Genomic DNA, 225690 nt, shown 5'->3' on the forward strand with positions numbered 1-225690 from the left:
GGCGGACATGTCGAACAGCTCCGGTTCGAGGTACCCGATCTTCACGATCACGATGTCGGCCTGGCGCGGCGCGAGGTCGAGGTCGGTGAAGTCGTGCTCGTGGTGGTACGGCTTCCGGAGCTTCGTGAGGATCGCGAAGACGCTGCCGACCTGCAGCACGACCTCGGTCTCGGCGTCGCGGTCGCCGTGCTTGATCGCGTGCACCCGCCCGGTCATGGTGATCGGTCCCGCGTGCACGGCATCGACGGTTGCGCCAGCGGTCACGGTGACAGTCGCACCGACACCCGCGGAGACCGCGGTGGCCACGGCGGCGGCGCCGGGGACGCTCGCGTAGATCACGACGGGGCCGTCGGCGGACTGGAACGCCGGGTGTGCGAGCACCTGCGTGAGCCCCCACGTCATGTCGCCGGAGCCGCCGGCGGTCGGGTTGTCGCCCGAGTCGGAGATGAAGTACGGCCGTGCGGCACCGGGGGCGAGTGCGGCGGCGAGGCACTCGTCGAACGAGCCGGTCGGCGCCACGAAGACGAAGTCCTCGCGGACGTCCCAGAACGCCCGCGCCAGTCGTTCGGCGCCGGCGGCGACGGTGTCCCGGTCCCATCCGGTGACGACCGTGACGGCGCGGTCGCGGGGCTGGTCGGCCCAGGCGTACCCGACCCAGATCGCGGCGTCGAGCACGCCGTCGGTCGCCTCGACGACGGGGACCTGGGCGTACAGCGACGCGGCGGGCTCGATGCGCGTGGAGGTCTGCTCGCCGGGCAGCAGCACCGGGATCGGGATCCACGCCTTCACCGGGCGCTGGGCCCCGACGGGCCGGGTGGTGAGCACGTCGACCAGGTTCCGGACGGCGCGTTCCTTCGTCTCCATGGCGTCCTCGTGCGGGGCCATCCGGTAGCAGGTGACGAGGTCGACCTGGTGCGCGAGCTCCTGCGTGACGTTGCCGTGCAGGTCCATCGACGCGGACACGATGACGTCGGGGCCGATCACCGCGCGGATGCGTCCGAGCAGGTCCGCTTCGGCGTCGTCCAGCCCCTCGACGACCATCGCCCCGTGGATGTCGTACCAGAGGCCGTCCACGGACGTGGTCGACACGATCGAGGCCAGCCGCGCGACGATCTCGTCCGCGAGTGCCTCGTAGGAGTCCCGCGCGACGATCCCGCCGGGCAGCGCGTGCCCGATCAGTGCGCCGTGGAAGTCCGCGTCCAGCGACGCCAGGAACGGGTACCGCGCGACGACCTCGTCCCCGCGGTCCGGGTGGAAGGCCGGCGCGAGGGTCCTGGTCGGGGTGAACGTCGAGGTCTCGATGGCGAGCCCGGCGATCGCGATGACCGGGCGGCGGGCGGGTGCGGTGGGCGAGGTGGGGACGGTGTCAGACACGGACGCTCCTGTTCCTGGTGGTCGACTGGGGGATGGGCGTGGACAGCTCCTGCAACGAGGCCGCGAGGCCCCGCTGCAGGGCGAACTGCCCGGCGCCGACGAGTCCCGCGTCCGCGCCGAGTGAGGCGCGCTCGATGGCGAGGTGCTCGGTCACGAGCGGGTGGCAGCTCTGGTAGAGCTGGCTCCGCACGGCCGCGACGAACGGGTCGAGGGTGGAGAGGATGCCGCCGAGGTAGACGGCATCGGGGTTGAAGAAGTTCACGTTGGCGGCGAGCACCTCGCCGAGGTACCGCCCGGCCAGCCGCACCGCGCGGGTCGCCTCCGGGTCGGCATCCGAGGCGAGCCGGACGACGTCCGCGGTCGAGGACACCGGCACACCCGCGCTGGAGAGGATCCGCACGAGGGCGGCACCGGACGCCACGGTCTCCAGGCACCCGGTGTTGCCGCACGAGCAGGGGGTGTCCCCGGCCGCGTCGATGCGCACGTGCGTGATGTCCCCGGCGGCGCCGGTCGACCCGCGGTAGAGCCGGCCGTCGATGATGATCCCGGCGCCGATCGCCGATCCGGCCTTGATGGTGATCGCCTGCCGCCTGGCCGGGTCCTGCACCGTCTGCTCGCCCGCTGCCATGCAGTTCGCGTCGTTGTCCACCGCCGCCGGCACACCGAAGCGCTCGGTCAACCAGGCGACGACGGGGAACCCGTTCCACCCGGGCATCCGGCTCGGCAGGTCGACGACCCCCGCCTCGACGTCGACGGGGCCGGGCAGGCTCAGCCCGACGCCGCGGAGTCCGTCACGTCCACGGCCGTCGATCAGCGAGTCGAACAGCGCCGCCAGGCGCGTCAGGCCGGCGGTCGGACCGTCGGAGAGCGCGAACGGGACGTTCGCGACCGACTCGAGCGAGCCTCCCGGCAGGACGATGCCGACGCGCGCGTGTCCGCCGCCGACGTCCGCGGCGACCGCGTACTCGTCCACCCCGCCGATCCGCAGCACCTTGCGGGGCCGGCCACCGGTCGAGGCGTCGGTGCCCTCCTCGGCGAGGATGCCGTGCTCGAGCAACTGCCCGACGACGTGCGAGACGGTCGACGGCGCGGCACCGAGCAGCTGGGCGATCTCGGTCCGGCTCGACGCCTGACCGGATGCGATGAGCTCCAGCACCCGGGAACTGAGGTCCGGCACGACTTTCTCCAATCGAGGCGGAAGCACGGGCGAATTGCCGTTCGACCGCGACTCTAACGGGCAGACAGAGCGGTGAACCCTTTCGACCGAACCGCAGAAACGAAGTATTTACACGAGAACGTTTGTTTTTCCAACGACTTTGGTCGTTGACTGTGCGCATCCCGACATCCCTCGTACAAGGAGTCCGCATGACCAAGCCCCGTCGCTGGGCCCTCCTCACCGGAGCGGCACTCGCGGTCAGCGCGCTGCTCGCCGGCTGTTCCGGGGGCGGTTCCGCCACCACGAACGCGAAGTCCGACGAGATCAACTACGCGCTGCCGGCCAACTTCACGCCGAACTGGATCCTCCCGATCGGCACCGCAGCGCACCTCAACACGAACAACGGCTCCATCGCGCAGTCGCTGTACGAGCCCCTCGTCGCCTACGACGGCTCGACCGGCAAGATCGCGTGGAACAAGGCGGGTTCCGTCGCCACGGCCGCGGACTTCGCCAGCGACGGCAAGAGCGTCACGATGACGCTCGGCGACCGGCACTGGTCCGACGGCAAGGCGATCACGAGCCGCGACGTCGAGTTCTGGTTCAACCTGATCAAGGCGAACAAGGCCCAGTGGGGCTCGTACTCCGAGGGCAAGGCGCCGGACAACTGGACCTCGTTCAAGGCCGTCGACGACACGCACTTCACGATCACGTTCGACAAGGCGTACAACTCCGACTGGATGCTCGCGAACCAGCTGAGCCACATCATCCCGCTGCCGCAGCACGCCTGGGACAAGACCAGCGCGGACGCGAAGGTGACCGACGCGGACGAGACCACCGCCGGTGCGAAGGCCGTCTGGAAGTACCTCAACACCGCCGCGGGGAAGATCTCCGACTACGCCAGTGACGACCTCTGGAAGACCATCTCCGGGCCGTACGGCGTGACCTCGTTCACCACCGCCGGCAAGGTGCAGCTCACCGCGAACAAGCAGTACGACGGCGGCGAGAAGCCCTCCATCACGACGGTCAACCTGCTGCCGTACACGACGACCGACGCCGAGACGAACGCCGTCCGCTCCGGCGCGGTGGACTACGGCTACATCAACGCCACCGACCTCGACCAGAAGGACTCCTTCACGTCGAAGGGCTACGACGTGGAGCCGTGGACCGGCTGGGCGATCACGTACATGCCGTACAACTTCAACAACCCCACGATGGGCGCCGTCTTCAAGCAGCTGTACGCCCGCCAGGCGGTGCAGATGTCGGTCGACCAGAAGAGCCTGTCGAAGGTCGTCTTCAACGGCACGGCCACCTCGACCTACGGGCCGATCCCGCAGGCGCAGGCGTCCGACTACGTGTCCGACACGCAGAAGGACAACCCGTACCCGTTCAGCACCGCGAAGGCCAAGGCCCTGCTCACCAGCCACGGCTGGACCGAGAAGAGCGGCACGATGGTCTGCACCGACGCCGGGTCCGGCGCCAGCCAGTGCGGCGAGGGCGTCGCGGCCGGCACGAAGTTCACGATGTCCGTCCTGTCGCAGTCCGGCTCGACCGTGACCGACAACATGATGAGCGCCATCCAGTCCTCGCTCCAGAAGACCGGGATCGGCTTCACGATCAAGACGGCTCCGGTGTCGAGCGTCCTCTCGCAGACCCCGACCTGCACGAGCGACGAAGCCAGCTGCGACTGGGACCTGTCCTTCTTCGGCACCGCGGGCAGCTGGTACTTCCCGGCGTACCCGACCGGTGAGTCGCTCTTCCAGACCGGCGGCTCGGCGAACTTCGGCAGCTACTCGAACAAGCAGGTCGACGCGCTCATCGACGCGACGACCACCTCGACCGACTCCGCCGCCGTGCAGCAGTACAGCGCCGCCGTCGCGAAGGACCTGCCGGTCATCTGGCTGCCGAGCCCGGACTACCAGGTCTCCGTCGTCAAGCAGGGTCTGACCGGGTTCGACCAGGACTCGCTCGCGAACTTCCACCCGGCCCAGTGGAAGTGGAGCAAGTGACCACCTGACGGGAGGCTCGGTGCGGGTCCGACCCGCACCGAGCCTCCCGTCCTGCTCGCGGCAACCAACCGACCAACGGAAGCAGCATGACCACTGCCCTCTACCTCACCCGGCGGGTGCTCCAGGCGCTCGCGGTGATCCTCATCGTCACGATCGTCGTGTTCTGCCTGCTGCACGCGCTGCCCGGCGGACCCGCTCGCGGCGTCCTCGGCGTCTCCGCGACACCGGCGCAGATCGCGGCCTTCAACCAGTCGCAGGGGCTCGACCAGCCGCTGCCCGTGCAGTACTTCCGGTTCCTCGGACGGCTGCTGACCGGCGACCTCGGCACCTCGTACACACTCAACGAGCCGGTCTCGCAGCTCATCCGCGAGCGCCTGCCGAAGACCCTCGTCCTCACCGGGCTCTCCGCCGTCCTCGGGTTGGTCATCGCGATCCCGATCGGCATGTGGCAGGCGGCCCGCCGGAACGGCGCCGTCGACTACACCGTCACCGCGCTCGCCTTCGTCTTCTACTCGACGCCGGCGTTCTTCCTCGGGCTCATCCTAATCGTGGTGTTCAGCCAGCAGCTGCCGTGGCTGCCGTCGCAGGCACCGAGCGGCAACACCCTCGCCGAGGTCTTCCAGGACCCCGCCGGACTCGTCCTGCCCGTGCTCACCGGAGCGCTCGCGATGATCGCCGTGTTCAGCCGGTACATGCGGGCCTCGACGCTGGAGAACCTGCAGGAGGACTACGTCCGCACGGCCCGGGCCGGAGGGGCGTCGACGATGACGATCCTCCGCCGCCACGTGTTCCGGAACTCCCTGACGCCGGTCGTGGCGATGCTCGGCTACTACCTGCCCGTGCTGTTCGGCGGCGCGCTGGTGACCGAGCAGCTCTTCAACTACCCCGGAATGGGCCTGCTGTTCTGGAACGCGGCGCAGTCCTCGGACTACCCGACGCTCCTCGGCTGCGTGCTCGTCATCTCGATCGCGACCGTGATCGGCACGCTGCTCGCCGACGTCGCGCAGTCCTTGATCGACCCCCGAGTGAAGGCGGACCGCGCATGACCGGCGCAGCTCACATCGACACGTACCGACACCGCACAGTGAAGGCAGGTCGCGCATGACCACCGTGCAGATCGCACCGGAAGCCCCCGGCGGGACCGTCTCCGTCGCGTCCACCGGGTGGCGGCTCGCCGCCCGCCGGTTCTCGCACAACACCCTCGCCGTCATCGGCCTCGCCGTCATCGTCGTGATCGTGCTGTTCTGCTTCGTCGGCCCGTTCGTGTACCCGACCGACCAGACCCACACGCAGCTGTCGCAGGCGAACCTCGGCCCGGGCGCCACGCACTGGCTCGGCACCGACGCCGTCGGCCACGACGTCCTCGGCCGCCTGATGTACGGCGGCAAGGTCTCGCTCATGGTCGGCATCGCCGCCGGTGTCCTGGCCACCGTCGTCGGGACGCTCTGGGGGTCCGTCGCCGGGTACGTCGGCGGCTGGGTCGACGCCGTGATGATGCGCATCGTGGACGCGGGCATCGCGATCCCCGCGCTGTTCATCCTGCTCGTGATCTCGGCGATCACCACGCCGGGTGTCGCCGGGCTCATCGTGATCCTCGGCCTGGTGTCCTGGCTCGTGCCGTCCCGCCTGATCCGCGCCGAGACCCTGACGCTGAAGAACCGCGACTACGTGCTGACGCTCCGCGCGATCGGCGGCTCGCACGCCCGCGCCATCGGCAAGCACCTGCTGCCGAACTCGGTCTCGACGATCGTCGTCGCGGCGACGTTCCAGGTCGCCGACGCGATCCTCCTCGTCGCGTACGTCTCCTACCTCGGCCTCGGCGTGCAGGCGCCGGCGACGGACTGGGGCGGCATGCTCTCGGCGGGACTCACCGCCGCGTACTCGGGGCGGTGGTGGCTGATCGTGCCGCCGGGTCTCGCCGTGATCCTGGTCGTCTGCGCGTTCAACGCGGTGGGCGACGGGCTCCGGGACGCTTTCGACGTGAGGGGCCGGGGATGACCGACACCATTCTGCAGACCACGGACCTCGGGGTCTCGTTCAGCACCGAGTCCGGCACGGTCGACGCGGTCCACGGCGTCTCCCTGTCGGTCGCGCCGGGCGAGACGCTCGCGCTGGTCGGGGAGTCCGGCTCGGGCAAGTCCACCGTCGCGCTCGCCGCGATGGGGCTGCTCTCCGGCAACGCGACGGCGACCGGCAGTGCGGTCGTCGCCGGCCACGAGGTGATCGGTGCAGCAGAGCCCGCCCTCCGCGGACTCCGGGGCAGCACCGTCTCGATGGTGTTCCAGGAGCCCGCCACCGCGCTCGACCCGCTCACCCGGGTGGGTGCGCAGATCGCCGAGGTGATCCGGAACCACCGCTCCGTCTCGGCAGCGGACGCCGCCGAGGAAGCCGTCGAGCTGCTGCGGAAGGTCGGGATCCCCGACCCTGCCTCGCGCACGAAGAACTTCCCGTTCCAGCTGTCCGGCGGACAGCGACAGCGCGTCGTGATCGCGATGGCGATCGCGAACTCGCCGAAGCTGCTCATCGCGGACGAGCCGACGACCGCGCTCGACGTCACGGTGCAGGCCGAGATCCTCGAGCTCCTCCGCGCACTCGCGGTGGACAGCGGGACCGGGGTCCTGCTCGTCACCCACAACATGGGTGTCGTCGCGGACTTCGCCGACCGCGTGGCCGTGATGCTCCAGGGGGCGATCGTGGAGACCGGCAGCGTCGAGGACGTCCTGCTTCGTCCGCAGCACGAGTACACGAAGCGGCTGCTCGCGGCGGTGCCCCGCCTGGACACGCCCGAGTCCGTCGCCGCTCGCGACCGATCGGCGGCTCCGGACACATCGGTGACCGGTGCGACCGACGGGAGGCCCGGCTCGGCTCCGGTGGTCGACCTGCGGGACGTCTCGGTGACGTTCGGGCGCGGGGCGCGCGCGGTGCACGCCCTGAGCGGCATCGACGTCGCGGTCCACGCGGGGGAGACCGTCGGCCTTGTCGGTGAGTCCGGCTCCGGCAAGTCCACGGCAGCGCGGGTGGCGCTCGGGCTGATCCGGCCGACCGCCGGCTCGGTGCACCTCTTCGGGCAGGACCTCCGCCGGGCCCGCGGACGGGACGCGCGGGCGCTGCGCTCCGGGATCGGCGTCGTCCTGCAGGACCCCGTCGCGTCGCTCGACGCCCGGATGTCCGTGGGGGAGTGCATCGCAGAACCGCTCGCCGTGCACCGCCGCGGGATGTCCACCAGCGATCGGCGCAGGCGTGTCGACGAGGTGCTCGACGCCGTGCGGCTGCCCCGGGCGCTCGCGAACCGGGCGCCCCGGGAACTCTCCGGCGGCCAGCGGCAGCGCGTGAGCCTGGCTCGGGCGCTCGTGCTCGACCCCCGGCTGCTCGTGGCCGACGAACCGACCTCGGCGCTCGACGTCAGCGTGCAGGAGGCCGTGCTCGAGGTCCTCACCGAGCTCCAGGGCGAACTCGGCTTCGCGTGCCTGTTCGTGTCGCACGACCTCGCCGTCGTGCAGCACTTCGCCGAGCGGGTCGTCGTGATGCGCCGCGGCGTCATCGAGGAGCAGGGGACCACCGGGACGACGCTCCTGCACCCGACGACGGACTACACGCGGCGCCTGCTCGCCGCGGTGCCCGTCCCGGATCCGGTGCTGCAGCGGCAGCGCCGCACAGAACGGCTCGCGACCCTCGCGGCGGTGTCCTCGTGACGCGTGTGCTGGCCGGCATCGACGTCGGCGGCACGAACACGAAGGTGGTGCTCGCGACCCCGGCGCTCGAGGTGATCGACCGCCGCGACCTGCCGACGCCGGCGCACGCGGGCGGGGCGGCGATCGTGGCGGCTGCCCTCGGCGCGGTGAGCGACCTGCTCGACACGCACCGGGCCTCCTTGGCGGGTGTCGGGGTGGGCGCTGCCGGCGTCGTGGACGCGACCACGGGGACCGTCCTCGTCACGGGGAACTCGTTCACCGGCTGGGCTGGTTACGGCGTGACCGACGCGGTGTCGGCGGCACTCGGTGTGCCCGCGACGCTCGACAACGACGTGAACGCGTTCCTGCTCGGGGAGGTCGCTGCCGGTGCCGTCACCGGCGCGCGCGACGTGCTCGGGATGACGCTCGGGACCGGTGTCGGCGGAGCGATCCTGCTCGACGGCACCCTCTTCGCCGGACCCCACGGCGCCGCGGGGGAGATCGGCCACGTGCCCGGGTTCGGCGACGCGCTCTGCACCTGCGGGCAGTACGGGCACCTCGAGACCATCGCCGCCGCACCGGGCATCGCGTCGCGGTACGCGGCACGGACCGGGCACCGGCTCGCCGCGCACGAGGTCGCGGACGCCGCCAGGAACGGCGACGTCGACGCGGCAGCGGTGTTCACGGACGCCGGGTGGGGCATCGCGCGGGGCATCCTGCTGACGGCGGGCATCCTCGACGTGACGACCGTCGTCATCGGCGGCGGGGTGGCGCGGTCGTGGGACCTGCTCGGGCCGGCGATCACCGCCGCGATCGCCGCCGAGCCGCCGGTGAGCGGTGCGACGATCCGCGTGGAGCCCTCGACGCTCGGGTCGGACGCGGTCGCGCTCGGCGCTGCCGCGCAGGTGCGGGCGCTCGTCCGCGACGCCGAGCTCGCGTAGCGCCGGGCCCGGCGCTGCCGGCGCCGCCCCGTCCGCGGTGCGGATCGGCGCAGCACAACCGAAACCGATCCGAACCACGGACATCCGCGGTTCGGATCGATTTCGGTAGTGCGACGGTCGCGCTGCCGGAGGCCGAGCGCTGAGCGGGCTCAGTGCTCCGGCGTCCCCAGGGGCAGCGCGTCGCTCGTGGAGCGGAGCGACTCCTGCCGCAACTCCAGCTGGGTCACTGCCAGCGCGGCGAGGTCCCGGAGGTTCGCGATGTCCGCGTCGTCGGTGTCCCGCGCACGGGTGTCGAGCACCGCGAGGGTGCCGATCGCGACCCCGTCGTGGCGGACCAGCGGCACGCTGACGTAGAACCGGATCCCGAGCGGGCCGGTGACCAGCGGGCTGTCGCGCATCTCCGGGTGCGCCGAGCCGTCGGGGATCACGACCGGCACCGGGACGGGCGCGAACCCGTTGCGGAAGCTGATGTTGCGCGCGGACTCGTCGATGCCCTCGGCGATGTACGACTGCGACCACTCGCGGTCCTCGTCGAGCACCTCGACCAGCGCGATCGGGGCGTCGAACAGCCGTGCCGCCATGGCGGTGGTCCGCTGGAGCGCCTCCTCCGGCAGGACGTCGAGGGTCGCGGGGCGCACCGCTGCCGGCTGCGCCGTGCTGGGCGGGACGGGGACCGGCTGTGCGCCCTGGTCGTCGCCGGCGGTGTCGGCGATGACGACGTCCCGGAGCAACGACACCAGCGCTCCGCCGGTCGGACGAGCCGCGGGGTCGCGTGCGGTCATCGCACGGAGGACGTCCTGCCAGTGCGGCGGGAGCGGCTCGGGGACGACCGGGTCCCGGGACAGCCGGGCGACCGCGGACTCGACGAGGGACCCGGGGAACTCGCGGCGCCGCGTGAAGCACTGCAGCAGCACCAGACCGAGCGAGTACACGTCGCTCGCGGGACCCACCTCGCCGCCGGATGCCTGCTCCGGGCTGAGGTAGGCGGCCGTCCCGGTCGTCACGCCGTCCGCCGTCAGGCGCTCGACGCCCTGGGCGAGGGCGATGCCGAAGTCGGTCAGGCGTGCCCGGGCGCGATCGGCGGCGTTGCCGTAGTCGACGAGCAGGATGTTCGACGGCTTGACGTCACGGTGCACGACGCCGCGGTCGTGGATGTAGTGCATCGCCTCGGCCATGTCGTACCCGATCTCGGCGATGTGCCGTGATGCGAGCGGGCCGAGCGCGAGCCGCTCCTCGAGGTCCTGGCCGTGCACGAGCGCCATCACGATGAAGCGCTGCTGCGCGCCGTGCTGGTCCGTGACGACGCCGGCGTCGAGCAGGCTGACGAGGTTGTGGTGGTCGAGCGACGCCAGGACGCCCTGTTCCGCTTCCTGGCGCGCGATGTCGACCAGCCCGGGGTGGAAGACCTTCACGGCCACCGGGCGATCAAGGGTGTCGTCGTGTGCGGCGTACACGATCGACATGCCGCCCCGCCCGATGATCGACGTCAACCGGTACCGTCCAGCGAGGAGCGCCTGCTGCGCTTCCTGACCCTCCATCGGTGCCATGCATCCCTTGTCTCGGTACCGCCGAACTGATGTTGCATCTTCGCACTCTCCGGCGCTCGGCAGCGACGGGCTGCGTGGAGCGGCTGAACGCGGTCTGCGGGAGCGTGAGGATGCTGGAGGCATGAGCCAGTACGACAAGCGCGACCCGAACACCCTCTACCCCGCACCGCCGTACCCGAAGCAGGAGCAGTCGCTGCCGGGTGCCGCGTGGAAGATGGACCCGAAGCCCGACCACGGCGAGGACAGCTACGTCGGCCTCGGCCGGCTCGAGGGCTACCGCGGGATCGTCACCGGCGCCGACTCCGGCATCGGACGTGCCGCCGCGATCGCGCTCTCGCGGGAAGGCGCCGACCTCGTCCTCTCCTACCTCCCCGACGAGCAGGAGGACGCCGAGCAGGTGCGCGACCTGCTCGAGGGCGAGGGACGCCGTGCGGTGCTGTTCCCGGGCGACATCTCGGACGAGCAGTACTGCGGCGACCTCGTGCAGAAGGCCGTCGACGAGTTCGGCGGGCTCGACACCCTCGTCATGGTCGCCGGTCGGATGGACAGCAACGACGACATCCTGACCCTCGACACGTCCATGTTCGACTCCACGTTCAAGACGAACATCTACTCGCTGTTCTGGCTGACGAAGGCCGCGGTCCCGCACCTCGAGCCGGGCTCGACGATCGTCACCACGGGGTCGATCCAGGCGTCGACGCCGTCCCCGGACAAGATCGACTACGCCGTTTCGAAGGGCGCGATCAAGCTCTTCACCGAGGCCGTCGCGCAGCAGCTCGCGCCGAAGGGCATCCGCGTCAACTCGGTCGCGCCGGGGCCGGTGTGGACGCCGCTCCAGCCGGGCTCGGACGACGCCGAGACGGTGTCGCACTTCGGTGAGCAGTCGCCGTTCGGGCGCCCGGGCCAGCCGGCGGAGCTCAGTGCCGCGTACGTGCACCTCGTCAGCCCCGAGTCGAGCTACCAGTCGGGTTCGACGATCACGATCGCCGGCGGCACCCCCGCGTTCTGACGACGGCGCGCGCTCGCCCGCCGTCCGCTCGCCCGCCGTCCACTCGCCCGCCGTCCGCGCGGCTAGCGCTCCTGGGCTAGCGACTGCGTCCCGAGCACGATCGCCAGGGCGAGCCGCTCGGCGTCGACCGTCCCCGGCTCCGCCGTGTACGCCAGGATGCAGAGGTCCTCGGGTGCGACGACGAGCGAGTCGCAATCGAGGGTGATCCGCCCGACCGCCGGGTGGTCGATCACCTTCCGCCGCGACGGCGCGGTCGGCGCCCCGGAGCCCGACGCCCAGAGCTCCACGAACCGCGGACTCGCCTGGCGCAGGTCCCGCACGAGCCGTTGCAGCTGCCGGTCCAGCGGGTACCGGGCCACCGTCATGCGGAGTGCCGCGACCAGCGACTCCTCGAACGCCGCCTGCTCCGCGTCGGTGTGCACCGCACGGCTCCCCGGCCCGACGAGGTGTCGCCAGGCCGTGTTCCGCTCGTGCCCCGTGTACGCCGAGATCGACCCCATCAGGGCGTCGTGCGGCGCGTTCGCCACGAGGAGGTTCCCGGCGGCGTCGAGGACCGCGACCGGGGTGTCCGCCAGGCGGTCGAGCAGCCGCTGCACGCTCGGCGGGATGCGCGTGGGGACGACGTCCGCGCCGGGGGCCGCGTGCCCGGCGAGCCGGTAGAGCAGCTCGCGCTCGGCATCGGCGACCCGCAGCGCGCGGACGAGTGCCTCGACGACCTGGGCGGACGGCGACGTCGCACGCCCCTGCTCGAGCCGGGTCAGGTAGTCGGCCGAGATGCCCGCCAGCCCGGCGAGTTCCTCGCGCCGCAGCCCGACCGCCCGCCGCCGCGGCCCGACGGCGACGCCCACGGCGTCGGGAGCGACGTGGTCGCGGAGCCGCCGCAGCGTGCTCCCGAAGTCCGAGACCGATTCCGTCATGTGGCCAGTCTGCGCGTCCGCGACGAGCGGGTCCTGGCCCCGGCAGTCCTACGACAACGGGACGACTCCCTGCGCCGGCCGGGGCGACGGACGCTGGACCCATGACAACGACACTCGTGACCGGAGCCACCCGTGGCCTCGGCAAGGAAACCGCCCGCCAGCTCGCCGCAGCGGGCCACACCGTCTGGATCGGCGCCCGGAACGCCGAGCAGGGAGCCGCGGTCGCCGCGGAGATCGGTGCCCGCTCCGTCCAGCTCGACGTCACCGACGACGACTCGGTCGCCGCGGCCTTCGCACGGATCGACGCCGATGGGGGCCTCGACGTCCTCGTGAACAACGCCGGCATCGCGATGTGGGGACTGAACGGGCCCGATGCGCTCGCCGTGTTCGACACGAACGCCGTGGGCATCGTCCGCACGACCGAGGCCGCGCTCCCGATCCTCCGCCGCTCCACCAACCCCCTCGTGGTGAACATCTCGAGCGCGCTCGGTTCCTTCACCGCGGTGCACGACCCGGAGAGCGCCGCGTCGACCGTGCAGGCCGCGGTGTACGGCGCGAGCAAGTCCGCCGTGACGATGCTCACCGTCCAGTACGCCCGGATGGCGCCCGAGGTGCACTTCGTCGCGCTCGAGCCCGGCTACACCGCGACGGAGCTCGGCGGCGTGCCGAACCCGCACGGGCGCCCCGTCGAGGTCAGCGCGGCGACCGTGGTGGCCGCCGCCAGCGCGGGCCCGGAGGGCCCGACCGGCGTCCTGCTCGAGGATGGTCAGCCCCTCGGCTGGTGACCCTGGTCCCGACCAAGGTCGCGACCAGAGTCGCGACCAGAGCCGGACGGGAGGCCCGGTGCCAGCTGGCACCGGGCCTCCCGTCCGGCCGTGGTTCCGTCAGATGAACTGACGGAAGTTGGTGGACGCCAGGTCCAACAGCTCGTCGCCGCGGCCGCTCAGCACGGTGCGGATCGCGTAGAGGGTGAAGCCCTTGGCCTGCTCGAGCGTCACCGCCGGCGGCATCGAGAGCTCCTGTCGGTCGGACTTCACCGACACCAGGGCGGGCCCGTCGTGGGCCAGTGCAGCGGCCATCGCGTCCTCGAACTCCACGGACTCGTCGACGCGGAAGCCCTTGATGCCGATCGCCTCGGCGACGGCGGCGAAGTCCGGGTTCTGCAGTTCGGTGCCGTAGTTCACGAAGCCGGCGGCCTTCATCTCCAGCTCGACGAAGTTCAGCGACGAGTTGTCGAACACGACGATCTTCACGGGCAACTTGTTCTGCACGATCGTGATGAGCTCGCCGAGGAGCATCGTCAGCCCACCGTCGCCCGCCATCGCGATCACCTGCCGGTCGGGGAACGCGGCCTGCGCGCCGATCGCCTGCGGGACCGCGTTCGCCATCGTGCCGTGCACGAACGAGCCGATCAGCCGGCGCTTGCCGTTCATCGTCAGGTACCGCGACGCCCACACGACGGGGGAGCCGACGTCCGGGATGAACACGGCATCGTCGGCGGCGAGGCGGTCGAGCACCCGCGCGACGTACTGCGGGTGCAGTGCCTTGTGCTTGCCGGCGGGCACCGCCAGGTCGTCGAGCTTCTCGCGGGTCTTCGCGTAGTGCTTCCGCGCGTCCTGCAGGTGCCGGGTCGGCTTCGAGCCGTGCAGCAGCGGGATGAGGGCGAGCGCGGTGTCCTTCACGGTGCCGACCAGGCCGATGTCGACCGGGTGTCGGCGGCCGAGCTGGGACCCCCGGATGTCCACCTGCACGTGCTTCGCCTTCGCGGGGAAGAACTGCTGGTAGGGGAAGTCGGTGCCGAGCATCAGCACGACGTCGGCGTCCTCCATCGCGCGGTAGCCGGACGCGAACCCGAGGAGGCCGGTCATGCCGACGTCGTACGGGTTGTCCCACTCGATGTGCTCCTTGCCGCGGAGGGCGTGCACGATCGGGGCCTGCAGGCGTTCGGCGAGGGCGACGACCTCGTCGTGGGCCCCAGCGACCCCCGCGCCCGCGAGGATGGTGACCCGGTCCGCGCCGTTCAGGAGCTCGGCGGTGCGCTGGAGCTCCGCCTCGCTCGGGATGATGCGGGGCGTGGTGCGCTCGATCGTCGTGACACGGTCGTTCTTCGCCTCGGCGAGCAGCACGTCGCCCGGGATCACGAGCACGGCGACACCGCGCTTCTCGATCGCCTCGCGCATCGCGATCTCGAGCAGGCGCGGCATCTGGGTCGGGTCGGCGACGTACTCGACGTACACGGAGCACTCGCGGAACAGCTCCTGCGGGTGGGTCTCCTGGAAGTAGCCGGAGCCGATCTCCGCGGTGGGGATGTGCGCGGCGATGGCGAGCACCGGCACACGGGACCGGTTCGCGTCGTAGAGGCCGTTGACCAGGTGCAGGTTCCCCGGGCCGCAGCTGCCGGCACAGACCGCGAGGTCCCCGGTGAGCTCGGCCTCGGCGGAGGCGGCGAAGGCGGCCGCTTCCTCGTGGCGGACGTGCTCCCACCGGATCGTGCCGTCCTTCCGGAGCGCGTCGGTGAACCCGTTGAGGGAGTCGCCCGGCAGGCCGTAGATGCGCTGGACGTCGTTCTTGCGGAGGGTGGCGACGATGTTCTCGGCAACGGTTGGCATGCTCCCTGTGTAGTCCTCCGGCCACGCCCCTTGCCGCCCGCTGTGTGCTTTCTGATCGTCTTGGCACGTGCTCGCGAGGGCAGGGTGCGACGATGGTCGGATGATCGACGACGCGCCGCCGCTCCGCCCACGACGGCGAGAGCCCGACGCGAACGGCATCCTCGTCCGCTCGCCCTACCCGCTGACCACCGTGGCGGTCGGCATCGGCGCCGTCGTGCTCATCACGGTCATCGGGTTCTTCCTGGGTACCGTGGACATCGGACTCTCCCGCGCGCTCAACGCCCTGCACACCGGGTTCATCGGCGCGGTCACGAACGGGGTCTACCACGCGATCAGCCCGGCGCCGGCGCTGGTCGTCACCGTCGTCGTGACCGGTGTGATCTGGGCCGTGCAGCGGAACATCCGGCCGGCGGCGGCGTTCGCGGGCGTGGTCGCGATCACGTGGGTGCCGTCCGCGATCGTCAAGGAGATCGTGCACCGTGCCCGGCCGGACGTCGCCGTTCTGCCGCACCCGTACCCGGTGCAGCCCGACCCGGGCTACCCGAGCGGGCACACCGTCTTCATGGTCGCCTTCACCATCGCGCTGTGCTGGGTCCTGCGGGACACCCGGTGGCACCGGCTCGCGGTGGTGCTCGGGACGATCGCGGTCGTCGTCGTGTGGTTCTCGGTGACGATCGACGCGGTGCACTACCCGACGGACGCGCTCGCCTCGGTGGCGTGGGCGCTGGCCGTGGCCCCGGCCGCCCGGGTGGTGTGGGCTGACTGGCTGATGCCGCGGTTGCCGCTGCTGCGTCCTGCGGAAGCCGTCAGTCGCTGACACCTCCGCGCGGACGGGCTTCCGGGCGAGGTCACCCACCGCGCGAAGTCACCCACAGCGGCCGCGATGGAAAGTGGAATCGCGCGTCAGCGGTCGGAACTTCCGACTGCCGACGCGCGATTCGACTTCCTCCGCGGGGAACGACCGCCTACGCGGGGCACGACCGCCTACGCGCGGGCCGGTGCGCGCCGCCCGCGGGCCGCCAGCAGCGCGACCACCGCGATGACCGCGGACGCGACCATCACGACGGCCAGGGGCGCCGCCGTGGCGGACCCGCCGATGCTCACCAGCGGGGACACGAGCGCGGCGAGCCCGAACTGCAGGGCGCCGAGCACGGCCGAGGCGCTGCCGGCAGCCGAGGGGACGGCCCCGAGCGCCAGGGCTGTCGCGTTCCCGAGCACCAGGCCGAGGCTGCCCACCGCGGTGAAGAGCGGCACAGCGAGGAAGAAGACCGGTGCGGACGTGACGACGAGCACGGCGAAGGCCACCGTCGACGCCAGCACGAGCACGATGCCGAGCGACAGCACCCCGACGACCGAGCGCTTCTCGGTGAGCTTGGCGGACAGGATGCTCACGCCCATCAGTGCGAGCGCGTTGATGCCGAACGCGATGCCGTAGGCCACGGTGCCGAAGCCGATCATCTCCTGGTACAGGAACGGCGAAGCCGAGATGTACGCCATCATCACGGCGAACGCGAAGCCGAACACCGCCGTGTAGCCGAGGAAGGTGCGGGAGCGGAGGGCGCGGAGCGGTGACCCGGTGGCCTGCCGCTCGACGCGGAGCTGGTCGCGGCGAGCACGGAGGTGGGTCTCGCGGATCACGGCGAGCACCGCCACGAGCATCACGATCGACAGTCCGAGCACGATCGTGAGCAGGCCGCGCCAGCCGATCGGGCCGGTGAGCAGACCGCCGAGCAGCGGGGCGACGACGGGTGCGACGCCGCCGACGATCATCATCAGCGAGAACGCGCGAGCCGCGGGCTTGCCGGTCGCCAGGTCGGAGATCACGGCGCGACCGATCACCATGCCGGCCGCACCACCGAGGCCCTGCAGCAGGCGCGCGACGATGAGCACGCCGACGTTCGGCGCGAGCACGGCCGCGGCGCTCGCGAGCACGCAGACCACCGCGCCGGCGATCAGCGGCGGCACGCGGCCGAACCGGTCGGACAGCGGGCCGAACACGAGCTGGCCCGCGGTGACGCCGACGAGGAACGCGGTGAGCGTCAGCTGGACGGTCGTGGCCGATGCCTGCAGCTCGGTCGTCATCTCCGGGAACGCCGGCAGGTACAGGTCGGTGGCGAACGGCGCCACCGCACTGAGGAGGCCGAGCACCAGGAGCAGTGCGGTGGTGATGCCCTGCGATCGGGTGGTCGGAGGTGTCGCGATGTGCGCGCGGATGGAACCGGTGTTCGTCGTCATGGTTATGAAATCATAACCCATGCCCGAGCGGCGGTACAGTGCTGCCCATGGACCCCGCGGTGACCGACGACGTGCTCGCCGAACTCGCCGACGCCGTGCTCCGGATCTCGCGGGAGGTCGACCCGCACGGCACGACCGCGCTCGACATCGTGCCGCTCACCGGCACCGAGGCGCTCGTGATGCGCTGGGTCGACATGCACCCGGGCACGTCGCCGAGCGCCACGGCGGAGGCGACCGCACTGCACCGGAGCAACCTCAGCGTGGCGCTCAGGTCGCTCGTGGCGAAGGGCATGGTCGACCGTCGGCCCGACCCGGCCGACGCCCGGCTCGTCCAGCTCTTCTCGACCGAGCGCGCCCAGGAGAGCATCGCGATCCTGCACGCACACTGGGCCCGGAAGCTGCGCGACGCCCTGGGGGCCGACACCGCCGGGGTGCAGGCGGCGCTCACGCTCCTCACCCGCATCGACGACGGCCTGCGGGGCTAGTCGGCCGCCGGGGCCTCGTCCTCGATCGGCAGGAGCCGCCGTGCGCCGTGCCCCTCGGCGCCGAGCGCGTCGCCCGGGTTCATCACGAGGCAGGCGTTCAGGGACACGCACCCGCACCCGATGCACTGCGTCATCTCCTGCTGCAGCCGCTCGAGCTCGAGCTGGCGTGCCCGGAGCCGCGCGCGCCACCGTTCGTTGAGCCGGTTCCAGTCCCGAAGCGACGGCATCCGGTCCTCCGGCAGCGCCGCGAACTGCTCCGCGACCTCGCTCAGCGGGATGCCGAGCCGCTTGGCGACCTGGATGATCGCGATGCGCCGTTCCATGTGCCGCGGGTAGAGCCGCGTCCCACCGTCGGTCCGCTCCGGGTGGATCAGGCCCTTGCGCTCGTAGAAGTGCAGCGCGCTGGCCGCCACCCCGGTGCGTGCGACGACCTCGCCGATCGTCAGGAGATCGGTCGGTCGCGGGTGCGGGATCTCGACCATGGTGGAGATCCTACGAGCGCGAACCGACCGCCCGCCGGACCAGCTCGGACACCGTCGCCTCGTCCGCCGCCGAGAACTCGGGCGTGACCGCCCACGACGTCGGCCAGAACGTCCCGTCGTCCAGCTGCGCCGGGTCCTGGAACCCGAGGGTGGCGTAGCGCGCCTTGAACTTGGCGGCGTCCTGGAAGAAGAACACCACCTTGCCGTCCGCCGCGTACGCCGGCATGCCGTACCAGAGCCGCGGCGCGAGCTCCGGTGCCGCCTGGAGCGCGATGCGGTGGATCCGCTCCGCCAACCCGCGGTCCGGCTCGGGCATCGCCGCGATCTTGTCCACGACCGCCTGCGCCTCCGCTGCGGCCTTCTCCGCCTTCGTCCCGCTGCGCGAGCGCGCTGTGCGCCGTTCCGCCGCGGCTTCCTGCATCGCAGCGCGTTCCTCGTCCGTGAACGTGCCCTCGGTCTTCGTCGTCCGTGCCATGGTCGTTCCCTCCTGGTCGGTCCCAGTGTGCAGCCGCGGCCACGCCGGCGCTTCTCGGTATCTGCTCGGATCCGGGGGCGAGGTGCCAGGCTCGGACCATGACCTACATCGCCAGCGACGACCGCTACGACTCGATGACGTACCGCCGCACCGGCCGCTCCGGCCTCGACCTGCCGCTGCTCTCCCTGGGGTACTGGCACAACTTCGGCGACGACGTGCCCTTCGAGTCGCAGCGGGCCGTCAGCCGCCGGGCGTTCGACCTCGGCATCACCCACCACGACCTCGCGAACAACTACGGGCCGCCCTACGGTGCCGCCGAGGTCAACTTCGGCCGCCTGATGCGGGAGGACTTCGCCCCGTACCGCGACGAGATGATCGTCTCCACGAAGGCCGGGTGGGACATGTGGCCGGGTCCGTACGGGCAGGGCGGCGGCTCGCGGAAGTACGTGCTCGCCTCGCTCGACCAGTCCCTGCGCCGGACCGGCCTGGACTACGTCGACGTCTTCTACTCGCACCGCCTCGACGCGTCGACCCCGCTCGAGGAGACGATGGGCGCGCTGCACACCGCGGTCCAGCAGGGCAAGGCGCTCTACGTCGGCATCTCCTCGTACGACGCCGAACGCAGCCGGCAGGCGGTGGAGATCCTCCGCGACCTCGGCACCCCGCTCCTCATCCACCAGCCCTCGTACTCGATGCTGAACCGCTGGATCGAGACCGAGGGGCTCCTCGACGCCGCCGGCGAGCTCGGGTTCGGCGTGATTGGCTTCACCGCGCTCGCGCAGGGGCTCCTCACCGGGAAGTACCTCGACGGTGTCCCGGCCGACTCCCGCGCCGCGGCGGGGAAGTCCCTCGACGCCTCGAGCATCACGCCCGAGGTGGTCGAGCACCTGCGCGCACTCAACGCCGTGGCCGAGGCGCGCGGCCAGTCGATGGCGCAGCTCGCCCTCTCGTGGGCGCTCCGCGACGAGCGGGTGACGTCGCTCGTGATCGGTGCGTCACGGGTGTCGCAGCTCGAGGACAACGTGCAGGCCCTGGCGAACCTGTCCTTCACCGACGAGGAGCTCCGCGTCATCGACGAGCACTCCGTCGGCATCACCGACGTCGACCTCTGGGCAGGTGCGCGCGCCGGCGAGGTCTCCTGACCGGCGCACGTTCCTTCCCATCGCGAGTGCACTGGGAAGTCGAATCGCGCGTGGGGGGTCGGAAGATACGACCTCCTACGCGCGAAACGACCCCCTACGCGCGAAACGACCCCCTACGCGCGAAACAACCCCCGCCGCGCGGACCCGCCTACGCGCGCGCCGCGACCCGCCCGCGCAGGCGCTCCCGCGTCAGCGCGGGCAGCGTCGACCCGGTGTCCCGCTCGAGCACGTGGGTCCCCGGCGGCACGATCGCGTCCACCGCGTCGAGCAGCTCGTCGTCGAGGACGACCTCCGCCGCCTGCGCGTAGGCGTCCACGTGCGAGACCGTCCGGGGCCCGACCACCACCGACGCGACGTCCGGGTGCGTCAACGCGAACCCGACGGAGAGCTCGAGCAGCGTCAGCCCGGCGTCGTCCGCGAGCCGTCCCAGCCGGTCGGTGGTCTCGAGCTTCCGCCGGTTCCGCGGCGACCCGATGTCGTACACGTCCGGCTGCTGCACGGCGTGCGGCGACCGCGGCTGCACGGTCCCCGCGCGGTAGGCACCCGCGAGCCACCCACCGGCCAGCGGCGACCCGGCGAGCACGCCGAGCCCGAACCGTCGGGCGACGGGGAACACGGTGCGCTCGGCCGTCCGGGTGAGGACCGAGTAGGGCACGTGCGTCGCGGTGGCGCTCTTCGCCCCTGATCGGAGCCACTGCGCCTCCACGAGTTCCTCCGCGGGGAAGCCCGGGATCCCGAACGAGCGGATCTTGCCCTGCGCGACCAGGTCCGCGAGCGCGTCGAGCGTCTCGTCGAGCGAGGTCGCCGGGTCCGGCCGCGCGGGCTGGTACAGGTCGATGACGTCGGTGCCGAGCCGCTGCAGGCTCCGCTCCACCGCGCGGAACATCCACCGCCGCCCCGCACCGCGGTGGGCGGGGTCGTCGTCGACCGGGTCGCCGAAGCGCACCGACACGAAGACCTCGTCCCGCCGGCCCGCGAGCGCCGCCCCCACGGCGGCCTCCGCGAGCCCGGAGCCGTGCGCGTCGGACACGTCCACCGCGGTCACGCCCCGGGCGAACGACTCGTGCACCAGGTACTCGGCCTCGTCCACGTCCCGCGCGGCGACGCCCGCGATCGCCCGCGTCCCGAGCGTCAGCGCGCTCACCGGCGCACCCGTCCGCCCCATCGTCCGCTGCTCCATGGGCGCCACGATATGGGCGCGCGTGCCGCCCGGGGACGCTGGTGACGAACCATGACGAACCACACGTCGGGACCCGTCGGACGTGACGCCGGATGACGGGTGTGCCCCGGCACGCGACGCCGTGTGACGGTCCGTTGCGACGGAAGACGGGAGGCTCGACCCACCCCGGTCGCGCTGCCTACGGTCCTCGACATGACCCGATCCGACACCGCCCGGCCGATGGTCCGACGGCGCCGTCTCCGCCGCCGCGTGACCGCAGCGCTCGCCGCAGCCGCCGCGACCGCGGTGCTCCTCGCCGGCTGCTCCGCCGGCTCGACCGCGGCGACCTCCGACACCGGCCCCGTCCGCGGCGGCACCCTCGTCTACGCCACGGATCGGGAACCGACCTGCCTCGACCCGCACAACTCCGGGGACATGCCGCAGACGTACATCGCACGCCAGTACCTGGACTCGCTCGTGTCGTTGCAGAAGGACGGCAGCGTGAAGCCGTGGCTCGCCACGGGGTGGACGATCTCGGACGACGGCACGCAGTACGACTTCACGCTGAAGCAGGGCGTGGAGTTCACCGACGGCACCCCGTTCGACGCCCAGGCGGTGGTGGACAACTTCACGCAGATCCTCGACCCGGCGACGCAGTCGTCGACCGACCTGCTGTACCTGACCGGGTACTTCGACAAGGCCACCGCGATCAGTGACCACGTCGTCCGGATCACCCTGAAGCGCCCGTACTCGCCGCTCCTGGCCGCCCTGTCGCAGGCGTTCTTCGGCATGGAGTCCCCGAAGGCCATGGCCCGTGGGCTCGCGGCGAACTGCGAGTCCCCGGTCGGCACGGGGCCGTTCGAGGTGGCCGGGTGGAACCACGAGCGCGACGTCGAGCTCGTCCGGAACGACTCGTACAACAGCGCCCCGGCTGACGCGAAGCACCAGGGCCCCGCGTACCTGGACGGCATCACGTGGAAGTTCCTCAAGGACAACACGACGCGGTACGGCGCGCTGAGCTCGGGCGAGGCGGACGTCATCTTCAACGTGCCGCCGGAGAGCGAGGGGCTGGCGAAGGCGGACCCGTCGATCGAGCTGCAATCGTTCGTGCACTCCGGCTCGCCGTTCAGCCTCGACCTCAACACGCAGAGCACCGTCTTCAGCGACATCCGGGTGCGGCAGGCGTTCGTGCACGCCTCCGACGCGAAAGAGGCCGTCGAGAGCGCCTACAACGGGGTGTTCCCCTACGAGGGCAACGCCGTCTCCTCGGGCACGCCGCACTACGACGCCGCGTACCACGAGCCGTTCCCGTACGACCCGGCAGCGGCGAAGCAGCTCCTCGACGAGGCCGGCTGGACCGGACGCGACGCGGACGGCTACCGGACGAAGGACGGCGAGACCCTGACGGTGGAGCTGCCCTACAACGCGGACTCCGCGGAGACCCCGCCGGCGGACGTCACGATCCTGCAGGACATCCAGGCGATGGAGAAGCGCGTCGGGATCAAGGTCGTGCTGCAGGCGCTCGACTCGTCCTCGATGAACGCGGTGTGGGGCAACCCGAAGGCGTACGACCTGCTCGGGAACTACTGGAACAGCCCGACCCCGCACGTGATGTACATCAAGTACTCGAAGGCGACCTACGACGTCGACAACGGCCAGAACTCGGCGTTCGCGTACGACGACGAACTCGACCGGCTGCTCATCGCGGGCACCGCGACGACCGACCCGGCGAAGCAGGCGACCGCGTACGCGAAGGCCCAGCAGATCCTGACGTCGAAGGCCTGGAGCCTGCCGCTCTACCCGATCCAGACCCGCCTCGGCATCGCCGACCGCGTCAGCGGCGTGTGGATCGAACCCAGCGAGGGCGAACCCGTCCTCTCCGACGCCTACCTGATCGACGGAGGCAAGTGATGGTCATCCGAGTCACCAGACGCATCGTCGAGGCGGTGGTCCTGCTCCTCGCCGTGGGCACGATCGTGTTCTTCCTCGAGCACGCGGTCCCCGGCGACCCCGCGGTCGCGATCCTCGGCGGCGCCGCAGCGCACCCGACGAAGGAGGCGGTCGCCGCGGTCACCGCGCAGTACGGCTTCGACCGGCCGATCCTGGCGCAGTACGGCGACTTCCTCGCGGGCCTGTTCCGGCTCGACTTCGGTGAGTCGTACACGCTGAAGCAGTCCGTCACGAGCGTCATCGCCGGGCAGATCGGCCCGACGCTCGCCCTCACCGTGACCGCGCTCGTCCTGGCCTGGGTGTTCTCGATCGTCTCGACCCTGCTCACCGCGGGGCGGCCGGGCATCGTCGGCCGCATCGGCTCGGTGGTCGAGACGGTCGCCGCCGGGCTGCCGCAGTTCTGGCTCGGGCTCGTGCTGCTCCTGGTGTTCGCGGTGCAGCTGCACTGGTTCCCGGTGATCGGCTCGGGCCCGCTCGGCATCGTGTTGCCGGCACTCACCCTCGCGATCCCGCTCGCCGGGTTCCTCGGCCAGGTGACCCGCGACGAGTTCGAGGACAAGCAGCAGCAGCCGTTCGTCCTCTCCGCACGGTCCCGCGGGCTGTCCGAGAACGCGATCCGCGGGAAGTACGTGCTCCGGCACGCGGCGCTCCCCGGCGTCACGCTGTCCGGCTGGGGTCTCGGCTCGCTGGTCTCCGGCGCCGTCATCGCCGAGGTCGTCTTCGCCCGACAGGGCATCGGCCAGGTGCTCGTCGCCGCCGTCAGCGCGCAGGACCTGCCGCTCGTCATCGGCATCACGTTCGTCGTCGCACTCGTCTACGTCGTCGCGAACATCCTCACCGACATCGCGTACGTCGTGGTCGACCCACGACTGCGCCGCACGACCGGAGCCGCAGCATGACCACCGCGACCATCGCACCCAGCGAACCCCGTGCCCTGCAGCCCGACCCGGCACCCGCCGAAGCCGGTGTGCGGAAGGTGCGCCGAGCCTCCCACCCGTTGCGACGCGTGTCGTTCTGGGTGGCGGCCGCCTTCATCGCGCTCGTCGCGGTGGCGGCCCTCTGGCCGTCCCTGCTGGCGTCGCAGGACCCACTCGCCATCGACCTCGGCAAGAGCTTCGACGCTCCCAGCGCGCAGCACGTCTTCGGGACCGACCAGTCCGGCCGTGACGTCTACTCGCGCCTCGTGCACGGCGCCGGCCAGTCCGTCCTGATCGGCGTCGGCGCCACCGCGCTCGGGCTCGCCGGAGCCGTCCTGCTCGGGGTCCTCGGCGGGCTCGGCGGCCGTGCCGTCGACGCCGTCGTGACCCGCGTGATCGAGGTCCTCTACGCGTTCCCGGGCATCCTGCTCGCGCTCATCCTGATCGCCGTGTTCGGCTCGAGCGCGGGGACGCAGATCCTCGCCGTCGGCATCGCGACCGTCCCCGGGTACGCCCGGATGGTCCGCGGGCAGGTGCTCGCCGTGCGGAACGCCGGGTACGTGCAGTCGGAGCGGGCGCTCGGCCACTCCTCGGCGCACGTCCTGTTCCACACCCTGCTGCCGAACGCCTTCCGCCCGCTCACCGTCCTGGTCACGCTCGGGATCGGGCAGGCGATCGTCTGGGCGTCGGCCCTCGGGTTCCTCGGCATGGGCGTCCAGCCGCCCGCTCCGGAGTGGGGCGCGATGCTCAACGCCGGACGCAACTACCTGCAGCAGGCGTGGTGGCTCGACTTCTGGCCCGGCGTCGTGATCGTGCTCCTCGCGTTGTCGCTGACCGCCGTCGGTCGCGCCGTGCAGACCCTGACCCAGCCTGGAGGCCCCCGGTGACCGCTCCTGACCTGCTCACGTCCGCCACGTCCTCCGTCCCGTCGGGTGGTGCCGCTCGTCCGACCGGTCCCCTCGTCGAGGTCCGGGACCTCTCCGTCGCCTTCGGCGACCGCACCGTCGTGCGGGACGTCTCGTTCACGCTCGACCCCGGCCGCTGCGTCGCGATCGTCGGCGAGTCCGGCTCCGGCAAGAGCGTCACCGCCAGGTCGCTGCTCGGGTTGAACGGCCCGTCGTCGTCGACCACCGCCGGGGCGCTCTCGCTCGGCGGCCGCGACCTCCGCGACCTGTCCGACCGTGCGTGGCGAGGGGTCCGCGGCAAGGACGTCGGCTACGTCCTGCAGGACGCCCTCGTCTCGCTCGACCCGCTCCGGAGGGTCGGCGCATCCGTCGCCGACGCACTCCGCGCGCACGGGGTGGGCCCGCGCTCTGCCCGTGAGCAGCAGGTCCTCTCGCTGCTGGGCCGCGTGGGGATCCCCTCGCCGTCGCTGCGTGCACGGCAGCTGCCGTCCGAGCTCTCCGGCGGGCTGCGGCAGCGTGCGCTCATCGCCGCCGCGATCGCCCTCGACCCCGCGGTGCTCATCGCCGACGAGCCGACGACCGCGCTCGACACCACCGTGCAGGCGCAGATCCTCGCGCTCCTCGACGAGCTCCGTGCCGGCGGGACCGGTCTCGTGCTGATCAGCCACGACCTCGGCGTCGTCGAGCAGCTCGCGGACGAGGTCGTCGTGATGCAGCACGGAGTCGTCGTCGAGCAGGGGCCCGTCGCCGCCGTCCTCGGCGATCCGCAGCACGCGTACACGAAGCGCCTGCTCGCCGCGATCCCCTCCGCCCACGCACCCGGAGCGCGGCTGTCGGACGCACCGCCGGCGACGCTCGCGCCGCGTCCGGCGTCGCGCCCGGTGCCGGTCGCCGGCTCCGTGGTGCTGTCCGTCTCGCACGTCAGCAAGCGGTACCGGGGGCCCGACGGGGTCGTCCGCACCGTCGTGGACGACGTGTCGTTCGAACTCCGGGCCGGCGAGACGCTCGGCATCGTGGGGGAGTCCGGGTCCGGCAAGTCCACGACCGCGGCGATCGCCCTCGCGCTGACCCCGCCGTCCTCGGGGCAGGTGCTGTTCGAGGGTCGGCCGTGGTCAGCGCTGCCGGAACGTGCCCGCCGGGCCGACCGTCCCCGGATCGCTACCGTGTCGCAGGACCCGCTCTCCTCGTTCGACCCCCGGCGCACCGTCGGCGAGCTCGTGCGCTCGGCCCTCGTCGGGGCGCGGTCCGCCCGCGGGGCCGGCGCTCCCGGTTCGTCGGACGCGGCACGGGTCGACTCGCTCCTGCAGGGCGTGGGACTCGACCCGTCGCTCGCCGGGCGACACCCGCTCACCCTGTCCGGCGGCCAGCGGCAGCGCGTCGCGATCGCCCGGGCACTCGCCACCGATCCCGACGTGCTCGTCCTCGACGAGGCCGTCAGCGCGCTCGACGTCTCCGTGCAGGCGCAGGTCCTCGACCTGCTCGCCGACATCCGGCAGGAGTACGGCACCGCCGCGCTCTTCATCTCCCACGACCTCGGTGTGATCCACCACGTCAGCGACCGCGTGCTCGTCCTGCGCGACGGTCGGGTCGTCGAGGAGGGACCGGCCGACCAGGTCTTCCGCTCCCCGCGCGATCCGTACACGCAGGGGCTGCTCGACGCGGTCCCCGGCGTCAGCGTCCACCGGAACCCCCAGTCTCCCCAGTCTCCCCAGTCTCCCCAGTCTCCCCAGTCTTCCCAGGAGGAATCATGACGATCACCGCCCCCGTGATCCGGACGTCGCTGCTCGAGCAGTTCGCCCCCGTGTTCGACCGCATCGCCGACGGGGCCGTCGACCGTGAGCAGACCCGGACCCTGCCGCACGAGCAGGTCCGCTGGCTCGCGGACGCCGGGTTCACCGCGGTCACCGTCCCCGTCGCCGCGGGCGGCAGCGGAGCCTCGGCCAGCGACCTGTTCGCACTGCTCGTCCGGCTCGCCGAGGCCGACTCGAACATCCCGCAGCTGCTCCGCGCGCACTTCTCCTTCGTCGAGGAGCTGCTGCTCGACCCCGGGGTCGTCCGGCGTGACGAGTGGTTCACCCGCATCGCCGCCGGCGAGGTCTTCGGCAACGCCAGCCACGAACGGAGCGGTGCCGGCGTCGGGTCGCTCGCGACGCACCTCGTCCCGGACGGCGACGGCTGGCGGCTGCACGGCGAGAAGCACTACAGCACCGGCACGATCTTCGCGGACTGGACGACCGTCACCGCGCAGACCCCGGACGGCCACACGGTCGGCGTCACCGTGCGGGTGGACGACCCCGGTGTCGAGGTGCGCGACGACTGGAACGGCTTCGGCCAGCGCCTCACCGGCAGCGGCACCACCCGGTTCGACGGCGTCCGGGTCGAGCTCTGGCAGCTCCGACCTGAACGCGGCGAGCGGCGCACCGTGCTGCCGGCGTTCCTGCAGACGGTGTTGCTGGCGTCGCTCGCGGGGGTCGCCGCGGCGGCGTCCCGGGACGCAGCCGCGTTCGTGCGCTCCCGGACCCGGCACTACCAGCACGGGGTCGGGGCCACCGCGGCGTCGGACCCGCTCGTGCAGTCCGTCGTGGGTCGCATCGCCGCCGACGCGGTCGCCGCCGAGGCGCTCGTCCTCAGCGCCGCCGCCGCGATCGACGAGGCGCACGACGCGATCGTCTCGGACGCCCTCGACGCCGGAGCCCACATCGACGCGGCGGAACTCCGGACGATCGCACTGCAGTCCTCGGTGGTCGAGCTGGCGCTCCGCGCGACGACGACCCTGTTCGAGGTGGGCGGTGCCAGCGCGACCGACCGGGACCGCTCGCTCGACCGGCACTGGCGGAACGCCAGGACCCTGTCGTCGCACAACCCGGTCGTGTTCCAGCAGCGGGTGATCGGCGACCACCTGGTGAACGGTGCACCCCTGACGTACTTCTGGGCCACGGGCGAGGCCCGCTGACCGCTGCGTCCGGTCGCGCAAGTGTCACTCGGCACACCACGCAGTTACACTTAGGTCCTCAAGTGTCACAACGCACACCCTGTGCGCACGGATCGGAGTGCGATGCCCTGGCCCCCGATCGACTCCGAAGAACTCTGGTTCGAGTCGAAGTACGCCGGGTTCGGTGTCGCCGCAAGCCGCCGGAGCACGCTCGGCCACCCGTACCGAGCGGCCGTGCCACCACGGATCGCCGAACTGGATCCGGCCGTCTCGTCCGCGACCGCGGCACTGGTCGACGACGCGGTCGAAGCGCTCATCCGTTTCGACGCGCAACTCGGTGGTGAGATCGCACCGTTCGCCTCGCTCCTGCTCCGGTCGGAAGCCGCCGCGTCGTCGCAGATCGAGAACCTCACGGCGAGCGCGCGGGCGATCTACACGGCGGAGCTCGGTGACGACTCACGGCAGAACGCTGCGCAGATCGTCGCGAACACTCGTGCCATGCAGAGCGCGCTCGATCTCGCAGCGGACCTCACGCCGGCGTCGGTGCTCGCGATGCACGGTGTGCTCCTCGACGGCGATCCGCACCACGACGCCGGCGCCTGGCGTGGCGAGGCCGTCTGGATCGGCCGCAGCGCGGACAGCCCCGCGGGTGCGGAGTTCGTCGCGCCGGCATCAGGAAGAGTCCCCGACCTCGTCGACGACGTGATGGTGTTCGCCCGCCGGACGGACCTGCCGCGCCTGGTGCAGATCGCGGTCGCGCACGCCCAGTTCGAGACCATCCACCCGTTCACGGACGGCAACGGCCGAACGGGTCGTGCGCTCATGCAGGCGATGTTCCGCGGCACCGGGCTCACACGGAACGTGACGATCCCCGTCTCGGCGGGTCTGCTCACGGACACCGCCGGGTACCACGCTGCTCTCGACGCGTACCGGACAGGCGACATCGAGCCGATCGTGGTCGCGACGGCGGAAGCGTCGTTCCGCGCGGTCAACAACGCCAGCGTGCTCGTCGACGACGTCCATGCCGTGCAGGCGCACTGGCGGGAGAGCGTCACCGCGCGATCCGACTCGAGTGTCTGGCGGGTGCTCGAGGTGGTGGCACGACAGCCGGTCCTCACTGCATCGTCGTTGTCCGCGCAGCTCGGCGGCTCGCTGAACGTGTACCGAGCGCTCGACGCGTTGACCGCTGCCGGCGTCCTCGTGTCGAAGTCGGAGCACAAGCTCCGGACCACGGTGTGGCGCAGCGATGACGTCCTCCGGGCGCTCGACGCGTTCGCTCGACGGTCTGGCCGGCGGGGCTGACGCCGCCGTCGCCGGACCCGCGAGACTGGTGCTGTGGACTTCTCCCTCGGTGACGACCGTCCGGACCTCGACGAGCTCGTCGCGCTGTACGCAGCGGTCGGCTGGACCGCGTACACCGACGACCCCGGACGGCTCCACGCCGCGGTGCTCGGCTCGCACCTCGTGCTGACGGCGCGCAGCGAGGGCGGGGAGCTGGTCGGCCTGGTCCGCACGGTCTCCGACGGGTGCACGATCGCGTACGTGCAGGACCTGCTCGTCGCGCCGTCCGCCCAGCGGGCCGGCGTCGGGGCCGCGTTGCTCGGCGCGGTGCTCGAGCGGGTGGCCGACATCCGGCAGGTCGTGCTGCTCACCGACGCCGAGCCGGGGCAGCGCGCCTTCTACGAGTCCTGCGGCTTCACCGAGGCCCACGACGTCGCGCCGTCCGGCCTGCGGTCGTTCGTCCGCTTCGCCGCCTGATCCCAGCCGGCGCGACGCGGGGCACTCGTCTCGCGGGCCGCCGGTGCCCGATCGGCCGCTGGTACCCTCGGAGGACGCAGTGTGTATCTACCGGCCGCCGCACCTCGGCGGACAGCGGCGGCACCCGATGGGTCCGCGGAACGAACGTGGGCCGAGAAGGCACACCACGACATGCTCCAGGCGCGCTCCTCTGACGCTTCCCTGATCGCCCACGCCGGGCGCTCCTACTTCCCGATCGCGTTCATCGCGCGGCTCCCCTTCGCGATGATGGTCGTCGGGGTCCTGACGCTCGTCGTCGCATCGCGCGACTCCGTCGCCCTCGGCGGCATCAACTCCGCGTTCGTCGGCATCGGGTCGGCGATCTTCGGCCCGATGGTCGGCGCCGCGGCGGACCGCCTCGGCCAGCGGAAGGTGCTGGTGCCGGTCGGGCTCGCGAACGGCGTCCTGCTCGGCGTCTTCCCCCTCGTCGTGCAGAGCACCGCGCCGGACCTCGCCGTCCTCGCGATGTCGTTCTGCATCGGGGCCACGGCGCCACAGGTCGCGCCGATGTCCCGCACCCGGCTCGTGGCGATCATCCGGCAGCGGATGGCGAAGGACCGTCACGAGAAGGTGCTCAGCGGCACCATGGCGTACGAGTCCGCGGCGGACGAGACGGTGTTCATCATCGGGCCGTTCCTGGTGGGGCTGCTCGCGAGTGCGATCGCCCCGTGGGTGGCCGTCGCCGGTGCCGCTGCCCTGACCTTCGTCTTCGTGACGGCCTTCGCGCTGCACCCGACGGGCAGGCTCGCGGTCGGGCAGCACGCGGAGGTGGTCCAGGCCCCGGCCCGCCAGCTCCTGCGTCCGCGCCTCGTCGTGGTGGTCGTCGGGATCCTCGGCATCGGGTTCTTCTTCGGCTCGACCCTGACCTCGCTGACGGCGTTCATGGGCACGCACGGCGAGTCCTCGCAGGCGGGGCTCCTCTACGGGCTGATGGGCATCGGCTCGGCCGGCCTGGCGCTCGGATCGGCGGCGTTCCCGCGGTCCTTCGGCGTCGGGTGGCGCTGGCTCGTCTTCGGCGTCGTGCTCCTCGGCGGCGCGATCGCCTTCGCGTCGGCGGACTCCGTCGTCGCGGTCGGCATCGTCCTGGCGGTCATGGGCATCGGCATCGGGCCGACCCTCGTCGCGCAGTACAGCCTCGGGTCCGACCGCTCCCCGGTGGGTCGTTCGGCCACGACGATGACGATCCTCGGTTCCGCCGTGATCGTCGGGCAGTCGCTCACCTCGGCCGTCGTCGGCGAGGTCGCCGAGCGCTCCGGCACGCAGGCGGCGATGCTCTTCCCGGCGATCTCCGCGGCGATCGTGGTCGTGGCCGCCGTCGTGAACCTGCTCCTGTCTCGCCGGAGCTGACCGGGCGCCACTCGGCGCGCGAGACGCCCCCGAGTCCGCGAGACGCCTCCGAGTCCACGAAACGCCTCCGAGTCCACGAAACGCCCCCGCAGTGGGCGGCGTCTCGGACGCCGGCGCAGCAGCGCGGGGCGCCTAGGACTCGGTGTCGTCGACGAGCAGGTCCTCGTGGCGGTAGTCGCCCGAGCGGACACCGGCGCGGGCGATCATGTGCGTCGACACCGGCACCAGGAACAGCTGGAACACCATGATCGGCAGGACCACCCAGAGCGCGGTCCACGTCCACACCGCGACCACGATCGCCGCGAGCCCGAACGCCAGGCCGAGCACCTGCGGCTTCGCCATCGCGTGCAGCCGGACGAGCGGGTCGGGGAACCGGACGATGCCGACGCCGGCGCCGAGGGACAGCAGGGACCCGACGAGCAGCAGCCCGAGCGCGATCCACGCCCGGACGCCGGCCGCGTCGATGAAGGACTGCAGGATCTCGGTCACCGCTCGCTCCGTTCCGGGGTCGTCACGTCGGTTCCGTCGTCGGAGGGGTCCGACGACGGCGTGACCGCGCGTGCGACGGCGATGGTGGCGAAGACGCTCGTCGCGGCGATCACGACCAGGACGGGCACCGCGGTGAGGTCCCGTCGGATCACCATCGCGGCGGCGATCACCACGAGCACGGTGGTCAGGACCATGTCGGATCCGATCATCCGGTCGAGGATCGTCGGTCCGCGGACGATGCGGAACACGGCCAGCGCGAGCGTCGCACCGAGCAGGGCGAGCACCAGCGCGATGCCGATCCCCATGACGACGACGGCGGCGCTCACCGGGTCACCTCCGGCAGCGGCTCGGACAGCTCGGAGACGTCCTGCTTGGAGCCGAGTGCCTTGATCACGAGCGTCTCGATCCCGAGCGCCTCACGCTTCGCGGCTTCCACCTGGCGCTCCTGTTCGGTGTCGAGGACGTGCAGGAGCAGCCGCCGTCGTCGGAGGTCGACGTCCGCGACGTAGGAGCCGGGCACGAGCGACACCGCGAGCGTCGCCAGGGTGAACGTCATCTCCGAGGTGGTGTGCATCTGCACGAGCACGATCGAGCTGCGCCGGACGCCCCGGGGACGGAACGCGACCCAGGCGACCCGGAACGACGCCGCGATGACGAGTCCGGACCAGATGATCAGGAACCAGACCGTGTGCACGACGGAGAACCGTGCCGACAGCGGGACCGGCGGCAGCGGCAGCGCCTGGGTCACGAGCAGCGCGACGACTATGCCGCAGAGCAGGGTGAGCGGGGTCCAGGATCCCCAGAGCAGTGCCCACAGGACCGTCAGTCCGGCGACGAGCGGCACGTCGTACCGCCACGCGACGGCGATCCGTCGGGCGTTCGTGATGCGTCGGGTGTCGTTCGTCACGGGCGCTCCCCGAGGACGGCCTGCACGTACTGCACCGGGGACTCGAGCGACTCCGCTGCGCGGGTCGCGTAGCCGTAGAGCGGTCCGGAGACGACGGTGAGGGCGACGGATCCGAGCACCGCGATGGTGGTGACGCCGACCAGCATGCGGGGCAGGCGGGTGTGCTCCGGACTGGAGGCCGTGCTCACCGCCGCCGGTTCCGTGACGGTCACCGAGCCTCCCGTCAGCACCGTGCCGTCGGTCTCGGAGACCGTGACGGGTGCCGGCTCCGGAGCACGGAGGTGCTCGTGCGGCTCGGCGACCGAGGCGTGCGGCGCCGCCGCCTCGGCTGCGGGCTTCGGCCGCCAGAAGGCGGCGTCCCAGACGCGCATCAGCGCGTAGAGGGTCAGGAGCGAGGTGACGACCCCGGCGCCGATGGTGACGTAGGCCATCGGGCTGCCGTCGAGCGCCGCCGCGCGGAAGAGCCCGAGCTTGCCGATGAAGCCGGAGAAGGGCGGGATGCCGCCGAGGTTGAACGCCGGGACCAGGTAGAGCGCCGCGAGGAGCGGAGCGGCCTTCAGCAGCCCACCGAGCGACCGGGTCGAGGTGGTGCCGCCGACGCGCTCCATCAGCCCCGACACCAGGAACAGCGTGGTCTGCACGACGATGTGGTGCACCGTGTAGAAGACCGCGGCGGCGGTGCCGGCGACGGAGCCGAGCCCGATGCCCATCACCATGAACCCGATGTGGCTGATCAGCGTGAAGGAGAGCAGCCGTTTGACGTCGGTCTGCGACACCGCCCCGAGCACGCCGACGACCATCGTCAGCGTCGCGACGACGAGCAGGACGGTGTTGAGCTGCGGCTGCGGGAAGATGATCGTCTCGAGGCGGATGATCGCGTAGATGCCGACCTTCGTCAGCAGGCCCGCGAAGACCGCGGTGACCGGTGCGGGCGCGGTCGGGTACGAGTCCGGCAGCCAGAACGCCAGCGGGAACACCGCGGCCTTGATGCCGAACCCGATGAGCAGCATCGTGTGGAGCAGCAGCTGCACGTGCTCGGGCAGCGCCGCCATCCGCTCGCTGATCTGGGCGATGTTGACGGTGCCGGTCGCGCCGTAGACGAGCCCGATCGCGGAGAGGAAGATCGCCGACGCGATGAGGCTCGTCACGATGTACGTCGTGCCCGCCCGGACACGCTGCTCGCTGCCGCCGAGGGTGATCAGCACGTAGCTCGCCACGAGCAGCATCTCGAACGCCACGTAGAGGTTGAACAGGTCACCCGCGATGAACGAGTCGAGCACGCCGGCCGCGAGGACCAGGTAGGTCGGGTAGAAGATCGTCACCGGGGCTTCGCCGTCGTCCGCCGCCAGACCCTGGCCGATGGAGAACAGCAGCACGATGAGCAGCACGCTCGCGGACACGGTCAGCAGCAGTGCGCTCAGCCGGTCGACCACGAGCGAGATGCCGTACGGGGCGTCCCAGCCGCCGACCTGGACCACGATCGTGCCGTGCTGGTCGACGAGCACCATCAGCGTCGCGGCGACCGCCAGGGCGATGACGAGCACGCCGACCGTGATCGCGCGCTGGAGCTTCTGGTGCCGGAGCAGCCCGAGCGCGACCGCGGCCCCGAGGAGCGGCACGAGGACGAGGAGCGGGACGAGGGAGGTCATCGGGACTCCTCTTCTGCGTCGGCGGCGGATCGCTCACGGCGGATGGCGACGTCGGCCTCGTCCACCTCGACCTCGTCGGCGCGGGACAGCGTCCACGAGCGGTGGATGAGTGCGAGGAGGAAGGCGCTGACGGCGAAGGTGATCACGATCGCGGTGAGGGCGAAGGCCTGCGGGAGCGGGTCGGTGATGCCCTTCGAGGACTTCCCGATGGGCGGGTCGCCGGCCGCGCCGGACATCACGAGCAGCAGCAGGTTGAGCGCGTTGCCGAGGAGCAGGAACCCGAGGAGCATCCGGGTCAGGGAGCGTTCGAGCAGCAGGTACACGCCGGCGGCGAAGAGGACGGCCATCGCGATGACGAGGACGAGCGTGATGGTCATGCGGTGACGCCTTCCTGCTCCGGGTTGCCCTCGATCGTGTCGTTCGTGGGGACGCGGGAGTCCTCGAGGCGCTGCCGGTCCACCTCGGCGCCGAGGCTGCGCAGCACGTCGAGCACCAGGCCGACGACCACCAGGTAGACGCCGATGTCGAAGAACGTGGCGGTGACGAACTCGACGTGCCCGAGCACCGGGACGGTCGCCTCGAAGAACTCGGAGTACAGGGCTTCCCGGCCGAAGAACAGCGGCACGATCGCCGTGACGGCGGCCGTGGCGACGCCGAGCCCGAGCAGGCGTCCGGCGCGCACCGGGGCGGCGGCGCCGAGCTCGGCCGGACCGCCGGCGAGGTACCGGGCGGCGAGGGCGATGCCCGCGACGAGACCGCCGGCGAACCCGCCGCCCGCAGCGTTGTGGCCGGCGAAGAGCAGGTAGACCGACAGCACGATGAGCCCGTGGAACAGCAGGCGCACGACGACGTCGAGGAGTGCTGAGCGGCCAGTCGGCAGCGCGGCGCTGGTCGGCAGCCAGGCGCGGGGTTCGCCGTCCGGGCGGTGCTTGTCGTTCGTGACGTCGTTCGCCAGGTCGCGGAGGCGGGGGAGGGTGTCCTCCCGGGAGTTCACGAAGATGAGGCTGGCGACCCCGGTGGCGGCGGCGACGACCACGGTGAGCTCGCCGAGGGTGTCCCAGCCGCGGAGGTCGACGAGCGCCACGTTGACGACGTTCAGCCCGTGCCCGAAGGAGCTCGTCAGCGCGGGGATGTCCGGCCAGATCGGCTCGGCGGTCCGGGCCGAGGCCGCGACGATGACGACGATCGCCAATGTGACGCCGGCGAGGGCGGCGAACAGGGCTCGGAGCAGCCGGAAGCGCGACGGGTTCGCCGTCGCGATGCGCGGGGGCAGGCGTCGGAGGACGAGGACGAACGCGATGAGCGTCACGGTCTCGACGACGAGCTGGGTGAGCGCGAGGTCGACGGCGCCGTGCAGGACGAACAGCACGGACATGCCGTAGCCGGTGACCCCGACCAGGACGGCGGCGGCGAACCGGGTCTTGGCGGTGGTGACGGCGATCGCGGCGACCGACATCACGAGCACGACGGGGATCTGTCCCCACGAGTCGGCGAACCGGATCGAGAACTGCCACGGACCACCGAGCACCAGGTTGGCGAGCGCCCCGGCGACGAACACCGAGAGGATCACCGTCAGGTAGTAGGGGAGCGAACCGCGCTGCAGGCCGGCGGTGATGGCCGTGGCGCCGCGGTCGAGCCCGCGCATCACGTGCCGGTACGTGTTCGCGGCGCTCGGGAACCCGGCGAGGCGGTGCTGGAGCGCCTCGACCCGGGAGCGGGCGGCGAACAGGGCCAGTCCGCCGAGGAGCGTGATCGCGGAGATGCCGAGCGCCGGCTCGAGTCCGTGCCACAGCGCCAGGTGCGGCACCGCTTCCGCTCCGGACATCGACGCCGCGGTGGCTGCTGGTTCGATGCCGTGGGCGACGACCGGGGTGAACAGCCCGAGCGCGAGCCCGGCCAGGCCGAGGATCGAGGGCACGACGCCGAGGCCGTGCAGGGCGTGCGGTTCGGTGGGCTCGACACCGGGCTTCGTGCCGAACGCGCCCCAGAGGAAGCGCAGCGAGTAGGCGACGGTGAGGATCGACCCGACCGTGATGCCGACGAGCGCGAACCACGCCCAGCCCGACCCCGGGCCGTGCAGCGCCTCGATGAAGCCCGTCAGTACGGCTTCCTTCGCGACGAAGCCGATCGTCGGCGGGATGCCGGCCATCGACACGAGCGCCAGCACGGCAACGGTCGTGAGCCACGGCATCTTCCGGCCGAGCCCGCTCAGGGCGCCGAGGTCACGGGTCCCGGTGACGTGGTCGATGGTGCCGACGACGAGGAACAGCGTCGACTTGAAGGTCGCGTGCGCCACGAGGAGCGCGACCCCGCCGAGCGCGATCGCCGGCGTGCCCCACCCGGCGGCGAGCACGAGGAAGCCGAGCTGGGCGACGGTGCCGTACGCGAGCAGCAGCTTGAGGTCGTTCTGCCGGAGTGCCCGGTACCCGCCGATCACCATGCCGAGCACCCCCAGCACCGTGATGGTCTCGCGCCAGCCCTCGAGCAGTGCGAACGCGGGGGCGAGCCGGGCGACGAGGTAGATGCCGGCCTTCACCATCGCCGCGGCGTGCAGGTACGCGCTCACCGGGGTCGGGGCCGCCATCGCCGCTGGCAGCCAGAAGTGGAACGGGACGATGGCGGACTTCGTCAGCGCGCCGGCCAGGATCAGCACCACCGAGACGGTGACGATCGTGCCGGTCGGTGCGTCCGCGATGATGGCCGAGAGCCGGGTCGTGCCCGCGGTCACGGAGAGCATCACGAGGCCGGCCAGCATCGCGAGCCCGCCGGCGGTGGTGACGACGAGGGCCTGCATCGCGGCTGCCCGGCTCGCCCGCTTCGCGGCGTCGTGCCCGATGAGCAGGTACGAGAAGACCGTCGTCGCTTCCCACAGGACGAAGAGCACGATGACGTCGTCGGCGATCACCAGGCCGTACATCGACCCGGCGAAGGCGGTCAGGACCCCCGCGAAGCGGCCGAGCCCCGGCTCGTCGGGGCCGAAGTAGGACGCGCAGTAGACGAGCACGAGCGCGCCGACGACCGACACCACGAGGGCGAGCACCCAGGACAGGGCGTCGACGCGGAAGGCGATCGACAGGTCGAGCTGCGGGATCCACGTGAACGACTCGGAGACGCCACCGTGCAGCGCCCGGTCGGTCTGCGCGAGCGTGAGGACCGCGGCGGCAGCGGGTGCGAGCGCCGCGACGTAGAAGACGCGACGGCCGAGCAGCGGCGTCAGGGCCGGGACGACGAGGGCGATGACGGCGAACGCGACGAGGACGGTGACCATGGGGCGCCTCCTCGGGGTCGGGCGTGCAAGTCCGGCTCTGGGTGGCTCACAGGCTACCGAGAGCCGGATGGGGAGAACCTGAACGACCGGACAGCTTACTGTCGCGGTGGCAGGCTCTCCCCATCACTGTGCTCCCGATCGGGAGTCGTCGTGTCAGTCCTTCTTCCGATCGATGCCGTTCTTGCGGAGCGTGTCGTCGAACACGTCCGAGCTCTTCTCCGAGCACGTGTTGAACTCGTCGTCCGTGATGCCCTCCGGCATCTGCGACCCCGGGACGTCGCTGGGCGGCACGGTGTAGCCGAGGGAGCGGAAGCACTTGTCGAGCGCAGCGCCCATCGCAGCGGACGCCGCCTTCACCGCCGGGTCGTTCTCGTCGAGCACGCCGGGCATCTCGCCCGCGTCCTCCGAGCACTTCGTCCAGGCGTCCTTCGCCGCCTGGGGCGCACCGGGCTGCTGCAGGCTCTCGTCGTCCGGGTCGAAGCCCGCGTCCGAGAAGCACTTGTCGACGTCGGCGAACCACTTGGAGCGCTGCTGGTCGTCGGTGCCGCTCGACGCCGACGACTTCTCGGTCGGGGCGGGCCCGGCCGCAGAGCAGCCGGTGAGTGCCACGGCGGTGAGCAGCAGCCCGGCTGCCGTGGCGATGGTGGAGGTCCGGATGGAGCGCATGGTGGTTCCTTCGATCTGTGTACGGGGTCGTTGGGTGGTGTGTCCGCGCGGTCGCGGGTCAGGACGCGAGCGCCACCGTCGGGGGTGTCCGGGCTGCGCGCATCGCGGGGTAGGCGCCGGCGAGTGCACCGATCGCGAGGGTGGAGGCGAGGCCGATCGCGAACGCGCTCCACGGGACGACGAACGCCCACCCGTTGCCCGCCGCGACGGCCGCGACGACGCCCGAGCCGATCCCGACGCCGAGCACGCCGCCGGCGAACGAGAGCAGCAGCGCCTCGACGACGAACTGCGTCCGGACGTGCCGTCGTGTCGCACCGAGCGCGCGGCGCAGTCCGATCTCCCGGCGCCGTTCGAGCACCGCGATGACCATCGTGTTCGCGACGCCGATCCCGCCGACGAGCAGCGCGACGCCGCTCAGGCCGACGAGCATCCCGGAGAACGCACTGTCCGCGGCGTCGCGGGCGGCGAGCGCGTCGGACGGGCGGGAGATGGCCACGTCGCCGGGGGAGCCGGGCAGCAGAGTGCCGGCGACCTGGTCCCGGAGTGCTGCGACGGTCTCGTCGGTCGATCGTTCGAACAGGATCGTGGGTCGTCCGTCCCACCCGATCGTCCGCGCGGTCGTCCGGTCCACGAAGGCGCTCGTGTCGAGGTCCGGTGCCAGCGGGAGCGGGCCGAGCACACCGATGACCGTCACCGGGGTGTCCCCGGCCAGGACCTGCGCACCGGGCCCCGTGATGCCGAGGCGTTCCGCGGCGAGCGAGCCGAGCACGACCGTGCCGAGCCCGTCGGACGCGCGGTCGTGCCATCGTCCGGCGGCGACCGAGGCGTTCAGGAGCGGGGCGAGTGCGTCGTCCGCGGTGCCGACGGTCAGCGCTCCCGTCTCGGCGCGGTCGATCAGCGCGCTGCGGTAGAGCTTCGTGTGCAGGTCCGCGTACCCGGCGGCGCGTTCGACACCGGGGAGACGGTCGATCCGCGCCGCCGAGTCCTCCGGCAGCTGGACGGCCGTCCTCGCCTGCGCGTCGGGGACGGCGCGCAGCAGGTTCGTGCCCAGTCGGTCGAGTTCGGCGTCGAGGGCGGCGCGGCTCGAGGTCGAGATGCCGACGACGGCGATCATGGCGGCGATGCCGATGGCGATCCCCAGCGCGGAGAGCACCAGGCGGCCAGGGCGTGCACGCAGACCGGCGACGCCGAGCAGGACCGAGTCGGATCGGCGGAGCCGCGACGGCGTGAGTCCGGCGGCGGTCGCGGAGAGCCGACGTGCCACGGCGGACCGGCGGCTCATGCTGCGCTCCGCTCATCGGCGACGACGGCGCCGTCGCGGATCGCGATGCGTCTCGGGAGCTGTGCGGCGAGCGCGGTGTCGTGCGTGATCACGACGATCGCCGTCCCGTCGGCGTTCAGCTCGTGGAGGAGGTCGACGATCGACGCGCCGGAGCGCTGGTCGAGGTTCCCGGTGGGTTCGTCGGCGAGGACGAGCGGCGGGGAGGCGACCAGGGCGCGGGCGATGGCGACGCGTTGCCGCTCACCGCCGGACATCTGGTTCGGCCTGTGGGTCGTCCGGTTCCCGAGGCCGACACGTTCGAGCATCTCCCGCGCGCGTTCGTGACGCTCGTGGCGCGGGGTGCCCGAGTAGAGCAGGCCGTCGGCCACGTTGCCGAGCGCGGAGACGCCCTCGGCCAGGTGGAACTGCTGGAAGACGAACCCGATGCTCCCGGAACGGAGCGCCGAGAGCGCACCGTCGTCCAGGCGCGCGATGTCGTGCCCGGCGATCTCGACCAGCCCCTCGTCGGCCCGGTCGAGCGTGCCGACGACGTTGAGCAGGCTCGACTTGCCCGAGCCGGACGGCCCGACGATCGCGACGAGCTCGCCCTCGTCGACCCGGAGCGACACGTCGTCGATCGCGGTGACGGGTGGGGACCCGTAGTGCTTCCGCACGTGCTCCAGCCGGATGATCGCGGCGGTCATCGGGGGACCACCACGCGTTCGCCGGCGCGCAGGCCCTTCGTGACGGCGACCGAACCGGCCGCACTCTCCCCGAGTTCGACGGTCTTCGTGCGGACGGTGGTGCCGGTCAGCACCTGGACGCCGTACGTGTCGTGCCCCGTCGCCAGGACGGCCTCGACCGGGACGACGAGGGCATCGCGGATCCCGGGGGTGGCGATGTCCACCCGGACGTCCACGTCGGAGGCGTCACCGGCAGCGGCGTCGTCGTCGAGCGCCAGGGTGATCGGCACCCGCGGCGAACCGGTCTCGTCCTCCTCGGGCTGCTCGGGCTGGCCGACGCTCCGGATCTTCGCGGGGACCGCCTTGCCGTCGGGCAGCGTCACGGTGGCCGTGCCGCCGGCGTGCACGGACGACCGTTGTTCCGGGGTGATCGTCGCGGCGACCGCGCGGGTGCCGGTGGCGAGCGTCGCGACCTCGTCACCCGCGGCGATCGTCGCCCCGGCGGTGAGCGTGGTGGAACCGACACGGAGGTCGTCCGGCATGAAGAGCACGTCCCCGAGCGCGATCGTCCCGCTCTGCGGGGCCCCGAGCGACTTCTGCCAGCGCTCGACGGCGGCACCGGTCACCGCGGTGAACTCCTCGTCGACGAAGCCCGGGTCGAACCCGGCGTCGCGGAGCGCCTGTTCGAGCTGCCGCACGTCCGGACCCTTCGCCATCCCGGCCGCGAAGGGACGCCAGGACGGCAGCGCCCCGCGGAACACGGTGACCGGGCGGTCGTCGATGCGGAGCAGGGTCGCCCCGGGGGTGAGCACCGTCCCGGGGACGGGCGGCGCGGTGACCGTCCCTCCGCGCTGTGCAGTGACCGGGCCGCGGGAGTCGTAGCCGAGGGTGCCCCGCGAGGTGACCGTGCGGTCGACGCTCTTCCGCTCGACGACGGCGGTGGTGGGCTTCGGCCCGGTCGCGGCGTCGGCATCGCCGCCGGGTGTGACGGCCAGGACCGCTCCGGCGCCGGCGAGCCCGAGTGTCACCGCGACGGCGGTGCAGATGATCATGGTGCGGCCGCGTCGGTGTGCTCGTGCCGGACCGGTGGGCGTGTGCTCGTCCATCGGTGTCGTCTCCTCCCGGACGGCGAGGTGCCGTTCCGAGAGGACAGTCAACGGTGGAGGGCGTTGCGTCCGTGTGTGGTGTCGCTGGACCCCGGATCCGTGCGGTACCGGACCGGCCGCTCAGCGCACCAGCGCCGTGCGGCCGTCGCCTGCGGCCGACCAGGCCGCCTCGACGTCGCGCATCGGCACGGCGGCCGCGTCCACGGCGATCGTGCCGTCCGTGATCGCCGCCACGATGCCGGGGAGCTCCGCGACGAACGCGCCCGTGCCGACGGAACCCTGCCCGCTCCCGACGATGGTCAGGCCGGACGCACGGAGCGCGGCGGACGGGATCGGGGCCTCCGGACCGGCGGTGGAGCCGATCGCGATCCAGTCGAGCCGGATCCCGCGCTCCCGCCGTGCCGTGACGATGGCCGCCATCGCCGCCGCCGCGGGTGCGCCCCAGACGTAGTCGATGACGACGTCGACGTCGGACGCCGCTGTGGCGAGGCCGTCGACGTCGTCGAGCGGCACGACGACGTCCGCGCCGATGGCCGGCAGCGCTGCGAGACGGTCTGCGTTCCGGCCGCTCGCCACGACGTGCGAGGCTCCGAGGTGCTTCGCGACCTGGACCGCCGCACGACCCGAGGCGCCGGTGGCGCCGAGCACCAGGACGCGGGCACCGTCCGGGAAGTCGATCCGGCGGCGGAGCGCGACCCAGGAGGACATCACCGGGTTGACGCCGGCCGCGATGGACACCGGGTCCGCGCCGTCCGGCAGGACGACGCTGGCACGAGGGTCGACGGCGACGCGCTCGGCCATCGAGCCGCGGGTGTCGGACTGCACGGCGAAGTACCGGAGCGTGCCGTCCGGGAACCGGCCGACGCCGTCGACGCCGGGCACGAGGGGCAGTGCGCCCTCGCTCGTGTAGTGGGAGCCGGACGCCTGCGAGCGGACGCGGGGGTGCAGGCCGGCGGCGACGACCTCGACGAGGACCTCGTCGGGGGTCGGGGTCGGCTCGGGGAACTCCGCCCAGGTCGGAGCGGTGTCGAAGCGGGTGACGACGGATGCGTGCATGATGTGCTCCTTTGGTTCGTGTTACGAATCAAAGTAGTTCGCATCACGAACATCGTCAAGTAGGCTGCGTGCATGGACACCAGCGAGCAGGACCGCCTCGTCGACGCCCTCGGGCACGCGGCGTTCACGACGATGGGCGCGCTGACCGACCTGGCGGCGGACGCCGGCCTGTCGCTGACGCAGCTCCGGGTGCTCGCGATCCTGCGGGACCGGCGGCTCCGCATCGGGGACCTGGCGGAGTACCTCGGCCTCGAGAAGTCGACGATGACCGGGCTCGTGGCCAGGGCGTCGCAGAAGGGCCTGCTCGCGCGGGAACCGAACCCGGACGACGCCCGCGCGGTGGACGTGGTGCTCACCGACCGTGGGCACGAGGTCGCGCTCGCGCTGGAGTCGGCGATGCGCGACGCCCTCCTGCCCCTCACCGAGCGGCTCCCCGCGGCCGACCGCCGACGACTCCGCGAGCTCCTGGAGCGGATGCTGCGCTGATCAGCGCCAGCGCCAGCGCCAGCGCCAGCGCCAGCGCAGCGGCCGCGCCGGCGCCGGCGCCGGCGCCGTCGGCCCCGCGAGCCGCTACCGACCGTGCGCCCGCGACGGGATCTGCGTGGCGAGCTTGCCGCCGGACACGTCGAGCAGCGTCCCCGTGATGTACGACGACGCGTCACTCGCCAGGAACACCAGCAGGTCGGCGACGTCGTCCGGGGTCTCCCACCGCCGGAGTGACAGCGTGTCGAGGAGCCGGTCCTGCGCCTCGGCGGGCATCGTCGCGAAGCCGTTCATCGCCGTCGGCACCATCCCCGGCGCGTACGCGTTCACCGTGATGTCCCACGGCCCGAGCTCCGAGGCCAGCACCCGGGTGAGCGCCACGACCGCGGCCTTCGACGCGGCGTACGCGGCGCTCCCGACGCTCGGCACGATCGCCGCGAAGGACGCCGCGTTGATGATCCGGCCACGGCCGGCCCGCTGCATGACCGGTGCGACGGCCTGGCTCATCAGGAAGGTCCCGCCGAGGTTCACGTCCATGCACCGCTGCCACGCGTCCCACTGCAGGTCGGCGACGAGGCCGTCGACGTTGATGCCGGCGTTGTTCACCAGGACGTCGATGGTCCCGTGTCGTTCGACGACGACGTCCACCGCCGCGCGCACCGACGCCGGGTCGGCGACGTTGCAGACGACGTGGTCGGGGGAGTCCGGTCCGTCGAAGGCGAGGTCGAGGGCGACGACCCGTGCTCCCTCGGCGCGGAACCGGGTGGCGAGCACGCTGCCGATCCCGCGGCCGGCTCCGGTGACGACGACCACGCGGTCGCTGAGGTCGAGGTGCATCGTCGCTCCCTTCGACCGGCGGACGTCGCCGGCCTCAATAGGCATACTAATCAGCATGACGAACGATGCGGAACAGGCCGAGCCGGCACAGCGGGTCCTCTGGATCACCGGCGGCGGCAGCGGCATGGGCGCAGCAGCGGCGCGCACCGCGGCGGCGAGCGGCTGGACGGTGGTCCTCAGCGGGCGCCGCGCCGACCGGCTCGAGGCGGTGGCCGCCGACGTCCGGTCCGCCGGCGGGACCGCGGACGTCCTGCCGCTCGACGCCGCCGACCCGGACGCCGTCCCCGCCGCGGCCGCGGCGATCGCGGACCGGTACGGGCGCCTCGACGGGCTGGTCCTCGCCGCCGGCCTGAACGCGCCGCGACGCCGGTGGGACGACCAGTCGATGCCGGACTTCCGCGCGATCGTGGACACCAACCTCACCGCCGTCGTCGCCGTCGTCGACGCGGCACTCCCCGCGCTCCGGGCGTCCGGCGGCGTCGTGGTCGTCGTCTCCTCGTACGCCGGGTGGTCGTTCCAGCCCGGCGCTGGGGTGGCGTACTCGGCATCGAAGACGGCACTCGGCTCGGTCGTCCGGAGCCTCAACCAGCAGGAGGCGGCGCACGGGATCCGCGCGACGCACCTCTGCCCCGGCGACGTCGCGACGGACTTCCTCGACCAGCGGCCGGAGGTCCCCGACGCGGCGGCGCGTGCCGTGATGCTCACCCCGGAGGACATCGGCCGCACCATCGGCTTCGTGCTCGACGCCCCCGCGCACGTCCGCGTCGACGAACTCGTGATCAGCCCGGTCGCACAGCGGTGACGAGCACCTTCGACCGGGTGCTCGACGAGCTCGGGTCGGCGATCGTCTCCGGAACACTGCCGACCGGACACGTCGACAGCATCGACGGCTTCGTCGTCCGCACGGGTGCGAGTCGGAGCATCGTCCGCGAGGCGACGCGGGTCCTCGTCGGGCTCGGTCTCCTCAGTGCGGGCCGTCGCGTCGGCCTCCGGGTCCGCCCGCGGGAGGACTGGGACGTGATCGACCCGCGCGTGGTCGGCTGGCGCCTCGCCGGGTCCGAGCGCGACGCGGTGCTCGCGGAACTCCGCGCACTCCGGCGCGCGGTCGAGCCGGAAGCAGCAGCCGCGGCAGCGGACCGTGTCGCGTCCGGCGCGGTCCCACCGGACGGCCTGGAGGCACTGGTCGCCGCCGCAGGACGACTCGCGGCCGACGGCGCGGACGCCGCCACGCGCCTCCAGTCCGACCGAGCGGTGCACCGTCGCCTGCTGGACCTGTCCGGGAACGCGGTCTTCGCCCGGCTGGCGCAGGTCGTCGAGCGCGCGCTCGACGAGCGCGAGCACATCGGACCGGACCCGCACGACATGGCGTTGCACGTCGCGCTGGCCGACGCCGTGGCGCGCGGGGATGCTCCGGGTGCGGCGGCGGCGATGCGGGAGATCGTCGACCGCACCTGAACCGGCGGACCGCTTGCGCCACCCACGACCGGACCGTTAACATTTCACATGTTGTCCGATCCGGGGGAGTCCGCATGCGCATCCTGATCGCCGAGGACGAGACGTTCCTCGCGGACGCCGTCGCGGCGGGCTTCCGAAGCCACGGCTGGGCCGTCGACGTGGCCGGCGACGGCGACCGGGCCCTCGAGCTCGCACTCGTCCACGACTACGACGTGCTCGTCCTGGACCGCGACCTCCCCGGCACGCACGGTGACGACGTCTGCCGGAGCGTCGTCGCCGCCGGACGGGGATGCCGGATCGTGATGCTCACCGCTGCCGCCCGGCTCGACGACCGCGTCGAGGGGTTCGAACTCGGTGCCGACGACTACCTCCCGAAGCCCTTCGCGTTCGCCGAGCTCGTCGTCCGCGTGCGGGCGCTCGGGCGACGGAGCGCCGCCGCTGCACCGCTCGTGCTCCGCGCGGCCGACATCGAACTCGACCCGGCGCGCGGCACGGTCGTCCGGGCCGGGGACCCGGTCCACCTCACCCGGAAGCAGTTCGGGGTCCTGGAGCTCCTGCTCGGCGCCCGCGGACAGCTGGTCAGCGCCGAGGTGATGCTCGAGAAGGTCTGGGACGAGCACGCCGACCCCTTCACAACCGCTCCGCGGGTCACCGTCTCCACGTTGCGACGGGCGCTCGGTGCGCCGGATCCGATCACGACCGTCGCCGGAGTCGGGTACCGGATCGACGTCGACGCGTGAGCACCAGGACGCGGCTGACCCTGACCGCCTGCACGGTCTTCACCCTCGCCGCGCTCGCCGCGTTCGCCGGGCTCGTGTTCGTCATCCAGGACTTCCCCGCCTACGCCGTGGACCGGGGCGAGTTCCCGCGGCGGAGCGAGGTGATCCGGATGGTGGTGACCGGCGCGGCCGTGGCGATCGCGTTCTTCGCCGTCGTCGGGGCGGTGTTCGCGTGGGTGCTCGCCGGAACGCTGCTCCGGCCGCTCGACCGCATCGCACGTGCCGCCCTCAGCGCCGCGGACGGCGACCTCTCCCAGCGTGTGGGCCTCCGTCGATCGGACGAGTTCGGCCGGCTCGCCGCGACGTTCGACCTGATGCTCGACCGGCTGCAGGACGCCGTGGCGGTCCATGAGCGCTTCGCGGCGAACGCCGCGCACGAGCTCCGGACACCGCTCGCGGTGATCCGGACCGTGACCGAGGTGGCGCAGGCATCCCCGGAGCACCGTGACGTCGACGAGGTGCTCCGCCGGATCGCCGTCACCAACCGCCGTGCGACCGAGACCTGCGAGGCACTCCTCGAGCTCTCGGACGCGAACCGGGTGTCGATGCGGCGTCGCCCGGAGGCGCTCGGGCCGGTCGTGGCGGACGCGCTCGAGGAAGTGCTGCCGGCGCTGGAGCAGGCGGGCGTGCAGGTCGGCGTGGACATCGGCCCCGGCGACGTCGTGCTCGAGTGCGACCGACGGCTCCTCCGGCAGGCGCTCCGGAACCTGCTCGACAACGTCGCGCGACACGGTGCTCCCGGAACGGCGACGATGACCGTCCTCGCCGATGCCTCCGACGTCCTGATCCGCTGCGAGAACCCCGGCGAGACGCTCGATCCCGAGCGTGTCGGGCGACTGGCGGAGCCGTTCCTCCGGGGTGGGGGCCGTGGGCGGTCCGGGGCGGAACGCGGGCACGGGCTCGGGCTGGCGCTGGTCGCACGCGTCGCGGCGGTCCACGGTGGCGCGCTCGACCTGCGGCCGCGTCCCGGGGGCGGCCTCGTCGTCGAGATCCGCTTGCCGCGCTGAGCCGCGGTGTCACCGGGGCCGGCGCGTCGGACCGGCGGGCGCGTCGTGTCCGGCTGGCCCGCGGGGTGCGCGCGTACGGTGCGCGCCATGCGTACCCGAACCGCATCGCCGCTCGTCGTCCTCACGCTCGTCGCCCTCACGCTCTCCGGCTGCACCGCCGGCTCGGACGCCGACGACGAGCCCACGCGCCGGGCCGCGACCGCCCCGCCGACGCCGACCGACCTGGCCGACGGCGAGGTGGTCCCCACCGGCGCCGTGACGGACGTCGCGACCGGACTCGACGCGCCCTGGTCGGTGGTGCTGACCGACGACGGCACCCCGCTCGTGAGCCTCCGGGACTCCGGTGACGTCCTCGAGCTCGGCGACGACGGCACCCCGCGGACGGTCGGGTCGATCGACGGCGTCTCGCACGGCGGGGAGGGCGGGCTCCTCGGCCTCGCGCTGCACGACGACGCGCTCTACGTGTACTCGACCGCCGACGACGGCAACCGTGTCCAGCGCTACCCGCTCACCGGCAGCGCCGGGTCCTTCGCGCTCGGCGACCCGACGACGGTCATCGACGAGCTGCCCGCGAACACCTTCCACGACGGCGGCCGGATCGCGTTCGGGCCGGACGACATGCTCTACGTCACCGTGGGGGACGCCGGGAACCGGTCCGAGGCGCAGGACCGGTCCTCGCTCGCCGGCAAGATCCTCCGCCTGACCCCGACGGGCGACGTCCCCGACGACAACCCCTTCGACGGGTCGCCGGTCTGGTCGTACGGGCACCGCAACGTGCAGGGACTCGGGTGGGCGTCCGACGGCACGATGTTCGCGTCCGAGTTCGGTGAGGACACCTGGGACGAGCTCAACGTCATCGAACCGGGGAAGGACTACGGGTGGCCCGAGGTGGAGGGCGCCGGCGGCACGAGCCAGGGGTTCGTCGACCCGGTGCGGCAGTGGTCGACCGACGCCGCGAGCCCGTCGGGCCTCGCCGTCGTCGACGACACCGTGTTCATCGCGAACCTCCGCGGTGAGGTGCTCCGGTCGGTGCCCGCCGCCGACCCGTCCGACTCGCGCGAGTGGTTCTCCGGGGAGTACGGGCGGCTCCGCACCGTGCTCGCGGGACCAGACGGCACCCTCTGGTTCGTCACGAACAACACCGACGGCCGCGGCACCCCCGGCGCCGGCGACGACCGGATCCTGTCCGTCGGTCTCACCGGGTGAGGCGCGCGTACTGTCCGGTCCATGCCTGCTCTCACAGACACCTTCGTCCTGTCCAACGGACTCCACATCCCCCAGATCGGCTTCGGCACCTGGCAGATCCCGCCGGGGTCCGAGGCGTACGACGCCACCCGGGCCGCACTCGACGCCGGCTACCGGCACATCGACACGGCGGCGGCCTACGGCAACGAAGCCAGCGTCGGCGAGGCGGTCCGCGACAGCGGTGTGCCGCGTGACGAGGTGTTCATCACCACGAAGCTCCCCGCCGAGATCAAGACGGCGTCCGGCGCGCGCGAGGCCTTCGCGGCGTCCACCGCGGCCCTCGACCTCGGGGTCGTCGACCTCTACCTGATCCACGCACCGTGGCCGTGGAGCGACATGGGCAGCGACCACCGCGACGGCAACGTCGAGGTCTGGAAGGTCTTCGAGGAGCTGTACGACGCCGGCAAGACCCGGTCCATCGGGGTCTCGAACTTCGTCGTCGCCGATCTCGAGCACCTCCTCGCGAACACCGACGTCGTGCCGCACGCCGACCAGATCCGCTGGTTCATCGGCAACACCCAGGACGACACGACGGCGTTCTGCGCGGAGCAGGACATCCTCGTCGAGGGCTACTCGCCGCTCGCCACCGGTGGACTCCTGTCGAACGCGGCCATCGGCGAGATCGCGGCGAAGTACGACAAGACCGTGGCGCAGGTCGCGATCCGGTACCTGCTCGAGAAGGACGTGCTCCCGCTGCCGAAGTCGACGACCCCGTCGCGGATCGCCGAGAACGCCGACGTCGACTTCGTGCTCGCGCCCGAGGACGTCGCGACGCTCGACGGCCTGCAGGACACGACCGACTGAGCGGCGGGCGCGCATGACGTCGATCACCGACCTCGTCCCGGACCCGTCCGCGCTCGAGCGCATCGCGACCGGCAGCACCTGGGCGGAGGGGCCGTGCTGGATCCCCGCCACCCGGACGCTCCGCTGGTCCGACATCCCCGGCGACCGGATCCTGCAGTGGGACGCCTCCTCGGGTGCCACCACGACGTACGCCGACGGGGTGGAGTTCACCAACGGCCGGACCCTCGACGCCGACGGGTCCGTCGTGCAGTGCTCGCACGGGAACCGTCGCGTCGAGCGGGACCGGGACGGTGTCGTCACGGTCATCGCGGACGGGTGGAACGGGGTGCGGCTGAACTCTCCGAACGACGTCGTGGTCGCGCGGGACGGCAGCGTGTGGTTCACCGATCCGGCCTACGGCATCACGCAGCCGCGCGAGGGGCACCCCGGTGTGCGGGAGTACGGCGACCACTGGGTGTTCCGTTGCGGCCCGGACGGCTCCGACCTGCGCCCCGTCGTGGTCGATGCCGACGAGCCGAACGGGTTGGCGTTCGACCCGACCGGGCGGGTGCTCTACGTCGCGAGTTCGTCGTCGGAGCGGCCGGTGATCCGGGCGTACGACGTGTCCGTGGACGGCGTCGGTGGCGGCGGCGCGCGCGGTGCCGGGGACGGCGGCGTCGCGGCCGCGGTCCGGGTGAAGAACGGGCGGGTCTTCGCGACGCTCGAACCGGGCGAGGGGGCACCCGACGGCATCCGGGTGGACCTCGACGGCAACGTCTGGTCGTCCTCGCACCACGGGGTCGTCGTGTTCGCCCCCGACGGTCGGCGGATCGGCGAGGTCCCCGTGCCGGAGGTCGTCGCGAACCTCTGCTTCGGTGGCGACGACGGCACGACGCTGTTCATCGCCGCGACGACGTCGATCTACCGGATCCGGACGGCCGCCCGGATCTGACAGCCCTTCCGTTCATGGTATGTGCAATGTAAAATACATGTACACCCACCACGAGCGGAGACGTCATGCCCCATGTCGCGATCATCGGAACCCGGGGCTACCCCTCCTACTACGGCGGCTTCGAGACGGCCGTGCGCCACATCGCGCCCCACCTCGCAGAGTCGGGGTGGGGCGTCACCGTGTACGGCCGCCCCGGGCAGGAACGGACGGACGACCCGGCGCTCGATCCCCGGGTCGTCCGGCGGACCACCCGGGGGACCGAGTCGAAGGCGCTGAGCACCCTGTCGTTCGGGCTCACCGCGGTGCTCGACACCATCCGCCGGCGCCCGGACGTCGCGCTCGTCATGAACTGCGCGAACGGCTTCTGGCTCCCCCTGCTGGCACTCGCTGGCATCCCCACCGTCGTGAACGTCGACGGCATCGAGTGGGAGCGCGCGAAGTGGGGGCGCCTCGCCCGCTTCGTCTTCAAGGCCGGAGCCCGGATGACCGCTCGGTTCGCGGACCGGCTCGTGTTCGACGCCGACGCGATCGGCGCCTACTGGCGCCGTGAGTTCGACCGGACCGGCGTGATGATCCCCTACGGCGGGACCGAGAGCCGCGCCCTGCCCCTGCACGAGGACGACACCGACCTCACCGGGCGGCCCTTCGCCCTGGTGGTCGCCCGGTTCGTCCCGGAGAACACCGTGGCGGAGTTCCTCGAGGCCGCCGAGCGCATCGCCCGGCACCACCCCGTCGTCATCGTCGGGTCCAGCGGGTACGGCGGCGGCCTGGACGACGCGGCCCGATCGCTCGCCGCGCGGAACCGCGACGTCCGGTGGCTCGGGCACGTGGCGGACGACGCGCGGCTCTTCGCGCTCTGGCAGCACGCCGGCGCGTACTTCCACGGCCACAGCGTCGGCGGCACGAACCCGGCGCTCGTCCAGGCGATGCACTGCGGCGCGCCGACGGTCGCCAGGGACACCGTCTACAACCGCGAGGTCCTCGGGGACGACGGCGCCGTCTTCGTCGAACCGCAGCCGGACGCCATCGCGGACGCGGTCCTCGCGGTGCTCGACGACCCCGAAGAGCAGCAGCTGCGCGGTGCCGCCGTGCTCCGCCGGGCGCGGACCGCGTACACGTGGGACGGCGTGTGCGACGGGTACGAGCAGGCGCTCGCGGGGGTCATCGTGCGGGAGCGCGCTGCCGTATCCTGACTCGGCCATGCAGTGCGACTACTTCGACCGCGGGGTGTGCCGCTCGTGCACGCTCATGGGGCAGCCGTACGCTGATCAGGTCCTCGACAAGGAACTCCGCACGCGCGAGCTCCTGCACGACGCGGTCGAGGCTGCCGGGGGACCGGGTTCCGTCGAGTTCCTCCCGGCGATCACCAGCCCCGAGTCCGGCTACCGCAACCGGGCGAAGATGGTCGTCGGCGGATCGGTCGAGCACCCCACGATCGGGATCCTCGACCACCGCCAGCGTGGGGTCGACATCCGGCACTGCGGCATCTGCACGCCCGGCATCCGCGCGGCGCTGCCGGTCCTGGCGGACTTCGTCTCGTCGGCCGGCCTCATCCCGTACGACGTCGCGACCCGCCGGGGCGAACTGAAGTTCGTGCTCGTGACGGAGTCTCCCGACGGCGCGCTCATGGTCCGCTTCGTGCTCCGGTCCGAGGGGCAGCTGGCCCGGCTCCGATCGCGCCTCGGCGACCTGCTGCTCGCCCTGCCGGAGCTCGTGGTCGTCACCGCGAACCTGCTGCCGGAGCACAAGGCCGTCACCGAGGGCGTCCGGGAGGTCGTGCTCACCGAGCAGGAGACGCTGCCGATGCGGCTCGGGCCGGTGACGATGCACCTCCGCCCGCAGAGCTTCTTCCAGACGAACACGCACGTCGCCACACAGCTCTACGCGCAGGCCGCGGACTGGATCGACGAGGTGGCTCCGGCTTCGATGTGGGACCTGTACTGCGGCGTCGGTGGATTCGCGCTCCACGCCGCCCGACCCGGCCGCGCCGTCACCGGCATCGAGACCAGCGTCGAGGCGATCCGCTCCGCGAAGCAGTCCGCGCGTGAGGCGGGGCTCGTCGACGTCCGGTTCGCCGCCGACGACGCGACCGAGCACGCGCTGCGCTCCCGTCCGGACCAGACGCCGGAGCTCGTCGTGGTGAACCCGCCCCGGCGCGGGATCGGGGCGACGCTCGCCGATTGGCTCGAGGCGTCCGACGTCCAGCACGTCGTCTACTCCAGCTGCAACCCGGTGACCCTCGCGAAGGACCTCGCCCGGATGCCGTCGCTCCGACTCCGCCGCGCGCGGGTGCTCGACATGTTCCCGCAGACCGGGCACCTCGAGGCCGTCACGCTGCTCTCCCGGGTCTGATCCGGAGCCCTGCGGCCGCGGTTGCCAGGGGATTCGGATGTTCGCGTACCCGGGTACGCCCGATCGCCATGTGCATGGCGATCGTCCCGTACAGGTTTCCTCGCGGGGTACATAGCACTGATGGGTAGAACCCTTGGTCTCAGTTTGATAACGACGCGGAGTTTCCTATGGTGGCCGACCGTGACGCCGGCGCGAACCACTGCCCCCGGCGACACCTCAACAGACCGCGATCGGTCGGGGTGGGCAGTGGTCCGCCGAACGGCGTGCGACCCCGCTGGAGCAACGACATGAAGAAGACCACCCGTACCCGCGCCCTCCTCGGCGGACTCGCCTTCGCCGGCATCGCCGCGGCCGGTGTGGGGCTCTCGGCCCCCGCGAACGCCGCGTCCGGCTCGACGTGGGACGCCCTCGCCCAGTGCGAATCCGGCGGCAACTGGGCCATCAACACCGGCAACGGCTACTACGGCGGCCTGCAGTTCACGCAGAGCACCTGGACCGCCAACGGTGGTTCCGGCAGCCCGGCGAACGCCAGCCGTGCGACCCAGATCGCCGTCGCCGAGCACGTCCTCGCCTCCCAGGGCTGGGGTGCATGGCCCGCCTGCTCCGCGAAGCTCGGGCTGAGCGGCACCACCGGCGCCGCCCCGGCCGCCATCCCGCAGCAGCAGGCCGCACCGGCTCCGGCCGCTCCGGCCCCCGCGCAGCAGGCGGCGCCGAAGGCCACGACGCCGACGACGACCGCCGCACCGGCAGCCCCGGCTGCTCCGGCCGCGCCGTCGAAGCCCGCCGCGGTGAAGACCAGCGGCAAGACGTACACGGTGGCGTCGGGTGACACGCTCGACACCATCGCGACGAAGCTGAAGGTCGACGGCGGCTGGAACAAGCTGTGGGCCGCCAACACCTCGATCGACGACGCGAACCTGATCTACGCGGGTCAGACGCTGCAGCTCCCGGCCTGACCTCCGGCAGACCGATCACCGACGAAGCGCCCCGGGCTCTCCCTCCGAGAGTCGGGGCGCTTCGTCGTGCAGCGCTACTGCGGGTTCTCCTGCAGCCAGCGGCCGAGGTCGTCCGATCGCAGCGCCGAGCTGAGCGCCTGGACGGCGACGGCGTTCACCGCGACGTACGACTGACCGTCGGCTGAGGTCCCGCCGCCCGCAGTCGGCATCGTGAAGGTCTGCAGGTCCGCCGGCCGGACGCCGCGCAGTGACCATCCGAGGCCGGCGATCGTACGGAAGTCCAGCCCCGGGTCGACGGCGAGGTACCCGCTCGTCGCGGCGACGAAGTCCTGGATGCGTCCGGGATCCGTCATGGTGCCCTTCGAGAGCACCCCGTCAACGATCCCGCGCATGAACGCCTGCTGGTTCCGGACCCGGGTGTGGTCGGCGTCGGCGAAGGCGTACCGCTCCCGCACGAAGGCCAGTGCCGCGTCGCCGTCGAGGCGGTTCGCCCCGACGGTGAAGTGGTGGCCACGTGCGGTGAAGTCCTGGGTGGACTGCACGGTCACGCCGCCGAGGGCGTCCGTCACGGCGCCGAAGCCGCGCATGTCGATCTCGGCGACGTGGTCGATGCGGACGTCGAGGAGCTGTTCGACCGTCTGCACCGTGAGCGGGATGCCGCCCCATGAGTACGCCGCGTTGATCTTCGCGTTGCCGTGGCCGGGGACGTCGACCCACGAGTCGCGCATGATCGACATCAGGTACACGGCCTTCCGGTCGGCCGGGACGTGGGCGAGCATCAGCGTGTCCGATCGCCCGCCCGCTGCGGTGTCGCCCTGCTGCGCGAGTCCCTTCCGGGAGTCGGAGCCGATGAGCAGGATGTTCTCTGCACCGTCGGTGGTGGCCGGTCGTGTCCCGGTCGGGAACGGCTCGGCGATGGTGTCGGACTCGCGGTCGTAGCTCCGCGCGAGTCCGCCGACGAAGACGCTCGCGACGACGGCGATCACCGCCGCGATGCCGACGAGCGAGCCGAGCGTCGCGACGAGGGCGACGAGGAACGGGCGGCGACGGCGCGGGGTGGCGCGACGACCGGGCATGGTGACTCCTGGGTTCCGGCCGGCCGTGGCACCGACTTCCCAAGGCTACAACATGTGGTATTTCACCCGCAATGGGATCAGGAGGTACCCAGGATCCGTCCGAGCGCCGACCGGAGCGCCGGGTCGTCGGGCAGCACCTCACGCTCGATGTGCTTCGCGGTGTCCCAGGCAGCTCGCCCGCGGTCGGTCACGGTGACCACCCGCCGGCGACGGTCCTCCGGGTGTGGACCGCGCTCGACGAGCCCGTCGCGCTCCATCCGCTCGAGCGTGCGGGACATGGTCTGCGGCTGGACGCGGGCGGTCCGGGCGAGGGTGTCGGCGCCGGTCGGCCCGGTGCGGATGAGGATGTCGATCGCGATGAGTGCCGCGTGGGGGAGTCCGATCGCGCGGAGTCGTTCGTCCCAGTCCCGCTCCACCGAGCGGGCTGCCGCGGCGAGCAGTCGCCCGAGGGGCCACTCAGCGGGGTCGTCGTCCATGTCTGGATTCTAGGGTCGCTCCACATGTGCGACGGAATGATCAGCATGCTGATCATTCGAGTACGCTCAACCTCGTGCCCCGCTTCCTCCGCATCGTGATCCCCGCCGTCGTCATCGTCGCCTGGCTCGTCATCGCCTCGATCGGCGGACCGTTCTTCGGCAAGATCTCCGAGGTCTCCACGAACGACCAGACCTCGTTCCTCCCCGCGTCGGCCGATGCGACCAAGGTGCAGGAGCGCTCGGCGGCGTTCCGCGACGACACCGGCGCTCCCGCGGTCATCGTCCTCGAACGCTCCGGTGGCTTCGCGGCGTCCGACACAGCGGCCGCCCGCGCGCTCGTCGAACGGCTCGGTGACCGTTCCGACGTCGACTCGGTGAGCCCCGCGATCCCGAGCGAAGACGGGGACGCGGTCGAGATCGTGGCGACGCTGACGAGCGCGGCGGACACCGGCGACGCCGTGGCGGCGATCCGAGCGGACGTCGACGACGCGCTCACGTCCGGGATGCGCGGCTACGTCACCGGTCCGGCCGGGTTCACGGCCGACCTCACCGAGGCGTTCGCGGGCATCGACGGCATCCTGCTCGGGGTCGCCCTCGCCGCGGTCCTCGTCATCCTGGTCATCGTCTACCGGTCGCCACTGCTGCCGTTCCTGGTGCTCGGGACGGCCACCTTCGCACTGACCGCGTCGATCCTCGTCGTGTGGGCGCTGGCGAAGGCCGGCATCGTCACCGTGAACGGGCAGGTGCAGGGCATCCTCTCGATCCTGGTCATCGGTGCCGCGACCGACTACGCGCTGCTCTACGTCTCCCGGTACCGCGAGGCGCTCCGCGACCACCGCACCGGCTGGGACGCGACGAAGGCCGCCCTCCGCGGGAGCCTCGAGCCGATACTGGCGTCGGGCGGCACCGTCATCGTCGGCGTGCTCTGCCTGCTGCTCTCCGACCTCAACTCGAACAAGGCCCTCGGCCCGGTGGCGGCGATCGGCATCGCGTTCAGCCTGCTGGCGGCTCTGACGCTCCTGCCCGCGCTGCTGCTCGTGTTCCGTCGCGCCGCGTTCTGGCCGCTGCGTCCGGTCCACGGCAGCGCGCACCCGGTGGTCACCGGCCCCGACGCCCGGGGACTCTGGGCACGCGTCGGACGGCTCGTGTCCCGCCGCTCGCGGGTCGTGTGGATCGTGTGCACCGTCGGACTGCTCGCCATGGGCACCGGGCTCATCGGGCTCAAGGCGGACGGTGTCCCGCAGAGTGACCTGGTGATCGGGCAGTCGCAGGCGCGCGACGGTCAGGACGTGCTGGCCGACCACTTCCCCGCAGGCTCCGGCAGCCCGGCGCAGGTGATCGGCGACGCCGACCGCATCGACGACCTGGCATCGGCGATCACCGGCGTGGACGGCGTCGACGGTGTGGTGGCGGTGTCGAAGGACGCACCCGCGGGCACGGTGCCGGTCAGCGGGAGCGGCGGCGCGAGCGGGAGCGGCGGCGCCGGCCCCACCGTGGTCGACGGGCAGGTCCTGCTCCAGGCGACCCTGAGCTCCGCCGCCGACTCGGACGCTGCCGAGACGACCGTGCGCGCACTCCGCACCGCCGTCGAGCGCGTCGACCCCGGCGCGATCGTCGGCGGGGTCACCGCGACGGCGATCGACACGAACGACACCGGCATCCGGGACCGCTCGCTGATCATCCCGGTGGTGCTCGTCGTCATCCTGCTCATCCTGATGCTCCTGCTGCGGAGCATCGTCGCACCGCTCGTCCTCATCGGCAGCGTGATCGTCTCGTTCGCCGCGGCGCTCGGCGTCGGCGCGCTGGTGTTCGACCACGTGTTCCACTTCCCCGGCGCGGACCCGTCCGTCCCGCTGTACTCGTTCGTGTTCCTGGTGGCGCTCGGGGTGGACTACAACATCTTCCTCATGACCCGGGTGCGTGAGGAGGCCCTGCGGCACGGCCCGCGCGAGGGCGTGCTCCGCGGACTCGGCGTCACCGGTGGCGTGATCACCTCAGCCGGGGTGGTGCTCGCCGCCACGTTCGCTGCCCTCGGCGTGATCCCGATCCTGTTCCTCGTGCAGATCGCGTTCGTCGTCGCGTTCGGCGTCCTGCTCGACACGATCGTGGTCCGTTCGCTGCTCGTCCCGGCCCTGGCGTACGACCTCGGCGCACGCGCCTGGTGGCCGTCGCGCCTCTCGCGTCGCTCCGCCGACATGTGACACGCTGTGCACATGCCAGTTCCCTCGACGCAGCCTGCTGCCGAGCGCAAGCTCCTCCGTGACACCGTGCAGGACAAGATCCGCGACGCGATCATGGACGGCACGCTGGAGCCCGGCGAGCGGCTCAACGACGACGACCTGATCTCCTGGCTCGGCGTCTCCCGCACCCCGATCCGCGAAGCCCTGGCCGAACTCGCCCGCGCCGGTCTGATCGAGATGGCCCCGAACCGCTACACGCGGGTCGCGGCACCGACTGCTGACGAACTGCTCGACGCGTACCGCACGCTCGGCGTGATCTACGGCGGGGTCGTCCGCCTGGCGGTGCCGCGCTTCACCGACGCGGAGCGCAAGAAGATCGTGAAGATGCTCGACGACGTCGTCGCCCGCGTCGGCAAGGACGAACAGGCGAAGGTCGCCCACGACGGCGCGGACATCTACTCGCTCTGGGCCGGGGCCTGCGGCAACCCGTCCCTCGAGCAGCTCTGCCGGTCGACCACCGACGGCCTGGCCTTCAAGCTCCGTGTGCCGGAGCTCGCCGAGCTGGTGCCCGCCGACGTCATCCTCCCCGAGCTCCAGAAGCTCAAGGACGCCGTCCTCGCGAAGGACCCGATCGCCGCCGAGCTCGCGATGGAAGCGGTGCACCTGCTGCCGACCCGCGGCTGACCCGCGGCCCGCGGCCCGCGGCCGACCCGCGGCCCGCGGCCCGCGGCTGACCCGCGGTGGTCAGTGCGCGACGGCGGAGATCATCCCCAACCCGACGCTGATCCGGTCGGCGACCTCGATGAGGTCCTCGGCGAGCGAGTCCATGTCGCGGTCGCGGAGCTGGGTCACGCGTCCGGAGATCGACAGCGCCGCTGCGATCCGTCCTGACGCGTTCCGGATGGGCGCGGCGATGCAGAACCGTCCGAGTGCGAGTTCCTGGTTCTCCACACACCACCCCCGCGACGCCGAGGCCGCCAGGTCAGCGGTCAGGGCGTCGTGCGTGGTGATGGTGTGGTCCGTGTAGCGGGAGAGTTCCCCGAGCAGCGCTTCCCGCTCCGCCTGGCTCATGTCGAGCATCAGGGCCTTGCCGAGCGCGGACGCGTGCAGCGGCTGCCGCATCCCGATCATCGTGTGCGACTTCGGCGCGAGCGACCCCTCGAAGTGGCAGAGGTAGATCGCCCAGGCGTCGTCGAGCACGCCGACGTTCGCGGTCAGCCCGATGCGGTGCGCGAGTTCCTGCGCGGCGGCGCGGGACTCGCGGTGCACGGGATTGTGGTTGAGGCCCTGGCTCGCGAGCTCGAGGACCGCCCGCCCGACCGAGTACCCCTGCGTCTCCGGGTCGCGCCGGACGAACTCGAGCGACTCCAGCGTCGCGAGGAGCCGCCCGGTCGTCGAGGTCCCGAGCCCGATCGCGCGGGCGATGTCCGACGCGCGGACGCTCCCGCTCTCGGAGGTGCCGAGCGCGCCGAGGACCGCCACGGCGCGCTCGATGCTCTGGTTCGGAGGGGTGGTGGCCATGTGCCCATTCTGCTGGTCGAGCGGGCACCCCGCGCCGACTGCGACGCGGGGTGCCCTGGTTCTCAGCCCTTGCGCCACAGGTCGACGAGGAGCCTGGCGAGGTTCACGAGCAAGCTCGCGACCCCCAACCACAGCACCTGACGCCTGGGCTTGGAGTCGTTGTCCTGGGACATCGATCCACCTCCTGGTGTCTGCGCCGGCGGACACGAGAAGCGCAGGCCAAGGGGTGTGCATCGTCCATCTGGGCGGTACACTGGTCCGAGCTTGTGAGCTTGGGACCCTGTGTGTCCCTTGGCTTTCCGCTCGGAGAGCCGACCGAAGCCCATCACCGTTGTCGCGGTGGTGGGCTTCAACTCTGCCCGGGCCGCGCTCCGGCGGTGACGCGGACCCGGCGTCAGCGTAGGTGCTGGCCGCAGCCGGAACCGCGTATTCCACATGTGGTCAGGCGACGGTCACGCCCGACGCGAATGCGCGGTCAGGCGACGGTCACGCCGGACACGAACGCGTTCGTCCGCACCTGCGCCGCCGTCAGCGGCACACCGCCGAGCACCACGCCCGAGAACGACACGTCCGACACCCCGTGCGCGGCGTCCCACCCGGACAGCGTCACCGGGTCCGCGCTCACGCTCGTGAAGTCCCGGATCGTGATGCCCGTGATGTGCCCGCGCTCGTCGCGGTACCCGGTGTCGTTCGAGTACGGCCCCTTGAGCACCTGCATCACGATCGCCTGCTTCCCGACCGGTTGCGACTCCACGTGGTAGCCGTCGACCGTGACGTCGGAGAGCGTCGCCCAGTCCTGCACGTCGAGCTTCAGTGCCACCTCCTTCGCGCGGAGCACGTAGGACCGTGTGATGGACACGTCGGTGAACACCTCGGTCTCCATCGACGACCCGAAGCGCACCGGGTTCCCGCCGGTGACGTTCCAGAAGGTGGTGTCGTCGGCGTGCAGCCCGCGGGTCTCGGGCTCGCCGTTGGTGGCGGCGTCGAGGGCGTGCCAGCCGAACCCGTCGTCGCCGCTCATCACGAAGTCGTGGCTGACGGTCATGTCCTGCACGCCGTCGGTGTCGATGCCGTCGTTGTTGATGAGCGTGCCCATCAGGTTCATCCACGAGACGTCGATGCCGGACGAGTGGATGTAGAGCGTCTGCCACCACTGGGCGTTGCGGACGCCGATGCCCTCCACGGTGATGTCCGAGCTGTCGTGGAAGCGGATCGCCATCGTCTTGTCGGTGCGGGAGGTGTCGTCGCCGGCGTCCAGGATCCCGCGTCCGCGGACCGTGACCCCGGTCACCCCGTCGCCGTCGATGCGGCCGCGCACGAGTGCGCCCGGCGCCAGGTAGACGGTCTGCCCCGACGTCGGTCGGATCACGCCGGCGTCGTGCTCGCCGGGCCCGTAGTACAGCACGTTCGGGTCGGCGGCGGACGGTACGTCCGTGTCCGACTGCGTGACGTAGAGGAACAGCGCGCGGACGCCTGGTGTCTCGATGACGAGCGGGTGCGCGTCGCGGATCGTGAACGTCACGGTGTCGCCGGAGCGTGTGGTGGCGATCGCGAGGGTCCTGGGCGTGACGACCGGGGTCGCGGACGCGGCGAGCCCCGGCATGGTGACGCGCACCGTGGCGGTGCCGGTTCCCTTCGCGAACATCGCGACGTCGTGCGAGGTGCCGCTGACGGACTCCGCCTTGACGGGGACCGCCGTGCCGTTGGCCGACACGGTGTGCGCGGTCGCGGTCGGTGCGGCCGGGTTGCCGGGGTTCGCCTGGATCGCGGCGGTGCCGACGGTCGTGGCGGCGACCGCCCGTGGGCCGGGCGCGGCGTCGGCGGCGTGCGCCGGGCCTCCCGTCCAGGTCGACACGGACGCGACCGTGACGGACGCGACCGCGATCGCGGTGAGCAGGGTGGTGGCGCGCAGGCGCATGGCGATCTCCCTTGATCGTCGGATGGGTGGGGTGGTGGTCAGTAGACCTTCACGGCGCTCGCCGTGACGAAGGGCGACCCGTTGGTCGCGGTCACGACGATGCGGAGCGAGGACGTGCGGACCGGGTCGACGTCGTGCACCCGGTGCCGGTGGCGGTTCCCCGCGACGGTCGCGAGGGGCTGCCACGCACCGTCCACGCACGCCTCGACCCGGTAGTCGCGGGCGAGGTCCGGGACGGCGTCCCAGTGCGTGCGGTGGTGGTGCAGGTTGATGAGGTCCGCGTCGACGTCGTCGTTCCAGACGATGCGGACCTGGTGGACGTCGACGGGCTCCGCCCAGTCGAGCGTCAGTGTCGCGGCGTCGTGTGCGTGGCTCGACCACATGTGCGGCCCACCGTGGGGACGCTGGATGCCGTCCACCACCCGGGAGGCTCGCCACGCGTCCGTCTCGCCGGTCACGGTGAACGCGAAACTGGTCCCGCGGAGGGCCCGTGCCTCCCAGTCCGTGACGGGTTGGTCGTCCTCCTCCGGGATGTGGTCGTCGAAGGCCGCGTCGTCGGCGGAGCGGGCGCGGAGTGCGAGGACGCCGTACGGGTGGCCGTCGGTCCGGAGCAGGCGGACGCCGGGTGCGGTGCGGACGACGACGACCGCGTTGCACGGCTCCGCCGGGTGGAAGTCGAGGTCGACGACCGCTTCGCCGGACCCGGCCGGAACGCGCGTGGTGTGGGTGGAGACGTGGTCGATCGGGGCGTAGTTCTGCGGCTTGCCCGTGGTCCAGAGCTCGACCCGCAGGTCGGTCGCGGCGTCGGCGTCGGTGCGGATGGCGATCGTGCCGAGGGACGGGTCCGCGGGCAGGACGATCGCGGCGTCTCGGTCGAGCGCGAAGGGCTCCTCGGTCTGCCACGGCGTCGTGTCGATCGTCGTCAACTCGGAACTCGCGCTGATCCGGGCACGGCGTGCCAGGTCCGCGGCGTCGACGGCCCGGACGCCGATGAGCGGGGCGTCCTCGCGGAGGAGCGTCTGCTGCAGCATCGCGATGTGGTCGGACCCGAGCTCGCGTGGCGTCATGCCGTGCCGGGCGACGAGGTGCGCCGCGGTGCCGGCCGCCTGGCCCTGGGTGGCGCAGGTCGCCATCACGCGGGTGGAGCCGAAGGCGATGTGCGACGCCGAGATGTTCCGTCCGGCGACGAGCAGGTTCGCGACGTTCGCCGAGTAGAGGGAGCGGAACGGGATGTCGTACGTGCCGTCCGTGTAGCGCTGCTGGGCGCCGGCGGTCTCGGCGTAGACGCCCTCGACCGGGTGCAGGTCGATCGACCAGCCGCCGAACGCGACGGTGTCCGGGAAGGACCGCTGCGTGAGCAGGTCCTGCTGGGTGAGGGTGTGGTCGCCCACGAACCGGCGGTACTCGCGCTTGCCCGGGATCGCGCCGACCCAGTCGAGCGTCAGGCTGTCGGCGTCGAACCGGCCGGAGTTCTTGATGTGGTCCCAGATGCCGTAGACGACGCCCCAGAGTTCGTCGCGGATGTGCTCGTTGTCGGTGACGGTGTCGAGCTCGCCGCCCCACTCGATCCACCAGTAGTTGCAGCCGTTGTCGCCGGTGCCGATCGCCCGGTTCGCGAGGATCGGCGTCTGCGACACGTCGATGGCGATCGACGGTGCGACGAACTTCTCGGGCCTGCCGGTGTCGTGCGTGGAGAAGAAGATCGAGCTGCCGAGCAGTTCGTCGTCGGCGTGCTCGGGTGCCCAGTCCTCGCCGTGCTCGTCCCGGCCCTCGCGGCCGATGCGGTACTCGGCGCCGGCGAGTGCGCCCACGAGTCCGTCGCCCGTGCAGTCGAGGAACACCGGCGCGGTGAACGTCGTCTCGATCTCGGAGCCCATCGTCCAGCCCGTGACGCTGGTGATCGTCGTCGGTCCGCCGTCGTCGGAGGTCCGGACGGTGCGCACGTCCGTGTTGAGGTGGAGGTGCACGTTCGGCTCGGCGCGGACGAGGTCGAGCACCACCTGGTCCCAGTAGACGGCGTTCCCCTGCGGGTTCCGGTACTGGTTCTCGAGGAACAGCTCGCCCATGATCCCGGTCTCGCGGGCGAACCGCTGGGTGCCGTGGGCGGTCGCGCCGACGACCCACACGCGGATCTCGCTCGAGGAGTTGCCGCCGAGGACCGGGCGGTTGGTGACGAGGGCGACGCTCGAGCCGAGGCGGGCGGCGGCGACGGCGGCGCTCACACCGGCGAGGCCGCCGCCGACGACCACGACGTCGTGGTGCTGGTTCCGGGACTGCATGGCAGCGACGGTATCACTTGCTGGCGCTTCTTTCCCACTGTGTGGCAAAGTGTGCCCGACGAGTGCTATCGTCAACGAACTCTCGACAACGAAGTGTGAGGTCACCCCATGAGCGACGGAACCCGAACGCGCACGAGCGCCGACGCCGCCACCACCACCCCGGACGTCCGGGCCGCGCTGGGCGACGACGCCCGCCGCCAGAGCATGCGGAAGGTGATCGTCGCGGCCGGTGTCGGTCACTTCGTCGAGTGGTTCGACTTCGGCCTCTACGGCACGCTGGCCACGGTCATCTCGCTCCACTTCTTCAAGCAGGGCGACCCGCAGGTGGCGCTCCTGTCCGCGTTCGCGGTGTTCGGTGCCGGCTTCGTGATGCGACCGCTCGGCGGGTTGTTCTGGGGGTCCCTCGGTGACCGGGTCGGCCGGAAGACCACCCTCGCGACGGTGATCCTCATCACGAGCGGGGCCACCGCCGTGATGGGCATCCTGCCGACGTACCAGGTGGTCGGACTCTGGGCGCCGGTCCTGCTCGTCCTCGTGCGACTCGTCCAGGGCTTCGCCGCCGGCGGTGAGGGAGCCGGCGCGACCACGCTGCTCGCCGAGTACGCCCCGTCGAACCGGCGCGGCTTCGTCACGAGCTTCATCGACGTCTTCGGGTTCGTCGCCTTCATCGTCGGTGGCGGCCTGGTCTTCCTCTTCACGGCGGTCGCCGGCGGGGACGCCCTGCAGTCGTGGGGCTGGCGGGTGCTGTTCCTCATCGCGATCCCGCTCGGGCTCGTCGGGCTGTACCTCCGCACCAAGCTCGAGGACACCCCGGAGTTCCGCGCGCTCAAGGCCAAGGGCGAGGTCGCGGCGAACCCGCTGCGCCGCTCGATCCGGACGTCGTGGCGAGCGCTGCTCTTCTGCGTCGGCTTCGTCGTGATCAAGGCCGTCGGGCACTGGATCCTGCAGACCTTCATGCCGTCCTACCTGCAGGCGGACCTCGGCTACTCGCCCATGGTGTCCTACGGCGCGGTGGTGCTCGGCTTCATCGTGATCGCCGCCCTCGTGCCGTTCTTCGGCCTGCTGTCCGACAAGATCGGCCGGAAGCCGGTCATGCTCGCCGGCTGTGCCGGGTTCGTCGTGCTGACCTACCCGACCCTGATGCTCATGAACGCCGGGAACTTCTGGGCGGCCGCCGGGGCGATGATGCTCCTCGGGCTGTTCATGGCCGCGTTCGACGGTGCCGTGAGTGCTGCGATGGCCGAGCTGTTCCCGACCAACATCCGGTACGGGTCGATGGGCATCGCGTACAACATCAGCGTCGCGGTCTTCGGTGGGATCACGCCGTACTTCGCCACGTGGTTGATCGCCTCGACGGGCAACAACTTCGCGCCGGCCTTCTACGTGATGGCCGCCGCCGCGATCAGCGGCATCGCGGTCCTGCGTGCCCGCGAGACCAACAAGGAGACGCTGCGGCAGGAGTGAGACGCGGCCATGAGCACGGACGGGAGGCACGGTGCCAGCTGGCACCGTGCCTCCCGTCCGGGGGTGTTGGCGACATTTCGCAGGAGGATGCCATACTCCACGCACCGTCTCCGGTTATCGTGCTCAGGTGAGTTCGCAACCGGAAGAGACGACCCTGCGCCGCCGACGCGGCTCCGTGCCGCCCCGGCACGGCCGCCAGAAGCGCGGGTTCGGCGTGGTGTTCCCCGCCGTCGCCGGTGTGCTCACCATGGCCCTGCTGCTCAGCGGCGGGTACGCGGCGTACGCCTACAACCGCCTGGCGTCGAGCGTCACCAAGGTCGACGCGATCGGTGGATCGACGAGCACCAAGGACGACGTCGACGGCAAGGCGATGAACATCCTGCTCGTCGGTGACGACCACCGTCCCGAGAACGCGACGCCCGAGCAGATGGCCGAGCTCAGCACCACCTCGGACGGCGGATCGACCAACACCGACACCATGATCGTGCTGCACATCGCAGCCGACGGGCGCAGCGCGACGATGATCTCGTTCCCGCGCGACTCCTACGTGGACATCCCCGGCGTCGGGAAGGGCAAGCTCAACAGCGCGTTCTACTACGGCACCCTCAACAGCGGCGGCGCCGCGGGCGGTGCCCAGATGCTCATCAAGACGATCGAGGGGCTCAGCGGGCTGTCGATCGACCACTACGTGCGGGTGTCCCTGCTCGGCTTCTACGAGATCGTGAAGCAGCTCGGCCCGGTCGAGGTCTGCCTGAAGGAGCCCGCGAAGGACAAGTACTCCGGCGTCGACCTGCCCGCCGGCAACTCGAAGCTCACCGCGAAGCAGGCACTCTCCTTCGTGCGTCAGCGCCACGGCCTGCCGAACGGCGACCTGGACCGCTCGGTGCGCCAGCAGTACTTCCTCTCGCAGGAAGCGCGGAAGATCCTCTCCGCCGGCACACTCCTCAACCCGGTGAAGACGACGAACATCATCGACGCGATCGGTGACTCCGTCGAGACCGACCAGGGCCTCGACCTGCTGTCCCTCGCGTCCCAGCTCCGGAACCTGCGGCCGTCGGCGATCCAGTCCGCGACGATCCCGATCCTCGGCACCCCGACGATCGACGTCGGCGGCTCGGCGCTCTCCATCGTCGAGGTGGACACGGTCGGCATGCCCGCGTTCGTGCAGGGCCTCATCGGCCAGTCGGACGCCTACACGAAGGCGACGGCCGCGGCCGCGTCGGGTGTCAGTGTCACGGTCGTGAACGGCAGCGGGATCACGGGCGCGGCCGGGGCGGCGACCACGGTCCTCGCCGGCCGCGGGTTCCAGGTCGGGACCCCGGGTTCCTCGGACACCACGATCGCGACGATGGTGCAGTACCCGGCGGGCATGGAGGCGCAGGCGAAGGCCCTCGTCGCCGCCGTCCCCGGCGCGCTGCCCGTGCAGACGTCGTCCGTGCAGGGCGTGACGCTCGTGCTCGGGAAGAACGGCAAGACCGCCGTGGCCGCGGAGCCGGCGGCACCGTCCTCCTCGTCCGCCGCGTCCGAGCCCTCGTCGAAGCCGTCGTCGAAGGCCGCGTCCGAACCGAGTGCGACGTCGACCGACGTGCACAACTACGGGCAAGCGGACTCCTGCATCTACTAGGTTCGAGGGTGTGAGCAACGCAGCGCGTCCGATCACCCTGATGACCTACAACGTCAAGAACCCGGATCCGGCGCACGACTGGCCGGCGCGTCTGCCGGTCCTGCTCGACATCGTCCGACGGAACGACCCCGACGTGCTCTGCGTCCAGGAGGCCTTCGACCACCAGATGGACGAGCTCCGCGCGGGCCTGCCCGGGTACGCCGACGTCGGCCAGGGACGCGAAGGCGGCACGGCGGGGGAGCACGCGGCGGTCTTCTTCCGGACCGAGCGGCTCCGACCGATGGACACGGGCTCGTTCTGGCTGTCCGACACCCCGGACGAGCCGGCGTCGAACACCTGGGGCAGCCTGTTCCCGCGGATCGCGAACCACGTGGGGTTCCTCGATGCCGACGGGCCGGCGTTCACGCTCCTGACGACCCACCTCGACCACGAGCCGACCGAGCACGGGGACGAGGTCCGGGGCCGGAGCGCCGCGCTCATCGTCGAGCGGCTCGCCGGGATCGACGGCCCGGTCGTCGTGGCCGGGGACTGCAACGAGCCCGCCGGTGCGGGAGCGGCGTCGCGGGTCTTCGCGGACGGTGGCTACACGGATGCGTGGACGGTGGCGGGGGACCCGGCGGACCGGACGGCGACGTTCAACGACTGGCTGCCGCCCGTGGACTCCGGCGAGCGGATCGACTGGGTGCTGACGAAGGGCGTCGCCGGCGTCGACCGGGTGCGCATCGACCACGACGGGCCGGAGACGTGGTTCGCGAGCGACCACTTCCCGGTGGTCGCCACGATCCGGATGTGAGCGCGTGCGGCGCGCGCCGAGGGTGTCGCGCCGGCGTCAGCAGCCGTGCACGGCGTTGACGGGCATCGGCGAACCGATGACCGTCACGGTGGTGCCGTCGGTCAGTGCGGAGACGCCGTTGGTGCCGGCTCCGTCGGAGTCGGACGGCCAGCCCTCGGCGAGGAGGAGCTGCCACGCCTCGGAGTCGCCCGAGCCGAGCGACTCACGGTCGGCATGTGCGGCGTCGTCGATGCGGTGCGCGATGTCGTCCCCGACCTGGACGTCGTCCGGGCCGGTCAGCTCGACGATGCCGCCGGTGCGGGAACGGACGTCGTCGCGGAGGACCCGGACCTCGAGCGAGTTGCCGAGGCTGGACGGGGTGGAGAGCGCGGCCACACGGATGGCGCCGCCCCACGTGTAGGTCGTGCCGGCGGGGAAGCACCGGCCGCCGTCGCCTTCGGCCGTCTGGGTGCGGGACGGGGTGCCGAACAAGCGGTTGAGCAGCGACACGGTCGTGCGGGAGTCGCGCATCGAGGCGACCGCGACGGTCCGTTCGCCACGACGGAGGACGATCGACTCGGCGCCGAGCTCGACGGCGTCGACGCGCTTGAGCTTGGCGTTCGAGACGTGCGTGGGGGTGGCGACCGGGGTGATCTCGGCTGCTGCGGCCCGGTCGACGGTGGCGGGACCGTTGGACAGGTCGGCGGCCGTCGCACCCGCCAGGAGGGCGAGCGTCGCGGCGCCGAGCGCGAGCATGGTCCGTGCAGTCACCGTTCGACCGTAGGGCCATGACCACGCCTGGACGACGGGTGTTACCGAATCGGGGCCGGGCCGTCACCGGACCGTGACATTGCGCTCGACTGGACAGGTCTTGTACATGTACCATCGCTGCCATGCCCGTCTCATCGAAGCGACGTCTCGTCGCCGAAGCCCTCCGCGACGCGATCGCGACGGGTCGGTACGTTTCCGGGGAACGCCTCCCCGGCGAGCACGAGCTCGCCGAACGGTTCGCCGTCAGTCGAGGGACGGTGCGTGCGGCACTGGCCGACCTCGCCGACGACGAGTACATCGCCACCCACGGCGGCATCGGCTCGGTCGTGACCTTCGACGGCGCAGCGCTCGACCCCCGAGCCGGCTGGGCGCGCTCGATCGCCGGCAGCGGCGCCGAGGTCGTCGCGCGCACCCTCCGGATCGAACGGGTCACGGACGCCGAGCTCGCCGGCGTGGTCGGCGCGGACCCGGAGCTCGTCGCGGTCGACCGGGTGCGCTCGGTCGTGGACGGCCCGCACGTGTCCTACGAGCGCAGCATCGTCCCGCGGATCGGCCGGCTCGACCGCGCGGTCGAGGACGGCCTGGTGGACGGATCCCTCAGCGCCACGATCGAGGCGGCCGGGCTCGTCCCGGTCCGTGCCGAGCAGTGGATCGACGTCCGGCCGCTCGACGACGCCGAGGCCGCGGTGCTCGACCGCACCCCGGGCACCCCGTTCCTGCACAGCCGCCGGGTGTCCCGTACCGCGAGCGGGGCGTTCGTCGAGGCGGTCGACAGCCTCCTCGACCCCGAGCGCTTCCGCATCCACATGCGGTTCCAGAGCACCACCGGACAGGACGCACGATGACCGCGCAGCACGACCACGCCCTCGCCGCCTTCCGGGGGCTCGCCATCGGGGACGCCCTCGGCATGCCGACGCAGTCGATGTCCCTCCGCGAGATCCGCGAGGACCACGGGCGCATCGCCGGGTTCGTCGACGCGGGCCCCCACCAGCGGATCGCGCACGGCATGCCCGCCGCGAGCATCACCGACGACACCGAGCAGGCCGTCCTCGTCGCACGGCTCCTGGTCGAGGGCGACGGACGGCTCGACCCGACCCGCTTCGCCGAGGCGCTCATCGACTGGGAGCGCGGGATGGCGGCGAAGGGGTCGCTCGACCTGCTCGGGCCGAGCACGAAGACCGCGGTGCAGCGCATCCTGGACGGCGTCCCCGCGTCCGAGGCCGGGTCGACCGGCACGACGAACGGTGCCGCGATGCGGATCACCCCGGTCGGCATCAGCACGCGTGCCGACGACCTCGACGCGCTCGTCGACGCCGTGCAGGACGCGTCCCGGGTCACCCACGACACCGGGCTCGGCATCGGTGGTGCCGCGGCGATCGCGGCCGCCGTGAGCGCCGGCGTCGACGGCGCGACCCGCGACGAGGCACTCGACGTCGCCGTGGCCGCCGCCCGCATCGGGGAACACCGCGGGCACTGGATCGCCGGCGCCTCGATCGCCGACAAGACCGCATGGGCGCGCGGGTACCTGCCGACCGTGCCGGCAGCCGACCGCATCGACGTGATCGACGGCGTCATCGGCACCAGCGTCGCCAGCCAGGAGTCGGTGGTGGCAGCGCTCGCCCTCGTCTCGCTCGGCCTCGACCCGTGGGAGACGCTCTGCACCGCCGCGAGCACCGGCGGCGACACCGACACGATCGCCGCGATGGCCGGTGCGGTGCTCGGCGCCGTGCACGGGCCGTCCGCGTGGCCCGACGGGGCCGCCGAACGGGTCGAACGCGTGAACGACATCCGGTTCGCGGACGTCGTCGCACCCCTCCTCGCACTGCGCGGCACGCACTAGCCACGCCCCCACAGCCCCGGTCGGTGGCATCCCCCACGAGCCACCGCCCGGTCCCCCCCCCCCGAAGCCCTTCCGACGACGTAAGAGGAACCATGACCGACCGTCCCGCCTCCGGCACCCTGACCAGCATCGAGCAACGCGGGATCGAACCCGTGCCCGCCGCCGAGCGCACCGGCAGCTCCGGCGCGCTGTTCTGGGTGTGGTTCGCAGCGAACATCTCGATCCTCGGGCTGCCCCTCGGCGCGACCCTGGTGGCGTTCCAGCACCTCAACATCTGGCAGGCGCTCGTCGTCGCGGTGGTCGGTGCGGCCGGGTCGTTCGCGCTCGTCGGGGTGATCTCGATCGCGGGTCGTCGTGGTGGTGCTCCCGGCCTGACGCTGAGCCGCGCGGTGTTCGGCGTCCGCGGCAACATCGGCCCGACGTTCGTCTCGCTGCTGTCCCGACTGGGCTGGGAGACCGTGAACACCACGACGGCGGCGTTCGTGCTGCTGTCCCTGTTCACCATCCTCTTCGGGACGGACGGCGACGCGAAGCACGAGCCGCTCCTGACGGTCGTCGCGATCCTGGTGTTCGTGATCGCCACGGTGCTCATCTCGGGGCTCGGTCACGCCTTCATCGTCGCCGTACAGAAGTGGGCGACGTGGGTCTTCGGCGCGCTCAACGTGTTCGTCGCCGTGTTCCTGGTCCTCCGCGTCGACTGGCACGTCGTCGGCAGCGCTCCCGCCGGCCCCTTCGCCGCGATGGCCATCGGCATCGGCACGATCGCCGCCGGGACCGGGATCGGCTGGGCGACCGCCGGTGCCGACATCGCCCGCTACACGAAGACCAGCGTGCGGGCGTCGAAGCTCGTCGCCGCAAGTGCCGCCGGCGCGGGCATCCCGCTCGTGCTCCTGGTCGGCCTCGGAGCGCTCGTCTCCGCCGGCGACCCGACCCTCGCGCAGGCCGGTGACCCGGTCGCCGCGATCCGTGACCTGCTGCCGAGCTGGATGGCGATCCCGTACCTGATCGCCGCGTTCGGCGGCCTGCTGCTCTCCAACCACCTCTCCGTGTACTCCGCCAGCCTCACCACGCTGACCCTCGGCATCAAGGTGCCCCGGGTGTGGGCGGTCACGGTCGACGTGGTCGTGACGTTCCTCGGCGCCATGTACTTCATGCTCGTGGCCGACGGCTTCTACGCGCCGTTCATCACGTTCATCTCCGTCCTCGCCGTGCCGATCACCGCCTGGCTCGGCGTCTTCATCGCCGACATCGTGCGGCGCACCTGGTACGACCCGGTCGCGCTCCTCGACCTGCGCGCCGGGGGTCGCTACTGGTACTCCGGCGGCATCGCCTGGCGCGCGGTCATCGCCTGGGCCGTCGCGATCGTGGTCGGGTTCCTGTTCACGAGCGTGCAGGTCGGGGACGCCGACCCGGTGTTCGTCGGCTCGTTCTCGCACACCTGGATCGGCGCGAACGGCCTCGGCTGGATCGTCACGTTCATCGTCGCCGCAGCGGCCTACGTCCTGACCGGCGGACCGAAGGGCACGCTCCACGAGCCGGCCGACGAGTCCGCGCCGATGCCGGTCGCGGAGCGCGCCTGATGCCGCGGCTCGTCTCCGTCGGCAACGTCATCGTCGACATCGTGATGCGCATCGGGGAGCTGCCGGAGCCCGGGGGTGACGTGCTCGCATCGTCGTCGGACATCACCGCGGGCGGCGGGCTCAACACGATGGTCGCGGCCCGGCGCGACGGCCTCGAGGTCGTGTTCGCCGGCCAGTACGGCACCGGTCCGTTCGGCGACGTCGTGCGACGAGCCCTGGCGGACGCGGACGTCGAGGTGCTGCAGCCCGGGATCGACGACGTCGACAGCGGCTACTGCGTGGCGCTCGTCGACGCCTCCACCGAGCGCACCTTCGTCACGTCCGTCGGCGCCGAGGGACGGCTCGGCCCGGCCGAGCTCGCCCGCATCGACCTCCGCGAGGACGACACCGTCTTCGTCTCCGGCTACGGGCTCGCCCACCCGGTCAACGGTGCCGCGATCGCCGCGTGGATCGGGACGGTCCCGGCATCGGTGCGGGTCGTGTTCGACCCGTCGCCCCTGGTCGCGACGCTGGATCCGTCCGTGGTCGCGCCCGTGACGGCGCGTGCGGACGTCGTCTCCACGAACGCCCGGGAGGCCCGGCTCATGTCCCCGACGTCGGCCGACCTCCGGCAGGCGGTCGCCGCCGTGGCCGCGGGTGCGCGGGGCACGGCGCTGGTCCGTGACGGCGGGGCCGGGTGCTGGGTCGCGGACCCGTCGCTGTCCGACGGCCCGGTCCTGGTTCCGGGCTTCGCCGTCGCGGCCGTCGACACGAACGGTGCCGGGGACGCGCACGGCGGTGTGCTCGTCGCGGCGCTCACCCGGGGCGCGGGCCTCGTCGACGCGGTCCGCCGGGCGAACGCCGCCGCTGCGATCGCGGTGTCCCGTCTCGGTCCCGCGACGGCGCCCACGCGGGCCGAGACGGACGCGTTCCTGGCCGCCCACCCGGCGTAGACCGGCTCGTCGGACCGGTGCCGAGCCTCCCGTCCGGGCTGTGTGCAGGGGGACAGTCTCCTGAACGCAACCGGGGGACGCCCTGCGTACCGTCGAGGGCATGACGGACCAGCAGATCGACCAGTACACGATGCAGGACCCGACGAAGCTCTACGCCGACAAGCAGCCCGACGAGCAGTACCTCGAGGGTGCCGGGACGGACGCGGAGATGGCGCAGAACGTGCCTGCCGACCACGGTGAGGACACCTACCGCGGCTCCGGCCGACTCGCGGGCCGCAAGGCGCTCGTGACCGGCGGCGACTCCGGCATCGGGGCCGCCGTGGCGATCGCCTACGCCCGCGAGGGTGCCGACGTCGCCATCGGCTACCTGCCCGAGGAGCAGGAGGACGCCGACCGGATCGTCTCCCTGATCGAGGCGGCCGGACGCAAGGCCGTCGCGATCCCCGGTGACATCACCTCGCTCGAGTTCTGCGAGGAGCTCGTCGCGACCGCCGTCCGCGAGCTCGGCGGGCTCGACATCCTCGTGAACAACGCCGGCAAGCAGCAGAACGTCTCCTCGATCGTGGACATCTCCGACGAGGAGTTCGACGAGACCTTCAAGACGAACGCCTACGCGACGTTCCGGATCACCAAGGCCGCGGTGCCGCACCTGCAGCCGGGCTCGACGATCATCAACACGACCTCGATCCAGGCGTACGCGCCGTCGCCGCACCTGGTGCACTACGCGGCCACGAAGGCGACCGTGAACAACCTGGCGAAGGGGCTCGCGGCCCAGCTCGCGCCGAAGGGCATCCGCGTCAACGCGGTCGCCCCCGGGCCGATCTGGACGCCGCTGCAGCCGGCCGGTGGTCAGCCGCCGGAGGCGCTGCCGTCCGCCGGGGAGCAGACCTACCTCGGCCGCTGGGGCCAGCCCGCCGAGCTCGCGCCGGCGTACGTGTTCCTCGCCAGTGGCGAGTCGTCGTACGTCGTCGGCGAGACGCTGCACGTCGACGGCGGCATGCCGACGCCGTAGCGCGCCGCTCGGGCACGCTTGCTCCGCGCGCGCCGTGCGTCGGGGGCTCGCACCGTGCGAGGTGCGCGGTGCTCAGCGCGCGGTGCGCGGCGTGCGGACCAGCAGCCAGATGAAGTACGGCGTGCCGATCGCGGCCGTCAGGATGCCGGCGCCGAGCTGGGCGGGCGCGATGACCGTGCGGCCGACGACGTCGCCGGCGCACACGAGCACCGCGCCGAGCATCACGGCGACCGGGACCACGGCCGCGTGCTTCCGGCCGACGAGCGCCCGGGCCGCGTGCGGTGCGACGAGCCCGACGAATCCGATCGTCCCGACGGCGGCGATCGCCGTCGCGGTGAGCACCACCGACACGGCGAGGAAGCCGAGGCGGGCACGGGACAGCCGGACGCCGAGGAGTCGCGGGATGTCCTCGTCCAGGGACACCAGGTCGAGCTCCCGACGGCGGGCGATGACCGCGACGAGCGCCAGCACGAGGACGACCGCCACCGGCACGCAGTCCGACCACGTGCGACCGTAGGTCGAACCGGACAGCCAGGTCAGCGCCTTCGTCGCGTTGAACGGGTCCGTGAGCACGATGACCAGGCTGATCATCGCGGTGAGGCCGGACGAGACACCGATCCCGACGAGCACCAGCCGGTCCTGCCGGAACCCGCCGCGAGCGGAGAGGCCGAAGACGATCGCCGCCGCCAGGGTCGCACCGAGGAACGCACCGCCGGCCATCGTCCAGGAGCCCACCACCGGCAGCGCGGTCACCATCACGACCGCGCCGAGTCCCGCTCCGCTCGAGACACCGAGGACTCCGGGATCGGCGAGGGGGTTCCGGGTGACGGCCTGCACGATCGTGCCGGCGAGTGCGAGCGCCGCGCCGGCGAGGAGCGCGGCGAGGACCCGCGGCACCCGGGTGTCCAGGATGAACGAGATCGCCTGGTTCGCCCGGCCGGTCAGCCAGTTCGTCACGTCGCCGAGCAGCAGCTTCGCGTCCCCGAGGAGCACGGACGCGATCACCACCCCGACGAGCACCGCGGCCAGGGACAGCGTCACGACGAGCACCGTCCAGCGGCCGGGGACCCGGGACCCCTCGAGCTGACCCGTCTGGCCCGAGTCGCGGGTGCGGATCGCCATCACGACGAGGAACACCGCGCCGACGACGCTCGTCACGATCCCGGTGGGGACGGCCGTGGCGGTGTCACCGGTGACGAACGCGCGGAGCAGCACGTCCGACGCCAGCACGATGCCCGCGCCGACGAGCCCCGCGACCGGGAACGCCGCCCACGAGCGGTGCATGGTCGGGAAGCGGCGGGCGAGGGGACGGACGAGCGCCGGTGCGCAGAGGCCGACGAAGCCGATCGGGCCGGCGATCGTGACGGCAGCGGCGGAGAGCAGGACCGCGAGGACGATCGCGACGACCCGGGTGCCGCGGACCGGGACACCGAGTCCCCGCGCCGCGTCGTCGCCGAGCGCCAGGGCGTCGACACGTCGGGACACCAGGACGAAGCCCACGACGCCGACCACCAGGAACGGCAGCATCTGCGCGACACCGGCGAACCCGTTCTGCGCGATGCCACCCTGGCTCCACGCGTACATGCCCTGCGTCTGCTGGGGGAACAGCAGGATGAGGGCGTTCGTGACCGCACCGAGCCCGAGCGCGAGCGCGGAGCCCGCCAGCACCAGGCGCACGGTCCCGTTGCCCAGCCCGGACAGCGCGAGGACGAGCGCAGCCGCCCCGAGTCCGCCGGCGAAGGCGATGCCGGACTGCGCGAGGACGCCGAAGCCCACACCGGAGACGGTGGCGACCCCGAGCGCGAGGTAGGCGCCGGCGTTCACGGCGAGGGTGTCCGGCGCCGCGAGGACGTTCCGGGTGACGGCCTGCATCGCCGCGCCCGCGATCCCGAGCGACGCACCGACGAGGAGACCCGCGACCATGCGCGGCAGCCGGGACGCGATGACGACCGACGCGTCGGTGCCGTCCGCCTGCCCGGTGATCGCCTTCCAGACCGCGGCGGCCCCGACGTGGGCCGTTCCCTGCGTGACGTCGATCGCGGCGAGGAGGACGACCACGACGACACCGGTGAGGAGCACGCCGAGGCCGAGGGAGACGCGCCGCCCACGGCCGGCGGGCCGACCGACGTCGGGACGCCGGTCGGCCCGCTCGGGTGCCAGGGTGTCGATCACCCGTTACTTCGTGATCGCGGCGACGGTGGCGTCGATGTACGCCTCCATGGAACCGGGGCCGCCGAACATCCAGATGCCGTCGGTGAGGCGGTGCACGTTGCCGGCCTCGACGAAGGGCAGCGACTTCCAGACGTCGTTCGACGCGAGCGAGTCGGCGAACACGTCGTTGCCGTCGGCCTTGTTCGCGATGTAGAGGAACTGCGTGTCGGCGCCGAGCTTCGTCAGGCCCTCGACGTCGGTCGACCCGAGGCCGTACGCGGCGTCACCGTCGACGTCCCAGGCGTTCTCGAGCCCGAGTCGCTCGTTCACGGTCCCGAGTGCCGAGGTCGACGTGTACGGACGGATCGTGACCTGGTTCGAGAGCTCGTACCCGTCGGCCATCGCGACCGACGTGCCGGCCTTGCCCGCGTCGGCGAGCTCCTTCTTGCCCGCGGCGAGCTTGTCCTCGAACCCGGACCAGACGGTCTTCGCCTCGGCGGCGGTCCCCGTCGCCTTCGCGATCATGTCGAGCGTGTCCTGCATGGTGCCGAGCTGGTCCTTGCCGTCCGCGGAGGCGACGACGATCGTCGGGGCGATCTTCCGGAGCTGCTTGACGACCGACACCTTGAGGTCGTTCGTCGCGACGATGAGGTCCGGCGCGAGGGCGGCGATGGTGTCGGTGCTCGGCTCACCGCGCGTGCCGATGTCCTTCGGGTCACCGGTGAGCGGGACGGCGGAGTCGTAGTTCCCGTAGCCCTTGACGTCCGCGACGCCGACGGGGGCGACACCGAGGGTCTCGAGGTCCTCGACCACGTTCCACTCCGTGCCGACGACCTTCTCCGCGGGGCCGTCGAGCGTCACCTTCGTGCCGGTGGCGTCGGTGATGGTGATCTTCGAGCCCGAGGACGACGCGTCGGACGCCGACTGGGTCGACCCGCAAGCGGTCAGGGCGATCAGGGCGGTGGCCGCGATCGCGGTGGCGGAGAGGAGACGCTTCATGAGCTGCTGTGGAGCCTTTCGGTGCGGGTGTGGTGCCGGCCGACGGCGCGGGTGCGCAGCCGTCCGGTCGAGGGGTCGTGGTCGACGTCGATGCGGATGCCGTAGACGGCGGAGAGCCCCGCGGACGTGAACACCTCGGACGGGGTGCCGTCGGCGACGACCACACCCGCTTCGAGGAGCACGACGCGGTCCGCCACGGCGGCGGCCTGGTCGAGGTCGTGGAGGACGACACCGACGGCGATGCCGCGCTCGTCGGCGAGGTCGCGGATCAGGTCGAGCAGCTCCACCTGGTAGCGGAGGTCGAGGTACGTGGTCGGTTCGTCGAGGAGCAGCACGCCGGTCTGCTGCGCCAGGCAGCTCGCCAGCCAGACGCGCTGCAGCTGTCCACCGGAGAGCTGGTCGACGTGGCGGTCGGCGAGGTCGCTGAGCCCGGTGACGTCGAGGGCGTGCTCGACGACCGCGGCGCCGTCGGGGTCGGTGCCGCCGAACCGGGACCGGTACGGGTGCCGGCCGAACGCCACCACGTCACGGATGCGCAGGCCGCCGGGGGTCGGTCGGCCCTGGGTGAGGAGCGCGACCTGCTTCGCGAACGCCTTGGGGGAGAGGGCGAGCCCGTCGACGGTGTCGTCGTCGGTGCGCAGCGCCACCGAACCGGACCGCGCGGGCTGGAGCCGGGCGATCGTCCGGAGCAGCGTCGACTTGCCCGAGCCGTTCGGGCCGACGAGCGCGGTCACACGGCCGGCGACGAGCTCGAGGGACGCGCCGTGCACGACGGCTTCGCCCTGGTACGCCACCGTGACTGCACGGGCATCGAGATCGACCACTCGGTAAGGGTAGCCTCACCTACCCTGCATCACGCAACACGTGCGGCAGATCTACCCGACGGAACAGCTCCGGGCCAGACGCTCGAGGAGCTCCCGCGCGGACAGCGCAGCAGCCAGTTCGACCTCGACGGGGTTGATGCCGAACGCGCGCTCGAGCTGCCGGCGCCGCGCCTGGTCGGCGATCGGGACCTCCGGCCGCTGCGGCAACACCGCGATCGCCTGGGCCGCGGCGTCGAACGCGCCCGGCGGTCGACCGAGTTGCTCCCACATCGTCCGGACGTCGTGCGCGACCTGGTCGGGGTCACCGCCGAACTCGAAGCCGGCGGACGCCATGGTCGCCAGTCCCTGCGCAGTGGGGTCGTTCGGGGTCATCGCCGCATCGTCACACACCATGCCGGGAACACGCCAGGAAGACCGGCCCCGGGCCCGTGTCCCCCATCATGCCGACACCCGGACCGGGGATTCTGTTCCGCCGCTCGACACGTTTGGATGAACCTGCGGACAGGACGTGCGCAGACGGAGGGCAGGATGCTCGAGGACACCAGCGCGGACACCGCGGCAGCAGCGGCAGCAGCCGCGACCCTGCACCTGCGGATCACGATCGTCGGCGCGACCGTCGACCTGCTCCACGACGTGCCCTTCCACGAGGCCCGGCCCGAGGCCGTCGCCGAACGCCTCGACATCACCGTCCACGAGCTCCGCCAGCACTTCCCGTCGTGGGACGGCCTCGTGCTCGCCGCGCTCGACCGCTGGAACGGCGGACGGATGGACGAGGTCACGCGCGTCGTCGGCAACGGCAGCACCGTGCAGCTGCTCCGCGCGATCGTCGCCTCGAACGCCGAGGACCCGGCGCTGATGCGGCTCCTGGTGGCGCTGCTCTCGGTCTCGGGGAACCCCGCGCACCCGATGTCCTCGTACCTCCGGTCCCGCTACCAGCTCTTCTTCTCCCAGATCAAGCGCGGGCTCGAGCACGACATCGCCGTCGGGCGGGCGCCGCACACGATGGAACCCCGCCGCGGTGCCGAACAGCTCATCGCGCTGTACGAGGGGTTGCAGCTCCAGGCGCTGCTGCGCGCGGACCTCGACCTCGTGCCGGCGTTCGACCGTGCGGTCGCGCGGCTCGAGCGCGGGTGGATGGAGCGGTACGAGCCGCAGGCCGCTCGTCGCCTGTCCACGTGGTCCGACGACGGCTGGGACATCTAGCCACGCGCTCAGGGCGTGCGGGGGAGCCGCGGCACCGTCCCGTTGCCCGGGTCGTACCCGGTGTCGCGGATCACGCGGATGGCCGTCGTGTCGTTGTGGACCGAGTGCACCACCACCCGGCGCGACCGGCGGAGCGCACGTCGGGCACCCGGCGTCGCGAAGAGCCCGCCGAGCACGAGCCCCGCGCCGATCGCGAGTGCCACCGACACCGCGGCGACGAAGTCGAGCGCCGCACTCGACGTGCCGGACATGAAGTTCAGGAGCGCGTTCGACACGGCGACACCGGGGAGCAGTGCCCCGCAGAACGCCGGCACCGCGATCGCAGCGACGGCGGTCCGCATCCGCACGGCCGCGTAGGTCGAGAGCACGCCGAGCAGGACCGCGGCGACGAACGTCGCACCGAGCAGCGGGAACCCGAGCTGCCGCAGCCCCCAGAGTGCTGCCCCCGCGGCGACCGAGAACACCACCGCGACGGGGATGACCCGGGCGCTCGCCTGTTGCACGAAGCAGTTCGCCCCCGCCGACACCACCGTCAGCGAGAGCGACGCCCAGAGCGGCAGCGTCTGCGTGACGATGCCGGACGGGTCCACCTCGAGGTGGAGCCACTTCGTCAGCGCGATGCCGGCCGGTACCCCGACGACGATCGCCGCGATGATCAGCCCGATGTAGAAGGCGCGCGCGACGGCCATCGCCCGGAACCCCGAGATCGCGTCCTGCGCCCACGTCACGAGTGACGGGTGCGGGAGCAGCAGCACGACGAGGGCGGCGACCATCGTGGCCGCGCCGCCCGGGTGCAGGACCCCGACGCCGATCGCCAGGGTGCCGAGCGCCGACGCCACGGCGCCCTGTGCCCCGGAGACGAAGAACTGCGGGTAGCCGCGGCCGGTCAGCCATCGCCCGGAGACGATGATGCCGAGCATCAGCACGAACGCGCCGACGCCGGCACGCCATCCACCGCCGGCCTGCATCGCGATCGACGTCCCGAGGATCGACAACCCGACGTCGGCCGTCCAGGTGGGCCAGCGGGAGGGCATCCGCAGCACCGCGACGAGCGCGCTCACCGCCGAGGTCATGTCGCGTTCGTCGTGGATGACGTCGTCGACGATCTGGTTCGCCCACGCCAGCCGGTTCAGGTCCGAGCCGTCGGAGCGCACCGTGCGCATCTTGACGAGCATCGGGGCATCCGACGGCGCGTACTGGATCGTCACGGAGCTCCCCGTGAAGTCGAGTTCCAGCGGAGCCAGGTTCCACTTCGTGGCCACGGCGACCAGGGCGATCTCGACGCTGCGGGTGTCCGCGCCCGATGCGAGCATCACCTCGGCCAGGTCGAGACAGAAGTCGACGATCTGCGCAGCGGTGTACTGCGCCGCCGTCTGCCGGTCCGGTTCGACGTGCTCGTAGATCGTGCCGCGGAGGCGTGCGCGGATGTCCCGGAGGTCGTGCTGCGCGACGCTGCGGGCACGTGCGCGGTGTGGGGGACGAGGAGGGCGGCCCGTCCGGGGAGCAGGGTGGAGCGGGTCGGCCATCAGCCCATTGTGCCTGCCGCCTCCAGCCGAGTCCGGGTGCGCGCTGAACGCGTCGCCTAGCCTGGTGCGCATGCCGCTGTCGTCTCCTGATCCGGACCTCGCCGTCGTCGGCGACCTGCCTGCGGGCGCGACGCACGTCGATGCCGACCGTCTCCTCCGAGACGCCGGCTGGACGCGCTGCGGGACGGGCGACTGGGCGTGGGCGCTCCGCTCGCCTGACGGCCGTTCCGTCGCCAGGATCAGCCCGTTCGACCCGGCCGCGCCGTACTCCGCAGCGCTCTACCGGTCGGCCGCGACCACCGGTCAGGTCCCGCTCCTGCTGGGGCACCGCGTGCTCGAGGGTGGCGGTGACCTCACGCTGATGGAGCACCTCGAACCGGTTCGGGAGGCTGAGGCTGCCGCGTTCCACCGGTCGATCGCGGCGCGGATGCCCGACGTCGCGGCGCTCGCCGCGCACATCGCGGCCGTGCACGCGCGCGGTGCGGTCGAGCAGCCGTGGTGGGGGCCGCTCGACGACAACCCGGCGAACGTCATGCGGGGCCGCGACGGCCGGCTGGTCGTCACCGACCTGTTCTACGCCGACGGCCCGGACCTCTACCGGACCGTGCTCGACGACCCCGACCGGGTCGTCCGGGCGTACCCCGAACACCTGCGCCGCTTCATGACCGAGCTCCCGCTGGCGAGTTCCGGCAGTTGGGCCGAGGGTGAGGCCGAGCGGATGCGTGCGGCGCTCGCTGCCGCCGACGCCCGACTCATCGGGACCGACGGACGGTGAGGCGCCCCGCCGCGAACGCGGCGACGACCGCCCCGAGGACGGCGACGGCGACGCCCGTCCAGAAGTGCCAGTTCGTCGATCCCGCGACGAAGGCGTAGTCCGACAGCGGGGCGTACGCGAACCAGCCGAAGGACGCCGGTGGTGCGGTCGCGGCGACGACCACGCCGACCACCAGGGCCAGCAGGCCGAGCCACAGGGTCGCGTGCGTCCAGGCGCGGCGCGGTCGGACCGTCATGGCTGTCAGCGTACCGAGTGGCGGACGGGGGCACCGAATGACGGACGGGAGGCGCGGTGCCAGCTGGCACCGCGCCTCCCGTCCGATCTGGTGGTGACGTCTACTGCTCGAAGGTCGCGTCGAGCGTGATCTCGACCCCGGTGAGTGCCTTGCTGACCGGGCAGGTCGCCTTGGCGTCCTCGGCGGCCTTGAGGAAGGTCGCCTCGTCGATGCCGGAGACCTCGCCGTGCACGGTGAGGGCGATGCCGGTGAGCTTGAACCCGCCGGCGCTGTCCGGGCCGAGGGAGACGTCGGCCTTGACGTCGAGGGCCTCGACGGTGCCGCCGGCCTCACCGAGGACCGCGGAGAACTGCATCGCGTAGCAGGCGGAGTGGGCTGCGGCGATGAGCTCCTCGGGGCTGGTGGTGCCACCGGCGTCCTCGGCGGCGCGCTTCGGGAAGGAGACGTCGTACGTGCCGACCTTCGAGCTGGAGAGTTCGACCTGGCCAGAGCCGTCGTTCAGGCCGCCGTTCCAAGCAGTGCGTGCGGTGCGCGTGGGCATGGCCGCTCCTTTCGTGTGGGGGTTCGGCCACGGGGTGGGCCGACGTGTCCGAGTCAATCGGAGAACGCACGTTCTCGCAACCGGCTCTCGGCGAAGACGCAGTCTCGGTAGGGTCGGGGCATGGGGGAAGCAACGACGTTCCGTGCCCGTGTGCGCACGCCCGGCGCGGTCCGCGGCGCCGGGCCGGTCATCGCCCTGGTCCGGTTCTGGATGCAGGGCTGGCGGTTCCACGGGCGGGCGAGCCGCTCCGAGTTCTTCTGGCCGATGGCGGTCGAGCTGCTCGTCGTCGCGGTGTTCGTGGGGCTCCCGGTCTGGATGGGGACTCCGTGGCGGTGGGACGCCTACGCCGACCCCTTCGGGATCGTGCCCTCGCCGTCCGTGCACTTCTCGTTGTTCGGCGACCCGGCGCGCGGCGGCGAGTTCGGCTACGGCGAGGGGTCCCGCGTCGCGCCGAACCCGTGGGACGTCGTCGTGCTGCTCGGGCTCGCGGTCACCGCGGTCCCGCGGTGGTCGCTGCTCGTGCGACGCCTGCACGACCGCGACCACACCGGGCTCTGGGTCCTGCTGCTGGTCCTCACCGGGCCGCTCGGGTGGCTCGTCGTGTCGGGCATGGTCTGCAGCCGCCCCCGAGCTCGCGGCGCCCGCTTCGACCGGACCCTGTGGGACGCCTACAAGCCGACCGCACGCCTTCCGGCCGGATAGGCAACAGGTGTAGTCTTGATTTCCGGATCGAGACGATCCGATCGCGACGCCGCGCGCCCCACCACGACGCCCCGACAGGTCGTTCAGACCCCGTCAACACCCGTCAACGGAGGAGAGGCAGCCATGCGCGCCGTCGTGTTCGAGCAGTACCAGACGTTCCCGTCCCTGCGGGACGTCCCCAAGCCCACGCCCGGCCCGGGGGAGGTGCTCCTCAAGGTCGCCGGTGCCGGCGCGTGCCACTCGGACGTCGCCGTCTACCGCGAGTTCCAGGCCGGCCAGCCCGGTGCGCAGGACCCGTCCTTCACGCTCGGGCACGAGAACTCCGGCTGGGTCGAGGCCGTCGGCGACGGGGTCACCGGCTTCACCGAGGGCGACGCCTACCTGGTCTACGGGCCGGTCGGCTGCGGCCACTGCAGCTATTGCTCGAAGGGGCAGGACACCTACTGCGAGAACGCCGCGACGAACCCGTACATGGGCATCGGTCTCGGCCGTGACGGCGGCATGGCGGAGTACGTCACGGTCCCCGCGCGCAACCTCGTGCCGCTCGGCGACGCCGACCCGATCGCGGCCGCGCCCCTCAGCGACGCCGCGCTCACGCCGTACCACGCGATCAAGAACTCGCTGCCGAACCTGGCGGGTGGCGGCAAGTACGCCCTCGTCGTCGGGCTCGGCGGGCTCGGCCAGATCGCCGTCCAGATCCTCACCGCCCTCACCGGTGCGACCGTCATCGCGACGGACATGAAGCCCGAGGCGATGGCTCGCGCCGCCGAGCGCGGTGCGATCACGGTGCCCGGCGGGCCGGACCAGGTCGCGGCGATCCGGGAGATCACCGGCGGCAAGGGCGTCGACGCGGCGTTCGACTTCGTCGGGGCGACGCCGACCATCACGACCGCGCAGGCGTCGATGGCCGTCGGTGGGCGTTTCACGGTGGTCGGCATCGCGGGCGGCACGACGGAGTGGAACTTCTTCTCGACGCCGTACGAGTCGACGATCACGAACACGTACTGGGGCACGATCGCGGACCTGCACGAGGTCGTCGCGATGTACCGCGCGGGGCAGATCGTCCCGGACATCGAGCGCTACTCGCTCGACGACGCGCTCGAGGCGTACCGCAAGCTCGAGGCCGGGGAGCTCTCCGGTCGCGCGGTGGTCGTCCCCTCCGCCTGACCTCACCCCACGGCGACCGCGACGCCCGCCGCACCCAGGAGCAGCACGTACCCCCACGCGTGCACTGCCTCCGGGATGCGCGGCGGGCGTCGCCGCAGCGCCACGATCACCGGCATCGCGCCGAGCAGGAGCGCCGCGGCGGCGGGCACGTCGACGGCCCCGACGAGCCCGGGGCACGCCGGGACGGCTCCGTGCACGAGCATCGTGACGAGGACCGCCGGCGCGGCGATCGCCAGGGTCAGCGGGTTCGCCAGGGCGGTCGCCACCGACATGGTCCCCCCGGCCCGCCGCAGCATCGGGACGGTCATCACGCTGCCGCCGACCCCGAGGAAGGCCGCGACCACACCGACCGGGAGGCCCAGCACCGTCCGCACGCTGGCGCCACCCGGCCTGCTCCCGGGCCCCAGGGCGTCGGGTCGGAGGAAGCCCGGCCGGACGAGCAGGTCCACGATCGTCGCGCCGACGTAGACGACGAAGCCCCAGCGGAGCAGCCCGTCCGGAGCGAACCGCGCCGCCGCCGCTCCGAGCGCCCCGCCGAGCACGAGCAGCACGAAGAGCCCGGTCCGGCCGCGGAGCCGTGCGAGCACGTCCCGGCGCGTGGACGCCGTCGCGACCGCGGCGTTGACGAGCATCACGAGCGCGGAGGTCGCCGTCGCGACCCGGACCGCGTCCCCGCCCATCGCCGCGTCCGCGACCGTGATGACGGGCACCGTCACGAACCCGCCGCCGAAGCCGAACAGCACGGTGGTGAGACCGACGAGCAGGCCGATGAGCGTGAGCACGAGGAACGTCATGGGTCCAGTCCACCGGTCGTGGGTCACGGCGAGCAATCGATGTTCGGCCCGAGACCTTCGAGCGTTAGCCTCGGTGCGTGCGCAACGTCCGGGTCGAGGAGCACGACCACCTGTCCCGCGACGTGCTGCCCATCGGGACCGAGTACCCGCCCGACTTCCTGCTCGCTCGGCACGCGCACCGGCGGGCGCAGGTCCTCTACGGGGCGAGCGGCGTGATGCTCGTCGAGACGGACGAGGGCTCGTGGACCGTGCCGACCGACCGGGCGGTGCTCATCCCGCCCGGCGTCGAGCACGAGGTCCGGATGCTCGACGTCACCACGTGGAGCCTCTACGTCGAGCCGGACGCGGTGCCGTGGTGGCCGACCTCCTGCACGGTGGTCGAGGTCGGTCCGCTCCTCCGGGAACTCCTCCGCGCCGCGTTCGACCTGCCGCTCGAGTACGACCCCCACGGCCGGGACGGCGCCGTGCTGCGGCTCGCCCTGCAGGAACTGCAGCGTGTCGCGCCGCTCCCGCTGACCGTGGCGCTGCCGACGGCGGGCGCCCTCCGCGACCTCTGCCGCGCCTACCTGGCGGACCCGGACGTGCACGTGACGAACGCGGACTGGGCGCGCAGCGCCGCGGTCAGCGAACGCACCCTCGACCGGCGGTTCCGCGCGGCCCTGGGCGTGGGACCCGCGGCGTGGCGCACGCGCGCCCGACTGCTGGCGAGCCTCCCGGCGCTCCGCGACGCGACCGTGACGGAGGTCGCGAGCGGACTCGGGTACGCCTCACCCGCAGCGTTCACGGCGGCGTTCACGAAGGCCTTCGGATCGCCGCCGTCCCGGTTCCGCCGCGCAGCCCAGGCCTGAGCCGTCTCAGACCGCCGGGCCGTTCACGCGCAGTTCCGCGGCACGGTCGGGGGAGGACCGCGCGACGTAGCCGATCCGGCTCTCGCGGACGTGCCAGCCCATCTGCTCCGCCGCGGCCTCGGCGTCCCCGGCGTCGATCGCCCCGAGGATCCGCCGGTGCTCCGGCCACAGGCGCTTCCCGCGCGAGGACGTGTCCATCGCGTAGAGCCACTCGATCTTCCGGGAGAGCTGCCGGAGCAGGGTCGCGAGCGTCGCGCTGCCGGACAGCTCCGCGACGAGGAAGTGGAAGCGGTCGTTGAGGCCGACCAGGAGCGCGAGTTCGCCGCGGTCGACGGCGCCGTCCCCGGCGTCGAGCACCTCGCCGAGCTCCCGACGGACCCGCCACCAGTCCTCCGGCGGGGCATCGCCGTCGAACAGGGTGCGGGCGCGTGCGGCGGCGCGGCGGGCGGTGGCGATCTCGAGCGCTTCCCGGACGGCGAAGAGGTCGTCGGCCTCGTCGAACGGGATCGCCGCGATCCGGGATCCGGCGTTCGGCCGCGACACGACGAAGCCCTCGCCCTCGAGGCCTCGGAGCGCCTCGCGCACCGGCACCCGGGAGACGCCGTAGCGCTCCGCCAGGAACGCCTCGGTCACCCGGGTGCCGGGCGTCAGCTCGCCCGCCACGATGTCGCGGCGGATCGCGTCGAGGACTCCGGCACCGTTCAGCACGTGCACCAGCGTCTCACGGGCGGGCCTTCGCTCACGCGGTCTGCTCCGCGAGCGCCCGCCCGGGGATCGCGTCGAGCAGGTCGCGCGTGTACTGCTCCTGCGGTGCGTCGAAGACCTCGGCCACCGAACCCCGCTCGACGACCTTGCCCCGGCGCATCACCACGACGTCGTCCGCGATCCGGCGGACCACCCCGAGATCGTGGGTGATGAACAGGTAGCTCAGCCCGAGCCGGTCCTGCAGGTCGTCGAGCAGGGCGAGGATCTGCTCCTGCACGAGGACGTCGAGTGCGGACACCGCCTCGTCGAGGATGAGCACCTCGGGTTCGAGCGCGAGCGCCCGGGCGATCGCGACGCGCTGTCGCTGGCCGCCGGAGAGCTCGTTCGGGCGGAGCTGCGCGGCCGAGCGGGGCAGCGCGACCTGGTCGAGCAGCGTCGCCACCCGCTCGGTGCGTGCCGCGCGGTCGCCGATGCCGAACACCCGGAGCGGCTCGTCGATGATCCGCTCGATCGTCGACGTCGGGTCGAGCGAGCCGTAGGGGTCCTGGAACACCGGCTGCACCCGTCGGCGGATGGCCCGCCGCTCGGCCCCGCGTGCGGTCCCGATCGACGCCCCGTCCACCAGCGCGGTGCCGGAGGTCGGTGCCTCGAGCCCGAGCAGGATGCGCGCGACCGTCGTCTTGCCGGACCCGGACTCCCCGACCACCGCGGTCGTGGTGCCGCGCCGGACCGAGAACGAGACGCCGTCGGACGCCCGCAGGGTCCCCGCCCCACGGCCCCGGAGCCGGTACTCCTTCACGAGGTCGGTCACGACGAGGACCGGCTCCCCGGGGTCGGTCGGCTCCGGGGGCAGGCCGGAGAGCGCGGGCGCGGCGGCGATGAGGCGCTTCGTGTACTCGTGCTGCGGGTCCCGGAGGATCGTCTCCGGGGAACCCTGCTCGACGATCTCGCCGTCGAGCATCACGATCACCCGGTCGGTCCGGTCCGCGGCGACCCCGAGGTCGTGCGTCACGAACAGCAGCGTGGTGCCGTGCTGGTCGACGAGCGTCTGCAGGTGGTCGAGGATCTGCCGCTGCACCGTCACGTCGAGCGCGCTGGTCGGCTCGTCCGCGATGAGGAGCTCCGGCTGCCGGGCGAGGGCGATCGCGATGAGGATGCGCTGCCGCATCCCGCCGGAGAACTCGTGCGGGTACTGGTCCGCCCGGCGCTCCGCTTCCGGGATGCCGGCCTCGGTCATCAGCGCGACGACCCGCTGCCGGATCGCCGCGCGACCGCGGACCCCGCCGGCGCGGAGCGTGTCGGCGATCTGCGCGCCGACCCGCATCGCCGGGTTGAGGTTCGTCGACGGGTCCTGCGGCACGAGCCCGATCCGGCCACCACGCACCCGGCGCATCGCGGTCTCGTCGGCGTTCGCGACGTCGAGGTCGCCGAGGCGGATCGACCCGCCGGTGATCGCGCCGGCGCCGGGGAGCAGGCGGAGCACCGCGGCGATGAGCGTCGACTTGCCGGAGCCGGACTGCCCGACGATCGCGACGCGCTCACCGCGCCGGACGTCGAGGTCGACACCGTGCAGGACCTCCCGGCCGCCGAAGGCGACGCGGAGGTCGCGGACGGACAGCAGTGGGGTCGTGGGGTCAGCGTCCAGTGGCATGGCCCTGTGCTCCTCTCGGGTTGGCGGCGGCACCGAGCACGCCGGTGGCGGGGTCGCGGGTCACGCACGACAGGCGTCCGAGCGCCCAGTCGCCCGCACGGGTGACGACGTGGCCGAGCTCCTCGAGCCCTGCGATCACGTCGTCGCCGAGCCGGTCCTCGACGACGACGCCGCCGGGGGTCCAGGTGCGGGGCCAGAACGACCCCGGGAACGACGTGGTGTGCAGCGCGGGTGCGTCGATCGCCTGCTGCGGGGAGTACCCGCCGACGATCGTGCGGAGCAGGAACAGCAGCTGCCACTGGTCCTGCTGGTCGCCGCCCGGGGACCCGAGTGCCATGACGGGCTCGCCGTCGCGCAGCACGAGCGTCGGGGTGAGCGTGGTGCGCGGGCGCTCACCGGGGCGGAGCGTCGACGCGGTGCCCTCCTCGAGCCAGGTCATCTGCATGCGGGTGCCGAGGCAGAAGCCGAGCTCGGGGATGGTCGGCGAGGACTGCAGCCAGCCACCGGACGGTGTCGCGCTGACGATGTTGCCCCAGCGGTCGACGACGTCGATGTGGCAGGTGTCGCCACGGGTCTCGCCGGTCTCCATCACGATCGGCTCGCCGCGGTCCTCGGTCAGGGGATCGTCCTCCGCGGGGACGGCGACGGCGTCGCCGCGGGCACCGGGCACGGTGGGTTCGCCGACGCCGGCGACGGGTTCGCCCCGGGGCGTGTACGTCTCGCGGAGCGGCGGGAGCTCGCCGGGCGCGACGGACACCGACCCCGGTCGGAGGTCGTGCGAGGCGCGCTCACCGATCAGCGCACGACGGGCGTCCGTGTAGGCGTCGGAGAGCAGCTCGTCCATCGGGACGTCGCCGTCGCCGTAGTACACCTCGCGGTCGGCGAGCGCGAGCTTCTGCGCCTCGACGATCGTGTGCGCTCCCGCGACGGTGGACGGGTCGAGCAGGGCGTCGTCGAGCGGCTCGAGCAGCCGCAGGGTCTGCAGCAGTGCCGGCCCCTGGCCCCACGGCCCGGTCTTCGCGATCGTGCGACCGCGGAACTCGGCGGTCGTCGCCGGCTCGTACGACGCCCGGAACGCGGCCATGTCCTCAGCGCGGATCACGCCGGCGTGGTCGGTGCCCGACGCGTGGCGGTGCGGTGTCCGGACGAATCGGTCGATCGCCTCGGCGACGAACCCCTCGGCCCACGCATCGCGAGCCGCGTCGATCCGCGCCACCCGGTCGGGCCGACCGGAGCCGGCCTCGACGAGGCGGTCGAGCACTGATGCCCACCTCTCGTTCCGGATGACGTCCCCCGGGGCCGGCACCGAGCCTCCCGGCAGCCACCGGTCCGCGGAGGACGGCCAGTGGTCCTGGAAGAGTCCCCGCACCGTCGCGATCGTCGCGACCACGCGCGGTGCGACGGGGTGGCCGTCACGGGCGTACCCGATGCCGAAGGACAGCACGTCGCCGAGTTCCCACGTGCCGTGGTCGCGGAGCAGGAGGAGCCACGCGTCGACCGCTCCGGGGACGGCGGCGGCGAGCGCACCGGCACCGGGGACCAGGTCGAGGCCCTCCGCGCGGAAGTGCGACGGTGTCGCGCCGGCCGGTGCCGGGCCCTGGCCCGTCAGGACCGTCGGGACCTGCTCTTCGGCGGTGGCGAACACCGCGGTCATGTCCCCGCCGGGGCCGTTCAGGTGCGGTTCGACGACGTGCAGGACGAAGGCGCCCGCGACGGCGGCGTCGAACGCGTTCCCGCCGCGCTCCAGGACGGCCTGGGCGGTGGACGTGGCGAGCCAGTGGGTCGACGCGGCCATCCCGAAGGTGCCCGCGAGGTCGGGGCGGGTCGTGTCGGCACTCGGGGTGACGAACGCGGGGTTGGTGCTCATGCGGTTACTTCCGGTCGGATGCGGTCGGGTCGAGGGCGTCGCGGAGCGCGTCCCCGAAGAGGTTGAAGCCGAGGCAGATCACGGCGATGGCGATGCCCGGGACGATCGCGGCCCACGGCGCCTGGCCGAGGTACTGCTGCGCGTCCGAGAGCATGATGCCGAGGCTCGGCGTCGGCGGCTGGATGCCGAGGCCGAGGAACGACAGCAGCGCCTCGCCGATCACCGCGACGGGCATGATCACCGTCGCCTGCACGATGATCGCGGAGACGCAGTTCGGCAGGACGTGCTGCGCGATGATCCGGGCACCACCGGCGTCGAGGGTCCTGGCACTGGTCACGAAGTCCGCACTCGTGATCCGCAGGGTCTCACCGCGGACGATGCGGATCATCGCGGGGACGTGCGAGACCCCGATCGCGATCACCGCGTTGGACAGGCTCGGACCGCTGATCGCGGCGAGCCCGACGGCGATGATGAGGAACGGGAACGCCAGGGCGACGTCGGTCAGCCGCGAGATGATCGCGTCCAGCCACTTCCAGTACCCGGCGAGCAGCCCGAGCGGGGTGCCGACCACGACGGCGACGAGCACCGAGAGCGCACCGACCACGAGCGAGACCTGCACGCCGTAGAGGGTGCGGGAGAGGATGTCGCGGCCGAGGTCGTCGGTACCCAGACCGAACCCGACGGTGAACGGCACCTGGAACGGCAGGTCGAAGTGCGTCTCCGTGGGGTCGTGCGGCGCGACGAGCGGTGCCGTGAGCGCGGCGAGCACCACGATCGCGAGCATGATGCCGCCGGTCAGGCCGAGCCGGTTCGCCCGGACCTGCTTCCAGACGCGGCCACGGCTCGAGCCGAGGTCGAAGTTCGTCGTCACGGCGGTCATCGGGAGCCTCCCACGCGGATCTTCGGGTTGATGACCGAGTACAGGACGTCCACGGCCAGGTTGATCACGACGTACCCGACGGTGATGACGAGCACGACGGCCTGGATCACCGGGTAGTCGCGGGTGAACACCGAGTCGAGCGTCAGCTTGCCGAACCCCGGCAGGGCGAAGATCCGTTCGGTGACGACCGCGCCGGAGATGAGCCCGCCGAGCTGCAGGCCGACGATCGTCACGACGACGATCATCGAGTTCCGCAGGCCGTACCGGAACAGCACCCGACCGCGGCCGAGGCCCTTCGCACGGGCCGTGCGGACGAAGTCCGTCTTCATCGTCTCGATCATCGACGCCCGGGTCTGCCGCATGATCACGGCCGCCAGGGACGTCCCGAGGATCAGCGCGGGCAGGGTCAGGTGGTAGAGCGCGCTCAGCGGGTTCGTCGTCATCGACACGTACCCGGAGGCCGGGAACCAGCCGAGGCCGGCCGCGAGCCAGACGATCGCGAGGATGCCGAGCCAGAAGTTCGGCACGCTGAGGCCGACGAGCGCCGCGGCGTTCGCCATCCACTCGGGCCAGCGCCCGCGGTACCGCTCGGCGATCGTGCCGAGCGCGACGCCGACGAGCACCGCGACGACGATCGCGTAGAGCGCGAGCCACAGCGTGACGGGCAGCGTCGAGCCGATGAGCTCCGTCACCGGGGTGCCGGTACGGGTCGAGCGGCCGAAGTCGCCGTGCAGCGCGTTGACCACGAACCGCCAGTACTGCACGAGGATCGAGTCGTCGAGGCCGAGCTGCTCGCGGACCGCGGCCAGACGCGCGGGGCTCGCCTCCTCGCCGGCCAGGGCAAGGGCCGGGTCGCCCGGCAGCTGCCGGACCCCGACGAACACGACGATCGATGCGAGCACCAGGGTGATCGCCGACTGCCAGATGCGGGTCGTGACGTAGCGGATCACTTGTTCGTGCCTTCCACGAATGCGGCCTGGCTGAGCCGGACCACGCCGTCCGCGTACGTCGAGACGCCCGCGATGTCGTCCCGGACGCCGGTGATGCTCCGGGTCCGGTAGAGGTAGATGATCGGGTCGTCGCGCTGCACGATGGTCGTCATCTGCCCGTACAGGTCGGCGCGCTCCTGTTCGTCCGTGGACTGGGAGGCCCGGGTGATCAGGTCGTCCACCTCCGGGTTGCTGTAGCCGGCGTAGTTGTTGCCGCCGCCCGTGCTCAGGAACCCGCCGATGTTGCCGTGCGGGTCGACGCGTCCGGACCAGCCGAGCTGGAGCGCCTGGAAGTCACCGCGCGTCTGGTCGTCGAGGAGCGTCGTGTACTCCACCGGGGTGATCGTGATCGCGAACCCACCCGCCCGGGCCTGCGACTGCAGGGCCTGGGCGAACCGGACCGTGTCGGGGGTGTTCGTCACCTCCATCTCGATCGGGAACGGCTGCTGCACGCCCGCCTTCGCGAGGATCCGCTTCGCCTGCTCCGGGTCGTAGGCAGGGCAGGCCTTGCTGGCGTCGCTCGCGAAGACGCTGGTGTTCGGCACCGGGGAGCAGGCGACGTCGGCCCAGCCGTGGAAGACGCTCTGCACGAGTTCGGCGCGGTTGATCGACATCGACAGCGCCCGGCGGACGTCGGCGCGCTCGGCGAGCGGCGTGTCGATCTGCTCCGGGTCGGTGCCGACGCCGTCCTGGTTGCCGATGTTCACGGTGATGCCCTGGTACCCGAGCGACCCGGTGCGCAGGACGGTCAGGTCCTTCCGCTTCCGCAGGTCGTCGACGTCCTGCGTGGAGATCGTGTCCGCCACCTGCACGTCGCCCGACTTCAGGTTCGCGGCCCGGATGCTCGCGTCGGTGATGATCCGGTACGTGATCGTGTCGAAGTGCGCGGACGAGGGGTCGTAGTACTCCGGGTCGCGCTCGACCTGGATCGAGGTCTGCGGGACGCGCTTCACGAACTTGTACGGGCCGACGCACACCGGCGCGTCCCCGAAGTCGTCGCCCTCGTCCGCGAGGGCCTCCGGCGACATCACCATGCCCGCGCGGTCGGCCAGGGCGGCGGTGATCGGGGCGAACGGCGTCGCGTACCGGAGCCGGACGGTGTGGTCGTCGACCGCGCTGACGTCCGTCACCGGGCCCATCTCGCTCTTCCGGCTGGAGTCGGCCTTCGTCAGGTTCCGCTCGAGGGTGGTGACCACGGCGGCCGCGTCGAACGGGGTGCCGTCGGCGAAGCGGACGCCGGTGCGGACGGGGAACGTCACGGTCTTCCCGCCGTCGGTCACGGTCGGCAGCGACGTCGCGAGCATCGGCACGATCGTGCCCTCCGCGTCGATGTCGTAGAGCTTCTGGCACATCGTCTCCATGACGTACCGGGTGTACAGCGACGAGGACGTCGTGGGATCGAGGCGGTCCGGCTCGGCCGAGAGCGCCATCACGAGGTCGCCGCCCTCCTGGACCTGCTGGTCGCCGATGGCGGTGGTGGTCACGGTGCCCGCGGTGGTGCCGCCGGCCTTCGAGCGTTGGACGGGGACGCACGCCGTGAGCGCGAGCGTCGCTGCGATGACGACGGCCGGCAGCGCGATGAGGGTGCGGCGGCGTCGGGGGCTGATCGGGGACATGGGGATCCTGATGCTGGTGGGGCTGTGGCGTTCCTTGTGGGATCGCGCTCAGGAGCGGGGTTGATTGCATACAATCATGGATCCGCGATCTCGTTTGTATACATTTTGTTTCGAGTGTGTGACGCGTCCTGCACATCGGGCAGCCCGTGACCAGCCCCCACGACTGGGGCTGTGTCGATCCGACACCCCTCGGTGACCATCGTTCGGCGGCCTGCACCGGGCAGTCCGCACGCGGCTCGTCAGGGAGAGCCGCCGACACAGGGGAACCATGCGCATCACCACGACCAGGACCAGGCTGGCCGCCGTCATCACCGCAGCGGTGATCGCCGTGACCGGCAGCATCGCCATCGCCGCACCGGCCGGAGCAGCCACCACTGCGCCGGCCCGGGCATCGACCGTCGTCTCGACGAGCGTCCCCGCAGGGACCAAGCTGCTGCCCGGCGACGTCATGACGTCGTCGAACGGCCAGTTCCGGCTGGTCATGCAGGGCGACGGCAACCTCGTCGAGTACGGGATCGGGAACACCGTCCTCTGGGCGTCGAACACCGCGAAGTACCCCGGGGCCGTCGCGGTCGTCGGGACCGACGGCGTCTTCTCGATCCGCTCCGGCTCGAAGACCGTCGCGAAGTGGGGCACCTCCGGCCACGTCGGCTACGACTTCGGCGTGCTGCCCGACGGGTCGCTCCGGATGCGCGACTCCGTGAAGCGGACCATCTGGCAGCTCCAGAACTTCCAGGACCGCGTCACCGCCGGCAACGTCATCAAGCCCGGCACGGTGCTGCGCTCCGATGCGAGCTCCGCCCGGAAGTTCACGATGCAGGCCGACGGCAACCTGGTGCAGTACCTGAACGGCAAGGCCGCGTGGGCATCGCGCACCAACGGGCACCCGGGATCGTGGGCGTCCGTGCAGACCGACGGCAGCCTGGTCGTCTACGGACCCGACAACCGTGCGCTCTGGTCGTCGAAGACCACCACCGCCGGACGCGGTCAGCTCCTCGTGCAGGTCGACTCGAACGTCGTCCTCTACGGCAGCAAGGACACCCGGGTCTGGTCGACCCGCCCCGTCAGCGGCCTGCTCTGGCCCGTCGCGTCCACCCGGATCACCGGGAAGTTCGGCGACGACCGCGGTGCCGGGCACACCCCGCGCTACCACCAGGGCGCCGACGCGGGCGTCGTCACCGGCACCGCCGTGTACGGCTCGGGGAGCGGCACGGTCACCGAGACCGTCGCGAACAACGCGACGTTCGGCAACTACGTCGTCGTGAAGTACGGGCTGACGACGGTCCTCACCGCGCACCTCAGCAAGATCGAGGTGAAGAAGGGGCAGGTGGTGTCGTCGAAGACCGAGATCGCGAAGTCGGGCAACACCGGCCAGTCCACCGGCCCCCACGTGCACGTCGAGACGCGCATCAACGGCACGCTCAAGGACCCCTTGACGCAGCTGCACTTCCGCTGACGCCGCGGTGCGCGTGCGCGGTGCGCTCGCGGTGCGCGCGCGTCGCCCGCTTCCGCTGAGATCGCACTGTTCGTCGCCTCCTGAGACAGCAGGCGACAGAGCCTGCGATCTCAGCATCGGGTTCTCGGGGCGTCTCGCGCGCTCGACGTGACCAACCACCGGCCGGGAGGCTCGTGGCGGCCTGGCACCGCGCCTCCCGTCCGGATCCGTGGCGCGGTCCGGGTGCGCGGTACGGTCCGGGCCGTGGTGCGGTCCGGGTGCGCGGTACGGTCCGGATCCGTGGTGCGGTCCGGGTGCGCGGTACGGTCCGGATCCGTGGTGCGGTCCGGGTGCGCACAACGGAACGCGATGCGCACCACGCGATCGCGTGGTGCGGACTGCCTTCGGTTGTGCGCCGGGCGCGCCCTGGCGCGACCCCGGCCGTACCCTGGACGGGATGAACTCCCGCGCCGCCCGACTCCTCGTGCTCGTGGCGATCGGCATCGCCGCTGGGGTCCTCTCCGGCCTGTTCGGGGTCGGCGGCGGCGTCATCGTGGTCCCGGCCCTGATGGCCTTCCTGCACGTGGACCAGCGCAGCGCCTCCGCGAGCTCCCTCGTGGCGATCGCCCCCGCGGCCGTCGTCGGCGCGATCACCTACGCGGTGCAGGGCGAGGTGCACTGGCTCGCGGCGCTGACACTGGCGGTCGGCAGTGTCGTCGGCGCCCCGATCGGTGCCCGCATGCTCCGCGCGATCTCGCTGCGGGTCCTGCCGTGGATCTTCGTCGGCTTCATCGTCGTGGTGCTGGTCTCCCTGTTCGCGAACACGCCCTCGCGTGAGGGGACGGTGCACTTCGGCCTGGTCGAGGCGCTCGTCCTGCTCGGCATCGGTCTGCTGTCCGGGGTGCTCTCCGGCCTGGTGGGCGTCGGCGGCGGGGTCGTGATCGTGCCCGGCATGGAACTCGCGCTCGGCGCGGGCGACCTGCTCGCGAAGGGCACCTCGCTGCTCACGATGGTCCCGACGACGGTGTCGGGGACCGTCGCGAACCTGCGGAAGGGCGCGGTGGACCTGCGCGTGGGCCTCACGGTCGGGATCACCGCGGCGGTCTGCTCCCCGGCCGGCGCGCTCCTCGCGCGGGCGGTCGATCCCCAGGTCGCGACGTGGTTGTTCGCCGGGTTCCTGGTGGTGGTCGCCGTGATCGTCGTGCGGCGGGGCCTCCGGACCGCGCGGGCAGCGGCGACGCCCGGCCCCGGCGGGCTCGAGGGTGCCGCCGAGGACCCGACGGGCACCCGGTGAGGGTGACGACCGCCGAGGACGTGCTCGCCGCGTTCGCCCGCACGCCCGGTGACGTCGCGGCGGCGCGACGCGTGGCCCGTGGGTTCGCGGACCTCGACGAGGGGGAGCGGTCCGCGCTGCTCTGGAGCGAGGACCCCGGCGCCCGGCTCCTGGCCGTCGTGCTCCTCGTCCAGGCGATGCGGCGTCGCCCGGACCCCGAGCTGACCGAGGAGTACCTCGGCGCTGCGCGGGCGGAGCGCATCGACCGTGCCGACCTGGTGGACATCGCCGCGGAGGAACTCGTCGGCGCACCGATGGTCGGCGGCTCGACCGGGCCGCTGTTCGCCCTCGCGAAGTCCGACGTCGCGTGGGTGCGGCGGATCGCGGTGGTGGCGACGCTCGCGTTCGTGAAGCAGGGCGACGCCGACGTGCCGCTCGCCGTCGTGGGGCGACTGGTGCGTGAGCGCGGTGAGACCGTGCAGTCCGCGCTCGGGTGGGTCCTCCGCGAGGTCGGGAAGCGCGCCTCGGAGCCGGCGCTCGTCGCGTTCCTGGAGCGCCAGGGGCGGTTCCTGACGAAGGACGCCCTGGCGACGGCGACCGAGCACCTGCCGACCGCGGAACGCGACCGCCTGCGCCAGACCCGCTAGGTCTGCTGCGCCAGACGCGCTAGGACTGCTGCGCCAGACGCGCTAGGACTGCTGCGCCAGACGCGCTAGGACTGCTGCGCCTCCGCGAGGATCGTCCTCAGGCGCGCGAACGCCACGTCCGGGGCGAAGGTGCGCTCGATCGCCGCCCGCCGGGACTCGGGATCGCTGTTCCCGAACACGTCGTGGAGGTTCGCGGTCAGCAGCTCGGAGGTCGTCGCCATGCCCGGAGCCTAGACGGCCGGGCCGCGGACCGGGACGATGGGCGCATGCCGCACACCGAGGTGCCCGTCATCGACGCCGCGCTCGTCGAGCGCCTCGTCGCCGAGCAGTTCCCCACCTGGGCCGGGCTCCCCGTCGAGGAGGCGGTCCCGCAGGGCTGGGACAACCGCACCTTCCGGCTCGGGGACGCGCTGTCGGTGCGGCTCCCGAGCGCCGCGGGCTACGTCCCCGCGGTGGAGAAGGAGCAGCGGGTCCTGCCGTACCTCGCGCCCCGGCTCGACATCCCGGTGCCCGAACCCGTCGGCCTCGGACGGCCGGGCAGCGGCTACCCGTTCCCGTGGTCGGTGCGGCGGTGGTTGCCGGGCCGGGTCGCGGCCGGAGCGGACCCCGACCTGACGGCGCTCGCCGAGGACGTCGGCGCGGTCCTCCGGCAGCTCCGGACGGTCCCGCCGGCGGACGGTCCCGTCGCGGGAGCGCACTCGTTCCACCGTGGCGCACACCCGTCGGTCTACGGCGACGAGGTCGAGCGGGCACTCGCGGCGCTCGGGGACACGGTCGACCAGGCGGCGTGCCGGAGTGTCTGGGCAGCGGCGTGCGCGAGCAGGTGGGACCGACCGGGCGTCTGGTTCCACGGCGACGTCGCCCCGACGAACCTGTTGGTGGACGGGGATGGCCGGCTCTCCGCGCTCATCGACTTCGGCACGTGCGGTGTCGGCGACCCGGCGTGCGACCTGGTGCTCGCGTGGACGTTCCTCGACCGGCCGGCCCGGCGGGTCTTCCGCGACGCCGTCGGTCTCGACGACGGCACCTGGGCGCGCGGACGCGGCTGGGTCCTCTGGAAGTCGCTCATCATGCTGGCCGGCAGCGCCGGTCCCGGTGACCGCGCTGGTCACGAGGCAGTCCTGGCCGCGGCCCTCGACGACCCGGCGCTGTGAAGCCGCCACGACGCGAGCGCGTAGACGGGAGGGCACACACACCGCGACGAGAGGAGCGCCCACCGTGCGCGCACTGACCTGGCAGGGCACCGAGAAGGTGTCCGTCGAGACCGTCCCCGATCCCACGATCCAGGAGCCGACCGATGCGGTCGTCCGGATCACCTCGACCGCGATCTGCGGCTCCGACCTGCACCTGTACCGGGTCCTCGGCCCGTACATCGACAAGGGCGACGTCCTCGGCCACGAGCCGATGGGCGTGGTCGAGGCGGTCGGCAGCGCGGTCACCAACCTCAAGGTGGGCGACCGTGTCGTCGTCCCGTTCAACATCTCCTGCGGTCACTGCTGGATGTGCCAGCACGGCCTGCAGTCCCAGTGCGAGACCACCCAGGTGACGGAGTACGGCAGCGGCGCCGCGCTCTTCGGCTACACGAAGATGTACGGCCAGGTCCCCGGCGGCCAGGCCGAGTACCTCCGTGTGCCGCACGCCGACTACGGCCCCATCGTGATCCCGGACGACGGCACCCCGGACGACCGGTGGCTGTTCCTCAGTGACATCCTCCCGACGGCGTGGCAGGGCGTGCAGTACGCCGGCGTGCCCGAGGGCGGGACCCTCGCGGTGCTCGGCCTCGGCCCGGTCGGACAGTTCGCCGCCCGGATCGGCAAGCACCTCGGCTACCGGGTGCTCGCCGTCGAGCCCGAGGCGGTGCGCCGTGACCTCGCCGCGAAGTACGGCGTCGAGACCTTCGACCTCGACAAGGACGTCGTCGCGCAGCTCGTCGACCTCACCGACGGTCGCGGACCGGACGGCGTCGTCGACGCGGTCGGCATGGAGGCGCACGGCAACGCGGTCGCCGGGTTCGCCCAGCGTGCCGCGGGCCTGCTGCCCGACAAGCTGGCGCAGAAGGCGATCGAGACCGCCGGCGTGGACCGGCTCGCAGCCGTGCACACCGCGATCGACCTCGTCCGCCGCGGCGGCACCGTCTCGCTGAGCGGTGTCTACGGCGGGATGGCCGACCCGATGCCGATGATGACGCTGTTCGACAAGCAGATCACCATCCGTGAGGGGCAGTGCAACGTGAAGCGCTGGATCGACGACATCATGCCGCTCGTCGCCGACCCGTCGGACCCGCTCGGCACGCTCGACCTGACGAGCCACCGGGTCTCGCTCGAGGACGCGCCGCACATGTACGAGGTCTTCCAGAAGAAGGAGGACGACTGCGTGAAGGTCGTGCTCGACCCGGCGATGGCCGCGTCGGCCGCCGCATGACCCGGGTCGTCGTCGTCGGTGCGACCGGCAACGTCGGGACGGCCGTGCTCCGCCGGCTCGCCGCGGAGCAGGACCTGCAGGTCGTCGGGGTCGCCCGGCGTCTGCCCGACGTGCACACCGCGCCGTACGGCGACGCGGTCTGGCACGCAGTCGACGTCGGCGCGCCCGATGCCGTGTCGCAGCTCGCCGCGGTGTTCCGTGGTGCCGACGCGGTGATCCACCTGGCGTGGGCGCTCCAGCCCACGCACGACATCCCCGCGCAGCACCGGACGAACGTGGTCGGGACGGCGAACGTCCTGGCCGCGGTCGCCGCTGCCGAGGTGCCGCAGGTCGTCGTCGCCTCGTCCGTCGGTGCGTACCGGGGCGTCGACGTCGACGGCAAGCGGGACCGCAAGGACGAGTCCTGGCCGGCAGACGGCATCCCGACGGCGACGTACGCGATCCACAAGGCGGAGAACGAGCGGGCGATGGACGCCTTCGCGCGGGAGCACCCGGAGGTCGTCGTGACGCGGCTGCGTCCCGGGCTCATCTTCCAGCGTGCTGCCGCGGCGGAGATCCGTGGACTGTTCCTCGGGAAGCTCATCCCGATGCGCGCCGTCCGGTGGATCCAGTGGGCGGTCCTGCCGTTGCCGTACGCGTTCGTGTTCCAGGCGGTGCACGCCGACGACGTCGCGGACGCCTACTGGCGTGTGGTCGACCAGCGTGCGGGTGGCGCGTTCAACATCGCCGCCTCGCCGGTGCTCACCCCGCCGCGCATCGCCGCCGTCCTCGGCATGCGCGGCGCGGTCCGGGTACCGTTCCGGCTGATCCGCGGCATCGTGACGCTGACGTGGCGGCTCCGGATCCAGCCGACCGACGCCGGCTGGGTGGACATCGCGGCGTCCGTCCCGGTGATGTCGACCGAGCGTGCGCGCACGGAACTCGGGTGGGAGGCCCGGCACCGTTCCACGGACGCGCTCGGTGAGCTGGTGGCCGGGTTCGCGGACGGCACGAGCGTCCCGGGGTCGGGTCCCCTGCACGGGTAGCCTGGCCCGGTGCTGCCTCCGGACCTGCTCGGCGACTGGGCACTGGACCGCGCCGTGCTCGACCGCCGCGCGGGGACGACCGGTCGCGTGACCGGGACGACACTGCTCCGAGCGGTGGACGACTCGACGGTGTCGTGGACGGAGACCGGCACGATGGCGTTCGACGGCCGCTCGACACCGGTCTCCCGGGAGCTCCTGGTGCGCCGCACCGGGGACGACCGTTGGACCGTCCACTTCGCTGACGGCAGGCCGTTCCACGACTGGGTGTGGGGCACCACCGTGGTGCACGACTGCGCGCCGGACGAGTACACCGGCGTGCTCGCGGGGGACGTCGACCGGTGGACCGTCCGGTGGGAGGCGCGCGGTCCCGCGAAGGACTACCGCCTCGACAGCGTGCTCACCCCGGCGCGCTGAACGTCGGCCGCACCCGACAGACTGGGTGCATGGCACGCACCTCCGGCAAGTCCTCCGGCACCGACGCTCCTCGGATCACCCTCACCGAACCCGGTGACCTGACCGACTGGGCGCCCGGCCCCGGCGACGTGCTCACCGGGGACCGCATCGACGGGCGCCGGATCGCGTCGCTCGACATCGCGGGGGAGCGGCTGCCCGACCTCGAGATCGAGGAGTGCGTCGTCGAGGAACTCCACGCCGACGGGGCGGACCTCCGGGGCGTGCGGGTCCACGACACCGTGATCGAAGCGCTCGACGCCCCGGTGCTCCGCGCGTCGAGCAGCTCCTGGCGTGAAGTCCGGATCGGCGGCGGACGGGTCGGCTCCGCGGAGCTGTACGACTCCGGGCTGAACGGCGTCGAGTTCGTCGGGATGAAGCTCGGGTTCGTGAACCTCCGCGGTGCGACCGTCACCGACGTGGTGTTCCGCGACTGCGTCATCGACGAGCTCGACATCGCCGACGCCCGGCTGCTGCGGGTGTCGTTCGAGGGCACCCGGATCCGTGCGGCCGAGGGCTCGAACACCCGCATCGACCACGTGGACCTGCGCGGCGCCGACCTCGACCGGGTCGAACGACTCGAGGGTTTCCGCGGCGCGACGATCGCGGCTGACCAGCTCTACACGCTCGCCCCGTTGCTCGCCGCGCAGGCCGGCTACCGCGTGGAGTAGGCAGACACCCCGGACCGGGCGAGCGCGGCGGCGAGGTCGGCCTGCACCAGGTCGCCGTGGACCGCGGCGCCCGCCTGGGTGCCGGCAGCGGCCGACGCGATGACCGTCGCCATCGGGGACGCCACGTTCCCCGCGGCCCAGACCCCGCGCACGGAGGTCTGCCCCATGGCGTCGACCGTGACGGCGCCGGCCACCCGGAAGTCGCCCATCCGGAAGTCCTCGGCGACGAGTCCGATCCCCTGGAGCCCGTCGACCCGTGCCTCGGCGGTGCTCGCAGCAGCCAGGGCGTCGAGGTCCACGACGGAGCCGTCGCCGAGCGCCACGCCCGTCAGCACGCCGTCCGTCGACAGCACCCGGGCCACCGCGCCGTCGATCACCCTGATGCCCCGGGCGTCGAAACCGGCACGGGCGGTGTCGTCGACGAGGCCGGGTTCGGTCGCGAACACCGTCACGTGCTCGCTCAGCGCACGCCACAGCAACGCCTGGTGTGCCCCGAACGGCGTCGTCACGAGGACCCCGATGCGGCGGTCGCGGATCTCCCACCCGTGGCAGAACGGGCAGTGCACGACGCCGCGGCCCCACTGCTCCGCGAGCCCCGGCACGTCCGGCAGGACGTCCACGGCGCCGGAGGCGACGACGACCCGACGGGCGTGCACCTGTTCGCCGGAGTCGAGGGTGGCCGTGAAGCCGACCGGGTCGCCGTCGGGGACGGGCGTGGCGGACGTGGCCACGAGCCTCCCGGCCATGACGTCGACGCCGTACCGCGCGACCTCGTCCCGACCGGTCCTGGTGAGGTCCCGGGGAGGCGTCGCCTCCTGCCCGAGGTAGTTGTGGACGCCCGCCGCCGGGGCGTTGCGGGGTTCGCCCGCGTCCACCACCAGCACGGACCGGCGGGACCGGCCGAGGATGAGGGCTGCTGAGAGGCCGGCGGCTCCGCCGCCGATGACGATCACGTCGTAGGTGTCACGCATGCCGACATCGTGCGGTGTGCGCGCGATTCTGGCAACGATCCTTGCTGGTCTGGCAAAATGGCCGGCATGGACCACGGACGGGAGGCTCGCCCCACCCCGCGCACGACGGCCGAGGTCGTCGACGGGGTCGGGCCACGACTGCGCACCCTGCGGCAGCGACGGGACGTCACGCTCGCGGCCCTCGCGACGGAGACGGGCATCTCGGTGTCGACGCTCTCGCGGCTCGAGTCGGGACAGCGGAAGCCGACCCTCGAGCTCTTGCTGCCGCTGGCGCGGGCGTACCAGGTGCCGCTCGACGACCTCGTCGGAGCGCCGCGGACCGGCGACCCGCGGGTGCACCTGCAGCCCGAGGTGCACGGCGGCCGCGTGGTGGTGCCCCTCACCCGGCGGACCGGGGGCGTGCGGTCGTTCAAGCAGCTGTTCCCGCCGAACTCGCCCGGCGGCGAACCCGACCTGCGGACGCACGAGGGGTACGAGTGGCTCTACGTGCTGTCCGGGCGGCTCCGGCTGCTCCTCGGGGAACGCGACCTCGACCTCGGGCCCGGCGAGGTCGTGGAGTTCGACACCCACACGCCGCACTGGATCGGCAACGTCACCGACGAGGTCACCGAGGTGCTCTGCCTGTACGGGCCGCAGGGGGAGCGGGCACACGTGCGGGCGCGGCCCGTGCGCTGAGCCCGGTGCGCTTCGAGGCCATCCTGGGCCGCTGACCATCGAGCAGCGCGCATGGTCGGTCGGTACCGCCGCGGGTGCAGGGCCCGCGGTCATCGATCCGAAAGGCCCACCATGACGACGACCCCACCCGGGAACGACTCCGGGACCCCGATCCACGACCGGACGGCCGCTGCGGACGGCCACGAGATCCGCCCGGGTGTGACCGTGCCCTCCTGGGCGAACACCACCCCGCTCGACCGAGGCCGCGACGCGGACCTCGCCGCAGACCCCGTCGATGACCTGACCGTCGACGAGGCGTTCGACCCGGTCCCCGCGAACGAGCAGCTGCCCGCGACGCCGAGTGCGGCCGGCAGCGGCAGCGACGGCAGCGGGAAGGCCGACGCGGCCAAGGGTGCAGCCCAGGACGTCGCCGGTGACGCGAAGGCCAAGGCGTCCGACGTCGCCGGCACCGCCAAGGAACAGGCGTCCAAGGTCGCCTCCGAAGCGACCGACCACGCCAAGCAGCTCTACGGCCAGGCATCCGAGAACCTCAAGCAGCAGGCAGCCGAACAGCAGCAGCGTGCCGCGGGCGGACTGCGCAGCATCAGCGACCAGCTCGGCCGCATGGCGGAGAACGACGACGAGCAGGGCGTTGCGTCGAAGGTCGTCCGTGACCTCTCCGGCCGTGCGAACTCGGTCGCCGGGTTCCTCGAGAACCGTGACCCGGGTTCGCTCCTCGACGAGGTGAAGTCCTTCGCGGCGAAGCGCCCGGGCACGTTCATCGCGCTCGCCGCGGGCGCCGGGATCCTCGCCGGACGGCTCACCAAGGCGCTCGCGACCGAGGTCAAGCACGAGAAGGAAGCCGACATCACCGGCGACGGCACCACCGACACCGGCACCGGCACCGGGAGCGGCGTATGAGCCACACCGTCCCCGGCGCGACACCGACGGGCCAACCGAGCCCCGAGGAACGCGCCGCGAGCACCCCGCTCGGCGAACTCCTGACCGACGTCTCTCGCGACATCTCCAGCCTGTTCCGGCAGGAGGTCGCGCTGGCGAAGGCCGAGATCACCGAGTCCGCGAAGAAGGCGGGCAAGGGCGCCGGCATGTTCGGCGGTGCGGGCCTGACCGCGCTGTTCGCCCTGCTGTTCCTGTCGATCGCCGCCTGGTGGGGTCTCGGCTACCTCATCGGCAACGCGTGGTCGGCAGTCGTGATCGCGGTGGTCTACGCGATCGTCGCCGGCATCCTCGCGCTGCTGGGACGCAAGCAGATGCAGCAGATCAAGGGTGTTCCCCAGACCGTGGAGACGGCCAAGGAGATCCCCGACGCACTGAAGCCCAACACCGGGAGGAACGCATGAGCACGCCAGACGAGATCCGCAGAGAGATCGAACAGACACGAGGGACCCTGGGTTCCGACGTCGACGCACTCGCCGACAAGGTCAGCCCGTCCTCGATCGCCCACCGCCAGACCGAGAAGGTGAAGAGCCGGTTCCAGGGCGTCCGCGACTCCGTGATGGGCGCGGCGGACTCGGCACGGTCGAGTGCCTCGGGGTCCGCCTCGGGTGCGACCGACCAGGCGAAGGACGTCGCCCAGCGTGGCGTCGAGAAGGCCAAGGGCAACCCGCTCGCCGTCGGGCTGATCGCGTTCGGCGCCGGGTGGCTCGCATCGTCGCTCATCCCGACCTCGTCCAAGGAGGAGGAGCTGGCCGGTGAGCTCAAGGACCGCGCAGCACCCCTCGTCGACGAGGTCAAGGAGCAGGCGAAGGACGTCGGTTCGCAGCTCGGTGACGTCGCGAAGGAGCACGCGCAGGACCTCAAGGGGACCGCGCAGGACGCGGCCCAGACCGTCAAGGACGAGGCGCAGGGCGCCGCGTCCGACGTGGAGGACCACGCGCAGCAGTCCGCGGACGACGTCCGCGGGGCCTGAGGCCGGAGCACGGCACGGACGGGAGGCACGGTGCCAGCTGGCGCCGTGCCTCCCGTCCGTCGCCTGGTCGCGGCTCCGTCGTCTGGTCGCGTCGCGCTCGCTGGACCGGTCCCGAGCACGTCGGGAGTTCGCTGGACGGATGGCAGACGCTCCCACGACCGCAGTCCTGTTCGACATCGACGGCACGCTCGTCGACTCCAACTACGCCCACGTCGACGCCTGGTGGCGCGCGTTCCGGGCGATCGGGGCCTCGGTGGACGCCTGGCGCATCCACCGGGCGATCGGGATGGACTCCTCGCGGCTCCTCGAGGAGCTGCTGCCGGATGCCTCCGACGACGAGCGCGACACCGCGAAGCAGCACCACACGGCGTACTACGCCGAGCACATGCCGTTCCTGCGCCCGCTGCCGGGTGCCCGTGACCTGCTCGAGGCCGTCGCGTCCCGTGGGCACGCGGTGGTGCTCGCGACGAGCGCCCCGGCGTCCGAGCTCGAACGGCTCCGCGAGGTGCTCGACGTCGAGCAGTGGATCACCGCGGTGACGAGTTCCGAGGACGTGGACGAGGCCAAGCCGGCCCCCGGGATCATGCAGGTCGCGCTGGACAAGGTCGGGGTCGAGCCGTCCCGTGCGGTGATGGTGGGTGACGCGATGTGGGACGTGGAGGCCTCCTCGAAGGTCGGGATCCCGTGCGTCTCGGTGATGACCGGCGGGATCGGCGGCGACGAGCTGCGGGAGGCGGGCGCCGCTGCGGTGTACGACGACGCGGCGGCGTTGCTCGCGGGACTCGACGACTCGCCGATCGGCGCGCTCGGCACACCGGCTCCGTGAGCGTTCGCGGCCTCCACCGGAACCGGTGGGGTTCGCTCGCTCCTGCTCGGTCGTGGGAGGATCGTCGATCGTGATCACGATCGAACGCGTCAGCTGGGACGACCCTCGCGGAGTCGTCCTCCGTGCCCGCATGGACGAGGAGATGCACGAGCGGTACGGCTCCTCGGCCGGAGACGAGGACCCGGCCGTCACCGAGGAACGGAACCGCGCGCTCGCGGTCGATCCCTCCACGGTCATCACCTCGCTGCTCGCGATCGACGAGTCCGGCGAGGCCGTCGGCCACATCGCCGTCCGCCGCCTCCGCGACGAGGTCGAGCTGAAGCGCCTCATCGTGCTGTCCTCCGCCCGCGGGAAGGGTGCGGCGACCGCGCTGCTCGACGAGTGCGAGCGGGTCGGCCGTGAGCAGGGAGCCGCGCGACTCATCCTGCAGACCGGGGACAAGCAGCCCGACGCGGTCGCGCTCTACGAGAAGACCGGTTGGCGTGCGATCCCGGTCTACGAGCCGTACGCGGCGACGATGCCCTGGTCGTTCTGCTTCGACAAGGCCCTGTAGCTGGGAACTCTCCACGAGGAATTGCACTCTGGTGACCGGAGTGCAATTCTTGCTCGGTGAGCACCGCTGAACGCACCCGCGCGCTGCGTCGACGCATGATCGTCGAAGCACGTCGGTCGACCGTGGCCGACGGTCTGCACGGGTTCACGATCGAGCAGCTCTGCGAGACCGTCGGAGTCTCCCGTCGCACGTTCTTCAACCACTTCGCCTCGAAGGAAGACGCCGTCCTCGGCATCGAACTCAACGCGAACGTCGACATGCTGCTGGCCTACGCCCGCGGCGAAGTGGTCCCGGCGACCCTCGACCCGCTCACGTCCGTCGTCGCGCTCGCCGTCGAACAGGTGCGCACCGTCGGACTCGACCGCGCGGACGAAGCCCTCGTCCGCCGGGTCTTCGAGCGTGAACCGGCGCTCGTCGCCCGGTTCCTCTCGGCGACCGACGTGCAGCTCGCCAAGGTCGCGGAAGCGGTGCGGGAACGCTTCGGCTGGACCGTCCCCGACGATCCGCGCGCCCGGCTCGTGACCGAGTCCGCCGCGGGGCTGCTGCGCGTGACCGCCGCCGACTACTTCGACGACGACTACGACGAGTCGACGGGCGCTCCGTTCGACGAACTGCTCACCACGAACCTCCGCCTCATGAGGGCGGCCATCACCACCGGACAGGACGACACCCCATGAGCACCTCAGCGCCGCGCACCGCCAAGCGCGCACGCCCGGGCAGCGACGGACCACTGCTGCTGACCCAGCGCCGCATCTGGATCATCTTCTCCGCCCTCATCGCCGGGATGCTGCTCTCCAGCCTCGACCAGACCATCGTGTCGACCGCGATGCCGACCATCGTCGGCGACCTCGGTGGCGTCGCGCACCAGGCGTGGATCACGACCGGGTACCTGCTGGCATCCACGATCGTGATGCCCATCTACGGCAAGTTCGGTGACGTCATCGGCCGCCGCAACCTGTTCCTCGTGGCGATCGCGCTCTTCACGCTGGCGTCGCTCGGCTGCGCGATGTCGACCGGCTTCTGGCAGTTCGTGGTGTTCCGCGCGCTGCAGGGCCTCGGCGGTGGCGGTCTGATGATCCTGTCCCAGGCGATCATCGCGGACATCGTCCCCGCGTCCGAGCGCGGCAAGTACCTCGGCCCGCTCGGCGCGATCTTCGGCCTCTCCGCCGTCGGTGGCCCGCTCCTCGGCGGGTTCTTCGTCGACCACATGACCTGGCACTGGGCGTTCTGGATCAACATCCCGGTGGGGATCGCGGCGTTCGCCGTCGCCTGGTTCGCGCTGACCCTGCCGAGCAAGAAGGCGACCAAGCGCATCGACGTCCTCGGCGTCGCGCTGCTGTCGGCGACGACCGCGTGCCTGGTGTTCTTCACCGAGTTCGGCGGCAACGGCGACCACGGCTGGGGTGCGCTCGAGACCTGGGCGTGGGGTGCAGGGTTCATCGTCGCCGCAGCGCTGTTCGTCCTGACCGAAGCGCGGGCCCAGGACCCGATCATCCCGCTGTCGTTCTTCCGGAACCGCACGTTCGTCACCGCCACGGCGATCGGCTTCGTGCTCGGGCTCGGCATGTTCGCCGCGATCGGCTTCGTCCCGACGTTCCTGCAGATGGCGTCGGGCACCTCGGCCGCCGTCTCCGGGCTCCTGATGCTGCCGATGATGGTCGGCCTGATGGGCACCTCGATCCTCTCCGGCACGCTCATCACGAAGACGGGCCGGTACCGGGCGTTCCCGATCATCGGCACGATCGTCGTCGGCCTGGCGATGCTCGGGATGACGACGCTCGCCGCAGCGACCCCGATCTGGCTGATCTGCGTGTACCTGTTCGTGTTCGGCGCCGGCCTCGGTCTGATCATGCAGGTCGTGGTCCTCGTGGCGCAGAACGCCGTGGCGCCGGAGCACGTCGGCACGGCGACCTCGACGAACAACTACTTCCGCGAGGTCGGCGCCTCCCTCGGTGTCGCCGTCTTCGGTGCGATCTTCACCTCGCGCCTGACCGAGTCCCTGACCGACGTCTTCACGAGCGCCGGCGGCAGTGCGTCGCAGGCGGCGAGTGCGAGCGCGAGCATCGACCCGACGCAGCTCGCGAAGCTGCCCGAGGCGGTGCAGGACGGCATCGTGAACGCCTACGCCGACTCGCTGTCCCCGGTGTTCTGGTACCTGCTGCCGTTCATCGCGGTGGCGCTCGTGCTCGCGCTGTTCATCCCGCAGATGAAGCTCGCCGACGTGGCCGGCATGGTCGCCCGCGGCGAGGCGGTCGGTGGCGCCGAGGCGGACGAGCTCGAGCGTGCGCAGCGCGGCGCGGAGCGTCCGACGGAGTCGGTCGGCTCCGGCACGGGGTCGGTCCCGACGGCCCGGCACGACGAGTAGTCGTCACCATCCACGGACGGGAGGCCCGGTGCCAGCTGGCACCGGGCCTCCCGTCCGTCTGCGGTCGCGCGCGCCCGCGGCTCGCTCGCGCCTGCGATGCGACAACGCCGTTGTCGTACGACAGCGAGCATGTCGTCGTTCAGCGTGTGCAACTGTTGCGGACGCAAGGTGCGACGAGGTCGTTGTCGTACGGCTGCGAGGACGTCGTCACTCGGCGCGCGCAACCGTTGCGCACGGAACTCTTGCGTGTGCAAGGTACGACAACGCCGTTGTCGTACGACAGCGAGCATGTCGTACCGCGTCGGCTGCCGGAGCGGACGCGGCGCACGGACGACGCGCACGCGCACGGTGCGCGCGCCCGGCGCAGCGCGTCAGGCGCCGGTACTCGCGCGGGGGATGAGCCGCGTGGGGAGCGCCGGCGACGGCGTCGAGGTGCCGTCGAGCGTCGCGAGCAGCCGGAGCGCTGCGGCCCGGCCGAGGTCGGCACCGGGGAGTGCCACGCTCGTCAGCGCCGGCGCGGTGACCGACGAGGACGGCAGGTCGTCGAACCCCGCGACGGCGAGGCCTCCCGGAACCGCGACGCCCCGGGCCCCCGCGACCCGGAGCACCCCGTACGCCAGGGTGTCCGCCGCGGCGACCACGGCCGTGACGCCCTCGGCGAGCCAGTCGTCGACCACCCCGTCGACGGCGGCGGCAGCGGCGTCGATCGTCAGGTCGGCCTGGGCGCGCGTCCGGGACACCGTGATGCCGGCGGCGGTGCAGGCGTCCTCGAACAGGGACCGGCGGACGGCGAACGTCGTCGCCCGTGACGTCCCGTCGAGGTACGCGACGCGCCGGTGTCCGGCGGCGGCGAGGTGTGCGACGAGCGCCGACACCCCGGACGAGAGGTCGTAGTTGACGGCGTCGGCGCCTCCCGGTGCGTCGAGCAGCACGACGGGGACGCTCGCGGACATCGACTCACCCGCGGCGGGGGCGTCGACGAGGATCCCGGCGGGCCGCAGCCGCTCGAAGCGCCGGACGTCCGCGTCGACCGGTTGCGCGCCGCGCTCGGTGACGGAGAGCACGAGCTGGAAGCGGTCCCCGACGGTGTCCCGGACGCCGCGGATGACCTCGGCGAAGAACGGGTTCGACAGGTCCGGCGCGATGAGGACGACCAGGTCGCCACTGCCGCGCGCGAGGGAGCTGGCGGCGTGGTCGACGACGTAGCCGAGCTCCTCGACCGCGTCGCGGACCCGCGTGGCGATCGGGATCGACACACGGCCGCGGTCCTTGCCGTTCACGACGAGCGAGACGGTCGCGATGCTCGTCCCGGCGCGCTCGGCGACCATCGCCGCGGTGACACGACGGCTGTTCCGGGAAGGGGGTGCCACGCGTCGATGCTACCGAGCGGACCCGCAGGACTTGACGTCAAGCGTTTGATGATGTGTGATGTCAAACGCTTGACGCGGCGTGCATGGCGCGTCAGGCCACCGACACCACCGGCGAACCCGACACCACGGCGACGACCGGAATCCCCAGCGAAGTGGAGCACCAGTGCCCGAGAAGATCATCCTCGACTGCGACCCCGGTCACGACGACGCCGTCGCGATCCTCCTCGCCCACGGCAACCCGGACATCGAGCTCCTCGCCGTGACGACCGTCGTCGGCAACCAGACCCTGCCGAAGGTCACCCGGAACGCCCTCGCCGTGGCCCGCATCGCCGGCATCACCGGTGTCCCGTTCGCCGCCGGCGCCGACCGGCCGCTGCTCCGCGAGATCGAGGTCGCCGAGGGCATCCACGGCGAGAGCGGCCTCGACGGACCGATGCTGCCCGAGCCGTCGTTCCAGCTCGACGAGCGGCACGCGGTCGACCTCATCATCGAGACCGTGATGGCGCACGAGCCCGGCACCGTCACCCTCGTGCCGACCGGCGGGCTGACGAACATCGCCCTCGCGGCCCGCAAGGAGCCCCGCATCGTCGAGCGCGTCAAGCAGGTCGTGCTCATGGGCGGCGGCGTGCACGTCGGCAACTGGAGCCCGGTCGCCGAGTTCAACATCGTGATCGACCCCGAGGCCGCCTCGATCGTCTTCGACGCCGGCTGGGACGTCGTCATGGTCGGCCTCGACCTGACGCACCAGGCCCTCGCCACCCCTGAGGTCGCGGCGCGCATCGCGGCCGTCGGCACCGGCCCGGCCGCGTTCGTCGGCGAGCTGCTGGACTTCTTCGGCCAGACCTACAAGGACGCGCAGGGCTTCGACGCCCCGCCGGTCCACGACCCCTGCGCCGTCGCGTACGTCATCGACCCGACGGTCGTCCGTGCCGTGAAGGTCCCGATCCACGTCGAGACCCAGGGCACGCTGACCCTCGGCATGACCGTCGCCGACTTCCGTGCCCCCGCCCCGGATGACTGCCGCACGAGCGCCGCGATGGAGCTCGACCACGGCCGCTTCTGGGACCTCGTCGTCGACGCCCTCGAGCGCATCGGCGAGACCCCCGACACCGGCTGGACGCCCCGCGCAGCCGCCACCGCCGTCGAAGCCGGCACCACCGTCACCACCACCGAGAAGGCCTGACGCACATGACCACCTCATCGACGAAGAAGTCGATCGGCGCACTCACCGCCGCGCTCCTCGCAGCCTGCATCGCGTTCCAGCTGAACGCGAGCATGCTCAGCCCCGCCCTGGTCACCATGGCGAGGGAGCTCCACACCGACGACGCGACGATCGGGCTCTCGCAGACCCTGTACTTCACGCTCGCCGCGCTGTTCTCGCTGTTCCTGCCGCGCCTGTCCGACATCGTCGGCCGCAAGCGCGTCCTGGTCGGCATGCTCGCTGTGATGCTCGTCGGCAGCATCGTCGCGGCGCTCGCGGTGAACGTCCCGATGCTCTTCACCGGCCGCATCATCCAGGGTGTCACCGGTCCGGTCGTCCCGATCTGCCTCCTGGTCCTCCGCAACGAGATCGCAGACCCGAAGCGCTACGGCGCCGCGCTCGGGCTGCTCACCGCGGTCAACGGCGGCATCGCCGGGATCGACTCGCTCGCCGGTGGGTGGATCGCCACGAACTTCGGCTTCCGCGGCATCTTCTGGGTGATCGCCGTCGTCACGGTCATCGCGCTCGCGATGGTGGCCGTCTGGGGCGTCGAGTCGAAGCCGTCGGCCGGCACCCGGATGGACTGGATCGGGGTGGTGCCGCTCGTCGTGTCGGTCGGCGCACTCCTCACCGCCTTCAACGAGGCGGGGAAGCTCGGCGCCGCCAACCCGCTCGTCGTCATCGGCGGGATCGTCGTCGCGCTGGCCGCGTTCGCCGTGTTCTGGGCGGTGGAGTCCCGCGTCAAGGAGCCGCTCGTCGAGACCCGGTTCCTGAAACGCCGGGCGACGTGGGCGCTCCTCGCGACGACCTTCCTCACGATGACCGGTGTCTTCGCCGTCGTGAACGGCCTCGTCACGTCGCTGGCGCAGAACCCGGACGCCGGCTTCGGGATGGAGGCCGACCTCGCCTCCCTGGTGTTCCTCACGCCGTACGCGTTGGTCGGGTGGATCGTCGGCCCGTTCGCCGGTCGCCTCGCCCCGACGATCGGCTACCGCGCGATCCTGCGTGTCGGCCTGATCGGCAGCATCGTCGCGACGCTGCTGATGGCGTTCGTCGGCGTGCACTCCCTGCCGGTCCTCGTTGCCGCGACCGTCCTGATCGGCATCACCTACGCGGGCATCGCGAACATCATCCTGAACGGCCTCGGCATCGTCCTGTCCCCGGACTCGAACCCGGGCTTCCTGCCCGGCCTGAACGCGGGTGCGTTCAACCTCGGCGCCGGCGTCAGCTTCGCCGTGCTGCCGGCCCTGCAGATCGCCCTCGGCGTCGGCGGGTCAGCGGGGACCGCCGGCTACTCCGGTGGGATGCTGCTCGGTGCCGTGATCACGATCGCCGCCGTCGCGACGTCGTTCCTGATCCCCCGTCCGGAGAGCGCCGAGACCACGTCCGTCGCCCCGCAGAAGGAGACCGTCCGTTGACCGACACCATCGTGATCGTCGGGTCGCTGAACGCGGACCTGGTGGTCCGCACCGACCGCTTCCCGAAGCCCGGTGAGACCCTGCACGGGTCCGACCTCGCCACCCTGCCCGGGGGCAAGTCCGCCAACCAGGCAGTGGCCGCCGGGAGGCTCGGGGGCACGGTGCGCATGATCGGCGCGGTCGGCGACGACGGGAACGGTGCGCTGCTCCGCGACTCCGTCGCGGCTGCGGGTGCGGACACCACGCACGTCGCCGTCCGGGAGGGCGTGGCCACCGGCACCGCCGTCATCACCGTGGACGCGCACGGGGAGAACACCATCGTGATCTCCGGCGGCGCGAACGCCACGCTGACGCCGGACGACGTCCCTGCCGACGCCTTCACGGGCGCCGCGGTGCTCGGGCTCTGCCTCGAGGTCTCGATCGATGTGGTCCTCGCCGCCGCCCGTGCGGCGCACGACGCCGGGGTCACAGTCTTGACGAACCTGTCCCCGTTCGGCGACGTGCCCCGCGAGCTCCTCGACCTCACCGACGTGCTGCTGGTGAACGAGCACGAGGCCGCCGAGCTCGGCGACCACGGCGTCGCCCGCTCGATCGTCACCAGGGGTGGCGACGGCAGCATCGTGCACGACGGCGATGCCGAGCCCGTCGAGGTCCCGGCGATCCCGGTCGAGGCCGTCGACACCACGGGCTGCGGCGACGCGTTCATGGGTGCCGTGGCGCTCCGGCTCGCCGCCGGCGACTCCCTCGTCGACGCGGCGCGGTTCGCCGCCGGGGTCGGGGCGTACGCCGCGACCGGGGCCGGGGCGCAGGCGTCGTACCCGACCACCGACCAGCTCGAGGCGTTCCTGCGGGCGTAGGAACAGCCTCCCGGCTTGTATCTTGCAGACATGCGCGTGGGAGTCCTCGACATCGGGTCCAACACCGGCCACCTCCTGGTGGTCGACGCCCACGGCGGCGCCGCGCCGCTGCCGGCGTCGTCGTACAAGCAGCCGCTCCGCCTCGCCGAGCACCTCGACGAGCGCGGGGCGGTCACGCAGTTCGGCATCGACGCGCTGACCGACTTCGTGTCGGAGTCGGTGCGCGTCGCCGAGGAGCGCGGCTGCGAGGACATGCTCGGGTTCGCGACGTCGGCCGTCCGTGACGCCGTGAACTCCGAAGCGGTCCTCGCCCACGTCGAGGACCGCACCGGGGTCGAGCTCGCCGTGCTCTCCGGCTCGGACGAGGCCCGGCTGACGTTCCTGGCCGTGCGCCGCTGGTTCGGCTGGTCCGCCGGCCGGCTCGCGGTGTTCGACATCGGCGGCGGCTCGCTCGAGATCGCCGGCGGTGCGGACGAGGCGCCCGACGTGGCGTGGTCGATGCCGATCGGGGCGGCCCGGCTCGCGCGGTCGTTCTTCGCGTCCGGCACCCCGACCGCGGACGACGTCCGCCGGATCCGCCACGAGATCCGCGTCGAGATCGCACGCGACGCGGGCAAGCTCCTGCGCTCCGGGGCGCCGGACCGGGCCGTGGCGACCTCGAAGACGTTCCGGTCGATCGCGCGGATATGCGGAGCCGCGCCGTCGGGTGCCGGGCCGCTCGTGCCGCGGTCGCTCGACGGGGCCGTCCTCCGACAGCAGCTGCCGGCGCTGCTCGCGATGTCGGTCGAGGAGCTCGCGACGCTCCCCGGTGTCTCCGAGAGCCGCGCCCACCAGATCGTGCCGGGAGCGCTCGTCGCGGAGGCGTGCCTGGACATCTTCGACCTGCCGTCGTTGGAGATCTGCCCGTGGGCGCTGCGCGAGGGCGTGATCCTGGAGCGGCTCGACCAGCTGTCGGTGCTGGTCTGACGCGACTTGACGTCGCACTCCAACGCTGGCACCGCACCTGAGCCGGCTCGTCGTCACGAATGAACCGGTGCACTTCGCAAGTTCTTATGTCTACGTTTGACGTGAAGTGAGAACGCCAATATGTTAACGGCCAGGGGAACTGGATTGGCCGGTTCCGCGGCTAAAGGGATTCCATCATGGAGCGAAACTCAATCATTGATCTGCCAGACCTCGACTTCAGTGGTCTCGAGGTCTTGTCCGTCCGTGAAGCGGTCGCCGTGCCCGAGACCGGGGCGACGAGTGGGAGCAGCAGCTGCACCTCGACTTCCTGCTGTGGGAGCAGCTCGTGCTGCTCGTCGGGGTCCTGCGGCTGATCCGGCGTGCGGGGCTGTCGTTCGCGTGAGAGCGCCGCATTGATCAGATCACCGACGATTCAGCAACCAGACGGGACCGATCCATGGCCGCCATCACAGCCGATGGGCTGACCAAGAGCTACCGCGGGGTCGAGGTGCTCAGGGCACTCGACGTCGTCGTCGAAGATGGAAGCGTCGCCGCCTTCCTCGGACCGAACGGCGCAGGCAAGACCACGCTCGTCGAGATCCTCGAAGGGCACCGGGGGCGTGACTCTGGATCGGTGTCGGTCCTCGGGTACGACCCCGGACACGTCGTGGACTTCCGACGGCTCAGGATGGTCATCGGCGTCGTCATGCAGCAGACGCTCCTCGAGCCCGCGCTGACGCCGCGCGACCTGCTCCTCCGGCAGGCCAGCTACTACTCGGACCCCGTGCCGCTCGCAGAATCAGTGAGCCGCTTCGGCCTCGACGAGTTCGCGCGCAAGCCGGTCCGGTCCCTGTCCGGCGGTATGCGGCGTCGTCTCGACCTTGCGTTGGCGTTCGTCGGCCGCCCACGGATCCTGTTCCTCGACGAACCGTCGACCGGCCTGGACCCGATCTCACGACACTCGATCCGCGGGCTGATCGCCGACTCGAACCGGGCCGGGGTGACCGTGGTGCTCACATCCCACGACCTCGACGAGGTCCAGCAGCTGGCCGACGCCGTGCACATCCTCCGCGACGGCCACTTCGCCGCGAGCGGCAGCCCACGAGACATCGTGAAGCTGTCAGCGGCCCCCGGACGGGTCGAGTTCGATCTCCCCGTCGGCGAACGCGAGCTGCTCCCAGCCGGAGCCATCCGAGTCGGCGAGCGCCTCCGGTACGTCACGCCGTCTCACGGTGAACTCCTCGAACAGCTGCGATCGTGGGAAGCCTCGACGGGGCACAACCTCGGTGACCTGACGATCGCCGCACCCACCCTCGACGATGCATACGTCAAGCTCGTCGGTGCACCGGAGGTCTCCGCGTGACGATCGCATCAGCCGCTGGAAAGCGACACAAGTTCGCGAAGAGTTTTCTCTTGCACACGCGATCAGAATTCGTCGACTTCTGGATGTCGGTCATTTCCCTCGCGTTCATCGTGCTCATGCCCGTCATGTTCTACGTCGTGTTCGGAGTCGCATTCCTGAGTGCTGCGGACAGCATTCGTTCCGTGAACGGTGCGGAGATCCGACAGGCAAACCTCAGTTACGCAGGCGTGCTCACGTTCGCGTTGATGTCGGTGACGTTCGCGAACGTCGCGATCGGCCTGGCGATCCGCCGCGAACACGGCTTGTTCCGTCGGTTCCGGACGACGCCGGTACCGCCGTGGGTCGTCATGGGTGCGTTCCTCGTGAACATCTTCGTCACCCTGGTCATCGTGCTCGCGGTGGTGTCCGCGATCGGGTTCCTCGGCCTGCGGGTCACGATGGACCCCAACCGCATCGTGCCGCTCGTCGTGACTGCAGTGACTGGCTTCATCGCCCTGTCGCCAATCGGCGTGGCGCTCTCGCTGCTCCCGCCGAACGCCGACGCGGCAGTCCCGATCGTCAACGGCATCTTCTTCCCGCTCGCGTTCCTGTCGGGCGCGTTCATCACGGTGCCGCTCGGTGCCTTCGTCGACGCCATCGTCCCCTACCTCCCCGGCGCACCGCTCTTCCAGCTTTTCGCTGCGGTCTTCTCCGAGGGAGCGTTCGTCTGGGACGGTCGACAAGTGCTGATCCTGCTTTGCTGGGCCGTCATCGGCATCGTCCTGTCCGGCGCCTTCTTCCGGTGGGCATCCGAACGCGAGCCTCGGGGCTTCACCCGCAGGAAGTCAGCCGAGTAAGCCATGTTCACGGAGGGACAGACGGTGCGGGTCGATCTCACACCGCGATGGATGGTGCGCGAGAACACGTATCGGTACCGAGTACTCCGGCACGAGGGGGGCGCGGAACTGGACCGTCGACTGGCTGAGATCCACGAAGGGTCCGCTCAACGCGAGGCACTGCGCGACGCGACGATCAGCGAACTAGAACGGCTCATCCCGCTGCTCGTCGGGGCGAGCAGACGGCAGGCACTCGCGGCGAAGCGTGCGGTCCACAAAGCTGCGACGACGCTCCCGACGATCGGGCCGGAGCTGTTCGACGCGGCTCCGCTGACGTCCGCATGGTCGCGGAACACGCAGCGCATGGCCGAGTCGGCGTGCGCCGTCGACGAGCTCGAGGAGCGGGACCTGGCGTCCGAACGCGCGGTCCTCTCAGCCTGGGCCCGGGACGACCGTGTCCGGCAGAGCGTCGCGATGACCAGCACCGTGCTCCTGCACGCCCTGCGTGGCAGCGCTCGTGGGGGCAGCCCGGACAAGCGGGGGCGCAAGTCCGAACCCGCATTGGTGCAGTACTTCTCGCGATCGACGCTCCGCGTGAGTCCGTTCTCGCGCTACACGGCGGTCGACGTCCGTGCACTCGGAGACCTGCCCTCCGACGACGTTCATGGGCTCCGTAGTGCCGTGGCGGTGAAGAGGCTACTGACACGGCACGCGGTGCGTAGAGCGACGTCCGACCCGGCCAACGTCGACCACGTCGTCTGGACTGCACCACCCGGTGCGGAACTGGTGGGTGGCACCCTGACGTTCCGCCGTCGCAGCTGGGTCACGCCTGGTCTGGGCGCTCGCCTCGACGCGTTCCGCGAGGTCGACGTCTCGTGGCCCGTGCCGGAGGCATGGCGGTCGACCGTCGCTGTGCTCCTGGCGACCCCGCCCGGGTCTCTGCGTGACCTGGCGGCCCGGATCAGCAGTGACGCCACGCACCAATTCGAGACCGTGCACTCAGGCCTCGCGGAATTCGCCTCCAGAGGGCTCCTCGTCCCGGTCGCTCCGGTCTCGGAGCAGGATCCGAACTTCGAGGTCTCATTGCTCGATGCGCTCCGCGCATGGCCAGGCGCCGGTGCCCAGGACCTCGTCGTTGCCCTGCGGTTGACGCACCAGCTGACCGCGGGGTTCGGAGAGCTCGGGGATGCGGAAAGAACAGCGCGTCTCGAGACCCTGGAGCGCGCCTGGTCCACCGCGGTCGGCGCTGCGGTCACGGCGCCGATCGTCGAGGACTCCTACGTCACCACTTCGGCGTCCGTCCCGTCCCCAGACAGATGGCGCGACCCGATCGGCGCTCTCGCACCGTTGCTCACAGCAGTCGACGATCAGCGCCTGTTGTCGACGGCGCTCGAAGCCACGTTCGTGGCCCAGTACGGCGAAGGCGGTGTCTGCACCGACATCAGGCGCTTCGCCACGAAGACCGCCGGGGCGTTCCCGCTGGCGCAACGGCTCCTGGCTGGTGACATTGACGGCGTGCCCTCGACGGCTGTCCGTCGGCTGCTCGACGCGAGAGCAATGGCCGTCCGGCACCTGAACGAGCTGTCGCGAGTCGATGCGACAGAAGTTTCCATCGATCAGGCGGTCCTCGATGCGTTGGCGAGCACCCTCCCGGACGCCGAGATCGCCCGACGCCGCACCGTGGCAGTGTTCGGCCAGGTCGCCGGAGACCGCTTCGTCGTCAACCACCTCTACGGCGGACGACTGCGGTACTTCAGCCGGTACCTGCGCCAGCTCGACCCCGAGCACACCGAGGCGCTCCGGAGCCACCTCCGCTCCCAGACGGACGGAGCCCTCACTCTGCAGTTGCGCCCCACCCTCGGGTTCAACGCCAACCTCTCGCCGTTGCTCACGGAGGCCGAACTCGTCCTCGACGACGACGTCCCCCACGGCACCGACACCCGACGGATCGACGACCTCGCCATCGTGCACGGGCCCACGGGCCTCACGGTCGTCGAACGTGCATCGGGACGAGCGGTCGAGATGGTCTACACCGGGTTCCTGGTGCCGCACGCGCTCCCGGCGACCGAGATGCTGCTCGCGATGATCGCTGAGGCGCCCTTCTACGGGTTCGGGGACGTCAGCATGGACCTGCACCGCCGTGGACCGACCGCTCGAGCTCCTCGGATCGTGCACGAGCGCTTGGTCCTGTTCCGCCGCCGGTGGGCACTCGACCCGAGCACGCTGCTCAAGCGGGCCGACGAGTCGTCCGCGCAGCACTTCCGACGGCTCGACGCCGACCGGCGAGCCGCGCAGATGCCATCGCAGGTGTTCTTCCGTGCGTTGCGTGGTGGCCACGCCACACCGATGGAACGAGCTATGAGCCCCAAGCCGCAGCACCACGACTTCCTCAGCAGGCTCCACACTTCGACCATCCGCCGCCGCCTGGGGGACCTCGGACCGATGGTGATGGCGGAGGAACTCCTCCCCGAACCGACGTCGGGCACCGCTGCATCCGAGACCTTCTTCGAAGCCACGATCACCGGGGACTGACCATGACGACCACCACCATCCGGGTCGACCACCGTGCCGAACCCTCACACTTGATCAGCGATGGGATCCTCGCCTTCCTGCCGCAGCTCCGCGACGTCGAGGTCTGGTTGCAGGTGCACTGGCTCTTCGGTCCGCACATCCTCGTCAACGTCAGCGGCAGCCAGTCAGCGGTGGACGACGCGCAGGCTCGCTTGGTCGCGCGCGTGTCGGCGTGGCTGGCTGAGTCGCCGTCCAGTGTGGACTTCGACGAGGCGGCGTATGTCGAACGCTCCCGGGAACTCGGCCGGCTCGAGCTCGTTCCGGGGCCGCACGCGCCGCTCCGACCGGACAACCAGGTCGAAGTCGTCGACCGACGGCTCGACACCTTCATCCGGGACAAAGCGGTGTTCGAGGCGAAGGGGAGGGTCCTTGCGCGTGCGATGCGCGACCCGCGCTTCGTGCAGATGACGAAGCGGTCCGCCGCACAGAACGCCGACTCGGTGTACATGGCGATGTGCATCATCGCGACGTCGTACCCGAAGTGGGGTCTCGTCTCCGGATACCAGGCTTTCCTGTCGCACTGGAAGGAGCAGCTCCACTGGTCGGACCCGTCCGGGCACGCTGAGTCGGTCCTGCGTGCGTCGTTCCAGCGACAGCAGGACGGCCTCGTGCGACGTCTGCAGGATGTCCACAGCGGGGTGTCACCGACCGGCGACGACGGCGTGTTCTGGGCGGAGTGGCGAGCAGCCGCGAGCGAGGAGGCGGATCGACTGGCCGCCGGCGAGCAGGTCCTCCCGTACCCGCTGCCTGAACGGCACGAACGCGCGGTGTCGATCGACGACGACACGGGACGCCGCTGGTCCGGTTCGGACGAGCGCGGGTACAGCGACTTTCACGCGCAGTTCCGACGACTCGACTTCACGAGGCTCGGCAACGGCACGGACTTCGCCGCGTACCGCTACCTGATCAACTGCTTCTTCGACCTCTTGCCGCTCATGGGCGTGACCCCGGCGCAGCGGTACACGCTCGCCTTCTACCTGACGGAGGCGGCGCAGATCGTGGTCGGTGAGACGTGGCAGGAGACGATCGATCGGGCGATCGCCAGGCAAGAAGGCCTGGCGGACGCTACGCCGACGTTGCCGTGGAAGGGCTGACGACATGAACCGGCAACTCGGATCGGTGACCGCGACCGGTGTACAGCTGCGTGCCACGGTGTCGAGCCGTGACATGGAGGGGCGCGGAGTGGCGATCAGCGCCGGCGGATCGGCGGTGGTCATCAACGGCGTGCACGGTGTGACGCTGTGGCATGCCGTAGAACCGCACCTGCGGCGCGGTGTCGACCCCGCGGACTTCGTGGCGACGCTCCCCGCCAGCGCGCGGTCGACGGTGCGTTCGCTGATGAGCGAGCTCGGGGACCACGGGCTCCTGGTGGGGTACGAGGCCGAGGACGACGCTGCTGCGGCGCACCCGGCGATCGACTTCCTCCGACGCGTCTCACGTGCACCGTTGGCCGCCGCACGCCGAACCGCGTCGACGTCGCTCACGATCACCGGCGCGACGGACGACCTCGCGGACGCGCTCGCCGCACAGCTCGTTCTCTGCGGCTTCGCGGCCGTCGAGTTCGATGGCGTCGACGACCGACTCGGGCACGCCCCGGTCGTGATCCGCGGGGCGGACGATCAGGGCCGGCGTACGCTCGTCCTGATCGGCGCACGCGCGGGATCCTGTGCCGTCGGACCGATCGACGGGCCCGTCGATGACACCGCAGGAGCAGACTTCCGACGCTGGGCGACTGACGCGCCGTCCTCGATCGGTCCGAACTGGGCGGCGTTGGTCGCCGGTCAGACTGCGCTCGCCGCGCTGCGGGCCATGGACACCACGTCCGACGCATCGACGGGGAACACATACGTCACCTCGACGGCAGAGCTCGTCGCCGAACCTCGGCCGTTCACCGCGTTCGCCAACCGAGTGGAACCCGAGGCGCTCCGTGTCGCCGAACTCGCGGTCGCGCCCGGACCGGAGACGTCCGTGCCCGACACGCTCTCGTCCATGGAAGCGCTGTGGGACCCGGTGTTCGGCGTCGTGTCCGGTGCGGTTCCGGCCGCGCTGCCACAGCAGCCCGTGGGTCTCGCCGTCTCCGGGGACGCACGGGTGATCGGCATCGGCACGTCGACTGCTCAGGCGCGGCTCGACGCCGTCGCGGAGGAGCTCGGGAGCGCGTGGCGTTCCCTCACGCTGCCCAGTGTTCCGCTCGGCCACCTGGGTGTCGGGCCGACGACGACCGACGCTGCTGCGACGGCCTTCGTCGCTCTGCTCGAAGCGGACGAGGGCGCCCGGCGGGGTGTCGTCACGACGTCCGGTGGTGCCGCGATCACGAGCACCGCCCGCTGGCTCGCATCGGCGGCGGTCCTGATCCTGGGCCGCGAGGTCTCGGTCGAGTCGACCTGGCTCACCGGGCGGTGGTCGGGGATCGCTCGCGTGGTCGCGGACCTCGGCGACGGTGCTCAGGGCGTCGCGTACGGACTGCGCGTGGAACGTGCTGCCGAGGGGGCGCTGCTCCGAGCCGTTGGGCGGGCGCAGTGCGGTGACACCGCGCGGACGTCGCCGCTCGGTGCCCTCTGGTCGGGCAACCGTGAGCTGCTCGGGTGGCCCGGGCTCGAGGGCGCCGTGCAGTTCTCGCGTCTGCACGCCGGCGGCTGGGACGAGCACGGCGCTTTGGCCGTGACTGCGGAGGCCGTCTCGTGAACGGGGCAGCGGTGGCCGAGCCCGTCGGCCCACCTGTCCGACGGTTCGCTGACCTGCTGATCATCGGCCCGGACCCCGCACCGCACGAGGCAGGGTGCGGCGAGTGCGCCGAACGCTGGGCTCTCGACGTGCGCCCGCAGGCTGTGCCGGCAGCCGGGGCACGGTCCGCTGCCCTGCTCCAGCAGCTGACCGCACGACTGAGGAGCCTGCCGTTGCCGTCCGGCCATGCCATGGTCCTCGACACGTCGGACGGCTCGTCATCGGTGCACAACATCACGCCGCACAGCGAGTGCTCGCGGTGCGCCCCCCTCATCCGGGCATCGGTACCGGCGCGGTGGGACCTCCGTTCGCCGCAGCCGCCCCTCGCCGGTGGCCTCCGGACGCGCGCGCTGGACGGGCAGAGCCTACGAGATGAACTCGTCGACTGGCGGTTCGGGCCGATCGCGCACCTGTACCGAGACGAGGAATCGCCGTTCCCGCTCATGACCGCCGAGGCCATCGCACCCGGGTTCGCCCACCGCGAAGGTGGGTACGGGCGGGCCGGCAGCTTCGCAGCGAGTGAGGTGCCCGCTCTGCTCGAAGGCGTCGAGCGAGTGCTCGGCGGGCATCGACAGCCGTCGGCTCGGACCGTGCGGGCGTCCTGGGAAGCGCTCGGGGACCAGGCGCTGGACCCGAGGTCGCTGGCGGATCACACGCCGGAGACGTACGAGCGGGCGGACTCCCCGTTCCGGCGGTTCGATCCGACCGAGGAGATGGACTGGGTCGAGGGCTGGTGGCTCTCGCACGACCAACCGGTCCTCGTGCCGGCGCAGCTCGTCTACTGGCATGAGAACGCTGGGACCGATGCGCTGCTGTACGAATCGTCGAACGGCTGTGCGGTCGGTGGTTCGATCGAGGAGGCCGCCCTGCACGGGTACTTCGAGATCGTGGAACGCGACGCCTTCCTCCTGACCTGGTACGGGCGCTTGCGCCTCCGGGAGATCGACATCAGCGGTGAGTCCGCGTTGGCGGACACCCTGCTCCGTGTCGAACGCGACGGGCTCCGGCTCCGGGTCCTCGACGCGACGAGCGACCTCGGGATCCCGGTGGCCATCGCCATCGTCACGGCACCGGACGAGCTCGTCCGTGCCGGGCGTGCTCCGGCGTTCTCTCTGGCTGCGGGAGCGCATCCGTCGGGCGACCGAGCGATCGCTGCGGCGATCGAGGAGTGCGTGACGAACGCGCTCATGTACCCGAAATGGGTCACGATGCGCGAGTCCGTTCGTGTGGACCATTACCGCCCAATGCTCCACGACCACGAGCTCGTGCACGTCCTCGAGGACCACACCGGCATGCACGGACTCCCGGAGGCACGCGAACTCTGGGGGTTCCTCGATGATCCGAGTGGTCGGCTGTCACTCGACGAGTTCCTCGCGCGGGGGCGGCCCGCTCCCGAGGACGTCACTGGCGAGTTGCGGCACCACGTCGACGTCGCAGCTCGCGTCGGCGTGACCGTCCTCGCGGTCGACCAGAGCACCCCGCACCTTCGTGACGTGGGGGTGTTCGCGGTGAAGGTGATCGCCCCGGGGACCATGCCTATGACCTTCGGGCACCTGAACCGTCGTATCGACAACGTGCCTCGGCTGGCGCGAGCAGCGTCCATCATCCACGGCGCGGTCCCGGCCGGAACTTGGGGGGAAACTCCGCCCCCTCACCCGTTCCCGTGAACCGGCAGGGATGGGGGAGCGCCGGCCAGGCGCTCTGGGACGCGGGCCCCGGTCGGGACGTCGGGACGGTCCGGACGCTCTTCGAGCACGATCGACACGTCGCCGGCTTGTCGACCGAGGACGGACGCGCCGGAACGCTAGCGGGTGCGGTGGAACGGCTCCAGCGCCGTACCGAGTCGTCGCACGAGCCCGGTGCCGACTGGCGGACAACGGTCCTGGCGGCCGTCTGGGAGGCGCATAGGACCCGGCGCGTCGCGCCGGACGACCGGTACGTCGCCCATCGCGCCTACCCCGCACCGCGAGGGATCTTCGCCGCGGACGCGGTCCTCGAGGTGGAGGACCCTATCGGCACCCGTCAGGTCCGGTTCGGTCCGCTCGGCGCCGGCCAGCCGTCTCCGCCCGAGTATCCGTGGGCATCGGCACACCTCGGGTTCGACGTGGACCCGGCTCGCTACCCGACCCCGTACGGAGGGCTCCGGGCGACCCTCGCCGACCTCGAATCAGGGCACCTCGCAGCGACGGTCGCCCTCTGCGCGCGCCGCGCCGGTATTCCCACTGCGCTCCTACGCCGCACGGGTAGCGATGCGCACGCATCGTACCGACTCCGTTTCCTCCCCGAGGGACCGTCAGAGCCGTTGCTCGACCGGTGTGTCGACACAGCGGCAGCGGGCACGGCGAGCGACCTGCGAACGTGGCTTGACCAGCGGTCGAGCGGCCGATCGAGTGAGAACCTCGTCACCAGCGGTTCCGTCACAGACGAGCAAGCCGAGGCTGTGCACCGAGCACTGCGTGCCGGACTCGAGCTCGTCGGGGAGCACGTGCCGGACGGTGGCATCCGACTCCTGGCCCACGGCGCTGACCCCGGGTCGATCGACGCCGTGCGGGTCGTCGACCTGGGGGCGTCGGACAGCGGACGCACCCTTCGCGGCCGCCCCCGAATGACGTCGTCGCGCGGGATCACCTTCGTGGTCCAGCCGCGGCTCCTCGCGGGGCTGCACGGCTCGCAGACGCACCGCGTCATCCCGTTCCTGCTGGGCTGGATCGCGCAGTGGGGGTGTCTGGCGGCGGCGGGGATCGGCATCGCGTCGCGCCCGGCCCGGAACCACGACGAGGTCGAGTGGGCGGATGCGCTCGGCGCCGACCCGAACGCGGTGATCGGATACCAGCTGTGGCTGCGGACGATGCCGGTCGAGGTCCAGGGCGTTCCGTGGTCGACGAGGGGAATCAGGCTGTGAACACGAGGTGGCGCACTGCGCACATCTACCTGCACAACTCGACGGCGACCCTGTCGGAGTTCATCGCCGACACCGTCGTCCCGTCGGTCCGCGGATTCGCGCCCACGGACTGGCACTTCGTCCGGTACTGGTGGGGAGGACCGCACCTGCGCGTCAGGATGCGCGGGGTCGGGGCGTCCGCCCACGCAGAATGGGTCCGCGGCGTGCGCGCCGCGCTGCCGCCCGCTGAGCTGCACCTGGACGAAGCGTCGTTCAGTCGCGAGTTCACGAGTACCTCGCCGGTCGGGTGGCACGAGCACGGCCAGATCGTGGTCGACGTGCCCTACGAAGCCGAACTCGCGCGGTACGGCGGGGCGGCGGCGATGGCGTTGTCGGAGCGAGCGTTCACGCTGGTGAGCCAGATCGCGGGAGCGCTGCTCGCGTCCCGCCCGGGCAGCGCCGAGCTGCGACTGATAGCGACCGACGCGATGACGCTCGCGATGCACGCGCTCGGGCTGGACGGTCATGGCGGTGCCCGCTCAGCGCACCGGTACTTCGGCTCGTGGGACTTCGTGGGGGAACAGCAGACCAGCGGCCCGGAAGCCCGGCGCGCAGCCGACGCGACCTTCGACGTCGATCCGGATCGGTGGCTGCAGCGGAAGGACGCCGTCATCCGGTCCGCCGGAGACGGGTCCGACACCTGGAGAGCGTCCCTGTTCCGCCTTTTCTCCAGCCTCGTCACCGACCTGGAGGCACTTCGTGCTCGTGGCGATGAGCTGGAGAACAGCGTGGCCGGCGTGCTCTGGAGCCAGGTCCACATGTTCTGCAACCGACTCGGGGTGCCCGTCTCCGATGAACGCATCGCCGCGTGGCTCACCGCGTCGCAGTGGCGGGGGCCGGTCGACCGTCGGTACTTCAACGATGACTCCGCCGCGCCCGACCGGCACTACCTCCGAGCGAGCGGATACCGCCGGGAACGGATGGCCACGGACCAGATGCCGCGCTTCGACGTGGGCCTCCCCGCGCCGGACCTCGGCCGGCGCCAGGTCACCACGCTGCCGGAGTCTCAGGGTGACCCCGGGCTCGGTGCGGTCCTCACCCGCAGACGGAGCACCTACGGGTCGTACGGCACGACGCTGTCGGCGGCGGTCCTCGGTGGCCTCCTGCGATCCGCGATCGGCGAGGTGCCGGAAGGACCGGCGGTGCCCGTACGACCGCAGATAGCGCGGCGGGCGTACCCAAGCCCGAGTGCGGCGTACGCGGTCGACGCGTTCGTGATCGTCCGCGACGTCGTGGGTGTCGAGGCGGGCTGCTACCGGTACGACGCCGCGCGACACGCTCTCGAACGGTGGGTGGACGTGCCAACCGACCAGGAACTCGCGCGGTGGTCGCCCTCGTTCAGCGACACCGCGGGCACACCGCTCGCGGTCGAGTACGACACCGTCCCGGTGATCGTCGCCTTGGCGCCCAGGCTCGACGACCTGCGCGCGAAGTACGGGCAGCGGGCGCTGCGGCTGACCCTGCTCGAAGCGGGGCACATGAGCCAGAACCTCATCCTGGTGTCCACCGCGCTCAACATGCCGAGCGTCCCCATGTCGGCGTACGACGACGACGCCGTGAACGAGTGCCTGCACCTCGACGGTGTCGGAGCGTTCACAGCCGCGATCATCCCGATCGGGGCGCCGAAGAAGACCACTGCGATCGAAGGGAACACAGCACATGAATGACGACGAGAAGGACCTGCAGTACGCGAGCATCGGCATCGCCTCGGTGGGCTTCGCCGTGGCGGGTCTGGCACTCGGCATGATCGCGCGGCGTCCGGGCATCGGTGCGGTGCTGGGTGCTGCGGTCGGACTCTTCTGGCGGTGCCGGGCGCTCGCGTCCCGGGTGCGCTCGTGAAGCCCGTCCCACGTGGATTGACCGTCGCTCGCGGAGCGTTCGCCCTGCTGCACGCCTGTCCGGAACCTGCCGGGCACGAGGTGCAGACGAGCGCCGTCGTCGCCGAACTTTGCCGCGACCTCGGCGCGACGGTGACGGCCGGGGTCGGCGGGCACGGCGTGGTTGCCCGCGTCGGGACCGGGGAACCGGTCATCGTCCTGCGTGCGGAACTGGATGCGCTCGCGACGAGCGGCGGTGCCGATCATCTGTGTGGACACGACCTGCACGCCGCAGCAGTCATCGGCGCGCTCGCCGCGCTGCGTTCAGGTGAGGTGCGTCGGACGGGCACCGTGCGCGCGATCTTCCAACCGACCGAGGAGACGGGGACCGGGGCGGCCGCGATGGTGCGCGCTGGGATCGACCAGCTCGTGCCGACCCCCACTGTCCTGCTCGCGCAGCACTCGTCGCCGCTCCCTCACGACATGGTGGCGTTCCGGCCCGGGCCGATCACGTCGTGGAACGAGACGGTGTCCGTCGACCTGGCCGCCCCCGGGGGGCATCCGGGTCTCATCGGTAATGAACGAAACGCGCTCAGCGTCGCCTTCTGCCGTCTCGTGGACGCCGTGCACCCCGGGATCGGGCAGGTCACCCAGGCACGGCTTGGCGGGTCGGCGGAGAACGCGCTCCCGAACAGTGCCACGGTGACGGTCGACCTCCGTGCAGCGGACGAACAGTCGCTCACCGCTCGTCGGCAGGCGCTCGGACGCGTGCTCGACGTCGTCGTCGCCGACAGCGTCGTGTACTCCACGGCGGCGACGCGGACCTTCGACGGTGCCAGCAACGACCCGGACGCCGCTGCCCTGCTGTATCGCGCGTTCCTCGAGCACGGACGCAGCGCTGTCTTGATGCCTGGGCCGTCGGGGACCTCAGACGACGTCGGGGTGCTTGCGAACGCGCTTGGTGCCCCACTCGTCTACTGGTTCTGGGGTGTGTCCGAAAGCTCCCGGATGCCGCCGGAGGACCAAGCGGTACTGGCGGCAGGCCGGGCTCCGGTCAGCGTGCCCGCCAACCACTCTCCGCTTTTCTCGGCGTCCGACCGGTCGCTCGAGAGCGGCCTGCTGAACCTGCTGATCGCGCTGTCAGCATGGGGCTCGCCACGGACCATCCGAGGCGAGACGCATTTTGATGGACCGGTGTGAGCGCGCTCCTCGCCAGTCGAAACCACCGAAGGGAACGACTATGTCCGGATCCATGCTTGAGCTGCCTGACCTCGACTTCGACGGGCTGGAGGTGTTATCGGTGCGCGAGGCTGTCGCGGTGCCCGAGACCGGGGCGACGAGCGGCAGCAGCAGTTGCACGTCGACGTCGTGCTGCGGCAGCAGCTCGTGCTGTTCAGCCGGCTCCTGCGGCTGAGACGAGGAGACCGAGGCGGGGAGTACGCGCTCCCCGCCTCGGTCGGGTCCAGCCAAGGCAAGCGGAATCAGGTCGTGGCATCGGTGTCACCGGATAGCACAAAAGCGGGCTTGAACCGACGGATGGATGGGTACGAGAATTCATGACGGATTGGACTGGGATGCTCTGGGTACTGGTGCCGGTGACGGCGATCATCTGTGGGGTCGTGTACTCGATCGCCCGGCTGAAGTGGGGGGCGGACCGCGGTCAGGGTGACTGGGCGCCCGCCGAACGCAACGCGGCGGCGCAGCGTGAAGTCGCGAGCACCCTCGCGAGCATGGAGCGACGCCTCGACGGCATCGAGCGGATCCTGCGGCAGGTGGACTGAACGGGCTCTGTCACCTCGAGCGACCGGCTGGGGTGGCAGCGGGTGCGAGCAGCCAGGGGCGGATCAGTTTCGTAACGAAGGGCAGCACCCAGAACGTCATGATCGGCGTGAGCACGGCCGTCGTGATCAGGACCCGAGGCAGGATCGCGACGTGTGCGAACGCGGGGACGAGCCACGCCATCAGGTACGTGAATGCCAGGTTCACCGGGAAGAAGCCGAGCCAGATGCTCACCGCCTGCTTCCACCGCGGCGGGGCGCTCGACGACGGGGTGTCCTCGGGGACGTCGAACCAGCCCTCGATCCCGGTGCGCTTCTCGACACGGGACTCCACCACGAGGTCCCTGCCGAGGTCGAGCCACCGCAGCCGGTCGTCGGAGTTCTCCCACGTCGCCAGGGAGTCGTGGTCGGCGAACCGGTAGAGCATGTGCCACTCGCGGGACTGTGCACGGGAGCGGACCCATCCGGAGCCGAGGAAGCCGGGGTAGCGGTTCGCGAGGTTCACCCCGGACTGCACCCACCGGGTGACCTCGGGGATGCGCTCGGGTTCGACGAGACGGGTGATGGACACGGTGACGGGCGGGCCTGCGGTCTCGGGTGACGACTGCAGGCTCCCTGGCTCTTGTGGAGTCATGGGACCAGTCTCGCCGAACCGTGTTTCACGCTCGTGACGCGCTGGGTAGGTTCGGGGGCATGAGCACGGGCGGCACGGGATCGGACACGGAGCGGGGGCGGCACGAGACCCCGACGGAGCGCTGGGACCGGAACTGGGTCGACATCCAGCAGGAGCTCCGCATCGTGCAGACCGGGACGCAGATCCTCGCCGGGTTCCTGCTCACGCTGCCGTTCCAGCAGCGCTTCACGTCGTTGACAGACCGGCAGGAGACGATCTACCTGGTCCTCGTCGTCCTGGCGGTCGTGGTCACCGTCGTCGCACTCTCCGCCGTGGCCACCCACCGCCTGGTGTTCCGGCAGCGGCAGAAGCACGACCTGGTGCGCGCCGGGAACGTCATCCTCATCGTCACGCTGATCGCCAGTGCACTGCTGTTCTCCGGCACCGTGCTGTTCGTGTTCGACGTGGTGCTCGGGCGCATCGGCGGCATCGTCGGCGGCGCGGCGGTGTTCATCGGGACCGGCGTGCTCTGGACCTCGCTGCCGTTCGCCCTGCGGCGGACCGCCAGGGACGAGACCGACTAGCTCGCCTTCTTCTTCGCCGTGGTGGACTTCGCCGCGGGCTTCTTCGCCGGCGCCTTCTTCGCAGCTGCTGCCTGCTTCGCCGGCTCCTTCTTCGCAGCTGGTGCCTTCTTCGTGGCCGGCGCCCGCTTCGTGTCGGAACCCGATGCTCCGGACCCGGACCCGGACGACCGCGAGCTCGACGACGAACGCGACCCCGAGCCTCCCGTCCGCTTCTTGTCCACGGACGCACGCAAGGCGGCCATCAGGTCGATCACGTCGCCGCCCTCGTCGTCGGACTCCGGCTGCTCCCCGAACGTCTTCTCGGTGTCGATGTCGTCACCCGACTCGAGCTTGGCGTCGATGAGCTGCTGCAGCTCGACCTGGTACTCGTCGGTGTAGCGGTCCGGATCGAAGTCCGTGGACATGCTCTCGACGAGGGACGACGACATCTTCAGCTCGTTCGCACTCACCTTCACCGACGTGTCGAGGGCCTTGAAGTCGGCGGCCCTGACCTCGTCGCCCCAGAGCAGCCCCTGCAGGAGCAGGACGTCGTCGTGCACGCGGAGCACACCGAGCCGGGTCTTCTGCCGTAGCGTGAACTGCACGATCGCGAGACGGTCCGTCTCCTCGAGCGTCTTCCGGAGCAGGACGTAGGCCTTGGGCGAGCGGGAGTCCGGCTCCAGGTAGTACGTCTTCTCGAACATCATCGGGTCGACCTGGTCGACCGGCACGAACTCGAGCACCTCGATCTCGTGGGACTGCTCCTGCGGGAGCTTCTTGAAGTCGTCGGCGGTGAGGACCACCGTCTTCTCGCCGTCGTCGTACGCGCGCTCGATGTCGGCGTACTCGACCTCGTGCCCGAGCTCGCAGACGCGCTTGTAGCGGATGCGTGCCTTGTCCTCGTCGTGGACCTGGTGCATCGAGACGTCGTGCGTCTCCGTGGCGGCGTAGACCTTGATCGGCACGTTGACCAGCCCGAACGCGATGGAGCCCTTCCAGATCGACCTCATGGGCACATGATGCCCGTGTCCAGCCGGTCGCGTGCGGATCTCCGGGCGATCCGGAGGCTGCGGGGAGCGGACGCTGTCCGTGCCGAGCGGTACCGTCGGGCACATGGCGGGGCACCGGGGAGACGTCGATCGGGGTGCCCTGTGGCGGCTCGCACTCGCCGCGGTGTCCGGACCGGCGGTGTGGCTGGCGGTCGGGCTCCTCTACGGTGCGGTCGGCCGCGACCCGTCTGCCGGGTTCCTGATCGGCGGCGCCGTCGTCCTCCTCGTGCTCGCCCCGGTCGGGACGTGGTGGGGCTGGCAGCGCCGCGGCGGACGGCTCGCGGTGGTCGAGACCCGGCAGTGGATCAGGAGCGGTACCGTCCCGGACGACGTCCCCGATGCTGTCTGGCGGCCGCGTGTGGCCCAGCGGCAGGACGACTTGACGATGGGACTCGTCGCCGCCGCGCTGGGCGTGGTGATCGTGGCGCTGAGCGTGGGCTCGGCCGTCACGGGGTCGCCGACGGCGTGGATCGGTGCGGCGATCTGGACCGGGCTCGCGACGCAGGAAGCCGTGACGTGGGCGCGGTGGCGTAGGCCGGTCGCCGCACTGCTGGCACGCCCCTCCCTCCCTGTCCACAGCGACGTTCCGAGGGGTGTTCCTCCACAGGAGTCGTCGAACTGAACCGCCGCGCGGCCTCCGCGAGCACGATGGGCGCATGAGCCAGCTCGACAAGGACGACCCGCGGACGAAGTACGCGCGCCCGCCGTTCCCCGCGCAGACGCAGCAGGGGTCCGGGCGTGCCAGCGAGATGGACCCGCCGCCGGACCACGGCGAGACGAGCTACCTCGGCACCGGTCGGATGCCGGGCTACCGGGTACTCGTCACGGGTGCGGACTCCGGCATCGGCCGAGCGGCGGCGATCGCGATGGCGAAGGAAGGCGCGGACGTCGCGCTGAACGCCCTGCCCGAGGAGATCGACGACCTGACCGAGGTCCGGGACCTCATCGCAGACCTCGGACGGAACGCCGTGATGCTGCCCGGCGACCTCACCGACGAGGACTTCTGCACCGAACTCGTCCGCACCGCCGTCAGTGAGCTCGGCGGGCTCGACGCGCTCGTGCTCGTCGCCGGCGCGCAGCAGGTGCACGACGACGTCACCGAACAGTCGACGGCGGACTTCGACCGCACGATGAAGACCAACGTCTACGCGATGTTCTGGCTGGTCCGTGCGGCCGTGCCGCACATGGCCCCGGGGAGCGCGATCGTCACCACGAGCTCGGTGTCCGCGTACGAACCGCAGGCCCGGATGATCGACTACGCGGCCACGAAGGCGGCGATCATCACCTACACGAACGGCCTCGCACGGCAGCTCGCGGCGAAGGGGATCCGGGCCAACACGGTCGTGCCGGGGCCGGTGTGGACGCCGCTGCAGCCGATCAGCTACCCGGGGGACGAGATCGCGGCGTACGGCCAGGCCACCCCGTTCGGCCGACCGGCGCAGCCCGTGGAACTCGGCAGCGCCTACGTCTACCTCGCCGGGCCCGAGTCGTCGTACACGTCCGGCACGACGCTGACGGTGGCGGGAGCGACCGGGGTGGCGCTGTGAGCCCGGCGCGGGCGAGCACCGTCGCGCGCAGGACGACGGTCCTGGTGGGGGACCGGCGGCTCGCGCTGACGAACCTCGACAAGGTGCTCTACCCGGAGACCGGCACGACGAAGGGGCGCGTGATCGAGTACTACGAGCGCGTCGCCCCGTGGATGATCCCGCACGTCAAGGACCGACCGGTGACCCGGAAGCGGTGGGCGAACGGCGTCGACGGCAAGGTCTTCTTCGAGAAGAACCTGCCCGACTCCGCGCCGGACTGGGTCCGCCACCACACGATCCAGCACTCCGAGCACGACAACGAGTACCCGATCGTGGACGACCTGCCGACGCTCGTGTGGATGGCGCAGCAGGCTGCGCTCGAACTCCACGTGCCGCAGTGGCGCTTCGGCCCGCGGGGTGCGCAGCAGAACCCGGACCGGCTGGTGCTCGACCTCGACCCCGGGGAAGGCGTCGGTCTCGCCGAGTGCGTGGAGGTGGCGGTCGCGGCGCGCGAAGTCCTGCAGGGCATGGGGCTCGACCCGTACCCGGTGACGTCGGGCTCGAAGGGCATCCACCTGTACGCGGCGCTCGACGGCCGCTCCGCGACGAAGCACGTGTCCGAGGTCGCTCACGAACTCGCGAAGGCACTCGAGCAGGACATGCCGGACCTGGTGCTGTCGTCGATGAGCCGCGCCGAGCGGAACGGCAAGGTGTTCGTCGACTGGTCGCAGAACAACGGGAACAAGACCACGATCGCGCCGTACTCGCTCCGCGGGCGTTCGCACCCGACCGTCGCGGCACCGCGCACGTGGAAGGAACTCACCGAGAAGGGGCTGGCCCAGCTGACATTGGACGAGGTCCTCGAGCGGGTGGAGGACCGCGGCGACTTCCTGCACCCGGTGGCGGCCGCGTCGTTGGCCGTCGGCAGGGCCGACGAGGGGCACTGGGACAGCGACCGGACCCAGCAGGCGAACGACGCGGAACGGCAGGACCGAGCCGGAGGCCCGGCGAACGACCGCCTGTCGACCTACCGTGCGAAGCGGGATGCGTCCAAGACCCCCGAACCGGTCCCGCAGGACGCGCCGACGGTCCGGAAGGACGGCACCCCGACCTTCGTCGTCCAGGAGCACCACGCCACCCGGGACCACTACGACTTCCGCCTCGAGCACGACGGCGTGCTCGTCAGCTGGGCGCTGCCGAAGGGGGAGCCGACGGACCCGGGGAAGAACCACCTCGCCGTCATGACCGAGGACCACCCGCTCGAGTACGGCGGCTTCGAGGGCACCATCCCGAAGGACGAGTACGGCGGCGGGACCGTCACCATCTGGGACGACGGCACGTACGCGCTCGAGAAGTGGCGCGAGGGCGAAGAGGTCATCGTCACGCTGCACGGACGGACGAACGGCAACCGCCGCCTCGCGATCCTGCACACTCGCGGTCGTGGTCGCGGGCGGGACGGCGACGAGAAGAACTGGCTCATCCACCTGACGAAGGAGCAGCCGGACCCCACGGCCGACGCGTCAGGGGGGACGCCCGCTCCCCGCGCTCCCCGCACCGCCGGTCACTCGGCCGGGCGCGACGACGACGGTCGCGAGCGGATCGCCGGAGCTGCGAGTTCCTCCACCGACCCCGTCGAGCGCCGCACCATGCAGGCGACCCTCGCGAAGGGCGAGCCGACGCTGGACACCGGAGCGTGGGCGTTCGAGATGAAGTGGGACGGTGTCCGTGCGCTCGCCACGGTCCGGGGCGGCTCGGTGTCGCTCCGGAGCCGGAACGGCAACGACCTGACGGCGCAGTACCCCGAACTCCAGGAACTCGGCGAGCGAGCCGGCGTCGACGGGGTCTTCGACGGTGAGATCGTCGCGCTCGACGACCGCGGACGACCGAGCTTCCAGCTGTTGCAGAACCGGATGGGACTGACCAAGAAGCGGGAGGTCGACGCCGCGCGTGAACGCACCCCGGTGCGGTTGCTGCTCTTCGACGTGCTCGAAGCGGACGGGCACGACCTGACCCGGCTCGCGTACGACAACCGTCGGGAAGCCCTCGAGACCGTCGTCGAGCCCGGCGGGGCGATCGACGTGCCGAAGGCGTACGAGGGCGACCTCGACCGAGCCATGGCGGACTCCGAGGCCGAGGGGCTCGAGGGTGTCGTGGCGAAGAAGCGCTCCTCCCGCTACGCCGAGGGCCGGCGCTCCGAGGCCTGGCTGAAGCTCAAGCACCACGCCACGCAGGAGGTCGTGGTCGCCGGGTGGAAGCCCGGGAGCGGTCGGCGTGCGGGCGGCGTCGGATCCCTGCTCCTCGGGATCCCCGGCGACGACGGTCTGCAGTACGTCGGCAAGGTCGGGACCGGCTTCCGTGACCGTGACCTCGACGAGATCGCGAGCGTCCTCGGGCCGCTGGAGCGGAAGACGTCACCCCTCGTCGACGTCCCGAGACCGGACGCCCGTGACGCCCACTGGGTCACGCCCGAACGCGTCGGTGAGGTCGAGTTCGCGGAGTGGACCGCTGACGGACGGCTCCGGCAGCCGTCGTGGCGGGGCTGGCGCCTCGACAAGTCGGCGGAGGACGTCGTCCGAGAGTGAGCGCGCACTCGTCGCATGCATCCGCATGAGGTCCGCTGGAGGCGAACTTCCGTCCCCCGTCCGGCTTCCCGGCGGGGGACGAATTCGTGACGATCACTGAGGAAAACCCGCGTGACTGTTACGTTCCTCGGGACGAAAGGGCGTGGCGATGAGCGCGAGCAACTACCTGCCACCGTTCACTCCGGAGGAGCGCGTCGCGATCTCGGGGGACCAGGCGACGCGGAAGCCGATCGACCCGGGTGCGGTGATCACGGACTCCGAGGTGACGTACGCGGACTTCCTCGGCGACGAGGTCGACGACTGATCCGCACCATCAGCGCTGACGCTGACGCTGACGCTGACGCTGACGCTGACGCTGACGCTGGTAGTGGGGACGGCCCGTGCACCGGATCAGGGAGTGCACGGGCCGCCGCCGAAGCGCCGTGGCCGGTCGTTCAGGGATGACCGACCACGGCGCGCTCAGATCACCCGCGCGCGAACAGCGCGGATGATGGGCACGTACACAAAGACGTCCTGAGCAGACGATTCGTCACGCAGGAACCCGAAACCGATCCGGAAGGCCGACTCCTGACCGAGGACCAGCCGCTCTCGTCGCTGTCCGACGGCTCGCTCGTCGAGCGGTCGGCCGACGGCGACACCGCCGCGTTCGGCGTGCTCATCCGCCGGTACGGTCCGCTCATGCGCGCCTACGCCGCTCGGATCCTCGGGCACGGCGACGGGGAGGCCGACGACGCCGTGCAGGAGGCATCACTCCAGGCGTGGCAGCGCATCGACCGCGTCGAGGACCCGGACCGTGTGCGCTCCTGGCTGTTCCGGATCGCTGCGAACAAGGCGCTCGACCGGCTCCGTCGGCGGCACCCGCACCTCGACCTCGAAGCCGTCCCGGAGGCGAGTGACGAGCGACCGGTGGACGAGGTCGTGATCGCGCGGCTCCAGGTGGACGAACTCGCCCGGATCGCGCAGAACCTGCCCGATGCGCAGCGTGCAGTCTGGGTGATGCGCGAGGTCGGCGGCGCGTCCTACGCCGAGATCGCGGAGGAGACCGGGATGTCGACGGCGGCCGTGCGTGGTGCACTCGCGCGGGCGAGGCGGACGGTGCTGACGCAGATGGAGGGGTGGCGATGAACGACGACGACGTCGACGACCGCTACGGTGCCTTCACGCTGGACGAGCTCTCCGACTACCTCGACTCCGGCCAGGACCCGGTGCGCGACGACATCGAGCGCGACCCCGATGCCGCCCGGGCGCTCGGCCGGCTCCGAGCGCTGCGCGAGGCGTCGAGCGACCTCCTCGCGGCGGACGTCCGCGCGGCCCGGGGTGCTGACGAGGCCTGGATCTCGGGGGTCCTCGCGACCATCCGGACGACCGCGCACGCGGGGCGGGACATCCCGGTGCCCGACGACGACCCCGACTCCACGCTCGTCGTGACCGAGGGGGCCCTCCGCGGGCTCGTCCGGGCGCTCGGCGACACGGTGCCGGGTGTGCTCGTGCGACGCACCCGGTTCACCGGCGACGTCGGGACCGCTGGTGCGCCGATCGACGTCGAGGTCACGATCGCGGTGACGGCTGACGCGCCGCTCCGCGCACGCGCCGACACGCTCCGCGCACGCGCCGACATGCTCCGGACGATGGTCGCGGCGGCGCTGGCCGACCACGCGCCGTTCCCGGTGCGTTCCCTGACGGTCCGCGTGGCGGACGTCCTGACCCCGAGGAGACCGTCGTGAGACCCGACACGCGGGCACTGTCACGGATGGCCACCGAAGCGGCCCTCGCCGTCCCGGGCGTCCGGTCGGTGATCCCGCCGGGCCCGAGTCTCGCCGTGCTGGTGCGCGATGTCCGCTCGGTGCTGGACCTGCCGCGGGACGGCGGCGCCGTGCTCGTCGAGGACCGGGCCGACCAGGTGCGTGTCCGCGCCGTGGTGACGGTGGATGCCGGCCGTCCGGCGATCGCGAGCGTCCGCGCGGTCCGCGACGCGATCGTGTCGAGCCTCGCCGACGAGGTCGGTCAGCGGCGGACGGACGTCACGGTCCGGGTCGTCGAGATCACCTGATCAGGCGGCGGGTGCTGGTCCGTCCGCGGGTTCGGCGTCGTCCGCGACGGGGAGGTCCTCGTCGATGAGTTCGTCCTCGGACGGCTCGACGACCTCGGCCGCAGCCGCCTTCGCCTCGTCGATCGTGTCCTGCGACTCCCGCAGCAGTCGGTCGTCTCCGGTGGGTGCCTGCTCACTCATGGCGACGACGTTACGCGGGCGCGCCTGAGCCGGTTTCCCGCCGCGGGCGGTGCAGCGGTTCGAAGTCGACCGCCGAGGTCGGGGCCGGCGACGTCGGCATCGCGGGTGCCGCCGGAGCGCCGAACGCGTCGGCGGCGTCGAGCACCGCACGGGTGGCAGCAGCGGCGGTGCGGAGTGCGTCCGCGATGGGGAGTGCACGGTGCGCCGGGGTCCGGACCTCCACGCCCCATGGTTCGTCGTAGCCCAGCTCGCGGACGATGCGGATGAAGCCGGGGATGTCCCACGCGCCGGCGCCCGGCAGGTACCGGCCGTCCCGGGACTCGTCGGCGAGCGTCATCCCGCTCGGAGTGGACAGCAGGCCGTCACTGAGTTCGACGGCCGCGAGGGTCGAGGGCATCACACCCTGACGGATCGAGGCGAGCGTGGAGCCGCCGCGGAGTGCGTGCATGGCGTCGAGGAGCAGCCCGCCGGCCCCGGCTGCGGTGATGAACCGCGATGCCCGTTCGACGGTGGGCAGGTTCGACCACGGTTCGGGTTCGAGCACGAGCTGCGCGCCGACGCCGTCGGCCTGGCGGGCGAGCACGCCCCAGTCGTCGAGCATCGCGGTGGGGGAGACGCCGGGCAGCGTGACGTCCGCCCGTGCGACGACCTGCCAGGCGCGCAGTGAGGCGGCGGCTTCGAGCAGCACACCGCGGTCGGCGTCCTCACCGGTGGTGCGGCTCGTGCAGGTCCACCAGTTGCCGAGGGTCCCGAGCTGCACCCACACGATGCCGGCGTCGTCGAGCATCCGGCGGAGTCGGGCGAAGCCGATCGTGGCGCGGACCTCGTGCAGGTCGTCGAGTGCGAGGGAGATCCCCGCGAACCCGGCGTCACCGACGGCGCGGACACGCTCGTCGATGGGTTCGTCGCCGTCCCATGTCCAGGACGTGGCGAGCAAGTCGTGTTCCAGCACGTCGCACCTCGAATCCGGCGGCGCTGCGGCGGTCGTCCCCGACCCGTCGTCCCCGCCCAGTGATCACGACGCCGGGTTCCCGCGCGGCGTCAGGGTCAGTGGTACTCTCCGCGGCTCGGAGTTGTCCCAGCGGTTCGAAACACCCGCGTCATCTGGCCACCCCACTCGCCGGGTCAGGCGACGCGCGTGACGACCCGTCCGACGCCCACGATCTCGCCCTCGAGCAGTGCGCCGCGCTCGATGCGGCCGACTCCCTCCGGCGTCCCGGTCATCACGAGGTCCCCTGGTTCGAGCCGGACGAACCGCGAGAGGGGCGCGATGACCTCGGCAACGGACCAGATCTGCTCGGCGAGGTCGCCCGTCTGAGCGATCTCCCCGTCGATGCGGAGCTCGACCGTGCCGGCCGTGGGGTCGACGCCGGCAGCGGGCACCAGCGTGCCGATCGGGGCGGAGGCGTCGAAGCCCTTCGCCATGTCCCACGGGCGACCGAGCCGCTTGGCCTCGGCCTGCAGGTCACGTCGGGTGAGGTCGAGCCCGACGGCGTAGCCCCACACGTGCTCGAGGGCGTGTGCGGGGTCGATGTCCGATCCGGCCGTGCCGATCGCCACGACCAGCTCGACTTCGTGCTCCAGACGCTCGGTCTCCGTCGGGTACGGGGTGTCCGCGTCGTCGGCGACGATCGCGTCGGCCGGCTTCGTGAAGAAGAACGGCGGCTCGCGGTCCGGGTCGTGGCCCATCTCACGCGCGTGCGCCGCGTAGTTCCGTCCGACGCAGAACACGCGGCGGACGGGGAACCGCCCGCCGGTGGACGTCGGGAGCGTCGGGACGGACGGGGCCGGGATCACGAGGTCGGACACTGCTCCAGCGTGCCACGCCGTGCCGGTCAGTCGGCGAACGATGCTTCGTACCGGAGCTTCCGCGCCCGTGCGCGCTCCTGCCGCTCCCGCCATTCCAAGCGGGCTTGGCGCAGCTCTTCCTCGGCGTTCTGCGCACGCATCATCGGTCCGTAGTGATGGTGTGCCAGCAGCTTCGGGGTCGTGAGCTCGAGGACGTCGAGGTGTCGTTTGAAGTCCTTGTCGCTCTCGTCAGAGATCATCATCGTCTTCCTCTCCTGGACGTGGCTCGCGTGTGCGCTCGCGCTGCTCGAGTTCACGGAGGACCCACCAGTCGTCCTCGGTGACCCACTCGCGCGTGACCAGCGCGTGGACCATCAGCGCCGCCGACTCGCGGCCGGACGGTTCCGACGAGCAAGCGCGTTCGGCAACCCAGGACCAACGCTGCCACCAGAGATCGCGAGGGGCCAAGGAACCGGTATTTCGCCGTGCGGCACGCCCTTCGAGCACCGTCACCACCGTCGCTGCGACCGCACCGCAGGCACTCACCACCGAGACGAGCGCACCCGTCCACCCGATCCATGCACCGTCCATGTGGACCATCGTGGGGCCCTGGACCGGGCCGTGGGTGGACCGTGCGCCGATCTGTGGACGGCGAGCCGAGCCTCCAGGCTGTGGAGCGACCGTCGATGACGGAAGCGGGCCTCAGCGACCCGGCGCCGCGCCCTCCGTCTCTCCCTCGCCCGGGTCTCCGCCGGTCCCGCCCGAGGCGGGCTCGTCCTGCGGCCACCCGGAGAACTCCCATCCGTCGACGGAGGGGTGGTCCTCTCCGTTCGTGTAGGCGTAGGCACGGGCGGCGTCACGCGCCTCGGAGAGCTTCGCGAGCAGCGAGGCGAACCGGTCGGACCCGTCGGCCACCCGGGTCAGGGCGTCGTGTGCGAGTGCGAAGCGGTCCATCTCGTTGCGGATGAGCATGTCGAACGGCGACGTGGTGGTGCCCTGCTCGAGGAACCCGTGCACGTGCAGGTCGTCGTGTCCGTGGCGACGGTAGGTGAGCTGGTGCACGAGCGACGGGTACCCGTGGAACGCGAAGACGGCAGGGGTACCGGGCAGGAAGAGCTCGTCGTAGCGCTCGTCGGACACCGGGTGCGAGTGCTTCCGGGTGTCGCCGAGCGCCAGCAGGTCGACGACGTTCACGACCCGCACGCCGACGTCGGGGGCGTGCTTCCGGATGATGTCCGCTGCGGCGACGGTCTCGACGGTCGGGACGTCACCGGCGCTGACGAGCACCACGTCGGCACGGCCGACCGACTCCTCGGTGCCCGCCCAGTCCCACACGCCGAGACCCGCGGACGCGTGCGCGACGGCGTCCTCCAGCGAGAGGAAGACCGGCTCCGGGTGCTTGCCGGCGACGATCACCTCGATGCGGTTCGTGGTCTCGAGGGCGTGCTCGGCGACGGCGAGCAGGGTGTTCGCGTCGGCGGGCAGCTTGATGCGGACGAAGTCCTGCTGCTTCGACGCGACGACGTCCAGGAACCCGGGGTCCTGGTGGGAGAAACCGTTGTGGTCCTGCCGCCACACGTGCGACGAGAGCAGGATCGTCAGGTTCGAGACGGGGGCGCGCCAGTCGATGTCCGCGGACGACTCCAGCCACTTCGCGTACTGGCCGACCATGGAGTCGATGATGTGCGCGAACGCCTCGTACGTGTTGAGGACACCGTGTCGGCCGGAGAGCACGTAGCCCTCGAGCATCCCTTCGAGCAGGTGCTCGGACAGGATCTCGATCACGCGTCCGGTCGGGGCGATGTGCTCGTCGTCGGCACTGTTCGCCGCCCGCCAGACCCGGTTCGTCACGTCGAAGACCGCGTCGAGCTTGTTCGACACGGTCTCGTCCGGCCCGAACAGGCGGAAGGACGAGGGGTTCTGCGCGGTGAGTGCCGCCATCCACGGGCCGAGCGTGCCGGTGGCCGACGCGGGCGTCCCGGCTTCGACCGCGTACGACGACAGCCCCGGCCGGTCGAGCGCCGTCCGGATCCGGCCGCCGTTGGCGTGCGGGGTGGCGCTCATCCGCTTGTCGCCGACCGGCCGGATGCCCTCGAGGATGCCGACGCCCTCGCCGTCCTCGTCGAACAGCTCCGCCGGACGGTAGGACTCCATCCACGCCTGCAGCTGCGCGCGGTGCTCGTCGTTCTCGCGGACCGCCGGCAGCGGGACCTGGTGCGCACGGAAGGTGCCCTCGACGCGCTCGCCGTCGACCTCCTTCGGGCCGGTCCAGCCCTTCGGGGTGCGCAGGATGATCATCGGCCAGCGCGGGCGGAGGTCCGACGCGCCGGCCATCTCGCCGGCCGCTGCGCGCGCCGCCTGGCCGCGCGCGGCCGCCTGGATGTCGTCGATCGTCGCCAGCGCCCGGCGGAGTGCGCCGTCGAAGAGCGCGTGCACGGCGAAGGGGTCGTCGTCGACGCGTGCGGAGTCCACGACGATCGGTTCGTACCCGAGACCGCGGAAGTACGCGGTCAGGTCCTCGCCGGGGATGCGCGCGAGCACGGTCGGGTTGGCGATCTTCCACCCGTTGAGGTTGAGGATCGGCAGCACGGCGCCGTCGGCGACGGGGTCGATGAAGGTGTGCGCCTGCCAGGAGCCGGACAGCGGGCCGGTCTCCGCTTCGCCGTCGCCCACCACGCACGTGACGACGAGATCGGGGTTGTCGAGCGCCGCTCCGTACGCGTGCGCGAGGGAGTAGCCGAGTTCGCCGCCCTCGTTGATCGAGCCGGGGGTCTCGGGTGCCGCGTGCGACGGGATGCCGCCGGGGAAGGAGAACTGCCGGAAGAACCGCTGCAGCGTCGTGCCGGGGTAGAGCTCCTGCCAGGTGCCGTCGAGCCACGCGTTCGCGTTCATCGCCGGGCCGCCGTGGCCAGGCCCGCAGACGTAGAGCATGTCGCGGTCGGAGGAACTGATCAGCGCGTTGCAGTGCGCGTAGATCAAGTTGAGTGCGGGGGAGGTGCCCCAGTGTCCGAGCAGCCGGGGCTTGACGTCCTCCGGCTCGATCGGGCGGGACAGCAGCGGGTTCTCCATCAGGTAGATCTGCCCGACGGTCAGGTAGTTCGCCGCGCGCCACCACGCGTCGATCGCGCGGATCCGGTCGGTCGTCGCCAGGTGCTCAGGAGCCATGACCCCACGCTACGGATCCGGGCACCGGAAGGAATCCAGAAACTCGTCCAATCCGTTCCGGGAGGGGTGCCGAATCATCTGCACAGGGCAAATGCCCAGGGCGCTCTCCGGTCGAACACGGCCGGTGCTCGGTGTACGCACAGGTGCGTGCCGGAGAAGCCTCACCACAGCAAAGGATCAGTTCCCATGCGCAAGTTCACCAAGACCACGGTCTCCCTCGCCGCTGCCGGCGCGATCATCCTCGGCGGCGCCGGGTTCGGCGTCTCGGCCGCGCAGGCCTCGACCCCGACCATCCACACGGTCGCGTCGTCGTCCTCGAAGATCCCGGCCCCGGTCGCATCGGTGCCCGAGGTCCTCGGCGGCAACACCTCCGTCGCCCTCGACTCCGGCTTCACCGACGCCCTCACCGCGCTGAAGCTCACCCCCGGCGTGTCCGGCTCCGCCAAGCTCGCCGACGGCGCCGTGTCCTTCCCGATCACCGCCGGCTCGGTCACGTACTGGAACCCGAAGGGTGACTACCGTCCCTACGTGCAGGGCCTGCTGGACCACAACGGTTCGGGTCTGACCCTCAAGGCCGGCGACACCACCGTCACGCTGGAGAACTTCGTCGTCAACCCGGGCTCCTCCAAGCTCTCCGGCGACGTCCTCGTCAACGGCAAGATCGCCGCGCAGGACGCCTACCTGTTCTCCCTCCACGGCGGCACCCTGAAGCCCCTCCAGCTCGAGGGCGACAACGCGATCCTGACCGGCACCACCGTGCACGTCTCCGCCGACGCCGCGAAGCTGCTCAACAGCACCTTCAAGACCGACGCCGTCAAGGCCGGCCTCCTCGTCGGAACCGCCACGATCACCGCCCAGATCAAGTAACACCCAGCACCACCACCACACACGAGAACGCCGCCCCCACCAGGGGACGGCGTTCTCGTCGTTGCGGTACCGGTCAGGCGTCCTGCCGGGAGGCTCGGGTCGGCTCAACCCCGCCGGCGCCACCAGCGTCGTGGTCGGGACTCGAGCCGCAGCTCCTCCGCAGCGCGCGCTGCGGACGCGAGCCGAGCCTCCCGTCGCGCGCTCCAAGCCACGAGCTCGGCGTCCACGTCCCGGAGCGGCGTGACCACCGGCGGCCCACCGAGGAGCTGCCGTCGCGCCTCCTTCACCCGGCCGTTGAAGTCCACCAGGACATCGCGGACGTCGTCCTCGCGGGAGAGCGCATCGAGGGCGCCGTCGAGTTCCGCGTCCTCGGTGCGCAGGGCCAGGGCGGGCGGCGCGATGCCGCGGATGTCCTCACGCTCGATCTTCGACTTGATCCACCAGTCCGGATCGTGCTGCCCGTCGATCCCCGGGAGCGGCTTGCCGTGGTACGGGTTGCCCTCGAAGACACCCCGGCGTTCGGCTTCCTCGATCTGGGCCCGGGCATGCGCTGCGACGTCGGCGGCCTTGAGTAGCCGACGTTCTTCCCGCACCTCGTCGGGGTCGAGCGAACCGCGCTCGATCTCGCTGTCGACGAGCTGCTGGTAGCGGTAGCGGGCGGCCCTCCTGAGCCGGTCCATGCGTGCATCGATGTCGTTCATCGTCGTCCCATTGTGCACACGGGCGGGCTCGACGTGCGCTCAGGCCCGTCCGCTCACCGCTCGGAGAGCTCCTGGATGGTGAGGGCGGCCTGGATGAGGGCGAGGTGCGACAGCCCCTGCGGGATGTTGCCCATGAAGTCGCCGTCCTCGGCGCTGAGCATCTCGCTGAACAGCCCCACGTCGTTCGCCTGCGCGACCATGGCGTCCATCAGGCTCGTCGCGTCGTCGATGCGCCCGGTGCACGCCATCGCGGCCGCCAGCCAGAACGAGCAGGCGACGAAGGGCGACTCCTCGTCCTGGATCCCCGAGTAGCGGTACACGAGTGGCCCGTGCTGGAGCTGGTCCTGGATCGCCGCGATCGTCGACGCCATGCGCGGTCCCCGGTCGAACGCCGACATGGCGTGCAACAGGATCGACGTGTCGAGGGCGTCCGTGTCCGGGTGCATCACGTAGTGACCGAGCTCCTCGTTCCACCCGTGCTCGGCGACCCAGTCCTCGATGAGCTCGCGGTTCTCCACCCACTTGTCCCGGGGACCGTCGATCATCCCGGCGTCGTGCAGCTCGACCGCGGCGTCGAGGGCCTGCCAGCAGCCGATCTTGCTCGTCGTGTAGTGGTGCGCCTCCTCGAGCTCCCACATGCCGGAGTCGGGTTCCTCCCACCGGTGACAGGCGTCGTCGGCGAGTTCCTGGAGCACCGATGCCGTCTTCCGGTCGAGCACGTTGCCGGCCCGGACGTACTGCCGCATGATCTCGAAGACGTCGCCCCAGACGCCGAGCTGGAGCTGGCCGCTGGCACGGTTGCCGATGGTGACGGGGCCGATGCCGTTCCACCCGGGGACGTCCCGCTCCTCGACGTCGCCGGCCTTGCTGCCGTCGAGCCGGTAGAAGATCGGCATCGTCTCGTCGTGCTCGGCGATGGTGCGCATCACCCAGGAGACCGCGGCGTGGGTCTCCTCGCGCAGGCCGAAGCTCGTCAGGGAGTGCACGGTGTACGCCAGGTCGCGGACCCAGGCGAACCGGTAGTCCCAGTTCTTGCCGCCGGTCCGGTCCTCCGGCAGGCTCGTCGTCGGTGCGGCCGCGATCGCCCCGGTGGGGGAGAAGATCAGCAGCTTCAGGGCGAGGGCGCTCCGCTGGACGGCGTCCGACCACGGTCCGTCGTACGAGAACTCCTTCGACCAGGTCGACCAGTTCTCGATGGTGCGGTCGATGCCCTCGAGGGTCCGCTCCGGCTCGGGCAGGAAGATCGGCTCGTCGTGGGTGCCGACGATCGTCAGGATCGACTTCGAGCCCTCCGTCGCCGTGAACCGTCCGGAGAACCGGGGGCCGTCGTCGTGGACGGGTTCGAAGCCCTGCTCGACGATCGCGATGGTCACGCCGTCGATGCCGATGACGGTGCCGTTCTCGGTGTCGAGCCGACGCGGTTCGGCGGTGTTCAGGAGCGTCCCCGGCACGACGGCCCACTCCATCTCGACCGAGCCCTCGACCCCCTCGACGCAGCGCCCGATCTCGGCCCAGGGCAGACGCCCGGCGACACCGGTGACCATCGCGTCCGTGACGGTGACCTGCCCGGATCCGGTCGTCCAGGTCGTCACGAGGACGTTCGTCCCCGGCAGGTACTCCCGGGACACCGTCGCGCCGTCGTCGACCGGACGCAGGGCGAGGTGCCCGCCGTGCTCCGCGTCGACGATGCTCGCGAAGACCGGCGGCGAGTCCATCGAGGGGATCGGCAGCCAGTCGATGCGCCCGTCGCGGGCGATGAGCGCCACCGTCCTGCCGTCACCGATCGCGGCGTAGGAGCGGAGCGGGACGTACCCGTCGGTGCGCTCCTCGTTGTCGGAGGCGTCGGGGGTGTCTCGCGTGCGTTCGGGCATGCAGCCCATCGTGCCCGAGCCGGCTCGGGGAGCACCCCGACGGCCGTACCCCGTGCGCGCACCCCGGACATGCGCAGGGGCTTCGGGCACGCTCGTGTGCATGAGTGACACCGCCGAACAGGCTGCCCGCGAGACCGGACGACAGGCGCGCCGTGCGGCGGACAGCCGGTGGTTCGAGGTCACCGCCCGCGCCGGGTTCGTCGGCAGCGGTGTCGTGCACCTGCTCATCGGGTACCTGGCGATCCTGCTCGGCATCGGGAACGCGACCGCCGGCAGTGGTTCGCAGGGGTCGCAGTCCGGCGAGACCGACCAGTCCGGGGCGCTCGCGCAGCTCGCGGCGGTCCCCGGCGGTGTCGTCCTGCTCTGGGTCGTCGCGGTCGGCACGGCGGCGCTCTGCATCCGGCTCGTCGTCGAGGCGATCGTCGGCGGCCGGACGGACAGCGCGCGCGCCTGGCTGAACCGGGCGAAGAACGCCGGCAAGGCGATCGTCTACGGCGTGATCGCGTACTCGGCGGGTTCGTACGCGCTCGGTGCCGGGAAGAGCTCGAGCGGGTCGACCCGGAGCCTCGCGGCGAAGGCCCTCGCGACGCCGGGCGGGGTGTTCGTCCTCCTGCTCGCCGCCGGCATCGCGATCGCGATCGGGGTCGGCCTGGTGGTCATCGGTCTCCGTCGGTCGTACCGGAAGCAGCTCGTCACCCCGCCGAAGGCCGTCGAGCGGCCCCTGACGGTCCTCGCCGTCGTCGGGTACGTCGCGAAGGGCGTGGCCGTGACGATCGTCGGTGTCCTCATCGCCGTCGCCGCCGTCCGGAGCGACCCCGACCAGGCGACCGGACTCGACGGCGCCTTCGACGCGCTGCGCTCGATGCCCGGTGGGGCGTTCGTCCTCGTCGCCATCGGCATCGGGTTCCTGGCCTTCGGCGTCTTCAGCTTCGTCCGGGCGAAGTACGCCCGCATCTGACCCGCGCTGAGTGGTGCGGGAGCGGCACCCCGGTAGACCTGGGGCATGACGACGAGCGCCACCACCGGTCCGGTCCGCGTGTTCTCCGACGCCGGGGCCGTCCTGGCCGAGAGCATCGTGTGGGACCCCGAGCAGCACGTGCTCCGCTGGGCCGACATCACCCTCGGCACCCTGAACACCGCCGATGCCGACGGCCGGCCGGTCAGCACGGTCCCGCTGCCCCCGCCCCTCGCGAGCTTCCAGCCCCGGGCACAGGGCGGCTTCGTCGCGGCCCTCGGCGACCGGGTCGTCGTCACCGGTCCCGACGGCGAGGACCCGAGGACCATCGCGACGGTCGAGCACGCGACGGCGGGCCACCGGTTCAACGAGGGCAAGTGCGACCCGTTCGGACGCTTCCTGGTCGGCAGCATGAACGTGACGACGGGGGAGCCGGACGCGGCGTTGTACTCGGTCGAGCCGGACGGCGCGACGCGCCTGCTCCGAGGCGGGTTCGGCGTGACGAACGGCATCGAGTGGTCGCCGGACGGGGACGTGGTGTACGTCACGGACACGAGCGCGTCGACGATCTTCCGGGCGTCCTACGGCCCGGACGGGGAGCTCGGCGAACTCGAGCCCTTCGTCGTCGGGGCCGCGCACGACGGGCTCGTCCGCGACGACGAGGGTTGCTTCTGGGGTGCGATCTACGGCTCCGGACGGGTCGAGCGCTACGACGCGGCGGGGCAGCACCTGGAGACGGTCGAGCTCCCTGCACCGAACACCACCTCGGTCGCGTTCGGCGGCGAGGACATGGGCACGCTGTTCATCGGGACCGCCCGGGAGAACCTCACCGAGGAGCAGCTCGAGGAACACCCGCACTCGGGCGCGTTGTTCGCCGTCCCGACGCGCGTGCACGGCTTCCCTGCGAACACGTTCGGGGGCTGAGACCGCCGCGTCCCACGATCGGGGGACACGCACGGTACGCTGGGCGATCCCCCGAGACCCGAGGAGACACCCGTGAACGAGGAGACCCCGCGCCACGCCGATGCGCTGGAACACGCGGAGAGCGCCGACGTCGTGGTCAAGGTCGACCGGATCCCCGTCGACGGCACGAACGTCCGTGTGAGCTCCATCGGGGACGTCGGCGAGCGGCCGTTCCTGCTGGTCGCCGGCCTCGGCATCGCGTCGACGTACTACGAGCGACTGGCGCCGAACCTCAACGAGTTCGGTCCCGTGCGGGCACTCGACCTCCCCGGGTTCGCGGGCGTGCCCAAGTTCCGAGGACCGGTGTCGATCGAGCGCTACGCCGATGCCGTCGAGCGCGTGATCGAGGAACTCGGCCTGACGAACCCGGTGCTGGTCGGCCACTCGATGGGGACGCAGGTCGTCACCGAGGTCGCGGCGCGGCACCCGGAGTACACCGACCTCGTCCTGATCAGCCCGGTCATCGACTCGAAGGCGCGCACCATGAGCGAGTCCGCGGTCCGCTTCGTGCGGTCAGCGGTCCACGAACCCTCGGCGGTGCGCTGGCACGCCGTCACCGCGTACGCCCTCTGCGGCTGGCACTGGTTCCGCAAGGTGCTCCCGAAGATGGTCGCGTTCCCGATCGAGCAGCGCGCACCGCACGTGCAGGCCCGGGTCCTCATCGTCCGAGGCGAGCACGACGCACTCGTGCCGCGCGACTGGATCCGTCGTCTGGCCCGGGTGTTCCCCTACGCCGTCCTGCGTGAGGTGGTGGGCGGAGCGCACTCCGTCATGCACGCGCAGGCGGATGCGGTCGCGAAGCTCGCGGTGGCGCACGTCCGCGGCGACCTCGCCGACCGCGGGGTGTCGTCCCTGCAGCGGGTCCGGGACGACTCGACCGCGTCGGACCTCTCCCGGCTGAGCGCCGGGGACGCCTGGCTCGTGGTCCGCGCCCGGTTCAAGGAGCTGTTCGGGATGGCGAAGGGCGACGACGAGGTGCTCGAGGCGGGCAAGTCCGCGCACGCGCTCGCGTTGGCGGACGACGCCGACGCGCACGTCGCACCGCAGGTCCGTGCGGAGATCGTCGAGGCGGCCGCGCCGGAGCTCAACCGGGACCGTCCGCACGCGCACGACGAGCGCAAGGCCGGCTAGCGACGTGAACCGCCGGGAGGCCCTGTGCCGGTCCGTGAGACCGGCACCGGGCCTCCCGGCGGTTGCGTCCAGAGCGTGACCGACGCTCGTCAGGGCGTCGGCACGGCTCGTCAGGCCGTGATGCGGCCCGGCAGCATGTCGCGGGTCAGCGCGTGCGCCTCAGCGAGGACCTTGCGGGCCTCGTCGGTCTTGTCCCAGACGTTCCAGAGCAGCACGCCGCGGACCAGGTCGTCGTCGTCCAGGTAGTAGACGACGCCGGTGACGGTCGGCTCCTGCCAGTCCTCCACCGTGCGGAGCGACGTGGAGACGCGACCGACGGCCTCGTACCCCATGTCGAAGACGTCCGAGTAGAACATCGGCGTGTGGTCGTAGGTCTCGTCGGCGTCCGCCAGGTTCCGTCCGGCCTGCCGTCCCTGCTGCTGCGCGTTGTCGACGTGCTCGACCCGGCGGGTCCCGAGGATCCGGTCCGGGTACTCGGCGACGTCCCCGGCGGCGAACACGGACGGGTCGTCGGTCACGAGCGTCGAGGAGACCACGATGCCGTCGTGCACGGCGAGCCCGGCGGCTGCGGCGAGTTCCGTCGCGGGTTCGATGCCGAGTCCGGCGACGACCGCGTCGGCCTCGATGACGGAGCCGTCGTCGAGGGTGAGCGTGACGCCGTCGGCGGTCTGCGACCCGCTGGACACGCGACGACCGAGGCGGAGCTCGACGCCGTGGTCGACGAAGCGCTGCTGGAACGCCGCGGCGAGGTCCGCGGGGAACATGCGTCCGCCGACGACCTCGTCCGGGTCGACGAGCGTGACTCGAGCCCCGTTCTGCACGACCCCGGACGCGATCTCCGTGCCGATGTAGCTGCCGCCGACGACGACGATGTGCGCCCCCGCGTCGGCGAGTTCCCGGAGCCGTCGGTAGTCGGCGGCGCTGCGGTAGTCGAGGACGCGGTCCGACGGGTCGAGGCCGGGGAGGCCGCGCGGGTGGCCACCGGTGGCGATGAGCAGCCGCTCGTAGCCGTAGGTGCCGCCGTCGGAGGTCGTCACGGTCTTGCCGTCGCGGTCGATCGAGACGACCTGGGTGCCGAGCACGAACTCCGCGCCGGTCTCCTCGGTGTGCAGGTCGACCTTGTCGTCCCAGCTGAAGTCCGGGTCCGTCCAGAGCTTCTTCGACAGGGCGGGACGAGCGTACGGACGGTCGACGTCCTCGCTGACGACGCCGATCGAGCCGTCCGGGTCGATCTCCCGGATGCCCCGCGCGGCGGCGTCGGCGACCATCCCCCCGCCGATGACGAGGTAGCGGTAGTCGGTCATGGGACGCCCTCCTAGATCGTGGCGACCGAGCCGGAGTCGACCCGGTAGTCGGAGCCGTTGACGAAGCTGGCGAGGTCGGAGCAGAGGAACGCGATGACGTTCGCGACCTCTTCCGGCTCACCGCGTCGCTTGAGTTCCATGTACGGCCGTTCCTCGTCGAGGAAGCTCGAGATCGCCTCGTCGAAGGACGTCCCGGTCTCCTTGGCCCGCTTCTTCATCATCGTGTCGGTCATCGGGGTGTGGATGAACGCCGGGCTGACGGTGTTCACGAGCAGCCCCTCCTTCGCGTAGGTGCGCGAGAGGCCCTTCGCGAACGAGAGCACCCCGGCCTTGGCGGCGCAGTAGGGGAGCTCGTCGTCGTACGGCTGGGAGGCGTCCTCGGAGACGAGGTAGACGATCCGGCCCCAGCCGCCGCTCCGGAGGTCCGCGATGAACTCGCGGGTGATCCGGACCGGCCCCATGAGGTCGATGTCGATCGTCGTCGCCCAGCCGTCCTCGTCGATCTCGTGGAACAGCCCCTGGGCGCCGGTGACGCCGGAGGACTGCACCAGGATGTCGATCTCGCCGACGGCGTCCCGCACCTGCTCGTGCAGCGATGCCAGGCTCTCGGCACTCGTGACGTCCGCCGCGAAGGCGTGGAGCTTGCCGCTCGGCGCCTCCAACTGGTCCGCCGCGTTGTCGAGCTGCGCCTGGTCGATGTCGGTCACGACGACCGTCGCACCCTCTGCCAGGAGGATGCGAGCGGTGTTCCAGCCGATGCCGGAGTCCGCGCCGAAGACCAGCGCGGTCTTGTCCTGGATCCCGAGGTCCACGGGGCCCCTTCCCTACGCGTGCGCCGAGGCTTCGGCCGTCGACGGGGTGATCGCTGCGGCGAGCGGCGTGGACGGGGCGCGGTTCTCGGCGCTGACCATCCAGGCGAGCTGCTCGAGGCGCTCGATGAAGCCGTGGAGCAGGTCCGCGGTCGTCGGGTCTTCCTCGTCGACCTCGTCGTGCACGTCACGCATGGTGCCGGTCGCCTGGTAGAGGCGCAGCGTGACCTGGTCGATCGCGTCGTGCGTGGTGATCTCGCCCTCGGGGAACTGGTCGAGGTGGCTCTGCGCGGCGACGGTCGAGGAGCGGCCGTCGGGCACGAGGTACAGGGCGCGCATGCGCTCTGCGGTGTCGTCGGCGAACTCGCGTGCGGCGTCGACGATCTCGTCGAGCTGCAGGTGCAGGTCGCGGAAGTTGGTGCCGAGGATGTTCCAGTGGGCCTGCTTGCCCTGGACGTGCAGGTCGATGAGGTCCACGAGGACCGCCTGGAGGTTCTTGGCCATCTTGTCCGATGCGTGCATGAGAGGCTCCTTTCGCTTCGGTGACCCTTCCGGTCTACGCGCTGCGACAGGGCGTCTTCTCAGAGCACGCTGCACGGGGTGTCCCCCGCGGTGTCGGCCCTGGTGTCAGTGCTGGTCGATCTCGTCGACGGCCTCGCGCATGTTCTCGAGGAAGAACGCGACCGTGCGGGCGTCGTCGGTGGACAGACCCTCGGCGATGTTCATCATCCGTCGGTGCATGATCCCGAGCGTGGCGCGGACCTCGTCGTCGGTCGCGGTGGTCGGCGTGATGACGAGCGCGCGGCGGTCGGTGGGGTGCGGGTCGCGCCGGACGTGGTTGCTCTTCACGAGGCGGTCGATGAGGATCGTGGTCGACGCCGAGGAGATCCCGAGGTGCGCGGAGAGGTCCTTCGGGCTGATCTTCCGCCCGGAGCGCTGCGCCTGGAGCAGGTACCGGACGGCCAGCAGGTCGGTCTCGCCCATCCCCATCGAGTCGCGGGTCCGGCGGCGCATCGCCGTCTCGGCAGCGCGGTAGCGGCGCAGGGCGTTCAGCACGGCGACGCCGCGTTGGGTCGCGTCGTCGTCCGGGAACCAGTACCCGGACGCCTCCGTGACCTCTTGCGCTGACATGGGGTTCAGGGTAACCCGTCTCGTTGCTAGACCGTCTAGGGAACGCACGGGATGCGGTCTTCCGCACCGTCGGACGGACGGGAGGCTCGGTGCCGGTCCGGCACCGAGCCTCCCGTCCGGTGGGTGGTCGCGTCGCGACCGGGTGCAGCTGCGTTACGCGGCGGCGGGCTCTGAAGCGGCAGCGGCGAGCGCGTCCAGCGCGCCCTGGACCAGCTGGGTGACCTCGGCGTCCTCACGCGGATGGGTCTCGGCGAAGCGGACGACCGACTGCGGGATCGCGACCTTGACGTCCTCGAGGACCTTCGCACCGGCGATGCCGGCGGCCTTGCGGGCGTCGTCGTGTGCCCAGACGCCGCCGTACTGGCCGAACGCCGAACCGATGACCGCCAGCGGCTTGCCGGAGATGGGGGAGGCGCCGAACGGACGCGAGGCCCAGTCGAGCGCGTTCTTCAGCACGGCCGGGATGGTGCCGTTGTACTCGGGGGTGATGAGCAGCACGCCGTCGGCGTCGGCGAGCGCCTGACGGAAGGCGACCGCTGCGGCGGGCGGGGTGTCGCCGTCGATGTCCTCGTTGTAGAACGGCAGGTCGACGATGCCCTCGTAGACGGAGAGCTCGAAGCCCTCTGGGGCGTGGTGGATCGCGGCTTCGGCGAGCTTGCGGTTGATGGAGCCGGCGCGGAGGCTGCCGACGAGGACGAGGACGTTCGTCATGGATGGACCTTTCAGTACGGAACTCGTTGCCGAGTGGAATGGTTTCATCGACAACCAATGCCCTGCGAGCGGGAGGTATTCCCGGTTGCTCCGTGAACGGCGTGTCCGGCGTGGGTACGCTCGGCCGCGTGAGCCCACGGACCCCCACCAGCACCCCGCGCACCCCGGACCCGGACTGGTGGCGCCAGGCCGTCGTCTACCAGGTCTACCCGCGGAGCTTCGCCGACTCCGACGCCGACGGCCTCGGCGACGTCGCCGGCATCACGAGCCGCGTGCCGTACCTGGCCGGCCTGGGCGTCGACGCGATCTGGCTCTCGCCGTTCTTCCCGTCGCCCCTGGCGGACGGCGGCTACGACGTCGCGGACTACCGGGACGTCGACCCGCGGCTCGGCACGCTCGCCGACTTCGACGCCCTGGTCCGCTCGGCGCACGAGCACGACATCCGGGTGATCGTGGACGTCGTCCCGAACCACACCTCCGACGAGCACGCGTGGTTCCGCGCCGCGCTCGCCGCTGCCCCCGGGTCCGTGGAACGCGCGCGGTACGTGTTCCGCGACGGCTCCGGCCCCGACGGGTCGCTCCCGCCGAGCGACTGGGTGTCGAACTTCGGGGGCAGCGCCTGGACCCGCGTCCCCGACGGCCAGTGGTACCTGCACCTGTTCGCCCCGGAACAGCCGGACCTGGACTGGTCGAACCCGTCGGTCCGGAGCGACTTCGAGGACACCCTGCGCTTCTGGTCGGACCGCGGGGTGGACGGGTTCCGCGTGGACGTCGCGCACGGGCTCGCGAAGGACCTGTCGGTGCCGTACCGGCCCTCGAACGAGCACGACCTGCCGCTCGACGGCTCCGACCCGCTGTACGACCGCGACGAGGTCCACGAGGTGTTCGCGTCCTGGCGCTCCGTCCTCGACGAGTACGACCCGCCCCGCGCGGCGATCGCCGAGGCCTGGGCACCGGCACCCCGTCGCGTGCTCTACGCCCGGCCCACCGAGCTGGGGCAGGCGTTCAACTTCGACCTGCTCGAGGCGCCGTTCGAGGCCGACGCCTTCCGGGGCGTCATCGAGCGGAACCTGGCGATGTCGGAGGAGTCCGGGGCGTCGAGCACGTGGGTGCTCTCGAACCACGACGTCGTCCGGCACGCCACCCGCTACGGACTGCCCGACGACGCGGACACCGACGCCTGGCTGATGACCGACGGGGTCTCGCCGGCCCTGGACCGCGACCGGGGGCTCCGGCGAGCCCGTGCCGCGTCGCTGCTGCAGTTCGCACTGCCCGGGTCGTCGTACGCGTACCAGGGCGAGGAGCTCGGCCTGCACGAGGCGGCGGCGATCCCGCGCGACCTGCTGCAGGACCCGAAGTGGCTCCGGTCGGGACACACCGTGAAGGGGCGCGACGGCTGCCGGGTGCCCATCCCGTGGACCCGGTCCGGGCCCTCGTTCGGCTTCGGGGACGTGGCGCCGCAGCTGCCGCAGCCCGTGGACTTCGGCGTGTCCTCGGTCGAGGCGGAGGACGGCGAACCCGACTCGACGCTCTCGCTCTACCGCTCGGCGTTCGCCCTCCGGCGGGAGCTGCAGCACGGCGAGACCCTGGCGTGGGTGGACGCCCCGGACGGCGTCGTCGGCTTCGCTCGGCACGACGGGTGGCGGTCGTACACGAACTTCGGCGCGGACCCCGTGCCGATGCCCGCCGGCACGGTGTTGCTGGCATCGGGGCCGCTCGGCGACGGCGTGCTGCCGGGGGAGACGACGGTCTGGGTCGCCTGACCGGCCCGGTGGGTGGCTGAGTCCTCCACAGCCGGGAGGCTCGGGGTGACGATCCACAGATCGTCTCGGGTCCGCCTCGTGGTGGCGTCCCGATCGCGACCATCGGGGCATGACAGATCCACTCACCCCTGTTCCCCTGGCCCCGGTTCACCCGTCCGCTGTTCCCCCGGCCCCTGATCCCCTGGCCCCTGTTCCCCTGGCACCGCGTCGTCGGGTGCTGCGCCGTTGCGTCGCGGTCACGACGTCGCTCGGCGCGCTCGCCCTGCTCGCCGCGCCCGCCTTCGTCGCACCGCCCCCGTCGGCGTCCGCGGCCGACCTGGCCTTCCCGTACGACCAGTCCTTCGCCACCGCTGACGGCGGTGTCCTGAGCGGTGACGCCCGGATCCTCGACGGGCGACTCCGCCTCACCGACGACGCCACGAGCAAGGCGGGCTCCTGGGCGACGACGGACACCTTCCCCTCCACCGCCGGACTCGAGATCGAGTTCGACTACGCGATGTACTCCACCGGGCCCCTCGCCGGCGCCGACGGCCTGCTGCTGTACCTGGCAGACGGCGCCGCTCCGGCAGGCGTCGGCGCGACCGGAGCGGGCCTCGGCTACACCTGCGTCAAGCAGGCGACCCAGGGGCAGGGCAAGTGCGACGTCGCGGGGATCCCCGGCGGGTTCGCCGCGTTCGCGCTCGACCACTACGGCAACTTCTCCCTGCCGATCAACGACAGCGGACCCGGCGCCACGCAGGACTCGGTCGTGATCCGCGGCTCCGGCAACGGGGTCGATGGCTACCGCTTCGTGCGGGGCATCCCGGCACCCGGCGGCGTGGTGTCCTCCGGCACGACACCACGGAAGGTCGCCGTCACACTGCTCCCCGGCACCGACGGTGAGCTCTCCGCGACCGTCCGGGTCGAAGCCGGTGGCGGCATGCGCACGGTGCTCGACCGGGTCCCCCTGCACGGCGACGGTCAGGCGCCGCTCCCGCCGACGCTCCGGCTCGGCTTCGCCGGTGCCACCGGGTCCTTCGCCGAGGTGCACGAGGTCGACTCCCTCCGCGTCCGGCAACCGGCCGACCTCCGGGTGGAGCACGACATGCCGCCCGTCGTCGCCGGCGAACGCGTCAGCTACACCGTGACCGCGTCGAACGTCGGCGCGAACGCATCGACGCCGAGCCCGCTCACCGTCGACGTCCCGGACCAGCTCTCGGACGTCCGGTGGACCTCCGGCGACGTGACCGGCACCGGCGACGTGGCGACCGATCTCGCGCTGGACCGTGGGGCCTCGGCCACCGTGACGATCGAGGGCACGCTGGAAGCCGGGGCCACCGGCGAGCTGTCGAGCACCGCCACCATCGCCACCGCTCCGCACCTCGCCGACTCCGACGAGTCGGACAACACCTCGACCGCCACGGCGCCGGTCGCCGCGTCCGCCGAGCTCGAGACGGACAAGACCGTCACGCCGGGGGTCGACGTGCACCCGGGCGACCGTCTCGAGTACACCGTGACCGCGCGGAACCGTGGTCCTTCCCTCGCCCGGGCGGTCTCCGTCGTGGACGACCTGCCCGAGGCGCTGACGTTCGTCGACTCGCCGGACGGGTGCACGGCCGAGGGGCAGCGGGTGACCTGCGGCGGCGACCTGGACACGGACCTCGCGCCGGACGAGGAACGCTCCTTCCGGTTCCACGCGGACCTCGACGCGGAGTACCGCGGCGACGGCTCCGATGTGGTGAACGTGGCGACGGCGGAATCCCCGACCGATGCCGACGGCGGTGACCCCTCGCCCGGCGTCGGGATCGAGGTCGTCGAGCCCGACGCCCCGGGCGACGGCGGGGACGGTGACGACGGCGGCGACGGAGATGACGACGGCGGTCTGCTCCCGGGGCCGACGCACTCCGGCGGACCCACCGTCGCGCCGGTCGGGAACGGCGGCGGCGCACCGGGGCAGGGTGGAGCACTCGCCTACACGGGTGCCTCCGACCTCGGGATCGTGGCGGCGGTGGGCGGGGCGCTCGCCGCAGCAGGAGGCGTCTGCTGGTGGGTCGCACGACGGCGCGTCCGGGCTTCCGCGCACGACCTGCCGGTGGACTGAACCGTCCTGTTCCGACCTGCTCCTGTTCCGACCTGCGCTGACGTCCCCGGTCGTCGGTGCAGGTCGGAGCATCCTCAGTTCCGAGGCCACGTGCACGGACGGGGCACATCCCGGGCGGCGGTAGGATCGATCGTACGATCCGCATGCCCGAAAGAGGTCTCGTGTCCGACTCCGTCGCCGACGCACACCAGCGCGCGCGGTACTGGCCGATCCCCATTCTCCGGGCAGTCCCCGCCGCGGTCGTCGCGCTCGTCATCACCTTCTCGTCGAACCACGCCGCCGGGTACGGCCTGCTGCTGTTCGGTGCGTTCGCCGTCGTCGAGGGCGCGGTCCTCGGCATCGGCAGCGCCACCCGGCTGCGTGACGACGGCCGCTCGCGCCGCACCGCGCTCGTCCAGGCGGTCATCAGCGTCCTCGCCGGTGTCGCAGCCGTGGCGTGCAACGGTCTCGGGCTGCCGGCGTTCATCTCCGTGGTCGTCGCGTTCGCGGTCCTCACCGGGGCGCTCGAGCTGACGCAGGGCATCCGCGCCCGGCGTCGGTCGCCGTTCGCCCGCGACTGGATGACCGTCGGCGGCCTGACGCTGCTCCTGGCGATCGCGTTCCTCGTGACGCCGCCGGACTACTCGCAGCAACTCGGCGGCATCGAACAGGTACCTGGCACCCTCGACGCCTCGGTCGTCCTCGTCGGCCTGCTCGGCGCCTACCTCGCCATCACGGCGGTCTTCCACGTGATCGCCGGCCTCTCGCACAAGTGGGGGACGGCTGCTCCGGCGGCCTCCCCGGACGGAGCACCACACGCATGACCACCCCCAGCCGTCGTGACCGCCTGCGCCCGGTCGAACTCCTCGGGATCTCCGCGATCATCGCGGTGTTCACCGGACTCGTCGTGCTGCTGTCGACGCGTGAGGTCACGCTCGCGCTGATCTTCCTCGGCATCGCGTTCATCGTGGTCGTCGTGGTGCTCGCGATGCTGCAGCTCGCATCGACGAGCGACCAGGACGACAACGACATGCTCGGCGGGCACAAGACCCCGGGCGAAGGAGACGGCGACGGCTTCCACTGACGTCCGGCGCCCGGTCCAGGGCGACCAGGAGCTCCCGACGCGGTACCGCCACCGGTACCTGATCCTCGCGGTCTGCTGCATGAGCCTGTTCATCGTCTCGATGGACGCGACCGTGGTGAACGTGGCACTGCCGTCCATCGGCCGGGAACTCCACTCGACGATCTCCGGCCTGCAGTGGACGATCGACGCCTACACGCTGGTGCTCGCCAGCCTGCTGATGCTCTCGGGCTCGACCGCCGACCGGATCGGCCGCCGTCGGACGTTCCAGATCGGCCTCGCACTCTTCTCGGTCGGGTCGCTGCTCTGCTCCGTCGCACCGAGTGTCGGCTGGCTCGTGGTGTTCCGGATGGTGCAGGCCGTCGGCGGCTCGATGATGAACCCCGTCGCGATGTCGATCATCACGGCCACGTTCGACGACGCCAAGGAGCGGGCACGTGCCGTGGGCGTCTGGGGTGCGGTCGTCGGCGTCTCGATGGGCGTCGGCCCCCTCGTCGGCGGTGCCCTCACCGACACCGTCGGCTGGCGAGCCATCTTCTGGATCAACGTGCCGATCGGCATCGCCGCGATCGTCCTCACGTTCCTGTTCGTCCCCGAGTCCCGCGCGCCGAAGCCCCGCCGGCTCGACCCGCTCGGACAGGGCATCGTCATCGTGCTGCTCGCGACCCTGGTCGGCGGGCTGATCGAGGGACCACGGCTCGGCTGGACCTCCGTCGGGACCCTCGGGCTGTTCGTCGTCGCCGCAGCCGCCCTCGTGCTGCTCGTCGTCGTCGAACGCCGACGCGACGAACCACTCATCGACGTCCGGTTCTTCCGCAGCATCCCGTTCTCGTCCTCCGTCCTCACCGCGATCGTGGCGTTCGGGGCGAACGGGGCGTTCCTGTTCCTCAACGCGCTCTACCTGCAGGAGGTCCGGGGCATGTCCCCGTTCGAGGCCGGGCTCTGGACACTGCCCGCCGCCCTCGCGACGATGCTCGTGTCGCCGCTGTCCGGGCGGCTCGTCGGGTCGTTCGGCACCAGGGTCCCGCTCGTCCTGGCCGGGATCGGCATCCTCGGCGCCGGGCTCGTCCTCACCACCATCGACGCGCACACGCCGATGGGGGTCCTGGTGGCAGCCTTCGTCCTGTTCGGCTTCGGGTTCGGCATGGTGAACGCCCCGATCACGAACACCGCGGTGTCCGGGATGCCCCGCGCACAGGCCGGCTCGGCCGCTGCCGTGGCCTCGACGAGCCGCCAGACCGGGGTCTCGCTCGGCGTCGCGCTCGCGGGAACGGTGACCGGAGCGAGCGCCGTGGCCAGTGTCGGCGCGGACTTCGCAGTGGCCACCCACGCGATGTGGTGGATCGTCGTCGGCATCGGCGCCTTCATCGTGGCGATCGGCTTCGTGTCGTCCTCCGCCGCCGCGCACCGCTCGGTCGAGCGCGTCGCACCCCTCCTCGACGCCTGAGCCGTCGCGCCGCTGAGCCCGTCAGCGGCGCGCGGCCACGATGTCCCGCGCGAGCGCCCGGACCGCCCGGTTCGGCTCGACGTCTGCGCGCATGGCCAGTCCGACGCGGAGCGGGGTGACCTCGTCGACGAGGTCGATCGCGACCCCGTCGTGCTCGACGCCGGAGTCCGGCACCACACCGACCCCGAGGCCGGCGGTGGCGAACCGGATCACCGCTGGCATGTCGTTCATCTCGGCGACGATCCGCCGGCGGATCCCGAGCCGCTCGAGCGCCTGGTCGAGGATGATCCGGTTGCCGAACCCGTGGGCGGTGTCGATGAACGACTCGTCCGCGAGCTCCGACAGGGACAGTGACGCCCGTCCGGCCAGGGGGTGGTCGGCGGCGAGGAACACCCGGAACGGCATCTCCCGCAGGGGTTCCACGACGATCCCCGCGGGGAGCGACGGCAGCCCGGAGTAGGCGAGGTCGAGTCGGCCGGCGGCCAGGTCCTGCACGAGTCCGGTGGTGCCGGACGGGCTGGTCCGGAGCTCCACGGTCACCAGGGGGTGACGGTCGCTGAACGTCCGCAGGACCCCGGTCAGGTCGACGATGTCCATGCTCGTGAAGATCCCCAGCCGGACCCGCCCGCGCAGGTCCGCGTCGTCGGTCGTCGCGAGGTCCTGCATCCGGTCGATGGTCGCGAGCACGGCGCGGGCGTGCGGGAGCAGGTCCTCGCCGACGGCGGTCAGCACGAGGTGCCGGCCGGTGCGGTCGAACAGGCGGACGCCGAACGTGCGCTCGAGGCTGGCGATCCCCGCGGACACCGTCGACTGCGCCGCCCAGAGCCGTTCAGCGGCACGGGTGACGCTGCCCTCGGTGGCCACGGTGACGAACTGTTCGAGCAGGCGGGTCTCCATGAAGCCATCATCGACCCGATCGATGATCTCCATCAAGAGGATCCGTTGGACTCGATGGACGCGGCGCGCGATCCTCAGAGCATGTCATCCGTCATCGAGACCGCTGGAACGCCCACCGCAGCGACGTCCCTCACTGCCTCCGGTTCCACGCCCACCGCACCCCGCGGCCGCCGAGCACACTCCCGTCGCCGGCACGGGATCGGCTTCTGGTCCGTCGCGTTCGCGTTCGCGGCGGTGATGGCGTTCGGGACCGTCCCGGCACCGCTCTACGTCCTGTACCAGGCGCGGGACGGCTTCCCGACGTTCACGACCACCGTGGTCTTCGCCGCGTACGGGGTCGGGGTCGTCGGTTCCCTGTGGCTCGCCGGACACCTCAGTGACGGGCACGGACGGAAGCCGCTCATCCTGGTCTCCATCGCGCTCGAGATCGTCGCGGCGATCCTGTTCCTGGTGTGGAACGACGTCAGCGGCCTCATCGTCGCCCGGCTCGTCACCGGCCTCGGCATCGGCATGCTCACCGCGACGGCCACCGCGCACCTCGGCGAGCTCCGTGTCCGGGCGACCGGGGACGAGGCCTCCGCGAAGGGCGCCAGCGTCGCGGCGGGCGTCGTGAACCTCGGTGGTCTGTCGCTCGGCGCCCTCGTCGGCGGTGCCCTCGCCGAGTTCGTCGGCAAGCCGCTCATGGTGCCGTACGAGGTCTTCGTGGTCGCCCTGGTCGTCGCCTTCGTGCTGGTCCTCGCCGTCCCGGAGACGGTCGACCGTCCCGCCGAGCGCGTCGCCTACCGTCCCCAGCGCGTCCAGGCGCCGGCCGGCAAGTCCGCCGCGTTCTGGGCCGCAGGCACGGGAGCGTTCGCCGCCTTCGCGGTGCAGGGGCTCTTCACCTCGGTCGCGCCGACGTTCCTCGGGACGACCTTCCACGTCACCGACCGACTGGCAGCCGGCGCGACGACGTTCGGGGTCTTCGCCGCGAGTGCCGTCTCGCAGCTCGTCTTCGCCCGGCTGGCGCAGCGCACGCAGATCCGCCTCGGCGTCGTGCTCCTGGTCGGCGGCCTCGCGGTCCTCGCCGCCGCGGCCGTGGTCCTGCAGGTCGCGGGGTTCATCGCCGGTGGCGTCGTCGCCGGTGCCGGGGTCGGCCTGCTCTTCCGCGCCAGCATCGGCAGCGCCGGGGCCCTCGCCGCGCCCGCGCAGCGCGGCGGGGTCCTCGCCGCGGTGTTCCTCATCGCCTACGCGGGCCTGACGGTCCCGGTCGTGGCGGTCGGCGCCGCCCTCCTGGTGCTCCCGACGCTCGCCGTCCTCATCGGGTACGTGGTGCTCGTCTCGGCGCTGGCGATCGTCGCCGGAGCCCGACTGGCCGCGCGCGCCTGACGCGCGCCGGGCCTCCCGGCATACTGGGCGCATGCCGTCTCGACGCAACCGATCCGTCGTCACGGGGGTCGCCGCGGTCATCGCGGCGGCCCTCGTGGTCGGCGGGTTCGCGCTGACCGCACAACAGGGCAGCGACGACCCGGTCATCGCCGGGCCGTCGGCGTCGACGGCCCCGACGGCGGAGGCGACCTCCGACGGGGTGGTCGTGATCGCCCGTCAGGGTGCGGACCTGCCGGGTGCCGCCGTGCTGCAGCGCTGCGACACGAGCAGCCGCGCGGACGTCGCCAGCTACGACACCGCGGCCCTCGGGGACGTGGTCATGCAGTGCGGGAACTCGAGCCAGGGGTACGAGCACATCCGGGTGCGGCACACCGCGGACTGGCAGGGTGTGCTCGCCGGGAGCGGCTCGCGGGACTGGGACGACGCGATGCTCACGGCCGTGCAGGCGGTGCTCACGGCGCCACGCGACGGGTTCCCGAAGGACGCCGGCGACGGCAAGGTCTGCTACGCGGCGGCGCTGCGGTTCGACGACGGGTCGACGCCCTCGCCGGACGGCTTCGTGAAGGTCATCGTGTCCGAGACCACCGACCGCGTGATCACCGCGTACCCCACCCGCTCCGACGACTGCTGACGCGGGCCGCGCCCCGGCCGCCCCACGCCCGCCCCGGGCTGACCCCGAACGACAGGACCGTCGTCGTACGACAGCATGGGCGTCGTTCCTTGCGCGCGCCGGATGTTGCGGACGCGGGGATGCGACAGCGCGGTCGTCGTACGACAGCGACGTTGTCGTTCCGCGTCAGTCCCGCGGGCACCACGGCGCCGCGACCGACCGCCGACCCGACCCGACCCCCGACCCCGACCGCCGACCGCCGACCGCTACGCGTGCACGTCGTGCTCGTGCCGGCGGTGCGACGCCGGCTCGAGCTGGAACGTGGAGTGCTCGACCGGCACGTCGAAGTGCTCCGCGACGCACTGCTGCAGCTCGTCGAGGATCGCCGGGGCGTGCGCCGTCGTGAAGCAGTGGTCGTCCACCACCACGTGCGCCGTGAGGTTCGGCACCCCGGTGGCGACGAGCGTGGCGTGCAGGTCGTGCACGGCGATCACGTGGTCGAGCTCGAGGATGTGGCCGCGGACGTCCTCGAGGTCGAGACCGGGGGGAGTCGCCTCGAGCAGGACGTTCGCGGTCTCGCGGAGCAGCCGGATCGCCCGCGGCAGGATCAGCCCGCCGATGATGAGCGCCGCGACCGAGTCCGCCCGCTCCCACCCGGTGAACGCGAGCACGATCGCCGCGCCGATGACCGCGACCGAGCCGAGCGTGTCGTTGAGGACCTCGAGCCGGGCGGCCCGGGACGTGAAGTTCTCGCCGGAGGCCCGGAGCAGCACCGAGTACGCGACGAGGTTGCCGACGAGCCCGATGACCCCGAAGACCAGCAGCGGACCGGAGTGGATCTCCGCCGGCACGAACAGCCGCTGGATCGCGGAGATGATCACGTAGACGCCGACGGCCAGCAGGATCGCGGCCTGCGCGGTGGCCCCCAGGACCTCGGCGCGCTGGAAGCCCCAGGTGCGCTGCGACGTGGGGGACCGGCGGGCGAGCCGGGTGGCGACGAGGCCGATCCCGATCCCACCGGTGTCGACGACCATGTGCCCGGCGTCGACGAGGAGGGCGAGGGACCCGGTGACCACGGCGCCGACGACCTCGGCGAGCAGGATCGTCGCGGAGATGCAGAACGCCACGAGGAGCGCGCGCTCGTTGGCGCTCCCGTGTGCATGCCCGTGGTCGTGTCCCATGCCCCAATCGTAGGGAGCACAGCCGTGGACATGCCAGGGACCAGCGGCTGGCCGACGCGGCGGTGCCCTGCGCCGATCGGGCGCAGGGCACCGTGTGAGGGCGTCGTCAGTGTTGGTCCGCGCTGCGGCGGATCGCCGCGCCCGTGTAGACGATCGCTGTGAAGAGGGCCAGCGCGGCGATCACGATGCTCCCCCAGCGCCCGGCGGTACCGGGTGCCGTGGTGAGCACCGCGCTGCCGGCCACGAGCACGAGGCTGACGGCGATGGCAAACGGCACGCTGATCAACAGACGGCGCAGGGCTCCCGACCCTCTCTGCGTCAAGCGCATCGCGGTTTCACCTTGCCTCCGGCGAATGGGTACACCTTGTCATTCCCCTTCGAGATGGGCGGAAGCAACAGCGCGACCGCTCCCGAACCGTAACGACATCGGACGCTGATATGCAACGTTTTGAATTGCTCCCGTGACGCTCGTGGAACGATTCGATGACGAAGCCGACCTGCAGCGCGTGTCCCTGGTGCTGGCGGCACCGTTCCTCGGCACGCTGTACCGGTACGAGGGGGCGTTCCGGGATGAGATCGCGCCGGACACCGACGGGGGAGCACGATGACCGAGACGACCAGGGGCCGAGCCGTGATCGCGGGGGCGAGCGGCTTCGTGGGGCAGTACCTGCGGGACGCCTTCCGCGACGAGGGCTACGACGTCGTCACGATCGGCCGCACGGGCGACGCGGTGTGGGGCAACACGCTCCGCATCCGCGAGCTGGTGGACGGCGCCGCGATCGTCGTGAACATGGCGGGGAAGAGCGTGAACTGCCGGTACGGCCGTCGGAACCGCGCGGAGATCATCCGATCGCGGGTGGACACCACGCTCGAGTTCGCCGAGGCGATCCGCACGTCGGAGCACCCGCCGCCGCTGTGGCTGAACGCGTCCACCGCGACGATCTACCGGCACGCCGACGACCGCCCGCAGGACGAAGCGACCGGCGAGCTCGGCGAGGGCTTCTCGGTCGGGGTGGCGCGCGCGTGGGAGGACGCCTTCTTCGGCGCGGACCTGCCCGGTACCCGTCGTGTCGCACTCCGGATGGCGATCGTGTTCGGTGACGGCAGTGCCCTGGTGCCACTGCTCCGCCTCGCGCAGGCGGGCCTCGGCGGGGCGCAGATCGACGGGCCGTGGTTCCCGACTCCCGGGCGCCTCGCGGCGGGCACCTACCACCACGACCGACACACCCGCGGGCGCCAGAAGTTCAGCTGGGTGCACATCGCGGACGTCCTCGGCGCGATCCGGTTCGTCCGGGACCACGAGGAGATCGACGGGCCGGTGAACGTCTCGAGCCCCAACCCGTCGGACAACCGCACGGTGATGGCGACCATCCGGGACTCCGTCGGGCGGCGCTTCGGGATGCCGACCCCGCGGTGGGTGCTCGAGGTGGGGACGTTCGCGATCCGGTCGGAGACGGAGCTCGTGCTGAAGAGCCGGTGGGTCGTCCCGGCCCGGCTGGTCGAGGCCGGCTACGAGTTCCGGTACCCGCTGCTCCGTGGGGCGCTCGCGAGCATCATCGCGGAGCGTCGCCAGCACCGGGGCTGAGCGCCGGCACGACCGGGTCGGTCCCCGTCTGCTGATCGAGTGCGCGGTCGTGGTGATCGAACCCGGCATCAGACCGCATCGTCTGCGCACTCGACGCAGCCGCCACCCCCGCCGCCACCGCAACCGCCACCGCAGCTGGAGCAGCCGGCAGGCCCGGCGCTGTCCGCGACGCCCACAGCACCCCGCCCACGACGACGGCCCCCGCGAGCACCTCGACCAGGTCCGGCACCTCCCCGAACGCCACCCACGACGCCAGGACCCCGACCACGGGGACGAGCATCGAGAACGGCGCGACGGTGCTCGACGGGTACGTGCCGAGCAGCCGCGACCAGATCCCGTAGCCGACGAGCGACGCCACGAGCACGATGTAGAGCAGCCCGAGGTCAGCGGGCAGCGCCGACGGCGTGAACGCGGTCCCGAGCGCGTGTCCCATCCGCGCCGGCCCCTCGACGACGAACGACAGCACCGCCATCGGGATCGGCGGGACGACGGACCACCACAGCGTCAGGTGCAGTGGGTTCACCGGCCCCGCACGCCGGGTGGCGACGTTGCCGATCGCCCACCCGAGGGCGCCGCAGAGCGCGAGCACGACGGGCAGCAGCGCGGCGGTCTGCGAGCGGTGCACGGCGATCGCGGCGAGTGCGCACACGGCGATCGTGACCCCGACGACCTGCCGCCCGCTCAGGCGCTCGCGGAGGAACACCCCGGCGAGCACGACGGTGAACGGCGCCGACGCCTGCAGCACCAGCGAGGCCAGTCCGGACGGCATCCCGGACGCCATGCTGAGGTAGAGGAACGCGAACTGCAGCACGCCGAGTCCGAAGCCGATCAGCAGGAGCCGCCCGAACGGCATCTTCGGCCGCGGCACGAACAGCAGCGTCGGGATCGCGAGGAGGGTGAACCGCAGGGCGGCGAGCAGGAACGGCGGGAAGTGCTCGAGAGCGAGCGCCGTCGCGGGGAAGTTCAGTCCCCAGACGACGGCGACGACCACGGCGAGGAGACGATCACGGAGGAGCACCCTCCGATCGTGGCGCAGGAGAAGTGGTAGGACCAGCGAACGTTGTGACACCGACGATGTAGGTTCCCTGCATGGTCGCATTCGACATCGCACTGCTGCCGGTCCTCCGGGAACTCGACGAGCGCGGATCGGTCACCGCCGTCGCGGCAGCCACCCACCGCACGCCGAGTGCGGTGTCGCAGCAGTTGCAGACCCTGCAGCGCCAGGTCGGCGTCGCACTGGTCGAGCGGGTCGGCCGCGGCGTGCGGCTGACCGAGGACGGCCGGGTCCTCGCGGGCCTCGCCACCGGCGTCGCGACGGCGATCGCGACCGTCGACGCGGCCTGGCAGGAGCACCTCGGCGGTGCATCCGGGACGGTGGACCTGGCGATCTTCCCGTCCGCCGCGGAACTGCTGCTCCCCGGTCTCCTCACCAGGATGCGTGAGCACCCCGGCGTCGAACTCGTGCTCTCCGACGCGGACGTCAGTGAGGACGAGTTCGCCCCGCTCGCCGCCGACCACGACGTCGTCGTCGGCCACCGCCCGGACGGCGCCCCCGCTCCGGACCGCGCATCGCTGACGACGGTGCCGCTCCTCCGGGAACCGCTCGACGTCGCCCTCCCCGAGGGCCACCGGCTCGCCGGTCACGAGCGCGTCCGCATCGACGAGGTCGTCGACGAGACGTGGATCGGTGTGCCGGAGGGGTACCCGATCGACCGCGTGCTCACCGCGATGGCAGCCGCGACGGACGCACCGCCGCAGGTCGCGTTCCGCACGATCCACCTGCCGGTGATCGAGAACCTGGTCGCCGCCGGACACGGTGTCGCGCTGGTCCCGCGCTACACCTCGGGCACGCGGGCGCCCGGCCGGTTCCGCCTCGCGGAGCTGGCCGACGTCCGCGCCGGTCGCCGGATCGAAGCGCTGGTCCGCCCGGACCGGATGGTCCGTCCCGTGGTCCGCACCGTCCTGGAGGCCCTGGTCGCCACCGCCCTGGACGTCACCACCTGAGGTGGTGCGGCCCGCGGCGGGGCCGCACCGAGCCTCCCGTCAGGTGCACTGCCGCACCGGGACGGACGTGACCTCAGACGTCGAGGTGGTCGACCAGCTCGTCCGCCAGGCCGGTGTACGTGGCCGGCGTGAGGTTCGTCAGCCGCGCCTTCGCACCGTCGGAGATGTCCAGGCCGTTCACGAACGCGACGAGGTCCTGCTGTCCGATCCGCTTGCCGCGGGTGAGTTCCTTGAGCATCGCGTAGGGGTCCTCGATGTCGGACTGGCCGGCGGTGACCTCGGCGCGGATGACCGTCTGGATCGCCTCCCCGAGCACCTCCCAGTTGCCGTCGAGGTCCTCGGCGAGGCGCTCGACGTTCACCGAGATCTCGCCGAGCCCGCGACGGAGGTTGTCGAGCGCGAGCAGCGAGTGTCCGAACGCGACGCCGACGTTGCGCTGCGTGGTGGAGTCGGTCAGGTCGCGCTGCAGGCGGCTCGTGACGAGGGTCTCCGACAGGGTGGAGAACAGGGCCGTCGAGATCTCGAGGTTCGCCTCGGCGTTCTCGAACCGGATCGGGTTGATCTTGTGCGGCATCGTCGACGACCCCGTGGCACCGGCCACCGGGATCTGCGTGAAGTACCCCATCGAGATGTAGGTCCACACGTCCGTGGCCAGGTTGTGCAGGATCCGGTTCGCGTGCCGGACCCGGTCGTACAGCTCGGCCTGCCAGTCGTGCGACTCGATCTGCGTGGTCAGCGGGTTCCACGTCAGGCCGAGCCCCTCGACGAACTCCCGCGACAGCGTGGGCCAGTCGGCCTCGGGGTCCGCGGCGAGGTGCGCCGAGAACGTGCCCGTCGCGCCGGAGAACTTGCCGAGGTACTCGCTGCCCTCGATCTGGGCGAGCACGCGCTCGAGCCGGTACACGACGACCGCGAGCTCCTTGCCGAGCGTCGTCGGCGTCGCGGGCTGGCCGTGGGTGTGGGAGAGCATCGGGACTGCGCGGAGCTCGAGCGCGACCTCGCGCAGGCGAGCGACGACGGCCGTGAACGCGGGCAGCCAGACGTGCTCCGTCGCGTCCTTGATGGTGAGCGCGTAGGAGAGGTTGTTGATGTCCTCGCTGGTGCAGGCGAAGTGCGTCAGCTCGGCGATGGCGTCGAGGCCGAGCTCGGACAGCCGGCGGCGGACGAAGTACTCGACGGCCTTGACGTCGTGGCGGGTCGTCGCCTCGATCTCCGCGAGCTCGGCGATCTGCGCCTGGCCGAAGTCCGTGACGATGGCGCGGAGGGCGGCCTTGTCGTCGACGCTGAGCGGCGACGTGGTGAACATCGCGTGGTCGGTCAGGAAGATCAGCCACTCCACCTCGACGGTGATGCGGGCACGGTTCAGGCCGGCCTCGGAGAGGTGCTCGCCCACCGTGTGCACGACCGGGTAGTACCGCCCGTCGAGTGGGCTGATCGGCTGCGGGGGAAGGGGGGTCATGGTGCTCCCTGGCGGACGGCCGGTTCGATCTGGTGGAAGAGTGCTCGGCAGGCCCGTTCGACCGTGCTGAGGACCCGGTCGAACTCGTGCCGGTCCGCGTAGTACGGGTCCGGAACGTCGGCCTGCTCTGGCCAGGCGTCGTCGTACCGCAGCAGGAGCGTCACCTTCGCGGCGTCGTCCATCGTGGGTGCCCACGACCGCAGGATGCGTTCGTGGGAGCGGTCGAGTGCGACCACCAGGTCGAGGTCCGGGAACCGGTCCGGGTCGAACTGACGGGCGCGATGCCTGCTGCCATCGTATCCGCGCGCCGCGAGTGCTGCGATCGTCCGCTCGTCCGCGGGCTCGCCGACGTGCCAGTCGCCGGTGCCGGCGGAGTGCACCTGGAAGCGGTCGGTCATCCCGGCGTCGTCGACGAAGCGCTGGAAGACGATCTCGGCCATCGGGGAGCGGCAGATGTTGCCGCTGCAGACGAACGACACGCGGAAGGGCGACGGGGCGCCGACGTCCGTGGTCATCCCCACATCATGACGCATCGACGCGACACACCGCTGCCCGGTGCGCGCACGCCCGGTGTCACGGGCGCTGGCTCACGCGCGCGGGCGGGCGCTGGCTCATGCGCGCGGGCGGGCGCTGGCTCACGCGCGCGGGCGGTTCAGCACCGGCCGGGCGAACAGGCCGATCAGCCACGCGAAGACGGCGAGCACGAGTGCGCCCACGATGCCCCAGCCGAAGGACTCGACGTCGAGGCCGAACCCGATGGCGGAGGAGATCCCGGCCACGATCAGCAGCAGGATCCCGTTCACCACGAGCGAGATGAGCCCGAGGGTCAGGATGTAGATCGGGAACGCCACGATCCGGATGAGCGTGCCGATGACGGCGTTCACGAGCCCGAAGACGAAGGCGACGAGCAGGTACGTGAGGACGGTCGCGACGGGGCCGCCGTCCCCGAAGGCCGTGACGGAGACGCCGCTGACGATGAGCGTGGTGAGCCACAGCGCGACGGCGTTGATGACGAGGCGGACGAGGAATCGCATGCCCCCATGATGCCCGCTGGACGGCCTCGTCGCCCGGCCCGGCTGTGGGCGCTGCATCGCGATCCTCCCCGCCGGTAATCTGGGGCCGTGACTGACCAGCCCGTGCACATCCGGCCCGAGATCGCGATCCTCCCCGCCTACAAGCAGGGACGCCAGGCCGCGGCCGACGCGTTCAAGCTGTCGAGCAACGAGAACCCGTTCCCGCCCCTGCCCGGTGTGATCGAGGCCGTCCAGGCGCAGACCGCGTACAACCGCTACCCGGACGCCACCGCCCTGGCCGTGCGCGCCGTGCTCGCGAACCGGTTCGGGCTCACCGTGGACGAGGTCCACGTCGCCCCCGGCAGCGTCGCGATCCTGCACGAGCTCGCGAAGGCCACCTCGGGCCCCGGTGACGAGATCGTCTACGCCTGGCGCTCCTTCGAGGCGTACCCCGGCGTCGTCACGGTCGCCGGCGCGACGAGCGTCCAGGTCCCGAACCGCGCCGACGGCGGCCACGACCTCGACGCGATGGCCGCCGCCGTCACCGAGCGCACCCGCATGGTGATCGTCTGCACCCCGAACAACCCGACCGGGCCGATCGTCACCGGCACCGAGTTCGACGACTTCATGGCGGGGGTGCCGAGCACGGTCCTCGTGGTCCTCGACGAGGCGTACGCGGAGTTCGTCACCGATCCCGACGCGGTCCGCGGGGCGTCGCTCCTGGAGCGGTACCCGAACCTCGTCGTGCTCCGGACGTTCTCGAAGGCGTACGGACTGGCGGGTCTCCGCGTCGGGTACGCGCTCGGACCGGCATACGTCCTGGACGCCGTCCGCGCCTGCGCCATCCCGCTCAGCGTCACGGCGCAGGGGCAGGCCGCGGCGCTCGCCAGCCTCGAACGCGAGACCGAACTGCTCGCCCGCGTCGCCGAGCTCGCCGCGCTGCGCGACCGCATCGTGGCGGAGCTCCGCGGCCAGGGCTGGGACGTCCCGGACGCGCAGGGCAACTTCGTGTGGCTGCCGACCGGTGAGCGCACCGCCGCGGCGGCCGAGGCCTTCGAGCACGCCGGCATCATCGTCCGGGCCTTCGCCCCCGAGGGGATCCGTATCTCGATCGGTGAGCACGAGGCTGTCGAGAAGCTCCTCGAAACCGCGCGTTCGCTTGTCGGGGGACTCACAACGACCGCTGACGCCCGGCCGATACGCTGACCCGCATGTCCTTCCACGCCGCGGCTCCCGCGACGACCATGATCCGGCTCCTCGACTCCGAGGGCCGGTTCGTGGAGACCGACGAGAACGCCGAGTTCGCCGCCGCAGCGCGGGCGATCCCCGACGAGACCCTGCTCGCCATGCACCGCAGGATGGTGATCACGCGTCGGTTCGACCACGCGGCGCACAACCTGCAGCGCACCGGCCAGCTCGGGCTCTGGGTGCCGAGCCACGGGCAGGAAGCCGCGCAGGTCGGCTCCGTGTTCGCGCTCCGCCCGCAGGACCACGTGTTCCCGTCGTACCGCGAGCACGCCGTCACCATGACCCGCGGCGTCGAGCCGATGGAGATCATCAGCCTGTACCGCGGGCTGACGCACGGCGGCTGGAACCCGGACGAGCGCGGCAACACCCACATCTCCACGCTGGTGATCGGTTCGCAGACCCTGCACGCCACCGGGTACGCGATGGGCATGCGCCTCGACGGCGACGTCGGCACGGGCGACCCCGAGCGCGACGCCTGCTCGATCGTGTACTTCGGCGACGGTGCGACCAGCCAGGGCGACGTGAACGAGGCGTACGTCTTCGCCGCTTCGTACAAGGCGCCGGTCGTCTTCTTCCTGCAGAACAACCACTGGGCGATCTCGGTCCCGGTGTCGGTGCAGTCGCCGACCCCGCTCGTGGACCGCCCGCGCGGTTTCGGCATCCCGAGCATCCGCATCGACGGCAACGACATCCTGGCGTCCTACACGGCCAGCGTCGTGGCGACCGACCACGCCCGCTCCGGGCAGGGTCCCGCGTTCGTGGAAGCCGAGACGTACCGCATCGGCGCGCACACCTCCTCCGACGACCCCACCCGCTACCGCGGCGACGACGAGCTCGCCAGCTGGGTGGAGCGCGACCCGATCGCCCGGTCCGAGGGGTACCTGCGCAGCCGCGGTGTCACCGACGCCCAGCTCGCCGAGTTCGAGGAAGAGGGCGAGGCGGTGGCCGCGGACATCCGCACCCGGACCCCGCAGCTCGTCGCCCCGCCGATGGAGACGATGTTCGACAACGTCTACCGCGAACCGCACCCCCGGATCGACGAGCAGAAGCAGTGGCTCGCGAACTACGAGGCCGACCAGGACGGAGCTGACGCATGAGCACCACCGAGCAGCTCTTCGACTACACCCTGCGCTCCCACCCGGGCGCCGGGCAGGTCCCGACCGACCCCACCCCGACCCTGCCGATGGCGAAGGCCCTGAACGCCGGCCTCGCCGCCGCGATGGAGTCGGACGACAAGGTCCTGCTGATGGGTGAGGACATCGGCCGTCTCGGCGGCGTGTTCCGCATCACCGAGGGCCTGCAGGAACGCTTCGGCGACACCCGCGTGATGGACACCCCGCTCGCCGAGTCCGGCATCATCGGCACCGCGATCGGCCTGGCCCTCCGCGGCTACCGTCCGGTCGTGGAGATCCAGTTCGACGGGTTCGTCTGGCCGGGCTTCGACCAGATCACCTCGCAGCTCGCGAAGATGGCGAACCGTCTCCCCGAGCACATGTCGCTGCCGATCGTCATCCGCATCCCCTACGGCGGACACATCGGCGCCGTCGAGCACCACCAGGAGAGCCCGGAGACGTACTTCGCGCACACCCCCGGCCTCCGCGTGGTCAGCCCGAGCACCCCGAACGACGCCTACTGGATGATCCAAGAGGCGATCGCGTCGAAGGACCCCGTGATCTTCATGGAGCCCAAGTCGCGGTACTGGCCGAAGGGGCAGGTCGACCTGGTCGACGGGCACGTCCCGATGCACACCACCCGCGTCGCGCGCACCGGCACCGAGGTCACCCTCGTCGGGCACGGCGCGATGGTCGCCACGCTGATGCAGGCTGCCGAGCTCGCCGAGTCCGAAGGGACGTCGTGCGAGGTCGTGGACCTCCGCTCGATCTCGCCGATCGACTGGGAGCCGCTGCTCGCGTCGGTCCGGAAGACCGGCCGTCTGGTCATCGCGCAAGAGGCATCCGGCTTCGTCAGCGTCGGCAGCGAGATCGCCGCGACCGTCGCCGAGAAGTCCTTCTACACGCTGCAGGCACCGCCCCTGCGGGTGTCCGGCTTCGACATCCCGTTCCCGGTCTCGAAGCTCGAACACCTGCACCTGCCGGACGCCGACCGCGTCCTCGAGGCCGTCGACCGCGCTCTCGCCTACTGACCAGGGTCCGCCAGGACCACCCCCACCGCAGACAGACCGAACCGCCGAAGGAGCCGACGTGGCCGTCGCCGAATTCCCCCTCCCCGACGTGGGTGAGGGCCTCACCGAGGCCGAGATCGTCCAGTGGCGCGTCGCGATCGGTGACGACATCACCGTCGACCAGGTCCTCGTCGAGATCGAGACCGCCAAGTCGCTGGTGGAACTCCCCTCGCCGTTCGCCGGCAAGGTGACCGGCTTGCTGGTGTCCGAAGGCGACACGGTCGAGGTCGGCAAGCCGATCATCCGGGTCGAGTCCGAATCGCACGGCACGTCGACACCGTCGGGAGGCGCGGCACCGGTCGCCGACGCCGCTCCGGTCTCCCCGGACGTCACCGCCACCGCCCCTGCCGCGCCGGTCGCGTCAGCGCCGGTCGGGTCCGCGCCGGTCCCGCCCGCGGTCGCACCGAAGCACGCGGCCCCGGCCGCAGTGGCGCCCGCTCCGGCACCCGCCCCCGCCGAGGTCCCCGCGTCGCTGCCCGCGGCCGAGGGCGCCTCCGTGATCGGGACCGACGAGTCGTCCGGCGCCGTCCTCGTGGGCTACGGCTCCGCGACGTCCGCACCCTCGCGCCGGAAGCCGGGCGCCCGCCGGGCCGCAGCCGCCGCGGCGGAGGCGAGCCGAGCCTCCAGTCGGGAAGCCGACCTCGACCTGGTCACCGACGACGGCGAGGCGAGCACCGCCGACGCCGTGGCCGAACAGGGGAAGCGCCCCGCGCGCCCCTCGACCGTCCCCGCCTCGCTGGCACTGCCGGTGATCGCGAAGCCGCCGATCCGGAAGCTCGCGAAGGACCTCGGGGTCGACCTGACCACCGTCGTCGCGACCGGCCTCGCCGGTGAGGTCACGCGCGACGACGTCATCCGGCACGCCACCCAGGCCACCGTGTTCCGCAACATCGAGACGCCGGAGTGGGGTGACGTCCGCCAGGAGACGATCCCGGTCAAGGGCGTCCGCAAGGCGATCGCGACCGCGATGACCACGTCCGCGTTCACCGCGCCGCACGTCTCGCTGTTCGTCGACGTCGACGCGACCCGCACGATGGAGTTCGTGAAGCGGCTCAAGGCCTCACCGACGTTCGCGGGCGTGAAGGTCTCGCCGCTCCTCATCATGGCGAAGGCCGTGATCTGGGCCGTCCGCCGGAACCGCTCGGTGAACTCGTCGTGGACCGACCGCGAGATCATCGTCCACCACTTCGTGAACCTCGGGATCGCCGCGGCCACCCCGCGGGGCCTCATCGTCCCGAACATCAAGGACGCGCAGGACATGTCCCTGTTCGAGCTGGCGAAGGCCCTCGAGCAGATGACGCTGACGGCGCGCGACGGCAAGACGAGCCCGGCGGAGATGGCCGACGGCACCATCACCGTGACGAACATCGGCGTGTTCGGGATGGACACCGGGACACCGATCCTCAACCCGGGGCAGGTCGCCATCGTCGCCATGGGCACGATCAAGCCGAAGCCGTGGGTCGTCGACGGTGAGGTCCGTTCCCGCATGGTGACCACGATCGGTGCCTCGTTCGACCACCGTGTGGTGGACGGCGACGTGGCGTCCCGGTTCGTGCACGACGTGGCATCGGTGCTCGAGGAGCCCGCGCTCCTGCTCGACTAGGACTGCGCTCCTGCTCGACCAGGCCCCGCGGGCGTGGTCGCCGCGTGGCGCCGCGCTTGCAGTCCGGCTCGGAAGAGCCGGACGGCGAGGACAGCGTCGAGTGCCAGGTCCTCGGGTGCCTGCTCGCTCCCGGCAGCGAGCGATGTGTCGACGAACGTGGTCGTTCCGGTGCCCTCCTCGTCCTCGAAGAGGCCGCACACACCGAGCACCGCGCCCCAGCGGTCGCGGTCGACCTCCGGATCGAGGACGGCGGCGACGGCACGCTGGGCACGATCGGGATCCGTCCTCGCAGCGTGCACGAGTACCCACGCGAAGTCGTAGAGGTCCTTCTCCGCCCGACGCCAGAACGCCGCAGCACCCTTGGCCGCCAGGTACCCGCCGATCTCGACCATCCGGACGCGCTCGCCGAGCACGCTCGCGACGTGCGCGTCCCGGAGCGCGGGCCCGGGGCCGCGGAGGTTCTTCACGCTGACCGCTCGGGTTCCGGGAAGCGCGATCTCCTGGTCGAGGTCGTCGGCGACGTCGGTGAGGAACTCGACCACGTCGTTCGTGCCCTGGTGCGGATCGTCCGCGTCCACCAGGTACTCCGGGACGAGTCCGCCGATGAGCACGAGCTCCGTGGAGTGTCGATCGGCCGCGTGGAGCAACGATGCAAGTGCTGCCTCCGCCAGGGCTCGGGCCTCGCGGTCACGCGGCCGCTCACCGCGGCTCATGCGAACATCGCGAGTTCGGCATCCCGGTACAGCTCTGCTGCCTCCCGCTCCCGCTCCGAGCCGCCGAGCAGGTCGGCATAGACCCGGACCGCGGACGCGACGCGTCGGTCGTCGACGACTCGGCTCGTGTGGGAGACCTGTGCCGGGGCGACGCTGAGCCGGACGCGGCCGGTCGCTGCCGGAAGCATCCGCACCTCGTCCGCGCTTGCAGCGATCGTGTCCCAATCGGCGTCCACGTACGCTGCGATCGTCCGAGCACCGGTCAAGGTCGGTCGGACGCGTTCGGAGACGGCGGCCCCGGTGAGGATCAACGTCCGTCCGAACACATCGCGGAGGTGCTGCTCGATGCGGACCGGATCACGGTCCAGGACATGGAACGAATCCCATCGTCGTCGGCGGTTGGCCTCCCAGCCCGCCCACGAGTCCAGCAGCCCCGCGGGGTCGGCGACCGCGCGGCTTCGCGGTTCCGGCCCGGGAACGGTCCAGCCGGACGAGTCGAAGCCGGCCAGCGCGTTGGCGACGGATCCGAGGGACCGCCCGGCCAGGCGCGCGATCGTCTCGACGTCGGCGACGCGCGGTCGTTCGTCGTCCCACGCGATCCCGTTCGCGACGCTCTCCAGGAGGACCTCTGCGATCTCCGCGCGCGCGGGGGACCAGCCGGGTTCGCGAGGTGGCTCGGGCGCTGGATGCGACGCCGATCGTTCGATCCACACTGTGCCGAGGTGAATCGACGCCGAACCGTCGAGCGCGAACCACGATGCGCCCACGCGGTCGAGGAGCTGGCGCGAGCCGTCGGAGATCGCGTGCGCGCCGACGATCAGGTGCGTCTCAGTCGGCTCATCGTCGACCTGGGGCCTGCGGTCGAGTGCAGCCGCGACATCGCGCGGGAAGCCGCGGCCCGCCCACCGGAGATCGATCGGGATGTGGGACCCGTCGGGAAGCCTCGCCGTCGGCCGCTCGTCCCCGACGTTCGTGGGTTCTCTGAACTCGATCGATCCCGGGGGGACGACTCGGCGGAGCTCAGCGACGAGCTCCCGTTCAGTCATGGGCATGTTTTCACTGTACAGTGAAAATAGAGCAGAGGTGAAAGTGTCACGACTGCGCAGGCGGGACGGCACCCGTCATCTGCACGCGCTGCGTGTCCTCGTCCCAGGCGAAGGTCGCCTGCGCGGTGCCCGTCGGGTCGGCCAGGGGGTCGCTGGCCTTCGGGTAGCGGTAGGTGACGGCGATCGTGTCGGCGTCGGTCCGGGTGATCTGCGGCTCGAAGGCGTACTGCTCCTTCGTCGCCGTGCCGAGGTACGTGCCGTCGTGGAAGAGCAGGATCGCGTACGGGGAGCTGCCGGTGGCGTCCACCGGGAAGACGACCGACCACGACAGCGCGGCGCACGCGTCGTAGCCGGAGTGGTCAGCCCGGGCCGCGTCCCAGGTCGCGCCCTCGATGCCCGCCGGAGCTGGCAGTGCGCGGATCGCCGCGGCGGCGGCGTCCGCGGCGCTCTCCGGACCACAGGTGCTGGTCGGGGCTGGCGTCGGGGTCTGCGTCGGTGCTGGTGTCGTCGTCGGGCTCGCGGTGACCGTCCGGGTCACGGTGGGGCTGCTCGTCGGGTCCGCTGCCGACGACCCGCCGGTGCAGCCCGCGACGGTGACGGCGAACGCCGCGGTGATGAGTGCCAGAGCGGTGCGGTGCGTCGTCTTCACCGATCCATCCTGCCGGGAGACCGGTGCGCGGGTGTCGGGAGACGTGGAGGTTCGTGGACGGATCCGCCGGGATGTCGCGTGGTGTTCACGCGGATGTCGGTGGTCGGCGGCATGATCGGTGCATGGTCCACCAGCTCCTGATGCCTCCGCAGGAGATCCGAACGGATCGCCTGGTGCTCGCACCCATCACCCCCGCCGACATCGACGCCGCACACGCGGTCTTCTCCGACGCGCACACGTGGACGCACCTGCCCACCGGTCGGCACGCGAACCGGTCGGAGACGCAGGACCTCGTGCAGCGGAAGATCGGCGGCCGGGTCCGGCACGGCCTCGGGTCGTGGGCGATCCGCGTGGCCGGTGCGCCGGAGCTCATCGGCGTCGGCGGCGTCGACATGACCGCGGGCGGGGTGTGGAACCTCGGGTACCGTCTCGCGCCGAGTGCATGGGGGAACGGCTACGCGACGGAAGTCGCACGCGCTGCCGTGACCGCGGCGCACGACGTCGCCCCGGCGGTGCCGGTCACGGGCCGCGTCCTCACGAACAACCCGGCGTCCGCCGCCGTGCTCGTGCGGGTCGGCCTCGCGCTCGTCTGGCAGGGCACGACCGCGGCGGCGACGCCCGACGGCGTGGAGCGTCAGGTCTGGGCCGACCGTGCGCTCACCACCGAGCAGCACGACTGGCTCGTCGCCAACGCCTGAGGCACGGCTCGTCGGGCGATCCGGTGGCGGCGGTCAGTGTCGTCGGTCGGTGGCGGCGGTCAGTGTCGTCGGTCCCTGACCATCGCGGCGAGGACGCCGGCGACGGGGACACTGAGCAGGAGCGGAACCGCAGCCACCCAGCACACGTCGGCCGTCGCGAACGTCAGCAGCAGGGTGGCCACGAGCACGACGACACCCATCGTCGCGAGCCGGATCGAGGTCATGCACCCATCTCAGCGGCGCGCTCCGCGGGGCACATCGGCCGCAGGGATGAAGCGTCACAGACATCGACGTCACGAGGACGACTCGCTAGTGTGAAGGGACTGGTCATGTCCGCCCATGACCACCGGCCGAACCACGCGACGGAGCACGAGGAACCGATGACGACCCGCATCACCGAGGGGGCCGAGCCCAAGCACCAGCAGCTCCGCCGCATCCTCCTCGAGCTCGCCACCGTCCGCCTGGCTCCCGGTTCCGCGATCCCGTCCGAACGGCAGCTCATCGCCGAGTACGGCGTCTCCCGGATCACCGTGCGCGAAGCGCTGGGGCAGCTCGTCAACGAGGGCTACCTCGAACGGGTCCGCGGCAAGGGCACGTTCGTCGCGCACCGTCCGGTGCAGTCGACGCTGCACCTCGCCTCGTTCACCGAGGAGATGCGGGCCATGGGGCACGTCCCGACGACGGTCGTCCTCGTCCGTGAAGAGCGGGTGCCACCGTCGGACACGGCCGCGGCGCTGCGGCTCGATCCGGACGTGACGGCCTTCCACGTCAAGCGCCTCCGGATGGCCGACGGCGCGCCGGTGTCCATCGACGATGCGTGGCTCGTCGCGGACGCGTTCCCCGGGCTCCTCGAGCACGACCTGTCCGGGTCGGTGTACTCGATCATCGCGTCGGAGTACGGCACCCCGATCGACCGCGCGCAGCAGACCGTCGCGGCGAACCCCGCGGCCGACGACGTCGCGACCCTGCTCGGCACGAAGACAGGGGCTCCCGTGCTGGAGTTCGACCGGGTGTCCTACGCGGGCGACCGCCCCGTGGAGCACACGCGGAGCTGGTACCGGTCCGACCGCTACCGCGTGCAGATGGAGGTCACCGCGACGAAGGCCGTCGCGTAGGCGCTGCTCCGGCGCTGCGGGTCCGGTCGGCGGAAGCGACACCGGGTACACCTCTGCGCCGCGCTTCCGGCCGGGCGTTGTCGCCTCCGGTGGCTGCGTGCGCATCGGGCGACACCCCGCGGCCGAATGCGTTGCGCAAACGGCAGCGGGGTGTCGCTTTCGTCGATCGACCGCGACCGCGACCGCGACCGCGACCGCGACCGCGACCGCGACCGGCAGCCGACCGCGCTCAGACCTCGAAGAGGGTGTCGCCGGCGGCCACCGTGGTGCCGACGGCGTCCTGCGCGATCGAGTCCGGCGTGGAGCCGAGCACGACGACCGGGCACACGGGGGAGTAGCCGGCGGCGAGGATCGTCGCCGGGGTGAACCGGACGACGGGGTCCCCGGCGGCGACGGTGTCACCCTCGGCCGCGAGGAGCTCGAAGCCCTCGCCCGCCATCTTCACGGTGTCGATCCCGACGTGCACGAGGACGTCGGTCCCCGCCGCGCCTTGCAGCGCGAACGCGTGCGGGTGCAGCTTCACGATGGTGCCGTCGACCGGCGCCACCGCGGTGATCGACTCCGTCGACGCGGTGGGGTCGACTGCGACGCCCGCGCCCACGAGCTGCCCGGCGAACACCGGGTCCGGCACGTCGGCGAGGGAGACGACCGGGCCCGCGAACGGCGTGAGGACCGTCGTCACAGTTCGTCCTGGATGTCCTGCGCGAGGTTGTCCGCGATCGGTCCGACGATGACCTGCCAGCCGGTGCCGCCACCGACGACGGCCTGGGCGCCGGCCGACTTGAGCGCGTCCTTGTCGACGAGGTCACCGTCCTCCACCTCGACGCGGAGCCGCGTGATGCAGCCCTCGACCTCTTCGATGTTCTCGGCGCCGCCGAGCGCGGCGATGATGTCGGCAGCCTTGATGTCGGCCATCTGTTTCCTCCTCGTTGCGGGTGCGCGTCCAGGTTGACATGCCGTGCCGGGTCATCGACACTACGTACTGGTCATGACCGGACAGGACCGGACCTGGCGACACCGCTGAGGTTACCTGCGCCGGCTGCGTGACTCAACTCACCCCGACAGCTCCACCCAATGACGAGAGGAACTCCGATGAGCACGACTGCTGCCACGGATGTGCCGGAGAAGAAGACGCCGAAGAAGCAGAGCCGGCTCTTCGCGAACGCCCAGCGGCTCGGTCGGAGCCTGCTGCTGCCGATCGCGGTCATGCCGGCCGCGGGCATCCTGAACCGCATCGGCCAGCCCGACCTGCTCGGCGCCATCCCCGGGTTCGAGACCGGTGCGGGTGTCATCTCCGCTGCCGGTCAGGCCATCTTCACCTGGTTGCCGCTGCTCTTCGCCGTCGGCATCGCGATCGGGTGGGCCAAGAAGTCCGACGGCACGACGGCCCTCGCCGCGGTCGTCGGCTACATGGTCATGTACGAAGTGTTCGCGGTCATGTCCCCGATCGTCCTCGCCGGGGTGAAGGACGCCAACGGAGACCAGGCGACGATCAACTTCGGCGTCCTCGGCGGCATCGTGATGGGTCTCGTCGCGGCGAACCTGTGGCAGCGCTTCCACCGTACGAAGATGCCCGACTTCCTCGGGTTCTTCTCGGGCCGACGCCTCGTCCCGATCCTGACGGCCGCTGCCGGGCTCGTCATCGCCGTGCTCATGTCGTTCGTGTACCGCTACTTCGACATCGCGCTGACCGCGGCAGGCCAGGCCGTCGCGGACAACGCCGTCATCGGTGGCGGGATCTTCGGGTTCGCGAACCGCATGCTCATCCCGATCGGTCTGCACCAGCTGCTCAACTTCTTCCCGTGGTTCCAGCTCGGCAGCTTCACGAACGCGGCCGGTGACATCGTCCACGGCGACATCCCGCGCTTCCTCGCGGGTGACCCGACCGCCGGCATCTTCCAGACCGGCTTCTTCCCGATCATGATGTTCGCGCTGCCCGCCGGTGCGCTCGCGATCTGGCGCAACGCCAAGCCGCAGAACCGCAAGCTCGTCGGTGGCATCATGCTCTCCGCCGCACTGACCTCGTTCGTGACGGGTATCACCGAGCCGCTCGAGTACTCGTTCATGTTCGTTGCGTTCCCGCTCTACATCATCCACGCGGTGCTCACCGGGACCTCGCTCGCCCTCGTGAACGCGTTGGGCATCCACGACGGGTTCTCCTTCTCGGCGGGTGCGATCGACTTCGTGCTGAACTTCGGCAAGGCCGACGGGGCGATCTGGCTCATCCCGATCGGCCTCGGGTACGCGGCGATCTACTACTTCCTGTTCGGCTGGGTCATCCGGAAGTGGAACCTCCGGACGCCTGGTCGCGAGGAGGACTCGATCGCGGAGAACACGATCGAAGCGGCCACCAAGGACTGACGCGACTTCGCGACGGACGGGAGGCACGGTGCCAGCTGGCACCGTGCCTCCCGTCCGTTCCCAGACCAGCCGTGAGACTGGTTTTGACAATCGTTATCATCTAGCCCTACGGTTGTGACCATGCACAACCGCCTCCTCGCCCTCCCGCTCATCGCGGGTGCCGCCGCGCTCGCCCTGTCCGGCTGCGCGACCTCCTCGGCCTCGACGAACGACGACAGCGACGGCACGATCAAGGTCGTGGCCTCGACGAACGTCTACGGATCCCTCGTCGAGACGATCGGCGGCGACCACGTCGACGTCACGAGCATCCTGGACGACCCCTCGCAGGACCCGCACTCGTTCGAGTCCAGCGCGACGACGCAGCTCGCGGTGTCGAAGGCCGACCTGCTCATCGAGAACGGCGGCGGCTACGACGACTTCATGACGACCCTCGCGGACTCGTCGTCGACGAAGGCCGACACCATCAACGTGGTGAAGCTCTCCGGCCTGGACAAGGGCGGCGACGCCGAGTTCAACGAGCACGTCTTCTACAGCTACCCGACGATGGTGAAGCTCGTCGCCGACGTGTCGAAGCGCCTCGGCGCACTCGACAGCGCGGACGAGGCCACCTTCGCGAAGAACGCCGACGCGCTCACCACGAAGCTCGAGGACCTCGAGTCCCAGACCGCAGCCCTGAAGCAGCAGCACGACGGCGAGAAGGTGGCGTACACCGAGCCGGTGCCCGGGTACCTGTTCGACGCGATGGGCCTCGACAACGTCACCCCCGAGGACTTCTCCGAGGCGATCGAAGAAGGCGACGACGTCCCGCCAGCGGCCCTCAACGACACGCTCAAGCTGTTCACGAGCGGCACCGCGAAGCTCCTGGCGTACAACGACCAGACCTCGAGTCCGGAGACCGAACAGGTCAAGAAGGCCGCCGAGGACAACGACGTCCCCGTGGTCGGTGTCACCGAGACCCTCCCGAAGGGGAAGAATTACGTCTCGTGGCAGCAGGCGAACATCGACGCGGTGAAGGCGGCACTGGCGAAGTGACCACCACCCGAGACCAGACGCGACAGCAACCGACGCGAACCGCCACTGCTCCGAGCAGTGGCGGTTCCGCCGTGCTCGCACTCCGGGACGCCGGCCTGTCGTACGGCGAGCGGAAGCTCTGGGACGGCCTCGACCTCGACGTCCGGCCGGGGGAGTTCCTCGCGGTGCTCGGGCCGAACGGTGCGGGCAAGACCAGCCTGTTGAAGACGGTGCTCGGGCAGCAGCGCCTGACCAGCGGGACGATGTCGTTCCTCGGCCAGCCCATCCGCCGCGGCCACCGGAAGATCGGCTACATCCCGCAGCAGCGCCTGATGGAGTCCGGCACGCCGCTCCGCGCCCGCGACATGATCGCGCAGGGCGTCACCGGCTCGCGCTGGGGCATCCGGCCGGAGCGGAAGGCCGAGCGGGAGCGCATCGACCGCATCATCGACGAGGTCGGCGCCACCGCGTTCGCGAACGCCCCCGTCGCCGAGCTCTCCGGCGGCGAGCAGCAGCGCACCCGCGTCGGGCAGGCCATCGCCGCGGACCCGTCCCTGCTCCTCTGCGACGAGCCGCTCATCTCGCTCGACCTCCGCCACCAGCGGGGCGTCACCGAGCTCATCGACCGCCAGCGCCGGCAGCAGAACGCCGCGGTGCTGTTCGTCACCCACGACGTGAACCCGATCCTCGACGTCGTCGACCGGGTCCTCTACATCGCGGGCGGCCGGTTCCGGATCGGTTCCCCGGACGAGGTGCTCCGTGCCGACGTCCTCTCCGACCTGTACGGCACGCCCGTCGACGTCGTCCGGACGATGGGGCGGATCGTGATCGTCGGCGCGAACGAGACGCACGACCACACCGGTGAGCACCACCACCCCGGCGAGGTCGACCCGCACCTGCCCACCACGGACGAAGGGCGGATCTGATGGACGTCTGGTCGACGATCTTCTCGTTCCAGGACTACGGCGAGCTCGTCGCGCTCGTGCAGAACTCGATCTTCGCGGGCGCGGTGCTCGGCATCGTCGGCGGGCTGATCGGCCCGTTCGTCGTGGCGCGGAACATGCCGTTCGCGGTGCACGGCATCAGTGAGCTGTCCTTCGCCGGCGCGAGTGCCTCCCTGCTCCTCGGGGTGAACGTCGTCACGGGTTCGCTCGTCGGGTCGGTGATCGCCGCGCTCCTCATCGGCCTGCTCGGTTCCCGCGCGCGGGACCGCAACTCGATCATCGCCGTGCTGATGCCGTTCGGACTCGGCCTCGGGATCCTCTGCCTCGCGCTCTACAAGGGCCGCGCGGCGAACAAGTTCGGGCTGCTCACGGGGCAGATCGTCTCCGTGGACAACCCGCAGCTGGCGTTCCTCATCGTGATCAGCGCGATCGTCGTGGTCACGCTCATCGTGATCTGGCGTCCGCTGATGTTCGCGTCGGTGGACCCGGACGTGGCCGCGGCGGCCGGGGTCCCGGTGCGGACCCTCGCGCTCGTCTTCATGCTCGTGCTCGGGCTCGCGACCGCCGTCTCCGTGCAGATCGTCGGTGCCCTGCTGGTGCTGTCGCTGCTCGTCACCCCGGCCGCCGCAGCACTCCGCCTGACGGTGCACCCCGTGCTCGTCCCGGTGCTGTCGATGGTCTTCGCCGTGGTGTCGGTCGTCGGTGGCATCCTCCTCGCGCTCGGCGGCGGCCTGCCGATCAGCCCGTACGTGACGACGATCTCCTTCGCGATCTGGGTGGTCTGCCGGATCGTCGGGGCGCGGAAGGAACGCCGCGGGCGCGATCGCGTCGCGGTCCGCGACCAGCACGACACCACCGGCACCCCCGAACGGCAGCACGCAGGAGCAGCAGCATGAACGCACCGGACAGGCCCGCCGCGGTCCAGAAGCCCAAGCGCAACACCTGGCAGCGCGAAGCGGTCCGTGGCGCGCTCGACGGCACCGAGGGGTTCGTCAGCGCCCAGGCCCTGCACGCCCACCTCCGCGAGGGCGGCTCGACCATCGGTCTCGCGACGGTCTACCGCGCCCTGGCGGACCTCGCGACCGAAGGGGACGCCGACTCCCTCCAGCAGGACGGTGAGTCCCTGTACCGGGCCTGCACGACCGACAAGCACCACCACCACCTGATCTGCCGTAACTGCGGGCGCACCGTCGAGATCCAGGCGGACCCGGTGGAACGCTGGGCGCAGCAGGTCGCCGCGGAGCACGGGTTCACCAACGCCAGCCACGTCGTGGACATCTTCGGCGAGTGCGCCGAGTGCACTGCCGCGCGGGCCGAGGCATAGCCGCGTAGAGTCCCGGCCATGCACGTGATCCTGGTGCCGGGCTTCTGGCTCGAGGCGGATGCGTGGGACCAGGTCGTCCCGGTCCTCCGCGATGCCGGGCACTCCGTCGAGGCACTGACCCGCGACGGAGACACGCTCGACGAGCAGGTCGCCGCGGTCGTCGAACGCCTCGACGACGTCGCCACCCCGGAGGACCCGGTCGTCCTCGCCGGGCACTCCGGCGCCGGCCCGATCGTGTACATGGCAGCCGACCAGCGCCCGTCGCTCGTGGCGAACCTGCTCTACGTCGACACCTTCCCCGGCCCGACCGGCGGATGCGTCAACGACGAGCTCCCGATCGTGGACGGCGTCGTCCCGCTGCCCGACTGGGACTTCTGGGAGCCGGCGACGCTCCGCGGCCTGTCGGACGCCGACAAGCGCGACTTCGAGCACCGGGCGATCCCCGAACCGTCCGCCCTGCCGAGCGACCGGTTCCACTACGAGGACGCAGCCCGGCACACGATCCCGGCCACGATCATCTCCTGCGAGATCCCCGCTCCCGAGCTCGCGACGATGGTCGCGGACCACCAGGCGTGGGCGACCGAGCTCGTCGAGACCGAAGACCTGGCGATCGTCGGCCTCGACACCGGCCACTGGCCGATGTTCACCGCACCGCGGGAGCTGGGGGCGCTGATGGTGCACGCACTCGCACCGCGTCCGTCCGTCGGTCACTAGCGACCCACCCGGACGGGAGGCTCGACCCGCGTCGCCGACGCGGGTGCGGCTCCACGTCTGGCCGCCCTCGGGGCCGCCGGCGCGTTGCGGGGGTGAGTCCGGCCTCCAGACCGGGTGTGGGCTGCGCCCACCGCGCGTACGGTGACCAACCGTGGGACCGGAGGCGTGGACGAGCTGGGCCGGAGCGACGGACTACGACGTCGCGCGCTTCGTGGTGCAGCGCGGGGTCGCGGCGATCGCGTGCATCGCGTTCGTGTCGGCGCTCCTGCAGTTCCCGGCGCTCGTCGGTGAACGCGGTCTGCTGCCCGTTCCGCGGTTCATGGAGCGGCCGTACGCGCGCTCGCTGCCGGTCATCTGGCGGTGGTGGCGGTACACGGACGCACGGTTCCGAGCGCTCGCCACCGGGGGCGCGATCGTGTCGTTCGCCATCGTCGTCGGGGTCCCGCAGCTCGGTCCTGCGTGGGTGCCGGCGGTGTGCTTCCTGCTGCTCTGGCTCGCCTACCTGTCCATCGCGGACGTCGGACAGACGTTCACCGCCTTCGGCTGGGAGTCGCTCCTGGTCGAGTCCCTGTTCACCGTCGCGTTCCTCGGGTCCGACTCGGTCGCACCACCGGTCGTCGTGCTGTTCGCGCTGCGGTGGCTGGTGTTCCGGCTCGAGTTCGGGGCCGGGATGATCAAGATGCGCGGCGACCGGTCCTGGCGCGACCTGACCGCGCTGTACTACCACCACGAGACGCAGCCGATGCCGAACCCGGTCTCGCGGACGGCGCACCTGCTGCCCCGTCCGGTGCACCGGTTCGAGACGCTGGCGTCGCACCTGGTGCAGTTGGTCGTGCCGTTCCTGCTGTTCGCGCCGCAGCCGGTGGCCTCGATCGCGGCGGGACTCGTGCTCCTGACACAGCTGTGGCTCGTGGTCTCCGGGAACTTCGCCTGGTTGAACTGGATCACGCTCGTCCTGACGTTCGCGGCCGTCGACGACCACTCCGTGGTGGCGGTGCTGCCGTTCCTCCGGCCGGTCGTCTCCTCCGGTCCGGCGGCGACCCCGGTCTGGTTCGTCGTGCTCACGGTGCTCGTCGGGCTGCTCCTGGTCTGGCTGTCCATCCCGTCCGCGCGGAACCTGGTGTCCCGGCGGCAGCTCATGAACGCGTCCTTCAACCGGTGGCACCTGGCCAACGCGTACGGCGCGTTCGGATCGGTGACGCAGCAGCGGGACGAGGTCATCGTCGAAGGGCTGGCCGCGGACGGAACGTGGCTGCCGTACGAGTTCAAGGGCAAGCCCGGCGATCCCCGACGTCGACCGGGGCAGTTCGCGCCGTACCACCTCCGGCTCGACTGGCTGATGTGGTTCCTGGCGCTCGGGGCGGACGACCGGTGGTTCCGGGTCTTCGTCGTCCGGTTGCTCGAGGCCGACCCGGCGACGCTCCGGCTGCTGCGCCACGACCCGTTCGGCGGTGCCGCGCCGGAGGCCGTGCGGGCACGGGTGTTCCGCTACCGGTTCGCCACCAGGGCCGAGCGGCGGGAGAGCGGGCTGTACTGGATCCGGACGGAGCTGTCCACGATGCTGCCGGCGACGTCGCTCCGGGCCGGTCGGTGATCCGGACCGGTTCGCCGGTTTGCGACACGCCCGGCGGTCTTGTATCGTGGGTGGCTGGTCCGCGTCCGCGCGGGCCCGTTGTTCAGCCCTCCGACCGTCGCGAACGCCGCGGTCGCGCGGTGCTCGGGTTCCCTTCGACAGGGTCCACGGGCTTGGGCGGTGCGTACAACCCCCTCGCAGCCACCTCCGGTGCTCGTCACCCGGTGTCCTGCGCGTGCGCACCAGGCAAGTGAACTTGGGTGCGGCCGTCCGGTCGCACGGTACCTCAGGAGGAAACCATGGCAGCAGTGTGCCAGGTGACCGGAGCCACCCCCGGCTTCGGACACAACATCTCGCACTCGCACCGCCGGACGAAGCGTCGCTTCGACCCGAACGTGCAGAAGAAGACGTACTACGTGCCGTCGCTTCGCCGGAACGTCACGCTCACGCTCAGCGCTAAGGGCATCAAGGTCATCGACGCACGCGGCATCGAGTCCGTCGTCAAGGACGTCCTCGCCCGTGGGGAGAAGATCTGATGGCCAAGAAGGGTCAGGACGTTCGTCCGATCATCAAGCTCCGTTCGACGGCGGGCACCGGGTTCACCTACGTGACCAAGAAGAACCGTCGCAACAACCCGGACCGTCTCGTGCTCAAGAAGTACGACCCGGTGGTCCGCAAGCACGTCGACTTCCGTGAGGAGCGCTAAGCATGGCGAAGAAGAGCAAGATCGCGAAGAACAACCAGCGTGCGGTCATCATCGCGCGCTACGCCGACCGTCGTCTCGAGCTGAAGAAGGCCCTCGTGGACCCGAACGGCACCGACGAGTCGCGTGAGGCCGCTCGCGTGGGGCTGCAGAAGCTCCCCCGCGACGCCTCGCCGATCCGCTACCGCAACCGCGACGCCATCGACGGCCGCCCCCGTGGCCACCTCGGTGAGTTCGGCATCAGCCGTGTCCGCTTCCGCGACATGGCGCACCGTGGCGAGCTGCCGGGCATCACGAAGAGCTCCTGGTAAGCATCCGCTTCCCGAACGCCCCGTCACCCTCATCGGGTGGCGGGGCGTTCGTCGTTCGTGTCGTTCGGCGTCCATTTGGGGGACAGCTTTGTCACACTGGTCACATCTGTCTCTCCAGCACCTCAACAACCCCGGAAATCCGGGCGAGTCGGCAGGTTTCGTCCGACCCGGCTGATAGGTTCAACTCCGGTTCCACGGGCCCTCGGCCTGCTGGTCCGAAGCCCCGGGGCAACCGCTCAGGGCACCGGGCGCCACGTGCGTCCGACCGATACGCAAGAAGTCCGAGGAGGACATCCAATGGCTGACAAGTCACTGAACCGCACCGAGCTCGTCGCTGCCGTCGCCGCCGAGTCCGGCCAGAGCCAGGCCACCGTCAACGGCGTCGTCGACGCCCTCTTCAGCGTCGTCTCGGGCTCCGTTGCCGACGGCACGAAGGTCACGATCCCGGGCTGGATCGCGTTCGAGAAGACGCACCGCGCCGCCCGCACCGGCCGCAACCCGCAGACGGGTGAGGCCATCGAGATCGCCGCGAGCGACTCGGTCAAGGTCAGCGCCGGCTCGAAGCTCAAGGCTTCGGTCAAGTAAGACTGCTCCACTGCACGGAGGGGACGGCTGCGGCCGTCCCCTTCGTCGTTCCCGGGGCCGGCGGGGCGGCCCGGGCGGCCTGGGCGGCTCGGTCGGCTCGCCGGTCGGCGCGCCGGGCTGCGCTCCGGACGGTGCTCCGGTCGGCTGTCCACAGGTTGGGTCGGCGGATTCTGCCGCCGCGTGGCCAGCGCCTAGGCTTGACGGGTGAACCGGATCGCGCGCATCGCCGGGCCAGCAGTCCTGGTCCTCGCCGCGTTCGTGTCCCTCCTGATCGCCCTGGTGATCGGCGGTGGGGCGAACGCCGCGCTGATCGCCGACCCCGGCGCCGCGGTGCGCTTCGGCCTGCCGATCGCCCGCGTCGTGGTGGACCTCTCGGCAGCCGCCACGATCGGCGGCCTCGCCCTCGCCACGATCGGCCTGTCCCGGACGGCTCCGGAGTGGAACCGCGCCATCGACGTCGCTGCCGCTGCCGCCGGCGTCTGGACGGTGGCGTCCGCCGTCACCACGTTCTTCACGTTCCTCAGCGTCGCGGGGTCGAAGGTCTCCCTCGACGAGCAGTTCGGCCAGTCGATGGGGGTGTTCCTCACCGGCACCGACCTCGGACTCGCGTGGCTGGTCACCGTGCTCGTCGCGGCAGCGGTCACCGTGCTCTGCTTCGCGGTGCGCTCGCGGGGCATGGTCGCCCTGACTGCCGGTGTCTCGATGATCGGCCTGATCCCGCTCGCGCAGCAGGGCCACGCGGCAGGGACCGCCAGCCACGACGCTGCGGTCACCGCGCTCGGCCTGCACCTCGTCGGCGCCGCGCTCTGGGTCGGCGGACTCGTGATGCTCGTGCTCGTCCGCCCCGTGGTGCCCGGCGACCGTCTCGCGGTCGTGGTCGGCCGGTACTCGAGCATCGCGCTCGGCTGCTTCGTGCTCGTCGCCGTCTCGGGCATCGCCTCCGCTCAGATCCGCGTGGGGGCCCTGTCGAACCTGTTCACGCCCTACGGTGTCCTGATCCTCGTGAAGATCGGCGCGATCGTCGCGATGGGCGTCCTCGGCGCCGTGCAGCGCCGCCGGGCGATCGTCGCGCTGTCCACGGCTCCCGCGCGGCACCGGCCGTTCTGGACCCTCATCGTGCTCGAGCTCGCCGTGATGGGCGTCGCATCCGGCTTCGCGGCGGCGCTCGGCCGGACGGCCACCCCGGTCGACCAGATCGCGCTGAGCAAGACCACGAACCCCTCGCCCGCCGAACTGCTCACCGACGACTCCCTGCCGCACGCACCGGGCGCATGGGGATGGCTCACGCACTGGAACATCGACCTCTTCTGGCTGATGGCCGCGGTGCTGCTCGCCGCCACGTACGTCGCGGGGGTCGTCCGGCTCCGACGGCGCGGCTGGTCCTGGCCCGTGCGCCGCTCCGTCGCCGCCGCGCTCGCGATCGTCTGCCTCGTCGTGGCGACCTCCGGTTCGCTCCACGACTACGACCGCTTCCTGATCTCCGCCAACGTCGGGGCGCACGTGCTCCTCGGGGTCGTCGTGCCCGCGCTGGCCTGGGCCGCGGCACCCGTGCAGCTCATCCGCGCGGCGGTGCACCCGCGCGACGACGACAGCACCGGTGTCCGCGAGTGGACCGACGTCGTGGTCGAGAACCCCACCGTGCGGTACCTCGTGCAACCGTTCCCGTCGATCCTGCTGCTCGCGGCGGTGTGGTGGGCGTTCTACGGCACCCAGGCCGTCCGGTGGTCCGCCAGTGACTCCATCGGCCGGACGGTGATCGACGCCGTGTTCCTGCTCGTCGGACTGCTCGCGCTCCCGACCCTGTTCACCCCGATCGCTGCCGGAGCGCGCCGAGCCTCGCGGGCGGCGTTCCTCGTCCGGGCCGTCGGCGCCCTCGTCGTGGCTGCCGGCATGGTGTCGCTCGGCGTCGCGATGCGGGGGCCGCTCGGGCTGCTACAGGCCTCGTGGTTCGGCTCCATGGGGCGCACGTGGGGACCGGACCCGCTCGTCGACCAGGCCCGCGCGGGCGGCGTGCTCGTGGTGGCCGGCGTGCTGCTGCTCGTCGCCGTGCTCGTGGTCGGTGCCGTGCGGCTCCGGCGAGACGCCGGCGCGGCGGGGACGGCGCCGGCTGCTGGGCCGGGTGCCGCGCCTGCTGCCGCGTCCGACGTGCCCGAGCCCGCGGCCCCCGGTTCGGCCGCCCCCGGTTCGCGCCCCGCCGACGACATCGCGCCCCGTTCTGCCGGGGTGCAACGCGCGCACGGGGACGCAACCCGCACGGCCACCGAGACCTCGACCTCGACCTCGACCTCGGACGAGGACGAGGACGAGGACGACTTCGACGAGGACAGCGTGGACACGGCCGACTCCGGGACGAGCACCCCGTGAGCGTCGAACTCAGCGCCGAGCAGCGCGCCGTCTTCGAGTACATCGAGTCGACCCGTGACCACGTGTTCATCACCGGACGTGCGGGCACCGGCAAGTCCACGCTGCTCAACCACCTGTCGTGGAACACCGAGAAGCAGGTCGTCATCTGTGCCCCGACGGGTGTCGCCGCGCTGAACGTCGGCGGGCAGACGATCCACTCGCTGTTCCGGCTGCCGATCGGCCTCATCGCGGACGCCGAGCTCCGGCAGGGCCCGGAGACCCGCAAGCTCCTGAACACCATGGACACCCTCGTCATCGACGAGGTCTCGATGGTGAATGCCGACCTCCTCGACGCGATGGACCGCTCACTGCGCAAGGCACGAGGCCGCCAGTTCGAGGCATTCGGCGGCGTGCAGGTCGTGATGTTCGGCGACCCGTACCAGCTGCCCCCGGTTCCGGGCGACGCCGACGAGCGCGCGTACTTCACCGACCACTACCGGTCGCTGTGGTTCTTCGACGCGAAGGTCTGGCTCGAAGCCGAGCTCAACATCATCGAACTCGCGACCGTGCACCGGCAGCGGGACGACGCCTTCGCCGCGATGCTCACCGCCGTGCGGCACGGACGGGTCACCGCGGACATCGCGAACCGGCTCAACGAAGCCGGCGCCCGTCCGGCCCCCGACGACGCGATCACCCTGGCGACCCGGAACGACACCGTCGCACGGATCAACAAGGCGGCGCTCGATCGGCTCCCCGGCAAGACGAAGACGGCGAAGGCCGACGTCAACGGGGACTTCGGCGGCCGGAACTTCCCGGCGGACGAAGCCCTCGAGCTGAAGCCCGGCGCGCACGTGATGTTCCTCCGGAACGACCCCGACCAGCGCTGGGTGAACGGCACGCTCGGCATCGTGCAGACCATCCGCGACACGGTGTGGGTCGACGTCGACGGTGAGTCCTTCGAGGTCCAGCCCTCCGTGTGGGAGAAGTTCAAGTACTCCTACGACGCGGACAAGAAGGAGCTCAAGAAGGACACCGTGGGGGAGTTCCAGCAGTTCCCGCTGCGCCTGGCCTGGGCCGTGACGATCCACAAGTCGCAGGGCAGTACCTACGACCGGGCCGTGATCGATCTCGGCAACCGGGTGTTCAGCGCCGGCCAGACCTACGTCGCACTGTCGCGGCTGACCTCACTCGACGGTCTCTTCCTGACCCGTCCGCTGCGCCCGTCGGACATCATCGTGGACCTCGACGTCCGGCGCTTCATGTCGGAGGCGCCCCGCGTGGTCGCCACCCAGCTCGAGGCACCCAAGCCCGACGCCTGACCTGCGCCCGGACGCGTCCGCATGTTTCGACACCGCACGAGTCGATCGACTGCTGGCATGTCGGAAAGCGCATGCGGTGCCCGACACCCGAGCGATGCGCGCCCCACACTCGACGACGCCCGCCTGCCGAACGGCAGACGGGCGTCGGGGAGCAGCAGCGTCAGGCGCGCGCGGCTCGCAGCGCGCGGATGTTCTGCTTGTCGGCGCCGAGCGCGGTGAGCAGCAGGACGACGCCGACGATGGCGTTGAAGACGTTGTCGGTCGTGTTGAGCGCGAAGATGTTCGCCGAGGTGTTCACGAACACGAAGCCGTACACCGCGAGCACGACGAGGACGATGCCGACGAGCATGTTCACGTTGCGCGACCCGACGGTGTTGCCGAGCCCGACGATGAACAGCGCCGCAGCGAGCAGCGTCCACACCGAGGCGAGTGCCGGGTTCACCAGGAAGGCGTTCCAGAGCAGGCCGCCCGAGTCACCGAAGAAGGCGTGACCGTTCTCACCGGCGAAGAAGAAGCCCAGGATGCCCCAGATGGCGAGCAGGGTGCCGACGGTCAGCGCGAGCGCACGGTTCGGCGAAGCGATGATGCTCGGTTCCTTGACGGCCACGTCGGTCTCCTCCTGTGGTGCCACGTCCTGCGCGGCGACTGGTGTGCTCCGAGCGGGGCTGACGCTCCGCTGGACGATGCCGATCGGGCCCTGGTTCCCAGGATTCGACCGGCCGCTCAACGGTATCGTGTCGGACCCCGAGCGACCCAATCGAAGCGCCGTGACCAGGCGCACGACGAGGCCGGCGACGACGACACCGAGGAGGACGATCCCCGTGACCCGCACGCCCGATCGCAACGCCCTGCCTTCGCGTGACGACGCGCGCGGGCCGAGCGTGTCCCGGCGGCTCCGGTGGGGTGTGCTTGCGGGTGTGGGGTTCGTGATCGTGCCTCTCGTCTACGGAGTCGCGGTGCTGACGCCGTTCGGGCAGCGGCTCGAGGACTCCGCGCTCGGCGGGGTCAGGGAGACCGACCTGTTCGGGTCGGACACCGCGCTCAACGTCATCTCGGTCCCGGTGATCCTGTTGCTCATCGTCGTGATCGCCGCCGTGGCCTTCGCCCGGAGGCGGCTCGCCGTCGGACTGGCGGCGGGTCTGGTGGTGCTCGCCTCGGCCGGCACCTCGACGTTGCTCAAGCGTATCGCCGTGCGCCCGGAGATCGCCCAGTCGACGACGCCGAACTCGTTCCCGTCCGGACACGCGACGATCGCCCTCGCCGCGCTGTTCGCCGTGCTCATGGTCACCCCGAGGCGCTTCCGCCCGGTCGTCCTGCTGGTCGGGGCGGCGTACGCGGTGTTCGTCGCGAACCAGACCGTGGTCTACGGGTGGCACCGGGTGAGCGACATCGTCGGTGCCTGCGGGGTCGCACTGTTCTGGCTCGGGATCGTCCGGGCGGTGGGACCGCTGGTGGACCGCGGAGCTCGTGGGGACCGTGACGGACGCCGTGGTCCGCGCCGGGTCGTCACCGTGGTGCTGCTCGTGTCGGTCGGGGTGGTCGTCGCCGTCGGGGTGACGGCGCTCGTGGTCGCCCTGACGACCGGGTCGGGCAGCGGCAGCGGCGGGTACGACCACGACGCCATGCTCGTCGCGGGACGCATGGCGTCGTCCGCGAGCGTGCTCATCGTCGTGACGGTGGTCTGGCTCGCCGACGGCATGCACCACGCGGCCCCGACGACGGACACCACGGCCCTGCCGACACCGCGGTCCTAGGGCGTCGCGGACGACCGAGCCGTCTCGCCCGCGTGCATGGTGCGGAGGATCCGGCGGGCGATCCGTGCCTCGTCGTCGGAACCGACCTCGTCGCGGACGGCCCGGACGGAGAGCCCGAGGATCTCGGCGATCTCCGACGGTGCCACGTGCAGGTCGGTGAGTCGCTCGACGAGTCGCTCCCGCTCACCGGCGACGGACTCCTCCAGCGCACGGGCAGCGGCGCGCATCGCCCGTGCCCGTTCGCTGGCGTCGCGGACGGCCGCGATCCGCGCAGCCGTGGCGGTGTCCCCGACGACGAACTCGATGCGGGGCACCGACCCGGCGAAGTCCTGCACCATCGTCCGGTGCCGCACGACGACGTCGTCGAGCCATGCGCCGCGGTGCTCGATGGCGGGGTAGTCCACGCAGCGGAGCACCCACTCGTCGTCGACGAGCGCGGCGGTCGAGGAGATGGTCGGCACGGTGGAACCTCCGCGGTGTCCTGATCGGTGAGCCTGGTGAAGGTTCCACGTCGACGCTACGCGTGTTGCCCAGGAACGGCCGTCGGCACTTCGGTGGACGTCGCGGAATAGTCTCCAGTGCGTTACGTTGTACTCGTCAGTTCGATGCAAACGCATAGAACGATCACGCAGGAGGCGGACACCATGCAGTTCGGTATCTTCACGGTCAGCGACGCGACGACCGACCCCACCACGGGAACCACGCCGGACGACACGCAGCGCGTCCGCGACATCCTCACCATCGCCGAGCACGCGGACCAGGCCGGTCTCGACGTCTTCGCCACGGGTGAGCACCACAACCCGCCGTTCGTCGCGTCCTCGCCGACGACGATGCTCGGGTACCTCGCCGGTCGGACGAAGCACATCACGCTCTCGACCTCGACGACCCTGATCACGACGAACGACCCGGTGCGCATCGCCGAGGAGTACGCGATGCTCCAGGTCATCTCCGACGGCCGCATGGACCTGATGATGGGCCGCGGCAACACCGGCCCGGTCTACCCGTGGTTCGGGCAGGACATCCGGCAGGGCGTCAACCTGGCGATCGAGAACTACGCGCTCGTCCGCCAGCTCTGGGAGAACGACGTCGTGAACTGGCAGGGCAAGTTCCGCACCCCGCTGCAGGGCTTCACCTCGACCCCGCGTCCGCTCGACGGTGTCGCGCCGTTCGTCTGGCACGGCTCCATCCGCACACCGGAGATCGCGGAGCAGGCCGCGTACTACGGCGACGGCTTCTTCCACAACAACATCTTCTGGCCGATCGAGCACACCGCGCAGATGGTCGGTCTGTACCGCCAGCGCTTCGAGCACTACGGTCACGGCACCGCGAACCAGGCGATCGTCGGCCTCGGTGGACAGTTCTTCGCGCGCAAGAACTCGCAGGACGCGATCGACGAGTTCCGTCCGTACTTCGACAACGCCCCCGTCTACGGGCACGGGCCGTCGATGGAGGACTTCACGCAGCAGACCCCGCTCACCGTGGGTTCCCCGCAGCAGGTCATCGACCGGTACGCCGCGATGAAGGACAGCGTCGGGCACTACCAGCGCCAGCTGTTCCTGGTCGACCACGCCGGACTGCCGCTCAAGACGGTGCTCGAGCAGATCGACATCCTCGCCGAGGACATCGTCCCCGAGCTCCGCAAGATCAACGACGAGGGCCGTCCGGCCGACGTGCCGTCGAACCCGCCGACGCACGCGGAGCGTGTGGCCGCGGCGCGCGCAGCGGGCTCAGTCGGCAGCGACCACGTGGCCGCGGTCGACGAGTGGACCGGAGCGTCGGTCTGATCGCAGCTCCATGACGGACGGGAGGCCCGGTGCCAGCTGGCACCGGGCCTCCCGTCCGTCGGTGGTTCCCACCCACACCGCGCGCGATGGGAAGCGGAAACGCGCGTCGGGGGTCGGAACTTTCGACCCCCGACGCGCGATTCGACTGACTACGCGCGATTCGACCCCCGACGCGCGATTCGACTGACTACGCGCGATCCCGCGCCGCGGGTGCCGACGCGGCGTGCGCTGCCGGCCGCGCCGGGAGCAGCTTCAGCCCCACCACGCACCCGACGATGCCCGCGATGAAGACCAGGCGGAGCACCGTGACGGGCTCGGCGCCGGTCGCCATGCCCCACAGCACGGTGAGTGCGGCCCCGGTGCCGGTCCACACCGCGTACGCGGTGCTGATCGGGATGTGCCGGAGCACGTACCCGAACGCGACCAGGCTGATCACGATCGTGATCGCGAAGACGATCGTCGGCTGCAGGCGCGTGAAGCCGTGGCTCTCGCCAAGGGCCGTCGCCCAGACGGTCTCGAGCGCGGCGCTGACGAACAGCACGATCCAGGCCATCTCAGCTCACCACCTTGAGGCCGACGACACACGCGACGAGCCCGAACACCAGGGCGATGCGGCCGAACGACGCCGCTTCCTGCCGGCGGGCGATCGCGACGAGCACCGTCAGGGACGCGCCGATCCCGACCCACACCGCGTAGGCCGTGCCGACCGGGATCGCCGTCATCGCGAAGGCCAGGCCGGCCATGCTCGCGGCCATGCCGACGACGAAGACGATCGTCGGCACCACCTTCTTGAACCCGTTCGACGCGCCGAGTGCGGTGGCCCAGACCGCTTCCAGCACGCCGGACAGGACCAGGACGATCCAGGTCATGGTGTTCCTCTTCCGCTTCGGGACGTTTCTCGCACGACTGTGCGACAATCACAGTTCTAGCACGAAGTCGCACACTCGTGCCAGAATGATCGGGTGGCTCGCAGCATGGACGTCGAGGAACGCCGGAGGACCGTCTCCGCGGCGGCCTGGCGCGTCCTGGCGCGGGACGGCCTCGGCGCGCTGAGCGTCCGGAACGTCGCGGCCGAAGCGGGGCTGCCGCCGAGCACCGTCCGGTACACCTTCCCGACGCAGTCCAGCGTCCGGGAACACGCCCTCACCCTGGTCTTCGACGGCACGGCCGCGCGCATCGACGCGCTGCCGTCCGACCTCACCGGGACGGCGTACGCGCACGCGGTCCTCGTCGAGCTGCTGCCCCTGGACGACGCGCGGCGCATCGAGCTCGACGTCTACCTCGCGCTCGGCACGGCGGCGCTGACCGACGCCGAGCTCCGGCCGTTCCACGACCGCGTCGTCGAGGAGATGCGGCAGTGGTGCGCGCGGATCCTCGACGCACTCGGGGTGCCGGCCGCCGACGCGGAGTACGAGACGCGGCGCCTGCACGCGCTCGTGGACGGACTCGCGCTGCACGTCGTGCGGCTCGATCCGGGCGGCGACGCGAGCTGGGCGATCGACCTGCTCGACCGCCACGTCGCGGAGCTCGCCGTCCGGGCGGCCACCACATCGTGAAACGGACACCGCACCGCGCAGATGCGCGATGCGGTGTCCGGGAACTGGACCCAGTCGGGCCGACTACGCGAACGTGGCCGCGTCGATCACGAAGCGGTAGCGCACGTCCGACGCCAGGACGCGCTCGTAGGCGTCGTTGATGTCCTCGGCGCTGATCAGCTCGGTCTCCGGCAGGATCCCGTGCTCGGCGCAGAAGTCGAGCATCTCCTGGGTCTCGCGGATGCCGCCGATGGCCGAACCGGCCCAGCTGCGACGGTGTCCGATGAGCGCGAAGGCCGGGACCTCGAGGGGCTCGGCCGGGGCGCCGACGTTGACGATCGTGCCGTCGACGGCGAGGAGCCCGAGGTAGGAGCCCATCGGGATCTTCGCGGACACCGTGTTGATGATCAGGTCGAACGAGCTCGCGAGCTGCTCGAACGTCGCCGGGTCCTTGGTCGCGTAGTGGGCCTTCGCACCGAAGCGGAGGGAATCCTCCTGCTTCGAGGTGGTCTGCGACAGGACGGTGACCTCGGCGCCGAGCGCGACCGCGATCTTCACGGCCATGTGGCCGAGGCCGCCCATGCCGACGACCGCGACGCGGGTGCCGGGACCGGCCTTCCAGTGGTGCAGCGGGGAGTAGGTCGTGATGCCGGCGCAGAGCAGCGGCGCGACCTTCTCGATGTCGAGCGACTCCGGCACGCGGAGGACGAAGTCCTCGTTCACGACGACGGCCTGGGAGTAGCCGCCCTGCGTGATCGTGCCGTCGGCGGGGTCGACGCCCGCGTAGGTCTGGATGTTGCCCTTCAGGCAGTACTGCTCCTCGCCGGCGACGCAGTTCACGCACTCGCCGCAGGAGTTCACCATGCAGCCGACGCCGACACGGTCGCCGACCTGGTGCTTGGTGACCGCCGAGCCGACGGAGGTGACGTGGCCGACGATCTCGTGGCCGACGACCTGCGGGTACTGGATCTCGCCCCATTCGCCGCGGACCGTGTGGATGTCCGAGTGGCAGATGCCGGCGTAGGCGATGTCGATCTCGACGTCGTTCGGGCCGACGTCACGACGGGTGATGGTGGTCTTGACGAGCGGCTCGGTGGCTGACGGTGCCGCGTACGCGTTGACGGTGCGCAATGATCTCCTCGTGGGGTCGCATGTGGGCCGGATCCGGCCCACATCCATCTTGCTGGAGCGCTCCCGAGAGTGGGAGGCACCATCAGGGCACCCCGGGGAAACGCACGCAGCGGTCCGGTTCGCGCACTGGCTTTGTCGGCGACCATCGGCCGACTTACGGTGGAGCAACCGAGTCGACACCGAATCCGTCGCCACGATGCCGTCCGCGTCCTGCGGATCCCTGGCACAGCGGAACGACACGGGCAGCCGGGCTTCGCCGCCCACGAAGGGCTGGTCCTCATGACCGCCGAGAACGTCACCGTCCACCCGTACGAATGGCACCGCCGGGGCCTGCGCTCACCGGCCGAGATCCAGGCGCTCGTCGAAGCTCGCCTGATCCACCACACCGACACGCACGAGCCCACCTACGCCGACTTCCTCGGCGAGCAGGTGGCCTGAACCGACCCGCTAGCTCCTCGGAGTCCTCGCGAAGAACAGGGTGAGCGCTCCGAGTGCGATCGCCGCGACGATGAGGACCCAGGCGACCGCGCCGACCGCCCCGTCCCACGGGCTGATCAGCAGTCCGATGCCGACCAGCAGCAGCACGAGCGCCCCGACGAGTCCGAGCACGTGCGGTCTGCGGGTCCAGGTGCGTGCCATGATCCTGACGCTACGCGCCGGGGGTGCGCCGACGCACTGGTTCGCACGTACCCCGTCAGGCGCGAACGGCCAGTCGCTGCCCCGCGATGCGGGCGAACCGCAGGGGATCCGCGAGCGCGTCGGACGGTTCCCCGGTGGTCTGTGTGGCGATGACGGTCAGGGATGCGGCGGCGTCGAAGTCGTCGATCGGCGCGTCGATCGCTCCCGCGACGAGCATCCGCCGACGTCCGGCGGCGAGTGAGCCCACCACGCTCGGCACCTTGCCCACTGCGGACTGCCCGTCGAAGCGCCCCTCGCCGGTGATCACCACGTCGGCGGTGTCGAGCACCGCGGGCAGCCCGAGGACGGTCGCGACCGCGGCGGCACCGGGTGCCAGGGTCGCGCCCCAGACGAGCAGCCCGAACCCGGCGCCGCCCGCGGCTCCCGCACCCGGGGTGATCGGGTCGACCGTCGGGAAGCGGCCGGCCCACCGTTCGAGTCGTGCCTCGTGCACCGCCACGCGGTCGGGTGCGACGCCCTTCTGCGGCCCGAAGACCGCGGCCGCGCCGGTCGGGCCGAGCAGCGGCGACGTCACGTCGGTGAGGACGGTGACCCCGAGCGGCGGCAACGGGCGGAGGCCGGCCGCGCTCACCGCGGCGACGTCGTCGAGCAGTGAGCCGGTGGCCGTCGTCGCGACGCCGGAGAGCCCGAGCGCGCCGAGCATCCCGGCGCCACCGTCCGTCGACGCGCTCCCGCCGATCCCGAGGACGAGCCCGGTGGCTCCGGCATCGAGCGCGGCGGCGATCGCCTGGCCGAACCCGGTCGTCTGCGCGCGGTCCGGCTCCGGTGCCGTGAGGAGCGGGAGTCCGCTCGTCGCCGCGAGCTCGACGACCGCGCGACCGTCCGGCAGCGACAGCCACGCGGTGTCCACGGGCGCGCCGGCCGGGCCGGTGACCGTGACCGGGACGCGACGGGCGTCGGGGAACGCGGTCGCGAACGCGTCGAGCGTGCCCTCGCCGCCGTCGGCCATCGGCATCAGCGTCACGGCGTCGTCCGGCCGTTCGGACTGCCAGCCCTCGCCGATCGCCGTGGCGACCTCGGCGGCGGTGGCGGTCCCCTTGAAGGAGTCGGGCGCGATCACGACGTGCACGCGACAACCGTAGTGCGGGCTCAGTCGGGGAGCGCGAACCTCGGGTGCGGTGTCCCGCCCGTGGCGAGGTCGGCGAGCATCTCGCCGAGGAGCGGCGCGAACTTGAACCCGTGCCCGGAGAAACCGGTCGCGACGGTGACGGGGCCGCGACGGTCCATCACGAAGTCGTCGTCGGGGGAGTTGTCGTACAGGCAGCTGATCGGCTCGGGGTCCCTCGCGTCGACGCCCGGCACGAAGCGCGCGACGTACGCCTGCAGCCGCTCGAGTTCCTCGGGCACGGCGATGAAGTCCCGGTGGTCCGGGTCGACCACGGGCCCGGTCCCGTGGAACCCGACCTTGACGCCCTCGCCCGGCGTGAGGAGCCCGTAGACGTCGGGTCCGTCGAGCTGCCAGTGCACGAAGCTCGGCCACGCCCCGTCCGGCACGTGGCTGGGGAAGTGGGCGGGCTGCTCCTGGGTGACGCGGATGGCCGGGAGGCTCGCCCCGCGTCCACGGAGCACGTCGCCGACGAGCGTGGGGGCCCACGAGCCCGCGGCCGCGACCACGCCGGATGCGGTCACCGACGTGGCGCCGTCCGGGCCGTCGAGGGTCAGCGTGACCGAGTCGCCGTGGTCCTCGACGCCGGTGACCCGGGTGCCGAAACGGAGTTCCGCGCCGTCCGACGCGGCCAGGTCGAGGAGCGCCTCGACGGTGTCGGCGGAACGGATCCGCCCGGCGGACGCGTGCGTGAGGACGTGGCCCTCGAACGCCAGCCCCGGCCACCGCTCGGCGGCTTCGTCGGGCGTGAGCAGCTCGTGGTCGATGCCTGCGTCGGTGAGTGCGGCGTGGATGGCCGCAACCTGGTCCGGCCGGCCGTGGTCGACCGCCCCCGTGAGGTCGAGGAGCGTCCGCCCGCTGGCCCGTTCGAGTGCCCGCCATGCGTCGAGTGCCCGGATGCAGAGCGCGACGTACTCGGCGTCCGCGTAGCCCATGCGGAAGATCCGGCTGGCGCCGTGTGAGGACCCCTTGTCGTGCCCGCGCTGGTGCTGCTCCACGAGCAGGACCCGTTCCCCTCGCGCGGCGAGAGCCCGGGCAGCAGCGGCTCCGACGACACCGCCCCCGACGACGACCTGGTCGACCACGGACCTGGGGGAACGGCCGGATGGCCTGACGATCACGAGCGAGTGACGGGAATCGAACCCGCGCTACCAGCTTGGGAAGCTGGAGTTCTACCATTGAACTACACTCGCGCGCCCGCTCAGCGGGACTCGACAACCATATCGGATTCTCGCCTGGAAGCCAGCCGACCGCGCGCCGCACGCCGACCGGCGGAGTCGCCCCGAACCTCCCGTGTCTCTTCTGTGAGCCGTGCCACCTGACGGACAGGTGTCGGGCGTGTGTGTACCGTCCAGGGAGTTCCAGCGACCCCGACCCGAGGAGGACCCGGATGGTCAGACATCCCCTCATCGACGACGTGAGCGGCCCCGCCATCGTGGTCGACTCCGGCTCGCAGGTGGTGTGGCTGACCGACGCGCTCGGCTCGCTGCTGCGGCGTGCTTCCGCCTCCGACCGCATGGTCGTCCTCCGGACCGGACCGGACGCCGCGATCACCCCCGCGCTCCGGCACGCACTCGGCGCCCACGGCGCCGCATGGGCCGTGACCGACGCGGACGGCACCCTGCGCGACGGCCGCACGGGTGTCGTCGCCGACGGCCTCGACGACTTCGTGCAGCACGGTCCCGAGCTCCTCGGGGAACCGGCACCCGGCGTCCCCACCGCCACCGGCTCGGTCCGACAGATCAGCATCGACCTGACCCTCAGGCACCACGCCGAGCGTGCGGTCGACATCGGCTCCGCGATCGAGGCGCTGTGCCACACCGTCGGCACCTGCCCGAACCGCTGGGGGACCGCCGAGCCCCTGTCGCTCCCGTGGGACCGCTGGGTCGTGACGCAGTACGCGAAGCACGAGTCCCCGGGCATCAGCACCTCCTACGCCGTCGGTGACGGCTTCTCCGCGACGATGACCGCGCACCTCGACGACGGCGTGGTCGTCGAGACGATGTCCGCCGTCCTCACCGTCCCCGACGAGGGCACCGACCCGCAGCTCGCCGAGCGGATGCTCGAGGCCGTGCACCGCGTCGCCGAGGACGTCGTCCCCGTGTTCGGCGTCGTGATGCAGCGCCGCGGCGACGCGGACCACCTCGTCCGGGCGGTGGCCCACGCGGAACCGTCGCCGCTGGCCGTCGTGGTCGGACCGGAAGCGGTTTCGTTCCTCGACCGTGGTGACGTCTGGCCTCCGCCGCACACCTCGACCTCCACCTTCGGCGGTCGCGGGCTCGCCCCGGGCGACTCCGACGACCAGGGGCTCATCGTCCGTCTCGAAGACGGCTGGACCGCGCTCGAGTCGTTCCTCGACCGCATCGACGAGGACCGCTTCCTGCAGCTCGTCGGTGGCGCCCCCCTCGACCCCGCGCACGACGAAGGCACCCTCGACGGACACGTCGCGGCCGGGCTCCACGGTGGCCACGGTGCCGCGTGACGTCACCCTGCTCTGCCGGGACGAGGTAGAGGTCCGGGAGATCGCCGAGGCGCTGCTCCTGCACGACGACACCTGGGGGGTCCGCGCACTCGACGACGGCCCGATGATGCAGGTCTGCCGCGACGCGACGCACCCGGTGATCACCGTGCTCGGCGTCCGACGGGTGGACACCCTCGACGAGGTCCAGCGGATCCTGCCCGAGGCCCCCGCGCTCTCGACTCCGCTGTGGTGGGTCGACACGGTCACCCCGGCGGGCGCCGACGGGGAGTCCGGGATCGCCGCCGCGCTCGAGGCCGCGATCGACCTCGACGCGGTCTGCATCGTCCACGGGGACTGAGTCCGCGCCACCCTTCGAGCTTCCTGTGCGGGGCCCTTGTCCGCCCTGCGCCGGGCGTGTCCCCAGTTGTGGTGCAACTCGTCCACACGACACCTGTCGAGCGGATACCGAGAAGTACTGTGTGAGCACCCGAGCCGTGTGAGCAGGGCGCATGCGCCCCTCCACGGCAACACCCCTCACTGAACAGGGCTCCAGTGCGAACACCACTCATCGGGCGCGTTCCCGCGCGCTCTCGCTTCCTCCTGTCCGGCCTCGTCGCCGTGGGCATCGTCGGCATGGCGCTGGCGGGCACCGGTGCGACGGCCGCCGTCGCCGACGCTCCGGCGCAGACGACCTTCGTGCAGGAGGGCTTCACCGGCACCACCGCCGGGACGAGCTACATCCTGCCGTCGACGCAGTCCGGCGACGCGAACTACGCGTGCCTCACCGCGAAGGGCGCGGCGAACACCGGGTCGATCCCCACGTGCGCGGACGCGTCCGATGCTCCTGGCAGCGGTGCGCTCCGGCTCACACCCGCCGAGAAGGACTCCGCCGGAGGCGTCGGAGCGGTGCAGTCCGTGCCGATCACCAAGGGGATCGACGCGGTCTTCAACAGCTACCAGTACAACGGCGATGCCGCTGACGGCATCGTCTTCTACCTCGCGGCGACCGACCCGTACAACCCTTCGGTTCCGGCGAAGATCGGGTACCTCGGTGGCTCGCTCGGCTACAGCGCGAGCACGACGAACAATGCGCAGGGCCTCTCCCACGCCTACCTCGGCATCGGCCTCGACCGCTACGGCAACTTCGCGAACAGGCAGTTCGGCGGGTCCGGCTGCGACACCGACCAGGGGACCAACGGCACCCTCGTCAAGAACGCCGTGACGGTGCGTGGGCCCGGGAACGGCTCGGTCGGGTACTGCGTGCAGTCCACGACGACCGTGAACGGAACGCTCAGCACGACCGGAGTCACCGACCGCGCGGCCGCGAACGTGCCCGTCGAGATCGTGATCAACCCGACCGCCTCGGCACTCCCCGCGCAGCAGAACCCAGCGGTGTCGGTCGCTGCGGGTCACTACGCGGTGATCTTCACCTCGATCGGCGGGAAGCAGCAGGTCGTGGACGGCACGTTGCCGAAGTTGGCGTCGAACAACGCAGCATCGATCGACCCGTCCTGGATCGACCCTGCGACCCAGTACCCCTACAAACTCACCTACGGGTGGGTCGCGGGGACCGGCGGGCAGAAGGACGTGCACGAGGTCAACTACCTCAAGACGACGACGGCCGCCGGTCCGGTCCCGGCGCTGTCGGCGGTGACGGGAGGCTCGTCCAGCGTCGCGCACGCCGGCAACGGCACCTACACGGTCACCCCGACCGTGTCGGCCGACGGTGGCTCGGAGTCGCAGCCGATCCGCACCACGACCACGTTCCCCGCGAACGTGACGCCGCAGGTGCCCGGTGGGACGAACGTCGGCACGAACTGGTCCTGCACCGTCGCCGGGCAGGTCGCGACCTGTGACTACACCCCGACGTCCACGATCGCCGCGGGGACGGTGCTGCCGACCCTGACGATCCCGTACTCGGTGTCCGGTGCCGCACGCACCGCGACGGTCTCCACCGTCGTCGCCTCCACCGACGCCGAGGCCGTGACGGTCACCGGTGCGGTCGTGGTCGACAAGCAGAAGACCGCGATCGCCACCTCGGACGTCACCGCCACCGTCGGGACGACCGCGAAGCTCACCGCCACGGTCTCCTCGACCGAGAAGACCGGCTCCACCGTCCCCGGTGGCACCGTGGAGTTCCGGAGCGCCGACGCATCGAACACCCTCCTCTGCTCGGTGACGCTCGTGAACGGCGCCGCGTCCTGCAGCGTGCCCGCCAGCGCGGTCGGCACCAGCGGGTTCGTCGTCTCCTACGCCGGCGACACGGACCACGCCGCCGCCGCGAACGCCACCGCAGCGCTGGTCGTGACGAAGATCGCCACGGCGGTCTCGCTCTCGGCGTCGCCGTCGCCGTCCACGTACGGTTCGCCCGCCACGCTCACCGCGTCGGGGCTGCCGTCCGGCGCGACCGGCACCGTCGAGTTCCGTGAGGGCGACACCGTCCTCTGCACGGCGACGCTCCCCGCCACGAGCTGCGACGCGCCGGCCGGACTCGCAGCAGGCACGCACACGCTGACCGCGGTGTACTCGGGTGACACGACACACGACGGCGCCACGGCTGCCGACGTCTCCCTGACGGTGCAGAAGGCCACGGCCTCGATCGGTGCCGGTGGCGGCACCGGCAGCGGCACGGGCTCGGGCGGTGACGGTTCCGGCTCCGGCGGCTCCGGTTCCGGCGGCTCCGGTTCGGACGAGGGCGGCGCCGGTGGTTCCGACCCCGACACCACCGTCACCGTGACCCACGGCCAGAGCACCACGCTCGACACCCCGAACGTCCCCGAGGACGCCACCGGCACCATCGAGTACCGCACCGGTGACGGCACCGTCCTCTGCACGGCCACGCTGCCCGCGACCACCTGCGTGATCCCGGACGACCTGGCCGGCGGCAAGTACACCGTCCAGGCGTACTACCTCGGTGACGACAACTACGAGCCGTCGCAGGGCGACCCGTTCGACCTCGTCGTCGCGGCACAGCCGACCGAGCTCGTCGCCGACACGGAGACGAGCACCGCGACCGTCGGCTCGAAGGTGCGGCTGAAGGCCTCCGGGATCCCGGAGGGCGCCACCGGCACGATCACCTTCACGAACGCGGACGGTGACACCCTCTGTACGGCCACGCTGCCCGAGACGAGCTGCGAGACGGACGCGCTGCCGGTCGGCTCGAACGAGATCACGGTGACCTACGACGGCGACGACTCGTTCGCCACGTCGAGCACGACGCTCAGCGTCGACGTCACGAAGCGTCCGACGGAGCTCGCCGCCCCGACCGCCCCGACCAGCGCGGTCGTGGGCTCGAAGGTCCGCCTGACGGCGACCGGGCTGCCCGAGGGTGCCACCGGCACGGTGACGTTCACCGACGCCGACGGCAAGGTCCTCTGCACGGCCACGCTGCCGGAGACGAGCTGCGAGACCGACGCGCTGCCGGTCGGTTCGAACACGGTGACCGTGTCCTACAGCGGTGACGCCACGTTCGCGGCGTCGAGCACCACACTCGAGGTCGTCATCACCGCGGCCCCGGCTGGCGACGAGGACCCGACGCCCGCTCCGACCGTCGACCCCACGACGGCCCCGACGGCGACGGCCACGCCTGCCGCGACCGCGGGCACCGAGCTCGCCTTCACGGGTGCGCCGATCGTGATGAGCACCGGGATCGCCCTCGCCCTGGCGCTGCTCGTCGGTGGCCTGGTGCTGCTGGTGGCGCGTCGCCGCGCGGCCCGCGACACGGAGTCCACGCAGGAGTAGCCCCCACGACGAGAACCGCCCCGCACCACGGCCTTCCGTGGTGCGGGGCGGTTCTCGTCGTACCGCGCGTCAGTCCTGCTCGCGCATGGCGGCCAGGCGCTCGTTGTACGCCTTGAGCTCCGCGTCCCCGTCGCGCTCGGCCTGACGATCGAGGCGCTTCGCGTCGCGGGTGTCCGACTTCACCCAGTTGCGCACCACGAGCAGCGCGACGAACACCATGGGGAGCTCGGATGCTCCCCAGGCGATGCCGCCACCGGTGTGCTGGTCGTCGAGGAGCGCCGCGTCGTTCGTCTGCCCGAGCGCGTGGAACCAGTCGATCGCGTACACGGACTCGGAGGTCATCACCGCGACGCCGAAGAACGCGTGGAACGCCAGGGTCGCGAGCAGGGCGATGATCAGGATCGGGTACTGCGGCCGCTTCGGCCCCGGGTCGATGCCGACGAAGACCCAGAAGAACAGGTAGCCGCTCAGCACGAAGTGGACGACCATCACGACGTGCCACTCGTGGGACTGCATCGCGAACTGGAACGCGGGCGTGAAGTAGAACACCACGAGGGACCCGGCGAAGATCACCCCGGCGACGGCGGGCTTCGCCATGAACTGCATGTAGCGGGAGTGCACGAAGAGCATCAGCCACTCGCGGGCGCCGCGCGAGCCGTCGTTGCGCACCGGCAGGGTCCGCAGCGCGAGGAGCACCGGGCCGCCGAGGACGAGCGGCAGCGGCACGAACATCATCAGCAGCATGTGCTGGATCATGTGCGACGAGAAGTGGATCATGCCGTAGACCGACGGCCCTGCCGAGGTGGTCCAGATGAACACCGCGCAGCCGAGGACCCAGGAGATCGTCCGGCCGACGGGCCACTTGTCGCCGCGCTTCCGGAGCTTCCGGACGGCGAACAGGTACCACCCGGCGCCGACCACCGCGAGCGCGAGCCAGACCCAGTCGATGTGCCACTGCGTCAGGAAGGTGTGCAGCGTCTGCGCCGGCGGGTACGGGTAGCCGATCAGACCGGACCGGGTGTCCTCACCGGTCTCGGGGGTCTGCGGGATCGGCGGCTGGCTGCGCGACACGGCGACGGAGACGCCGATCGCCACGGCCATGAAGACCACCTCGGCGAGGGCGAACCGCGTGAACGAGCGGCGGTCGAGCGGGGAGCGGAGCAGCGCCGGCACGAGCTTGCGGCGCTGCACGATCCCGGCGATGCCGAGCAGGATGAGGATCGACGCCTTGACGGTGATGAGCCACCCGTAGGTCGTCGTGAACAGGTCGAGCGGGCCGGTCAGCCGGAGCGAGGCGTTCACGACGCCGGAGAACGCCACCGCGGCGAACGACCAGCCGGCGAGCGTCGAGTACCGGGCGACGACGCGTCCGGTGGCGCCCTTCGTCCGGGTGCGGAGGAGGAGCACGGCGACGAGCCCGCCGGCCCAGACGCACACCCCGAGCAGGTGGATCGCGAGGGAGTTCACCGCGTTGGCGTGTTCGAGCGAGCCGGCGGCGTGGCCGGAGAGCGCGAGGGGCAGCAGGGCGAAGAGCCCGAAGACCGTGGCGACGGCGAGCGTCGTGACCCGGGTCGCGAACGCGGCGAGCACGGTGGCGATGAGGATCGCGGCGGCGGAGACCACGAGGGACTGGCCGATCTCGACCTGGAACGCGAAGAGCAGGAAGTTCCGCGCGAACAGCGGCGACGTGATCGACGAGCCGAGGGTGTTCGCCCCGGTGAACACGATCCCCACGACGGCCGCGAGGAACCAGATCGCGCCGGTCGTCGCGGCCCACCGGACGGCCCGGTGCTGCACGCTCGACATCGCGCCGTGGTCCTTCTTCTGCGCGGGGAGCGCGAACGCGGCGACGATGAGGAGCCCGACGGTCAGCGCGGCCATCCCGTCGTGCACCGCCCGCGCGACCGGCAGGCCGTACTGCACGAGGTCGCCCGCGGAGACGAGCTGCTGGTCCGAGGAGAACGCGCCGGTCACCGTCATCCCGATGATCGAGCACGCCACCGCGAGGGGCAGGGCGACGGCGAGCACGGTCGCGACGGTGGACGTGCGCGCGGTGCGGGGCGCGGACTCCGGCGCCGGGCCTCCAGGCTGGGCCTGCGCTGAATCTGGCTGGGGGGACGTGACGGTCATCAACCTTGTTCCAGGGACGCTTCCGCCCGCGAGTCCGCGGACCCTCCATCGTAGGCGCGCCCGTCTGGTCACACCCTGCGTTCCCAGATGCCCTCACTGCCGACGGCGAGGAAGCCGACCGCCTCGTTGACGTCGAGCATCGGGCGGTTCTCCTCCGCGTTGAAGGTGATGATCGACGGGTGCCCGGGGTGGTTCCGTGCGATCGTGTCGATCCCGACGACCTTGAGGAGCCATCCGAGTCGGTGCCCGCGGTGTTCCCGGAGGACCAGGGTGTCGCCCTGCATCACCGGCTGGGTGACCTCGTTCGGCACCGCCAGCTGTGTGAAACCGGCCAGAGTGGTGCTCGGGATGTGTTCGACGGCCACCGTCACCATCGTGCGCGGGGACTCCGCCAGGTGTGCCTCGTGCTCGGCCAGGCGCTCGAGCGTCCACGCGTCCTCCGGCTCCTCCATGTCGCCCTCGGGCGCATCAGTGCTCATCCGCGTCTCGAGCAGGGCGATGCCGGCCTGCCACTGACGCGGGGTGGGGCCGGCCCAGGTGTGCACGCGGTAGTCCGCCCCGGCCGCGGTCGATGCACGCTCGTACAGGGTCTGCACGACGGAGTGGTCGGCGGGCAGGAGCAGTCGGCTGATCCGGTTCACCTGGCCGAAGCGCCACCCGCGGCCGGTCAGGAACCGGACGGCCGCCTCGTCCTCGGGGACGCCCCCGAACCCGGTCGGGGCGTGCAGGCACCCGTGCCCGACGGCCGGGCCGACCTGACGGGAGACCGCGTACGTCTTCCACTGCGTCCGGCCGTCGGCACGCGCGATGCCCTCGAGGTGGTCGGCGAGGAGGGTCCCGAGGCCGCGCCGCTGGTGGTCCGGGCGGACGGCGATCGAGATCCAGCAGTTCGGGGTGCCCGGGGCCTGCTTGGTGTCGTAGGAGCCGACGGCGACGGTCACGCCGTCCGGCGAGCGGAGTGCGAAGAGCCGGCTCGGTGCCTCGGTGTCGAGGAGGTAGGGGAGCTGCTCCTCGGGCGTCCAGAGGAGCTCGGGCAGACCGGTGACGGCCACCTCGGCCGCGTTCTGCACCGCGACCCACTCCCGGAACGCCTCGACCACCGCCGGCTCGTCCGCCATCGTCGCGGGCACGTCGAGTTCGATCACGCGGTACACGGTGTTCCCTCCGCGGCCGAGCACGGTGCAGGGCAGCCGAGCAGCATATCGGGACCCCACTCCCTGCCGCTAGGATTCCGGACGTGCTGCTCTCCGACCGCGACATCACCGCCCAGCTCGCCGCAGGCCGGATCGGCCTCGATCCCCACGACGCCTCGCTCGTCCAGCCCTCGAGCATCGACGTGCGCCTCGACAAGTACTTCCGGTTGTTCGACAACCACAAGTACCCGCACATCGACCCCGCCACCGACCAGCCCGACCTGACCCGTCTGGTCGAGACCGACCCGGACGAGGCCTTCGTGCTGCACCCGGGGGAGTTCGTCCTCGGGTCCACGTACGAGGTCGTCACGCTCCCCGACGACATCGCCGCACGGCTCGAGGGCAAGAGCTCGCTCGGCCGGCTCGGGCTCCTCACGCACTCGACCGCCGGCTTCATCGACCCCGGCTTCTCCGGACACGTGACCCTCGAGCTCTCGAACGTCGCGACGCTGCCGATCAAGCTCTGGCCGGGCATGAAGATCGGACAGCTCTGCTTCTTCCAGCTCTCGAGCCCCGCGGAGAAGCCCTACGGTTCGGCCGAGTACCAGTCGCGCTACCAGGGACAGCGCGGACCGACGCCGTCGCGTTCGGCGCAGAACTTCCACCGGGCGGACGTCTCCCAGCGTCCCTGACCGGGGCGGTGCCTCCACGGCAGTAGAACGCTCGGTGCGCCGGATGCTACGAAATTTCTCATGTTGTGTATCGTGGCGGCATGTCCGGAGTCTCGTCACGGCCTGCGCCGCACCTCTCAGCAGCCGAGCTCATCCGTGACGCCCGCCTCCGAGCCGAGCTGACCCAGGTCCAGCTCGCGCACCGGGCCGGGGTCACGCAGAGCGTCATCAGCACGTACGAGAACGGTCGTCGTGAGCCGTCGCTCGCGGCGCTCCAGCGACTCCTGCTCGCCGCGGGGTTCCTGACCGTGATCGACCTCGAACCGGTCGCCGACCCGCCGCCGCTCCGCGACCGGGTGACGGCGAACCGCGCCGAGCTGCTCGAGGTGATCTCCCGGCTCGGGGGCCGGAACCCGCGCCTGTTCGGCAGCGTCGCGCGCGGTGACGACGGGCCGGACAGCGACGTCGACCTGATGGTGGACCTGCTCCCGGGCCTCGGGATCTTCGCGCTGATGCGGATCCAGGACGCGGCCGAGCAGGTCCTCGGCGTCCGGGTCGACGTCGTCGCGGCGGACGGGATGAGCCGCGAGGTCGTCCGCGGATCGGTCGCGCTGTGAACCGCAACGTGGGGGAGCGCCTCGACGACGTCATCCGCGCGTGCGGGGTGATCGACCGGTACGTCTCACAGCCGTCGCTGCCCGAGGACCTGGTCTACGACGCGGTCCGGATGCGCCTGGTCGAGATCGGCGAGGCCGTGCGGATGCTGCCCGTCGCGGTGACGGCGGGGGAGCCGGGGATCCCGTGGTCGCGCGTCTCACTGCTCGGGGAGCGGCTCACGCGGCGCTACTTCGACACGACGCCGGCGATCGTGCTCGGGACGGCGCGGGTGGACGTCCCGCACCTCTGCGACGCGGCGCGGCGGCTGCGCGCCCGGATCGCGTGACGGCCCCGGCCCGCGGCTGGCCCACACCGGCCTGGAGGCTCGGTGCGGACCCGACCCGTGCCTCCCGTCCGGCGCCCGTCGCGACCACCGCCCACCAACGGGAGAGGGCCCCGTCCGCAGTGCGGACGGGGCCCTCCAGAGGGTGACGCGAGGGTCAGCTGCCGGCCTTGGCGAGCTTCTCCAGGGTGTCGTTGCCCTTGTAGGCCTCGACCGCGTTGTCCTTCGTGACGAGCACCGGGGTGAGCTCGATCGCGGGGACCGTCTTCACGCCGTTGTAGTTGTTCGTCTTGTCGATCTTCGTGTCGGGCTTGTTGCCCTTCGAGAGGTCGGTCACCAGGTCGACGGCGGCCTGGGCCTCTTCGGTGGTGTTCTTGTAGATCGTCGAGTACTGCGTGCCGGCCATGATCAGCGGGATCGAGGCGGTCTCGGAGTCCTGACCGGTGACGACGGGGTTCTCCTTGCCGGCGGCCTTGGTCGCGGTGAGGATCGCACGGGCGAGGGTGTCGTTCGGCGACAGGACGCCGTCGAGCTTGGTGTCACCCGAGTAGTACTGCGAGATCAGGTCGGTCATGCGCGACTGGGCGTTCTGCGCGAGCCAGCCCTTGGTCTGCACCTTCTGGAAGGTGGTCTGACCCGAGACGACCTTGATGGTGCCGTCGTCGATCTTCGGCTGCAGGACGTTCATCGCACCGTTGAAGAACACGGTGGCGTTCGCGTCGTCAGCCGAACCGGCGAAGAGCTCGACGTTGTACGGTCCGTTGCCCTTCTTCTCCTTGAGGCCCTTGAGGAGCGCCTGGGCCTGGAGCTGGCCGACCTTGTAGTTGTTGAACGCGACGTAGTAGTCGACGTTCTTGGTGTTCAGGATGTTGCGGTCCCAGGCGATGACGACGGCGCCCGAGGACTTCGCCGACTTGACCTGCGAGGTGAGCTGCGAGCCGTCGGCGGCACCGATGATGACGGCCTTCGCGCCCTTGGTGATCATGCCGGAGATCTGCGACTGCTGGTCCGGGACGGGGCTGCCGGCGTTGGCGTACTGGATGTCGGCCTTGAAGCCGGCGTCCTCGATCGACTTCTTGAACGCGGCACCCGCGAGGACCCAGTTCTGCGAGGTCTTCGCCGGCAGGGCGACACCGATGAGGTCGCCCTTCTTGATGGTCGCGTCCGAACCGCTGCCCGAGTCGGAGCCACGGGACGAGCAGCCGCTGAGGGCGAGGCCCGCGATGAGCGCCAGGCTGAGGCCGGCGACGATCTTCTTGCGCATGTGATTGCTTTCTCTTCGTTGAGGAGGGTTGGGGCCGGAGCCCCGCTGTGGGAGGTGGGGACTAAGGGAGGGTGATCTTCTCGGGCTGGTCCTCGATGGACCGCGGCTGCTGGGCGGCCACCGTGTTCTGCTCGGTGTCCTTCCGCTGGAACTGCCGCATCATGCCGCCGATCAGGGACGGGCGTCCCTGCGACTTCGAGTAGACGTCGAAGGCGACCGCGATGAGCAGCACCAGACCACGGATGATCTGCACCTTGTTGGACTCGAGGCCCATCAGCTGCAGGCCGTTCGAGAGCAGGGCCATCACGAGACCACCGATGATCGACCCGGAGATCGTGCCGACACCACCGGCGACCGCTGCACCACCGACGAACACGGCGGCGATCGCGTCGAGCTCCCAGCCGGTGCCGTCGGCCGGGCCGGAGGCACCGGAGTAGGCGACGAACACCATGCCGGCGATCGCGGCGAGGACGGACATGTTCATCATGACGAAGAAGTTGACCTTCTTCGCGCTGACACCGGAGAGCACCGCGGCGCTGGAGTTGCCACCGACCGCGTAGACCTGGCGACCGAAGATCGTGTTCTTCGTGACGAAGCCGTAGATGATCGTCAGGACGCCGAGGATGATCGCGACGATCGGGACCGAGGTGCCGACCGGGCCGGCACCGAACAGGTACGTCGCGACGAGCGTCACGGCGACCAGGATGCCGGTGCGGACGATCGAGACCCACAGCGGCGGGACCTCGGCCTGCATCTTGCGACGACGGGCACGGCCGCGGGCCTCGATGATGATGAGCGCGGCGATCGTGACCAGACCGATCAGCAGCGTGCCGTTGCTGTAGCCGAAGTCCGGGCCGAAGTCACCGAGGAAGCCGGCGCCGATCGTCGTGTAGCCGTTCGGCACGGGGACCGAGGTCGAGTTGCCGATGATCTGGTTCACACCGCGGAAGATGAGCTGACCGGCCAGCGTCACGATGAACGCCGGGACGCGGACGAACGCCACCCAGAAGCCCTGCCAGGCACCGATGAGGGCACCGACGGCGAGGCCGAGGATGATCGCGGTCCACACCGGGAAGTGCCAGACCGCCATGGACTGCGCCACGATGATGCCGACGACCGCGGCGACCGAACCGACCGAGAGGTCGATGTGGCCGGCGATGATCACCATGACCATGCCGAGCGCCAGGATCAGGATGTAGGAGTACTGCAGGAACAGGTTGATCACGTTCGTGGGCTGCAGGATGAGCCCGTTCGTGGTGAACGCGAAGAACGCCAGCAGCACGATGAGTGCGATGACCATGCCGTACTGGCCGATGCTGTTGCCCTTGCCGAACAGCAGTTTCAGGTTGTTCATGAGACGGTGGCGCCCTTCCGCGCGGAGGTCATGCTGCGCATGAGCGATTCGGGATCGGCCTGGTCGGCCGGCAGGTCAGCGGTGATCTGACCCTCGAAGATGGTGTAGATCCGGTCGGAGAGACCGAGGAGCTCGGGCAGCTCGGAGGAGATCAGGATGATGCCCTTCCCCTCTGCCGCGAGCTGCTGGATGATGCCGTAGATCTCGAACTTGGCGCCGACGTCGATACCGCGGGTCGGCTCGTCCAGGATGAGGAGGTCGGGGTCGGTAAACATCCACTTCGACAGGACGACCTTCTGCTGGTTCCCGCCGGAGAGCTTCCCGACGTTCTCCTCGACGCTCGGCACCTTGGTGCGGAGCAGCTTCCGGTACTTCTCGGCGACCGAGTACTCCTCGAGCGAGTCGACGACGCCGCCCTTGGAGATCTTCTTGAGGTCGGCCGACACGGTCGAGCGCTTCACGGTGTCGAGCAGGTTCAGCCCGAGCGCCTTGCGGTCCTCGGAGACGTACCCGATGCCGGCGTCGATCGCCTGCTGGACGTTGTTGACCTTGATCTCGTGGCCGTCCTTGAAGACCTGACCGCCGAGGAACGTGCCGTAGGAGTGGCCGAAGAGGCTCATCGCGAGCTCGGTGCGACCGGCGCCCATGAGGCCGGCGAAACCGACGATCTCCCCGCGCTTCACGGTGAAGTTCGAGCCCTTGCAGACCAGGCGGCTCGCGTCGAGCGGGTGCTGCACCGTCCAGTCGCGGACCTCGAAGAAGGTCTCGCCGATCTTCGGGGTGCGGTCCGGGAAGCGCGACTCGAGCGAACGGCCGACCATCCCGCGGATGATCCGGTCCTCGTTGACGCCGTCCGCCTTGACGTTGAGCGTCTCGATGGTCTTGCCGTCACGGATGATCGTGATGCTGTCCGCGATCTGCTCGATCTCGTTGAGCTTGTGGCTGATGATGATGCTGGAGATCCCGCGGGCCTTCAGGCCGACGATCAGGTCGAGCAGGTGCTGCGAGTCGTTTTCGTTGAGGGCCGCGGTGGGCTCGTCGAGGATGAGCAGCTTGACGTCCTTGTGCAGCGCCTTCGCGATCTCCACGAGCTGCTGCTTGCCGACGCCGATGTTCTTGATCTGCGTGTCCGGGTCGTCGCCGAGACCGACGCGGGCGAGCAGGTCCTGGGCGCGCAGCTGGGCCGTGGTCCAGTCGATCGCGCCGAACCGGCTGGGCTCGTTGCCGAGGAACAGGTTCTCGGTGATCGAGAGCTCCGGGATCAGCGCGAGCTCCTGGTGGATGATCACGATGCCGGCCTGCTCGGACTGCTTGATGTTCGCGAAGCGAACCTCTTCGCCCTCGTAGACGATCTCGCCGGTGTAGGTGCCGTACGGGTAGACGCCGGAGAGGACCTTCATCAGGGTCGACTTGCCGGCACCGTTCTCGCCGCAGATCGCGTGGATCTCGCCGGCACGGACGTTGAGCGACACCTCGGACAGTGCCTTGACACCAGGGAACTCCTTGGTGATCGACCGCATCTCGAGGATGGTCTCGGGTGCGGTGATCGACCGGGTCTCGAGTCCGGTGTCGATCGGGGTTGACGCCACGGTGCATCTCCTTCTGCCGCTGCGATGCGGCAGTCCTTCGGGTGGTTCTGCTGCGGCAACGAAGGGCACAGGAGGCTGTGCGGACTTCGCTGTCGGTCCGGTGTCCCCGCCGGTGTGACGGTGATGTGAACGGTCACATCGGCTGGAACGGAGGTAATACTACGCACGGCGTCGGCACGGGTGTCAATTCCGTATGGTCGCGTTTCGGTAACGGACCGCATCTCCGCACGGAAGGGGGCGTCCGGTGGCCCCCGGGCTGGGGTCGCGCTGCCCGCGTGTCGGCTGCTGCGGTCGCCGCCGGCCCCGCGTGGAACGGGCCGGACCAGAGGCTCGTGGCGGCCCCGGCCAGAGCCTCCCGTCGGCCCTGTGCCCGCGTCCGCGCCGCCGCCCGCCGGTTCGTGTCATGGCGCGCTCGCGAGCTCCGGCTCACCGTGCGCTGCGCGCTGCGCATCGTGCGCGCTCTGCGCTCCGCGCATCGTGCGCGCTCGCGCTCGCGCTCCCCACGCGCGTTCCTTCCCATCGCGCCCGCACCGGGAAGGGGAATCGCGCGTCGGGGGTCGGAAGGAACGACCACCAACGCGCGATTCAACCTCCTTCGCGCGAAACTCCTGGTCAGCCGCGTGGCGCAGCTGTCAGCGGGGCGGGGCGGCGCCAGCCGACGCCGGGTCAGCCTCGGGTGCGCGGAGCGCCTGTGGAGGCGCGGACCACGAGCTGCGGGACGATCTCCACGGGGCGCAGCAGGTCGTCCTCGCGAGGGAGCAGCAGGTCCACACAGCGTCGGCCGAGCTCGGCGAAGTCGACCTGCACGGTGGTGAGCGGCGGCCAGAAGTGCTTCGCCTCCGGGATGTCGTCGTAGCCCACCACGGAGAGGTCCCCGGGGACGTCGAGCCCGTACGACCGGGCAGCGTGCATCACCCCGAGCGCCATCGCGTCGTTCGAGCAGAACACCGCGGTGCAGTCCCGCCACCGCAGCAGCTCACGCCCCGCGTGGTAGCCGAAGTCTGCGGTCCAGTCCCCGAGGATCGGCGGCTGCACCGGCATGTCGCGGTCGGACATCTCGCGGAGGAAGCCCTGCATCCTGGCGTCCGCCTCGATCCAGTCCTGGGGTCCCGCGATGTGCCGGATGTACTCGTGGCCGAGGTCGAGGAGGTGTGCGGTCGCCAGGCGGGCGCCCTCCATCTGGTCGACCCAGAGCGCGGTCGGGTCCTCGTTGATGCTCGAGCGCAGCGTGACGTACGGGGTGCGCACGCCGAGCTCCTCGATGAGGTCGAACACCCGCTGCTGCGGGGCGAGCACGATGATGCCCTCGACGTCCTGGTCGAGCAGGTGGCCGAGGCCGTCGCGCACCGCGGTGTCCGTCGGTTCCGCGATGTTCGCGGTCGTGACGGAGTACCCGCGACCGACGGCGGCGTCCTCGATCGACTGCAGCGTGACCGCCGGGCCGTAGTGGGACCGGCGCGCCGTCAGGACACCGATCGTCCGCGTCCGGCTGGTCACCAGTGCGCGCGCGGCCCGGTTCGGCCGGTACTGCAGCTGCTCCATCGCGGCGACCACGCGGTCGCGCGTCTCGGCGCGGATCGCGTCCGAGTTGTTGAGCACCCGTGACACGGTCTGGTGCGACACACCGGCGACCCGCGCGACATCGCGGATGCTGGGCGATCGCGGTTGCTGTGCCCGCGTCGACGCCATTGCTGCTCTCTCCTGCCCGGGACCGTGGCACGCCCATGTGCACGTTCACATTCCGAGCCAGATCATTATGCACGTCCGCGGCCCCGACGCCAGCTGAGAGCGCCGGAGCCCGGGTCCTACAGCCAGTCGCGCTTCCGGAAGACGACCCAGAGGATCCCCGCGAGCGCGAACATGCCGGCGATCGCGGCCGGGTAGCCGTACCGCCAATGCAGCTCGGGCATGTGGTCGAAGTTCATCCCGTAGACGCCGGCGATCAGCCCCGGCGCGAAGAGGATCGCTGCCCACGAGGAGATCTTCTTCACCTCCTCGCCCTGCCGGTGCGCGGCGCGGGCGAGTTGCCGGCTCTCCTCGCCCTGGGCCAGGCTCGCGCTGGTCATCCGGCGCATCGCCTCGTTCTGCTCCTGGGAGACCAGGGTCGAGTGCAGCGTGAGTGCGTTCTCGAGCAGTGCGCGGAACGAGTCGACCCGCTCGGTGACCCGCAGCGCGTGGTCGAGGACGTTGCGGAGCCGGTGCTGGACCTCGTCGTCGACGCCGTACTTGTCGGCCCCGCGGAGCAGCCCCTTCACCATCGCCGGCACCGGCTTCGTGGCGCGCTGGAACGCCAGGACCTCGCTGAGCAGCTGGTAGATCCGCTTCGAGACGTCCGTGGCGACGTGACCGGCGAAGAGCTGGTCCTCGATCTCGTCGATCTCGTCCTGCAGCACCTCGACGACGGGCGCGTAGCCGTCCACGACCTCGTCGAGGACCGCGGCGGTGACGGCTTCGGAGCCCTTGGCGAGGAACTCCGGGTCCTGCTCGACGCGGGCGCGCAGGGCGGCGAGGTCGGGCCGGTCGGCGTGCCGGACGCTCACCACGAACCGGTCGCCCACGAACAGGTGCACCTCGCCGAACGCGACGGTTCCCTCGTCGGCGCAGAACCAGGCCGGGCGCAGCACGACGAACAGCGTGTCGCCGTAGCGCTCGAGCTTCGCGCGCTGGTGCCCCTTCATCGCGTCCTCGACCGCGTTCTCGTGCAGGTCGAACTCGGTCGCGACGGCGTCGAGCTCACGCGGGTCCGGGCGCAGCAGTCCGATCCACGCGAGGTCGTGGTCCGATGACGACTCGACGCGGCGTCCGTCGACGTAGACGGCGTTGTCGATCATTGCCATGCTGTGCTCCTCCGATGGGGAGCAGGCAGGCGCGAGTCCGCGCGGCGGTGCCGTTGCGGGGGCGGTTCAGGACACGGGCGCGGCGACGACGTTCTGGGGCAGCCGGCCCGCACGAGGATGGTCACCCGACATCGCGCCTCACCTGCCCTTCTGGTTCGTCCTGCGGCGCGGATCGCGCCGTCGTCCGGCGCTGCACGCGCCCGGCGGCGCCCGTTGCGCAGCCGACCGCCGAGCGTACGCCTGTCACCCGCGATCCCCAAACGGCGGCATCGGGACCAGGATGCTGCCATGTGACATTGCGGTCACTGTTCATCGAAGGAGATGTCATGGCAAGCACACGATTCCGACTGTCCATCGCGGCCACCGCACTCGCGACCGTCCTGCTCGGCGGGCTGGCGGCGGCGCCGGCCTCGGCGACGAGCGGCGCCGACCCGTCGCCGACGACGACGGGGAGCTTCGAGTTCAACTGCAACGGGACCCCGGGCGGCGGCGCGCGGGTGTCGTGGGAGCGCGTCGGCACGAAGTACACGGCGACGATCGACGAGTACCGCCTCTCGCCGGCGCACGGCGACACCAACCAGAACGGCGAGGTGCTCCTCCGCTTGACGGGTGGCGATTCGGTCTGGAAGAAGAGCCTGACCGCGGACGGAGGCTGGCATGCACTGGGCGCCACCGCGACGACCACCGCCGCGAGCGATGCGGCGATCGAGCACGCGTTCACGTTCGTGTACGCGGGGTTCCCGACCTACCCGCAGTGCGCCGCCTCCAAGTGGCTCTGACGGGGCGACCGAGCGCCGACTGATGCAGGAGAGCGACAGTGCTCGTTGGGCGGACCCGCGAGCACTGTCGCTTCGGAGCAGCTCAGTCCAGCGCCCGGACCGGGAGCTCGGTGAGCTGCCACCCCAGCCAGGGGCTGAAGGCGAACGGTGCCGCCGAGACCGCGGCGCGCAGCTTCTCCTCGGAGAGCCACACCCACTCGGAGACCTCGTCGGCGGCGGGTTCCGGGTCGTGGTCGGCCACGGCGCGGAACACCGGGCAGACCTCGTTCTCGACGATGCCGGACGCGTCGACGGCGCGGTACCGGAAGTCGGGCAGGACCTCTTCGATGCTGTGCACGGTGAGGCCGAGCTCGCGTGCGGCCCGGCGGGCGATGGCGTCCGCGAACGACTCCTCGGGGCCGGGGTGGCCGCAGAACGAGTTCGTCCAGACACCGGGCCAGGTCTTCTTCGCGAGCGCCCGACGGGTCACGAGGATCTCGCCGGCGGCGTTCGTCACGTGGCAGCTGAACGCCAGGTGCAGGGGCGTGTGGTCTGTGTGCACCGTGAACTTGTCCGCTGTACCGATCGGGGTACGGTCATCGGCCAGAAGCACCACGGTTTCCGGGAATTGGCTCATCTGTCTCGATAGATTAGGCCAATGACGGACGAAGCGGCCACCGTGGCGCACATCGACCTCGCCCTGGTCGACGAGTGCCTCGAGCGGTTCTTCGCCGTGTCCTCGGCCCGGGCGCAGGCGTTCGGACGCCCCTCGGAAGAACTCTGGCGTGTGCTCCGCAAGGCGAGCATGGGCGGCAAGCGGTTCCGTCCGCGCATGGTCATCACGGCGTACGCCGGGCTCGGCGGCACCGACGTCCACGCCGCCGCCAACGTCGCGGCTGCGTACGAACTGCTGCACACCGCACTCGTCGTGCACGACGACGTCATCGACCGCGACTGGTCGCGCCGCGGGATGCCGAACGTCGCCGGGTCGTTCCGCGACACCGGCACGACGGGTGGGCTGCCGCTGCCGACCGCCGAGCACCGGGGGATGAGTGCCGCGGTTATCGCGGGGGACCTCGCGCTGTCCGGGGCGCCGCGGTTCATCGAGTCGAGCGGGGTCGACGGCGACCGCCGCACCCGCTTGCTGGACCTGTTCGACGACGCGGTGTTCGCCAGCGCCGCCGGTGAGATGGCGGACGTCGACCTGACCCACGGCGTGATGCCGACCGTGGACGAAGTGCTCGCGATGGAGCGTGCGAAGACCAGCGTCTACTCGTTCGAAGCACCGCTGCAGTCCGGCGCCGTGCTCGCGGGGGCGCCCGAGACCGTGGTCGCGGCACTCGGCGCCTTCGGCCGCGAGATCGGGATCGCCTACCAGGTGGTGGACGACCTGCTCGGGGTGTTCGGGGACGAAGCCGCGACGGGCAAGACCGCGATCGGCGACCTGCGCGAGGGCAAGCGCACCATGCTCATCGCCTACGCGGCGACCACGGCGTGCTGGCCAGAGCTTGCGCCGTACCTCGGCGACCCGCACCTGACCGAGGAGCGCGCCGCGGAGATGCGTCGCCTGCTCGTCGAGTGCGGCGCCCACGATGCGGCACTCGCCCGTGTCCGGGAACACACCGCCCTCGCCCGCGCCGAACTCGCCGCGCTGCCGTACGAACTCGCGGACCGGCTGGAGACGCTCGTGTCCGAGCTGGTGGAGCGCGTCCGGTGAGCTCCAGCAACTCGGGGAGCACGCACACCGCGCGGCTCCCGCTCTACGACGCCACCGCGGAAGCCGCGTCCTCGGTCGTCATCGACCGGTACTCGACGTCGTTCGGGATGGCGAGCCGCCTGCTCACGAAGGACACCCGAGAGCACATCCGGAACGTCTACGCCCTGGTGCGCGTCGCCGACGAGGTCGTGGACGGCCCGGCGACCGAAGCCGGCCTCGACCCCGCGCTCGCACGCACGGTGCTCGACGAGCTCGAGCAGGACACCGAGCGGGCGATGGCGCACGGCTTCTCGGTGAACCCGGTCGTGCACGCCTTCGCCCGGACCGCGCGGACGACGGGCTTCGGCGCTGAACTGACGCGGCCGTTCTTCGCGTCGATGCGGATGGACCTCGAGCAGACCGAGCACGACGACGCCTCGTTCGACACGTACGTCTACGGCTCCGCGGAGGTCGTCGGTCTGATGTGCCTCCGCGCGTTCGTGTACCGCGCAGGCCGCCCGACCTTCGACGACTCCGTGCTGGTCGACGGTGCCCGGGCGCTCGGTGCCGCGTTCCAGAAGGTGAACTTCCTCCGCGACCTGCACGCGGACTTCGAGGTCCTCGGTCGCTCGTACTTCCCGGGCGTCGACGTCCGGAGCTTCGACGAGGCGACGAAGCACCGCCTGGTCGCCGACGTCCAGGCGGACCTCGACACCGCAGCCCGGACGGTCCCGCTGCTGCCGAAGGACGCCCGCCACGCGGTGGGCCTCGCGCACGCGCTCTTCCAGGAACTCAACGACCGCATCGCGGCCACCCCCGCCAGCCGGCTCATCACCACGCGCGTCCGCGTGCCGAACCCGGTGAAGGCGAAGCTGGCCGCACAGGTGCTCGCCGGCCGCGCGCCGCTGCGATCCCGCACCGTCCCCACCAGACAGACAGGAGGCCCGTCATGAGCCCGACCCGTGCCTCCGGTCCGACGACCCAGCCGTCCACTGCCCGCAAGGTGCCCGTCCGTCGCGCCGTCGTGATCGGCGGTGGCATCAGCGGGCTCGCGTCCGCCGCGCTCCTCGCACGGGACGGCTTCGCCGTCACGGTGCTCGAGCAGCGGAACCAGCTCGGCGGCCGCGCCGGTTCGTGGGAGCGGGACGGCTTCCGGTTCGACACCGGGCCGTCGTGGTACCTGATGCCCGAGGTGTTCGACCACTTCTTCCGGCTGCTCGGCACCAGCGCCGACGAGCAGCTCGACCTCGTCAAGCTCGACCCCGGGTACCGCGTCTACAGCGAGGGCTACGACGAGCCGATCGACCTCCGGGCATCGCGGGAGGACAACCTCGCCCTGTTCGAGTCGATCGAGCCGGGCGCCGGCAAGCGGATGGCGAAGTACCTGGACTCCGCGGCGGAGACCTACGACATGGCCGTCCGCCGGTTCCTGTACGGCACGTTCCAGGACTTCCGGAAGCTCGCCGCACCGGACGTGCTGCTCCGGATGGGCAAGCTCGCCCGGCTCCTGATCGAGCCGCTGTCGACCTTCGCGGAGAGTGCCGTGCGGGACCGCCGGCTCTGGCAGGTCCTCGGCTACCCCGCCGTCTTCCTCGGCACGAGCCCGTATGCCGCTCCGAGCATGTACCACCTGATGAGCCACCTCGACCTCGCCGACGGCGTGCTCTACCCGAAGGGCGGCATCACCGAGGTGATCAACGCCGTCGAGCGGGTCGCCCGGGCCGAGGGCGCCCAGATCATCGCCGGAGCGAAGGTCGAGCGGATCGTCGTCGAGGGCGACCACGTCACGGGCGTCGTGCACCGGGACCGCCGGGGCGTCCAGCACGTCGCGCCGGCCGACGTCGTCGTCAGCGCGGCGGACCTCCGGCACACCGAGATGCAGCTCCTCGACCGGGAGCACCGGACGCACGGCGAGTCGCACTGGAAGAAGCGCGACCCGGGCCCCTCCGCCGTGCTCGTGTACCTCGGGATCGACGGCCCGGTGCCCGGGCTCCTCCACCACACCCTCGTCTTCACCGCGGACTGGAAGGCGAACTTCGGCGCGGTCTTCGGCGACGACCGGCACGTGCCCGACCCGGCGTCGATCTACGTCTGCGCCCCCTCCGAGACGGACCCGACGGTCGCCCCGCCCGGCTCGAGCAACGTGTTCATCCTCGTGCCGTTGCCCGCCGACGTCGGCATCGGCAAGGGCGGCGTCGACGGCGCCGGTGACTGGGAGGTCGAGCGCATCGCCGACCGGGCGATCGACGTCGTGGCCGAGCGTGCCGGCGTCCCCGACCTCCGCGACCGCATCCGGGTCCGGCGCACGGTCGGTCCCGGGGACTTCGCGGACGACTTCAACGCCTGGAGCGGGTCCATGCTCGGGCCGGCGCACACGCTGAAGCAGAGCGCCTTCTTCCGTGAGGGCAACGCATCCGAGAAGGTCGACGGGCTCTACTACGCCGGGTCCTCGACGATCCCGGGCATCGGTCTGCCGATGTGCCTGATCTCCGCGGAGGTGCTGCTGAAGCGCATCCACGGCGACACGTCGACCGAGCCCCTCCCGACGCCGCTCGAACGCGCCGCGGACGCACCGCCGCGGCCGACGAAGCGTGCGCCACGGCGGACGACCGCGGCCGCAGGCTGATGCCGGGGCTGTACCTGCTCGGGCTGCTCGTCGCCCTGACCGGCATGGTGGTCCTGGACCGCCGGTTCACGCTGTTCTTCTGGCGGGCACCGTGGCGGGCGTGCGCCGTGACGGTGATCGGCGTCGCGTTCTTCCTCGTCTGGGACGCCGTCGGCGTGGGGCTCGGCATCTTCTTCATCGGCGAGACGCACCTGCTCACGGGGGTGCTGCTCGCGCCGGACGTCCCGCTCGAGGAGCTCTTCTTCCTGCTGCTGCTCTGCTACACGACGATGAACCTGTTCGGGTTCGTCCGTCCTCGGGTCGCCCGGTCGGCCGACGCCGCCGCGGAACGAGCCGACCGGTGACGGGCTCAGGCGCGTACGCGCTCCTCGCCCTGCCGTTCTTCGCGATCGTGGCCGTCGTGGGTGTCGTCGCCGCGGTGGTCGGCGCGCGCCGGGCCCGGCGCACTGGCCGCTCGGTGCACCGCACCCGCCGGATCGGGCTCGTCACGGGCCTCGTCACCGGCATCGCGCTCCTGGCGATGACGATCGTGTTCGACAACGTGATCGTCTCGCTGCGGATCGTGGCCTACGACCCGTCGTTGATCAGCGGCGCGAAGATCGGCGCGATCCCGGTCGAGGACCTCGCGTACTCGATCGCCGCGGTCGTCCTGCTCCCCGCGCTCTGGGTCCTGCTCAGCCGCGACCACGCGCAGTCGGGACCCAGCGACGACCACGCGCGGTCGGGACCCGACCGCGCGACCAGCCCCGTGCCCGAGAACCGGCCACGACCCCGACCGGAGGATCCGCGATGACGGCGACCCCTGCCTCCCGGCAGTCGACACTGGGCGCGCTCTTCGTGTCGTCCCGACCCATCAGCTGGGTGAACACCGCCTACCCGTTCGGCGCCGCGTACCTGCTCGGCAGCGGCGTCGGCGTCGACGGCGGTGGCGGGTTCTCGATCCCCGCGTTCCTCATCGGCGTCGTGTACTTCCTGGTGCCCTACAACCTGGCGATGTACGGCATCAACGACGTCTTCGACTACGAGTCGGACCTGGTGAACCCGCGGAAGGGCGGGGTCGAGGGCGCGCTGCTCGACAAGAGCGTGCACCGCACGACGCTCTGGGCGGTCGTCGTCACGAACGTGCCCTTCCTGATCGCGCTGGTGCTCCTCGGCGGACCGTGGTCGTGGCTCGTCCTCGCGATCAGCGTGTTCGCGGTCATCGCGTACTCGGCACCCGGGCTCCGCTTCAAGGAGAAGCCCTTCCTCGACTCGCTCACCTCGAGCACCCACTTCGTGTCGCCCGCGGTCTACGGCCTCGCGCTCTCCGGGCCGCACTGGACGGGCCAGCTCGTCGCGGTGTGCATCGCGTTCTTCCTCTGGGGCGTCGCATCGCACGCGTTCGGCGCCGTGCAGGACGTCCTCGCCGACCGGGCCGGCGGCATCGGCTCCGTCGCCACCGTCATCGGCGCACGCGCCACGGTCCGGCTGGCCTTCGTCGCGTACGTCGTCGCCGGCGTCGCGCTGCTGTTCTCCGCGTTCCCCGGGCCGATCGCCGCCGTCGTGGTGATCCCGTACGCGCTCAACGTGCTGCCGTGGTGGAACGTCACCGACGCCGGCGCGGAGTCGGCGAACGCCGGGTGGAAGCGTTTCCTCTGGATCAACTACCTGGCGGGCTTCATCGTCACGATGGCGCTGATCGCGTACGCCTTCACACACTGACCCCGCACGTGCCCACGGCGTCACCGGTCCCTGACAGGATGGACGGGACGTCGTCGTCGGCGTCGCTCGAACACGAAGGAGTGCACGCATGACGGTCCGCATCATCCACGTCGGTCTCGGAGGGTGGGGCGGCAGCTGGGCCCGCGTCGCGCTCCCCGCGGTGTCGGAGGTCGAGGTGGTCGGCATCGCCGACCCGAGTGCCACGACGCTCGAGGCCGTCCGAACGGACCTCGGGCTCCCCACCAGCGCTGCGTTCCCCTCGCTGACCGATGCGCTCGCCGGCGTCGAGGCCGATGCCGTCGTCATCACCGCACCCGCGGTCACCCACGTGCCACTCGCGCTCGAGGCGCTGGACGCCGGCAAGCACGTCCTCGTCGAGAAGCCGTTCGCGAACTCCGCGGTCGAAGCCGCTGAGGCCGTGCACCGTGCCGAGGAACTCGGTCTCGTGCTGCAGGTCAGCCAGAACTACCGCTTCTACCCGGCGCCCCGGGTGGTGCAGGACCTCCTCGCCGCGGATGCCGTGGGGGAGCTCTCGGCGATCAACATCGACTTCCGCCAGTGGGACAACGACCGTGCGTTCGAGGACCACCCGCACTACCGGTTCCCGCACGCGATGATCAACGACATGGCGATCCACCACTTCGACCTGCTCCGGATGGTCACCGGCAAGGAAGCCGTCCGGGTCTTCGCGAAGGCCACCTACCCGTCCTTCAGCAAGTACCAGGACGAGGCGGTCGCGTCGATGCTGATCGAGATGGAGGACGGCCTGGTCGTCAGCTACCGCGGCAGCTGGCTGAGCCGTGGGGAGCACACGCCGTGGGCCGGGGAGTGGAGCATCCAGGGGGAGGACGGTGAGCTCCAGTTCACCAGCCGCGGCGGCGAGCCCGGGGACGTCAGCTGGGACCTCGTCACGGTCCGCCGTCCGGGCGACACGAGTGCGGCGCCCGTCGAACTGCCGACCGCGGAGCACCACGACCGGCAGGGCGGGCTGCAGGCCTTCGCCCGGGCGGTGGCGGGCGGTCCGGCACCGGAGACGAGTGGGCGGGACAACCTGCGGAGTCTCGCCCTGATGGAGGCGGCGACCCGCTCCGCGGCGTCCGGCTTCCCCGAGGACGTCGTCGTCCCGTCCTGACGGTCGGCGCGCGGCTGTCGCGTGCCGAGTGGTCACCAACGGTCGCCTCGCGCGCGAGCAGGCGTCCGTTCGTGCGCGCTCGGCGCCCGGGAGGCCCGTGGCGGACCGGCACCGTGCCTCCCGTCCGGCCGTGGTCGCGACCAGGGCCCGGGCCGGACCCGCAGGAGCGCGTCAGGCCGCGCCGGCCGTCCGCCGCGCCTGGGCGACCGCGGCCCGCACGCCCGTGGACCACTGCGGGCCGTGCCCCGGCAGCACGTGGCGTGCCTCGGTGTCCTCCAGCCGGGACAGCGACGCGACCGCGGTGTCCATGTCGGCCGTCGCCGCCGGAGCCACCACCCGCGGCCCGATCCCGCCGGTGTACGGGTCGAAGGTGACCAGCGCGTCCCCGACGATCACCGCGTCCCGGTCCGCGAAGTGCAGCGCGACGTGCCCGTCCGTGTGCCCCGGGGTCTCGATGATCCACGGCGAGCCCGGGACGTCGGCGCGGGACTCGAGCGGCTCGGTGTCCTCGATCCCGTCGACGTTCGCCGCCCCGGCGAGGAGCATCTGCCCGAGCGGCAGCAACCCTCCGGGGTGGCCGAGCACGAACCCGAGCCGGTTCGTCTGCGGCCGGTACGAGTACGGGTGTGCGGCCAGCGCCGCGTCCCCGGGGTGCACGAACACCGGCGTGCCCCACTCCCGGTGTGCCCGCGCCGCGGTGCCGACGTGGTCGAAGTGCCCGTGCGTGAGCAGGATCCCCTCGACCCGGGACGGCGTGTACCCGAGGTCGTGCACGGCCAGCAGCAGGTGCGGCCACGCGGCGGGGAGCCCTGCGTCGACGACGAGCAACCGGTCCCCGGTCTCGACGAGGTACTGGTTCGTGTGTGCGATCTCGAGGCGGTGGATCCCCTCGGCGACGTCTCGGTACAGCATGCGCGGGACGCTAGCCGTCCGTCTCTGGGCGTCCTTCCGGGTGTGTGTCGGGCCGCGAGCGTGTACGAACGATGTATGGCGAACGACAGTCTCCCCGAGCTCGAGCTCGCGAACGTCCGCACCCGCGAGCGCATCACCGACACCGTCGAGCGGATCCGGCAGAAGGTCGACGTGCCCGCGCGCACCCGTCTCGCCGTCGCGAAGACGAAGCAGCGCTGGCACCGCGACCCGACCCCGCTCGTCGCGCTGGCGGCCACCGCTGCCGCCGGCATCGCGGCGATCGTCGTGGGCGTCCGCATCCGGCACTCGCCGGGGGCGCGTCTGGACGCGCTCCGCACCCCGGCACCGGTCCCCGTGTTCAAGCCGGTGAAGGTGGGCAAGGACGGCAAGTCGAAGGGCGTCCCGGCGTTCTCGCGCAAGGACGACAAGCACAACCCCGTGCTGCAGGACCAGCAGGCCGCTGCGAAGCGCCGCAAGAAGGTCCAGAAGCAGGCGAAGAAGGCCGGCAAGCAGGCCGCCAAGCGCGCGAGGAGGATCTGAGCATGGCACGCGACCAGCAGAAGCCCGCGCCGGACGACCCCAGGAAGCCGGACAGCCCGACGGACCTCACGAAGCCGTCGCTGATGTACACGCTCAAGAAGACCCTCCGCGAGTTCTCGAGCGACCAGTGCACCGACCTCGCCGCCAGCCTGACCTACTACTCGGTCCTGGCACTGTTCCCCGGCCTGCTGGCCGTGGTGTCGATCCTCGGCCTCGTCGGCCAGGCGGACACGACGATCAAGACGCTCCTCGACATCGTCGGGAACATCGGCTCGCCGCAGGTCGTCGAGCTGATCCGCGGCCCGATCGAGAACCTCGTCCGGTCGCCTGCCGCCCCGGTCACTTTCATCGTCGGTATCGTCGGCGCGATCTGGTCCGCCTCCGGGTACGTCGGGGCGTTCGG

The 225690-nt window shown here is 71.4% G+C and carries 227 protein-coding genes and 1 tRNA gene (2 of these 228 running past the window's edge); 138 read left to right on the forward strand and 90 right to left on the reverse strand.

Going from position 1 to position 225690, the window contains the following annotated elements; all coding sequences use genetic code 11:
- Together EDF24_RS03840 and EDF24_RS03845 are read right to left on the reverse strand one after the other, a co-directional pair.
- Positions 1-1374: the 5' portion of a M81 family metallopeptidase gene (locus EDF24_RS03840; RefSeq protein ID WP_123701149.1), read on the reverse strand. Its footprint begins 171 nt before the window's first position; 1374 of the gene's 1545 nt are visible here — the first part of the coding sequence; the start codon lies at positions 1372-1374; its stop codon lies beyond the left edge, outside the window.
- Positions 1367-2551, reverse strand: coding sequence for an ROK family protein (locus tag EDF24_RS03845; RefSeq protein WP_123701150.1), 1185 nt, complete (start codon positions 2549-2551; stop codon positions 1367-1369). Before EDF24_RS03845 ends, EDF24_RS03840 begins: the two co-directional genes overlap by 8 nt.
- A gap of 188 nt (positions 2552-2739) precedes the next feature.
- On the opposite strand from EDF24_RS03845, the gene EDF24_RS03850 reads away from it, so the two are divergent.
- From EDF24_RS03850 to EDF24_RS03870, 5 genes are all read left to right on the forward strand, one after another.
- Positions 2740-4536, forward strand: a complete 1797-nt coding sequence (locus tag EDF24_RS03850) for a peptide ABC transporter substrate-binding protein (protein ID WP_123655297.1) — start codon at positions 2740-2742, stop codon at positions 4534-4536.
- Between the two features lie 86 nt (positions 4537-4622).
- Positions 4623-5582, forward strand: coding sequence for an ABC transporter permease (locus EDF24_RS03855; protein ID WP_123655298.1), 960 nt, complete (start codon positions 4623-4625; stop codon positions 5580-5582).
- A gap of 55 nt (positions 5583-5637) precedes the next feature.
- Positions 5638-6534 carry an ABC transporter permease gene (locus EDF24_RS03860; RefSeq protein WP_123701151.1) on the forward strand — a complete coding sequence of 299 codons (897 nt, stop codon included), beginning with the start codon at positions 5638-5640 and terminating at the stop codon, positions 6532-6534.
- Complete coding sequence (locus EDF24_RS03865) at positions 6531-8228, forward strand: ABC transporter ATP-binding protein (RefSeq protein ID WP_123701152.1); 1698 nt, start codon at positions 6531-6533, stop codon at positions 8226-8228. Before EDF24_RS03860 ends, EDF24_RS03865 begins: the two co-directional genes overlap by 4 nt.
- Positions 8225-9148, forward strand: coding sequence for an ROK family protein (locus EDF24_RS03870; RefSeq protein ID WP_185021546.1), 924 nt, complete (start codon positions 8225-8227; stop codon positions 9146-9148). The genes EDF24_RS03865 and EDF24_RS03870 overlap by 4 nt, the downstream gene beginning before the upstream one ends.
- A gap of 149 nt (positions 9149-9297) precedes the next feature.
- Here the strand turns inward: EDF24_RS03870 and EDF24_RS03875 are convergent, their stop codons facing one another.
- Positions 9298-10695: a GAF domain-containing serine/threonine-protein kinase gene (locus EDF24_RS03875; RefSeq protein WP_123701154.1), complete on the reverse strand. Its 1398-nt coding sequence runs from the start codon at positions 10693-10695 to the stop codon at positions 9298-9300.
- Positions 10696-10816: 121 nt separating this feature from the next.
- Here EDF24_RS03875 and EDF24_RS03880 point away from each other — a divergent pair, with 121 nt between their 5' ends.
- On the forward strand, positions 10817-11704 hold the full coding sequence (locus EDF24_RS03880; RefSeq protein ID WP_123701155.1) for an SDR family oxidoreductase: 888 nt from the start codon (positions 10817-10819) through the stop codon (positions 11702-11704).
- 62 nt (positions 11705-11766) lie between these two features.
- Here EDF24_RS03880 and EDF24_RS03885 read toward each other — a convergent pair whose 3' ends face one another.
- Positions 11767-12621 carry a helix-turn-helix transcriptional regulator gene (locus tag EDF24_RS03885; protein WP_123701156.1) on the reverse strand — a complete coding sequence of 285 codons (855 nt, stop codon included), beginning with the start codon at positions 12619-12621 and terminating at the stop codon, positions 11767-11769.
- A gap of 101 nt (positions 12622-12722) precedes the next feature.
- Between EDF24_RS03885 and EDF24_RS03890 the strand changes: the two genes are divergently transcribed.
- Positions 12723-13406 carry an SDR family NAD(P)-dependent oxidoreductase gene (locus tag EDF24_RS03890; protein ID WP_123655304.1) on the forward strand — a complete coding sequence of 228 codons (684 nt, stop codon included), beginning with the start codon at positions 12723-12725 and terminating at the stop codon, positions 13404-13406.
- Between the two features lie 99 nt (positions 13407-13505).
- Here the strand turns inward: EDF24_RS03890 and poxB are convergent, their stop codons facing one another.
- Positions 13506-15230 carry a ubiquinone-dependent pyruvate dehydrogenase gene (gene poxB, locus EDF24_RS03895; protein ID WP_123701157.1) on the reverse strand — a complete coding sequence of 575 codons (1725 nt, stop codon included), beginning with the start codon at positions 15228-15230 and terminating at the stop codon, positions 13506-13508.
- Positions 15231-15330: 100 nt separating this feature from the next.
- Between poxB and EDF24_RS03900 the strand changes: the two genes are divergently transcribed.
- The gene (locus EDF24_RS03900) at positions 15331-16047 is read left to right on the forward strand and encodes a phosphatase PAP2 family protein (protein ID WP_123701158.1); all 717 of its coding nucleotides are present in this window, start codon (positions 15331-15333) and stop codon (positions 16045-16047) included.
- Positions 16048-16214: 167 nt separating this feature from the next.
- Here the strand turns inward: EDF24_RS03900 and EDF24_RS03905 are convergent, their stop codons facing one another.
- On the reverse strand, positions 16215-17465 hold the full coding sequence (locus EDF24_RS03905) for a multidrug effflux MFS transporter (protein ID WP_123701159.1): 1251 nt from the start codon (positions 17463-17465) through the stop codon (positions 16215-16217).
- A 47-nt stretch (positions 17466-17512) separates the two neighbouring features.
- Between EDF24_RS03905 and EDF24_RS03910 the strand changes: the two genes are divergently transcribed.
- Positions 17513-17950 (forward strand): MarR family winged helix-turn-helix transcriptional regulator, encoded by a 438-nt coding sequence (locus EDF24_RS03910; protein WP_243698175.1) that lies wholly within the window; start codon positions 17513-17515, stop codon positions 17948-17950.
- On the opposite strand, the gene soxR is transcribed toward EDF24_RS03910, so the two are convergent.
- Together soxR and EDF24_RS03920 are read right to left on the reverse strand one after the other, a co-directional pair.
- Positions 17947-18432: a redox-sensitive transcriptional activator SoxR gene (soxR, locus tag EDF24_RS03915; RefSeq protein ID WP_123701160.1), complete on the reverse strand. Its 486-nt coding sequence runs from the start codon at positions 18430-18432 to the stop codon at positions 17947-17949. The genes EDF24_RS03910 and soxR overlap by 4 nt on opposite strands.
- Positions 18433-18442: 10 nt before the next feature.
- Positions 18443-18907, reverse strand: coding sequence for an iron chaperone (locus EDF24_RS03920; protein ID WP_123655309.1), 465 nt, complete (start codon positions 18905-18907; stop codon positions 18443-18445).
- Between the two features lie 98 nt (positions 18908-19005).
- Between EDF24_RS03920 and mgrA the strand changes: the two genes are divergently transcribed.
- Complete coding sequence (gene mgrA / locus EDF24_RS03925; RefSeq protein ID WP_123655310.1) at positions 19006-20049, forward strand: L-glyceraldehyde 3-phosphate reductase; 1044 nt, start codon at positions 19006-19008, stop codon at positions 20047-20049.
- A 148-nt stretch (positions 20050-20197) separates the two neighbouring features.
- Here the strand turns inward: mgrA and EDF24_RS03930 are convergent, their stop codons facing one another.
- Positions 20198-21229 (reverse strand): aldo/keto reductase, encoded by a 1032-nt coding sequence (locus EDF24_RS03930; protein WP_123701161.1) that lies wholly within the window; start codon positions 21227-21229, stop codon positions 20198-20200.
- Between the two features lie 192 nt (positions 21230-21421).
- Here EDF24_RS03930 and EDF24_RS03935 point away from each other — a divergent pair, with 192 nt between their 5' ends.
- From EDF24_RS03935 to EDF24_RS03970, 8 genes are all read left to right on the forward strand, one after another.
- Complete coding sequence (locus EDF24_RS03935; protein WP_260233345.1) at positions 21422-23119, forward strand: ABC transporter substrate-binding protein; 1698 nt, start codon at positions 21422-21424, stop codon at positions 23117-23119.
- Positions 23119-24057, forward strand: a complete 939-nt coding sequence (locus tag EDF24_RS03940) for an ABC transporter permease (RefSeq protein ID WP_123701162.1) — start codon at positions 23119-23121, stop codon at positions 24055-24057. The genes EDF24_RS03935 and EDF24_RS03940 overlap by 1 nt, the downstream gene beginning before the upstream one ends.
- Positions 24054-24962 (forward strand): ABC transporter permease, encoded by a 909-nt coding sequence (locus EDF24_RS19350; RefSeq protein ID WP_123701163.1) that lies wholly within the window; start codon positions 24054-24056, stop codon positions 24960-24962. Before EDF24_RS03940 ends, EDF24_RS19350 begins: the two co-directional genes overlap by 4 nt.
- On the forward strand, positions 24959-26731 hold the full coding sequence (locus EDF24_RS03950) for an ABC transporter ATP-binding protein (RefSeq protein ID WP_260233346.1): 1773 nt from the start codon (positions 24959-24961) through the stop codon (positions 26729-26731). Before EDF24_RS19350 ends, EDF24_RS03950 begins: the two co-directional genes overlap by 4 nt.
- Positions 26728-27933 (forward strand): acyl-CoA dehydrogenase family protein, encoded by a 1206-nt coding sequence (locus tag EDF24_RS03955; protein ID WP_123701165.1) that lies wholly within the window; start codon positions 26728-26730, stop codon positions 27931-27933. Before EDF24_RS03950 ends, EDF24_RS03955 begins: the two co-directional genes overlap by 4 nt.
- Positions 27934-28035: 102 nt before the next feature.
- Positions 28036-29214, forward strand: a complete 1179-nt coding sequence (locus EDF24_RS03960; RefSeq protein WP_123701166.1) for a Fic family protein — start codon at positions 28036-28038, stop codon at positions 29212-29214.
- 33 nt (positions 29215-29247) lie between these two features.
- Positions 29248-29670 carry a GNAT family N-acetyltransferase gene (locus tag EDF24_RS03965; RefSeq protein ID WP_123655317.1) on the forward strand — a complete coding sequence of 141 codons (423 nt, stop codon included), beginning with the start codon at positions 29248-29250 and terminating at the stop codon, positions 29668-29670.
- A 171-nt stretch (positions 29671-29841) separates the two neighbouring features.
- Positions 29842-31056, forward strand: coding sequence for an MFS transporter (locus EDF24_RS03970; RefSeq protein ID WP_123701167.1), 1215 nt, complete (start codon positions 29842-29844; stop codon positions 31054-31056).
- Positions 31057-31188: 132 nt separating this feature from the next.
- Here EDF24_RS03970 and EDF24_RS19020 read toward each other — a convergent pair whose 3' ends face one another.
- The 11 genes from EDF24_RS19020 to EDF24_RS04020 form a co-directional block, all read right to left on the reverse strand.
- The gene (locus tag EDF24_RS19020) at positions 31189-31545 is read right to left on the reverse strand and encodes a monovalent cation/H(+) antiporter subunit G (protein WP_165931315.1); all 357 of its coding nucleotides are present in this window, start codon (positions 31543-31545) and stop codon (positions 31189-31191) included.
- Complete coding sequence (locus tag EDF24_RS19025; protein WP_165931314.1) at positions 31542-31871, reverse strand: sodium:proton antiporter; 330 nt, start codon at positions 31869-31871, stop codon at positions 31542-31544. Before EDF24_RS19025 ends, EDF24_RS19020 begins: the two co-directional genes overlap by 4 nt.
- Positions 31868-32452 (reverse strand): Na+/H+ antiporter subunit E, encoded by a 585-nt coding sequence (locus EDF24_RS03980; RefSeq protein ID WP_165931313.1) that lies wholly within the window; start codon positions 32450-32452, stop codon positions 31868-31870. The genes EDF24_RS19025 and EDF24_RS03980 overlap by 4 nt, the downstream gene beginning before the upstream one ends.
- Complete coding sequence (locus EDF24_RS03985; RefSeq protein WP_123655321.1) at positions 32449-34101, reverse strand: Na+/H+ antiporter subunit D; 1653 nt, start codon at positions 34099-34101, stop codon at positions 32449-32451. The genes EDF24_RS03980 and EDF24_RS03985 overlap by 4 nt, the downstream gene beginning before the upstream one ends.
- Positions 34098-34478: a Na(+)/H(+) antiporter subunit C gene (locus tag EDF24_RS03990; protein WP_123655322.1), complete on the reverse strand. Its 381-nt coding sequence runs from the start codon at positions 34476-34478 to the stop codon at positions 34098-34100. The genes EDF24_RS03985 and EDF24_RS03990 overlap by 4 nt, the downstream gene beginning before the upstream one ends.
- Entirely contained in the window at positions 34475-37369 is a 2895-nt protein-coding gene (locus EDF24_RS03995) for a Na+/H+ antiporter subunit A (RefSeq protein WP_123701169.1), read from the reverse strand. Before EDF24_RS03995 ends, EDF24_RS03990 begins: the two co-directional genes overlap by 4 nt.
- Before the next feature lie 153 nt (positions 37370-37522).
- Positions 37523-38035, reverse strand: coding sequence for a hypothetical protein (locus EDF24_RS04000; RefSeq protein WP_123701170.1), 513 nt, complete (start codon positions 38033-38035; stop codon positions 37523-37525).
- A 58-nt stretch (positions 38036-38093) separates the two neighbouring features.
- Positions 38094-39317 (reverse strand): ABC transporter permease, encoded by a 1224-nt coding sequence (locus EDF24_RS04005; protein WP_123701171.1) that lies wholly within the window; start codon positions 39315-39317, stop codon positions 38094-38096.
- On the reverse strand, positions 39314-40000 hold the full coding sequence (locus EDF24_RS04010; RefSeq protein WP_123655326.1) for an ABC transporter ATP-binding protein: 687 nt from the start codon (positions 39998-40000) through the stop codon (positions 39314-39316). The genes EDF24_RS04005 and EDF24_RS04010 overlap by 4 nt, the downstream gene beginning before the upstream one ends.
- The gene (locus tag EDF24_RS04015) at positions 39997-41085 is read right to left on the reverse strand and encodes an efflux RND transporter periplasmic adaptor subunit (protein WP_148070784.1); all 1089 of its coding nucleotides are present in this window, start codon (positions 41083-41085) and stop codon (positions 39997-39999) included. The genes EDF24_RS04010 and EDF24_RS04015 overlap by 4 nt, the downstream gene beginning before the upstream one ends.
- 120 nt (positions 41086-41205) lie before the next feature.
- Positions 41206-42141, reverse strand: a complete 936-nt coding sequence (locus tag EDF24_RS04020) for a zinc-binding alcohol dehydrogenase family protein (protein WP_123701173.1) — start codon at positions 42139-42141, stop codon at positions 41206-41208.
- Between the two features lie 72 nt (positions 42142-42213).
- On the opposite strand from EDF24_RS04020, the gene EDF24_RS04025 reads away from it, so the two are divergent.
- Complete coding sequence (locus EDF24_RS04025; protein WP_123701174.1) at positions 42214-42627, forward strand: MarR family winged helix-turn-helix transcriptional regulator; 414 nt, start codon at positions 42214-42216, stop codon at positions 42625-42627.
- An 84-nt stretch (positions 42628-42711) separates the two neighbouring features.
- Here EDF24_RS04025 and EDF24_RS04030 read toward each other — a convergent pair whose 3' ends face one another.
- Positions 42712-43461: an SDR family NAD(P)-dependent oxidoreductase gene (locus EDF24_RS04030; protein ID WP_123701175.1), complete on the reverse strand. Its 750-nt coding sequence runs from the start codon at positions 43459-43461 to the stop codon at positions 42712-42714.
- A 55-nt stretch (positions 43462-43516) separates the two neighbouring features.
- On the opposite strand from EDF24_RS04030, the gene EDF24_RS04035 reads away from it, so the two are divergent.
- From EDF24_RS04035 to EDF24_RS04080, 10 genes are all read left to right on the forward strand, one after another.
- Positions 43517-44263 carry an SDR family oxidoreductase gene (locus EDF24_RS04035; protein WP_123701176.1) on the forward strand — a complete coding sequence of 249 codons (747 nt, stop codon included), beginning with the start codon at positions 43517-43519 and terminating at the stop codon, positions 44261-44263.
- Complete coding sequence (locus tag EDF24_RS04040) at positions 44260-44916, forward strand: FadR/GntR family transcriptional regulator (RefSeq protein WP_123655332.1); 657 nt, start codon at positions 44260-44262, stop codon at positions 44914-44916. Before EDF24_RS04035 ends, EDF24_RS04040 begins: the two co-directional genes overlap by 4 nt.
- A 74-nt stretch (positions 44917-44990) precedes the next feature.
- On the forward strand, positions 44991-45656 hold the full coding sequence (locus tag EDF24_RS04045) for a response regulator transcription factor (RefSeq protein ID WP_123701177.1): 666 nt from the start codon (positions 44991-44993) through the stop codon (positions 45654-45656).
- A complete protein-coding gene (locus EDF24_RS04050; protein ID WP_123701178.1) occupies positions 45653-46702 on the forward strand; it encodes a HAMP domain-containing sensor histidine kinase in 1050 nt (349 codons plus the stop codon). Before EDF24_RS04045 ends, EDF24_RS04050 begins: the two co-directional genes overlap by 4 nt.
- A gap of 87 nt (positions 46703-46789) precedes the next feature.
- Positions 46790-47908: a sorbosone dehydrogenase family protein gene (locus EDF24_RS04055; protein WP_123701179.1), complete on the forward strand. Its 1119-nt coding sequence runs from the start codon at positions 46790-46792 to the stop codon at positions 47906-47908.
- A gap of 21 nt (positions 47909-47929) precedes the next feature.
- The gene (locus tag EDF24_RS04060; RefSeq protein ID WP_123655336.1) at positions 47930-48751 is read left to right on the forward strand and encodes an aldo/keto reductase; all 822 of its coding nucleotides are present in this window, start codon (positions 47930-47932) and stop codon (positions 48749-48751) included.
- A gap of 13 nt (positions 48752-48764) precedes the next feature.
- Positions 48765-49682, forward strand: a complete 918-nt coding sequence (locus EDF24_RS04065) for an SMP-30/gluconolactonase/LRE family protein (RefSeq protein WP_185021547.1) — start codon at positions 48765-48767, stop codon at positions 49680-49682.
- A 65-nt stretch (positions 49683-49747) separates the two neighbouring features.
- Complete coding sequence (locus EDF24_RS04070) at positions 49748-50875, forward strand: glycosyltransferase (RefSeq protein WP_123701180.1); 1128 nt, start codon at positions 49748-49750, stop codon at positions 50873-50875.
- Between the two features lie 7 nt (positions 50876-50882).
- Positions 50883-52034, forward strand: coding sequence for a 23S rRNA (uracil(747)-C(5))-methyltransferase RlmC (rlmC, locus tag EDF24_RS04075; protein WP_123701181.1), 1152 nt, complete (start codon positions 50883-50885; stop codon positions 52032-52034).
- A gap of 287 nt (positions 52035-52321) precedes the next feature.
- Complete coding sequence (locus EDF24_RS04080) at positions 52322-52990, forward strand: transglycosylase family protein (protein ID WP_123655339.1); 669 nt, start codon at positions 52322-52324, stop codon at positions 52988-52990.
- A 74-nt stretch (positions 52991-53064) separates the two neighbouring features.
- Here EDF24_RS04080 and EDF24_RS04085 read toward each other — a convergent pair whose 3' ends face one another.
- Positions 53065-54066 (reverse strand): LCP family protein, encoded by a 1002-nt coding sequence (locus EDF24_RS04085; protein ID WP_123701182.1) that lies wholly within the window; start codon positions 54064-54066, stop codon positions 53065-53067.
- Positions 54067-54143: 77 nt separating this feature from the next.
- On the reverse strand, positions 54144-54542 hold the full coding sequence (locus EDF24_RS04090) for a MarR family winged helix-turn-helix transcriptional regulator (protein WP_123701183.1): 399 nt from the start codon (positions 54540-54542) through the stop codon (positions 54144-54146).
- Between the two features lie 74 nt (positions 54543-54616).
- Between EDF24_RS04090 and EDF24_RS04095 the strand changes: the two genes are divergently transcribed.
- Positions 54617-56743 (forward strand): efflux RND transporter permease subunit, encoded by a 2127-nt coding sequence (locus EDF24_RS04095; protein WP_123701184.1) that lies wholly within the window; start codon positions 54617-54619, stop codon positions 56741-56743.
- 12 nt (positions 56744-56755) lie between these two features.
- The gene (locus EDF24_RS04100) at positions 56756-57406 is read left to right on the forward strand and encodes a GntR family transcriptional regulator (RefSeq protein WP_123655343.1); all 651 of its coding nucleotides are present in this window, start codon (positions 56756-56758) and stop codon (positions 57404-57406) included.
- Between the two features lie 60 nt (positions 57407-57466).
- Here the strand turns inward: EDF24_RS04100 and EDF24_RS04105 are convergent, their stop codons facing one another.
- From EDF24_RS04105 to EDF24_RS04115, 3 genes are all read right to left on the reverse strand, one after another.
- A complete protein-coding gene (locus tag EDF24_RS04105) occupies positions 57467-58243 on the reverse strand; it encodes an IclR family transcriptional regulator (RefSeq protein ID WP_123701185.1) in 777 nt (258 codons plus the stop codon).
- A 475-nt stretch (positions 58244-58718) separates the two neighbouring features.
- Positions 58719-60161 (reverse strand): hypothetical protein, encoded by a 1443-nt coding sequence (locus EDF24_RS04110; RefSeq protein WP_123701186.1) that lies wholly within the window; start codon positions 60159-60161, stop codon positions 58719-58721.
- 38 nt (positions 60162-60199) lie between these two features.
- On the reverse strand, positions 60200-62440 hold the full coding sequence (locus EDF24_RS04115; protein ID WP_123701187.1) for an FAD-dependent oxidoreductase: 2241 nt from the start codon (positions 62438-62440) through the stop codon (positions 60200-60202).
- A 108-nt stretch (positions 62441-62548) separates the two neighbouring features.
- Here EDF24_RS04115 and EDF24_RS04120 point away from each other — a divergent pair, with 108 nt between their 5' ends.
- From EDF24_RS04120 to EDF24_RS04130, 3 genes are all read left to right on the forward strand, one after another.
- A complete protein-coding gene (locus EDF24_RS04120; RefSeq protein WP_123655347.1) occupies positions 62549-63904 on the forward strand; it encodes an MFS transporter in 1356 nt (451 codons plus the stop codon).
- Between the two features lie 127 nt (positions 63905-64031).
- Complete coding sequence (locus EDF24_RS04125; RefSeq protein WP_123701188.1) at positions 64032-65528, forward strand: LCP family protein; 1497 nt, start codon at positions 64032-64034, stop codon at positions 65526-65528.
- Positions 65529-65538: 10 nt separating this feature from the next.
- Positions 65539-66321 carry an endonuclease/exonuclease/phosphatase family protein gene (locus EDF24_RS04130; protein WP_123701189.1) on the forward strand — a complete coding sequence of 261 codons (783 nt, stop codon included), beginning with the start codon at positions 65539-65541 and terminating at the stop codon, positions 66319-66321.
- Positions 66322-66357: 36 nt separating this feature from the next.
- Here EDF24_RS04130 and EDF24_RS04135 read toward each other — a convergent pair whose 3' ends face one another.
- A complete protein-coding gene (locus tag EDF24_RS04135) occupies positions 66358-67071 on the reverse strand; it encodes a hypothetical protein (protein ID WP_148070785.1) in 714 nt (237 codons plus the stop codon).
- 122 nt (positions 67072-67193) lie between these two features.
- On the opposite strand from EDF24_RS04135, the gene EDF24_RS04140 reads away from it, so the two are divergent.
- The 5 genes from EDF24_RS04140 (at position 67194) to EDF24_RS04160 (ending at position 72435) form a co-directional block, all read left to right on the forward strand.
- Positions 67194-67916, forward strand: a complete 723-nt coding sequence (locus EDF24_RS04140; protein WP_123655351.1) for a GntR family transcriptional regulator — start codon at positions 67194-67196, stop codon at positions 67914-67916.
- Entirely contained in the window at positions 67913-68911 is a 999-nt protein-coding gene (locus tag EDF24_RS04145; RefSeq protein WP_123701191.1) for an ADP-ribosylglycohydrolase family protein, read from the forward strand. The genes EDF24_RS04140 and EDF24_RS04145 overlap by 4 nt, the downstream gene beginning before the upstream one ends.
- A gap of 92 nt (positions 68912-69003) precedes the next feature.
- Positions 69004-70491 (forward strand): cytosine permease, encoded by a 1488-nt coding sequence (locus EDF24_RS04150; protein WP_123701192.1) that lies wholly within the window; start codon positions 69004-69006, stop codon positions 70489-70491.
- On the forward strand, positions 70491-71423 hold the full coding sequence (locus tag EDF24_RS04155) for a PfkB family carbohydrate kinase (RefSeq protein WP_123701193.1): 933 nt from the start codon (positions 70491-70493) through the stop codon (positions 71421-71423). The genes EDF24_RS04150 and EDF24_RS04155 overlap by 1 nt, the downstream gene beginning before the upstream one ends.
- A 100-nt stretch (positions 71424-71523) precedes the next feature.
- The gene (locus EDF24_RS04160; protein WP_123701194.1) at positions 71524-72435 is read left to right on the forward strand and encodes an SDR family oxidoreductase; all 912 of its coding nucleotides are present in this window, start codon (positions 71524-71526) and stop codon (positions 72433-72435) included.
- A 72-nt stretch (positions 72436-72507) separates the two neighbouring features.
- Here EDF24_RS04160 and EDF24_RS04165 read toward each other — a convergent pair whose 3' ends face one another.
- The 4 genes from EDF24_RS04165 to EDF24_RS04180 are packed head-to-tail and all read right to left on the reverse strand — an operon-like array spanning position 72508 to position 76781.
- Positions 72508-74607, reverse strand: coding sequence for an iron ABC transporter permease (locus tag EDF24_RS04165; RefSeq protein WP_260233347.1), 2100 nt, complete (start codon positions 74605-74607; stop codon positions 72508-72510).
- Between the two features lie 3 nt (positions 74608-74610).
- The gene (locus EDF24_RS04170) at positions 74611-75585 is read right to left on the reverse strand and encodes an iron-siderophore ABC transporter substrate-binding protein (protein WP_123701195.1); all 975 of its coding nucleotides are present in this window, start codon (positions 75583-75585) and stop codon (positions 74611-74613) included.
- On the reverse strand, positions 75582-76409 hold the full coding sequence (locus EDF24_RS04175; RefSeq protein ID WP_123655357.1) for an ABC transporter ATP-binding protein: 828 nt from the start codon (positions 76407-76409) through the stop codon (positions 75582-75584). The genes EDF24_RS04170 and EDF24_RS04175 overlap by 4 nt, the downstream gene beginning before the upstream one ends.
- Positions 76410-76460: 51 nt before the next feature.
- A complete protein-coding gene (locus tag EDF24_RS04180; RefSeq protein WP_123655358.1) occupies positions 76461-76781 on the reverse strand; it encodes a hypothetical protein in 321 nt (106 codons plus the stop codon).
- Between the two features lie 156 nt (positions 76782-76937).
- On the opposite strand from EDF24_RS04180, the gene EDF24_RS04185 reads away from it, so the two are divergent.
- Positions 76938-77612 (forward strand): TetR/AcrR family transcriptional regulator, encoded by a 675-nt coding sequence (locus EDF24_RS04185; RefSeq protein ID WP_123655359.1) that lies wholly within the window; start codon positions 76938-76940, stop codon positions 77610-77612.
- An 8-nt stretch (positions 77613-77620) separates the two neighbouring features.
- Here the strand turns inward: EDF24_RS04185 and EDF24_RS04190 are convergent, their stop codons facing one another.
- Positions 77621-79138, reverse strand: a complete 1518-nt coding sequence (locus EDF24_RS04190) for a threonine/serine exporter ThrE family protein (RefSeq protein WP_123655360.1) — start codon at positions 79136-79138, stop codon at positions 77621-77623.
- A 70-nt stretch (positions 79139-79208) separates the two neighbouring features.
- Here EDF24_RS04190 and EDF24_RS04195 point away from each other — a divergent pair, with 70 nt between their 5' ends.
- Positions 79209-79913, forward strand: a complete 705-nt coding sequence (locus EDF24_RS04195) for a hypothetical protein (protein ID WP_123701196.1) — start codon at positions 79209-79211, stop codon at positions 79911-79913.
- Here EDF24_RS04195 and EDF24_RS04200 read toward each other — a convergent pair.
- Complete coding sequence (locus EDF24_RS04200; RefSeq protein ID WP_123701197.1) at positions 79891-80148, reverse strand: hypothetical protein; 258 nt, start codon at positions 80146-80148, stop codon at positions 79891-79893. The two genes, EDF24_RS04195 and EDF24_RS04200, sit on opposite strands and share 23 nt — an antisense overlap.
- Before the next feature lie 100 nt (positions 80149-80248).
- Complete coding sequence (locus EDF24_RS04205) at positions 80249-80689, reverse strand: OsmC family protein (protein ID WP_123655363.1); 441 nt, start codon at positions 80687-80689, stop codon at positions 80249-80251.
- Between the two features lie 120 nt (positions 80690-80809).
- Between EDF24_RS04205 and EDF24_RS04210 the strand changes: the two genes are divergently transcribed.
- Together EDF24_RS04210 and EDF24_RS04215 are read left to right on the forward strand one after the other, a co-directional pair.
- Positions 80810-81391: a DUF805 domain-containing protein gene (locus EDF24_RS04210; RefSeq protein WP_123701198.1), complete on the forward strand. Its 582-nt coding sequence runs from the start codon at positions 80810-80812 to the stop codon at positions 81389-81391.
- A 123-nt stretch (positions 81392-81514) separates the two neighbouring features.
- Entirely contained in the window at positions 81515-82558 is a 1044-nt protein-coding gene (locus EDF24_RS04215) for an NAD(P)-dependent alcohol dehydrogenase (protein ID WP_123655365.1), read from the forward strand.
- 2 nt (positions 82559-82560) lie between these two features.
- Here EDF24_RS04215 and EDF24_RS04220 read toward each other — a convergent pair whose 3' ends face one another.
- The gene (locus EDF24_RS04220; protein WP_123701199.1) at positions 82561-83352 is read right to left on the reverse strand and encodes a sulfite exporter TauE/SafE family protein; all 792 of its coding nucleotides are present in this window, start codon (positions 83350-83352) and stop codon (positions 82561-82563) included.
- 77 nt (positions 83353-83429) lie between these two features.
- Here EDF24_RS04220 and EDF24_RS04225 point away from each other — a divergent pair, with 77 nt between their 5' ends.
- Positions 83430-84200 (forward strand): helix-turn-helix domain-containing protein, encoded by a 771-nt coding sequence (locus EDF24_RS04225; protein WP_123701200.1) that lies wholly within the window; start codon positions 83430-83432, stop codon positions 84198-84200.
- Between the two features lie 6 nt (positions 84201-84206).
- On the opposite strand, the gene EDF24_RS04230 is transcribed toward EDF24_RS04225, so the two are convergent.
- The 6 genes from EDF24_RS04230 to EDF24_RS04255 are packed head-to-tail and all read right to left on the reverse strand — an operon-like array spanning position 84207 to position 91908.
- Entirely contained in the window at positions 84207-84908 is a 702-nt protein-coding gene (locus EDF24_RS04230) for a GntR family transcriptional regulator (protein ID WP_243698172.1), read from the reverse strand.
- 31 nt (positions 84909-84939) lie between these two features.
- Complete coding sequence (locus EDF24_RS04235; RefSeq protein ID WP_123701201.1) at positions 84940-86556, reverse strand: ABC transporter ATP-binding protein; 1617 nt, start codon at positions 86554-86556, stop codon at positions 84940-84942.
- Positions 86540-88423 (reverse strand): gamma-glutamyltransferase family protein, encoded by a 1884-nt coding sequence (locus tag EDF24_RS04240; protein WP_123701202.1) that lies wholly within the window; start codon positions 88421-88423, stop codon positions 86540-86542. Before EDF24_RS04240 ends, EDF24_RS04235 begins: the two co-directional genes overlap by 17 nt.
- A gap of 4 nt (positions 88424-88427) precedes the next feature.
- Positions 88428-89303: an ABC transporter permease gene (locus EDF24_RS04245; RefSeq protein ID WP_123701203.1), complete on the reverse strand. Its 876-nt coding sequence runs from the start codon at positions 89301-89303 to the stop codon at positions 88428-88430.
- Positions 89300-90253, reverse strand: coding sequence for an ABC transporter permease (locus tag EDF24_RS04250; protein ID WP_123655371.1), 954 nt, complete (start codon positions 90251-90253; stop codon positions 89300-89302). The genes EDF24_RS04245 and EDF24_RS04250 overlap by 4 nt, the downstream gene beginning before the upstream one ends.
- A complete protein-coding gene (locus EDF24_RS04255) occupies positions 90250-91908 on the reverse strand; it encodes an ABC transporter substrate-binding protein (RefSeq protein WP_123701204.1) in 1659 nt (552 codons plus the stop codon). Before EDF24_RS04255 ends, EDF24_RS04250 begins: the two co-directional genes overlap by 4 nt.
- Before the next feature lie 268 nt (positions 91909-92176).
- On the opposite strand from EDF24_RS04255, the gene EDF24_RS04260 reads away from it, so the two are divergent.
- The 3 genes from EDF24_RS04260 to EDF24_RS04270 all read left to right on the forward strand — a co-directional run bounded on the left by EDF24_RS04260 (position 92177) and on the right by EDF24_RS04270 (position 95263).
- Positions 92177-93364, forward strand: coding sequence for a peptidoglycan DD-metalloendopeptidase family protein (locus EDF24_RS04260; RefSeq protein WP_123701205.1), 1188 nt, complete (start codon positions 92177-92179; stop codon positions 93362-93364).
- Between the two features lie 436 nt (positions 93365-93800).
- Complete coding sequence (locus EDF24_RS04265; RefSeq protein WP_123701206.1) at positions 93801-94637, forward strand: sulfite exporter TauE/SafE family protein; 837 nt, start codon at positions 93801-93803, stop codon at positions 94635-94637.
- The gene (locus EDF24_RS04270) at positions 94634-95263 is read left to right on the forward strand and encodes a DNA alkylation repair protein (protein WP_185021548.1); all 630 of its coding nucleotides are present in this window, start codon (positions 94634-94636) and stop codon (positions 95261-95263) included. The genes EDF24_RS04265 and EDF24_RS04270 overlap by 4 nt, the downstream gene beginning before the upstream one ends.
- Before the next feature lie 65 nt (positions 95264-95328).
- On the opposite strand, the gene EDF24_RS19030 is transcribed toward EDF24_RS04270, so the two are convergent.
- A complete protein-coding gene (locus EDF24_RS19030) occupies positions 95329-95484 on the reverse strand; it encodes a hypothetical protein (protein ID WP_185021549.1) in 156 nt (51 codons plus the stop codon).
- Positions 95485-95529: 45 nt separating this feature from the next.
- Here EDF24_RS19030 and EDF24_RS04275 point away from each other — a divergent pair, with 45 nt between their 5' ends.
- The 5 genes from EDF24_RS04275 to EDF24_RS04295 all read left to right on the forward strand — a co-directional run bounded on the left by EDF24_RS04275 (position 95530) and on the right by EDF24_RS04295 (position 99830).
- Positions 95530-96417, forward strand: a complete 888-nt coding sequence (locus tag EDF24_RS04275) for an aminoglycoside phosphotransferase family protein (protein WP_123701208.1) — start codon at positions 95530-95532, stop codon at positions 96415-96417.
- 64 nt (positions 96418-96481) lie between these two features.
- Positions 96482-97684 (forward strand): zinc-dependent alcohol dehydrogenase, encoded by a 1203-nt coding sequence (locus tag EDF24_RS04280; RefSeq protein ID WP_123701209.1) that lies wholly within the window; start codon positions 96482-96484, stop codon positions 97682-97684.
- Positions 97681-98709 carry an NAD-dependent epimerase/dehydratase family protein gene (locus tag EDF24_RS04285; RefSeq protein ID WP_123701210.1) on the forward strand — a complete coding sequence of 343 codons (1029 nt, stop codon included), beginning with the start codon at positions 97681-97683 and terminating at the stop codon, positions 98707-98709. The genes EDF24_RS04280 and EDF24_RS04285 overlap by 4 nt, the downstream gene beginning before the upstream one ends.
- A gap of 9 nt (positions 98710-98718) precedes the next feature.
- The gene (locus tag EDF24_RS04290) at positions 98719-99123 is read left to right on the forward strand and encodes a DUF6314 family protein (protein ID WP_123701211.1); all 405 of its coding nucleotides are present in this window, start codon (positions 98719-98721) and stop codon (positions 99121-99123) included.
- A gap of 29 nt (positions 99124-99152) precedes the next feature.
- Complete coding sequence (locus tag EDF24_RS04295; protein ID WP_123655384.1) at positions 99153-99830, forward strand: pentapeptide repeat-containing protein; 678 nt, start codon at positions 99153-99155, stop codon at positions 99828-99830.
- On the opposite strand, the gene EDF24_RS04300 is transcribed toward EDF24_RS04295, so the two are convergent.
- Positions 99815-100801, reverse strand: coding sequence for an NAD(P)/FAD-dependent oxidoreductase (locus tag EDF24_RS04300; protein WP_123701212.1), 987 nt, complete (start codon positions 100799-100801; stop codon positions 99815-99817). The genes EDF24_RS04295 and EDF24_RS04300 overlap by 16 nt on opposite strands.
- A gap of 57 nt (positions 100802-100858) precedes the next feature.
- Here EDF24_RS04300 and EDF24_RS04305 point away from each other — a divergent pair, with 57 nt between their 5' ends.
- The 8 genes from EDF24_RS04305 to EDF24_RS04340 all read left to right on the forward strand — a co-directional run bounded on the left by EDF24_RS04305 (position 100859) and on the right by EDF24_RS04340 (position 107129).
- A complete protein-coding gene (locus tag EDF24_RS04305; protein WP_395867336.1) occupies positions 100859-101476 on the forward strand; it encodes a helix-turn-helix domain-containing protein in 618 nt (205 codons plus the stop codon).
- Between the two features lie 111 nt (positions 101477-101587).
- Positions 101588-102376 (forward strand): hypothetical protein, encoded by a 789-nt coding sequence (locus EDF24_RS04310; protein ID WP_123701213.1) that lies wholly within the window; start codon positions 101588-101590, stop codon positions 102374-102376.
- Positions 102373-102816, forward strand: a complete 444-nt coding sequence (locus tag EDF24_RS04315; RefSeq protein ID WP_123655388.1) for a phage holin family protein — start codon at positions 102373-102375, stop codon at positions 102814-102816. Before EDF24_RS04310 ends, EDF24_RS04315 begins: the two co-directional genes overlap by 4 nt.
- Entirely contained in the window at positions 102813-103385 is a 573-nt protein-coding gene (locus EDF24_RS04320) for a DUF3618 domain-containing protein (protein WP_123655389.1), read from the forward strand. Before EDF24_RS04315 ends, EDF24_RS04320 begins: the two co-directional genes overlap by 4 nt.
- A 139-nt stretch (positions 103386-103524) precedes the next feature.
- Positions 103525-104211, forward strand: coding sequence for an HAD family hydrolase (locus tag EDF24_RS04325; RefSeq protein WP_123701214.1), 687 nt, complete (start codon positions 103525-103527; stop codon positions 104209-104211).
- Positions 104212-104281: 70 nt separating this feature from the next.
- A complete protein-coding gene (locus EDF24_RS04330; protein WP_243698171.1) occupies positions 104282-104764 on the forward strand; it encodes a GNAT family N-acetyltransferase in 483 nt (160 codons plus the stop codon).
- 56 nt (positions 104765-104820) lie between these two features.
- On the forward strand, positions 104821-105441 hold the full coding sequence (locus tag EDF24_RS19035) for a TetR/AcrR family transcriptional regulator (protein ID WP_165931309.1): 621 nt from the start codon (positions 104821-104823) through the stop codon (positions 105439-105441).
- Positions 105438-107129, forward strand: a complete 1692-nt coding sequence (locus EDF24_RS04340) for an MDR family MFS transporter (protein ID WP_123701215.1) — start codon at positions 105438-105440, stop codon at positions 107127-107129. The genes EDF24_RS19035 and EDF24_RS04340 overlap by 4 nt, the downstream gene beginning before the upstream one ends.
- Positions 107130-107500: 371 nt before the next feature.
- Here the strand turns inward: EDF24_RS04340 and EDF24_RS04345 are convergent, their stop codons facing one another.
- Positions 107501-108499, reverse strand: a complete 999-nt coding sequence (locus tag EDF24_RS04345; protein WP_260233348.1) for a LacI family DNA-binding transcriptional regulator — start codon at positions 108497-108499, stop codon at positions 107501-107503.
- A 163-nt stretch (positions 108500-108662) separates the two neighbouring features.
- Here EDF24_RS04345 and EDF24_RS04350 point away from each other — a divergent pair, with 163 nt between their 5' ends.
- The 17 genes from EDF24_RS04350 (at position 108663) to EDF24_RS04425 (ending at position 126932) form a co-directional block, all read left to right on the forward strand.
- A complete protein-coding gene (locus tag EDF24_RS04350; RefSeq protein ID WP_123655392.1) occupies positions 108663-109682 on the forward strand; it encodes a nucleoside hydrolase in 1020 nt (339 codons plus the stop codon).
- Between the two features lie 5 nt (positions 109683-109687).
- Entirely contained in the window at positions 109688-111118 is a 1431-nt protein-coding gene (locus EDF24_RS04355; protein ID WP_123701217.1) for an MFS transporter, read from the forward strand.
- Positions 111115-111975, forward strand: a complete 861-nt coding sequence (locus EDF24_RS04360) for a ribokinase (RefSeq protein ID WP_123655394.1) — start codon at positions 111115-111117, stop codon at positions 111973-111975. The genes EDF24_RS04355 and EDF24_RS04360 overlap by 4 nt, the downstream gene beginning before the upstream one ends.
- A gap of 30 nt (positions 111976-112005) precedes the next feature.
- Entirely contained in the window at positions 112006-112941 is a 936-nt protein-coding gene (locus tag EDF24_RS04365; protein ID WP_123701218.1) for a Ppx/GppA phosphatase family protein, read from the forward strand.
- A gap of 176 nt (positions 112942-113117) precedes the next feature.
- On the forward strand, positions 113118-113294 hold the full coding sequence (locus tag EDF24_RS19650; protein WP_123701219.1) for a thiazolylpeptide-type bacteriocin: 177 nt from the start codon (positions 113118-113120) through the stop codon (positions 113292-113294).
- Between the two features lie 83 nt (positions 113295-113377).
- Positions 113378-114283, forward strand: a complete 906-nt coding sequence (locus EDF24_RS04375) for an ABC transporter ATP-binding protein (protein WP_123701220.1) — start codon at positions 113378-113380, stop codon at positions 114281-114283.
- A 50-nt stretch (positions 114284-114333) separates the two neighbouring features.
- Positions 114334-115119 carry an ABC transporter permease gene (locus tag EDF24_RS04380; RefSeq protein WP_207909547.1) on the forward strand — a complete coding sequence of 262 codons (786 nt, stop codon included), beginning with the start codon at positions 114334-114336 and terminating at the stop codon, positions 115117-115119.
- A 51-nt stretch (positions 115120-115170) separates the two neighbouring features.
- Entirely contained in the window at positions 115171-117630 is a 2460-nt protein-coding gene (locus EDF24_RS04385) for a lantibiotic dehydratase (RefSeq protein ID WP_185021550.1), read from the forward strand.
- Positions 117631-117632: 2 nt separating this feature from the next.
- Positions 117633-118763, forward strand: a complete 1131-nt coding sequence (locus tag EDF24_RS04390) for a lantibiotic dehydratase C-terminal domain-containing protein (RefSeq protein WP_123701223.1) — start codon at positions 117633-117635, stop codon at positions 118761-118763.
- Positions 118764-118767: 4 nt separating this feature from the next.
- On the forward strand, positions 118768-120354 hold the full coding sequence (locus EDF24_RS18825) for a hypothetical protein (protein ID WP_148070786.1): 1587 nt from the start codon (positions 118768-118770) through the stop codon (positions 120352-120354).
- A gap of 11 nt (positions 120355-120365) precedes the next feature.
- Positions 120366-122060, forward strand: coding sequence for a TOMM precursor leader peptide-binding protein (locus EDF24_RS04400; RefSeq protein ID WP_185021551.1), 1695 nt, complete (start codon positions 120366-120368; stop codon positions 122058-122060).
- A 773-nt stretch (positions 122061-122833) separates the two neighbouring features.
- Positions 122834-123295: a hypothetical protein gene (locus EDF24_RS18830; protein ID WP_132046880.1), complete on the forward strand. Its 462-nt coding sequence runs from the start codon at positions 122834-122836 to the stop codon at positions 123293-123295.
- The gene (locus EDF24_RS04405; RefSeq protein WP_148070787.1) at positions 123292-125001 is read left to right on the forward strand and encodes a lantibiotic dehydratase C-terminal domain-containing protein; all 1710 of its coding nucleotides are present in this window, start codon (positions 123292-123294) and stop codon (positions 124999-125001) included. The genes EDF24_RS18830 and EDF24_RS04405 overlap by 4 nt, the downstream gene beginning before the upstream one ends.
- Entirely contained in the window at positions 124994-125173 is a 180-nt protein-coding gene (locus EDF24_RS04410; protein WP_123701227.1) for a hypothetical protein, read from the forward strand. Before EDF24_RS04405 ends, EDF24_RS04410 begins: the two co-directional genes overlap by 8 nt.
- Positions 125170-126351: a M20/M25/M40 family metallo-hydrolase gene (locus tag EDF24_RS04415; RefSeq protein WP_185021552.1), complete on the forward strand. Its 1182-nt coding sequence runs from the start codon at positions 125170-125172 to the stop codon at positions 126349-126351. Before EDF24_RS04410 ends, EDF24_RS04415 begins: the two co-directional genes overlap by 4 nt.
- Before the next feature lie 52 nt (positions 126352-126403).
- Positions 126404-126565 carry a thiazolylpeptide-type bacteriocin gene (locus EDF24_RS19655; protein WP_395867461.1) on the forward strand — a complete coding sequence of 54 codons (162 nt, stop codon included), beginning with the start codon at positions 126404-126406 and terminating at the stop codon, positions 126563-126565.
- Positions 126566-126707: 142 nt separating this feature from the next.
- Entirely contained in the window at positions 126708-126932 is a 225-nt protein-coding gene (locus EDF24_RS04425; protein WP_148070788.1) for a hypothetical protein, read from the forward strand.
- A 10-nt stretch (positions 126933-126942) separates the two neighbouring features.
- On the opposite strand, the gene EDF24_RS04430 is transcribed toward EDF24_RS04425, so the two are convergent.
- On the reverse strand, positions 126943-127563 hold the full coding sequence (locus tag EDF24_RS04430; protein ID WP_123701231.1) for an antibiotic biosynthesis monooxygenase: 621 nt from the start codon (positions 127561-127563) through the stop codon (positions 126943-126945).
- Between the two features lie 59 nt (positions 127564-127622).
- Between EDF24_RS04430 and EDF24_RS04435 the strand changes: the two genes are divergently transcribed.
- A complete protein-coding gene (locus EDF24_RS04435; protein ID WP_123701232.1) occupies positions 127623-128126 on the forward strand; it encodes a DUF6328 family protein in 504 nt (167 codons plus the stop codon).
- On the opposite strand, the gene EDF24_RS04440 is transcribed toward EDF24_RS04435, so the two are convergent.
- Positions 128123-129115, reverse strand: coding sequence for a Ku protein (locus tag EDF24_RS04440; protein ID WP_123701233.1), 993 nt, complete (start codon positions 129113-129115; stop codon positions 128123-128125). The two genes, EDF24_RS04435 and EDF24_RS04440, sit on opposite strands and share 4 nt — an antisense overlap.
- Positions 129116-129218: 103 nt before the next feature.
- On the opposite strand from EDF24_RS04440, the gene EDF24_RS04445 reads away from it, so the two are divergent.
- The 7 genes from EDF24_RS04445 to EDF24_RS04470 all read left to right on the forward strand — a co-directional run bounded on the left by EDF24_RS04445 (position 129219) and on the right by EDF24_RS04470 (position 135312).
- Entirely contained in the window at positions 129219-129776 is a 558-nt protein-coding gene (locus tag EDF24_RS04445) for a hypothetical protein (RefSeq protein ID WP_123701234.1), read from the forward strand.
- Between the two features lie 34 nt (positions 129777-129810).
- Positions 129811-130701 carry an SDR family oxidoreductase gene (locus EDF24_RS04450; RefSeq protein ID WP_123701235.1) on the forward strand — a complete coding sequence of 297 codons (891 nt, stop codon included), beginning with the start codon at positions 129811-129813 and terminating at the stop codon, positions 130699-130701.
- Positions 130698-133262: an ATP-dependent DNA ligase gene (locus tag EDF24_RS04455; RefSeq protein WP_123701236.1), complete on the forward strand. Its 2565-nt coding sequence runs from the start codon at positions 130698-130700 to the stop codon at positions 133260-133262. Before EDF24_RS04450 ends, EDF24_RS04455 begins: the two co-directional genes overlap by 4 nt.
- 148 nt (positions 133263-133410) lie before the next feature.
- Positions 133411-133566: a hypothetical protein gene (locus EDF24_RS19040; RefSeq protein ID WP_165931305.1), complete on the forward strand. Its 156-nt coding sequence runs from the start codon at positions 133411-133413 to the stop codon at positions 133564-133566.
- A gap of 290 nt (positions 133567-133856) precedes the next feature.
- Positions 133857-134387, forward strand: coding sequence for an RNA polymerase sigma factor (locus tag EDF24_RS04460; RefSeq protein ID WP_123655462.1), 531 nt, complete (start codon positions 133857-133859; stop codon positions 134385-134387).
- Positions 134384-134986 (forward strand): hypothetical protein, encoded by a 603-nt coding sequence (locus EDF24_RS04465; protein ID WP_148070789.1) that lies wholly within the window; start codon positions 134384-134386, stop codon positions 134984-134986. The genes EDF24_RS04460 and EDF24_RS04465 overlap by 4 nt, the downstream gene beginning before the upstream one ends.
- On the forward strand, positions 134983-135312 hold the full coding sequence (locus EDF24_RS04470) for a hypothetical protein (protein ID WP_123655405.1): 330 nt from the start codon (positions 134983-134985) through the stop codon (positions 135310-135312). Before EDF24_RS04465 ends, EDF24_RS04470 begins: the two co-directional genes overlap by 4 nt.
- Here the strand turns inward: EDF24_RS04470 and EDF24_RS04475 are convergent, their stop codons facing one another.
- The 6 genes from EDF24_RS04475 to EDF24_RS04495 form a co-directional block, all read right to left on the reverse strand.
- Positions 135313-135492: a hypothetical protein gene (locus tag EDF24_RS04475; RefSeq protein WP_123655406.1), complete on the reverse strand. Its 180-nt coding sequence runs from the start codon at positions 135490-135492 to the stop codon at positions 135313-135315.
- 10 nt (positions 135493-135502) lie between these two features.
- Positions 135503-136444, reverse strand: coding sequence for a sugar phosphate isomerase/epimerase (locus tag EDF24_RS04480; RefSeq protein WP_165931304.1), 942 nt, complete (start codon positions 136442-136444; stop codon positions 135503-135505).
- A 173-nt stretch (positions 136445-136617) separates the two neighbouring features.
- Positions 136618-137301, reverse strand: a complete 684-nt coding sequence (locus EDF24_RS04485; protein WP_221181337.1) for a fumarylacetoacetate hydrolase family protein — start codon at positions 137299-137301, stop codon at positions 136618-136620.
- A 26-nt stretch (positions 137302-137327) separates the two neighbouring features.
- Positions 137328-137540 carry a hypothetical protein gene (locus EDF24_RS04490; protein ID WP_148070790.1) on the reverse strand — a complete coding sequence of 71 codons (213 nt, stop codon included), beginning with the start codon at positions 137538-137540 and terminating at the stop codon, positions 137328-137330.
- Positions 137530-137871: a hypothetical protein gene (locus EDF24_RS18835; RefSeq protein ID WP_148070791.1), complete on the reverse strand. Its 342-nt coding sequence runs from the start codon at positions 137869-137871 to the stop codon at positions 137530-137532. The genes EDF24_RS04490 and EDF24_RS18835 overlap by 11 nt, the downstream gene beginning before the upstream one ends.
- Positions 137872-137982: 111 nt before the next feature.
- Positions 137983-140445, reverse strand: a complete 2463-nt coding sequence (locus EDF24_RS04495; RefSeq protein WP_123701241.1) for a phosphoketolase — start codon at positions 140443-140445, stop codon at positions 137983-137985.
- A 186-nt stretch (positions 140446-140631) separates the two neighbouring features.
- Here EDF24_RS04495 and EDF24_RS04500 point away from each other — a divergent pair, with 186 nt between their 5' ends.
- Positions 140632-141312 carry a hypothetical protein gene (locus EDF24_RS04500; RefSeq protein ID WP_123701242.1) on the forward strand — a complete coding sequence of 227 codons (681 nt, stop codon included), beginning with the start codon at positions 140632-140634 and terminating at the stop codon, positions 141310-141312.
- A 104-nt stretch (positions 141313-141416) separates the two neighbouring features.
- Here the strand turns inward: EDF24_RS04500 and EDF24_RS04505 are convergent, their stop codons facing one another.
- Both EDF24_RS04505 and EDF24_RS04510 read right to left on the reverse strand, forming a co-directional pair.
- Positions 141417-142013 carry a DUF1992 domain-containing protein gene (locus EDF24_RS04505; protein WP_123701243.1) on the reverse strand — a complete coding sequence of 199 codons (597 nt, stop codon included), beginning with the start codon at positions 142011-142013 and terminating at the stop codon, positions 141417-141419.
- A gap of 53 nt (positions 142014-142066) precedes the next feature.
- A complete protein-coding gene (locus EDF24_RS04510) occupies positions 142067-143884 on the reverse strand; it encodes a glycoside hydrolase family 15 protein (RefSeq protein WP_185021553.1) in 1818 nt (605 codons plus the stop codon).
- 100 nt (positions 143885-143984) lie between these two features.
- Between EDF24_RS04510 and EDF24_RS04515 the strand changes: the two genes are divergently transcribed.
- From EDF24_RS04515 to EDF24_RS04525, 3 genes are all read left to right on the forward strand, one after another.
- On the forward strand, positions 143985-144842 hold the full coding sequence (locus tag EDF24_RS04515) for a DUF1206 domain-containing protein (RefSeq protein WP_165931303.1): 858 nt from the start codon (positions 143985-143987) through the stop codon (positions 144840-144842).
- A gap of 45 nt (positions 144843-144887) precedes the next feature.
- A complete protein-coding gene (locus EDF24_RS04520) occupies positions 144888-145763 on the forward strand; it encodes an SMP-30/gluconolactonase/LRE family protein (protein ID WP_123701245.1) in 876 nt (291 codons plus the stop codon).
- Between the two features lie 72 nt (positions 145764-145835).
- Positions 145836-146933: an alpha/beta fold hydrolase gene (locus tag EDF24_RS04525; protein ID WP_123701246.1), complete on the forward strand. Its 1098-nt coding sequence runs from the start codon at positions 145836-145838 to the stop codon at positions 146931-146933.
- Between the two features lie 110 nt (positions 146934-147043).
- Here EDF24_RS04525 and EDF24_RS04530 read toward each other — a convergent pair whose 3' ends face one another.
- The 5 genes from EDF24_RS04530 to EDF24_RS04550 form a co-directional block, all read right to left on the reverse strand.
- Entirely contained in the window at positions 147044-148237 is a 1194-nt protein-coding gene (locus tag EDF24_RS04530; protein ID WP_123701247.1) for an NAD(P)/FAD-dependent oxidoreductase, read from the reverse strand.
- 11 nt (positions 148238-148248) lie between these two features.
- Positions 148249-149049, reverse strand: a complete 801-nt coding sequence (locus tag EDF24_RS04535) for an SDR family NAD(P)-dependent oxidoreductase (RefSeq protein ID WP_123701248.1) — start codon at positions 149047-149049, stop codon at positions 148249-148251.
- 12 nt (positions 149050-149061) lie between these two features.
- Positions 149062-149568, reverse strand: coding sequence for a Dps family protein (locus EDF24_RS04540; RefSeq protein WP_123654668.1), 507 nt, complete (start codon positions 149566-149568; stop codon positions 149062-149064).
- A gap of 105 nt (positions 149569-149673) precedes the next feature.
- Positions 149674-150177 (reverse strand): MarR family winged helix-turn-helix transcriptional regulator, encoded by a 504-nt coding sequence (locus EDF24_RS04545; protein ID WP_123654667.1) that lies wholly within the window; start codon positions 150175-150177, stop codon positions 149674-149676.
- A gap of 153 nt (positions 150178-150330) precedes the next feature.
- Entirely contained in the window at positions 150331-150888 is a 558-nt protein-coding gene (locus EDF24_RS04550) for an NADPH-dependent FMN reductase (protein WP_123654666.1), read from the reverse strand.
- Between the two features lie 128 nt (positions 150889-151016).
- On the opposite strand from EDF24_RS04550, the gene EDF24_RS04555 reads away from it, so the two are divergent.
- The 5 genes from EDF24_RS04555 to EDF24_RS04575 all read left to right on the forward strand — a co-directional run bounded on the left by EDF24_RS04555 (position 151017) and on the right by EDF24_RS04575 (position 157238).
- Entirely contained in the window at positions 151017-152651 is a 1635-nt protein-coding gene (locus EDF24_RS04555) for a glycoside hydrolase family 13 protein (RefSeq protein WP_260233349.1), read from the forward strand.
- A 109-nt stretch (positions 152652-152760) separates the two neighbouring features.
- On the forward strand, positions 152761-154731 hold the full coding sequence (locus EDF24_RS04560) for a DUF11 domain-containing protein (RefSeq protein ID WP_148070792.1): 1971 nt from the start codon (positions 152761-152763) through the stop codon (positions 154729-154731).
- Between the two features lie 143 nt (positions 154732-154874).
- The gene (locus tag EDF24_RS04565; protein WP_123701251.1) at positions 154875-155534 is read left to right on the forward strand and encodes a DUF308 domain-containing protein; all 660 of its coding nucleotides are present in this window, start codon (positions 154875-154877) and stop codon (positions 155532-155534) included.
- Positions 155531-155794 (forward strand): hypothetical protein, encoded by a 264-nt coding sequence (locus EDF24_RS04570; RefSeq protein WP_123701252.1) that lies wholly within the window; start codon positions 155531-155533, stop codon positions 155792-155794. The genes EDF24_RS04565 and EDF24_RS04570 overlap by 4 nt, the downstream gene beginning before the upstream one ends.
- Positions 155795-155855: 61 nt before the next feature.
- Positions 155856-157238: a DHA2 family efflux MFS transporter permease subunit gene (locus EDF24_RS04575; RefSeq protein ID WP_260233364.1), complete on the forward strand. Its 1383-nt coding sequence runs from the start codon at positions 155856-155858 to the stop codon at positions 157236-157238.
- Between the two features lie 21 nt (positions 157239-157259).
- Here EDF24_RS04575 and EDF24_RS04580 read toward each other — a convergent pair whose 3' ends face one another.
- Entirely contained in the window at positions 157260-158168 is a 909-nt protein-coding gene (locus tag EDF24_RS04580; protein WP_123701254.1) for a LysR family transcriptional regulator, read from the reverse strand.
- A 48-nt stretch (positions 158169-158216) separates the two neighbouring features.
- Between EDF24_RS04580 and EDF24_RS04585 the strand changes: the two genes are divergently transcribed.
- Together EDF24_RS04585 and EDF24_RS04590 are read left to right on the forward strand one after the other, a co-directional pair.
- The gene (locus EDF24_RS04585; protein ID WP_123701255.1) at positions 158217-159500 is read left to right on the forward strand and encodes an MFS transporter; all 1284 of its coding nucleotides are present in this window, start codon (positions 158217-158219) and stop codon (positions 159498-159500) included.
- A gap of 31 nt (positions 159501-159531) precedes the next feature.
- Positions 159532-160131 carry a hypothetical protein gene (locus EDF24_RS04590; protein ID WP_123701256.1) on the forward strand — a complete coding sequence of 200 codons (600 nt, stop codon included), beginning with the start codon at positions 159532-159534 and terminating at the stop codon, positions 160129-160131.
- 245 nt (positions 160132-160376) lie between these two features.
- Here the strand turns inward: EDF24_RS04590 and EDF24_RS04595 are convergent, their stop codons facing one another.
- Together EDF24_RS04595 and EDF24_RS19045 are read right to left on the reverse strand one after the other, a co-directional pair.
- The gene (locus EDF24_RS04595) at positions 160377-161291 is read right to left on the reverse strand and encodes a cation diffusion facilitator family transporter (RefSeq protein ID WP_123701257.1); all 915 of its coding nucleotides are present in this window, start codon (positions 161289-161291) and stop codon (positions 160377-160379) included.
- 106 nt (positions 161292-161397) lie between these two features.
- A complete protein-coding gene (locus EDF24_RS19045; protein ID WP_185021554.1) occupies positions 161398-161568 on the reverse strand; it encodes a hypothetical protein in 171 nt (56 codons plus the stop codon).
- A 193-nt stretch (positions 161569-161761) separates the two neighbouring features.
- Here EDF24_RS19045 and EDF24_RS19050 point away from each other — a divergent pair, with 193 nt between their 5' ends.
- Both EDF24_RS19050 and EDF24_RS04605 read left to right on the forward strand, forming a co-directional pair.
- Entirely contained in the window at positions 161762-161899 is a 138-nt protein-coding gene (locus EDF24_RS19050; protein ID WP_185021555.1) for a hypothetical protein, read from the forward strand.
- Entirely contained in the window at positions 161896-162876 is a 981-nt protein-coding gene (locus tag EDF24_RS04605) for an epimerase (RefSeq protein WP_123701259.1), read from the forward strand. Before EDF24_RS19050 ends, EDF24_RS04605 begins: the two co-directional genes overlap by 4 nt.
- On the opposite strand, the gene EDF24_RS04610 is transcribed toward EDF24_RS04605, so the two are convergent.
- A complete protein-coding gene (locus EDF24_RS04610; protein WP_260233350.1) occupies positions 162845-163894 on the reverse strand; it encodes an EamA family transporter in 1050 nt (349 codons plus the stop codon). The two genes, EDF24_RS04605 and EDF24_RS04610, sit on opposite strands and share 32 nt — an antisense overlap.
- 71 nt (positions 163895-163965) lie before the next feature.
- On the opposite strand from EDF24_RS04610, the gene EDF24_RS04615 reads away from it, so the two are divergent.
- Positions 163966-164880, forward strand: coding sequence for a LysR family transcriptional regulator (locus EDF24_RS04615; RefSeq protein ID WP_123701260.1), 915 nt, complete (start codon positions 163966-163968; stop codon positions 164878-164880).
- Positions 164881-164953: 73 nt separating this feature from the next.
- Here the strand turns inward: EDF24_RS04615 and purB are convergent, their stop codons facing one another.
- The 3 genes from purB to EDF24_RS04630 all read right to left on the reverse strand — a co-directional run bounded on the left by purB (position 164954) and on the right by EDF24_RS04630 (position 167373).
- Positions 164954-166339 carry an adenylosuccinate lyase gene (purB, locus tag EDF24_RS04620; protein ID WP_123654652.1) on the reverse strand — a complete coding sequence of 462 codons (1386 nt, stop codon included), beginning with the start codon at positions 166337-166339 and terminating at the stop codon, positions 164954-164956.
- Entirely contained in the window at positions 166336-166854 is a 519-nt protein-coding gene (locus tag EDF24_RS04625) for a low molecular weight protein-tyrosine-phosphatase (protein WP_123654651.1), read from the reverse strand. Before EDF24_RS04625 ends, purB begins: the two co-directional genes overlap by 4 nt.
- A gap of 120 nt (positions 166855-166974) precedes the next feature.
- On the reverse strand, positions 166975-167373 hold the full coding sequence (locus EDF24_RS04630) for a phage holin family protein (RefSeq protein ID WP_123654650.1): 399 nt from the start codon (positions 167371-167373) through the stop codon (positions 166975-166977).
- Positions 167374-167460: 87 nt separating this feature from the next.
- Here EDF24_RS04630 and EDF24_RS04635 point away from each other — a divergent pair, with 87 nt between their 5' ends.
- The 4 genes from EDF24_RS04635 to EDF24_RS04650 all read left to right on the forward strand — a co-directional run bounded on the left by EDF24_RS04635 (position 167461) and on the right by EDF24_RS04650 (position 172385).
- Positions 167461-168558: a histidinol-phosphate transaminase gene (locus EDF24_RS04635; RefSeq protein WP_123701261.1), complete on the forward strand. Its 1098-nt coding sequence runs from the start codon at positions 167461-167463 to the stop codon at positions 168556-168558.
- 5 nt (positions 168559-168563) lie between these two features.
- Positions 168564-169697: a thiamine pyrophosphate-dependent enzyme gene (locus EDF24_RS04640; RefSeq protein WP_123701262.1), complete on the forward strand. Its 1134-nt coding sequence runs from the start codon at positions 168564-168566 to the stop codon at positions 169695-169697.
- Between the two features lie 86 nt (positions 169698-169783).
- On the forward strand, positions 169784-170743 hold the full coding sequence (locus EDF24_RS04645; protein ID WP_123654750.1) for an alpha-ketoacid dehydrogenase subunit beta: 960 nt from the start codon (positions 169784-169786) through the stop codon (positions 170741-170743).
- Between the two features lie 58 nt (positions 170744-170801).
- Positions 170802-172385: a dihydrolipoamide acetyltransferase family protein gene (locus tag EDF24_RS04650; RefSeq protein WP_123701263.1), complete on the forward strand. Its 1584-nt coding sequence runs from the start codon at positions 170802-170804 to the stop codon at positions 172383-172385.
- Here EDF24_RS04650 and EDF24_RS04655 read toward each other — a convergent pair.
- Genes EDF24_RS04655 through EDF24_RS04665 form a run of 3 tightly spaced genes read right to left on the reverse strand, consistent with a single transcriptional unit; the run spans position 172382 to position 174793 of the window.
- On the reverse strand, positions 172382-173098 hold the full coding sequence (locus tag EDF24_RS04655) for a hypothetical protein (RefSeq protein WP_148070793.1): 717 nt from the start codon (positions 173096-173098) through the stop codon (positions 172382-172384). The two genes, EDF24_RS04650 and EDF24_RS04655, sit on opposite strands and share 4 nt — an antisense overlap.
- Positions 173095-174150, reverse strand: coding sequence for a hypothetical protein (locus EDF24_RS04660; protein WP_132046836.1), 1056 nt, complete (start codon positions 174148-174150; stop codon positions 173095-173097). Before EDF24_RS04660 ends, EDF24_RS04655 begins: the two co-directional genes overlap by 4 nt.
- Positions 174151-174190: 40 nt before the next feature.
- Entirely contained in the window at positions 174191-174793 is a 603-nt protein-coding gene (locus EDF24_RS04665; RefSeq protein WP_165931299.1) for an LppP/LprE family lipoprotein, read from the reverse strand.
- A 122-nt stretch (positions 174794-174915) separates the two neighbouring features.
- Here EDF24_RS04665 and EDF24_RS04670 point away from each other — a divergent pair, with 122 nt between their 5' ends.
- On the forward strand, positions 174916-175491 hold the full coding sequence (locus tag EDF24_RS04670; RefSeq protein WP_165931298.1) for a GNAT family N-acetyltransferase: 576 nt from the start codon (positions 174916-174918) through the stop codon (positions 175489-175491).
- A 59-nt stretch (positions 175492-175550) separates the two neighbouring features.
- On the opposite strand, the gene EDF24_RS19055 is transcribed toward EDF24_RS04670, so the two are convergent.
- Complete coding sequence (locus EDF24_RS19055) at positions 175551-175715, reverse strand: hypothetical protein (protein WP_165931297.1); 165 nt, start codon at positions 175713-175715, stop codon at positions 175551-175553.
- Positions 175716-175820: 105 nt separating this feature from the next.
- Between EDF24_RS19055 and EDF24_RS04675 the strand changes: the two genes are divergently transcribed.
- A complete protein-coding gene (locus EDF24_RS04675) occupies positions 175821-176606 on the forward strand; it encodes a GntR family transcriptional regulator (protein WP_243698166.1) in 786 nt (261 codons plus the stop codon).
- A gap of 229 nt (positions 176607-176835) precedes the next feature.
- Here EDF24_RS04675 and EDF24_RS04680 read toward each other — a convergent pair whose 3' ends face one another.
- Entirely contained in the window at positions 176836-177288 is a 453-nt protein-coding gene (locus EDF24_RS04680) for a glucose PTS transporter subunit IIA (RefSeq protein ID WP_123701266.1), read from the reverse strand.
- A complete protein-coding gene (locus tag EDF24_RS04685) occupies positions 177285-177521 on the reverse strand; it encodes a PTS transporter subunit EIIB (protein ID WP_123654641.1) in 237 nt (78 codons plus the stop codon). The genes EDF24_RS04680 and EDF24_RS04685 overlap by 4 nt, the downstream gene beginning before the upstream one ends.
- A gap of 177 nt (positions 177522-177698) precedes the next feature.
- On the opposite strand from EDF24_RS04685, the gene EDF24_RS04690 reads away from it, so the two are divergent.
- From EDF24_RS04690 to EDF24_RS04750, 13 genes are all read left to right on the forward strand, one after another.
- Positions 177699-178967 carry a PTS transporter subunit EIIC gene (locus EDF24_RS04690; RefSeq protein WP_123654640.1) on the forward strand — a complete coding sequence of 423 codons (1269 nt, stop codon included), beginning with the start codon at positions 177699-177701 and terminating at the stop codon, positions 178965-178967.
- 120 nt (positions 178968-179087) lie between these two features.
- Positions 179088-179999, forward strand: a complete 912-nt coding sequence (locus tag EDF24_RS04695) for a metal ABC transporter solute-binding protein, Zn/Mn family (protein ID WP_123654639.1) — start codon at positions 179088-179090, stop codon at positions 179997-179999.
- A 71-nt stretch (positions 180000-180070) separates the two neighbouring features.
- Positions 180071-180904: a metal ABC transporter ATP-binding protein gene (locus EDF24_RS04700; RefSeq protein WP_123654638.1), complete on the forward strand. Its 834-nt coding sequence runs from the start codon at positions 180071-180073 to the stop codon at positions 180902-180904.
- A complete protein-coding gene (locus tag EDF24_RS04705; RefSeq protein WP_123701267.1) occupies positions 180904-181818 on the forward strand; it encodes a metal ABC transporter permease in 915 nt (304 codons plus the stop codon). The genes EDF24_RS04700 and EDF24_RS04705 overlap by 1 nt, the downstream gene beginning before the upstream one ends.
- A complete protein-coding gene (locus tag EDF24_RS04710; protein ID WP_123701268.1) occupies positions 181815-182246 on the forward strand; it encodes a Fur family transcriptional regulator in 432 nt (143 codons plus the stop codon). The genes EDF24_RS04705 and EDF24_RS04710 overlap by 4 nt, the downstream gene beginning before the upstream one ends.
- 18 nt (positions 182247-182264) lie before the next feature.
- On the forward strand, positions 182265-182960 hold the full coding sequence (locus tag EDF24_RS04715; protein ID WP_123701269.1) for an alpha/beta fold hydrolase: 696 nt from the start codon (positions 182265-182267) through the stop codon (positions 182958-182960).
- 151 nt (positions 182961-183111) lie between these two features.
- Complete coding sequence (locus EDF24_RS04720; RefSeq protein ID WP_123701270.1) at positions 183112-184554, forward strand: lipase maturation factor family protein; 1443 nt, start codon at positions 183112-183114, stop codon at positions 184552-184554.
- A 278-nt stretch (positions 184555-184832) separates the two neighbouring features.
- Positions 184833-185069, forward strand: coding sequence for a 50S ribosomal protein L28 (gene rpmB, locus EDF24_RS04725; RefSeq protein ID WP_056123559.1), 237 nt, complete (start codon positions 184833-184835; stop codon positions 185067-185069).
- A complete protein-coding gene (rpmG, locus tag EDF24_RS04730) occupies positions 185069-185239 on the forward strand; it encodes a 50S ribosomal protein L33 (protein WP_056123557.1) in 171 nt (56 codons plus the stop codon). Before rpmB ends, rpmG begins: the two co-directional genes overlap by 1 nt.
- A gap of 2 nt (positions 185240-185241) precedes the next feature.
- A complete protein-coding gene (gene rpsN, locus EDF24_RS04735; protein ID WP_056123554.1) occupies positions 185242-185547 on the forward strand; it encodes a 30S ribosomal protein S14 in 306 nt (101 codons plus the stop codon).
- Between the two features lie 297 nt (positions 185548-185844).
- Entirely contained in the window at positions 185845-186132 is a 288-nt protein-coding gene (locus tag EDF24_RS04740) for an HU family DNA-binding protein (protein ID WP_111114318.1), read from the forward strand.
- 204 nt (positions 186133-186336) lie between these two features.
- On the forward strand, positions 186337-188496 hold the full coding sequence (locus EDF24_RS04745; RefSeq protein WP_123701271.1) for a cytochrome c oxidase assembly protein: 2160 nt from the start codon (positions 186337-186339) through the stop codon (positions 188494-188496).
- The gene (locus EDF24_RS04750) at positions 188493-189794 is read left to right on the forward strand and encodes an ATP-dependent RecD-like DNA helicase (protein ID WP_123654632.1); all 1302 of its coding nucleotides are present in this window, start codon (positions 188493-188495) and stop codon (positions 189792-189794) included. Before EDF24_RS04745 ends, EDF24_RS04750 begins: the two co-directional genes overlap by 4 nt.
- 160 nt (positions 189795-189954) lie before the next feature.
- On the opposite strand, the gene EDF24_RS04755 is transcribed toward EDF24_RS04750, so the two are convergent.
- The gene (locus tag EDF24_RS04755; protein WP_165931296.1) at positions 189955-190626 is read right to left on the reverse strand and encodes a DUF4383 domain-containing protein; all 672 of its coding nucleotides are present in this window, start codon (positions 190624-190626) and stop codon (positions 189955-189957) included.
- A 100-nt stretch (positions 190627-190726) separates the two neighbouring features.
- Here EDF24_RS04755 and EDF24_RS04760 point away from each other — a divergent pair, with 100 nt between their 5' ends.
- Positions 190727-191548: a phosphatase PAP2 family protein gene (locus tag EDF24_RS04760; RefSeq protein ID WP_185021556.1), complete on the forward strand. Its 822-nt coding sequence runs from the start codon at positions 190727-190729 to the stop codon at positions 191546-191548.
- Here the strand turns inward: EDF24_RS04760 and EDF24_RS04765 are convergent.
- Positions 191545-192009: a hypothetical protein gene (locus EDF24_RS04765; RefSeq protein WP_123701272.1), complete on the reverse strand. Its 465-nt coding sequence runs from the start codon at positions 192007-192009 to the stop codon at positions 191545-191547. The two genes, EDF24_RS04760 and EDF24_RS04765, sit on opposite strands and share 4 nt — an antisense overlap.
- Positions 192010-192192: 183 nt before the next feature.
- Between EDF24_RS04765 and EDF24_RS04770 the strand changes: the two genes are divergently transcribed.
- Positions 192193-193332 (forward strand): CE1758 family FMN-dependent luciferase-like monooxygenase, encoded by a 1140-nt coding sequence (locus EDF24_RS04770; RefSeq protein WP_123701273.1) that lies wholly within the window; start codon positions 192193-192195, stop codon positions 193330-193332.
- Between the two features lie 187 nt (positions 193333-193519).
- On the opposite strand, the gene EDF24_RS04775 is transcribed toward EDF24_RS04770, so the two are convergent.
- Positions 193520-193885, reverse strand: a complete 366-nt coding sequence (locus EDF24_RS04775) for a multidrug efflux SMR transporter (RefSeq protein ID WP_123701274.1) — start codon at positions 193883-193885, stop codon at positions 193520-193522.
- A 1-nt stretch (position 193886) separates the two neighbouring features.
- Positions 193887-194201: a multidrug efflux SMR transporter gene (locus tag EDF24_RS04780; RefSeq protein ID WP_123654626.1), complete on the reverse strand. Its 315-nt coding sequence runs from the start codon at positions 194199-194201 to the stop codon at positions 193887-193889.
- Positions 194202-194294: 93 nt separating this feature from the next.
- Between EDF24_RS04780 and EDF24_RS04785 the strand changes: the two genes are divergently transcribed.
- Positions 194295-194888 carry a TetR/AcrR family transcriptional regulator gene (locus EDF24_RS04785; protein ID WP_260233351.1) on the forward strand — a complete coding sequence of 198 codons (594 nt, stop codon included), beginning with the start codon at positions 194295-194297 and terminating at the stop codon, positions 194886-194888.
- Between the two features lie 63 nt (positions 194889-194951).
- Here EDF24_RS04785 and EDF24_RS04790 read toward each other — a convergent pair whose 3' ends face one another.
- A complete protein-coding gene (locus EDF24_RS04790; RefSeq protein ID WP_123701276.1) occupies positions 194952-195998 on the reverse strand; it encodes an NAD(P)-dependent alcohol dehydrogenase in 1047 nt (348 codons plus the stop codon).
- Positions 195999-196277: 279 nt separating this feature from the next.
- Here EDF24_RS04790 and EDF24_RS19060 point away from each other — a divergent pair, with 279 nt between their 5' ends.
- Positions 196278-196436 carry a hypothetical protein gene (locus EDF24_RS19060; RefSeq protein WP_185017274.1) on the forward strand — a complete coding sequence of 53 codons (159 nt, stop codon included), beginning with the start codon at positions 196278-196280 and terminating at the stop codon, positions 196434-196436.
- A gap of 9 nt (positions 196437-196445) precedes the next feature.
- Here the strand turns inward: EDF24_RS19060 and EDF24_RS04795 are convergent, their stop codons facing one another.
- The 4 genes from EDF24_RS04795 to EDF24_RS04810 form a co-directional block, all read right to left on the reverse strand.
- On the reverse strand, positions 196446-196637 hold the full coding sequence (locus EDF24_RS04795; protein WP_123701277.1) for a hypothetical protein: 192 nt from the start codon (positions 196635-196637) through the stop codon (positions 196446-196448).
- Positions 196638-196692: 55 nt separating this feature from the next.
- Entirely contained in the window at positions 196693-197766 is a 1074-nt protein-coding gene (locus EDF24_RS04800; protein ID WP_123701278.1) for a glycerate kinase, read from the reverse strand.
- A gap of 20 nt (positions 197767-197786) precedes the next feature.
- Positions 197787-198887 carry an FAD-dependent oxidoreductase gene (locus EDF24_RS04805; protein ID WP_123701279.1) on the reverse strand — a complete coding sequence of 367 codons (1101 nt, stop codon included), beginning with the start codon at positions 198885-198887 and terminating at the stop codon, positions 197787-197789.
- Between the two features lie 37 nt (positions 198888-198924).
- Positions 198925-198995: transfer RNA gene (locus EDF24_RS04810), tRNA-Gly, on the reverse strand.
- Between the two features lie 197 nt (positions 198996-199192).
- On the opposite strand from EDF24_RS04810, the gene EDF24_RS04815 reads away from it, so the two are divergent.
- From EDF24_RS04815 to EDF24_RS04825, 3 genes are all read left to right on the forward strand, one after another.
- Positions 199193-200284: a DUF6177 family protein gene (locus EDF24_RS04815; RefSeq protein ID WP_123701280.1), complete on the forward strand. Its 1092-nt coding sequence runs from the start codon at positions 199193-199195 to the stop codon at positions 200282-200284.
- Positions 200274-200621 carry a hypothetical protein gene (locus tag EDF24_RS04820; RefSeq protein WP_123654620.1) on the forward strand — a complete coding sequence of 116 codons (348 nt, stop codon included), beginning with the start codon at positions 200274-200276 and terminating at the stop codon, positions 200619-200621. The genes EDF24_RS04815 and EDF24_RS04820 overlap by 11 nt, the downstream gene beginning before the upstream one ends.
- A 194-nt stretch (positions 200622-200815) precedes the next feature.
- The gene (locus tag EDF24_RS04825; protein WP_148070794.1) at positions 200816-204004 is read left to right on the forward strand and encodes an Ig-like domain repeat protein; all 3189 of its coding nucleotides are present in this window, start codon (positions 200816-200818) and stop codon (positions 204002-204004) included.
- A gap of 69 nt (positions 204005-204073) precedes the next feature.
- Here EDF24_RS04825 and EDF24_RS04830 read toward each other — a convergent pair whose 3' ends face one another.
- Both EDF24_RS04830 and EDF24_RS04835 read right to left on the reverse strand, forming a co-directional pair.
- Entirely contained in the window at positions 204074-206134 is a 2061-nt protein-coding gene (locus tag EDF24_RS04830; protein ID WP_123701283.1) for a cytochrome c oxidase assembly protein, read from the reverse strand.
- A gap of 68 nt (positions 206135-206202) precedes the next feature.
- On the reverse strand, positions 206203-207279 hold the full coding sequence (locus EDF24_RS04835) for a GNAT family N-acetyltransferase (protein ID WP_148070795.1): 1077 nt from the start codon (positions 207277-207279) through the stop codon (positions 206203-206205).
- Between the two features lie 92 nt (positions 207280-207371).
- Between EDF24_RS04835 and dcd the strand changes: the two genes are divergently transcribed.
- From dcd to EDF24_RS04850, 3 genes are all read left to right on the forward strand, one after another.
- Positions 207372-207959 carry a dCTP deaminase gene (dcd, locus tag EDF24_RS04840; protein ID WP_123654616.1) on the forward strand — a complete coding sequence of 196 codons (588 nt, stop codon included), beginning with the start codon at positions 207372-207374 and terminating at the stop codon, positions 207957-207959.
- 80 nt (positions 207960-208039) lie between these two features.
- Positions 208040-208555, forward strand: coding sequence for an XRE family transcriptional regulator (locus EDF24_RS04845; RefSeq protein WP_123701285.1), 516 nt, complete (start codon positions 208040-208042; stop codon positions 208553-208555).
- Complete coding sequence (locus EDF24_RS04850; RefSeq protein ID WP_123654614.1) at positions 208552-208881, forward strand: DUF86 domain-containing protein; 330 nt, start codon at positions 208552-208554, stop codon at positions 208879-208881. The genes EDF24_RS04845 and EDF24_RS04850 overlap by 4 nt, the downstream gene beginning before the upstream one ends.
- A 154-nt stretch (positions 208882-209035) precedes the next feature.
- On the opposite strand, the gene EDF24_RS04855 is transcribed toward EDF24_RS04850, so the two are convergent.
- The 5 genes from EDF24_RS04855 to EDF24_RS04875 all read right to left on the reverse strand — a co-directional run bounded on the left by EDF24_RS04855 (position 209036) and on the right by EDF24_RS04875 (position 215922).
- On the reverse strand, positions 209036-210142 hold the full coding sequence (locus EDF24_RS04855; RefSeq protein ID WP_123654613.1) for a sugar-binding protein: 1107 nt from the start codon (positions 210140-210142) through the stop codon (positions 209036-209038).
- A 61-nt stretch (positions 210143-210203) separates the two neighbouring features.
- Complete coding sequence (gene mmsB, locus EDF24_RS04860) at positions 210204-211496, reverse strand: multiple monosaccharide ABC transporter permease (RefSeq protein ID WP_123654612.1); 1293 nt, start codon at positions 211494-211496, stop codon at positions 210204-210206.
- Entirely contained in the window at positions 211493-213016 is a 1524-nt protein-coding gene (gene mmsA, locus EDF24_RS04865; protein WP_123654747.1) for a multiple monosaccharide ABC transporter ATP-binding protein, read from the reverse strand. Before mmsA ends, mmsB begins: the two co-directional genes overlap by 4 nt.
- Positions 213017-213751: 735 nt before the next feature.
- The gene (locus EDF24_RS04870) at positions 213752-214774 is read right to left on the reverse strand and encodes a LacI family DNA-binding transcriptional regulator (protein ID WP_123654611.1); all 1023 of its coding nucleotides are present in this window, start codon (positions 214772-214774) and stop codon (positions 213752-213754) included.
- Between the two features lie 116 nt (positions 214775-214890).
- On the reverse strand, positions 214891-215922 hold the full coding sequence (locus tag EDF24_RS04875; protein ID WP_123701286.1) for a magnesium and cobalt transport protein CorA: 1032 nt from the start codon (positions 215920-215922) through the stop codon (positions 214891-214893).
- A gap of 326 nt (positions 215923-216248) precedes the next feature.
- Here EDF24_RS04875 and EDF24_RS04880 point away from each other — a divergent pair, with 326 nt between their 5' ends.
- The gene (locus EDF24_RS04880; RefSeq protein WP_123701287.1) at positions 216249-216701 is read left to right on the forward strand and encodes a hypothetical protein; all 453 of its coding nucleotides are present in this window, start codon (positions 216249-216251) and stop codon (positions 216699-216701) included.
- A gap of 82 nt (positions 216702-216783) precedes the next feature.
- Here the strand turns inward: EDF24_RS04880 and idi are convergent, their stop codons facing one another.
- Positions 216784-217317: an isopentenyl-diphosphate Delta-isomerase gene (gene idi / locus EDF24_RS04885; protein ID WP_123701288.1), complete on the reverse strand. Its 534-nt coding sequence runs from the start codon at positions 217315-217317 to the stop codon at positions 216784-216786.
- A 21-nt stretch (positions 217318-217338) separates the two neighbouring features.
- Here idi and EDF24_RS04890 point away from each other — a divergent pair, with 21 nt between their 5' ends.
- The 7 genes from EDF24_RS04890 (at position 217339) to EDF24_RS04920 (ending at position 223835) form a co-directional block, all read left to right on the forward strand.
- A complete protein-coding gene (locus EDF24_RS04890) occupies positions 217339-218397 on the forward strand; it encodes a polyprenyl synthetase family protein (protein WP_123654607.1) in 1059 nt (352 codons plus the stop codon).
- A complete protein-coding gene (locus tag EDF24_RS04895; protein WP_123701289.1) occupies positions 218394-219329 on the forward strand; it encodes a phytoene/squalene synthase family protein in 936 nt (311 codons plus the stop codon). The genes EDF24_RS04890 and EDF24_RS04895 overlap by 4 nt, the downstream gene beginning before the upstream one ends.
- Positions 219326-221002: a phytoene desaturase family protein gene (gene crtI / locus EDF24_RS04900; RefSeq protein ID WP_185021557.1), complete on the forward strand. Its 1677-nt coding sequence runs from the start codon at positions 219326-219328 to the stop codon at positions 221000-221002. The genes EDF24_RS04895 and crtI overlap by 4 nt, the downstream gene beginning before the upstream one ends.
- Entirely contained in the window at positions 221002-221346 is a 345-nt protein-coding gene (locus tag EDF24_RS04905) for a lycopene cyclase domain-containing protein (protein ID WP_123701290.1), read from the forward strand. The genes crtI and EDF24_RS04905 overlap by 1 nt, the downstream gene beginning before the upstream one ends.
- On the forward strand, positions 221343-221795 hold the full coding sequence (locus EDF24_RS04910; protein WP_260233352.1) for a lycopene cyclase domain-containing protein: 453 nt from the start codon (positions 221343-221345) through the stop codon (positions 221793-221795). The genes EDF24_RS04905 and EDF24_RS04910 overlap by 4 nt, the downstream gene beginning before the upstream one ends.
- Positions 221792-222703: a prenyltransferase gene (locus tag EDF24_RS04915; RefSeq protein WP_123701291.1), complete on the forward strand. Its 912-nt coding sequence runs from the start codon at positions 221792-221794 to the stop codon at positions 222701-222703. The genes EDF24_RS04910 and EDF24_RS04915 overlap by 4 nt, the downstream gene beginning before the upstream one ends.
- An 88-nt stretch (positions 222704-222791) precedes the next feature.
- Positions 222792-223835, forward strand: a complete 1044-nt coding sequence (locus EDF24_RS04920) for a Gfo/Idh/MocA family protein (protein WP_123654603.1) — start codon at positions 222792-222794, stop codon at positions 223833-223835.
- A gap of 171 nt (positions 223836-224006) precedes the next feature.
- Here the strand turns inward: EDF24_RS04920 and EDF24_RS04925 are convergent, their stop codons facing one another.
- Entirely contained in the window at positions 224007-224747 is a 741-nt protein-coding gene (locus EDF24_RS04925; RefSeq protein ID WP_123701292.1) for an MBL fold metallo-hydrolase, read from the reverse strand.
- Positions 224748-224822: 75 nt separating this feature from the next.
- Here EDF24_RS04925 and EDF24_RS04930 point away from each other — a divergent pair, with 75 nt between their 5' ends.
- Both EDF24_RS04930 and EDF24_RS04935 read left to right on the forward strand, forming a co-directional pair.
- Positions 224823-225287: a hypothetical protein gene (locus EDF24_RS04930; RefSeq protein ID WP_123654601.1), complete on the forward strand. Its 465-nt coding sequence runs from the start codon at positions 224823-224825 to the stop codon at positions 225285-225287.
- A 2-nt stretch (positions 225288-225289) separates the two neighbouring features.
- A protein-coding gene (locus tag EDF24_RS04935; RefSeq protein ID WP_123654600.1) for a YihY/virulence factor BrkB family protein crosses the window boundary here: on the forward strand, positions 225290-225690 show its beginning. 631 nt of this gene lie beyond the right edge of the window; the window shows 401 of its 1032 coding nt (coding positions 1-401); its start codon is at positions 225290-225292; its stop codon lies beyond the right edge, outside the window.

It is taken from the genome of Curtobacterium sp. PhB130 (assembly GCF_003755165.1).
Lineage (GTDB): Bacteria > Actinomycetota > Actinomycetes > Actinomycetales > Microbacteriaceae > Curtobacterium.

Coding starts and splice junctions, on each gene's coding strand:
- EDF24_RS03850 (WP_123655297.1), top strand. CDS start 2,740: ATGACCAAGCCCCGTCGCTGGGCCCTCCTCACCGGAGCGGCACTCGCG.
- EDF24_RS03855 (WP_123655298.1), top strand. CDS start 4,623: ATGACCACTGCCCTCTACCTCACCCGGCGGGTGCTCCAGGCGCTCGCG.
- EDF24_RS03860 (WP_123701151.1), top strand. CDS start 5,638: ATGACCACCGTGCAGATCGCACCGGAAGCCCCCGGCGGGACCGTCTCC.
- EDF24_RS03865 (WP_123701152.1), top strand. CDS start 6,531: ATGACCGACACCATTCTGCAGACCACGGACCTCGGGGTCTCGTTCAGC.
- EDF24_RS03875 (WP_123701154.1), bottom strand. CDS start 10,695: ATGGCACCGATGGAGGGTCAGGAAGCGCAGCAGGCGCTCCTCGCTGGA.
- EDF24_RS03880 (WP_123701155.1), top strand. CDS start 10,817: ATGAGCCAGTACGACAAGCGCGACCCGAACACCCTCTACCCCGCACCG.
- EDF24_RS03885 (WP_123701156.1), bottom strand. CDS start 12,621: ATGACGGAATCGGTCTCGGACTTCGGGAGCACGCTGCGGCGGCTCCGC.
- EDF24_RS03890 (WP_123655304.1), top strand. CDS start 12,723: ATGACAACGACACTCGTGACCGGAGCCACCCGTGGCCTCGGCAAGGAA.
- poxB (WP_123701157.1), bottom strand. CDS start 15,230: ATGCCAACCGTTGCCGAGAACATCGTCGCCACCCTCCGCAAGAACGAC.
- EDF24_RS03900 (WP_123701158.1), top strand. CDS start 15,331: ATGATCGACGACGCGCCGCCGCTCCGCCCACGACGGCGAGAGCCCGAC.
- EDF24_RS03905 (WP_123701159.1), bottom strand. CDS start 17,465: ATGACGACGAACACCGGTTCCATCCGCGCGCACATCGCGACACCTCCG.
- EDF24_RS03910 (WP_243698175.1), top strand. CDS start 17,513: ATGGACCCCGCGGTGACCGACGACGTGCTCGCCGAACTCGCCGACGCC.
- soxR (WP_123701160.1), bottom strand. CDS start 18,432: ATGGTCGAGATCCCGCACCCGCGACCGACCGATCTCCTGACGATCGGC.
- EDF24_RS03920 (WP_123655309.1), bottom strand. CDS start 18,907: ATGGCACGGACGACGAAGACCGAGGGCACGTTCACGGACGAGGAACGC.
- mgrA (WP_123655310.1), top strand. CDS start 19,006: ATGACCTACATCGCCAGCGACGACCGCTACGACTCGATGACGTACCGC.
- EDF24_RS03930 (WP_123701161.1), bottom strand. CDS start 21,229: ATGGAGCAGCGGACGATGGGGCGGACGGGTGCGCCGGTGAGCGCGCTG.
- EDF24_RS03935 (WP_260233345.1), top strand. CDS start 21,422: ATGACCCGATCCGACACCGCCCGGCCGATGGTCCGACGGCGCCGTCTC.
- EDF24_RS03940 (WP_123701162.1), top strand. CDS start 23,119: ATGGTCATCCGAGTCACCAGACGCATCGTCGAGGCGGTGGTCCTGCTC.
- EDF24_RS19350 (WP_123701163.1), top strand. CDS start 24,054: ATGACCACCGCGACCATCGCACCCAGCGAACCCCGTGCCCTGCAGCCC.
- EDF24_RS03955 (WP_123701165.1), top strand. CDS start 26,728: ATGACGATCACCGCCCCCGTGATCCGGACGTCGCTGCTCGAGCAGTTC.
- EDF24_RS03960 (WP_123701166.1), top strand. CDS start 28,036: ATGCCCTGGCCCCCGATCGACTCCGAAGAACTCTGGTTCGAGTCGAAG.
- EDF24_RS03970 (WP_123701167.1), top strand. CDS start 29,842: ATGCTCCAGGCGCGCTCCTCTGACGCTTCCCTGATCGCCCACGCCGGG.
- EDF24_RS03985 (WP_123655321.1), bottom strand. CDS start 34,101: ATGACCTCCCTCGTCCCGCTCCTCGTCCTCGTGCCGCTCCTCGGGGCC.
- EDF24_RS03990 (WP_123655322.1), bottom strand. CDS start 34,478: ATGACCATCACGCTCGTCCTCGTCATCGCGATGGCCGTCCTCTTCGCC.
- EDF24_RS03995 (WP_123701169.1), bottom strand. CDS start 37,369: ATGGTCACCGTCCTCGTCGCGTTCGCCGTCATCGCCCTCGTCGTCCCG.
- EDF24_RS04000 (WP_123701170.1), bottom strand. CDS start 38,035: ATGCGCTCCATCCGGACCTCCACCATCGCCACGGCAGCCGGGCTGCTG.
- EDF24_RS04005 (WP_123701171.1), bottom strand. CDS start 39,317: ATGAGCCGCCGGTCCGCCGTGGCACGTCGGCTCTCCGCGACCGCCGCC.
- EDF24_RS04010 (WP_123655326.1), bottom strand. CDS start 40,000: ATGACCGCCGCGATCATCCGGCTGGAGCACGTGCGGAAGCACTACGGG.
- EDF24_RS04015 (WP_148070784.1), bottom strand. CDS start 41,085: ATGGACGAGCACACGCCCACCGGTCCGGCACGAGCACACCGACGCGGC.
- EDF24_RS04020 (WP_123701173.1), bottom strand. CDS start 42,141: ATGCACGCATCCGTCGTCACCCGCTTCGACACCGCTCCGACCTGGGCG.
- EDF24_RS04025 (WP_123701174.1), top strand. CDS start 42,214: ATGGACACCAGCGAGCAGGACCGCCTCGTCGACGCCCTCGGGCACGCG.
- EDF24_RS04030 (WP_123701175.1), bottom strand. CDS start 43,461: ATGCACCTCGACCTCAGCGACCGCGTGGTCGTCGTCACCGGAGCCGGC.
- EDF24_RS04035 (WP_123701176.1), top strand. CDS start 43,517: ATGACGAACGATGCGGAACAGGCCGAGCCGGCACAGCGGGTCCTCTGG.
- EDF24_RS04045 (WP_123701177.1), top strand. CDS start 44,991: ATGCGCATCCTGATCGCCGAGGACGAGACGTTCCTCGCGGACGCCGTC.
- EDF24_RS04055 (WP_123701179.1), top strand. CDS start 46,790: ATGCGTACCCGAACCGCATCGCCGCTCGTCGTCCTCACGCTCGTCGCC.
- EDF24_RS04060 (WP_123655336.1), top strand. CDS start 47,930: ATGCCTGCTCTCACAGACACCTTCGTCCTGTCCAACGGACTCCACATC.
- EDF24_RS04065 (WP_185021547.1), top strand. CDS start 48,765: ATGACGTCGATCACCGACCTCGTCCCGGACCCGTCCGCGCTCGAGCGC.
- EDF24_RS04070 (WP_123701180.1), top strand. CDS start 49,748: ATGCCCCATGTCGCGATCATCGGAACCCGGGGCTACCCCTCCTACTAC.
- rlmC (WP_123701181.1), top strand. CDS start 50,883: ATGCAGTGCGACTACTTCGACCGCGGGGTGTGCCGCTCGTGCACGCTC.
- EDF24_RS04080 (WP_123655339.1), top strand. CDS start 52,322: ATGAAGAAGACCACCCGTACCCGCGCCCTCCTCGGCGGACTCGCCTTC.
- EDF24_RS04085 (WP_123701182.1), bottom strand. CDS start 54,066: ATGCCCGGTCGTCGCGCCACCCCGCGCCGTCGCCGCCCGTTCCTCGTC.
- EDF24_RS04090 (WP_123701183.1), bottom strand. CDS start 54,542: ATGGACGACGACCCCGCTGAGTGGCCCCTCGGGCGACTGCTCGCCGCG.
- EDF24_RS04100 (WP_123655343.1), top strand. CDS start 56,756: ATGCCAGTTCCCTCGACGCAGCCTGCTGCCGAGCGCAAGCTCCTCCGT.
- EDF24_RS04105 (WP_123701185.1), bottom strand. CDS start 58,243: ATGGCCACCACCCCTCCGAACCAGAGCATCGAGCGCGCCGTGGCGGTC.
- EDF24_RS04110 (WP_123701186.1), bottom strand. CDS start 60,161: ATGCGCCTGCGCGCCACCACCCTGCTCACCGCGATCGCGGTCGCGTCC.
- EDF24_RS04115 (WP_123701187.1), bottom strand. CDS start 62,440: ATGCAGTCCCGGAACCAGCACCACGACGTCGTGGTCGTCGGCGGCGGC.
- EDF24_RS04120 (WP_123655347.1), top strand. CDS start 62,549: ATGAGCGACGGAACCCGAACGCGCACGAGCGCCGACGCCGCCACCACC.
- EDF24_RS04140 (WP_123655351.1), top strand. CDS start 67,194: ATGCCCGTCTCATCGAAGCGACGTCTCGTCGCCGAAGCCCTCCGCGAC.
- EDF24_RS04145 (WP_123701191.1), top strand. CDS start 67,913: ATGACCGCGCAGCACGACCACGCCCTCGCCGCCTTCCGGGGGCTCGCC.
- EDF24_RS04150 (WP_123701192.1), top strand. CDS start 69,004: ATGACCGACCGTCCCGCCTCCGGCACCCTGACCAGCATCGAGCAACGC.
- EDF24_RS04155 (WP_123701193.1), top strand. CDS start 70,491: ATGCCGCGGCTCGTCTCCGTCGGCAACGTCATCGTCGACATCGTGATG.
- EDF24_RS04160 (WP_123701194.1), top strand. CDS start 71,524: ATGACGGACCAGCAGATCGACCAGTACACGATGCAGGACCCGACGAAG.
- EDF24_RS04170 (WP_123701195.1), bottom strand. CDS start 75,585: ATGAAGCGTCTCCTCTCCGCCACCGCGATCGCGGCCACCGCCCTGATC.
- EDF24_RS04180 (WP_123655358.1), bottom strand. CDS start 76,781: ATGACCCCGAACGACCCCACTGCGCAGGGACTGGCGACCATGGCGTCC.
- EDF24_RS04185 (WP_123655359.1), top strand. CDS start 76,938: ATGCTCGAGGACACCAGCGCGGACACCGCGGCAGCAGCGGCAGCAGCC.
- EDF24_RS04190 (WP_123655360.1), bottom strand. CDS start 79,138: ATGGCCGACCCGCTCCACCCTGCTCCCCGGACGGGCCGCCCTCCTCGT.
- EDF24_RS04195 (WP_123701196.1), top strand. CDS start 79,209: ATGCCGCTGTCGTCTCCTGATCCGGACCTCGCCGTCGTCGGCGACCTG.
- EDF24_RS04200 (WP_123701197.1), bottom strand. CDS start 80,148: ATGACGGTCCGACCGCGCCGCGCCTGGACGCACGCGACCCTGTGGCTC.
- EDF24_RS04205 (WP_123655363.1), bottom strand. CDS start 80,689: ATGCCCACGCGCACCGCACGCACTGCTTGGAACGGCGGCCTGAACGAC.
- EDF24_RS04210 (WP_123701198.1), top strand. CDS start 80,810: ATGGGGGAAGCAACGACGTTCCGTGCCCGTGTGCGCACGCCCGGCGCG.
- EDF24_RS04215 (WP_123655365.1), top strand. CDS start 81,515: ATGCGCGCCGTCGTGTTCGAGCAGTACCAGACGTTCCCGTCCCTGCGG.
- EDF24_RS04220 (WP_123701199.1), bottom strand. CDS start 83,352: ATGACGTTCCTCGTGCTCACGCTCATCGGCCTGCTCGTCGGTCTCACC.
- EDF24_RS04235 (WP_123701201.1), bottom strand. CDS start 86,556: ATGCCACTGGACGCTGACCCCACGACCCCACTGCTGTCCGTCCGCGAC.
- EDF24_RS04240 (WP_123701202.1), bottom strand. CDS start 88,423: ATGAGCACCAACCCCGCGTTCGTCACCCCGAGTGCCGACACGACCCGC.
- EDF24_RS04245 (WP_123701203.1), bottom strand. CDS start 89,303: ATGACCGCCGTGACGACGAACTTCGACCTCGGCTCGAGCCGTGGCCGC.
- EDF24_RS04255 (WP_123701204.1), bottom strand. CDS start 91,908: ATGTCCCCGATCAGCCCCCGACGCCGCCGCACCCTCATCGCGCTGCCG.
- EDF24_RS04260 (WP_123701205.1), top strand. CDS start 92,177: ATGCGCATCACCACGACCAGGACCAGGCTGGCCGCCGTCATCACCGCA.
- EDF24_RS04265 (WP_123701206.1), top strand. CDS start 93,801: ATGAACTCCCGCGCCGCCCGACTCCTCGTGCTCGTGGCGATCGGCATC.
- EDF24_RS19030 (WP_185021549.1), bottom strand. CDS start 95,484: ATGGCGACGACCTCCGAGCTGCTGACCGCGAACCTCCACGACGTGTTC.
- EDF24_RS04275 (WP_123701208.1), top strand. CDS start 95,530: ATGCCGCACACCGAGGTGCCCGTCATCGACGCCGCGCTCGTCGAGCGC.
- EDF24_RS04285 (WP_123701210.1), top strand. CDS start 97,681: ATGACCCGGGTCGTCGTCGTCGGTGCGACCGGCAACGTCGGGACGGCC.
- EDF24_RS04295 (WP_123655384.1), top strand. CDS start 99,153: ATGGCACGCACCTCCGGCAAGTCCTCCGGCACCGACGCTCCTCGGATC.
- EDF24_RS04300 (WP_123701212.1), bottom strand. CDS start 100,801: ATGCGTGACACCTACGACGTGATCGTCATCGGCGGCGGAGCCGCCGGC.
- EDF24_RS04305 (WP_395867336.1), top strand. CDS start 100,859: ATGGCCGGCATGGACCACGGACGGGAGGCTCGCCCCACCCCGCGCACG.
- EDF24_RS04310 (WP_123701213.1), top strand. CDS start 101,588: ATGACGACGACCCCACCCGGGAACGACTCCGGGACCCCGATCCACGAC.
- EDF24_RS04315 (WP_123655388.1), top strand. CDS start 102,373: ATGAGCCACACCGTCCCCGGCGCGACACCGACGGGCCAACCGAGCCCC.
- EDF24_RS04320 (WP_123655389.1), top strand. CDS start 102,813: ATGAGCACGCCAGACGAGATCCGCAGAGAGATCGAACAGACACGAGGG.
- EDF24_RS04325 (WP_123701214.1), top strand. CDS start 103,525: ATGGCAGACGCTCCCACGACCGCAGTCCTGTTCGACATCGACGGCACG.
- EDF24_RS04340 (WP_123701215.1), top strand. CDS start 105,438: ATGAGCACCTCAGCGCCGCGCACCGCCAAGCGCGCACGCCCGGGCAGC.
- EDF24_RS04355 (WP_123701217.1), top strand. CDS start 109,688: ATGACCACCTCATCGACGAAGAAGTCGATCGGCGCACTCACCGCCGCG.
- EDF24_RS04365 (WP_123701218.1), top strand. CDS start 112,006: ATGCGCGTGGGAGTCCTCGACATCGGGTCCAACACCGGCCACCTCCTG.
- EDF24_RS19650 (WP_123701219.1), top strand. CDS start 113,118: ATGGAGCGAAACTCAATCATTGATCTGCCAGACCTCGACTTCAGTGGT.
- EDF24_RS04375 (WP_123701220.1), top strand. CDS start 113,378: ATGGCCGCCATCACAGCCGATGGGCTGACCAAGAGCTACCGCGGGGTC.
- EDF24_RS04385 (WP_185021550.1), top strand. CDS start 115,171: ATGGTGCGCGAGAACACGTATCGGTACCGAGTACTCCGGCACGAGGGG.
- EDF24_RS04390 (WP_123701223.1), top strand. CDS start 117,633: ATGACGACCACCACCATCCGGGTCGACCACCGTGCCGAACCCTCACAC.
- EDF24_RS18825 (WP_148070786.1), top strand. CDS start 118,768: ATGAACCGGCAACTCGGATCGGTGACCGCGACCGGTGTACAGCTGCGT.
- EDF24_RS04410 (WP_123701227.1), top strand. CDS start 124,994: ATGAATGACGACGAGAAGGACCTGCAGTACGCGAGCATCGGCATCGCC.
- EDF24_RS19655 (WP_395867461.1), top strand. CDS start 126,404: ATGCTTGAGCTGCCTGACCTCGACTTCGACGGGCTGGAGGTGTTATCG.
- EDF24_RS04425 (WP_148070788.1), top strand. CDS start 126,708: ATGACGGATTGGACTGGGATGCTCTGGGTACTGGTGCCGGTGACGGCG.
- EDF24_RS04430 (WP_123701231.1), bottom strand. CDS start 127,563: ATGACTCCACAAGAGCCAGGGAGCCTGCAGTCGTCACCCGAGACCGCA.
- EDF24_RS04435 (WP_123701232.1), top strand. CDS start 127,623: ATGAGCACGGGCGGCACGGGATCGGACACGGAGCGGGGGCGGCACGAG.
- EDF24_RS04440 (WP_123701233.1), bottom strand. CDS start 129,115: ATGAGGTCGATCTGGAAGGGCTCCATCGCGTTCGGGCTGGTCAACGTG.
- EDF24_RS04445 (WP_123701234.1), top strand. CDS start 129,219: ATGGCGGGGCACCGGGGAGACGTCGATCGGGGTGCCCTGTGGCGGCTC.
- EDF24_RS04450 (WP_123701235.1), top strand. CDS start 129,811: ATGAGCCAGCTCGACAAGGACGACCCGCGGACGAAGTACGCGCGCCCG.
- EDF24_RS19040 (WP_165931305.1), top strand. CDS start 133,411: ATGAGCGCGAGCAACTACCTGCCACCGTTCACTCCGGAGGAGCGCGTC.
- EDF24_RS04465 (WP_148070789.1), top strand. CDS start 134,384: ATGAACGACGACGACGTCGACGACCGCTACGGTGCCTTCACGCTGGAC.
- EDF24_RS04475 (WP_123655406.1), bottom strand. CDS start 135,492: ATGAGTGAGCAGGCACCCACCGGAGACGACCGACTGCTGCGGGAGTCG.
- EDF24_RS04490 (WP_148070790.1), bottom strand. CDS start 137,540: ATGATCTCTGACGAGAGCGACAAGGACTTCAAACGACACCTCGACGTC.
- EDF24_RS18835 (WP_148070791.1), bottom strand. CDS start 137,871: ATGGACGGTGCATGGATCGGGTGGACGGGTGCGCTCGTCTCGGTGGTG.
- EDF24_RS04495 (WP_123701241.1), bottom strand. CDS start 140,445: ATGGCTCCTGAGCACCTGGCGACGACCGACCGGATCCGCGCGATCGAC.
- EDF24_RS04500 (WP_123701242.1), top strand. CDS start 140,632: ATGCGCAAGTTCACCAAGACCACGGTCTCCCTCGCCGCTGCCGGCGCG.
- EDF24_RS04505 (WP_123701243.1), bottom strand. CDS start 142,013: ATGAACGACATCGATGCACGCATGGACCGGCTCAGGAGGGCCGCCCGC.
- EDF24_RS04510 (WP_185021553.1), bottom strand. CDS start 143,884: ATGCCCGAACGCACGCGAGACACCCCCGACGCCTCCGACAACGAGGAG.
- EDF24_RS04515 (WP_165931303.1), top strand. CDS start 143,985: ATGAGTGACACCGCCGAACAGGCTGCCCGCGAGACCGGACGACAGGCG.
- EDF24_RS04520 (WP_123701245.1), top strand. CDS start 144,888: ATGACGACGAGCGCCACCACCGGTCCGGTCCGCGTGTTCTCCGACGCC.
- EDF24_RS04530 (WP_123701247.1), bottom strand. CDS start 148,237: ATGACCGACTACCGCTACCTCGTCATCGGCGGGGGGATGGTCGCCGAC.
- EDF24_RS04540 (WP_123654668.1), bottom strand. CDS start 149,568: ATGCACGCATCGGACAAGATGGCCAAGAACCTCCAGGCGGTCCTCGTG.
- EDF24_RS04545 (WP_123654667.1), bottom strand. CDS start 150,177: ATGTCAGCGCAAGAGGTCACGGAGGCGTCCGGGTACTGGTTCCCGGAC.
- EDF24_RS04550 (WP_123654666.1), bottom strand. CDS start 150,888: ATGACGAACGTCCTCGTCCTCGTCGGCAGCCTCCGCGCCGGCTCCATC.
- EDF24_RS04560 (WP_148070792.1), top strand. CDS start 152,761: ATGACAGATCCACTCACCCCTGTTCCCCTGGCCCCGGTTCACCCGTCC.
- EDF24_RS04565 (WP_123701251.1), top strand. CDS start 154,875: ATGCCCGAAAGAGGTCTCGTGTCCGACTCCGTCGCCGACGCACACCAG.
- EDF24_RS04570 (WP_123701252.1), top strand. CDS start 155,531: ATGACCACCCCCAGCCGTCGTGACCGCCTGCGCCCGGTCGAACTCCTC.
- EDF24_RS04580 (WP_123701254.1), bottom strand. CDS start 158,168: ATGGAGATCATCGATCGGGTCGATGATGGCTTCATGGAGACCCGCCTG.
- EDF24_RS04585 (WP_123701255.1), top strand. CDS start 158,217: ATGTCATCCGTCATCGAGACCGCTGGAACGCCCACCGCAGCGACGTCC.
- EDF24_RS04590 (WP_123701256.1), top strand. CDS start 159,532: ATGCCGTCTCGACGCAACCGATCCGTCGTCACGGGGGTCGCCGCGGTC.
- EDF24_RS04595 (WP_123701257.1), bottom strand. CDS start 161,291: ATGGGACACGACCACGGGCATGCACACGGGAGCGCCAACGAGCGCGCG.
- EDF24_RS04605 (WP_123701259.1), top strand. CDS start 161,896: ATGACCGAGACGACCAGGGGCCGAGCCGTGATCGCGGGGGCGAGCGGC.
- EDF24_RS04615 (WP_123701260.1), top strand. CDS start 163,966: ATGGTCGCATTCGACATCGCACTGCTGCCGGTCCTCCGGGAACTCGAC.
- purB (WP_123654652.1), bottom strand. CDS start 166,339: ATGACCCCCCTTCCCCCGCAGCCGATCAGCCCACTCGACGGGCGGTAC.
- EDF24_RS04625 (WP_123654651.1), bottom strand. CDS start 166,854: ATGACCACGGACGTCGGCGCCCCGTCGCCCTTCCGCGTGTCGTTCGTC.
- EDF24_RS04630 (WP_123654650.1), bottom strand. CDS start 167,373: ATGCGATTCCTCGTCCGCCTCGTCATCAACGCCGTCGCGCTGTGGCTC.
- EDF24_RS04640 (WP_123701262.1), top strand. CDS start 168,564: ATGTCCTTCCACGCCGCGGCTCCCGCGACGACCATGATCCGGCTCCTC.
- EDF24_RS04645 (WP_123654750.1), top strand. CDS start 169,784: ATGGCGAAGGCCCTGAACGCCGGCCTCGCCGCCGCGATGGAGTCGGAC.
- EDF24_RS04655 (WP_148070793.1), bottom strand. CDS start 173,098: ATGAGCCGCGGTGAGCGGCCGCGTGACCGCGAGGCCCGAGCCCTGGCG.
- EDF24_RS04660 (WP_132046836.1), bottom strand. CDS start 174,150: ATGCCCATGACTGAACGGGAGCTCGTCGCTGAGCTCCGCCGAGTCGTC.
- EDF24_RS04670 (WP_165931298.1), top strand. CDS start 174,916: ATGGTCCACCAGCTCCTGATGCCTCCGCAGGAGATCCGAACGGATCGC.
- EDF24_RS19055 (WP_165931297.1), bottom strand. CDS start 175,715: ATGACCTCGATCCGGCTCGCGACGATGGGTGTCGTCGTGCTCGTGGCC.
- EDF24_RS04675 (WP_243698166.1), top strand. CDS start 175,821: ATGTCCGCCCATGACCACCGGCCGAACCACGCGACGGAGCACGAGGAA.
- EDF24_RS04685 (WP_123654641.1), bottom strand. CDS start 177,521: ATGGCCGACATCAAGGCTGCCGACATCATCGCCGCGCTCGGCGGCGCC.
- EDF24_RS04690 (WP_123654640.1), top strand. CDS start 177,699: ATGAGCACGACTGCTGCCACGGATGTGCCGGAGAAGAAGACGCCGAAG.
- EDF24_RS04695 (WP_123654639.1), top strand. CDS start 179,088: ATGCACAACCGCCTCCTCGCCCTCCCGCTCATCGCGGGTGCCGCCGCG.
- EDF24_RS04705 (WP_123701267.1), top strand. CDS start 180,904: ATGGACGTCTGGTCGACGATCTTCTCGTTCCAGGACTACGGCGAGCTC.
- EDF24_RS04710 (WP_123701268.1), top strand. CDS start 181,815: ATGAACGCACCGGACAGGCCCGCCGCGGTCCAGAAGCCCAAGCGCAAC.
- EDF24_RS04715 (WP_123701269.1), top strand. CDS start 182,265: ATGCACGTGATCCTGGTGCCGGGCTTCTGGCTCGAGGCGGATGCGTGG.
- rpmB (WP_056123559.1), top strand. CDS start 184,833: ATGGCAGCAGTGTGCCAGGTGACCGGAGCCACCCCCGGCTTCGGACAC.
- rpmG (WP_056123557.1), top strand. CDS start 185,069: ATGGCCAAGAAGGGTCAGGACGTTCGTCCGATCATCAAGCTCCGTTCG.
- rpsN (WP_056123554.1), top strand. CDS start 185,242: ATGGCGAAGAAGAGCAAGATCGCGAAGAACAACCAGCGTGCGGTCATC.
- EDF24_RS04740 (WP_111114318.1), top strand. CDS start 185,845: ATGGCTGACAAGTCACTGAACCGCACCGAGCTCGTCGCTGCCGTCGCC.
- EDF24_RS04770 (WP_123701273.1), top strand. CDS start 192,193: ATGCAGTTCGGTATCTTCACGGTCAGCGACGCGACGACCGACCCCACC.
- EDF24_RS04775 (WP_123701274.1), bottom strand. CDS start 193,885: ATGGCCTGGATCGTGCTGTTCGTCAGCGCCGCGCTCGAGACCGTCTGG.
- EDF24_RS04780 (WP_123654626.1), bottom strand. CDS start 194,201: ATGACCTGGATCGTCCTGGTCCTGTCCGGCGTGCTGGAAGCGGTCTGG.
- EDF24_RS19060 (WP_185017274.1), top strand. CDS start 196,278: ATGACCGCCGAGAACGTCACCGTCCACCCGTACGAATGGCACCGCCGG.
- EDF24_RS04795 (WP_123701277.1), bottom strand. CDS start 196,637: ATGGCACGCACCTGGACCCGCAGACCGCACGTGCTCGGACTCGTCGGG.
- EDF24_RS04815 (WP_123701280.1), top strand. CDS start 199,193: ATGGTCAGACATCCCCTCATCGACGACGTGAGCGGCCCCGCCATCGTG.
- EDF24_RS04830 (WP_123701283.1), bottom strand. CDS start 206,134: ATGACCGTCACGTCCCCCCAGCCAGATTCAGCGCAGGCCCAGCCTGGA.
- EDF24_RS04845 (WP_123701285.1), top strand. CDS start 208,040: ATGTCCGGAGTCTCGTCACGGCCTGCGCCGCACCTCTCAGCAGCCGAG.
- EDF24_RS04855 (WP_123654613.1), bottom strand. CDS start 210,142: ATGCGCAAGAAGATCGTCGCCGGCCTCAGCCTGGCGCTCATCGCGGGC.
- mmsB (WP_123654612.1), bottom strand. CDS start 211,496: ATGAACAACCTGAAACTGCTGTTCGGCAAGGGCAACAGCATCGGCCAG.
- mmsA (WP_123654747.1), bottom strand. CDS start 213,016: ATGCGGTCGATCACCAAGGAGTTCCCTGGTGTCAAGGCACTGTCCGAG.
- EDF24_RS04870 (WP_123654611.1), bottom strand. CDS start 214,774: ATGGCGTCGACGCGGGCACAGCAACCGCGATCGCCCAGCATCCGCGAT.
- EDF24_RS04875 (WP_123701286.1), bottom strand. CDS start 215,922: ATGGCAATGATCGACAACGCCGTCTACGTCGACGGACGCCGCGTCGAG.
- EDF24_RS04880 (WP_123701287.1), top strand. CDS start 216,249: ATGGCAAGCACACGATTCCGACTGTCCATCGCGGCCACCGCACTCGCG.
- idi (WP_123701288.1), bottom strand. CDS start 217,317: ATGAGCCAATTCCCGGAAACCGTGGTGCTTCTGGCCGATGACCGTACC.
- EDF24_RS04890 (WP_123654607.1), top strand. CDS start 217,339: ATGACGGACGAAGCGGCCACCGTGGCGCACATCGACCTCGCCCTGGTC.
- crtI (WP_185021557.1), top strand. CDS start 219,326: ATGAGCCCGACCCGTGCCTCCGGTCCGACGACCCAGCCGTCCACTGCC.
- EDF24_RS04905 (WP_123701290.1), top strand. CDS start 221,002: ATGCCGGGGCTGTACCTGCTCGGGCTGCTCGTCGCCCTGACCGGCATG.
- EDF24_RS04915 (WP_123701291.1), top strand. CDS start 221,792: ATGACGGCGACCCCTGCCTCCCGGCAGTCGACACTGGGCGCGCTCTTC.
- EDF24_RS04920 (WP_123654603.1), top strand. CDS start 222,792: ATGACGGTCCGCATCATCCACGTCGGTCTCGGAGGGTGGGGCGGCAGC.
- EDF24_RS04925 (WP_123701292.1), bottom strand. CDS start 224,747: ATGCTGTACCGAGACGTCGCCGAGGGGATCCACCGCCTCGAGATCGCA.
- EDF24_RS04930 (WP_123654601.1), top strand. CDS start 224,823: ATGGCGAACGACAGTCTCCCCGAGCTCGAGCTCGCGAACGTCCGCACC.